The following is a 230686-nucleotide window of genomic DNA, read 5'->3' on the forward strand; positions in this document are numbered from 1 at the left end:
CGATGCGCACGTGCGCCGCCGCGGTCTTCCGCAAGGCCGAGCGCCAGGGCCGTCCCTGCCTGCTCGGCTACATCGACAAGTGCGCGGCGCCGTGCGTGGGCAAGATCTCGCCCGAGGACCACCGTGACCTCGCCGACCGGGTCTGCCAGGTCCTCGGCGGCGACGCGAAGCCGCTGATCCGCGACCTTGCGAGGCAGATGGAGGACGCGGCGGCGCGTGAGGAGTTCGAGGTGGCGGCGCGCGCACGCGACAGGCTCGAGGCGCTGCGCAGCGTGCTCGAGCGCAACGCGATCGTGCTGTCGCAGGGCACCGACGTGGACGTGTTCAGCCTGATCGACGAGGACCTCGAGGCGTCGGCACACGTGTTCCGCGTGCGCGACGGCCGCATCGCGGGGGAGCGCGGCTGGGTCGTCGACAAGCCCGAGCCGCTGAACTCGGCGCAGATGATCACCCAGCTGGTCCAGGAGGCGTACGCGTCGGTCGAGTCGGGGGACATCCCGCCCGAGGTGCTCGTGCCGGTGCTTCCGGACGATGCGGCGCCGCTCGCCGACTGGCTCGCCGGGGTGCGCGGTGCGAAGGTCTCGCTCCGCACCCCCGAGCGAGGCAAGAAAGCCGAGCTCGCGGCCACGGGACGACAGAATGCGCAGCAGGTGCTCGACCAGCATCGCCTCAAGCGCGCCTCCGATCTCACGAGCAGGTCCCAGGCGCTCCAGGAGCTCCAGGAGGCGCTCGGCATGTCCGAGGCGCCGCTGCGGATCGAGTGCTACGACATCTCCCACACCCAGGGCACGAACATGGTGGGCTCGATGGTCGTCTTCGAGGACGCGCTTCCGCGCAAGGCCGAGTATCGGCAGTTCACCGTGCGGGACGCGGCCGACGACACCGCCGCGATGGACGAGGTGCTCACGCGGCGCTTCCAGCGCCTGCTCGCCGATCGGGAGCTGCCTCCCGAGGAGCGCGAGTCGTCGCGCTTCGCGTATCCGCCACAGCTCGTGGTGGTCGACGGAGGGCTGCCTCAGGTCGAGGCCGCACGGCGCGTCCTTGAGCGGCTGGGCATCGACGACGTCGCGCTGGTCGGTCTCGCGAAGCGCCTCGAGGAGGTGTGGGTGCCGGGGGAGGAGTTCCCCGTGATCCTGCCGCGCGGCTCCGAGCCTCTGTACCTCCTCCAGCGCGTGCGCGACGAGGCCCACCGCTTCGCGATCACCGCGCACCGCAGGAAGCGGGGCAAGGCGATGAAGGCCTCCGCGCTCGACGAGATCCCCGGGGTCGGGCCGGCGCGGGCCAAGTCGCTCGTGACGCACTTCGGCTCCGTGGCGCGCCTGAAGGAGGCGAGCATCGACCAGATCGCGATGGTGCCAGGCGTCGGCCAGCAGCTCGCCGCGGCGATTCACGCCGCTCTGCACGGCACGGGTGGCATGCTGGAGGCATGACGGACGACCCGGCGCCCGAGACCTATCCGTCGGGCCTGCCCCGCCCCGACCTCACAGGGATGCACCCGGACTCCCAGGTGCTCATCGTCACCGGCATGTCCGGCGCGGGGCGCACCCGCGCCGCGGCGGTGCTGAGCGATCTGGGCTGGTACGTCGTGGACAACCTGCCGCCGCAGATGCTCGGCTCTCTCGTCGCCATGGTGGCGACGGATCCCGAGCGCAGGCTCGCGACCGTCGTGGATGTCCGAGGCGGCGGCTACTTCGCGGATCTCGAGTCCGTGGTCGACGACCTCGAGCATCGTGGCGTCGACGTGCGGGTGCTGTTCCTCGACGCGTCCGACGAGACGCTCGTGCGGCGCTTCGAGGAGGCGCGTCGGCCGCATCCCCTGCAGGGTGACGCCACGATCCACGAGGGCATCGTGCGTGAGCGACAGGCCGTCGCCGCGGTACGGGCGCGCGCGGACCTCGTGATCGACACGTCCTCGCTCAACGTCCATCAGCTGCGCGACGCGATCACCGAGGAGTTCTCGGATGAGGTCCCGACGCTGCACGTGAACGTGATGTCCTTCGGGTTCAAGAACGGCGCCCCGGTGGACGCGGACTACGTCGCCGACGTGCGCTTCCTGCCCAACCCCCACTGGGTTCCCGAGCTGCGGCCCCTCACGGGGATCGATCCCGCCGTGCGCGATCACGTGATGAGCTCCGAGGACGCCCAGGCGTTCCTCGCGGGATACGTGGACGTGCTCGAGATCGCGCTGTCGGGGTACCGCGCCCACGACAAGCACTCGGTCACGATCGCCGTGGGCTGCACCGGTGGCAAGCACCGGTCCGTGGCGATGGCGGAGGAGCTGTCCGCGCGCCTGAGGGAGCGCGGTCACGAGGTGAGGACGACGCATCGTGACAAGGACCGATGAGTCGACCGGCCCCCACGTCGTCGCTCTGGGCGGGGGCCATGGGCTCTACACGTCCCTCACCGCGCTGAGAAGGTTCGCCCAGAGCATCACGGCCGTGGTGACGGTGGGGGACGACGGAGGATCGTCGGGTCGCCTGCGCGCCGAGATGGACGTCGTGCCCCCTGGCGACCTGCGCATGGCGCTCAGCGCGCTGTGCGAGGACACTCCCTGGGGGCTCACGTGGCGTGACGTGCTCCAGACTCGCTTCGACACCTCCGGCCCGCTCCACGGTCACGCGGTGGGCAACCTCCTCATCGCCGGGCTGTGGCAGCACACCGGCGACATCGTCGAGGGGCTCGACTGGGTCGCGCGGCTGCTGAGGGCCGAGGGCAGGGTGCTTCCCGTGGCGCTCGACCCCCTCGAGATCGTCGCGCAGGTCGAGCGGGACGGCGAGGTGCGCGAGGTGCGCGGCCAGGTGGCCGTCGCGACGGCCGAGGGCCGGGTCGTGGACCTCAGGAACGAGCCCCGTCAGCCCCGGGTGCCCGCGGCGACCCTCGAGGCCGTCGCGGGCGCAGACACGGTGGTCCTCGGCCCGGGCAGCTGGTACACCTCGGTGATCCCGCACTTCCTGGTCGGGCCCGTGTCCGAGGCGCTGCACGCCGCCGCGAGCCGCACCGTGCTGACGCTGAACATCGGCTACGAGGATGTCGAGACGGTCGGCATGGGTCGCGCGGACGACGTCCGTGCCCTGCGTCGCGTCGCGCCCGGCTTCGTGCCGCGTGCGGTGGTCGTCGACCAGGATCACGCGGCGGAGCCCGAGCTGCGCGAGGAGCTCGAGGACTGGGGCGTGCGCGTGGTCGCGCGTCCCCTGCGGCTCGAGGGGAGCATCGACCGCCACGATCCCGCGCGTCTCGCGGAGGCGCTGCGGTTCGCGGTCCAGATCACGGCCCCGGGGTCGCACCGGGTCCCGTGAGGCATGGCACGATTGTCCCCATGGCTCTGACGGCGAAGGTGAAGGACGAACTTGCACGCGTGCAGGTCGACAAGGTCTCGGCTCGCAAGGCGGAGGTGGCGACGATGCTGCGCTTCGCCGGGGGGCTCCACATCGTCTCCGGGCGGATCGTGATCGAGGCCGAGCTCGACACCGCGATCGGGGCCCGTCGCCTCAGGGCGTTCATCCAGGAGGTCCACAACCTCGCCTCGGAGATCATCGTCGTGTCGGGCGGTGCGCTGCGCAAGGGCAACCGCTACGTCGTGCGCGTCGTCAAGGACGGCGAGTCGCTCGCCCGCCAGACCGGGCTGCTCGACCACCGTGGCCGCCCGGTGCGAGGACTCCCGCCGCACGTGGTCGGCGGCTCGATCGAGGACACCGTCGCCGCCTGGCGAGGCGCGTTCATCGCGCACGGCTCGCTCACCGAGCCCGGACGGTCGGCGGCCCTCGAGGTCACCGCACCCGGGCCCGAGGCAGCCCTCGCGCTCGTGGGCGCCGCGCGACGCCTCGGCGTCACGGCGAAGTCGCGTGAGGTGCGCGGCGTGGACCGCGTGGTCATCCGCGACGGCGAGGCGATCGCACAGATGCTCGCGCGCCTCGGCGCGCACGACGCGATGCTCGAGTGGGAGGAGAAGCGGACCCGGCGCGAGGTGCGCGGCACCGCGAACCGGCTCGCGAACTTCGACGACGCGAACCTCCGACGCTCGGCGCAGGCCGCGGTCGCCGCCTCGGCCCGCGTCGCCCGGGCCTTCGAGATCCTCGCCGACGACGTGCCCGAGCACCTGCGAGAGGCGGGCGAGCTGAGGCTCGCGCACCGAGACGCGTCGCTCGAGGAGCTGGGACGGCTCGCCGACCCGCAGCTCACGAAGGACGCCGTCGCGGGGCGCATCCGCCGCCTGCTCGCGACCGCCGACAAGCGGGCCGAGGAGCTGGGCATCCCCGACACCGAGGCGGGCATCGGACCCGACCTCATCGAGGTTGACTGATCCGTCAACTTCCCTGCATTGCGTCGGGACCTTCGTCGCGCGGACGGCTTCCCCGAATGGTTGTAGGGTGGCATCAGTGACCCGCCCATGCGCGGTGTCATCTCGCACTATGTGGTGCGGCCCATCTGCTACCTAACGCGCCGAGCGACTCGGCGCGAGCCGAGGAGAGAAACTGTGACCATCAAGGTCGGTATCAACGGCTTCGGCCGTATCGGACGCAACTTCTTCCGGGCCGCTCTGGCCCAGGGCGCCGATATCGAGATCGTCGGGGTCAACGACCTCACGGACAACAAGACCCTCGCGCACCTGCTCAAGTACGACACCGTGCTGGGCAAGTTCCCGAAGGAGGTCACCTTCGACGACGACGCGATCTACGTCGACGGCGTCGCCATCAAGGCCCTCGCGGAGCGCGACCCCGCCAACCTTCCCTGGGCCGAGCTCGGCGCCGACATCGTCATCGAGTCGACCGGCTTCTTCACGGACGCCGAGAAGGCCAAGGCGCACATCACCGCCGGTGCCAAGAAGGTCATCATCTCCGCGCCCGCGAAGAACGAGGACGCGACCTTCGTCGTGAACGTGAACCACACGGACTACGACCCGGCCGCGCACCACGTCATCTCGAACGCGTCCTGCACCACCAACTGCCTCGCGCCCGTCGCGAAGGCCCTCAACGACGCTATCGGCATCGAGAAGGGCCTCATGACCACGGTTCACGCCTACACCGGCGACCAGAACCTCCAGGACGGTCCCCACAAGGACCTGCGTCGTGCCCGCGCGGCCGCGCAGAACATCGTCCCCACCTCGACCGGTGCGGCCAAGGCCGTCGCCCTCGTGCTCCCCGAGCTCAAGGGCAAGCTGGACGGCTTCGCGATGCGCGTGCCGACCATCACCGGCTCCGCGACCGACCTCACCTTCGAGGCCGGCAAGGAGACCTCGATCGAGGAGGTCAACGCCGCGGTCAAGGCTGTCGCCGAGGGCGCCATGGCGGGCACGCTGTCCTACGTCGAGGACGACATCGTCTCCTCGGACATCGTGGGCGACCCGCACCAGTCGATCTTCGACGCCAAGCTCACCAAGGTGAACGGCAACATGGTCAAGATCGTCTCGTGGTACGACAACGAGTGGGGCTACTCGACCTCGCTCGTCAAGCTGACCGAGTACGTCGGCGAGCGCCTCTAACGGCATTCGCCTGAAGTGACTCACGGCGACGCCCGCGCACGCTCCGGCGTTCGCGGGCGTCGTCATGTCACGGCCACCACCCACACTCGAACCTCCAAGGACTGAGATGAAGACCATCGACACCCTCGGCGACCTCAGCGGCAAGAAGGTGCTGCTGCGCGCCGACCTCAACGTTCCGCTTGACGGCACCACCATCACCGACGACGGCCGCGTGCGCGCGTCCGTCCCCACCATCGAGAAGCTGCTCGGCGCGGGCGCCTCGGTCATCGTGATGGCCCACCTCGGACGCCCCAAGGGCACCCCGGACCCCGCCTTCTCGCTCGCCCCCGCCGCCGCGCGCCTGTCCGAGCTGCTCGGCAAGCCCGTGACGCTCGCCGCCGACCTGGTCGGCGACGACGCCAAGGCCAAGGCCGCCGCGCTCGAGGCAGGCCAGGTCCTGATGCTCGAGAACGTCCGCTTCGACGCGCGCGAGACCTCGAAGGTCGACGAGGAGCGCCAGGCGCTCGCCGCCGAGCTCGCCGAGCTCGCCGACGTCTTCGTGTCCGACGGCTTCGGCGTCGTGCACCGCAAGCAGGCGTCGGTCTACGACGTCGCGAAGCTCCTGCCGGCCGCCGGCGGTCTCCTCGTCCAGAAGGAGGTCGAGTCGCTCGGCAAGGCCGTCACCGACCCCGCGCGTCCCTACGCCGTCGTGCTCGGTGGCTCCAAGGTCTCCGACAAGCTCGGCGTCATCGCGAACCTGCTCACCAAGGCCGACCGCCTCCTCATCGGTGGCGGCATGGTCTTCACCTTCCTCGCCGCGAAGGGCTACGGCGTTGGCAAGTCGCTCCTCGAGGAGGACCAGCTCGACACCGTCAAGGGCTACCTCGCCACCGCCGAGGAGAACGGCGTGGAGATCGTCCTCCCGACCGACATCGTCGCCGCCGAGGCCTTCGCCGCCGACGCCGCGTTCGAGGTCGTCGCGGCCGACGCGATCCCGGCCGAGAGCATGGGCCTCGACATCGGCCCGGAGTCGAGCAAGCTCTTCGCAGCGAAGCTCGCCGACGCCAAGACCATCGTCTGGAACGGCCCCATGGGCGTGTTCGAGTTCGAGAACTTCGCCGGCGGCACCAAGGCCGTCGCGCAGGCCATGATCGACGCCGACGGCTTCTCTGTCGTCGGTGGTGGCGACTCCGCCGCCGCGGTCCGCCGCCTCGGCTTCGACGAGGCCGGCTTCGGCCACATCTCGACGGGTGGCGGCGCCTCCCTCGAGCTGCTCGAGGGCAAGGTGCTCCCGGGCCTTGACGTCCTGGAGGGCTGAGACATGGCACGTACCCCGCTGATCGCCGGCAACTGGAAGCTCAACCTCGACCACCTCGAGGGCACGCACACCGTGCAGAAGCTCGCCTGGCTGCTCCGCGACGCCAAGCACGACTACTCGTCCGTCGAGGTCGCCGTGCTCCCGTCGTTCACGTCGCTGCGCTCCGTGCAGACGCTCGTGGACGCCGACCAGCTCGAGATCAAGTACGGCGCGCAGGACATCTCGCAGCACGAGTCCGGCGCGTACACCGGTGAGGTCTCCGGCGTGCAGCTCGCGAAGCTCGGCGTGAGCTTCGTGGCCGTCGGCCACTCGGAGCGTCGCCAGTACCACGGCGAGACCGACGAGATCGTCGCGGCGAAGACCAAGGCGGCGTTCGCCCACGGCATCGTCCCGATCGTGTGCGTCGGCGAGGGCCTCGACATCCGCAAGGAGGGCCGCCAGGTCGAGTACACGCTCGCCCAGGTCGACGGCGCCCTCAAGGACCTCCCGGCCGAGCAGGCCAAGGACGTCGTCATCGCCTACGAGCCCGTCTGGGCCATCGGCACCGGCGAGGTCGCGACCCCTGCCGACGCGCAGGAGGTCTGCGGAGCGATCCGTGCGCGCCTCGCGGAGCTGTACGACGCGGAGCTCGCCGATGGCGTGCGCGTGCTCTACGGCGGCTCGGTGAAGTCCTCGTCCATCGCTCAGCTCATGGCTGAGGAGGACGTCGACGGCGGTCTGGTCGGCGGCGCGAGCCTCGACCCCGAGGAGTTCTCTAAGATCGCTCGCTTCAAGGAGCACCAGGTCGGCTGACCCCCTGTTGACGACGGCGCGGCCCGGGTTGTTCCGGGTCGCGCCGTCGTCGCGTAAACTTGACCCGACAAACGACGTCCTGGGAGTACCGTGGCAATTCTGGAAAACATCCTCTGGGTGTTGCTCGTCCTGCTGAGCATCGCGATCATCGGCCTGGTGCTCATGCACCGCGGACGCGGCGGCGGCATCACCGACATGTTCGGCGGCGGCATCGCCTCCGGCATCCAGTCCTCCTCGGTGGGCGAGCGCAACCTGTCCCGACTCACGTGGGGAGCCGCCATCACCTGGTTCCTCGTGATCGTGCTTCTTGGCCTCATCCAGCGCTTCGCGCTGTGACCTACCGATCCTGAGGGGGAGAACAACTCGATGGCTGGTGGAAACGCTATCCGCGGCTCGCGCGTCGGCGCGGGCCCCATGGGCGAGAACGAGCGCGGCGAGTCCGCGCCGCGCAAGACGGTCAGCTACTACTGCGCGAAGGGCCACGTCACGTCGCCCTCCTTCGCGCTGAGCGAGGAGCTCGAGGACCCGGAGATCCCGCTTGAGTGGGACTGCCCCCGCTGCGGTCTTCCCGGAGGCCTCGACCCGGACAACCCCCCGGAGCCGATGCGCAACGAGCCGTACAAGACGCACCTCGCCTACGTGAAGGAGCGCCGCTCGGACGAGGAGGGCGAGGCCCTGCTCAACGAGGCGCTCGCCGGCCTGCGCGAGCGTCGCGGCGACGTCGAGGTCGCGGTCGCTGACTGATGCAGATCACGATCGAGTACTGCGTCCCGTGCGGCTACCTGCCGCGCGCCACCGAGGCGCAGACGCGCCTGCTCGACGAGTTCGGCAACGCGCTCGAGGGCGTGACCCTGAAGACCGGCCGCAAGGGCGTCTTCACGTTCACGGCCGACGGCGAGGAGATCTACTCCAAGCCCGCGGAGTTCGACATCGATGCGATCGTCGCGACGGTGCGTGAGAAGCTCGGCCCGGCCGAGGGCGTGCAGCCCGAGGGCCGCGACCTGCTGATGGGCAAGAAGCACTGACCGCTGCGCCGACCACGCTGTCCCGCTGATGTGAGAAGCGCCCCCGCCGCGAGGTGGGGGCGCTTCTGCGTGTCCGGGCGCTTGCCGGCCGCGGGCCGGGCCATACGTAGGGGCGCCGGTGCCCCAGTGGACACTCACTGTCGTTTCACGCCGCTGATTGTGCCCCAGTGGGCATTTTTGTACTGCGCGGGGCGCATGGGCGATGTGCGGGGTGGTGTGCGGGCCACGCCGCGGTGGATGGCGACGGGAGGAGCCTTCTCAGTCGGGACGGTACAGAATCGTCGACTGGCGTACGACGAGCGCCCACAAACGACCATGAGCGTCCACTGGCGCGCAGTGCGGGGTCAGAACCCACAATGAGCGCCCACTGGCGCGCGAGCGGGACGATGCGGGTGCCGGGACGATGCTGGGGCCGGGCGCGGACGATGCTTGGGTCCGGGACGATGCGGTGGGCCGGGACCGGGACGATGCGGGTGCCGGGACGATGCCGGACCCGGACCGGGCCTGGACCGGGCAGTGGCGCAGACGAGAAGGGCCCCGCCGTCCGGCGGGGCCCTTCTGAGCGCATCAGCGAAAGCGTCGCGTCAGATGCCCGTCGCCGCCGCGGCGTCGATCATCCACAGCGTCTCGTCGGTGCCCTTGGCGGTCGCGCCGGGCAGCGACTCGTCGCCGTGCACGCATGCGGCGACCTTCTCCGCCTTCTCCGCACCGGCGGCGACGACCCACACGCGCCTGGCGCGCTGGATCGTCTCGCGCGACAGCGTCACGCGCGTGGGCGGGGGCTTGGGGGAGTCGTGCACCGCATACGCGGAGGGACCGCCCTCGGTGAAGCTCGCGTGACCAGGGAACAGCGATGCGACGTGTCCGTCGGGCCCGAGGCCGAGCATGAGGACGTCCCACGCGGGATCGCCGGCGGCTGACATCTCGGCGCGGTACGCCTCCGCGGCGTCCTCGGCGGACGCGAAGTCGCTGCTGGATCCCATGCGGTGGATGTTGTCCTCGGGGAGCGGGAGCGCGCCGAGCATGGCCTCCTGCGCCTGACCCTCGTTGCGGTCGCCGTCACCGGTCGCGACGAAGCGCTCGTCGCCCCACCACACGTGCACCGACGTCCAGTCGACGTCTCCGGCCAGAGGGGACCGTGCGACCTCGGCGAGGGTGCCGATGCCGACGGTCCCGCCGGTCACCACGAGGTGGGCGACAGGCTGCGCGGCGAGCGTGTCCTGGATCGCGACGAGCAGTCGCGAGGCAGCGGTGCGCGCGACGGCGTCCCTGTCGGGCATCACGAGGATGCGGCGGTTCATGACAGACCTCCAAAGGTGGCGAGCGTCTCGCCGTAGACGGCGTCATCGTCGAGCCTGCGCAGCTCCTCCGCGAGGCACTCGTCGAGGGTGCGGGCGGGCAGCGCGATGACATGGTCGGGCTGCCCCGGCTGGGACAGCGTCGCGTGGTGTCCGTCGGGGCGGCTGATGCCGATCTCGCCGGACGGCGTCTCGAGGACGATGTGCTGCAGGGCGGAGACCGAGGCGTCGTACGTGGCCTCGATCTCGCAGCCGAGCACGTTCTTGAGCCATGCGCCGAGCAGCAGGATCGACGGGCTGTTCATGTCGCCGTGGATGCGCGCGCGGGTCACGACGGGATCGGGCACCTGCTCGAGGGCCGAGGCGAGCAGCGCACGCCAGCGGGTGAGGCGGGTCCACGCGAGGTCCGTGTCGCCCTTGCGGTGATCATGTGCGAGGCAGCGCAGCACGAAGGCGGGGTCCGCGCTGCCCTTCGCGTCGGTGATGCGGCGCTGGGCCATCTTGCCCAGCCCGGTGACCGAGCACTCCTGCGGCACATCGGCGGGCCACCATGCGACGATCGGCGCATCGGGCAGCAGCAGGGGGGTGATGAGCGTGTCGTCGTGGCCCACCTGGGCGCCGGACGGCCGCAGCACGACCACCTCGGACGCACCGGCGTCTCCGCCCACGCGGATCTCGGCGTCGAGCCGGGCCTCGGGACCGTCCTGCGGAGCGATGACGATGATGCGGCACGGGTGCTCGCGCGAGGCCACGTTGGCGGTCTCGATCGCGGCATCGGCGTCCGCGCCCTTCGCGTCGATGACGAGCGTCATGACGCGCGCCAGTGTGATCACGCCGCCGTCGCGCTGCGACTCGACGAGCCGCTTCGCGATCGCGGACGTGGTGGTGTTCGGGAGCTCGATGATCACGGGCGCCTCCAGACTCTTCCGTCGCGGGCCATCATCTCGTCAGCGCTCGCGGGGCCCCACGTGCCGGAGCGGTACTGCTCGGGCTGCCCCTGCGAGGTCCAGTAGGTGGTGATGGGGTCGAGGATCTGCCACGACAGCGCCACCTCCTCCTGCCTCGGGAACAGCGGCGGATCGCCGAGCAGGACGTCGAGGATCAGACGCTCGTAGGCCTCGGGCGAGGACTCGGTGAACGCGTTGCCGTACGCGAAGTCCATCGTGACGTCGCGCACCTCCATGGTCGACCCGGGCACCTTGGAGCCGAACCTGAGGGTCACTCCCTCGTCGGGCTGCACGCGGATCACGAGCGCGTTGGTGCCGACGTCGGTGCCCTGGATGTGCTGGAAGTACGGCGACGGCGCCTTCTTGAACACGAGCGCGATCTCGGTGACGCGCCGGCCGAGCCGCTTGCCCGCACGCAGGTAGAACGGGGTGCCGTTCCAGCGCCTGTTGGGCAGGTCGAGCCGGATCGCCGCGTACGTCTCGGTGGTCGAGTCGGGGGAGATGCCGTCCTCGTCGAGGAATCCACCCACCTGCTCGCCGCCGCGCCAGCCTGCCGCGTACTGGCCTCGCGCGGTGCCGAGGCCGAGGTCCTCGGGAAGCTGTGCGGAGCGCAGCACCTTCTCCTTCTCGGTGCGCAGGTCTGCGGCCTCGAAGCTCGCGGGCTCCTCCATCGCGGTGAGCGCGAAGAGCTGGAGGAGGTGGTTCTGGATCACGTCGCGGGCCGTGCCGATGCCGTCGAAGTAGCCGGCGCGGGAGCCGATGCCGATGTCCTCGGCCATCGTGATCTGGACGTGGTCGATGTACTGGGAGTTCCAGATCGGCTCGAAGAGCTGGTTCGCGAAGCGGATCGCGAGCAGGTTCTGGACCGTCTCCTTGCCGAGGTAGTGATCGATGCGGAACACGGAGTCCGGCGGGAAGACCTCGGAGACGACCTCGTCGAGCTTCTCCGCCGACTCGAGGTCGTGTCCGAAGGGCTTCTCGATGACGACGCGCCGCCACGTCCCCTCGCGCGGGTCGGATAGGCCCGAGTCGCGCAGCTGGGTCACGACCTGCGGGAAGGCCGAGGGCGGGATCGACAGGTAGAACGCGTGGTTGCCGCCCGTGCCGCGCCGCTCGTCGAGGTCCTCGACCGTGCGCCGGAGCTCGGCGAACGCCTCGGGGTCGTCGAAGGTGCCCTGGACGAAGCGGATGCCCTCGGACAGCTGGCGCCACGTCTCGTCGCTCCAGGGCGTGCGCGCGTGCTGGCGCACGGAGTCGTACACGACCTCGGCGAAGTCCTCGCGGCCCCATTCACGCCGCGCGAAGCCGGTGAGGGCGAAGGCGGGCGGGAGGAGGCCACGGTTGGCGAGGTCGTACACCGCGGGCATGAGCTTCTTGCGAGCGAGGTCGCCCGTCACGCCGAACATGACGAGGCCGCACGAGCCTGCGATGCGGGGGAGTCTGCGATCCCGGGGATCACGCAGAGGATTCACGTGAGTTCATCCCTCCAGTAGGGCCGCCACTCGGGCGACGTGAGAACGGTCGGTCAGATGCAGGCGCAGCACCGGGCGGGCGAGCGCGTCGAGCGCCTGTGCGTCCCCTTCCGCCTGGGCGCGGGTCAGCGCGCCGAAGCTGAAGCGGAGACCGGGGATGTCGAGGTCATCGGCGAACCCCTCGGTCACGATCAGGAATGATCCGGTCGCAGGCCCACCCTTGTGGAGCTGCCCGGAGGAATGGAGGTACTGCGGACCCCAGCCGAAGGTCACCGGCCGCGACAGGCGCTGCGAGAGGGCCCGGCGGGCGTGCGGCAGGGCCGTGCCGCTGTCGCGATCCAGGTAGGCGAGCACCGCAAGATAGCCGTCGGCGCCGAGCGACTCCTCGAGACGCGCGAGGGACTCCTCGACCGTCCCGGCGCCCTCGACGAGGGCCCAGGTGCCGCTCACCTCGATGCCGTCGTCCACGAAGGCGGGGTCGCCATGAGTCGAAGGGGAGTCGAGCAGCTCCCGCGTAGCCGCCTTGGTGGCATCGATGCTCGAGACGTCGAAGGGATCGACTCCGAGCAGTCGCGCCGCGACGGCGACGGCGTGCTCCCAGAGCAGGAGCTGTCCGCCGAGGGTGCCAGCGACCGTGATCTCGGGACCGGTGCCGTCATCGTCCGCGGTGAGCGAGACCAGCCGGCAGTCGATGGCGTGACCGTGGCGCAGGTCCGGGGCGCCTGGCGCCGCGACGATAGGCAATACGCCCTTGCCGTCCTTGCCGGTGGACTCCGCGACGAGCTGCTCGATCCAGTCGGGCAGGCCGACCAGGCCAGAGCCGTGGTCGGAGACGACGAGGGTGCTGCGAGGTCCCGCGAGGGCCGCCCCGAGCATGAGCGCGGGGTTGGCCTCGTCGTCCGCCTCGAGAGACTCCGCGACCGCCGCAGCCTCGTCGAGGATCTCGAGCACGGGCACGCCGGCGAGCGCGGCGGGGACGAGTCCGAACGCGGAGAGTGCGGAGAAGCGGCCGCCGACATCGGGGTCGCCGAGGAACAGCGCCCGGTAGGGGATCTCCCGCGCCTTGGCCTCGAGCGGAGAGCCGGGATCGGTCACGACGACGATGCGGCGGCGGGGATCGATGCTCTGAGACCGGAAGGCCTCCTCGACGGCCTCGCGCAGGGCCTCGGTCTCGACCGTGCTCCCCGACTTCGAGGACACGACCACGACGGTCGCCGACAGGTCGCGACCGATGGCCTGCCTCACCTGGGTGGGCGCGGTGGAGTCCAGGGTGACGAGGGGCACGCCGTAGGTGGCGCAGATGACCTCGGGAGCGAGCGTCGAGCCGCCCATGCCGACGAGCACGACGCGCGTGACGCCCTCGCCCCGCAGGTCGACGAACAGCTCCTCGAGAGGTCCGAGGTGGCGACGCGCGGTCTCATGCAGGCGCGTCCAGCCCAGATGAAGCTTGGCGTCGTCCTCGACGCCGACGCCCCACAGGGTGGGGTCGCCGGCGCCGAGACGCGACGCGATGAGTTCCTCGACCAGGGTCGGCACCTGAGACCGGACGGTCTCGACGACGTCGCCGCCGACGGTGACCGCGACATGAGCCTCGTCATCGACGCCGACCCACGTGGTGAGGAACTGGGTCAACTTCAGGCCTCGAGAGACTCGCGAGCCTTGGCCGCGACGTTCTCGGCGGTGAAGCCGTACTTCTTGAGGAGCAGGCCACCGGAGGCGGACTCGCCGAAGTGGTCGACGCCGACGACGCGGCCGGCGTCGCCGACGAGCTCGCGCCAGCCGAGCGAGGAGCCGGCCTCGACCGAGACGCGCGCCTTGACCGCGGCGGGCAGGACCGACTCCTGGTACGCGGCGTCCTGGCGCTCGAAGCGCTCGCGCGACGGCATCGAGATGACGCGAGCCTTCACGCCGTCGGCAGCGAGCAGCTCGCGCGCGCCGAGCGCGACCGAGACCTCGGAGCCGGTGGCGATGAGCAGCACGTCCGCGTCCTCGTCCGCGCCCGCAAGGATGTACGCGCCCTTGTCGACGCCCTCGGCGGAGGTGCCCTCGAGGGTCGGGACGTTCTGGCGCGTCAGGATGATCGCCGACGGACGGTCGGTGGTCTCCAGGATGGTCTTCCATGCGTAGGCGGTCTCGTTCGCGTCCGCGGGGCGGAGCACGTCGATGCCGGGGATCGCGCGCAGCGTCGCGATGTGCTCGATCGGCTGGTGCGTGGGGCCGTCCTCACCGAGGCCGACCGAGTCGTGCGTCCACACGAAGGTGGTCGGGATCTGCATGAGCGCCGCGAGGCGGACCGACGCGCGCATGTAGTCGGAGAACACGAGGAACGTGCCGCCGTACACGCGGGTCAGGCCGTGCAGGGTGATGCCGTTGAGGATCGTGCCCATGCCGAACTCACGGATGCCGAAGTGCAGCGTGCGGCCGTACCAGTCGCCGTTCGGCCACGAGTGCGTGGAGCGGTGCGGCGGGAGGAAGGACGGCTCGCCGCCCATGGTGGTGTTGTTCGAGCCCGCGAGGTCGGCCGAGCCGCCCCACAGCTCGGGGAGCACGGGCGCGAGCGCGGTGAGCACCTTGCCGGACGCGGAGCGCGTCGCGACGGCGGTGCCGACCTCGAACTCGGGCAGCGCGTCGGTCCAGCCCTCGGGGAGCTCGCGGGACTGCAGGCGCTCGAGGAGAGCGGCGCGCTCGGGCTGCTCGGCCTCCCAGCGCGAGAAGCCGGCGTTCCACTCGGAGTGCGCGAGCTGGCCGCGCTCCTTGACGGCACGCATGTGCTCGAGGATCTCGGGCTCGACGACGAAGCTCTGCTCGGGGTCGAAGCCGAGGACCTTCTTGAGGCCGGCGACCTCGTCGGCGCCGAGGGCCGAGCCGTGCACGCCGCCGGAGTTCTGCTTGGTGGGCGAGGGCCAGCCGATGATGGTGCTGAGGCGGATGATCGACGGCTTGCCGGTCTCTGCCTTGGCGGCCTCGATCGCGTCGTAGAGTGCGGCCGGGTCCTCCTTGTACTCGCCGTCGCCGAGCCACGAGACGTGCTGGGTGTGCCAGCCGTACGCCTCGTAGCGCTTCATGACGTCCTCGGTGAAGGAGATGTCGGTCTCGTGCTCGATCGAGATCTTGTTGTCGTCCCAGATCACGATGAGGTTGCCGAGCTCCTGGGTGCCCGCGAGCGAGCAGGCCTCGTGCGACACGCCCTCCTGGAGGTCGCCGTCACCGGCGATGACGTAGACGAAGTGGTCGAAGGGCGAGGTGCCGGCCGCCGACTCGGGGTCCAGCAGACCGCGCTCCTTGCGAGCCGCCATCGCCATGCCGACCGACGACGCGATGCCCGAGCCGAGCGGGCCGGTGGTGATCTCGACGCCGTCGGTGTGCCCGTACTCGGGGTGACCGGGGGTCTTGGAGCCCTCGGTGCGCAGCGACTTGAGGTCGTCGAGCGAGAGCTCGTAGCCGGAGGCGAAGAGCTGCAGGTACAGGGTCAGCGACGAGTGGCCGGCCGAGAGGACGAAGCGGTCGCGACCGACCCACGTGGAGTCGGCGGGGTCGTGACGCATGACGTTCTGGAAGAGCAGGTAGGCGGCCGGCGCCAGCGAGATCGCGGTGCCAGGGTGGCCGTTGCCCACCTTCTCGACGGAGTCGGCGGCGAGCACCCGGAGGGTGTCGACGGCGCGGTGGTCAGCGGCGGTCCAGTTGAGGCTCACAGATACTCCAGTGAAGTGATATCGAATCTGACGTCCACAGCCTAGTGGCCACACGGGCGCACCGCTTCGAGCGCACGCCCCTGGCCATGATGAGGCGGGGCCGCGCGCGGAAGGGAGCTTCGGACAGTGCCACCGTACGCCGTTTCAGCGGGACCGAGGTCCTAGACGCCGTGTATCGCGGCATACACTGGACGCATGCCCACGCCAGCACCAGCTCTTCAGGACGTGCCGGCGCCAGCCGTCCCCCGGTGGCTCCTCGCCACCCGAGTGGTGAAGGCCTACGTCGCGCTCACGAAGCCGCGGATCATCGAGCTCCTGCTCGTGACGACGCTGCCCGCGATGGTGCTTGCCGCAGGCGGCTGGCCCCCGATGTGGCTGACCTTCGCGACCCTCTTCGGAGGATTCATGTCGGCCGGCAGTGCGAACGCCTTCAACAGCCTCATCGATCGTGACATCGACGCGATCATGAACCGCACCCGCAACAGGCCGCTCGTGACGGGCGACGTGTCGCCCCGCGGCGCGGCGATCTTCGCGTGGGTGCTCGCCGTGGTGAGCACCCTCTGGTTCTGGGTCGTGGTCGGCTCGGGCCTCGCGACGGTGCTGTCGGTGCTCGCGATCCTCGGCTACGTGGTCGGCTACACGCTGATCCTCAAGCGGCGGACGCCGCAGAACATCGTCTGGGGCGGCATCGCGGGCTGCATGCCCGCCCTCATCGGCTGGGCCGCGGTCACGGACTCGCTCTCGTGGGCGCCGTTCCTGCTGTTCCTCATCGTCTTCTTCTGGACGCCCCCGCATTACTGGCCGCTGTCGATGAAGTTCCGGAAGGACTACGCGCACGCCGAGGTGCCGATGCTCCCGGTCGTGGCGCCTACGCGCCGGGTCGCCGTCGAGATGATCGCCTACGCGGTCGCGATGGTGCTGACGAGCCTCCTCCTCGTGCCCGTCGCGGGGATGTCGTGGGTGTACCTCGCGGTCGCGCTCGGCGCGGGCGTGTGGTTCGTGAACGGCTGCATCCAGCTCTACGTGCGGTCGCAGCGCGGGGACGAGAAGCTCAAGGAGATGAGGCTGTTCCGGCAGTCGATCGTCTACCTCACGACGGTCTTCGCCGCGGTCCTCGTGGACCCCTTCCTCCCGGACATGCTCTCGGTCTGGTCCTGACGTGCTGGCCGGCCAGCGCGAGGGATACCTGGCGCATCTGGCCGTCGAGCGGGGCTTGAGCGACAACACGCTCTCCGCCTACCGCCGCGACCTCGCGAGGTACGAGGCCTTCCTCGACGCCCGCGGGATCGATACGCTGCGCGGCGTCACGCGCGACGACGTCTCCGAGTTCGCCCAGGCGATCGGCACGGGGGAGGACGGCGGACGCGCGCTGGCTCCCTCTTCCGCCTCGCGCGTCGTCGTGGCGGTGCGCGGCTGGCACCGGTTCGCGGTCCAGGAGGGCTGGAGCGATGACGACCCGTCGCTCCAGGTCAAGCCCCGCGCGGTGCCGCGCCGACTGCCCAAGGCGATCGCGACCGATCAGGTCGAGGCGATCCTCGAAGCCGCGTCGACGGGAGAGGGGGGCGCACCGCTGCGCGATCGCGCGCTGCTCGAGCTCGTGTACGCGACCGGCGCCCGCATCTCGGAGGCAGTCGGCCTCGACGTGGACGATGTGTCGCTCGAGCCGGGCTCGGAGTCCGTGCTGCTGCGGGGCAAGGGTCGCAAGGAGCGCGTCGTCCCTCTCGGCGCCTTCGCGGCGCGGGCCCTGCACGCCTACCTGGTGAGGGGACGTCCAGGATTCGCTGCCGCAGGGAAGGGAACCCCCGCGCTGTTCCTCAACACGCGCGGAGGACGCCTCTCGCGCCAGTCCGCGTGGACGATCCTCAGGGCCGCGTCGGAGCGCGCCGGCGTGCCCGACGTGAGCCCGCACACGCTGCGTCATTCGTTCGCGACCCATCTCATCTCGGGCGGCGCGGATGTCCGCGTGGTGCAGGAGCTGCTCGGCCACGCGTCGGTGACCACCACCCAGGTGTACACCCTGGTGACACGCGACTCCCTGCGCGAGGCCTACGTGCTGGCGCACCCGCGCGCCCGTGAGGCGCGACCGTGACTGGGCGGTAACCTGGGCGCGTGACCGACTACGCCGAACCGCAGCCTCTCACCAGCCACGGGCCCGCTCGCGTGGTGGCCCTGTGCAACCAGAAGGGCGGGGTCGGAAAGACGACCACCTCGGTCAACCTTGCCGCCGCGCTCGCCGAGTACGGCCGGCGGGTGCTGCTCGTCGACTTCGACCCCCAGGGCGCGGCCTCGGCGGGCCTCGGCATCAACTCCAACGACCTCAAGACGACGGTCTACGACCTGCTGATGCGCTCGGACGTCAGGACCGCGGACGTCATCATGCGCACCGCGTACGAGAACCTCGACCTGCTGCCCGCCAACATCGACCTGTCGGCGGCGGAGGTGCAGCTGGTCGGCGAGGTCGCGCGTGAGAGCGCGCTCGCCCGCGCGCTGCGCGGAGTGGTCGACGACTACGACGTCGTGCTCATCGACTGCCAGCCCTCGCTCGGGCTGCTCACCGTGAACGCGCTCGTCGCCGCGCACGGCGTGCTGATCCCGCTCGCATGCGAGTACTTCGCGATGCGCGGAGTCGCGCTCCTGGTCGACACGATCACGAAGGTGCAGGACCGCCTGAACCCGCGCCTCACCATGGACGCGATCATCCCGACCATGTACGACGCGCGCACGCTCCACTCGCAGGAGGTCGTCGAGAGGGTGCGTGAGGCCTTCGGCGACCGCGTCACCGAGACGATGATCGCCCGCACGGTGAAGTTCCCCGACGCGACCGTCGCCGCCGAGCCGATCCTCGCCTTCGCCCCGAGCCACGCCGGCTCGGAGTCCTACCGCAAGCTCGCACGCGAGCTCATGTCGCGTGGGGTCGCCGCGTAGCGTGACCGCCGGCCCGCTCGTGCCGGACGAGGCCCCACGCAAGGGATTCGAGGTCCACCTCGACAACTTCGAGGGGCCCTTCGACCTGCTCCTCAGCCTGATCTCCAAGCATCAGATGGAGATCACCGAGGTCGCGCTCGCCCGCGTCACCGACGAGTTCCTCAGCATCGTGCGCACGCACGAGGCGGAGTGGGACCTCTCGCAGGCGTCCGAGTTCCTCGTCGTCGCCGCGACGCTCCTCGACCTCAAGACCGCGCGCCTGCTTCCCCAGGGCGAGGTCGACGACCTCGAGGACCTCGAGCTCCTCGAGGCGCGCGACCTGCTCTTCGCGCGCCTGCTCCAGTACCGCGCCTTCAAGGAGGTCGCGGGCCGGTTCGAGGGGATGCTCGAGGCGCCGCGCCGGATGCCGCGCGACGTGCCGCTCGAGCACCACTTCGCGATGCTGCTGCCCGAGCTCGTGTGGAGCATCACGCCGGAGATGCTCGCGACCCTCGCCGCCAAGGCGCTCGAGCCGAAGGCCGTGCCGACGGTGTCGCTGTCGCATCTGCACAACCCCGCGGTGAGCGTGAGGGACCAGGCGCACGTGGTCGCGGCGAGGCTCCAGCACTCCGGTTCCGCGACCTTCCGGTCGCTCGTCGCCGACGCCGAGAACGTGCACGTGGTGGTGGCGCGCTTCCTTGCACTGCTCGAGCTGTTCCGCGAGGCGGCGGTGTCGTTCGAGCAGGCGCGCTCGCTCGGCGAGCTCACGGTGAGGTGGACCGGAGGCAGCGACGACGTCGACGTCTCCGCGGAGTTCGATGAGGACGACGCGATGGGCGTCGGCCTGGAGGCAGCGCGCGAGCCCGCGCGCGCCGACGAGGAGGATCAGCGCTGATGGACACCACTGTTCGGGGCTCGCTCGAGGCCGTGCTGATGGTCGTGAGCGAGCCCGTCCCGCCGGACCAGCTCGCGGCTGCCCTCGAGATCCCCGAGGAGCAGGTCCTCGAGGCGCTGCGCGCGCTGCAGGACGAGTACGCGGACCCCGAGGCGCCGCGCGGGTTCGAGCTCCGCGAGGTCGCCGGGGGCTGGCGCATCTACTCGTCGCGGCTGTACGCGGACGTCGTCGGCAGGTTCGTCGTCGAGGGCCAGTCCGCGCGGCTGTCGCAGGCGGCGCTCGAGACTCTCGCGGTCGTCGCGTACCGCCAGCCGGTGACGCGTGGTCAGGTGTCCCAGGTCCGTGGCGTTAACGTTGATTCCGTGATGAAGACGCTGAGTGCGCGCGGACTCGTGACCGAGGTCGGGGAGACCTCCGGCGCGCTGCTGTACGGCACGACGACGGAGTTCCTCGAGCGGATGGGCATGTCCTCCCTCGACGAGCTGCCCCCGCTGGCCCCGTTCCTGCCCGAGCTGGCGGACGTGGACGGCGCGGACTCCGAGGGAGCACGGTGATGGCGGAGCTCGAGATCCACAGGCCAGAGGGCATCCGGCTGCAGAAGGTGCTCGCGTCCGCGGGCGTCGGCTCGCGCCGCAAGTGCGAGGAGATGATCGAGGCCGGACGGGTGCAGGTCAACGGCGAGGTGGTGGACCAGCTCGGCGTGCGGGTCGACCCCGACGCCGTCGCGATCGAGGTCGACGGCAAGCGGATCAGCGTCGACGACGCGCACGTGACCGTCGTCCTCAACAAGCCCTTCGGCGTCGTGTCGACGATGCAGGACCCGCAGGGGCGGCCCGCGCTCGACCAGTACGTGGCCGACTTCAAGGAGCGGCTGTTCCACGTCGGCCGCCTGGACGCGGAGACCACGGGCGTGATTCTGCTGACCAACGACGGGGACCTCGCCAACCGCCTCGCGCACCCCACGCACGGCGTCTCCAAGATCTACGTCGCGAAGGTCGAGGGCCGGGTCGCGAAGGGTCTGCCGACCATGCTGCGCGAGGGCGTGGACCTCACCGACGGTCCCGTACGGGTCACGTCGGCGACGATCCTCGACATCTCGGGCGACCACTCGCTCGTCCAGGTCGAGCTCCACGAGGGCCGCAACCGCATCGTCCGCCGCATGTTCGATGCGGTCGGCCATCCGGTGGTCGAGCTGGTCCGCACGCAGTTCGGTCCCGTCCGGCTCGGCACGCTCGCCCCTGGAGAGGTCCGCCAGCTCGACCGCACCGAGGTCGGCGAGCTCATGGAGGTCGCGGGGCTCTAGCCTTGCGACGGCGGCGTTCGGGCGCGGCCCCGGACGATACGATGGCGCCATGACCGTACGCGCGATCCGAGGTGCCATCTCGCTCGACGTGGACGAGAGGCAGCACCTTCACGACCGGACGCGCGAGCTCGTGTCGGCCATCATGCGGGACAACGCCTTGACCACGGACGACGTCATCTCGGCGATCTTTACCGTCACCCCCGACATCGTCTCCGACTTCCCGGCGGCCGCCGCGCGGGAGATGGGGTTCGGCGCGGTCCCGCTCATGTGCGCACAGGAGATCCCGGTGCCCGGCGCCCTGCCGCGCATCGTCCGCGTGATGATGCACGTCGACACGGAGCGTGCGCGCGAGGACGTCGCCCACGTCTACCTCGGCGACGCCGTCGCGCTCCGCCGCGATCTCGCCCAGTAGCCGCGATGACCGTCCACCCCCGCACCCACATCATCGGTGCCGGCCTCATCGGTGCGAGCATCGGCCTCGGCCTGCGCACCCAGGGCTGGCCCGTGACCATCACCGACGCGTCCGAGCGCGCCGCGAGCCTCGCGTGGGACATCGGCGCGGGCGAGCCGCTCGGGGAGCGCGAGCCTGAGCTCGTGATCGTCGCGGTCCGGCCGTCCGACACCGGAGACGTCGTGGCGGAGGCGCTGCGCGCGTGGCCCGGCGCGGTGGTGACCGACGTCGCGTCGGTCAAGGCCCCCGTCCTCGCCGCGGCGCGTGCCATCGAGGCCTCCGAGCGGTACGTCGGGTCGCACCCCATGGCGGGCCGCGAGGTCTCGGGCGGGCTCGCCGCCCAGTCCGATCTGTTCAGCGCGCGGCCGTGGGTGGTCTGCGCGGGCGATGCGCCCGACGCCACCGTGGAGGTCGTGAGGACCGTCGCGCGCGCGCTCGAGAGCGACATCGTGGAGATGGCGGCGGACGCGCACGATGCGGCCGTCGCGAGGGTGAGCCATGCGCCGCAGGTCGTCGCGTCGGCAGCGGCGGCCGCGCTCGGCCCGCTGCACGCGGACGACGTCGCCCTGGCGGGGCAGGGGCTGCGCGACGTCACGCGCATCGCCGGCTCGCCGCCCGCGATGTGGGCGGACATCGCCCGGCTCAACCACACGGCGCTCGTCTCGACGCTGGACCACATCATCGGCGACCTCGAGGACGTGCGCGAGGCCGATGACATCGGTGAGGCCCTGACGGACCTCATCGCGCGGGGCAACCTCGAGGTCGAGCGGATCCCCGGCAAGCACGGCGGCAAGACCCGCGACTGGCGCGGGGTCACCGTGATCGTGCCGGACGAGCCCGGACAACTGGTGCGCCTTCTCACCGACGCCGCCCAGGTGGGTGCGAACGTCGAGGACCTGTCGATCGAGCACTCGCCGCGTCAGCCGGTGGGTCTCACGACGCTGTACGTGGAGCCCGAGAGCGCCCCGCCGCTCGTCGAGGCGTTGGAACGAGCGGGATGGACGGTGGCCTCCTCATGACCGGAATCGTGATCGCAATCGACGGGCCGGCAGGCACCGGCAAGTCGACCGTCGCGCGCGAGGTCGCGCGGCGGCTGAAGCTCGCCTACTTCGACACGGGTGCGACGTATCGTGTCGGGACCCTGTGGTGCCTGCGCGAGGGCGTGGACCTGACGAACCACGACGACGTCGCGGCGATGGTCGCGACCATGAACGTCGAGCTCATCATGAACCCCGACAACCCCTCGATCATGCTCGAGGGAGAGGACGTGTCGCGGCTGATCCGGTCCGACACCGTCGCGCTGTCGGTGTCGAAGGTCGCGACGAACCTCGAGGCGCGCGCGATCCTGGGCCAGTGGCAGAAGGACGTCATCGCCGCCGAGCGTGAGGGCGGCTACTCCGAGGGCCGGGGCGTGGTCGCCGAGGGCCGCGACATCACGACGATCATCGCCCCCGAGGCGGACGTGCGCGTGCTCATGACGGCGGACGAGGACGTCCGCGTCGCTCGCCGCGCGGGTGAGGGCGCCGACGCCGCGACCGTCCGCGAGGCGGTCCTGGGCCGCGACAAGCAGGACTCGACCGTCGTGCAGTTCCACACCGCCGCCGACGGGGTGGTCACCGTCGACACGACCGACCTCACGATCGAGGAGGCCGTCCAGGCGGTGCTGACGCTCGCGAAGCAGTCGTCGTGACCTCTCGCAAGTCGTCGGGCAGGGACGTCCCGAGCCGCTGGGGCCCGCGCTGGTCGCGCTGGGTTGGCCGGTTCATGGCGAAGGTGCTGTGGCGCACCGAGGTGCGCCACGTCGACAGGCTTCCGCGCACCGGCCCCGTCATCGTCGTGGCGAACCACATTGGCATCGCCGACGGCCCGCTGCTGCACGGCGTGATCCCGCGCGGCTCCCACTTCCTCATCGGCGGCCACATGATGGAGGGCACGTTCGGGCGCTTCCTGAGGGCCGCGCAGCAGATCACCGTCGAGGGCTCGGGGCGCGAGGCGCTCGCGCAGGGACTGGCGGTGCTGAAGCGGGGAGACGTCGTGGGCGTGTTCCCCGAGGGCACCCGCGGGGGAGGCGAGGCGGACTCCGTGCACGGCGGCGCCGCGTGGCTCGCGGTGCGCTCAGGGGCGCCCGTCGTACCGGTCGCGATCCTCGGCACCAGGCTGCCGGGGGAGTCCGTCCACGGGTGGCCCGAGCTCAGGCGGCGTATGCTGATGGACTTCGGCGAGGCGAACGCGCTCGAGATCCCGGATGATCTGAAGGGAAGGGCGCGGCAATCGTGGGCGGAGGAGCGCGTGGCGGCGATCCTTCGCGACCACCTCGCCGCAGTCCAGACCACCACGGACCTCGAGCTTCCGAGGGACGACCCGCGCGGGACCCGCGCCGCGAACGACGCCCAGGAGGCATGATGACGGACTTCGACGAGCCGGAGGTCGAGCTCGGCATGCTCGGCGCCGGCGACACCGAGCTGCCGGCCCCGCACGAGTCCGATCCCGAGGAGAGCCTCGACGAGATCCGCGAGGCCGCGCTGCGGGCGGGCCTCGAGGCGTACGAGCTCACCGAGGAGGACCTCGCGGCCCTGGGCGGCGAGCCCGAGCCGCTCGTCGAGGAGGCGCTGCCGACGCTCGCGATCATCGGTCGCCCGAACGTCGGCAAGTCGACGCTCGTCAACCGCATCATCGGCAAGCGCCTCGCGGTCGTCGAGGACAAGCCCGGCGTGACCCGCGACCGCGTGTCCTACCCGGCCGAGTGGGCCGGCCGCGACTTCATGCTGCTCGACACGGGCGGCTGGGAGAAGAACGTCACGGGCATCGACCTGTCCGTCGCGCAGGCCGCGGAGGCGGCGATCGACCTCGCGGACGCGATCGTCTTCGTCGTCGACGCGAGCGTCGGCGCGACCGCGACCGATGAGCAGGTGGTGCGCCTCCTGCGCAAGGCCGACAAGCCCGTCGTCCTCGCGGCCAACAAGGTCGACGGCCCGCAGGGCGAGCTCGAGGCGGCCGCACTGTGGAACCTGGGGCTCGGCGAGCCCTACCCGGTGAGCGCGCTCCACGGGCGGGGCACGGGCGATCTGCTCGATGCCGCGATGGCGATCCTGCCGACCGAGATGCCGCAGGTCGAGGTCGCGGAGGACACCCCGCGCCGCATCGCGCTCGTCGGGCGGCCCAACGTGGGCAAGTCGCAGCTGCTCAACAACCTCGCGGGCGAGAACCGCGTCGTCGTCCACGATCTCGCGGGCACCACCCGTGACCCGGTCGACGAGACCGTCGAGATCGACGGGCGCCCGTTCGTGCTCGTCGACACGGCAGGCATCCGTCGCCGCGTGCACCAGACCAAGGGCGCGGACTTCTACGCGTCGCTGCGCACGCAGACCGCGATCGAGCGCGCGGAGATCGCGCTCGTGCTCATGGACGCCTCGGTCCCGCTGTCCGAGCAGGACACCCGTGTGCTGTCCCAGGTGGTCGACGCGGGCCGGTCGCTCGTGCTCGTGTTCAACAAGTGGGACCTCGTGGGCGAGGACGAGCGGTTCCTGCTCGAGCGCTCGATCGAGAAGGATCTCGTGCAGCTCACGTGGGCCCCGCGCGTGAACCTTTCGGCGCTCACGGGTTGGCACACCAACCGCCTCATGCCCGCGGTGGACCTCGCGCTGTCGAGCTGGGATCAGCGCATCTCGACGGGCAAGCTCAACTCGTTCCTCGGCGAGCTGGTCGCGGAGCACCCGCACCCGGTGCGCGGAGGCAAGCAGCCCAAGATCCTGTTCGGCACTCAGGCATCCACGCGCCCGCCGCGCTTCGTGCTGTTCGCTTCCGGGTTCCTGGAGCCGACGTACCGCCGCTTCATCGAGCGCCGCCTGCGCGAGACCTTCGGCTTCGAGGGCACGCCGATCCAGATCTCGGTGCGCGTGAGGGAGAAGCGCAAGAAGCAGCGCTGACGTCGTGCCGCGCGAGTCTGGGCCCGGCTGCCGCCAGGGCCGGGCGGCAGCGCGACCCGTCAGGCCGTGTAGTCGCCCCGCGCGATCCCGAGCCGGGCAAGCTCGGCGAGCGTCTCCTCGCTCACCTGCTTGAGTCTCTTGACGTAGAGACACCCCACGCCGGTGGTGTGCGTGCCGAGCGACTCGAGCAGCTCCGCCTGCTCCTCCGAGTCCTGAAGGCCGTAGAACGTCAGCTGTGCCTTGCGTGGCGAGAACCCGACCTTCATCCACTCGCCCGAGCGCCCCGAGGCGTAGTGATACGTGTACGTGCCCCAGCCGATGATGCTCGGCCCCCACATCACGGGCTGCTCGCCCGTGGCGTCGGTCAGCAGGGCGACGATGCGCTCGGCCTCCTCCCGTCGGCGCGCCGGCTCGACGGCCGCGACGAAGTCGTCGACCGGCCGATCGGTCGGCTGGGTCTTGTTCGGTGCTCGTCCGTCTCCCATGCGGTCATCGTCGCATGGCAGACGGACGGCGGGAACGGACGATGCTGGGGAGGCACGCCTCGTGGATGCGGGCGTGCACGTGGGCCCAGCGGGTCAGGACCTTCAGGCCCAGGCACCGCGCGCGATCAGCACGTCCTTGAGCAGGTCGGCGCGGTCGGTGACGAGGCCGTCGACGCCCCAGTCGAGCAGGCGGGTCATCTGCGCGGTCTCGTTGACGGTCCAGACGTGCACCTGGCGGTCGGCGCGGTGCGCGGCCTCGACGTGCCGGCGCGTCAGCAGCGTGATCCCGCGGAGGGCGGCCGGGATCTGCAGCAGATGCACGCGCCGCAGCGCGGGCCCGACGCCTCGGCCGCTGCCGCCGAGCGCGAAGAACGGCGCGGCCTCCGACGTGCCCGCCGATGTCGCGACGGGACGGCTGAGCCGCTGAACCGTGTCGAGGCGTCGCCTCGACGAGAACGAGGCGACGCACACCCGGTCGTGCGCCTTGGTGCGCTCGATCGCCTCGGCGACAGGGACGATGCCGGAGACCGCCTTCACGTCGATGTTGACGTGGAGCTCGGGCCACGTGCCCAGGACGTCCTCGAGCAGCGGCACGGGCTCGACGCCGCCGATCCGCGCGCCCAGGACCTCGGAGGCGGGGAGCGCGGAGACCTCGCCCGCGCGGTCCGTCGTCCTGTCGAGCGAGGAGTCGTGCAGGGCGATCGCGACGCCGTCGGAGGTGCCGTGCGCGTCCGTCTCGACGTACCGGAATCCCAGGTCGACCGCTGCCTGGAAGGCGCGCATCGAGTTCTCGAGGCCCTCGCGGGAGAAGCCCCGGTGGGCGAGCGCGATGACCGATCCCGGCTCGCCCAGGTAGGGGTGACGTGGTTGCGAGCTGCTCTCAGCCATCGGTCTCCCCGGCCTCGTGAAGAACCCGGCCCAGCCACTCGACCAGATGGTCGAGGTAGAAGGCGCGCGGCGCATCGTCCGAGAGGGTGAGGTCGTGGACGCCGTCGGGGACGACAAGCTCCTCGACATTCGCGCCGAGGCGGGGCCCGATGCGTGCGATGGCCTCGAGGTCGACCACGGTGTCCTGCGCATCGAGCAGGGGGTTGTCGGGGGAGTCGGGACCGCCCTCGGCGGCGCGAGCCACGAGGATCGGCAGCTCCAACTCCAGCCCCCTGGCCACGCGGGCCTGCGCGCGCACGACCGCGTGGAGCCATGCGGCGCGGGCGGGGAGGCCCTCGGGGCGCTTCCAACGCGGGTCGAAGTTCCAGCGGCCTCCGTTGGCCTCCAACTGATGCGTGGCGTACCAGGAGGGGCCGCGTGACACGACCGCGAGCGGCCTGCGGCGGGCGAGGACGGGAAGCGTCGCGCCACCCACTTTGAGCCGCCACGACGGCACCGAGCCCAGGTAGGGCGCGTCGAGCACCAGCGCGTCCACCGGGCCGGTTCCGTGATCGTGCAGGCGGATCAGCGCGGTGAGGGATCCGGTCGAGTGCGTGTGGAGCGCGAGAGGCAGACCGGGCTCGAGCGCGGCGACGGCGTCCGCTGCGGCCGCGATGTCCTCGCCCTGCTCGGCGACGTCAGCCATGAAGTGGGGCACGTCCTCGGGGGCGAGCGAGCGGCCCGCGCGCCGTGCGTCGAGCGCGTAGAAGACGTATCCCGCGGCGACGAGAGCCCGCGCGACGTGGTCCTGGAAGAAGTAGTCGTTGTACCCGTGCACCATGAGGACGACGCCGCGAGGTGACTCGGGGCGCGAGTCGAAGCGGACCAGCGTCGCGGGGCCCAGCGAGGAGCGCGAGAAGCCCGGGAGGACGTCGTCCCGCCACGCGATCTGGGTCGACTGGCTGCGGGCGCTCACCCGCGCATCGTACGTCGCACCTGGGGTTCGGCGACGTGTCTTCACCTTCCGTTTACCAAGTTGCGACATTCTTGGCCCATGACTGATGAGGGATCGCCCGCATACGCTGTCGCCATGGACCACGACGGCGACGCAGCCATCGCCGAGCCGCCCGCGCCCGGCAAGGGACGGGTGTTCGCGTGGGCGCTGTGGGATTGGGCGACGCAGCCGTTCAACTCGGTGATCGTCACGTTCGTCTTCACGGCGCTCTACCTGACCTCCGAGGCGTTCATCGATCCCGCGATCGCCGCGCTGGGGGAGAACGACCCGGAGTACGACCTCGCGCTCGCCGGGCTCGCGAGCGGAGTGGGTCTCGCCGGCACGGTCGCGGGCATCCTCGTCGCCCTGGTCGCCCCCGTGCTCGGGCAGCAGGCCGACACGGCGGGCAAGCGCAAGCGCTGGCTCGCCGTCTCGACCGGTGTGCTCACGATCGTGACCGCGGCGCTGTACTTCGTCGAGGCCGCGCCCTCGTATTTCGTGCTCGGCGTCGGGCTGATCGCGATCGGCCTCGTGGCCAACGAGCTCGGCGGCGCGCAGTACAACGCGCTGATCACCCAGGTCACGACGCCCAGGAACGTCGGCAAGGTGTCGGGGCTCGGCTGGGGCATGGGCTACATCGGTGGCATCGTCGCGCTCGTCCTCGTGGTCGTGGCCGACAGCGCCGACTGGTGGGGGATGGACACGTCGAACGGCATGGCCTACCGCCTGATCGCGGTGGGTGCCGCGATCTGGACCGTCGCCTTCGCCTGGCCGGTCTTCGCCTTCGTGCCCGAGCCCGCAGCGACCGGGCGCGAGCCGGTCAGCTTCTTCGCGTCGTACGGGCGACTGTGGCGCGACGTCGTCCGGCTGTGGCGGTCGGATCGCTCGACCGTGTGGTTCCTGATCGCGAGCGCGATCTACCGCGACGGCCTCGCCGGGGTGTTCGCGTACGGCGCCGTGATCGCGTCCGTGGCCTTCAAGTTCGACGCGACCGAGGTGATGATCTTCGGCATCGCGGCAAACCTGGTCGCGGGCATCGCCACGATGATCTCGGGCACCATCGACGACTGGATCGGTCCGCGCACGCTCATCCTGTGGTCGCTCGGCGGCATGATCGTCGCTGCGACCGCCGTGGTCGCGCTGCACGATCAGGGCAAGACCGTGTTCTGGATCGCCGGCCTCGTGCTGTGCCTCTTCGTCGGTCCGACCCAGTCCGCGTCGCGCTCCCTGCTGGCCAGGGTCGCGCCCAAGGACAAGGAGGGCGAGATGTTCGGCCTCTATGCGACGACCGGCCGCGCCGCGTCGTGGATGGCGCCGCTCATGTGGACCATCGCGATCGCCGCCACGGGCGCGACGATCTCGGGTGTCGTCGGCATCATGTCCGTGGTCCTCGTCGGCTTCGTCGCGCTGCTCATGGTCAAGATCGACGTGCCGCGCGAGGACGTCGCCGCCTAGCTGTAGCGCTCAGTCCTTGTCGATGCGACCGGCGCCGCGCGCGTTGTAGACCGTCGAGGCCGAGGCGCCGTACGAGCGGTAGACCGCGAGCGCATCGTCCCTGCCGACGTCCTGCGTGACCGCGATCCCCCTGGCCTCGAACTGTGCCGCCCAGTCCGCGACCATGGGCCCCTCGTCGAAGCCCGTGAGCTGCTCGAGCTCGGGACCGTCGCCGGCGACGACGAGGTGGCGGACACCCGACCACATAGTCGCCCCGTAGCACTGGACGCACGGGCGCCAGTTGACGACGAGAGCGAGATCCCGCTCGGCGCCCAGGTCCCACGTGCCGAGGCGCTCCTGCGCGAGGCCGAGGGCCATCACCTCGGCGTGACCGCTCGACTTTCCGGTCGCGAGGACCACGTTGACTCCCACCGAGATCAGCTCGCCCGTGCCGTGGTCGACCACGATCGCGGCGAACGGGCCGCCGTTGCCCTCGCGCCAGTTGCGGTCCGCGAGCCGGTTGACGAGCGCCATCTGAGCCTCCCCTCCCTCGACCACGCGGGGGAGGGAGTCGAGCTCGTCGACCAGCCATGACGGCAGGCCCATCGTGAACGTGGCGGACAGGGGGGATGACATGGGGGCGCTCCTCGACTCGGGTCCTGTGCCCCCATTGTGGTCCATCGTCGCTGGAACGGACCGCAACTCTCCTGTGCGCTGTCGCTCGGTGTCGCTACGCTGTGACCCATGGTCGATCCGTTGACCGCCCGCATCGTGCTGGCGCTCGTCGCTCTCGTGGCACTGGTGCTGTTCTACCTGGGCACGTATCGGCCGACGCGTGCACGCTACGCGCTGTGGTGGTGCCTGGGCCTCGTCGGCACAGGCGCGAGCACCGCCGCGTACTCGTTCAACGGCACCGAGCTCCAGGGCATCCTCAACCCGGTGGGCAACGTGCTCGCGGTCGGCGGCACCGGATTCGTCTGGTTCGCCACGCGTGCCATCCGCGGTCAGCGTCCGGCGTGGCCCGTGCTCGGCGGGCTGATGGCCGCCGTGGCGATCGCAACCATCCTCGGGAACCCGGCCGCGGACGAGTGGGCGGGCGCGGGCGTGCTCATCGCGGCGATGCTCGCGTGCCTCGTGCTCGCGGCGCGAGAGGTGTGGCTCCTGCTGAAGGAGCGTCCGCACACCGGGGTCCCGGATTCGCACGACGGCTCGAGGGTCGCGCTGCTGTCGCTGTACGCGGCTTCGGTCGTGTTCGGTGCCTGGTACACCGCCCGGTTGATCGGCTACCTCGCCCTGGGCCCGGACGATCCGCGACTCGAGGAGTGGTTCGGGACGTTCACCACCTCAGTGATCCTCGCGATCATCCTGCTGATCGCGACGTTCGGGATGAGCGAGCTCGCGACGTACGAGCTGACGCGCGAGCTGCGCTTCAAGGCGTCGTACGACTACCTCACGGGCCTCCTCACGCGCTCGGAGTTCCTCGCGCGCGCAGAGCAGCGTCGCGTGCGGAGGTCGGGCTCGAGGATCCTGATCGTCGCCGACCTCGACCACTTCAAGGAGCTCAACGACGCGCTCGGGCACGCCGCGGGGGACCGCGCGTTGCTCGCCTTCGGCGCCGTGTGCCGCCAGGCCGTGGAGGGCATCGGCATCGCGGGGCGGATCGGCGGCGAGGAGTTCGCGATCCTCCTGGACACCGACCAGATGGACTCCGCGCGCAAGGTCGCGGCTCGCATCTCGGAGACCTACGGGGACGGAGCGCCGGTGCGGCTCGGACGCGCGACCGTGAGCTACGGGGCCACATCGGTGGCTGCGGGTGAGGACCTCGAGACCGCGATGCTGCGCGCGGACGATGCGCTCTACGAGGCCAAGCGTGCGGGGAGGGACCGCTTCGAGGTCGGCGAGGCGGCGGTGGAGTAGATGCTGGAGATGCCGGTCGACATCGAGACGCTCAGGCTCATCGAGCTGCTGCTCGGGGTGAGCGTCTTCGCGCTGATGTACCTCGGGACGTATCGGATATCCCGCGCGCCCTACGCCGGCTGGTGGAGCGGCGCCATGATCGCGGCGGGGCTTGGGCTGTTCCTGCACGTCGTCGGCGATCCCGGTGGCTCTGTCGTGGCGGCGGGAGGCAGTGCACTGAGGGTGCTCGGCGCATCATGCACCTGGGGGGCCGCGCGTTCGCTCCACGGAAAGGGCACGCCGTGGTGGTACCTGATCCCTGCACCGCTCGTGATCGGCGGCTTCACGCTGGCCGAGCAGAACGACGGCATCGTCTACGAGGACGGCTTCGCGCAGATCCTTGGGACCGGGTTCTTCATGACGCTCACGGCGTGGACCCTATGGCGGCTGCTCCAGGGGCGTGCGCTCGGGCGCGGAGTGGGCTCGCTGCACACGGCGCGCGTCGCGGTCACCGCGGTCGCCGTCTCCTCAACCCTGCTCGCGGCGTTCTATGCGGTGCGCGTGCTCATCCACCTCGCGGATGGCACCGAATCGACGCTCTACCGCATCTGGCTCGGTCCGGAGGCGGCGGTCATCGGCGTAATCATGTGGTTCGCCGTGATCATCTACTCCGTCGCCGAGCTCAGCAACCTCGAGAACACGCTGCAGTGGCGCGAGCGGGCGACTCGCGATGAGCTGACCGGCCTGCTCACGCGCGGAGCCTTCACGGAGCTCGCCGTGGAGCGGCTGGTCCACGAAGGAGGGCGTGGTCGACGCCTCATGCTGATCGTCGCCGACTTCGACCACTTCAAGCGGCTCAACGACACCCACGGCCATGCCGAGGGCGACCGCGCGCTGCGTGCCTTCGGCGCGGCTTGTCGTGGCCTCCTGCGGGAGGAGGATCTCGCGGGCCGCCTCGGAGGCGAGGAGTTCGGCCTGCTGCTGCGCGCCGCCCACGTCGACGTCGCCGTGTCCGTGTGCGAGCGGGTCGCCGCGGCGGTCGAGCGCGAGTACGGCGATGAGGCGATCACGGCGCCCACGATGAGCTTCGGCGTGATCGTCGCGGAGGCCGGCGTGCCCTTCGATGCCCTGCTCGCGCGCGCCGACGGCGCGCTGTACCGGGCGAAGGAGGAGGGGAGGGACCGCATCGTGGTCGACTCCCTGGAGGCCTGAGCGCGGGGTGCGCGTCGTGTACTTCGAGCCCTCGGATATCCGGTACGATTATCAGGCTGTCACGGGCTGTGGCGCAGTTTGGTAGCGCACTTGACTGGGGGTCAAGGGGTCGCAGGTTCAAATCCTGTCAGCCCGACTCGTGTGATGTCTCAGGACATCGTTTACAGATGTCTCAAGACATCGTTGACAGTCAGCCCCTCCTTCGGGAGGGGCTGTTCTGTTTCTTGGGCTGGTAGTCGCGGTCGGGATCGATGGTGTGTTCGGCGATGATCTCGCCGCTGTTGGGGTCGATGACGAGGGTGTCGGGGCCGGCGACGAGGAGCAGCACCGGGTGGTGCTTGTGGGCGCGTCCGATGGCGAGGTGGCGGAGTTTGCCTGCGAAGCGCAGCGTGATGACGCCCGCGGTGTCGACGATGTCGTGGCGGACTCTCCAGTGGCGGTGGAGGATTTCTAGGGTGGGCCCGTCTTTGGGGATTGCTTCGTAGGCCGCCTGGGGTGTGGCACGGTTCAGGGCGCGGTGGGGGCGGGTGTTGTAGCCGGTCTTGAAGCGGTCGAGTTGGGCCTGGAGGTCGGCGAGGGTGTCGGCGTCGCCGGCGGCGGTGAGCCATTTCTTCAGGGTTTGAATCGGCCTGGGTTTCGTTCCGTCTGATCGAACCCATGACTCGATACACGCCGGAGATGCGTGAGCGTGCGCTGCGGATGCTGGCGGAGGCGCTGCCGGATCACCCGAACCTGACCTCGGCGACGAGGCACGTGGCCGGGATGCTGGGGATGTGCCCCGAGACCCTGCGGCTGTGGCAACGCCAGATGGAGGCCAACGCGGGCGGCAAGGTCGCGAACGTCAGCGAGGCCGCCGCGGAGATCAAGCGCCTGAAGCGCGAGAACGCCGAGCTTCGCAAGGCCAACGAGATCCTCAAGGCTGCGAGCGTGTTTTTCGCCAAGGAGCTCGACCGCCCCTGACCGAGATGATCCGCTTCATCGACGAGCACAAGGATCGTTTCGGGGTCGAGCCCATCTGTCGCGTTCTCAAACCGGCGGTTCAGGGATTCCTCACTTCTCGCGGCTATCGCGCCGCGAAGACGCGCACGCCATCGGCACGCGCTCTGCGTGACGACCTGCTGGTGCCGGAGATCGCTCGCCTGCATGCGGAGAACTACGGCGTCTACGGGCGGCGGAAGATGCATGCGCTGATGCGCCGGCAGGGCTGGGACATCGGGCGAGATCAGACTGAGCGGCTCATGCGCCTGGCGGGCGTGCGAGGGGTGAAGAAGTCCAAGCGGGTCTTCACGACCAAGTCCGATCCGAAGGCGGTCATGCCGAAGGACCTGGTCAAGCGCAACTTCCACGCGCCAGGACCTCGGCAGCTGTGGGTGGCTGACATCACGTATGTCGCGACGTGGTCTGGCTTCGCTTACGTCGCTTTCGTGACCGACGTGTTCTCACGCAGGATCGTGGGCTGGAACGTCGCATCGACGCTCAAGGCTGAGATCCTGCCGCTGCAGGCGCTCGACATGGCCGCGTGGGATGCCGGTGGCGACCTCGACGGCCTGATCCATCACGCGGATCACGGGTCGAACTATCAGTCGATGGTTTACACCGACCGCGTCGTGGAGCTCGGTGCGAAACCGTCGACGGGAACCGTCGGCGACAGCTATGACAATGCTCTGGCCGAGGCGATCAACAACCTCTACAAGACCGAGCTGATCCGCCAGCGCGGTCCCTGGAGGACCGTCGAGCACGTCGAGCTCGCCACCCTCGAGTACGTCTGGTGGTGGAACCACCAGCGCCTCCACGGAGAACTCGGCATGCGCACCCCCGAAGAAGTCGAAGCCGAGTACTACGCTGACCTCGCAGCCGCCTAAGTAGCGTCTGTCGGACAAAGATGCTGAGCGGAACGAAACTCAGGCCGATTCACGTGACGCCAACTACAACATCAATCGTGGCGCTTGGACGAGCGGGGTGAAGAAGATCAGCAAAGATGCTGTCCAGAACCAGCAGCTCAACGACATGCTCGAAGAGCAAAGTCAGCTGAAGGCCAACGGCGCGGATGTTCGGGATGTGCGTGTGAACCAGACACAGGTCAATGCCAATGGGGAGGTCGTCGGGATCAATCGGCCCGACCTGCAGTACACGCTCGACGGCAAGCGTTACTACGTGGAGTGGGACAAGCCGATCTGCGGAGACCCCACGCGTTCATTGCGTGGACAGTCGCATGGTCTGCGCATTCTCCTCAACGACTCGGACATCGACTTCTCGACTCAGGTGATCCTCAAGATTGCAGGTGCGACGTGCGACTAGTGCGAGGATGTCGACATGCCTGTGCGTGACTGGGACGCGTACATCAAGAACCTACTGCTCGAGGGCCGGTGGCTACCCGTGACGAGGTCTGTGGCGTTCTTCCAAGCCGATCCGCAGACGTGCGTCGACGTCATGCTCGAGCACACCCAGCACAACGCAGTGAAGCGTTTCGGAAGCCCCCGAAAGGTGAAGCCCGTCGAGGGTGCGGAACTCACGGATCTCCTTGCACACCTGCTCCCGTTGCAGGCGGAAGAGCATCGCAAGTTGTTTCTTCCGACCGCGAATCCGGAGTGGACGGCGATGTTCACCAATGCCCACCTTGGCACTGACCTGGGTGCGCATGTTGCGATGGGATGGTGGGGGGTGCGGGCGTTGATGGTGACTGACTCGCCCAACAACTATGACCGCCGCACGCGTCAGGGGTTCTCAGGGAATCGCGAGTTCAGCCTGGTCGAGAAGTGCGACCCGTGGACTCCGCGAGCTCGCGAGCGCGATCACATCGCGCATGTTGTCGGTGTGAAGGTGTTGGAGGGCGGATGGGCGGAGGACCCGCCTTTCTCGGGTGCTGACGGCGTGCAGCGCGAAGGTGTCGAGTTTCCGGTAGGCGAGGTGTGGGACGAGACGGCGAGGAGCAAGCAAGACCGCTTCACCCATGAGCATCTCGCGCTGGCGTGCGAGCGCATGGGCCTGCGCCCGTTCGATGCGGACTTCTACGCGCCAGACGGATGGGGCCTGATGATCGAGCGCACCGACGCCGACGTCGACAGGGAGCGGTCCTGGACGCTGGCGCAGGCACGCCACGAAGAGCCCTGAGGGACGATGTGGCAGCCGGTGGCGGCAGCGTGTTCGCTCATCAAATTGTCATCAGATTCAACCGTGAACAACCGTGAGCGTCCGGATACACTCGTGGACGACGAACCGCCCGGTTCCCGAACAACGTGAGGGAATCCGTGAGTTCCGGGAACAACCGTGATTGACCGGAAAGAGACCGGTTGCTGCAAGGGGTCGCAGGTTCAAATCCTGTCAGCCCGACGAATGAAGTAACCGGCAGAGGGCCACTTTCGAGAGATCGAGAGTTGCCCTCTTTGCTGTCTGGCTGCGATGTCGGGCGCCGGTGAGACCATTCCTGGAGGAACGTGGTGCGGCAGGAGGTGTGACATGCGGGGCGAAGCGACCGTGCTGCATGCCGACCTCGACGCGTTCTACGCCTCGGTCGAGCAGCGGGACGATTCCGCACTCCGGGGAATGCCTGTGATCGTGGGCGGCGGCGTTGTGGTGGCCGCGAGCTACGAAGCGAAAGCTCGGGGCGTTCGCACCGCGATGGGGGTGCAGAGGGCCCGTGCGCTCTGTCCCGAGGCCATCGTTGTCCCGCCCCGCATGGAGGCCTACTCCGAAGCGAGCCGTGCAGTGTTCGCGATCTTCCACGACACCACGCCGTACGTGGAGGGAGTCTCGATCGACGAGGCGTTCCTCGAGGTCGGAGGGCTGCGCCGCCTTGCCGGCACTCCTGAGCAGATCGCCGTGCGGCTCAGGGAACGCGTGCGTGCCGAGGTCGGGCTCCCGATCTCGGTGGGTGTGGCGAGAACCAAGTTCCTCGCAAAAGTAGCGAGTGCGGTCGGCAAGCCCGACGGGCTCCTCGTGGTGGAGCCGGACCGCGAGGAGGAGTTTCTTCATCCGCTCCCAGTCGAGCGGCTCTGGGGCGTCGGCGCGGTCACCGCGAAGAAACTGCATAGCAACGGCATCCGAACCGTCGGACAGTTGGCTGCGCTTGAGGCCACGACGGCCGAGCGATGGCTCGGCAGAGCGGCAGGCGTGCACCTCCATGCGCTTGCTCGACTTCGGGATCCGCGGCCTGTTGAGGCAACCACACGCCACGAATCCATCGGCTCGCAGCGAGCGCTCGGCAACCGCGCGTACTCGCCGAGTGAGCTGAGGGCCTTTCTCACCCAGTTCATCGACGAGCTCTCGAAGCGCTTGCGCGATCGCGGATCCTCGTGCAGCACCGTGACCCTGAGGCTCAGGTTCGGCGACTTCACCAAGGCGACTCGATCCCGCACTCTCGCCACACCCACCGATCGCACCGACGTGCTCCTCGCCGTCGCCCAGGGGCTTCTCGCCACCGCGGATCCGATCATCTCCGAACGGGGCATCACGCTCATCGGCGTCTCGCTCGCGCACCTGACCAGCGAACGCGAAGTGCAGCCCGAGCTCCCCATCGACTGGAACGATGGTGCGCGCATCGACGGCAAACTCGATGTCGCGCTCGACGCCGTGCGCGATCGATTCGGGTCCGCCGCCGTCACGCGCGCGGCGCTCATCGGTCGAGACGCCGGAATATCGGCGCCGCGGCTGCCCGAGCACGAGTAGGGACACGCACCGCCCCGTCTAGTCCCGTGAGGTGGGTGGCGAATCCTGGCCGTCATCAAGGGCAACTGCGTAGCGGTGTTGAGGGGACGCACAGGTGCCGAGCTCCGGCTTGCGCGAGGTGAGCGGCCCCGTTCGCGCAGCCCTCAACGACGCGTCGAGACGGTGACCGTGAACTTGGAGTTGCGCGCGACTTGCTGGGTCGGCCCGATCGCACGCTCGAGCAGCGGCCGATACTTGAGCCCGGAGTTCCACACGCACCACAGCTGACCTCCGGGACGCAGAACCCTGGCCACATCCGCGAACATGCGGGGCGCGATGAGGTCGGTCACTGCCGCGGCCGAGTGGAACGGTGGGTTCAACGCGACGAACGAGGCGCTGGCGGAGGGCCTCGTGGACAGCATGTCGTCTCGCACTACCGCGACCCTGTCCTCGACGCGGTTGGCGCGCATCGTCGCCCGCGCAGAAGCGACGGCGACGGACGACTGATCGCTCGCGTGCACATGCGCGCCTGGATAGCGGGTCGCCATCCACGCACCGACGATCCCCGTGCCGCAGGCCAGATCGATGAGTGGATCGCTTGCAGTGCCGCCGGCGGGTACCTCGGGAAGGCTCTCGAGCAGGAGGCGGGTGCCGATATCGAGCCGCGCGCCCGCGAAGGCACCGCCGAACGCTCGCACCTCAAGCCCCGCGATCCGCGCGGCGGCCGGAGCGGGGTCACGGCCGTCCCTGGGTGCACGAGCGATGAGGACCCGCGACTTCTGACGCGCATGGCTGATGTCCAGCTGCTCGAAGCTCTCGCGAATCACGTCGTTCATCGACACCGACATGTGCTTGAGACGCCCGCCCGCGACGACGACCACGCTGGGGTCGGCGTGCGCGGCGATCAGGCCGGCGATGTCGCGCAGACCGTCAAGGGAGCGCGGAAGGCGGAGCAGGACTGTTCGCGCTCCGGTCACCAGATCCGCGTCGAGGGGCGCTGAGCGAAAGGTGCCGGCGAGCCCCACGCGAGAGGCGTTGGCCTCCAGCGCCCGCTCGCCGGTGAGCGCGTCGATATGCGTCCGGATCCCGCTCGCACCGGCATCTGCAGCCCCAAGGGTGAGCGCCCCGTAGGCGTCGTTGATCACCACGATGTCGCCGGGCTGTGCGGACACGCGCAGCTCCGCGGACTCGTCCAGGATCAATCGATCGGCCGCGTCGACGGCGACGAGGCCAGGGGCCTCGACGTCAGGCCAGCGTCGCAGGTCGTCGAGAATCACGACGAAAGCCTAGCCGTGGACGGCCAAGGGAGTACGTGGCCGAGGAGCCCGGCGAACCTTGTGGCTCTGGAAGGATGGAGTCATGCCTAAGCAGAGCGGTGGACAGGGACGAATCCGCCTTCCCGCACCCGGCGCGCGCGTGGTGGTGCGCTACCTCATCCCCACGGGACAGGCGACGGACGCCCTCGGCGAGCTGCTCAGCGTCGACGACGAGATTGTGGTGGTCGACGGTGTGCGTGAAGTCGAGCAGATCCCGGTGGCCGCGATCGTCGCCGCAAAGGAAGTGCCGCCGCGCCCTGAGCGCCCCCGGCGGGAACCTCGGTAGCCGACCGGCGCCTACAGCGGCTTCCTCGCTGGCTCTGGGATCTTCGACGGCGGGGACCTCGTCAAGGCCGCGGGTGGCCGGCTCTCCTTGGCCGGAGTGCGCTACCGGTCGACCGCCGGTATCGCACCGCCGAAGGCATCGGCGAAAAGCACCGTCTCGGCAGCGCGGCACGCGTCGTAGATGCTCTGCTGGACGGCGCGCGCAGCGGCGTGGCCGAGCAGGTCCACCTGGAGATGGATGTCGGTGGGGCCCTCCTTGAAGAACTGCGCGTTGGCGTTGAGGGGATCGCGCAGCTCGGCGGTGCTGAACACGAACACCGCGTCCCCGTCACCGGAGGTGTGGACGGGGTTGATCGCGCGGATCTGCCCGTGGGAGGCGAGGACCGACAGCCTCTCGTAGTGCTCCTTGCCCCCGAGATCGACGTTCGTGCCCACGACGGTGATGGTCGTGTTGGTGAGCTGACGGGTGACGATGTCGGCCGTGTCCTCGTACTCGGCGAAGCCTCCCGACTCGGCACGGTTGCCGGCGAGAATCGCCCCGTCGGGGAGGACGACGTTGCCGATCGCGTTGACGACGGACATCGCCGCGACGACGATGCCCCCGCCAAGATCGACGCGCGCCGAGCCGACGCCGCCCTTCATCGCACCGAGGCTTGCGCCGCCATCCAGCCACAGGAACTTGCCAACCGACGCGCCGGTGCCCGCGCCCACGTTGCCTGATCCGACGGGCGCGGTGGTGGCGGCGAGGTACGCCTCACGACCGTACTCGGGCGCAAACGGAGTGAGGCTCATCCCGAGGTCGTAGATGGCGGCACCCGCGATCGACGGGTTCACGACTGAGCCGCCCGGGCCGGATCGGAAGCCGATGGCGTCCTCGCGCATCGCCTCCATGATCGCGGCGCCCGCCATGAGCCCCGTGCTGCTGCCGCCGGACACGAAGAGAGCGTCGAGCCCGTAGTCCGTCTTTCCGGACCGGAGTCCCGAGGTGTTGAACCCGCCCACGCCGCCGCCGAAGCCGCTGAAGGCGACTGTGGTCGGCCTGTCGAACAGGACAGCGGTGCACCCTGTGAGTGCATCGAGGTGGGTGGCGTGTCCGACGCGCACACCAGGCAGGCACGTGAGTGTGGAGTTCATGGCGCGCTCGATTCGATCGTTCGGGTGCGCTCACACTACGTCGTCCCCGTCCGCCCCGCGGCGAGGTGGCCTCGCCGGGGAGTCGCGTGCGGGCCTACACCAGCCAGCCGCCCCATTCGAGCATCGCGTGGAGGGTCGTCTGCGGGCTGTCGAACGCGTGGTCGGCGATGTCGACGCCGAGGTCGTACTCGGTCGTGAACTCCACCCACTGCCACCCGTGGTCCGTCAGCTCAAGCGAGCCGAGTTCGATGCCGGTGGGCGCCGACACGACGTAGTGGGATCCATTCCAGCGGGCGACATGGCCCGCGTCACTCACCTCGTCCATGGTGTCCTCCTCACTTCGGCGACAGGTCCCTCACGCAGCGGCGAGTAGCGCGGGCAGTGCCCGTTCGAGCGACTCCATGGTGGCGGTCAGGCTGATGCGGAAGTGGCCGGGCCGTTCGAAGAGCCGCCCCGGCATCACGAGCACTTGTCTCTCTGCCACGCGCGCCGAGAAGGCATTACCGTCGCCGCCCGGAGCCTCTCCCCACAGGTAGAACGTGCCTTCGGCGGGTGCGAGATGGAATCCCGCGGCGGAGAGTTCCCCGTGGACGAGGTCTTTCTTCCGCTCGAGCGCGGCCAGGTCGATGCCTATCGTCTCGAGCTCGGGCACCGCGTACTGCATCAACGCGTCGGGGAAACCCCAGCCGATCGAGAGTTGCAGCGGAGCGAAGGCGTCGCACAGCTCCGCCCTGGTCTGCGGTGGCATCAGCGGTGAGAGCGCGAGGTAGCCGAGCCGTTGACCGGGTGCGAGAAGGATCTTGCCGTAGCTGTAGTCGATAAGCGTCCATGGATACACGGTGGCGGGGCTCGTGAACGGCACGCCCGCGTAACGGATGCGCCGGTACGGCTCGTCGCTCAAGATCCAGATGCGTCGGCCGATGCGCGCCGACGCCTCCTCGGCCAGGTCCGCGAGCGCCTCGAGCTGGTCCCTCCCGTACACGCGTCCCGTGGGATTGGCCGGTGAGTTCACCACGATGATGCGCGTCCGGGGTGTGATGGCGGCCGCGAGCGCCTCGATGTCAAGATCGCAGGTGTCGGCCGAGAGTGCCACGGGCACCGGGGCGAGGGCCGCGGACCTGAGCATGGGGGAGTAGCAGAACCAGCCAGGCACGGGGACGATGACCTCGTCGCCGGGGTCGGCGAGGAGGTGCAGCGCGAGCGAGATCGCTCCGAACGCCCCTTGGGTCATGGCGACGTCGTCCGGCTCGAAGCCTGCGTCCAGCTCTTGGGCGAGCCCCTGCGCGATCGTCTCCCGCGCGGGCGCCTCATTCATCTTGTAGGCGAACCATGCCTCGGACCGTGGCTCGACCTGATGGCGCAGCGCGGACACGAGCCCGTCGAGGGGCATCTCGTGCGGATTGCCGAAGGTGAGGTCGATCGCACCGGGGGTACCCGCTTGGGCGTCCACGAGCGCGAGGAAGTCGGTCACAGCCGAGATCTCCGTCTGGGCTGATCTTGCGCGTCGGGCGAGTTCCATCTCGCGTCCCCTCAGGCAGGTGAGGCGTCGCCGCGACAGCGCGACGGCCGTCTCACCAGCCTGAGCCTTCTTTGACGTGTCAGCAAACGCTAGAGGCCTGGATCCACCTCGTGCCCGAGCGGGTGCGCCGCGGCGGCAGGAGACGCATGGCGCGGCGGACGCGGGCGCGATCGCAGGGCGACGACGCTGACGATCGTGACGACGACGCCGGCGGTGACGATCGCGAGCGCCCCTAGCAGCAGGGCCGCTCCCGCGCCACCGTCGACGTACGTCGTCATCTCCCCGCGAGGTGCGAAGGACATCGCAAATCCTTCATTCGCGTTCACCCCGGAACCGCCATGCGCATCTCTCGCCATGGTCCGACCGTAGCGCTCGACGCCCCTCGATGCGACGCGAGCTCCCGGGAGTGGATATTGCCCGCGACACTCCGTGGTGCCAGGCATGTCGTAGCCGGGACCGCGCCGCTACTGTGGAGGCGGAGAAGGGGGACCTCATGGTTCGGGTGGTCAAGGTGGGTGCGACGCTCGACGTCGCCGGCGCGGTGTTCGGCCTGATTAACGTGGCGTTGTCGCTGACGCCGTCGCTGCTGCCGCGGCCCGCCTGGGGTCAGGGCCTCGTCTCGGGGCTCAGCTTCGCGGTCGGCTACGGCATCGGGGTGCTGATCTGGAAGGGCGTCGCCCGGCTGTCTCGGGGCAGGCTGCCGCAGGCCGCAGAGGCCAAGGTGTGGATCGTCGCAGTGATCGGCATCGTGGGCGCCGCCGTGCTCATGCCCTTCGCCGTCGGATGGCAGAACTCGGTGCGCGAGGCGGTCGGCATGCCCGACACCGATGGCTTCCACTGGATGTGGGCCGCTGTCGGCTTCGCGATCGGGTCCTGGCTCGCCTTCGCGATCGGGCGCGGCGTCGCGGGCGGGTACCGCCGCCTGTGGAGGCTGATCGAGCCTCGCATGCCCGGCCGCGAATCGCGTCCTCGGCTCTTCCGGGTCGGCACGGGCGCGGCGACGATCGCCGCGATGCTCGTGGTGTTCTCGATCGGCTTCTCGCTCGTCTCGGGGCTGCTCACCCTCGCCTCCGTGTACAAGAACCGCCAGTACGACCCCGAGTACCCGCAGCCGACCAGCGCGCTGCGCTCGGGAAGCGAGGAGAGCCTCGTGCCCTGGGACCAGGTCGGATACGCGGGGGCGAAGGTCGTGTCCGGAGGACCGACGGCCGACGAGATCTCGCTCGTCACCGGTGTCGACGCGGTGGAGCCGATCCGCGTCTACGTCGGCGTCGACGTGCCCGGCACGTACGAGGAGCAGGCGCAGATCGCCGTCCAGGAGCTCGAGCGCACGGGCGCGGCGGACCGAGAGGTCCTGCTGATCGCCGGCACCACGGGTTCGGGCTGGATCGATCCCGCCGCGATCGACGGCTTCGAGTATCTTCACGCGGGCGACACCGCCCTGGTCGCGCTGCAGTACGGCGCGACCGGCAGCCCCGTGTCCGCGATCTTCACGCCGGACAAGTCTCAGGAGGGAACCACCGCGCTGGTCGAGGCCGTGACCGAGTGGTGGAGCGCCCTGCCCGAGGGAGACCGCCCACAGCTCGTGGTCTACGGACTGAGCCTCGGCAGCTTCGGCATCCAGGCCGCGTACGACGATCTTGACGACATCCTCGAGTCGACCGAGGGTGCGGTGCTCGCGGGCACCCCGTCGTTCACCCCGATCTGGAGCGCGACCCAGGCCTCTCGCGATGAGGGGAGCTCAGTCACCCTGCCCGTCCTGGATGACGGGATCCACGTGCGCTGGGCGGATTCGTGGGGCGGGCTCGCTGAGCTGCCGGGCGAGTGGGACGACACCCGCGTCGCCTACCTCCAGCACGGCACCGACCCGATCGTCTGGATCGGCCCGAGCGTCATCTGGTCGAGCCCCGAGTGGCTCGAGGGCGATCAGCGCTCCGAGAGCGTGAGCGAGGACATGGTGTGGATCCCCGCCGTCACCGCGTTCCAGGGCGTGATCGACCTGATCCTGTCCACTGCGGTGCCTGAGGACGCGGGCCACAAGTACGGCAACATCGCGGTGGACGCGCTGCATGAGGTCACGGGTGATGCAGGCCTCGACGATGATGCGGTCGAGCGCGTGCGCGCGCTGATCGAGCTCTACGACACCTTCTCGCCGGTCGCCAACTGATCCGCCTCACCCTCGGCCTCGGCGACGATGCGGTTGACCATGCCGCTGAACACCAGCCCGTGGAAGGGAAGCATGGTCAGCCAGTACAGGCGCCCCGTGAGGCCGCGCGGGAAGAACACCGCGCGCTGGTGATACTCGGCGCCGCCCTCCTCGACCGGATCGACGCCGAGCTCGAGCCATGCGTGACCGGGCACGCGCATCTCAGCGCGCAGACGCAGGAGCCTGCCCCTCTCGACGTGCTCGACGCGCCACACGTCGATCGCGTCGCCGACCGTGAGCTGCGCGTGCGTGCGACGGCCGCGTCGATGGCCGACCCCGCCGATCATCCGGTCCATGAGCCCGCGTGTCGCCCACAGCACGGAAGCGGAGTACCACCCTGTCGCGCCGCCGACCTGCGAGATGACCTGCCAGACGTCGTCCGGTGAGGCGGAGGTGCGCCGCGAGCGCGCGTCCTTGAAGACGGTCCGACCCGCCCAGTTCGGGTCGCTCGGCATTGGGTCGCTCGGTGCGCCCGTCACGCGGCCATCGAGCCAGCTCGTCTCGACGTCGTCGATCTCGATGCGGCTGAGCGCGAGCCTCACCGACTCGGGATAGGACGTGAGCCCGCCAGGCGGGTCGGGGATGAGCGTCTTGACGTCGTCGTTCTTCACGACGCACGAGTGGAGCAGCGACTCGACGAGAGGGCGCGCGATCTGGCGCGGGACCGGCGTGACGAGGCCCACCCAGTGCGAGGCGAGGCTCGGAGTGAGCACGGGCAGCGCCGTGATGCCGCGCTGCGGCAGGCCCGCGACCGCGGCGTAGCCATTCATCATCTCCGAGTAGCGCATGACGTCGGGCCCACCGATGTCGAGCTCGCGGTTGACGTCCTCCTCGAGCCGTGCCGCTGCGAGCAGGTAGTAGAGCACGTCGCGGACCGAGATGGGCTGGATCGTGTTCCTGACCCATCGTGGCGCGGGCATGTACGGCAGCACCTCGGTCAGGTGGCGGATCATCTCGAAGGACGCCGAGCCGGAGCCGATGACCACGCCCGCCTGCAGCACGATCGCAGGCGTGGCCGACGCGAGCAGGATGTCGCCGACCTCCTTCCGGGACGCGAGATGCGGAGAGAGCTCGACGCCCTCGGGGTGCAGTCCGCTGAGGTAGACGATGCGGCGGATGTCGTGGGCGGCCGCCTTGAGCGCGACATTGATCGCGATCGCCCGGTCGAGCCGGCCGTAGTCGCGCCCGGCATGCATCGAATGCACCAGGTGGTACACGACGTCGACGCCCTCCATCGCCTCGGCCATCGCCTCGGCGTCGGAGGCATCTCCCTCGATCACCTCGACGTCGTCTGCCCACGGCAGCGCGGCGATGCGCTCAGCCGAGCGCGAGAGGGTGCGGACGCGGTAGCCGCCCGCGAGCAGTCGCGGCACGAGCCGACCACCGATGTAGCCTGTGGCTCCCAGCACGAGCACGAGCGGGGCGGCGCCGGAAGCGGATGGCACGGCGCGAAGCTCGGCCTCGGTGCCGAAGGGCGCGCGCAGCGCCTCCGCACCCTGCGCTTCGTCGTTCATGACACTGCTCCCGTCGGCTTCCTCGGCGCGTCGTCGCTCATGTCAACGAGCGTGCGGCCGCGCCGCATTCCCGCGCCGTCAGGCCCGCGGCGCCCCGAGGGCCTCGAGCAGGCCCTCGACCAGCTCGAGGTCGCACTCGAGGGTGGAGCCTCCGAGGTGCGGGGTGATGACGACGTTGTCGAGCGCAAGCAGCGGGTGATCGGCGGGGAGGGGCTCGTCTCCGTGCACATCGAGTCCCGCTCCCGCGAGCCTTCCCGAGCGCAGCGCCTCGAGCATCGCTTCCTCGTCGACGATCGGACCGCGCGCGGAGTTGATCAGGACCGCGCCGGGGCGGAGGAGTGCGAGCTCTTCGGCGCCGAGGGATCCGCGCGTCGAGTCGTCGAGGGGGAGCAGCACCACGACGACGTCCGACGATGCCAGCAGCTCGTCGCGGGGCACCTGACGCGCCCCGGTCGCGTGCTCGACGTCGGGCATGGCCGTCGCGTCGGTGAAGAGCGTGCGGGCGTCGAGTGCCCCGAGCATCCGCAGCAGGTGCAGGCCGATGCGTCCGGCCCCGAGCACGCCGACCGTCGAGTCAGCGAGGTCCCGGCCGGCGAACGGGACCTTGAGGTCCTCGACCGGCCACCGTCCGTCACGGATGGCGGCGTCCGCCGCGGGCACCCTGCGCTGGGTCGCGAGCAGGAGAGCGAGGGTGTGCTCGGCGACCGTGCGCCACAGGCGGGACGACTCGAGGACGGTGATCCCGTGCTCCGCCGCGTGCCACTTGGACGGCTCGGGCGCGAGGTGCACCGCGAACGCCCGCAGCCGGTCCGCGTGCTCGAGCTCCTCGACGGGAGGCGGGCCGTACGCGAGGATCCCGTCCGCGGCGGCCAGTGCCGCCGCCCGCTCCGGACCGGAGCCGGGGAGCCGTGCGACATCCGCGCTGGCGGTGAGCGCGGACATGGCGTGGGGATGCAGGGACATGTCGACGATGACGTGCGGTCGCGTGGTGGTCATGCGTTCATCGTGGCATGCGCGACGCCGTCTTGGTGGAGCGAGGGTAAACGTTGTAAATTCTCCGAGGACCCGGCCCGACTCGCGCTGAGCGCGCGGGCCCCTCAGACTCGAACCTGCCGACTCGAAGGAGAGCACTCCATGGCTGACACGAACGCCGCCGCCCCCGAGGCCCTCGCCCCTCTGTGGATCGTTCCTCCGACCCTCGCCTCCGGGGATGCGCTGCCCGGCGCGCCCGAGGGAAGCGCGCTCGCCGAGGTGGCCGTCGCCGGCGAGGGCATCTCGCTCGTCGACGGTGCCGTGGTGTCCGAAGCCGAGGCGGCCGTGAGTGCCACGGTGTCCGCCAGCATCGTCCCTGCCGACGGCGCGGAGGCCATCACCAGGACCTTCCCCGTGACGGTGCTGCCGGAGACCGCGCGGCGCGTCGCGAGCTACCACCGCACCCCGACCACCGCGACTGAGGCCAACAACGAGGACGTCGCGTACAGCGCCCACCTCGCGCTCGAGGGCGAGTCAGGCTTCGCGGCGCTCAACGACGACTATGGCGTGTTCTTCGCGCTCACCTCCGAGGTGCCCGGCCCCTCGGGCACCACGGACGAGGTCATCCGCTCTCTCAAGGACCCCTTCCTGTTCCACCTGGCCGACGGCGGCTTCGGCATCGTCGCGACGCGCGTCGCACGGGGCGGGGGAGCGGATGGCACCGAGCGCTCGAGCGTGCTGGTCGCCACGTCGCCCGATCTGCTGAGCTACACCGAGGTCGGTCTGCTCGACCTCGGCGTGACCACGGGGGTGTCGGCCCCCGCGTCCGTCTACGACGCCGCGCGCGGCGTATACGTCGTCTCCTGGACGGACGATGCAGGAGTCGCCTTCCACGCCGATGTCGCCGACCTCGCGGACTCCTCGACCGTGGGCGCCGCGGCCCCGGGTGGGTTCGTGACGAGCCCCAGGGACGACTCACCCGGCGCCACGGTCGCCGTCACCGCCGAGATGGCCCGTGGCCTCGAGGTCCGCTTCGGACCGATCCGCAATGTCGGCGCCACGCCGCTGCCCATCGTCGAGGTCGCCGCCGGCGCCGCGGTGTCGGCCGCCGACCTGCCGTCTCGCCTCGAGCTCGACTACTCGGATGGGTCCACCGGCTCGCTCGCGATCGAGTGGGACGCCGCCGCCATCGCCGCGCTCGACACCTCCGCGCCCGGCGAGCACACCGTCCCCGGCCGCGTGAAGCAGGCCGTGTACCCGACGCCCTTCGCGGACGAGCGCGCCGACCCCTCGGTCTACAAGTTCGACTTCAACGGCCAGCCGCGGTTCCTGATGATCGCCACCAAGGACCTCCACATGGACCCGGTGAGCAACTCGGGTGAGCCGGTCGGCATGCCGATCCGCATGGCCGAGCGCATCGAGGACCTCTCCGACGAGGCGCTCGAGGCCGGCCGCGTCACCGAGGTCGACCTCCTGGTCCACGGTTCGCTCGACGCGTACGGCAAGCCCATGACGGGCTGCTTCTGGGCGCCCGAGATCCACATGATCGACGGCAGCCTCTCCATCCTGTTCATGCCGTCCTACGGCGACCCGACGGACATGTGGTCGGGCCGAGCCAGCATCGTCCAGCTGAAGAAGGACGGCGCCGGGAACCACCTGGACCCGACCGTTCCCGCGAACTGGACGGCCACCCAGCATGTGGTGTGCGCCGACGGCAGCGAGCTCAACAAGATCCAGGGCATCTCGCTCGACATGACCTACTTCGAGGACTCCGGCACGCACTACTACGCGTGGCAGATGCTCGGCTCGGTGTTCATCGCGACGATGGACCCGAAGGACCCGACGCGCCTCACCTCCGACCCGGTGCGCATCCTCGCGCCCGTGTACTCGTGGGACAACGAGATCGCGGAGGGGCCGAACGTGCTCGTGCGCGACGGGCGCCTGTTCCTGCTGTACTCGGGCTCGACCGTCGGCGACTCCTACACGACCGGCCTCGCGACCGCCCCGGCCGGCGAGGGCGTCGACCTCACGGACCCCGCGTCCTGGAACCGCCTCGGCTACCCGATCCAGAAGTCGGGGCCCTACAACGGCGAGATGCAGCTCGGCACCGGCCACGGCATGTGGTCCGAGGACGAGGACGGCAACCTGCTGTACGTGTTCCACGCGCGCACCGACCACAAGGGCCTGACCGGCCGCGACATGTTCGTGCGCCGCGTGCACTTCGCGTCCGACGGCATGCCCGTCCTGGACATGGAGACGGATGAGGAGCTGCTGCCCGAGCTGCGCGACGTCGCCGTGACCGTGGTCGTCAAGTGACCTCCGCGCCACTCGCATCCGAGGGGCCGTACGGCTACCTCATGGTGCACTTCCTCGAGGACGCCGAGGGCTACGCCGAGAAGATCTATCTGGACCTGTCCGAGGGCGACGACCCCGAGCGGTGGGTGCCGCTCAACGGCGGCGAGCCGATCCTCGCCTCGCATCTGTCGACCACGGGCGTGCGCGACCCGCACCTGTCGTACAACCCGCAGACGGGCACGTACTTCGTCCTTGCGACGGACCTCAGGGTCTTCGGCGGGGACGATGCGGGCTGGGCCGGGTGGTCGCGCGGGTACTCGACGCGCATGAACGTCTGGGAGTCCCGTGACCTGATCACCTGGTCGCCGCTGCGGCAGATCGACGTCGCGCGCGATGCGTCCGGCGCGCCGGCTGAGGGCGCTCCCGAGATGGGCATGATGTGGGCCGCCGAGACCACCTTCGTGCCCGACTTCCATGGCCTGGGGCAGGGCGCCTTCGTCGTCTACTGGACGTCGACGGTCGGTGATCACCAGGTGATCCTGTGGGGCACGACGACGGACTTCACCCAGGCGACCTGGACGTTCGGCGGCATCCTGCTCGACCAGGGTGACGACACGATCGACACGACCATGATCCAGCGCGATGGCCGCACCTACCGCGTGACGAAGGACAACGGCGCGACCGCACGCGGCCTGTTCATGGAGGTCACCGACGCGGAGCGCTGGTGGGAGCCCGAGGCGCAGTGGCGTCAGGTGCAGACCCGCATCGGCGACGAGTACGCCGCCGGACACGGCGTCGAGGGCCCCACGATGTTCAAGGCGCATGGCGAGGACCGCTGGTACCTCTACGTCGACGTGATCCCCAGCATCGGCTATCGACCGATGGTGTCGACCGACCTCGATGCGGACAGTCCGTGGAACCCGCTTGAGAGCGACCGGTTCAGCCTGCGCGCGTCGACCAAGCACGGCGGAGTGCTTGGGCTCACGCGCGATCAGCACGAGGCGCTCCGGGCCGCCGATGCGGCCTCACCGGTCGAGGCGGACCTGGGCCGGGTCGAGGTCCCTGTCGGCGTGACGCCGGAGCGGATCCGTGCGCAGCTGCCCGGGACCGCCGAGGCCACGCTGCACGGCGGCGGGACCGCATCGTTCCCTGTGCGGTGGGAGATGTCCGGGGTCGACGCCTCCGGCGTCGGTGAGCTCCGGGTCGAAGGGGTGCTTCAGGGCACCATCGGAGCGAACCTCAACGCGTGGCGCGGTCGAGGAGGCTCGACCGCGTGGGACGCGCCGGAGAAGACCCCGTACAGCGCCACATCGCTCACCGTCAGCGCGGTCGTCGCGGTCGTCTGACGCGGCGGGTCGGGCTCGCATCGGCGGCCGCGGCGTGCGTCTCGGGACGGGCCGCCCCGGCATCGGCCCTGCTCCGCATGCGGACGCGAGTGCCCGATTGCTGCCCGCAGGGGCGCGACCTACCGTGGAGGCGTGGGAGTTCCACCTCGTCAGCACGGGAGGAGGTGAGAATGATGACTGACGTGATCACCCGGGTCGATGAGTCCATCTACATCGACGCGATGCCTCACGCCGTCTACACCTACTGCCTGGACCCCAGGCGACTATTCGCGGGCGACCCGAAGGCCGTGGTTGAGTCCGACGTCAAGAACGACGGAGTCGGCACGACCTTCAGCCTCAAGATGGCGTCGGGCCCGATCGAGGAGGACGACGTGCTCGAGTACGTCGACGTGGTCCCTGACAAGCGCATCGAGATCGCGATGCAGCCGACCATGCATGTGCTCCGTCGCCACGGCGCCGGACACGTGACCGCGCCCTACAGCCTGGTCCACGTGTTCGAGCGCGAGGGCGGCGGCACCCAGATGACCCTCAAGGTGCAGGTGCATCACCCGCCGCTGTACGAGCGGATGATGGACCGCCTCGAGGGGAAAGGGCCGGAGCGGATGGTTCAGGCCCGCCTCGAGCGCGTCAAGCATGCGGTCGAGGGCATGACCGCGGCGGCTTAGCGGCTAGTCCTCGCCCGCGCGGCCCATGAGGCCGCATCGACGGGCCTCTCCCTGGCGGAGGGGCCCGCCTTCGCGCCTCCTTGGGGGGCGCCCTCCATCGGTGAGACTCCCGCGACGGTGGCGCGCCCTCCGGGGGTGACGAATATCTCACCCGGCCCGACCCGGTTCGACGCTCGTTCGCAACTTCGAGATAGGTACCCTGTGGGGCATGCTCGACACCGTGACCATGAGGGTTCTCCTCGCTGTGGTCGCGTTGCTCGTTCTCCTCGTCTTCCTTGCCGGAACCTACCGCCGCACGCGGTCCCGCTACGCCGCCTGGTGGTCTGTATCTCTCCTGCTGTCGGGTCTTGCGTCGGTCGCCTACCTGTTCAACGGGACCGCGCTGCAAGTGGTGTTCAATCCCGTGGGCAATGTGCTGAGCGTGGTCGGGGCCGGATGCGTCTGGTTCGCCGCACGCGCCGTGCGAGGACGGGCGCCGCTCTGGTGGGTGCTCGCCGCCATCGTCGCCGTGGTGGCGCTCGCCGCGTACCTCGACGATCCTCTGCACGACGCGTGGACCGGCGGTGAGGCACTCCTCGCGGGGATGCTCGCAGGCTTCGTCCTCGCCGCGCGCGAGGTCGCGGGCCTATGGCGCGAGCGCCGCAGGCATCTGTCGCCCGCGCGCTGGGACGTGGTCGGCAGCTCTCTGCTCGCGCTGCTCGTCGCCGGCACCAGCATGGCGGCGCTGTATGTCGGCCGACTCGTCGCTTTCGTGGTGTGGGGGCCGGAGGACGCCCGCTTCGACACGTGGTTCGGCGCGGGCGTGACGACGCTCGCGATGATCCTCATGCTCGTCGTGACGACGTTCGGGGTGACGTCCATCAGCCACTACGAGTCGGCGCGCGACGTGCGGCGCCGCGCCGCCTACGACTCGCTCACCGGCCTGCTCACGCGCGCGGAGTTCCTCGATCGTGCCGAGGGCTGGCGCGCGCGCCGCGGCCACGGCGCGATCGCCGTGGTCGCCGATCTGGACCGCTTCAAGCAGATCAACGACGCGCTCGGCCACGAGGCGGGGGACAGGGCCCTGCGGGCGTTCGGGGCCGCTGCGCGCGAGTCCCTCGTCGGTCAGGGCATCTGCGGGAGGCTCGGGGGTGAGGAGTTCGCGATGCTCCTCGAGACCACGGATCTCGACCGTGCGCACGAGGTGCTGCGGCGTGTCTCCGAGCGCTACGCGCTCGGATCGCCCGTGCGTCTCGGGGCTCCGACCGCGAGCTATGGCGTCACGATCGCCCACGGACACGAGCCGGTGGCGGGGGTGCTCGCCCGCGCGGATGCCGCGCTCTACCTCGCGAAGAGCCGGGGCCGCGACCGGGTCGAGGTCGACTCGGGCGGAGGCGTCTAGCGTGCCCATTCTCGACCTCGACACCCTGCGAGCCACGCAGGCGGCCGTGGGCCTGTGCGTGTTCCTGCTCGTCTACCTCGGCACGTACCGGCCCACCCGCGCGCCGTATGCCGGGTGGTGGAGCGCGGCGCTGCTCGCTGCCGGAGTCGGGGCGCTCGTGACCCTGCTCGCGCCGTCGGTCGGACGCCCCGCGGACGCGCTCGGCAACGCTGCAAGCGTGCTTGGCGCGGCGTTCGCCTGGTCCGCCGCGGCCTCGATCGACGGGCGCCGGACAGCACGGCTGGCGGTGGCGGTCGGTCCGGTGGCCATATTCGCATGGACGATGCTCGGCATTCCTGGCGTCGGGACGCGGCCGGGGGCCCTCGCGGTTGTGCTGGGCATAGGCGCGTACGCGGGCCTGGCCTCGGGTGAGCTGTGGCGCCTGCTCGCTTCCAGGCGATGGCGCAGGCGTCCCCGCGACGGCGCGGCCCTGGCGGCGGTGGTATCGATGCTGGCGGCGGCCGCGGGGTCTGCGCTGTACTGCGCCGTGGGAGCGGGTCTCATCGTCGGGGCGGAGCTGCGGCCGGAGCTCCGGATCCCGTGGGCGGGGCCGACGGCGGCAGCGCTGGCGTCTCTCGCGGTTCTCGTGGTGATCACCGGTTCCATCACCGAGCTGAGCCATGTGGAGATGTCGCGGCGCTGGTACGAGCGGGCGACCAGGGATGACCTCACCGGGCTCCTGCTGCGCGAGCCGTTCCGCGAGCGGGCCGAGGCTGCGATCGTGAGTGACATCGGGCGGGGCCATCGGTCGGTCCTGGTCCTTGCCGACCTCGATCACTTCAAGGCGCTCAACGACACCTACGGTCATGCGGAGGGCGACCGTGCACTCAGGGCGTTCGGCCGAGCCTGCCGGGGACTGACCCGCGACGGGGATCTCTCATGCCGGCTCGGCGGGGAGGAGTTCGGGCTCCTGCTTCGGGCGGTCAGCGCTGAAGAGGCCTCCGCCGTCTGCGAGAGGCTCACGGCGAGCTTCTCCGAGCTGTGCTCGGACGGTCCCGCGCCCGCGCCGACCGTGAGCTACGGCCTTGCCGTGGCAGGACCGGGTGCCACGCTGGACGCGTCGCTCGTCAGGGCGGATGGCGCGCTTTACCGCGCTAAGTCGCAAGGCCGGGACCGCGTCGAGGTCGACGACGGCGTCGTCTGACCGCGTCACCGCGTGAGCGCATGGTCCCGCCACGGGATGGCCCGGGGGCGCTACGGTGTCCGCATGGGCTTCCTCAGCAAGGTGTTCGGCGGTCGCAAGCGCGTCGCCCCGTACGACCTGTGGGCCGACGACGCCGAGCAGCTGGACGCGTTCGAGGCGCGAGGCGCGGACATCTCCGCGCCTCGCGAGTCGGAGTTCTTCGTCTCCTTCACGTCCGGCGTGAAGGTGGAGGCCGTCATGGACGAGCTGCGGACCAGGCGCATCATGTGCGAGCTCGTCGAGCCGAGCCACGACATTCCCGAATGGATGGTGTTCGTGCGGGGCTGGAAGCAGCCGCTCGTGCCCGACTTCCTGCGCGAGACGATCGACCTGTGCGAGGACATCGCGCACCGCTACGGCGGCGAGTTCGAGGGCTGGGCGGGCCTGCTCACGGCCGAGGAGAAGCAGGCCTAGTGCGCGTGCGGCTGCGCCGCTGGACCGATGCGGACCTGCCGGTCCTCCAGGGGGCGAACGCTCCCGAGATGACGGTTCACCTGGCCGGGCCTGAGACGCCCGCCCGGGTGCGACGGCGTCACGAGCAGTACATCCGCGGCTGGGACACGACGCAACCCCGGATGTTCACCATCCGTGCCACGGCGGACGATGCTCCGGTGGGGTCGGTCGGGTGGTGGGAATCGGAGTGGGACGGCGCCCCGTGCCTCGAGGCCGGCTGGGCGGTTCTTCCCGCGTTCCAAGGTCGGGGCGCAGCGACCAGCGCGCTGCGTCTGCTCCTCGAGTCGGCGTACGCCGAGGGGCGGCGAGGGGTCCTCATGGCGTGCCCGCACACCGCCAACGCCGCCTCGAACGCGGTGTGCCGGAAGGCCGGTCTCACTCATCGCGGCGCGTTCGACGACGACTACCGCGGCGTCCCCATGACGCTGAACGCATGGGCCATCGATCTCGGAGAGCTCCATCGTGGAGCCGGCGCGCCGTGAAGGCGGCCCGCTACTGCCGAAGCGAGAGGGGAGCACAGCGTCCATGAGCATCGAGATGGTGGCGATCGGACGGGTGACGTCCACAAGGACCGCGCCCGGGGGCGACGACTGGGACAGCGAATCGTCCTCGATCGCCTTAGACCCGCAGCAGGTGGGGCCCGAGGCACTCGCCGGTCTCGAGGAGTTCAGCCACGTCGAGGTGCTCTTCCACCTCGACAGGGTGCCGGTCGAGAGGATCGAGCGGGAGGCTCGGCGCCCGCGGGGCAACCCCGAGTGGCCCAGGGTGGGCATCCTCGCCCAGCGCGGCAAGAACCGCCCCAACAGGATCGGCGCGACGATCGCGCGCGTCGTCGCGGTCGAGGGATTGACGCTCACCGTGGCGGGGCTCGACGCGATCGACGGCACGCCCGTGCTCGACGTGAAGCCCTACATGGCCGAGTTCGGGCCCAGGGGAGAGGTGCGTCAGCCTGCGTGGGCGACCGCGCTGATGCGCTCCTATTGGGAGGCCTGACGCGCCGATGATCCGCAGCGCCCTCGCCGTGCTGGCCTGCGCGATGGTGTGCGCGGTGGCGTTGACCGGATGCGACCAAGGGGCGTCGAGTCCTGCCGCATCCGGCACTCCCACCGCGAGCCGAGCGAGCGGCTCGGCGGCGTCGTCGGCCAGCGGGTCCGCGGTGCCGTCTGCGAGCGAGTCCGCGGTGCTCGCTCTCCCCACGACCGGCGTCGCGGACTATCAGCTGGGAGCCTCCTACGACACGGTGCTCGTGGATGGCGTCGAGACGGCCTTGGACGTGGTGGTGCGGGACGTCGGTTCCGTGCCCCTCGAGGGCGCCTACAGCGTCTGCTACGTCAACGGCTTCCAGACCCAGCCGGACGACGCGGCCGTCTGGCTCGCGCATCCCGAGCTGCTGCTCGCGGACGACGACGGCGACCCCGTCCCCGATCCCGACTGGCCGGACGAGTACGTGCTCGATCCGACGACGGCCGCGCAGCGAGAAGGGATCCTGGAGCGGATCGGACCCCTGATCGATCAGTGCGCGGCCAAGGGCTTCGACGCGATCGAGATCGACAACCTCGACACCTGGACCAGGTTCAGCGCGATCGACGAGGCGTCGGCCGTCGCGCTGGCGACGTCCTACGTCGAGCGCGCCCACGCGGCGGGACTCGCGGCGGCCCAGAAGAACACCGCGGAGCTGGGATCCGTCGGGCGCGACGAGGTGGGCTTCGACTTCGCGATCGCCGAGGAATGCGCTGTCTGGGACGAGTGCGGGATCTATCTGGACATCTACGACGGAAGGGTGCTCGCGATCGAGTACACGGACGCCTGGGACGAGGCCGACGCCGGTTTCGCCGCGGCCTGCGAGGCGGATCCGCGGCCGGGACTGTTGATCCTGCGAGATCGCGACCTGGTCGGTCAGCAGTCGCGCGAGTACGTCTACGACCGCTGCTGACGCGCGGGCCGCAGCAGTGTGGTCCGCCTGACGACTCGCGCGCGTCCAGCGCCGACGCGCGCTCCTCGCTCGACGGGTCACGTCGCAGATGCCCGGGCGCCAGGCGGTGCGTAGGCTCGGAGGCATGGGTGGTCGCGAGCGCGTCTCACCGCGCAGATACGTCAGACTCAGGGCCGAGGCGTGGGGATTCGCGCTCGGCTCGCTGTGCTTCGTCGCGGGTGCGCTGCCGTGGTTCGCGCAGGGAATCGGCGCAGTCGGGACTGCGTGGACCTTCTTCGTCGGCTCGGTGCTGTTCACCGCGGCAGGCGCGATCCAGCTCCTGCTGAGCGGTCGACGCGTGCCTCGGGCAGGTACGAGCGCCGGCGACGTGTGGGACTGGTGGGCCGCGGCGGTGCAGTCCGTCGGCACCGTGCTGTTCAACGTGAGCACCTTCGCGGCGTTGCGGGCGGCGATCGCCACTCCGGAGGCCGCCGGGGTCGGATGGCGTTCGGACGCGTGGGGCTCGGTCGCTTTCCTCGTCTCCGGGGCGTTCGCACTTGCAGCCGCCCGGCGGAGGCACGAGCTGTGGCACCTGCAGGCGCGCACCCCTCAGGCGGCCTGGCTCAACATGATCGGATCGGTCGCGTTCGGAGCCTCAGCCATCGGTGCGTATGTGGTCCCGGACACCGGCACGTTCGTGAGCCTGTTCTGGGCGAATCTCGGCACGCTGCTCGGCGCCCTGTGCTTCCTGGGCGCCGCGGTTCTGGTGCGACCGGGCGTGACCGCTGAGGTGGCGGCGACCTGACACCGGGCCGCCCATGGGCTCAGTGATGGAAAGCGGATCCTTCTCTCTCGACGGGGATCGGCCCGTCGAGTCCCTCGAGGTAGTCGACGCATTGGCGCAGGTCCTCGAGGAAGTCGCGGGCGAGGGCACGACGTCCGCGGCGAAGCACGATGCGTTGCACGGTGATGTGCTCGAGACCTTCGGGCAGCGGGTACGCCGGCACCTGCCAGCCCCGACCCCGGAGCCTGTCGGAGAGGTGGTAGAGGTTCCAGTTCCTCGTGGTGTCCTCCTTGAGGCGCCACGCGAACACCGGGATGTCGCTCCCATCGCTCACGAGCTCGAAAGGCCCCATCCGCGAGATCTCACGGGAGACGTACAGCGCGACGTCGCGGGTATGACTGTGCACCTCCCGATAGCCGTCCCGGCCAAGGCGCAGGAAGAGGTAGTACTGCAGCAGGACCTGCGCGCCGGGACGCGAGAAGTTCAGCGCGAGGGTGGGCATGTCCCCGCCGAGGTAGCTCACGCGGAAGATCATGTCCTCCGGAAGGTGCTCCTCGGTTCGCCAGACGACCCAGCCGAGCCCCGGGTACACGAGCCCGTACTTGTGGCCTGAGGTGTTGATCGAGACCACGCGGGTGACCTGGAAGTCCCAGACCAGGTCGGGCTGCACGAAGGGCGCGACCATCGCGCCGGACGCGCCGTCGACGTGTATCGGCACATCGAGTCCGGTGTCCGCCTCGATGCGGTCGAGCGCTTCCGCGATGCGCTGCACCGGCTCGTACACGCCCGTGTAGGTCACTCCCATGATCGCGACCACACCGATCGTGCGCTCGTCGACATAGTCCTCGAGCCCGTCGCCGTCGAGCGCGGGATGTGTCTCGGACACGGGCACCAGGCGAGCCTCGATGTCCCAGTAGTTGCAGAATTTCTCCCAGCAGACCTGGACGGCCGCGCTCATGACGAGGTTGGGCCGATCAGCGGGCTGATCGGCTGCGCGTCGGCGAAGCCGCCAGCGGCGCAGCAGGGCGAGTCCCGCGAGCATCGCCGCCTCCGACGAGCCCACAGTCGACGTGCCGATGGAGGACGCAGGTTCCGGCGCGTGCCAGAGGTCTGCGAGGATGCGCCAGCACCGGGTCTCGATCTCCGCCATCTTCGGATACTCGTCCTTGTCGATCATGTTCTTGTCGAAGGTCTCGGCGTAGAGGCGGTTCGCCTGCGCGTCCATCCACGTGCCGACGAACGTCGCGAGGTTCAGCCTCGCGTTGCCGTCGAGCATCGCCTCGTCGTGGACGATCTGATAGGCCATCTCCGGCGGCATGCTTCCCTCGGGGATGGAGAACCAGGGCGCCGCGAAGTCGTCGTAGTCGTTCGTGAAGCCCATCGGACTTGCCTCGGACGGCGCATTGCTGGTTTCGTTGCCTTGAGTGGACATGTGCGTGACATCCCTCCCGGTAGCCGGGGGACGCGCCGCGTCTCGGCGCTCACCTCGAACGTACTCCCGGCCCAACCGTCCCGCTGGGCGGCGAGGGAGATGGCACTGGGGGGCGTAATCGGGGTGTCGTCCCGCGCGTGTCCGCGTGCCGCGGGAAGTCTCAGCCGCCCAGGAACTCGCGCAGCTCGACCCTGCGGTGACACGCGCGCGAGGCCTCGACGGCGAGGGACTCGGCCGTCGCATCGTCCGGGACGGACACGATCCACAGCCCCGACTGGTACTCGGGCTCGAGCGTGAGCGGCCCTGTCGTGATCTGCGGCGACGCGCCGCGCGCGTCGATGACGCGCGACTGTGACGGCGCCGCGAGTCCCGCGGCGAGCACCCACCAGCCCTCGTCCTGGAGGCGCCCGTTGAAGCGATCGATCGCCGCCATCTCCTCGGGGGTGGCCGACGCGGTCGCCGTGTCGATGACCGAGATCAGATAGCGCATGGCGTGCCTCCTCAGAGCGAGCCGCTGCGTCGGGGCTCTCCCTCCAGTCTGCGCCTACGTGCCCGCGAGCGCAGGAAGGACGTAGCCGACCAGCAGGGGAGCCAGATCGTCGGGGAGTGGATCGCGGGGATCGAGCCAGCGCAGCTCCTCGATCTCCGCGGCGGGCTCGTCGTGCGGCACGAGCGGATGCGTGAAGACGGTGGACTCGATCATGTGGTCGGGCTCATTGGCGGCCGGAGCTCGGAAGTGCCCGAGCAGCCGCAGGTCCTCGGTCCGGAGGGTTGCATGGATCTCCTCCGACGCCTCGCGCAGGGCGGCAGTCTCGAGCGCCTCCCCGGGCTCGGGCTTGCCGCCGACGAGCATGAAGCGAGAGGTGCCGCGCTTGCGCACGGTCAGGAGGCGCCCCGACTCGTCCCGGAGCACGACGCCGACCACGCGGATCACGGGCGCTTCCGTGGTCATCGGCGCGCGTCCTCGGACGGCTCGGACTCGTCCGCAGGATCGCCGTCGTCGTCCTCCCGCCGGCCGCCGAGCGAGAACGAGGCGGCGAGGCCGACCACGAGGAATCCGGCGGCGGTGAAGGCCGCGTACCTGGTGCCGTCGGAGAACGCCTCTGCGGCTGCCTCGCCGTAGGAGGATGTCGACTCATCGGCCTCGAGCGAGGCGATCGCAGCGCCCGCCGAGTCGACGACCGCGGTGACGACCCCGTCCGCGGCCTCCGTGGGAACCCCCGCATCGTCCAGGGACTGCGAGAGCACGGCCCCCGTCGAGGTGAACAGGACCGTGCCGAGGATCGCGACGCCGAGCGCCGATCCGACCTGACGCGACGTCGACTGCGTGCCCGAGGCCTGGCCCGACTGCTCGACGGGCACGTCGGCCAGGATGACGCCGGTCAGCTGCGCGGTGGCGAGGCCGACACCGAGGCCGTAGACGAACAGCGCGGGGACCAGCCAGCCCCAGGCCGCGTCGGGCGCGACGATGAGGGCGGTCCACGTGACGCCGATGATCTCCGCGGCAAGGCCCATCCGCACGATCACGACGGGACGGATGCGCCCGGCGAACGCGCCCGCGAACCCGCTCGCGACGAACGACCCGCCCGCGAGCGCGAGCAGCACGAGCCCGGTGTCGAATGCCGAGAAGCCGAGCACGAACTGCAGCCACAGAGGCAGCGACAGGATCAGCCCGAACTCGCCGAGGGCCACGACGAGCGCGACGACGTTGCCGTTGCGGAACGAGGGGATGCGGAGCAGCGCGAGATCCAGCAGCGCGGACTCGCCCGCGCGCATCCGGCGGGCCGACCACGTGACGAAGGCGACCCCCGCGATGGCCGCCACGGCGAAGGCCACGGGGATGGGGGAGATCGCGAAGGGCCAGGTGAGACCACCGACCGTGAACTCCTCGGTGGCGGTCCACCAGCCGTAGGTGCGGCCCTCGATGAGCGCGAACACGAGCGAGCCGAAGAGCAGCACCGACAGCGCGGCGCCCGTGAGGTCGAGGCGACGGGTGGAGTGCTCGCGCGACTCCTGGACGCTCCAGAGCACGCCGACGACGATGAGGATGCCGAGAGGGATGTTGATCCCGAAGGCCCAGCGCCACGAGAAGTCGGTCGTGAGCCAGCCCCCGAGCAGCGGGCCCACGGCGGCCATGCCTCCGATCGTGGATCCCCACACGGCGAACGCGATGGCCCGCTCGCGTCCCCGGAAGGTCGCGTTGAGAAGGGACAGGGTGGTGGGCAGGATCATCGCGCCGCCGACGCCCTGCACGAAGCGGGCGCCGATCAGCAGTCCGCCGGTGGGTGCGATCGCGGCGACGACGGAGGACAGCGCGAAGACCACGACGCCCGTGAGGAGCATGCGGCGTCGCCCCACGCGGTCGGCGGCCGCGCCGAACAGCAGCAGCAGCGACGCGAACACGAGCGTGTAGGCCTCCTGCACCCACTGCACCTCCGTGGAGGAGATGCCGAGGTCCTCGACGATCGAGGGCACCGCCACGTTGACGATCGTGGAGTCGACGATGATCAGCGCGACGGCGACGCTGATGAAGACCAGGCCGGCCCAGCGCCGGCGTTCCATGTCAGGCACGTGCCCGCTCCTTCAGGGAAGATGACGGCGCGGGTCGCGAGTTCTCGCTCGCGCGCGCCTCGAGGGACAACGCCCATCCTGGCGCACTTCATCCCGCGGTGACTCCTTGCGACCCGAGTGGTGGTTCAGCGCACCTCAGGGATCATGTCGATTGAGCCGGCGGGGCACTCAGCGGCGCAGATGCCGCAGCCCTTGCAGTAGTCGTAGTCGATCGCGAAGCCCTGGCCAGGGCCAAGCTTCTTGATCGCGTCGTCGGGGCACATGCCGAAGCAGTTGTCGCACTCGAAGCACGACCCGCACGACATGCAGCGCCGCGCCTCGAAGACCGCGTGCTCGGCATCCAGCCCCGACAGCACCTCCTCGAAGCCCGTCACCCTGCGCGCCGCCTCGAGCTCGGACCGGTGCTGCTTCGGCGCGTCCGAGTAGTACCAGGTGTTGAGGCGGTCGTACGTGGCCTCGCGCTGCGGCGGCTCGGGCCGGAGCGGGCGGCTCTCGAGGTAGGCGGTGACGGCCTTCGCCGCACGGGCGCCCCGGCCGATCGCGAAGGTCGCGGTGCGGGAGCCGGGGGAGACGTCACCTGCGGCGAAGACGCCCTCCCTGCCGGTCATGAGGGTGCCCGAGTCCACCTGGACCACGCCGTCGGCCACGGTGATGTCGTCGACGCCGTCGAGCAGCGTGAGGTCGGCGTCCTGTCCCACCGCGAGCATGACAGTGTCGGCGTCGAGCTCCTCGAACTCGCCGGTGCCATGCGGACGGCCCTCGTCGTCGAGCTCCATCTTCTCGATCGTGATCGTCGGGCCCTCGACCTGCGAGATGGTGGACAGCCATTGCACGCGCACGCCCTCGCCGATCGCGTCGTCCAGCTCGGTGGGGTGGGCGGGCATCTGCTGCTTGGTGCGGCGGTACACGACCACGGCGTCCTGCGCGCCGAGCCTGCGAGCGGTGCGCGCCGCGTCCATCGCGGTGTTGCCGCCGCCATAGACCGCGACGCGACGGCCCAGGAGGGGAGGCTTGCCGGCAGCGACGTCGCGCAGCACGTCGATCGCGTCGACGATCTTCGAGGCCGCGCCCGCGGGGATGTCGACGTGATGCGCGACGCCCGCGCCCATGGTGAGCACGACCGCGTCGAACTCGGCCTGGACCGCGTCGAGGTCCGTGACCGGTGTGTCGCACTCGATCGCGACGCCGGTGTCCTGGATGCGCCGGATCTCCTTGGCCAGCACGTCGCGCGGCAGCCGGTACGCGGGGATGCCGTAGCGCATCATGCCGCCGGGTTCGGCGGCCGCCTCCCGCACGATCACCTCGTGGCCCTGCTGCCTCAGGTGATAGGCGGCTGAGAGGCCCGCGGGGCCCGAGCCGACCACGAGCACGCGCCTGCCGGTGGCCTTCGCGGGCGCGGGAAGCGCCCAGCCCTTGGCGAGCGCGGTGTCGCCGAGGAAGCGCTCGACCGCGTTGATGCCGACCTCCTCGTCGAGGTCGCCTCGATTGCACGCCGCCTGGCACGGGTGGTAGCAGATGCGTCCCATGACGGCGGGCAGGGGATTGGCCGCGACGATGCGTCGCCACGCGGCCTCGAAGCCCGCGTCGCCCTCCTGGGTCGAGCCGAGCCACCCGCGGATGTCCTCGCCCGAAGGACAGTTCAGGGAGCAGGGCGGCTGGAGCTCGACGTAGACGGGACGCTCGGTGCGCCACGTGCCCGTGTGATACGCGAGCGACGTCGCGGGGCCAGTCGCCAGGCCGTGGGTCGGAGGGGCATCGTGTCCGGTCATGAGCGCTCTCCCATGAGGTCGTAGCGGCGGATGTTCGCGTCGGCCAGCGCACGCCAGCGCTCGAGGGCGTCCTCGCCGCCGGGCTTGAACAGATGCGCGAAGCGGGCCTGCGGCCTGAGGTAGGCCTCGACATCCATGCGCTGACGGATGCGCTGGACGTCCGTGATCTCACCCGCGCGCGCCTCGAGGACGGGGAAGATGCCCGACTGGACTGCGGCACGCGAGAGGTTGATCGACTCGGAGGATGAGGATCCCCATCCGAGCGGGCAGGGCACGAGCACGTGCAGGTAGCGCGCGCCGTGGATCGACATCGCGGTCCGCACCTTGGTCTCGAGGTCCCTGAGGTCGGCCACCGTGGCGGTCGCGACATAGGGGATCTCGTGCGCCATCGCGATCTTGGGCATCGACTTGCCCTGCCCGACGGGCGCGCCAGGCTGGCGTCCGACTGCAGGCGTGGTCGCGGTGCGGGCCGAGGCGGGGGTCGCCGAGGAGCGCTGCACGCCCGTGTTCATGTAGCCCTGGTTGTCGTAGCAGACGTAGAGCACGTCGTCGTTGCGCTCGAACATGCCGGACACCGCGGCGAGCCCGATGTCGACCGTTCCGCCGTCGCCGCCCTGGGCGAGCACCCGGACGTCGTCCCTGCCCTGGGAGTGAAGCGATGCGGCGATGCCGGTGGCGACCGCGGCGGCGTTCGCGAACAGGGAGTGGATCCACGGCGGCTTCCACGCGCTCTCGGGGTACAGGGTCGAGAACACCTCGAGGCAGCCGGTCGCGTTGGCGACGATGAGCTTCTCGTCCGCGGCCTCCACCGCGGTGTCCATGACCCAGCGCGCCGCGAGGGCCTCGGCGCACCCCTGGCACGCGCGGTGACCCTTGGTGAGGGACGACGGACGGTCGGCTTGCGACTGAAGCGACCTGTCGTCCTCGCCCAGCAGACGCCCGCCGACCGCGAGCGTGCCGGTCTGCAGGAACGGGATGTGCACCGTGGTCATCGCGCCACCTCCGTCGCGCCGACGGGAGGCAGGGGCACGCCGCCCTCCTTCAGGTCGAGGAACTCGAGACGCCCTACCTCGCCCGCGCGGGCCCGTCGCACGACGTCCTGGAGCGAGGCCTCGAGGATCGGCCTGCCGCCGAGGCCCGCGATCACGGAGCGGATGCGGGAGCGCGTGCCGGCGAGGGCGCGGCCGACGTTGCCGGTGAGGACGCCGCCCGCTCCGAGCTCGAGCGCGCGGTCTATCACGATGACGTCGCGGCACTCGCCCAGCGCCGCCCGCAGCGCCTGCTCGGGGAACGGCCGGAACGACTGGATCCCCACGAGGCGGACCCGCTCGCCCTCGGCGCGCATGGGGGCGAGCGCGGCCTGCAGCGTGCCGACGACCGAGCCCATCGCGACGAGCGCGATGTCCTCCGCGGCGGCGGGCGGCGCGGCATGGTCGCGCTCGAGTGTGTCCGGGTCGTAGCGGGAGACCAGGCATCCCGCCTCGCGCCCGAACGCGTCGCGGAAGCGGTGCGACCAGCTCTCGATCACCTCGGTCGCGTCGAGGAAGCGCAGATGCTGGAGGTACTTGGTCTCCGTGAACGACTCCGGTCCCGCCATGGTGCCGATGGTCGTCGGATGATCGACATCGAGCACCTGCTGAGGCCGGAAGGCGGGGAGGAACGCGTCGATCTCCTCGGCCGAGGCGAGCTCCACGACGTCCGACGCGTGGGTGAGCACGAAGCCGTCCATGCAGACCATCGCGGGCATCCCGAGCTCCTCCGCGACGGCGAACGCGATGACGTGCAGGTCGGCTGCCTCCTGGTTGTCGGTCGCGTAGAGCTGGAGCCACCCCGAGTCCCGCAGGGCGAGTGCGTCGGACTGGTCGTTCCAGATGTTGATGGGCGCGCCGATCGCACGGTTGGCGACCGTCATGACGATCGGCAGCCCCATGCCCGCGGCGTTGAAGACCGCCTCGGTCATGTACAGCAGGCCCTGGGAGGCCGTGGCCGTGTACGTGCGCGATCCGGCGGCGGACGACCCGATCGACACCGACATCGCCGAGAACTCCGACTCGACGTTGACGTACTCGCAGTCGGAGAGCTCGCCCGTGCGGGCCATCACCGACAGGGCCTCGACGATGTGGGTCTGGGGCGAGATGGGGTACGCGCAGACGACGCCGGGTCGGCATCGCGCCACCGTGCGGGCGACCGCCTGGGAGCCTTCGAGCACCTCGCGCATGTTAGGCCTCCCTCGTCCCAGCGGCGGCGAGGCCGCCGCCTCCACCGTCGCCCGCGACCTCGGCGCGCACGTACGCGTACGCCTCCTCGGCCGCATGCGCGTTCGCGTCGCCGACCTTGCCGGGGAAGCGGTCGCGGAAGACCTGCGCGATCGCGTCGAGCGTGATGTCGCCGGTGGCGGCGGCGTACGCAGCGAGCATCGCCGCCGCGGGCTTCGGCTTGCCGAGGTGGGACATGGTGATCGACATCGCGGGGATGGTGATCACGGTGGCGTGCGAGCCCTCAACGCCCGCGTCGCGTCTCACGGTGGGCGCATCGGCCGTGGTGTTGACGATGACGAGCCCGTGAGCGCCCAGGCCGGCGAAGGGCTCGACCGCCGCGAGCAGCGTCGGGTCCTGCACCAGCACCACATCGGGGTGGAGCACGGGCTCGCGCGTGCGCAAGGGGGAGTCCGCGAACCTGCAGTACGCGACGACGGGGGCGCCCGTGCGCTCGGAGCCGAACGAGGGGATCGCCTGCGCCTCGTGGCCCGCGAGGAACCCGGCCCGCGCGAGCATCTCCGCGGCGGTGACGACTCCCTGACCACCGCGTCCGTGAATCCTGACCTGCCTCATGCGTCCGTCCCACGGGGCGCCCGGCGACGGCGCGGGCGCGCGGCCCGCGGGGGAACGTCGTCGGTGACGCCCACCTCTCCACGCTATGCCCAGGGGGGTAGCCACCCCGGGACAAAGGTCCCGCAAGGTCCTACGGTGTTCCCATGTTCGCTCTCATGTCGATTCACCACCCGAGGCCCGAGCACCGCGAGGCGCTCATCGACTCGATGCACCGCTACCAGGACGCCATCAAGGGGCGCGAGGGCCTGGTGTCGATCCACACGCTCCAGGACGCGCACTCGGAGAGGCTCGTCGGGCTTGCGATCTTCGACTCGGAGGAGGCGTTCGGGGCGCTCGCGCCGATCGCCCGCGCGGCGGTGGCGGATGACCCGTTCGACGAGTGGGAGAGCGTTCCGATCGACGGGTTCGGACTCACCGAGATCTGACGGCCGCACGCCGCGGCCCGGCGGGCCCTCGCCGATGCGGGGCGTGGGCGGCGGTCGGTGCATCGCGAGCGCTCCGCCTGAACACGAAGCTGCGCTGGAGGCCGAACGACGCGAACCACAGCGCGCCGTCCGTGATCACCTTCGCGACGAGGAGCGGCAGGCCCGCCCAGGTGAGCAGCCAGAGGGACGCATAGCCCGCCCCGAGCACCGCGAGCGCGAGTGCGAGGTAGCGAGCGAGCTGCGGCAGCGGAGGGCCGTCGGCCCGGAAGACGGCCCTGCGGTTGAGGGCGAAGTTCAGCAGGGCGCTCGAGGCACGGGCCGTCACCAGCGCCGCTCCCAGGCCGAGGCCCAGGGCCGAGGCCGCGAGCAGGACCGCGGTGTCGAGCGCGAAGGCGGCGAGCGAGGAGGCGGCGAAGGCCGCAAGCGGCCACAGCACGAGCGCCGAGTCGCGGACGGGCCGGAAGTGTGACGACCGGTTGTCGTCCAGGTACACGGTCGCGATCGGGACCTCGACGAGGGGGATCCCCGCGCGGGCCGCCTCGAGCAGCAGGCGCAGCTCGTAGGAGAAGCGCTCGCCCCTCACGCCGAGCGCCCACGGGATCAGCTCGGCGGGATACGCCCGCAGCCCGGTCTGCGTGTCGGCGAGCGCGGCGCCGGAGGCGGCGGCCACGAGCGCGCTGGTGGCCCGGTTGCCCAAGCGCGAGCGCCACGGCACCTCGCCGTCGAAGGCGCGCGCGCCCATCACGACCGCGGGCGGCTCGTGCTCCCGACGACGGCGCGTGAGCTCCGCCGCGACCCTCATGATGTCCGCGGGACGATGCTGCCCGTCGGCGTCGGCGCAGACGACGTCGACCTTGGCAGAGTGGTCGCGAATCCACGCGAGCCCCGTGCGCAGGGCCGCGGCCTTCCCGCGGTTGACGCGGTGGCGCAGCACCGTCGCGCCGAAGCCCTCCGCGACGGTGAAGACCTCGCCGTAGGACGGTCCGGAGCCGTCGTCCACGAGCAGGACGGGCGCGGTCGGCGCGAGGTCGCGGACCAGATCGATGAGGCGCTCGTCGGGCTCGTACGCCGGGATCAGGACCCACATGTCAGCCGAACCAGAGGATGTCGGAGGTGCCGCGCTCCTCGCCGGAGCCGCCAGGGTAGTTCACGACGTCGCCGTTGTAGACCATCGTCGATGAGCCTCCGCCGTCGAGGTTGTACGCCTCGGTGGCGCCGAGGTCCTGCATGATCTCCGCGAGCTCCTCGAGCGTGACCCCGGCGCTGTCGTCGGTGCGGCCGTCGACCACGACGAACACGTAGTGGTTGGCCGAGATCATCCCGATCGCAGTCCTGGGCTGGTCCCCCTGGATCGAGTGGTTGCCGAAGTTCGTGTCGACCTCGTACGTGTCGAGGTCCGACGCGATCTCCCCGTCGTCGACGAGCGCCGGGCCGAAGGACAGCGTCAGCCAGGCGCCATCGTCCAGGAGCTCCTGCGCGCTCGTGGCCGTCTCGTCGTAGACCTCCATGGTGCCGTCCTCGTAGATCACCGCTCCCGTGCGCGTCCCCTCATCGCGGTAGGCGACGCCGTTGCGGATCTCGATTCCCGTGTCGCGGAAGCCGTAGTAGTCGCCGTTGATGGCGAACAGGGCGCCGACGTCCTCCGCGATCTCGGAGGGATCGTCGATGATGTTGGTCCCGTACTCGTCGTTCGCGAACGCCGATTGGAGCTGCGTGATGTCGCTGAAGGTGACGTCCGCGACGTAGTAGGTCGCGGCATAGTCCCCGTCGCCGTACGTGTACGTCGAGATCGTGACCTCGGGGGAGTCCGCGTCGCTCGAGTCGGAGGCGGTGGCGGTCTCGCTGTCGGAAGTCGTGTCGGCCGCGTCGGCGTCCGCGGCACCGTCGTCCGTGCCGAGCACCTCGGCCTCGTACTCGGAGGCGCTGGCGATCTCGACGTGGTCGATGACATAGCGATCGAGCGCCCAGACGGTGCCCCCGCCGGCGGCGAGCGCGACGGCTGCCGAGGAGGCGATGAGGGAGCGGCGGACGCGATGGGGTCGACGAGGGCTGTGGTGCATACCGTCAGACGCTAGGGATCGTGTCTCAATGAAGCCTGAGCGCGGATGAAGAAGGCGCGCAGAGTTGTGGCCACTAGGGTCGGACCATGGGGTCCGAGGAGATCGATGACGCGCTGCTGCACAAGATCACCGTCGCCGAGCGGCAGTACCTCTCGCTGTTCCTATCGTCGAGCTTCCGCGAGAGGTTCGTCGGGCGCGCTGATGCCGGCGTCGGCATCACCGAGGCGCGTGTGATGTGGGAGCTCGACGCACGCGGCCCCATGAGGGCGGGCGATCTTGCTGAGCAGGTTGAGGTCACCGCGGCCGCCATGACCAAGGCCCTCGCGCGTCTTCGCGACAGGGGGCTGGTCGAGCAGAGGGCCGACACCGGCGACGGTCGGGCGAGGGTCGCGGCTCTGACCGCGGCGGGTCGGGAGCGCGCGGATCTGCTGACTGCGGAGGGCGATCGCATGACGCGGAGGATCCTCGAGGGCTGGAGCGTGCACGAGCGGTCGCAGTTCGCGACGCTGCTCGGTCGCTTCGCCGTGGGCCTGCAGGAGTACGCGCAGGACGAGGGCGGCGCGCAGGGCTCCTAGGTCGCCGGGACCTCCGTCCCGTACAGATACTTAACCCGGTTAAGTAAAGTACTGCGTGAGCCGGCATCCCCGACGGCGGACGCCGATGTCCCCGCGTGCGCGGCTCGGCGGGCGCGTCGCCGCGGCCGCATCGACCCTTGGAGGTTCACATGAGGTTTCAGGACGCAGTGGTGATCGTGACGGGCGGTGGCTCCGGCCTCGGTCGCGCCGCCGTGCTCAGGTACGCGAAGGAGGGTGCGAAGGTTGTCGTCGCCGACATCGGCGAGGAGCGCGCGCAGGCCGTCGCGGACGAGGTCGTCGCGGCGGGCGGCACGGCGATGGCCGTCGCGGTCGACATCGCGGACGAGCCCTCGGTCGCCGCGATGGTGGACCGCACGGTCGAGGAGTACGGCAAGCTCGACGTGATGTACGCGAACGCGGGCATCCCCGAGCCGGGCTTCGGCTTCGTTCCGCTCGAGGACATGGACCTCGAGGCGTGGAACCGCAACATCGCGGTCAACCTCACGGGCGCGTTCCTGTCGACCAAGCACGCGGTGCGGGTCATGAAGCCCGCGGGGAAGGGCTCGGTCGTGATCTGCAGCTCGGCCGCGGGCCTCACGGCCTACCCGGGCTGGACCGGCTACACGGCTGCCAAGCACGGAGTGAACGGCTTCGTGAAGGCGGCGGCGCTGTCCGCCGGTCGCCTTGGAATCCGCGTCAACGCGGTGTGCCCCGCGCATGGCATGTCCACGGGATTCATCACCGGCGAGAGCTCGAAGGACTCTCATGAGCAGGCCGCGGGTGGCTGGGACAAGAACGCCACCGAGATCCCGCTCAAGCTTGACCGCGCGCCGAACCTCGACGACACGGTGGGGCTCGTGCTCTTCCTGTCCTCCGACGACGCCGCCTACATGACGGGCGTCAGCATCGCCGCGACCGACGGCGGCACCCTCGGGAAGGTCGCGCTGACCGTGCCGTCCCACATCGACCAGGCCCAGGCCTGACGCGCGCCGCGGCGGCCGTGCTCTCCTCTCGGCCGCCGCGGAGTGGGGCGCCGCCGGCGCGGTACCCGGACCGCAGTCCGCGTGGACGGACGGTGCTGTCGCCGGGTATAGCGTGGAGAGCGGGCGCGCTCGTCGCCCGTCGACGATGCCGGGCTCCGTCGGGTGCGTGATCCCCGACGACGAAAGGCTCCCAGGTGTCCCAGACACGCGTTCTCCTGCTTCACGGTATGGCCCCCCGGACTCCCGCGCACTGGCTCTGGCCCCTCGCGGAGCAGCTTCGCGAGCGCGAGGTCCCGGTGCAGTACCCCCTCCTGCCGCAGTGCACGGCGCCGCGCCTCGACGCGTGGCGCGATGTGGTGCTGCAGGAGCTCGAGATGCTCGGGGACGGCGAGCGAGTGGTCGTCGCCCACTCACTCGGCACGGTGCTGTGGGGGCTCGTCGGAGCGGAGGTCCCGGAGCGGCTCAAGGCGACGCGGGTGCTCCTGGTCGCACCGCCCACTCCGCACGAGCTCGTCGACGCGGTCGCGACATTCCACTGCGACGATGCGGTGATGGGGGCGGGCGCTGCCGCCGGGGCCGGCTCGGTCACCGTGGTGGGGCGCGAGTCCGATCCCCATCGCAGCCAGAGCCTCGCCGACCTCACGCGCGGATGGGACGCCACGGTGCATGAGCTCCCGGGTGGCGGTCACCTGAACCCTGCAGATGGACACGGCCCGTGGCCCTGGGCGCTCGAGTGGGTGCTGGGTGCCTCGACGGAGCCGGTGCTCGGCGACGGGGCCTTCTCGCTCCACGCCTGAGCGACGGCTCCAGGACCCAGGCCCCACAGCCCGGGCGCCGCCCCCGGCAGGTCGCGCGACATATCCCCCCAGGGGTATGTTCGAGTGGTGAGGACGCGAGAGGCGCGACCCCGGAGAGGATACGGACCATGGTGACCTTCATGAGCTCGACAGCGGGGCGATGGACCCGAGCGATCGTGGGCGTGGCCCTCATCGGCACCGGCGCGATCCTCGGAGGTGCGGGTTGGGCGCTCGCCGCCGTCGGCGTGGTGTTCGTCGCGGTCGGCGCGGGCGACGTGTGCCTTCTCGCACCGCTCTTCGGCAAGCCGCTCAAGGGCCGCGAGGTGCGCGCGGCCGCCTAGGCGCCGGGCGGCGCGGCGCTGCCAGCAAGACCGCAGCCGCCTCTGAGCATTCTCCCAGGTCCGGCCTCTAGCGTGCTGGGCATGGATCCCGCTTCCGACGCCCGTGCGCCTCGATCCCGAGCGCTGCTGCGGGCCGCCGTCGCGGCGGTGGCCGTCATCGGCGTCGTCGCAGTCTCGGCCTTCACCGCGCGCTGGGCGGCCACCTCCGCCTCCGCGGACGCCGTCCCGTCCGCCTCGGCGAGCGCCACGGTGGAGGAGGCGTCCGACGAGGCTTCCACCGAGGAGCTGTACGAGTCCGTCGCGCCCTCCGTGGTGGTGCTCGAGACCGAGTCGGCGACCGGCGCGGGAGTCATCGTGAACGAGGACGGCTCGATCCTCACGGCGCTGCATCTCGTCGAGGACGCGACGTCCATCACGCTGACCTACTACGACGGCACCTCGGCCTCCGCGACGGTCTCCGACTACGACGAGGAGACCGACACCGCGACCCTCACGCCGGACACACTTCCCTCGGTGCTGATCCCCGCGACGATCGGCGGCTCCGCCGCGATCGGTGACGACGTGCTCGCGATCGGCACCCCCCTCGGGCTCGAATGGTCGGTCTCCTCAGGCGTCGTCTCGGGGCTAGACCGCTCGCTCGATACGACCGACCTCTCCGTGACCGGGCTCATCCAGTTCGACGCGGCGGTGAACCCTGGCAGCGCGGGCGGCCCGCTTGTGAACTCCGACGGTCAGGTCGTCGGCATCGTCATCGCGCTGCTCAGCGCGGACGGTGACGAGGGCTTCTCCGGCATCGGGCTCGCCGTCCCCGTCGGCGCCGCGCTGGCCGGCGACGGGGGAGAGGGTGACGGAGGCCCCCAGCAATGACTGACGACCCGCGCACGACCCACCCCGAGAGGACCACCATGGAAGAGACCCCCGCCGCCCAGCTGGAGCAGGTGCTCTACGAGGTCAAGAAGACGATCGTCGGGCAGGACCACCTGCTCGAGCGACTGCTCGTCGCGCTGCTCGCGCGCGGCCACGTCCTCGTCGAGGGCGTGCCCGGCCTCGCGAAGACCCTGACGGTCAACTCACTCGCGACCGCGACGGGCGGCACGTTCCAGCGCATCCAGTTCACGCCGGACCTCGTGCCCGCGGACCTGGTCGGCACGCGGATCTTCCACCAGGGCACCGGCGAGTTCGTCACGAGCCTCGGCCCGGTCTTCGCCAACCTGCTCCTCGCCGACGAGATTAACCGCGCGCCCGCCAAGGTGCAGAGCGCGCTGCTCGAGGTGATGCAGGAGCGCCAGGTGACGATCGGGCGAGAGACCCACAAGGTGCCGAACCCGTTCCTCGTGATGGCGACGCAGAACCCGATCGAGTCCGAGGGCACCTATCCGCTGCCCGAGGCGCAGATGGACCGCTTCATGATGAAGGTCGTCGTCGGCTACCCCACGCCGACCGAGGAGTTCGCGGTTGTCGACCGCGCGGTCGCGAAGGGCCCCGGTCCCGACCAGGTGCTCGACCCCGAGCGCCTGCTCGCGCTGCAGGCGGCGACCGAGCGGGTCTACGTCGACCCCTCGCTCATGGAGTACGCGGTGCGCCTGTCGCACGCGACCCGCCAGCCCGGCTCCGCGGGCCTGCCCGACCTCGACAAGTACGTCACGTACGGCGCGAGTCCCCGCGCATCGATCAACCTCGCGCTCGCCGGCCGCGCGCTCGCGCTGCTCCACGGCCGCGACTACGTGCTCCCGCAGGACATCCGCGACCTCGCGCCCGACGTGCTGCGTCACCGCATCGTCCTGAGCTACGAGGCCATGGCGGACGACATCTCCGCCGACACGATCGTCTCCCGCGTCGTCGCAGCGGTGCCCGCCCCGCAGCCCACCCCCGCGGTGGCCGGACGCTGACCATGCCGACCGACGTCCCCGAGCGGCTCCTCACGGGCCTCGAATGGAAGCTGCTGCAGCGCGTCGACGGCCGCCTCCAGGGCTCCCACCGCACGCACGCGCGTGGCAGCGGCATGGACGTCGCCGACGTGCGCCCCTACGCCGACGGCGATGAGGCGCGCCGCATCGACTGGTCCGTCACCGCGCGGATGAACGAGACCCATGTGCGTCGCTACGACGAGGACCGCGAGGTCACGGCGTGGCTCGTCCTGGATCGCTCGGCCTCGATGCGCTTCGGCGCGCCCGGCAAGGGCAAGGACGATGCCCTGGCCGGGATCGCGGTCGCGCTCACCCGGCTGCTGGGATCGACGGGAGATCGCGTCGGCGCCCTGCTCTACGACGACCACTCGCTGCGAGTGGTCAAGCCCGGGACGGGACGCGGACAGTCGCTGCTGCTCACGCGCGAGCTGCGGGACTCTGCGCCCGCCGGCACCCCCGGCACGCCCACCGACCTGCGGGGGATGCTGCGCGTGGCCGCGGCGACCGCGCGGCGACGCGGGCTCGTGATCGTCATCTCCGACCTCGTGGGCCAGGAGGGGTGGGAACGCGACCTGTCCCTGCTCGCTCGCAAGCACGAGGTCGCGCTGATCCGCGTGGTCGATCCCCTCGAGCGTGAGCTTCCCGAGCTCGGGCCCGTCGTGATGGAGGACTCCGAGACGGGGGAGCAGGTGCTCGTCGACGTGGCCGATCCCGGCTTCCGCGCGCGGTTCGCCGCGGAGGTCGAGCGCGAGGACTCTCTCCTGACCGAGGCCGCGCGCGCCGCGCGCGTGGACCTGCACACCGTATCGACCGCGGACGCGCTCGCCGACGTCCTGGTCCGCATCGTCCGTTCCACGTCGTGGAGGCGCGCGTGACGTTCCTGTCCCCCTGGATGCTCCTCGTCGCTGCGGTCGCCGTCGCCGCACTCGTTGCGGGCGCCGTGCTCGTGGCGCGCCGACGCAAGGCCGCCCTCGCGAGCGCGGGCATGCCGACGCGGAAGGCCTGGGTCTCGCAGGTGCCGACCGCGCTGCTGATCGCCGGTGTCGGGCTGCTCCTCGTGTCCACCGCACGCCCGCAGGCCGTGCTCATGATCCCCCGCGCCGCGGGCACGGTCGTGATCGCGATCGACACCTCCGCGAGCATGACGGCGGACGACGTCGCCCCGAGCCGGCTCGAAGCGGCGCAGGAGGCCGCGGCCAGCCTCGTCGAGGCGCAGGCCACCTCGGTGGACGTGGGCGTCGTGGCCTTCTCGGGCGGCGCCCTCAGCACGCAACTGCCGAGCGAGGATCACACCGAGGCGATCGCGGCCATCGCGAGCGCCTCCTCGTCAGGCTCGACGTCGCTCGGCCAGGCGATACTGACGGCCCTCAGCGCGATCACGGGGGAGACCGTGACGCTCGACGGGGAGACCGCGGACGGGAGCATCGGGGAGGACTCCGGCTCGCTCGAGGGATCCGAGGCGCAGACGGCCTCGACGGGGACCGCCTCCTTCGAGACCGACGCGGTCGATACCGACGATGCTGCGTCCGATCTCGGCTACTGGGGATCGGCCACCATCGTCCTGATCTCCGACGGCGAGCAGACCAGCGACCCCGACGCGATCGCGGCCGCCGAGCTCGCCGCCGAGGCCGGCGTCCACATCGAGACCGTGGGCGTGGGCACCACCGAGGGCACCACGATCGAGGTCGACGGCTACACCACCTCCACGGCGCTGGACGAGGAGCTGCTCACCGAGATCGCGACGACCACCGGCGGTTCGTATCACGCGCTGTCCGACGTGTCCGAGCTCGACGGCATCGCCTCAAGCCTCGACCTGCGCGTCACCGCGCAGGAGGAGGAGATCGAGCTCACGCCCTTCCTCGCGGGGATTGCGCTCGCCCTGCTCGTCGCCGGCGGAGGCCTCATGATCGTCCGCACCGGGAGGCTGCTCTGATGTCCTTCGCCTGGCCCCTCGCCCTGGCAGCCGCGCTGCTGCTGCCGGCGCTCGGCGCCGTCTGGTGGCTCACGCGCCGGCGACGCCGCCGCAACGCGGTCGTGATCCCGTCGGTGCGCGCCGTCCGCGCCGCGGTCTCGACCCAGTCGCACGCGCGGCGCTGGATTCCGGCGACCCTGCTCGCGCTCGGGATCGTCGCTGCCTCGCTCGCGGTGGCGCGCCCCCAGACGACGGTCGACGTCGCCACGAGCGAGGCGACCATCATGCTCGCGATCGACGTGTCGAGCTCGATGTGCTCGACCGACGTCGAGCCCAACAGGATCGAGGCGGCTCAGGAGGCCGCCGTCGAGTTCGTCGAGTCCCAGGACGAGTCGGTCGCGGTCGGCATCGTCGCCTTCTCGTCGAGCGCGTCGCTCGTGTCCGAGCCGACCACCGATCGCGACGAGCTGGTCGCCGCGATCGAGGCGCTCACCACCTCGCGAGGCACCGCGATCGGGCAGTCGATCCTCACCTCGATCGACGCGATCGCGCAGATCGACCCGGACGTCGCCTCGACCGGCGTCGAGGTCGAAGCGGACGATGCGGACGCGGACGACGAGTCCTACGCCGCCGAGACGATCGTCGTGCTCACCGACGGCTCCAACTCGTCCGGCGTCGATCCCGTCACCGCCGCAGAGGTAGCGGCCGAGCGGGGCCTCCGCGTCTACACGATCGGCTTCGGCACCGACGAGGCGTCGGCTGCCGTGTGCGACTCGACCCAGGTGGAGTCGGGCGGCATGGCCATGGGCGGTGGCGGAGGCGGTCCTAGTCTCACGCTCGACGAGGACACCCTCCAGGAGGTGGCCGATCTCACCGGAGGCGAGTACTTCGCGGCTGAGGACGCCTCCGAGCTGACGGACGTGCTCACCGGGCTCGACGAGGTCGTCGCCGTCCAGCAGGAGCAGCAGGACGTCGGCGCATGGTTCGCGGGCGCCGCCGGCGCCCTGGTCACCGCCGCGGTCGGGCTCTCGCTGTGGTGGAGCCGCCCGCGGTCACGCACCGCGACCGCACGCCGCGCCTAGCGGTCGCGGTCGCGGTCGCGGTCGCGGTCGCGGTCGCGGTCGCGGTCGCGGTCGCGGCGGGTCAGCGGCCGAGGCCGCGTCGGCGGTGAGTCAGTAGTCGCCGCGGCGGGGCTTGCGCGGCTTGCCGTCGTGACGTGCCTGCGAGGGTCGGTGGTCCTTCGAGCCACGCGAGTTCCGGTCGTGGAACTTCTTCTTCTGCGCCTGGTACGCACGCGTGCCCTTGTCGGGCTTGAGCTCGATGAGCTGGCCCGAGATGCGGGTGTGGGACAGCTTGTCGAGGATGTGCCGGGGCAGGTTCTCGGGGAGCTCGACGAGCGAGAAGGTGGAGTTGACTTTGATCGCCCCGAAGTCGCCGCGGTCCAGGCCGCCCTCGTTCGCGATCGCGCCGACGATCTGGCGGGGCTCGACCTTGTGGCGGCGGCCCACCTCGATCCGGTACGTGATCCTGCCGGAGTTGTCTCGACGCCCGGGAGCGCCAGGACCGCCCTCGCGGTCGCGCGACTGCTTGCCGCGCTCGGAGAACGACTGCGTGGGAAGCTCGTCCTCGTCCCCGAGGAGCAGCGGCTTGTCTCCCTGAGCGACCACGGCGAGCGCGGCGGCGACGTCGGTCTCCGGCACGTCGTGGTGCTCGACGTAGTGCGCGATGATGTCCCGGAAACGGTCGATGCGCTCCGTCTCGGACAGCGCGGCGGTGATCGAGTCGTCGAAGCGGGTCAGACGCGTCGCGTTGACGTCGCCCACGCTGGGCAGCTGCATCGGGGTGAGCGGCTGACGCGTGGCCTTCTCGATCGCGCCGAGGAGACGACGTTCGCGCGGCGTGACGAAGCTGATCGCGTCGCCGGTGCGACCCGCGCGGCCGGTGCGCCCGACACGGTGGACGTAGGACTCGGTGTCCACCGGGATGTCGTAGTTGATGACGTGCGTGATGCGCTCGACGTCGAGGCCGCGCGCGGCGACGTCGGTGGCCACCAGGACATCGAGGTTGCCGTCCTTGAGCTGCTGGACAAGCCGCTCGCGCTGCTGCTGCACCACGTCGCCGTTGATCGCTGCGGCGGCGAAGCCGCGCGCGCGCAGCTTCTCGGCGACCTGCTCGGTCTCGTTCTTGGTGCGGGTGAAGACGATGACCGCTTCGAAGTTCTCCACCTCGAGGATGCGGCTGAGCGCGTCGGTCTTCTGCGCGTAGGAGACGACGATGTAGCGCTGGGTGATGGTCGAGGACGTGCTCGTCTTGCCCTTGACCGTCACCTCCTCGGGATCGCGCAGGTACTTCTGCGACAGGCGGCGGATCTGGTTGGGCATGGTCGCGGAGAACAGCGCGACCTGCTTGTCCTCGGGCGTCGCCGACAGGATCGTCTCGACGTCCTCGGCGAAGCCCATGCGGAGCATCTCGTCGGCCTCGTCGAGCACCACGTACTTGAGCTCGGACAGGTCGAGGGTGCCGCGGTCGAGGTGGTCCATGATGCGGCCCGGGGTGCCGACGACGATGTGGACGCCGCGCCGCAGCGCGGACAGCTGCACGCCGTAGGCCTGGCCGCCGTAGACGGGGAGCAGGCGCACGCCCTCGGACTTCGACGCGTAGCTCTCGAAGGCCTCGCAGACCTGCAGCGCGAGCTCGCGGGTCGGCGCGAGCACGAGCGCCTGCGGGCGACGCTGGTCGCGGTCGAGGCGGGCCAGGATCGGCAGCGCGAAGGCGGCGGTCTTTCCCGTTCCCGTCTGCGCGAGGCCGACCACGTCGCGGCCCTCGAGGAGGGTCGGGATCGTGCGGGCCTGGATGGGGGAGGGCGTCTCGTAGCCGAGCTCTCGCACGGCCTCCAGGACGGGACCTTCGAGTCCGAGATCGGCGAAGGAGATGGTGTCGGGCGCGTCGGGGGCCGATCCGGAGTCAGTAGGCATGCCTCAACGGTACGCGGTCCTGGGGGTATTGCGCGCTTCCGGCGCAGATGCGCTGTCCGGGGCGGGCCTTTTCGGCGGGCGGGGAGGGCCGTCAGGGGGCGTGGTGGTCGAGGAACTCGATCACCGAGACCTGGTCGATCCCGGTCGCGGATCCGTGGGGAGTCGCCGCAAGCAGGGACGAGTTCAGCCGCGCCGCGGGACGCGCCCTGCCCTCCCACCGCTCGGACTGCTCCGCGCGCGGCTCGTGGCAGCAGCCGGCGTCGGGGCATGTCGACGAGCGCCGCGTGGTCGTGTCGCGGCCCCTGAACCACTTGGAGTGCGCGTACTGCGTTCCCACCGACACCGAGAAGTCGCCCGCGGCATCGGTCTGCACCGCGGAGGTGCACCAGTAGGTGCCGTTGGGCTTGTCGGTGTACTGGTGATAGATGCCGTAGCGATCGTCTCGCTCGAAGACCTGGCGCGCGCTCCAGCGGCGGCAGACCCTCTGCCCCTCGACGTGGCCGAGCGCGTCCTGGGGGAACCTCACCTCGTCGTTCTCGTAGGCCTTGGACAGCACTCCCGAGGCGCTCACCTTGAGGAAGTGCACGGGCAGATCGAGATGCTCGGTCGCGAGGTTGGTGAACCGGTGGGCCGCGGCCTCGTACCCGACGGCGAAGGCGTCGCGCAGGTCCTCGACCGCGAGGTCGCGCGCCTCCTTGGCCGACCTCAGCATCGGCGCCGCGGAGGCCTCGGGCATCATGAGCGCGCCCGCGAGGTAGTTCACCTCGACGCGCTGGAGCAGCATGTCCTCGTAGTCGCGCGGCTCCTCGTGGCCGAGGACGTGGCCCGCGAGGGCCTGAAGCAGGGTGACCCTGCGGTGCCCGCCCTCGTGGCGCACCGGCAGGTACACGCGCCCGTGCGCGGTGTCGGTGATCGAGCGCGTGGTGATCGGCAGGTCGTGGACGTAGTGGACCGTGAAGCCCAGGTGCTGGGCGAGCGCGGAGACCGCGGAGTCGGACAGCGGCCCGCCGCGATGGTCGATCGCGCCGAGCAGCGTCGTGGCCTTGGCCTCGAGCTCGGGGTAGTAGTTGTGCTGCTCGCGCTGCCTCGCGCGCAGCTCGGTGTTGGCCCGTCGCGCCTCCTCCGGCGTCGAGGCGCGACGCTCATGCAGGCGGATCAGCTCGCGGTGGAGGGCGAGGATCGTCTCGATCGCCTCGTCGGGCAGGCTCTTGCGCGTCGCCACCCTGGGCAGCCCGAGGGACGCGAACAGCGGCCCCTCCATCGCGCGCTCGAGCTCCATCTCGAGGGCGTCGCGCGCGGTGGGCGGCGAGGGATCGAGGAGGTCCTCGATCGTCGTGCCGAGCACCGCCGCCAGCGCGCGCAGCTCGGACACCCTCAGCTCCCGATGGCCGTTCTCGATCACCGAGACCTGGGAGGCGGCCCTGCCGATGTGTTCGCCCAGCTCACGGACTGTGAGGCCCTGCGCGACGCGCAGGTGGCGGACGCGTCGTCCGATGGACAGGGGCGTGGCGCCGACCTCGTCGTCGAGGTCCGCCGTCGTCGGCGTGCTCATGTCAGACATGGTGACACGTCATGTTCAGCCTCGCAGAACTTCGCGGGAAGTTCTGTTGGCCGGAGCCCGAAATCGTGCCTGTCTGCTGCCTAGCGTGGCCTCAAGGCACCACCGCCGAGAACTGCGAAGGAGCAGACCATGATCGAAGCGATCCGCCCCGGGGATCAGACCCAGACCGCCGAGCAGCTCGAGGCCGAGTGGGCGTGGAACCCCCGGTGGGAGGGCATCCAGCGCGACTTCGGCGCCGACGACGTGGTCGCCCTGCGCGGCCCGGTCAGGGAGGACCCGACGCTCGCCCGCCGAGGCGCCGAGGCGCTGTGGGACCTCATCCAGCAGCACCGGCGCCCGAACGGCGAGTGGATCGCGGCGCTCGGCGCGCTCACCGGCAACCAGGCCGTGCAGCAGGTGAGGGCCGGGCTGAAGGCGATCTACCTGTCCGGCTGGCAGGTCGCCGCCGACGCCAACCTCTCAGGCCAGACCTACCCCGACCAGAGCCTCTACCCGGCCAACTCTGTGCCAGCCGTCGTGCGGCGCATCAACAACGCGCTGATGCGTGCGGCTCAGATCGAGCATGCTGAGGTCGGCATGGAGGAGCGCGACTGGATGGCCCCGATCGTCGCGGACGCCGAGGCGGGGTTCGGCGGGCCACTGAACGCGTTCGAGCTCATGCAGGGCATGATCGCGGCGGGCGCGGCAGGCGTGCACTGGGAGGACCAGCTCGCCTCGGAGAAGAAGTGCGGTCACATGGGCGGCAAGGTGCTCGTGCCCACGTCCCAGCACATCCGCACGCTCAACGCGGCCCGCCTCGCGGCGGATGTCGCGGGCGCGTCCACAATCGTGATCGCCCGTACCGATGCCCTCGCGGCGACCCTCCTCACCTCCGACGTGGACGAGCGCGACCGGCCGTTCCTCACCGGCGAGCGCACCGCCGAGGGCTTCTTCGAGGTCCGGAACGGCATCGACCCGGTCATCGCACGGGGGCTCGCGTACGCGCCCTATGCGGACCTGCTGTGGGTCGAGAGCGCCACCCCGGACCTCGAGCTCGCGCGCAGGTTCGCCGAGGCGATCCACGCCGAGCACCCGGGCAAGCAGCTGGCCTACAACTGCTCGCCCAGCTTCAACTGGCGCAGCCACCTCGACGACGACGAGATCGCGCGCTTCCAGCGCGAGCTGTCGGCGATGGGCTACGCCTTCCAGTTCATCACGCTGGCCGGCTTCCACTCCCTCAACCACGGGATGTTCGAGCTGGCGCAGGACTACGCGCAGCACCACATGAGCGCGTACGTGCGTCTCCAGGACGCCGAGTTCGCTGCCGAGGATCGCGGCTACACCGCGACCCGGCACCAGCGGGAGGTGGGCACCGGCTACTTCGACCGCGTGTCCACCGCGCTCAACCCGACGGCGTCGACGCTCGCGCTCGTGGGCTCGACCGAATCCGAGCAGTTCTAGGAGATGACATGTTCCCCACCCAGATGACCGTCGCCGCACCGCAGCGCGACAGCGACAGGGAGATCCTCACCGACGAGGCTCTCGAGTTCCTCGCGGGGCTCCACGACAGGTTCGCCTGCCGGCGCGCGCTCGAGCTCCAGCGCCGTCACGAGCGCGCCGTCGAGATCGACAACGGCCGCGACCTCGACTTCCTCCCCGAGACGCGGGCCGTCCGCGAGGATCTCTCGTGGAGCGTGGCGGGCCCCGGGCCGGGCCTTGAGGACCGGCGGGTCGAGATCACCGGGCCGACGGATCGCAAGATGACCATCAACGCCATGAACTCGGGTGCCCAGGTGTGGCTCGCGGACCACGAGGACGCGAACACCCCGACGTGGGAGAACATGATCGAGGGGCAGGTCAACCTGCGCGACGCGATCCGGGGCACGATCGAGTACGTGGCCGCCGACGGGCGCGAGTACCGGCTCGGTGAGGACACGCCCACGATCGTCTTCCGGCCGCGTGGGTGGCACCTCGTGGAGCACCACCTGGTCCACCGCGACGCCGACGGCCACCAGCATCGGGCGTCGGCCTCGCTCGTGGACTTCGGCCTGTACTTCTTCCACAACGCCCACGCGCTCATCGCCGCGGGACGGGGACCGTACTTCTACCTGCCGAAGATGCAGAATCACCGCGAGGCGCGGCTGTGGGACGACGTCTTCACCTACGCGGAGGAGCGGCTGGGGATCGCCCACGGCACCATCCGAGCGACGATGCTGATCGAGACCTTCCCCGCCGCCTTCGAGATGGAGGAGATGCTGTACGAGCTGCGGGACCACTGCGCGGGCCTCAACGCCGGGCGTTGGGACTACATCTTCTCGGTGATCAAGACCTATCGCGATCGGGGCCCTTCGTTCGTCCTGCCCGACCGCTCGGCGATCACCATGACCGTGCCGTTCATGCGGGCCTACACCGAGCTGCTGGTCTCGACCTGTCACCGGCGCGGTGCGCAGGCGATCGGCGGCATGAGCGCGTTCATCCCCGACAGGCGGGACGAGGACGCGAACGCCCGCGCGCTGGCCCAGGTCAGCGCGGACAAGCGCAGGGAGGCGACGGATGGCTTCGACGGCACCTGGGTCGCGCACCCGGGTCTCATCGAGACGGCTCGCGCGGAGTTCGACGCGGTGCTCGCGGGCCGCACCGACCAGCGGGAGCGTCTGCGGGACGACGTCCGAGTGACGGCGGCCGATCTGCTCGCCGTCGGGATACCCGGGGCCACGGTGACGGACCAGGGCGTCCGCCAGAACGTCTCTGTCGGCCTCAGGTATCTCGAGAGCTGGCTCCGCGGCGTCGGCGCCGCGGCGGTCGGTGGACTCATGGAGGACGTCGCGACCGCGGAGATCAGCCGCACCCAGCTGTGGCAGTGGATCCGCTACCGGGTGGTCACGGCCGAGGGCACCGTCGTCACGCGCGCGATGGTCGAGGGAGTCCTCGCGTCCGAGCTGGAGACGATGCCGCGGCAGGGCGACGATCGCTTCGACGATGCGGCGGCACTCCTGAGAGAGGTTGCGTTCGCGGAGCACCTCCCCGCGTTCCTGACGGTTCCTGCGGGTCTCGACTACCTCGCGGAGCGGATGCCCGTCGCGGCGTAGCCGGCCGGGGCGCGGACGGTGCGCCGCGCCCCGGGCCGCACCGCGGCGAGCGCGCGCAGCATGGCGGCGACGGCGAGTCCCACGAGGACGATCGCGCCGACCGTGGTGGCCACGCTCGCAAGGCCGAGGGCGGGATCGAGGAAGGGGTAGGGGACCCAGCCATCCGTGGTGGCCCTCACCAGCAGGTAGCCCATCCAGGCCAGCGGCAGCAGCAGCACGGTCCAGATGTCGCCCCAGCGTGGTCGGCGACGCTCGCCGACCAGGATCCAGTCGGTCGCCACGATGAGGCCGGCGCCGCCATGGATCACGGCATTCGCCCACGGGAAGTACGGCGTGCCCGAATGCGGCGCGAGCAGCAGCCAATAGACGGCCCCGACGATGACGAGATAGGTGGCCGCGTTGACGCGCAGCGCCTGCACCCAGGCCGGATCTCGGCGGCCCGCGAACGCCGCGACGACGAGTGCGAGGATGCCCGCGAGGTTCGCCAGGGGAGTGAAGTACCCGGGCAGCTGCGCCCAGGTGAAGGTTCCGTATGTCAGATCGGCCCACGCTTGTGCCCCGAGCGCGATCGCGATGACCGTCGCCCCTGCCAACCGCGCCGTTGCGGTAAGGATTGACCTCAGCATGGTTGGGACTTTACCGGAACGTGATCGAAAAGTGATCAGAATGTCGCCGTGTTGTGACAAATGGCACTCAAGGTCGCGCGTCGGTCTTGGATCGGCAATGTCGGAGCCGCGGCGCACAGAGGAGGGCCCCGAGCCTCACGCTCCTGTCGGAGCGGGCCCGGGGCCCTCATGGAGCCGTCCCCGGCGGATCTCGCGGAGGCGGCACGTCAGGGAGGCGTCAGCGCGTATCGCCTCCGCCCGTCACGACCGCCGCACGTCCGGCCTCAAGCCGGGCGACGGGGATGCGGAACGGTGAGCACGAGACGTAGTCGAGACCGACCTCGTTGAAGAAGTGGATCGACTGGGGGTCGCCGCCGTGCTCTCCGCACACGCCGAGGCGCAGGTCTGGACGAGACGCGCGTCCCTCCTCGGCCGCGATGCGCACGAGCCTGCCGACGCCCTGGGTGTCGATCGACTCGAACGGCGAGACCGAGAAGACCCCGTGCTCGGTGTACTCGTGGAAGAAGGCGCCCTCCACATCGTCCCTGGAGAAACCCCAGGTGGTCTGCGTCAGGTCGTTCGTGCCGAAGGAGAAGAACTCGGCGACGTCGGCCATCCTGTCGGCGGTCAGCGCTGCGCGAGGCAGCTCGACCATCGCGCCGACGGGGATGTCGAGCTCGACGCCCTCCTCATCCGCGACCTCCTGCAGGATGCGCACCGCCTCGTCCTTGACCAGGTGGAGCTCCATGATCGACGCGGCGAGGGGGATCATGATCTCGGCGTGCGGATCGCCTCCCGCCTTGAGCCGGGCGGCCTGCGCCTGGGCGATCGCGCGCATCTGGAGCGCGAAGAGCCCCGGGATGACGATGCCGAGCCGGACGCCACGCAGGCCGAGCATCGGGTTGGCCTCCCGGTGCTTGTCGACCGCGGCGAGCAGCTCGACGTCCCTGTCGATCTCGGGCCCGCTGAGTCCGCGCTCCTTCGCGATCGCGACCTTGACCGACAGCTCGGTGAAGTCGGGCAGGAACTCGTGCAGCGGCGGGTCGATCAGCCTGATCGTCACCGGGTTGCCGTCCATCTCGGTGAGCAGCCCGATGAAGTCCTCCCGCTGGAGCGGAAGGAGCGCGTCGAGCGCCTCCTGCTGCGTCGCATCGTCCTTGGCGAGGATGAGGCGCTCGATGAGCACCCTGCGATCGCCCAGGAACATGTGCTCGGTCCGGCACAGGCCGATGCCCTCCCCGCCGAGCGACCGCGCGCGGTACGCGTCTCCCGGCGTGTCCGCGTTCGCGTACACGCCGAGCGTGCGGGCGGTGTCCGCGTGGGTGAGGATCGCGTCGACGGCCTCGACCAGCTCGATCGTGCCCTCGTCTCCCGCGAGGCCGGCTAAAGTGGCCTCGAGCCCGTCCTCGAGGTACCTGACGACGGGGGAGGAGACCACGGGAACCTCGCCGAGGAAGATCTCTCCCGACGTGCCGTCGATCGCGATGACCTCGCCCTCCGTGACCACCGTCTCGCCGACCGCGAACTGCCGCGCGTTGACGTCGACCGCAAGGGCCTCCGCTCCCACGACGCATGTGGTGCCCATGCCGCGCGCGACGACCGCCGCGTGCGAGGTCTTGCCTCCACGCGAGGTGAGCACGCCGACCGAGGCGATCATGCCGCCCAGGTCGTCGGGGTTGGTCTCGCGCCGCACGAGGATCACGTCCTTGCCCTCGGCCGCCCACTCCTGCGCCGTCTCCGAGGAGAACACCGCTGCGCCCACTGCGGCTCCGGGCGAGGCTGCCATGCCCGTGGCGAGCAGCGTCCGGTCCGCCTCGGAGTCGAACTGGGGGAACATGAGCTTGCTCAGCTGCTCTCCCGTGACCCGCTCGAGCGCCTCGTCGAGCGTGATGATGTGCTCGTCGACCAGCTGCTTCGCGATCTTGAACGCCGCGGCGGCGGTGCGCTTGCCCACGCGCGTCTGCAGCATCCACAGCTTGCCGCGCTCGACGGTGAACTCGATGTCGCACAGGTCGCGGTAGTGCCCCTCGAGCCGACGCATCGCCGCGCGCAGGTCCGCGAAGGCCTTGGGGTCGAGCTTCTCGAAGTCCGCGAGCGAGAGGGTGTTGCGGATGCCGGCCACGACGTCCTCGCCCTGCGCGTTCTGCAGGTAGTCGCCGTAGTCGCCCGTCATGCCCGTGGCGGGGTCGCGCGTGAAGCACACGCCCGTGCCGGAGTCGTCCCCGAGGTTGCCGAAGACCATCGCCACGACGTTGACCGCGGTGCCGAGGTCGTCCGAGATCCGCTCGCGGCGACGGTAGAGGCGCGCGCGTTCGGTGTTCCACGAGTTGAAGACGGCCTCGATCGCCATGTCGAGCTGCTCGCGCGGGTGCTGCGGGAACTCGCGCCCGGACTGGGTGCGGACGATCTCCTTGTAGTCGTCCACGAGCTCCTTCAGGGCGTCGGCGTCGAGGCCCGTGTCCGCGGTGACGCCCCGCGCGGCCTTCTTCGCGTCGAGTGCGTCGCTGAACAGGTCGCCGTCGATGTCCAGCACGGTCTTGCCGAACATCTGGATCAGGCGTCGATACGAGTCCCACGCGAAGCGCTCGTTGTGCGCGAAGGCGGCGAGCCCGTTCACCGACGAGTCGTTGAGCCCCACGTTGAGCACCGTCTCCATCATGCCGGGCATCGAGAACTTGGCGCCCGAACGGACGGAGACCAGCAACGGATCGTGGGCGTCGCCGAGGAGGCGACCGAGGTCGTCCTCGAGCTTGCGGACCGCGAGCGTCACCTGGACCCGCAGCTCCGGTGGGAGCGCGCTCGTGGTCATGTAGGTGCGGCAGGCCTCGGTGGTGATCGTGAACCCCGGCGGCACCGGCAGCCCCAGGTTCGTCATCTCGGCAAGGTTCGCGCCCTTGCCTCCGAGCAGGTCCTTCTGATCCTTGTTGCCTTCGCTGAAGTCGAAGACGTACTTCACCATGGGGCACCCCTTTGTGCTGGTCATCGTGATGCCCGCGTCATTGCGGGCATTCCCAGTCTTACCCCACGTGGGAGCGCGAGGGGGGACCAAGGACCTAGCAGGGGCCAAAGGCATGGGTGGGCCGCTCTGAGGGCCGGTAGGGTCGGCGCCGATGCACGCCTTCTACGACCCCACGCGCACCTACGAGGAGAACCTCGCCGAGGGCCCCTTCGGGCTCCCGTCCGACACAGCGCCGTCCTTGCCCTCGACAGCCGAGCTGTGGGGACACCCCGTCGCCGCGCCGTTCGGCATCCCCGCGGGACCCCTCGTCGGCTCGGCCGCGTGCGAGGCCGCCTTCCGGCTCGGCTTCGACGTCAATGTGTACAAGACCGTACGGACGCGCCGTCACGCGGCGCATCCCTTCCCGAACACGCTCGCGGTGCACCTCGAGGGCGACCTGACGTCCTCCACGCCCATGCCTCTGCTCGCGGACGATGCGTGGGATCGCGGGCGTTCGATCTCCAACTCCTTCGGGGTCCCCTCGAGCGATCCCGACGTGTGGCAGGCGGACATGGCGCGCGCGGTCGCCGCCGCAGGCGAGGGTCAGCTGCTCGTCGGCTCGTTCCAGGGGACGACGGGATCGGGCGACGGGTCGGTCGACGCCTATGTCGCCGACCACGTGCTCGCGGCGCGCCTCGTGGCCGAGACCGGCGCGCGGGCGATGGAGATGAACCTCAGCTGCCCCAACGAGGGCACGAGCAGTCTGCTGTGCTTCGACCCCGACCTGGTCACGCGTGTCGCTGCCGCGGTCAAGGACGAGATCGGTGACACGCCGCTCGTGCTGAAGCTGGCGTACTTCGCGGACGACGAGGCGCTCGAGCGGCTCGTCGCGCAGACGGACCGGATCGTCGACGGCTACGCCGCCATCAACACCCTGCCCGCGCGGCTCGTGGATGCTGCGGGCGCGCAGGCGCTGCCCGGCGAGGGGCGCGAGGTGTCCGGCGTCTGTGGCGCCGCGATCCGATGGGCGGGGCTCGAGATGATCGAGCGACTCTCCGCGCTGCGCTCGCGCCGGGGCTCGGACGTGACACTCGTCGGGGTCGGGGGAGTGCTCACCGTCGACGACTACTCCGCTCTCCGCGAGGCCGGCGCCGACGCCGTTATGACCGCCACGGGCGCGATGCTCGACCCGATGCTCGGCCACAAGGTGCGCGCGGCGGCCGCTCGCTGACCGCGGCAGGCGCGGTCGCGCGGCTCGTCTGACGCCTCCCGCACCCGTGGCGGGACCCGACACGCCCGGGCCTCGATCCGACACGCCGAGCGGCGCGAAGATTTCTCGGCGAATTCTTGGCGAACGGCCCTGCTCCAGGCCTCGCCCACGGGGGCCTCTCACGGTGTCGGCCGCTGCCATGTGGGACCTACGTCCCAATGGTCCCTGACTACGACATCTAGTTTGAATCCACGCCCAAGGCACTACATCTTGTGGTTGAGGCGGTGGGGGATCGGCAGGATGTCGGACCCCGGGCGTACCGTCGTCTGTGGAGGGAGACACCATGAGCATCGTCGAGAGCGGGACCCACGCACCAGGAGCGGAGAAGACCGCTGCGCAGGCCGTCCTGAACATCATCAAGCGCGACGGACGCACCCTGAGGTTCGACGACTCGCGCATCCGCGCGGCCCTCATCAAGGCCTACAAGGAGGTCAACGGACCCCTGTCTCCGCTCGACGAGCGGACCGTCGGCGAGCTCGTCGCGCGCATCGACTCCGAGATCCGCGCGCGCTTCACGCGTACCGTCAAGATCTACGAGATCCAGAGCGTCGTCGAGCACGTGCTGCTCGAGGCCCGCCTGTACGACGTCGCGCGCGCCTACATCGACTACCGCGTGCAGCGCGACTTCGAGCGCTCCCAGGCCACCGACCTCAACCACTCGATCAACAAGCTCCTCGACAAGGACGCCGCGGTCGTCAACGAGAACGCGAACAAGGACGCGGAGGTGTTCAACACCCAGCGCGACCTGACCGCGGGAATGGTCGGCAAATCCATCGGTCTGCGCATGCTGCCCGCGCACGTGGCCAACGCCCACCAGAAGGGCGACATCCACTACCACGACCTCGACTACCACCCGTATGCGCCTATGACCAACTGCTGCCTGATCGACTTCAAGTCGATGCTGTCGCAGGGCTTCCGCATCGGCAACGCGCAGGTCGAGCCCCCGAGGTCGATCGGCACCGCGACGGCGCAGATCGCGCAGATCATCGCGAACGTGTCCTCGTCGCAGTACGGCGGCGCGACCGTGAACCGCATCGACGAGCTGCTTGCCCCCTACGCCAAGCTCAACTACGACAAGCACGCGTCGGAGGCGGAGCGGTGGATCGACGACGTCGCCAAGCGCGCAGAGTACGTCGAGGAGCGCACGCGCAAGGACATCTACGACGCGATGCAGTCGCTCGAGTACGAGATCAACACGCTGTTCACCTCCAACGGGCAGACCCCGTTCACCTCCGTCGGCTTCGGCCTGGGCACCGGATGGTACGAGCGTGAGATCCAGATGGCGATCCTCGCGATCCGCCGGCGCGGTCTGGGCAAGGAGGGCCGCACGGCGATCTTCCCCAAGCTGCTGTTCACGCTCAAGCGAGGACTCAACCTCTCCGAGGGCGACCCCAACTACGACATCAAGCAGATCGCTGTGCAGTGCGCGACCGAGCGCATGTACCCGGACATGCTGAGCTACGACAAGGTCGTGGAGATCACCGGCTCGTTCAAGGCGCCCATGGGCTGCCGCTCGTTCCTCCAGGGCTGGGAGGACGAGCAGGGCAACGACGTGGTCGAGGGCCGCATGAACCTCGGCGTGGTCACCCTCAACCTGCCCCGCATCGCCATGGAGGCCAACGGCGACCTGGGTGCGTTCTGGGCGCTGCTCGAGGAGCGTCTGCAGATCATGCACGACGCGATCCTGTTCCGCGTCGAGCGCTGCAAGGAGGCCGTGCCCGGCAACGCCCCGATCCTGTACGTGCACGGTGCGTTCGGTCAGCGGCTCACCCCGGTGGACGACGTCGACACGCTCTTCCGCAACGGGCGCGCCACCGTGTCGCTCGGCTACATCGGTCTGTACGAGGTCGCGACCGCGTTCTACGGCCCGGAGTGGGAGTCCAACCCCGAGGCGAAGGAGCTCACGCTCAGCGTGATGGCCTCGCTCAAGGACCACGCCAAGACGTGGGCCGCGGAGTCCGGCTACTGGGTGAGCGTCTACTCGACGCCCTCCGAGAGCCTGACCGATCGGTTCTGCCGGCTGGACAAGGAGCGCTTCGGCTCCGTGCCGGACATCACCGACAAGGACTACTACACGAACAGCTTCCACTACGACGTGCGCAAGAACCCCACGCCGTTCGAGAAGCTCGACTTCGAGAAGGACTACGCGCCCTACACCGGTGGAGGGTTCATCCACTACTGCGAGTACCCGGTGCTCCGCCAGAACCCGAAGGCGCTCGAGGCCGTGTGGGACTACGCGTACGACCGCGTGGGCTACCTCGGCACGAACACGCCGATCGACAAGTGCTACGCGTGCGGCTACGCGGGTGACTTCAACCCGACGGCCGAGGGCTTCGCGTGCCCCGAGTGCGGCAACGAGGACCCCCGCACGTGCGACGTCGTCAAGCGCACCTGTGGCTACCTCGGCAACCCGCAGCAGCGGCCGATGGTCCACGGACGTCACGTGGAGATCTCCTCCCGCGCCAAGCACATGGATGGCGACGTGCGAGTCCCGCTGTCGGCCCGCGACGAGGACGGCTCCGCGCCCACCGCGAAGTCCTGCTAGGGAGCGCACGATGGCTCTGGACCCGAACCCGCGGCTGTGGGTGGCTGAGAAGGTCAGCCACGGCTACGTGGCCGACTACAAGCCGTTCTCCTTCGTCGACGGCGAGGGCGTGCGTTGCAGCCTGTACGTGAGCGGGTGCCTCTTCAAGTGCGACGGATGCTTCAACGAGGGCGCATGGAGCTTCCGCTGCGGCAAGCCGTATGACGACGCGCTTCAGGAGGAGATCCTTTCGGATCTCGCGCACGAGTCGATCCAGGGCCTGTCGCTCCTCGGCGGGGAGCCGTTCCTCAACACGCAGGTGGCGCTGCGCATCGTCCAGGGCCTGCGAGAGCGCTTCGGGCGGAGCAAGGACGTGTGGTGCTGGACCGGCTACACGTTCGAGGAGCTGTGCCGCGACTCCGACGACAAGCGCGCGCTGCTCGCGGAGGTCGATGTGCTCGTCGACGGCCGCTACGAGCACGCGATGCGCGATCTCACGCTGCCCCATCGCGGCAGTCGGAACCAGCGCGTGCTCGACGCGCGCGCGTCCCTCGACGCGGATCGCGCGGTGCCGTACCTTGGCGTCGCGGACCCTCTGGGGAGGCTCGGCGACGCCGAGAGGACGGGCTTGGCGGGCGCCGCCTGACACCCACGCCTGTCTACTGGGCCGCGGCCTCGCGCTCCCGCAGCACTCGACGCAGTACCTTGCCCACGTTGTTCTTGGGCATCTCGTCGATGAACTCGACCACACGGGGACGCTTGTAGCCGGTGAGGCGCTGCTTGAGGAACGACTTGAGCGCCTCCTCGGTGAGCGACTCGTCGCGACGCACCACGAAGAGTTTCGGAACCTCGCCCGCACGCTCGTCGGGGATCGGGATGGCACCGGCCTCCGCGACGAGCGGGTGCATCATCGCGGCGTCCTCGATCTCGCCCGGGTACACGTTGAACCCGGACGCGACGATGATCTCCTTCTTGCGGTCGACGATCTGGAAGAAGCCGTCCTCGTCGATGACCGCGATGTCGCCCGTGAGCAGCCAGCCGTCCGAGGTGAGGACGCGCCGCGTCTCCTCCTCGTTGTTCCAGTAGCCGCGCATGACCTGGGGTCCGCGCACGGCGAGCTCGCCGGCGGTTCCGACCGGTACCTGGTTCTGGTCGTCGTCCATGATGCAGACGTCGGTCGAGGGCAGGGGGACCCCGATCGTGCCCACCCGCGGCGGGATGTGCGTGGGGTTCACGGAGACCACGGGGGAGGCCTCGGTGAGCCCGTAGCCCTCGATGATGTCCGTGCCGACGGTGTCCTTCCATCGCTCGGCGACGGAGGTGCGGACGGCCATGCCGCCCGCAACCGTGAGCCGCATCGACGACGTGTCGATCTGCGAGAAGGAGGGCTCGTCCAGCAGCGCGCCCGCGAGGGTGCTCACGAGCATGATGCCGTCGGGGCGCGACTTGTCGAGCTCCTTGACGAAGCCCTTGATGTCACGCGGGTTCGTGATCAGCACCGTGTGGCAGCCGAAGCGGTAGAAGCCCAGGCAGTTCACGGTGAGGGCGAACACGTGATAGAGCGGCAGCGCCGCGATGATCGTGGACTGCTTCTCCTCACCTAGCGTGGCGCGGATCTGCGCCATGAACTGCTCCTGGTTGGACAGCAGGTTGCCGTGCGTGAGGACCGCGGCCTTGGCGCCGCCGGTCGTCCCGCCCGTGTACTGCAGCAGCGCCACGTCCTCGGGGCCGATGTCGGGGTCGGTGAAGCGCTCGGCCTTGCCCTTGGCGAGCGCTGTGCGGAAGCCGATCGCGTCCGGGAGGCTGTAGGCAGGCACCATCTTCTTCACCTTGGCGGCGACGAGGTTCACGAGCGTGCGCTTGGGCTGGGGAAGCAGGTCGCCCACCTGGGTCACGATCACGTGCTCGATCGAGGTCGAGGGGAGGACCTCCTCGACCTTGTGGGCGAAGTTCGCGAGGACGACGATCGCGCGTGGCTCGGCATCCTTGAACACCCCGGCCATCTCGCGGGTCGTGTACAGCGGATTCGCGTTGACGACGATGAGGCCCGCACGAAGCGCGCCGAAGAACGCCACCGGGTACTGGAGCACGTTCGGCATCTGGATGACGATGCGGTCGCCTCGGTGCAACCCGAGGTCGTGCTGCAGATAGGCGGCGAAGCGGGTGGCAAGCTCATCGACCTCGCGGAACGAGAGCGTGCCGCCGAGGTTGGAGAACGCGATGGCGTCGCCATGATGGCTCGCGCTATCGGAGACGAGCTGGCCGAGGGAGCGCTCCGCGAGCGGACCGATGGTGCGAGGGACCGAGGGGCCGTAGAAGTCGAACCAAGGACGGTCCTCTCCGCCGACCGGGTCCGGTCCTGCGTCGGCGCTGTGAGCCGTACCGGTCATCGTCCATCCTCCTCGATAGCTGCGGGTGCCGGGTGAGAGTCGCGGGCTTCGTTGGCCACGCTCCTCCGAGCCGCCTGGGACATGAATGGTACCGGCAGGGGAGCGATCGCCCCGTCTCGTGGGGCGCGGCGTGGCGACGACGTCCGACCGGCGGCCCATGTCACTCATGCACCGACATCGTCAGGTGTGGCTTGCTGCCGTCGGCGTTGGTCACCGCGGCCTCCCAGCCGAGCTCCGTCCGTCGTGAGGTGAAACCGACCTTTGCCGGAAGCAGTACCGGTCGCGCGAAGGACACGTCCGTCGTGAAGGCCTCCGGGAGCCGGCCCTCGAGCGAGGCCAGGGCGTGGGCGTGGGTCCACATGCCGTGGATGAGCGGCCGAGTGAAGCCGAAGGCGCGCGCCATAACGCGGCTCGTGTGGATGGGGTTGGGGTCGTGGGACACGGCGCGGTACCTGCGCCCCAGATCGGGACCGAGTCTCCAGGTCGCGTGCGGGGTGGCCGGGACGAACGGTGCGCGCGGGATCTCGACCGGTTCGCCGGCGACACGAGCGCCGGACGACAGGTAGGTGCTGACCCCCTCCCATACAGTCTCGCCCGCGGTCTCGATCGTCCCGACAAGGTCGAGCAGCGCGCCCCTCGCGTGCGGGCGGAGGTTCTCGGCACGCACAGTGATGTCGAGGCGCTCGCTCGCCGCGACGGGCCGGCGAAGGGTCATCGAGTTGCTGACGTGGACGGCTCCGACCAGGCGGACCGTGCTGTCCGGCGATCCGAGCAGGTGGACGTGCAGGGGGAACGTGAGCACGTGCAGCCAGGTGGGAGGGACCGTATCCCTGAGCGTGAAGCCGCAGACCCGGTCGTACGCCGCGAGACGGCTCGCGTCCTGCCCCTGATCGACGAGCGAGACGCCGCCGGCGGGGAGCCGCGCCTCTCCCTTGCCGGTGGGCACCATTGCGCGAGCAAACGCGGCGCCCATCGCAGGAGAACGATCCAGCGTGACGGACTGAGTCGCCATCACGCACCGACCACGTTCTGCCCGCACACGCGGACGATCTGACCGCTCACGCCCTGGGACGCGGGGTCGAGGAAGTACCCGATCGTCTCGGCGACGTCGACGGGCCGCCCGCCCTGACCGAGGCTGTTGAGCCGTCGGAAGATCTCCCGCTGCACGAACGGGATGCGCGCAGTCATGTCCGTCTCGATGAAGCCCGGCGCGACGGCATTCACCGTGATCCCGCGCGAGGCGAGGTCCGGAGCCATGGCCTGGACCAGGCCCGCGACTCCGGCCTTGGACGCGGCGTAGTTCGCCTGGCCCTTGTTGCCCGCCAGTCCGGAGGTCGAGGCGACGCCGACGATCCGGCCGCCGTCTGCCAGGCCGCCGGGCTGGTCCGGCGCGAGCAGGACCTCATTGATGCGCATCTGGGCGGCAAGGTTGACCTCGACCACCGAGGCCCAACGGGCGGCATCGGTGTTCGCGAGCAGCTTGTCCCGCGTGATCCCGGCATTGTGGACGATCCCGTGCAGCGCCGCGTGGCGCGTCGCGACGTGCGCCGCGATACGCGTGCCGGCGTCCGCAGCGGTGATGTCCAGCTGGAGCGCGGTTCCCGCGATCTCATTCGCGACGGCGGCAAGTGACTCGCCGGCGGCGGGGATGTCGACCGCCACGATCGTCGCGCCGTCCCTCGCAAGGGTGCGCGCGATGGCCGCGCCGATGCCCCGCGCGGCGCCGGTCACGACGACGGTGCGGCCGGCGAGCGGAGCCTCGCTCGGCGCGGCAGTGTCGGCGGCGCCCACCGTCCAGGTCTGCCCGTCAACGAACGCGGACCGCCCCTGCAGGAGGAACTCGAGCGTCGACGCGAGCGAGGACGGGCCGGCGGCCGGATCCACGAGGATCAGGTTCGAGGTCGCCCCACGGCGAAGCTCCTTGCCGACCGTGCGGTCGATGCCGTCGAGCGCACGCGCGACCGCGCGCTGCTCCCAGCCGCCCGCCGCCGGGCGCGCAAGGATGATGATCCGTCCGGCCCGCTCGAGCCCGCGCAGGGCCGGCCGCAGCACCGCGCGGAGACCCTCGAGCTCTCCGAGGGTCTCCAGGTCGGTGGCGTCGACCACGAGCGCGCCGATGCGGTCCCCGTAGCCCGGGGCGTCTCCGTCGCCCGAGTCGATCACCGGTGCCTCGTACGGCCTACCGAGCACGGCGAGGGTCTCCCTGCCCAGACGCGACGGCCCGAGCTCGGCGAGCACGATCGCCCCCGAGGGATAGGCGCGCCCACGCCGCAGCACCGGCGGCTCCGCGAGTCCGGCCTTGGCCGCGACCTTGCGTCCGACGGGGGAGTAGTAGGCGGCTTCGAGCGCGGACATCACACGGCCTCCAGGATCGCGACGAGCCCCTGTCCGCCCGCGGCGCACATCGATATCAGCCCCTTGCTGCCCGGTCCTCGGGAATGGAGCAGCTTCGCGAGCGTCGGGACGATGCGCGCACCGGTCGCGGCGAAGGGGTGGCCGACGGCGAGCGACGACCCCGTGACGTTGAGGCGGGAGCGGTCGATGGTGCCGATGGGACGCTCGAGTCCCACGGACGCGCAGTACTCCTCGTCCGCCCAGGCTTTGAGAGTCGCGGCGACGGTGGAGGCGAAGGCCTCGTGGATCTCGATGAGGTCCATGTCCTCGATGCTCAGCCCCTGGCGAGCCAGCAGGCGTCCCGTGGCGGCGACGGGGGCGAGCAGGAGATCGGCTCCTCCCGGATGGTCGACGGCGGCGACCTCGGCGTCGACGACCCGGGCGAGGATCGGTAGGCCTTGCTCGGCCGCCCAGTCGGCGTCCGCGAGGAGCACGGCGGCGGCGCCGTCCGACAGCGCGGTGGAGTTGCCCGCGGTCATCGTCCCCGCCGCGCCGCCGAACACGGGGCGGAGCTTCGCGAGGGCCTCGGGTGTCGTCTCGGGACGCAGGATCGCGTCCTTGGACAGGCCCAGGAAGGGGGTGACGAGGTCGTCGAAGAAGCCGTCGTCCCATGCCTTCGCGAGGTTGCGGTGGGAGCTCGCGGCGATCTCGTCCTGCTCCTCACGCGTGACCTCCCAGCGCACGGTCGTCAGCGCCTGGTGCTCTCCCATGGAAAGCCCCGTGCGGGGCTCCTCGACGCGCGGGGCGAGCGGCGCGAGGTGCGAGGGCCGGATCCCGGCCAGCGCCTTGATCCTCGCCTGCGCCGTGCGCGCGCGGTTCGCGGCGTGCAGGGTGCGCTGCAGGTCCCCGCTCACGGTGATCGGCGCGTCCGACGTCGAGTCGCAGCCGGCCGCGATGCCATGCGTGAGCTGCCCGAGCGCGATCTTGTTGGCGAGGTACACCGTCGCCTCGAGCCCGGTCGCGCATGCCTGCTGGAGGTCGCAGGCCGGGGTGTCGGGCGCGAGCGCGGAGCTGAGGACGGCCTCTCGCGTGAGGTTGAAGTCGTGCGGGTGCTTGAGGACCGCACCGCCCGCGACCTCGCCGACGCGGGTGCCTGCGAGCCCGTAGCGCGCGACGAGCCCGTCGATCGCGGCTGTCATGAGGTCATGGTTCGATGCCTCGCGAAGCGCGCCTCCTGCCTTGGCGAAGGGTGTGCGGTTTCCTCCAACGACCACGACGGTGTGGTTCATGATGCCTCCGAGACCTCGAGGGAATTTCTCCGATACCGACGGTAGCAGATACCTGGCGTACTCGATATAGTGGGGACATGACGGAGGTCAAGCAGGACGGCCGGGACACCCGCTGGGAGTCGCACCGCGCGAAGCGGCGCGAGGAGCTGGTGTCCCATGCGCTGCGCGCGATTCGATCGCAGGGCGCCGGCATCGGCATGGAGGAGATCGCGGCCCGCGCTGGCACCTCCAAGACCGTGATCTACAGGCATTTCGGCGACCGCGCGGGACTCTACGCCGCAGTTGTCGCGTCGGTGCACGCCTACATCCATGAGGGGCTCACCGCGACGCTAGAGGACTCGGAGGCCGCCGACCTCACCGCACTCGTCGCGGAGCTCGCCGACACCTACCTGCGGCTCGTCGAGCAGGACCCGGAGATCTACCGGTTCACCCTGCATCGTCCCGCGCGTGCCGACGACGACTCGCTCGACCCGGCGGGCTCGCTCACCGCGATGATCAGCGAGCACATCGGCGTGGCGTTGGGGGAGCGGCTCGTGCTCGCGGGCCGCGACGCCGCCCCCGCGGAGACGTGGGCGCACGGCCTCGTCGGCTTCATCAGGGCCGCGGCCGATCACTGGATGGCCACCGATCCCCGACCCCCGCGCGACACCGTCGTCGCGCAGATCACCGATCTCTTCGCCCCGGCGTTCACCGAGGCGATGCGGCACTGACACCCACCCCACCACCACAGGGAGCGACAATGACGTCGACCGACACCCGACCCTCCTCCGTCCCCGCGGAGAGCCTCACCGCGCTCGGCTCGCGGCTGCGCGCCGCGCTCGATGGGCCCTTCGCCGCGGAGCGCGGTGCCGCGCGGGCGGCTTTCCCCGCCCAGAACCTGCTGCGGGATCCCGAGATGGACATCGCGGAGTCGCGAGAGTGGGTCCTCGCTCGCCTGCGCGAGCTGGACGGCGCCGGCTTCGGCTCCGCGGGGGTGCCGAACGGGGCGGACGCGGTCAACGATCCGCTCACGGCCGTCGTCACCTTCGAGACGCTCGCGCACGGTGACCTGTCGGTGACGATCAAGTCTGGGGTGCAATGGGGGCTTTTCGGGGGAGCGGTGATGAACCTCGGGAACGCCTGGCATCGGGACACGTATCTGCCCGACATCACCTCCCTCAAGCTTCTCGGCGCCTTCGCGATGACGGAGCTGGGCCACGGCTCCGACGTTCAGGGCCTCGAGACGACGATCACCTACATCCGCGAGACCGACGAGTTCGACGTCCACTCGCCCACGCCGGGCGCCACCAAGGCGTATCTCGGCAACGCGGCGACGCACGGCACGATGGCGGCCGTGTTCGGCCAGCTCGTGGTGGACGGGGTCCAGCACGGAGTCCATACGATCCTCGTGCCGATCAGGGACGATGCGGGAGCGGACGTCCCTGGCGTCACCACGGGGGACCAGGGCCACAAGGGCGGCCTGCTCGGCGTCGACAACGGCACGCTGCGCTTCGATCACCTCCGCGTGCCTCGCCGGATGCTGCTGGACCGGTACGGCGGCGTGACGGCGGAGGGCGTCTACGAGTCGTCGATCGAGAACCCGAACCGGCGCTTCTTCACGATGCTGGGCACGCTGGTGCGCGGGCGCGTGTGCATCGCCGCGGCCTCCGGCATCGCCGCGCGGCGTGCGCTGTCGATCTCGGTGCGCCATGCGCTGCGCCGTCGCCAGTTCGCTGCGCCGGGCCGCCCCGACGGGGTGCTGCTGCTCGACTATCAGACCCATCAGCGCCGGCTGCTCCCGCTCGTCGCGCGCTCCTACGCGCTCGGCTTCGCGCAGAACGAGCTGACGGGACGGCTCGTCCACATCCAGAGCGGGGGAGCGCACACCGAGGCGGACCAGCGCGAGCTCGAGCTGCGGGCCGCCGGCATCAAGGCGATGACCTCCCGCTTCGCGAACGACGCCGTCCAGGAGGCGCGCGAGGCGTGCGGCGGCGCGGGCTACCTGAGCGAGAACCGCATCGTCGGCATCCGCGAGGACGTCGACGTGTTCGCGACGTTCGAGGGCGACAACACGGTGCTGCTCCAGCTCGTGGCCAAGGGGATGCTCGGGTCGTACGCGGAAGAGTGGAAGGCTCTCGACCGCGCGGGCATGATGCAGGCGCTCACGCGTGCCGCGGGCGGAGCCTTCGCCGAGCGCACCTCGGCGCGCCTGCTCGCCGAGCGCCTCGCGGACACGGCTCGTCGAGGTCCCGAGCAGACGACCTTGGTGGATCGGGGCTGGCACGCGCTCATGTTCGAGGAGCGCGAGAAGCACGTCCTCGAGTCGCTCGCGCGCCGCATCCGGGCGGCGAGCAAGAGCTCGGGCGACAGGTTCGAGGCGATCAACCGCCTCGGCGGCCACATGCAGTTCGCGGCACGGGCCCACGTCGAGCGGCAGGTGCTCGACGCCTTCGTGGAGGCGATCGAGGGGTGCGACGACCGTGAGGCGCGCGCGGTCCTCGAGCGAGTGTGCTCGCTGTATGCGCTCAGCTCGATCCACGACGATCGGGCATGGTTCATGGAGCACCAGCGGATCTCGACCGGTCGTGCGAAGGCGATCGGCGACCAGATCGACGCGCTGTGCCGCGAGCTGCGGCCTCACGCGCTGCCGCTGGTCGAGGGGCTGGGCATCCCCGCCGAGTGGCTGCGCGCGGCGGTGCTGGAGGACTGAGCGAGCCGGCGTCGCTCACGGCGTTGCTCACGGCGTCGAGCCGGGGCGGTGATGCGCCGGGAGCGTGGCGGCCACAGGAACGCGGTGGCCGTCGAGGTCAGGCGCGCTTGGCGAGCTCCGCGCGGATGTCGGCCTCGAGCGACGCGGGCTCCGCCGTGGGCGCGTACCGCTTGACGACCGTGCCGTCGCGCGCGATGAGGAACTTGGTGAAGTTCCACTTGATCGCGCCGCCCCGCAGCCAGCTCGACGTCTCCTGCTTCATCCACTGGTACAGCGGGTGCGTGCCCTTGCCGTTGACGTCGATCTTGTCGAACATCGGGAAGGTCACGCCGTAGTTCCGCTGGCAGAACTCGCCGATCTGGGTGGCGTCGCCAGGCTCCTGCTTGGCGAACTGGTTGCACGGGAAGCCGAGGATCTCGAAGCCTTCGTCGTGGAGCGCCGTGTAGAGGCTCTCGAGACCCTCGAACTGAGGCGTGAGCCCGCACTTCGATGCGGTGTTGACGACGAGCACGACGTTGCCGGCGTAGTCGGAGAGCGGCCGCTCGAACCCCGTGAGGGTGACGGCGGAGAAATCGGAGAGCGATGCAACAGTTGCCATGTCACCAAGTGTGGCACCGGCGCACGTCCGCCGAAAGGTGAGGCGCGCGGGAACAGATCCGCCGGTCGGTAGTGTTGACACCGTGCGCCACCGGCGCGGCCGACTCAAGGGCGAGCGGTCCATCTCACTGTCCGCGTAGATCGGTACCGCCTTGCCCACACTCAGCCCCACCCGCGTGCGCCTCGCGCTCCTCGCCCTCGCCATCGGCGGCTTCGGCATCGGCTCCACGGAGTTCGTGGCGATGGGGCTGCTGCCGGATATCGCTCGGGACCTGCTTCCCGACCTCTACGCCCAGGACCCGGACGCCGCGCTCGCGAGGGCCGGCCTCGTGATCTCCGCGTACGCCGCAGGTGTCGTGGTCGGCGCGCCGACCATCGCTGCGATCGCCGCGCGGTTCCCGAGGAAGAGGCTTCTCACCGTGCTCGCCGTGGTGTTCACCGTAGGCACGGTGGCGTCCGCGATGGCCCCGACGTTCGAGCTCGTGGTCGCGGCGCGCTTCCTCGCGGCACTGCCGCACGGCGCCTACTTCGGCGTCGCCGCGCTCGTGGCCGCCGAGCTGATGGGCCCGGGCAAGCGGGGGCAGGCGGTCTCGCTCGTCCTCACCGGCCTCACGATCGCTAACGTCGTCGGCGTGCCGACGATCACCTTCCTCGGCCAACAGGCCGGCTGGCGCGTGGCGTACCTCGCAGTGGCGGCGATCTTCGCCCTCACGGCGGTCGCCATCGTCGCCGTGGTGCCCTGGCAGGCCGGCGATCCCTCCGCGACGGTGCGCCGCGAGCTGGGGGCCTTCACGCGCCCAGCGGTCTGGTTCGCGCTGCTGACGGGCGCCCTCGGATTCGGAGGCTTCTTCGCCGTCTACAGCTACGTCTCGCCGCTCGCGACGGGGGTCACGGGGACGCCGGAATCGTTCGTGCCGTGGGCCCTCGTGGGCCTGGGACTGGGCATGACGGTCGGCAACTTCGTCGGAGGACGGCTCGCCGATCGCGGCGCGATGAAGGCGGTGTTCCAGCTGTTCGGCGCCTTCGCCGCGTCGCTGATCGTGCTCGCGCTCTCCGCGTCGACAGTGGTGGGACTGCTCATAGGCCTCTTCCTTGTCGGTGCGACGTCCTCGGCCATCTCGCCCGCGATCCAGACCCGGCTGATGGACGTCGCGAGCGACAGCCAGACGATGGCCGCGGCGGTGAACCATTCGGCGCTCAACATCGGCAACAGCCTCGGGGCCTTCCTCGGCGGAGCGGTGATCGCCGCGGGCTGGGGATACCTCGCGCCGACCTGGCTGGGGCTCGCCCTGTGCGTCCCCGGCGTGGTGTTCGCACTCGCGGGATGGGCCGTGACGCGCCGGAGCGCAGGCGCCGCCGAGGAGGCGCCTGCCAGGGAGTACGTCTCCGCCGCGCAGTGAGGCCCGCCCGCGATCTCCCCGTCGCGGGCGGCTCCCGTGGCGCGTCCAGCGCCGCGACACGGTTGACGTGACACCCAGTTCCCTTGACAGGACCTAGGTCCCGGTCTAGCGTCAATCGCAACCTGAATCACCTTTCAGGTTAGGAACTTTCAAAGGCGAAAGGTGTCCCCAACATGCGTGGAACAACGACGTTGCTCGCAGGCGCTACGGCGCTGACGGCTCTAGCGATCGCAGGATGCGCCCCATCGGAGACGGAGGCCACCGATGAGGTGTCCTCGTCCGAGCTGCCCGCCATGGAGACGGCGGTCACGGTAGGCATCATCACGTCGGAGACCGGTGTCCTCGCCGGCTACGGCGAGCAGTACCTGGCAGGGTTCGAGGCAGGCCTCGACTACGCGACCGATGGCACCGGCAAGGTGGGTGACACCGTCATCGAGGTCGACTACCGCGACGACGCCGGAGACGTCGACAAGGCCGTGACGATCACGAAGGAGCTGATCGGCGACGGCGTGAACATCATCGCCGGCACGGTGTCCTCCGGCGTCGCGCTGTCGGTCGCCGAGCAGGCCGAGCAGAACCAGGTGCTCTACATCTCGGGCCCCGCCGCGGCGGACGCCCTCACCGGTCTCAACGACTACACGTTCCGGTCGGGACGGCAGTCCTCGCAGGACGTCGCGACCGCGGGCATGTTCCTCGACGACATCTCGGGCAAGGACGTGCTGGTCTTCGCGCAGGACTCGGCCTTCGGGCAGGGCAATGTGGCCGCGGTCGAGGCGATCCTCGGCGCGGACGGCGCGAACGTCGACTCGCTGCTCGTCGCCGAGGACGTCACCGAGTTCACCACCTTCGCTCAGCAGGTGGTCGACGCGGATCCCGACCTCGTGTTCGTCGCGTGGGCCGGGGCCACCTCCGGCGCGATGTGGGAGGCGATGAGCCAGCAGGACGTCTTCGCGAGCATCCCCGTCGTCACCGGGCTCGGCGACTCCGCCACGTTCGGCGCCTACGGCGCGGCGAGCGAGGAGATCTCGTTCCTCAACCACTACTTCGCGGGGGGTCCGTCCAACGACGTCAACACCGCGATGGTCGAATCGATCGAGGCCGCGGGCGGCACCGCGGACCTGTTCAGCCCCGACGGGTTCAACGCCGCGCTGATGATCGTGCACGCGATCGAGGCCGGATACGACGACGTCGATGCGATGATCGCCGCGCTCGAGGGCTGGAGCTTCGACGGCCCCAAGGGCACGACGACCATCCGTGAGTCGGACCACGCGCTCCTCCAGGAGATGTACCAGGTCACCCTGGTGGCCGACGGCGACTCGTACGCACCCGAGCTGCTCGACGTCGTGGCAGCCGCTGACGTCGCTCCCGCCGAGCTCGCAGAGTAGGGCCGCGATGGGCATGCATGACCAGCCTCCCTCCCTCCACATCGAGGGGGTCGGCCTCCGCATCGGCGGCGCGACGATCCTCGAGGACGTGCATCTCGACGTGGCCGCGGGCGCCATGGTCGGGGTGATCGGTCCGAATGGAGCGGGGAAGACCACGCTGTTCAACGTGATCTCGGGCATCATGCGGCCCACGTCAGGCACCGTCGCCCTGGGCGGCACCGACATCACCTCGATGTCGGTGCCCGCCCGGGCACGCGCCGGCCTCGGCCGGACGTTCCAGACCTCGAGCTACTTCCCGCGCCTGAGCGTGCTGGAGAACGTGCGCATCGCCGCGCAGGTGCAGCTCGGAGGCAACTACTCGCTGCTGCGGTTCCCGCGCCGCACGGACGAGGCCACCGAGAAGGCACGGGGTGCGATCGAGGCGGTCGGCCTCGCGCACCGCATGGACGCCATGGCGGGCGACATCTCGCACGGCGACAAGCGCAAGCTCGAGATCGCGACCCTCATGGCGATCGACACCGGCATCGCGCTGCTCGACGAGCCGATGGCCGGTGTCGGGTCCGGCGACGTCGACGGCCTCGTGGCCCGCATCAGGGACCTCCACGGCGGGGGTCGCCGCACCGTCCTCATGGTCGAGCACCACATCGACGTCCTGCTCGGGCTCGTGGACATGGTGGCGGTCATGCACGCCGGCTCGATCCTCGCCTATGACACCCCGGAGCAGATCATGACCAACCCGATCGTGCAGAGCGCCTACCTGGGGAACGCCGCATGACCGCGCCGATCCTCGAGGTCGAGGCCCTGCAGGCGTCGATCGGCGGCCAGCAGGTCGTCGAGTCGGTCACCTTCGACGTGCCGAGCACCGGCATCACCGCGGTCCTCGGCCGCAACGGCGTCGGCAAGACGTCGACGCTGCGCGGCATCCTCGGCCTCATCTCGCGCTCCGGCAAGGTGACCCTCGCGGGCGACCGCATCGACGGAGAGCCGACGCACCGGATCGTCCGTCGTGGCGTCGGGTACGTGCCGGAGGACCGCGAGGTCTTCGCGTCGCTCACGGTCGCGGAGAACCTCGCGCTCGCCGAGCGGCAGGCGAAGCCGCGGCGCGAGTTCGTCGCCGCGCTGTTCCCCGACCTCGTCGCGCGCAGCAAGCAGATGGCCGGCACCCTGTCGGGTGGCCAGCAGCAGATGGTGTCCGTCGCTCGCGCGCTCCTCAACGACAATCGCCTGCTCCTGGTCGACGAGCCCACCAAGGGCCTCGCTCCCCGCATCGTCGGGGAGGTGGCCGACGCGCTCGAGGAGGCCTCGCTCACCGTGCCGATGCTCCTCGTGGAGCAGAACCTCGAGGTGGTGCGACGCCTCGCGACCGACGTGATCGTGATCGACAGCGGGCGGGTGGTCCACCGCGGCAACGCGCGCGAGCTGCTGGACGATGCGGCGCTCACCAAGCGCCTGCTGGGCGTCCACGGCGAGGCGACGGCGGGGGAGGCGCACGCATGAGCACGTTCGTCCTGGTCCTCGCGACCGGAATCGGCCTCGGCGCGCTCTACTTCCTGGTCGCCTCGGGTCTGAGCCTCATCTACGGCCTCATGCATGTGCTGAACTTCGCGCACGGTGTCTTCCTCACGCTCGGCGCGTTCATCGGCTGGGAGGCGGCGCAGCGGATGGGCGCATCGGGGTGGGTGGCGTTCGCCGCCTCCATCCTCATCGGAGGCATCGTGGGCACCGTGTTCGCGACGCTCACCGAGCTCGCCCTCATCAGACCGCTGTACGAGCGGCACATCGAGCAGGTGCTCGTGACGGTGGGCCTCGCGTTCGCCTCGGTCGCGCTCTTCGAGGGCATCTGGGGCTCCGACCCCCTGTACATCTCCGGGCCTGCCTGGCTCGACGAGACGACGTCCCTGCTCGGCGCGCGCATCCCGAACGTCTACTTCGTCCTCATGATCGCCGCGACGCTGCTCCTCGCGAGCCTGATCGTGTTCCTGCGCTACACGCGCTTCGGGATGATCATCCGGGCCGGAGTCGAGAACCGCGCGATGGTCACCGCGCTCGGCATCGATGTGAAGAAGTCCTTCACCCTGGTCTTCGCGATCGGCGGCTCCGCCGCGGGCGTCGGCGGCGTGCTCGCCGCGCACTACACCGGCTACGTCTCGGCGCACCTGGGCCAGGGGCTCCTCATCTTCGCGTTCATCGTGACCGTGATCGGCGGGCTCGGCTCGCTCGCGGGCGCCGCGATCGCCTCGGTGCTCGTGGCCGTGCTCCAGCAGTTCGCCAACTACTACCTGAGCGGCACCGGCGACCTGATCGTCGTGGTGGCGCTCGCCGTCGTCCTGCTCGCGCGACCGCGCGGGCTCCTGGGAAGGAGGCCGGCATGACCGAGCTCACCCGCCGCTATGGCGTCGCCGTGGGAGGCATCGCCCTGGTGACCCTGATGGCGCTCCTGCCGCTGCTCAACATCTCGTTGCCTGGCATCCTCCCGACACCCACCTATCAGCCGGGCGCCCTCGCGATGCTGTCGCTCGCGATGGTGTTCGCCGCCCTCGCGCTGTCGTACAACATGCTCCTGGGCACCGGCGGGATGCTGTCCTTCGGGCATGCGCTGTACTTCGGCGCCGGCGCGTACGGCCTCGGCATCATCCTCGAGAACCTCGGAGTCCCGCTGTGGCCCGGCATCGTCCTCGCACTCGTCGGTGGACTCGCCATCTCGCTCGTGACGGGCGCCATCAGCATGAGGGTCACCGGCATCCCCTTCGCGATGGTGACGCTCGCCTTTGCCCAGGCCGGATCGGTGCTCGTGCGCAGGAACTCGTCGGTGACCGGCGGCGAGGAGGGACTCGCGCTCGAGACGGATCACGTGCCGGACTGGCTGGTCGGCGTGGCGAACACCCGCAACCTGTACTGGGCCACGCTTGCCGTGCTGGTCGTCGTGTACCTGGTCGCGGTCTGGGTCGACCGGTCTCGGCTGGGTCACCTCGCGCGGGCCTCGCGCGAGAACGAGCTCCGCATGCGCGTGCTCGGGCTCGAGCCGACGCGCGCCAAGCTCGTGCTCTTCGTGCTCGCCGCGCTCGCCGCCTCGTTGTCAGGCATCGCGTACATGCTCCTCCAGTCGGGAACGGTGCCGCGCGCGGTCTCCGCCGATCTCACGATCACCGTCCTGGTAATGGTGGTGCTGGGCGGGGTCGGCTACCGCTGGGGAGCGATCCTCGGTGGCGTGCTCTACACGGTGCTCGACCAGCGGCTCACGGTTCTCGCGGGATCGGACGCGATCGCGGGCCTGCCGTCGATCCTCCGGGTGCCGCTGAGCGAGCCCCTCTTCCTGCTCGGGACAATGTTCATCCTCGTCGTCCTGTTCCTCCCGGGGGGCATCGCCGGCACCGCGCACACCTGGCTCGACGGGCGCCGGCGCGGGCGCTCCCACGATCAGCTGAGCGACCTCGAGGCCGACTCCGAGGAGAACCGCACACCGGTCGAGACGAGGCAGTCATGAGCACGCGCCACACGATCGGACGCTGGCTCCTGGACGCGGCGGAGCAGAGGCCCGACCACACGGCGATCGACGAGGGCGGGGTCTCCCTCACCTACGAGGCGCTTGCGGCCCGGGCACGGGGACTCGCGGACTCCCTGCGCGAGGCAGGCTACGGCGCGGGTGACCGCATCGCGACCGTGTCCGCGAACTCGACCGACCACGTCGTCGCGTTCTTCGCGTGCGCGCTCGACGGGCTCACCTTCGCGCCGCTGTCGCACAGGCTGACCGTGTCGGAGCTCGGGCGCCTTCTCGCACGGACCGCCCCGGCGCTCATCCTGACGGACGACGAGCACGAGGCGGCGGTGCGACATGCTCGCGTGGCGGCGCCCCACCGGGTGCCGACCGCGCCGCTCGGCTCGTCCGGAGTCGAGTCCCACGCGCCCCGCGCCGCCCACGCCCGCCAGGCACGGGACGCGCGGGACGATGACCCGCTGCTGCTGATCTTCACGTCGGGAGCGGAGGCGGACCCGAAGGGCGTCGTGCTCACGCATGAGGCGTGCTTCTGGACCAATCAGTCGCTCAGCCAGGCTATGCCGATGCGCGAGGACGACGTCGTGCTCGCGGTGCTTCCGCAGTGTCACGTCGCCGCGTGGAACGTGCAGCCCCTCCTTGCCTGGCGCTCGGGCGCCACCGTCGTCCTTGAGCGGGGGTTCTCGCCGTCGCGCGTCCTCAGCCTCATCGAGAGCAGGCAGGTCACGGTGATGATGGGCGTCCCGACTCAGTACCGTCTGCTCGTCGAGGATCCGGCATGGGCCGCATCCGACCTCGGCTCCTTGCGTCTCGCCGTCGCTGGTGGGGCCGCGCTCGCCGGGGAGGTGGCGCGCCAGTGGGAGCGCCGAGCGATCCCCCTCACGCCCGGATACGGGCTCACGGAGGCCGGGCCCAACACGCTTCACCTGCCCCCGGCGCTGCGGGGCGAGGCAAGCGGCTCCGTGGGCGTGCCCTATCCCATGGTCGAGGTGCAGCTCCGGGATCCCGCCACGGACCTCGTGCTCGACAGCGAGGCCACGGGAGAGCTGTGGGTCCGGTCCGGAGGCCTGTTCACCGAGTATCTCGGCGACCCCGAATCCACCGCGGCGGCCCTCCAGGACGGCTGGCTTCGCACCGGCGACCTGGCTCGCAGGGATGCCCGCGGCCACTTCAGCATCGTCGATCGCATCAAGGACATCTACATCTCCGGCGGCGAGAACGTCGCCCCCGCCGAGGTGGAGCGCGTGCTCGAGGACCACCCGGCGGTGTCCAGGGCCGCGGTCGTCGGGGTGCCCGATGAGGTCTGGGGGGAGCGCGGAGTGGCCTACGTCCGCCTGCATCCCGGCGGGGCCGCCTCCGTCGACGAGCTGATCGCTCATGCCCGGGGCCGACTCGCGGGGTTCAAGGTGCCCGTGAGCGTGATGTTCGTCGACGATCTGCCGACCGGAACGCTTGACAAGGTGTCGCGCAGGCGGCTGCACGCCGCGCATGCCTCGGAGAGGAGCCCGCGATGACCCAGCTCGACGCAGAGGAGGACGCGCTGCTGTCGCAGGCGACGGGCAAGCCGCTTACCGAGCGGGGGAAGGCCACGAGGGCACGGCTCGTCGAGGCCGCCGAGTTCGTCTTCGCCGACGCCGGCTACCACGAGGCCTCGATCGTGAGGATCACCGAGCGCGCCGGGATCGGGCTGGGGACGTTCTATCTGTACTTCGACTCCAAGCAGGCGATCTTCGAGGCCCTCGTGCTCGATCTCAACCGCCGGGTACGGCAGGCGATGTCCTCGGCGATGGCCGGAGCCTCGACCCGCATGGAGGCCGAGCGCCGGGGCTTCGAGGGCTTCTTCCGCTTCACCGCGGAGCACCCCGCGCTGTACCGGGTGGTGAGGGAGGCCGAGCTCGTGTCCCCCGAGACGATGCGCGAACACTACGCCCGCATCGTCTCCGGCTATCGGGAGGGGCTCACGGCGGCTCAGCACGAGGGCGACATCGATGGAGGGCTCGATCCCGAGGTGACCGCATGGGCGCTCATGGGGATCGGTGAGCTGATCGGCATGCGCTACGTCCTGTGGGAGCGCGACGAGGCCGGAACCGCTCCGACAGCGATCGATCCCGACGTGCTCGCCTCTGCCATGCGTTTCATCGACGGCGGCCTCCGTCGCCATCGCGCCGCGACGACCGACGAGCAGGAGCAGTGATGAGCGAGAGACGACTCGACGACCGCCGCGCGATCGTCACCGGAGGTGCGAGCGGCATCGGGCTCGCGTGTGCGAGGGAGTTGGCCGCGCAGGGCGCCCATGTGGTCGTCGCCGACCGCGACGAGGAGGCCGCCCGCCGCGCCGCGGAGGAGGTCGGTGGCGAGGCCTGGGTCGTGGACCTCTCAGCCACCGAGGCCCTCGACGACCTCTCGCTCGAGGCCGACATCGTGGTGAACAACGCCGGGATCCAGCGGGTGAGCCCGATCGAGGAGTTCGATCCCGCGGACTTCCGACTCATCCAGGACCTCATGCTCGTGGCACCGTTCCTGCTGATCCGCGCCGCCCTTCCCGGCATGTATGCGCGCGGCTGGGGCAGGATCATCAACCTCTCGTCGGTCCACGGCCTGCGCGCGTCGCCGTTCAAGTCGGCGTACGTCGCCGCGAAGCACGGACTCGAGGGGCTGTCGAAGGTCACGGCACTCGAGGGCGGTCCGCACGGCGTGACGTCGAACTGCGTGAATCCGGGCTACGTGCGCACCCCGCTGGTCGAGAAGCAGATCGGCGACCAGGCACGCGCTCACGGGATCCCGGAGTCCGAGGTGGTGGAGAAGGTGATGCTCACCGAGGCCGCGGTGAAGCGCCTGGTGGAGCCCTCCGAGGTCGCGTCACTCGTCAGCTGGCTCGCGTCGGACGACGCGGGCATGGTGACCGGCGCCTCGTACACGATGGACGGAGGGTGGTCCGCGCGATGACGAAGCGAGAGATCGACGTCCCCGTGTCGGGCGGCGAGCTGCACGTCGCTGTGTGGGAGCCGAGCGTTCCCGCCCGCGCCGACGTGATCGCCGTGCACGGCATCACCGCGTCGCACCACGCGTGGGAGTGGCTCGCCAAGGCCGCGCCCGACCTGCGCCTCGTGGCCCCGGATCTGCGGGGACGCGGCCGGTCGCAGGGCCTGCAGACGGACGGCGGACTCGCCTCGCACGCGGACGACCTCGCCGAGATCGCGGCCGCGCTCGGTCTGCGGTCGCCAGTGATCCTCGGTCACTCGATGGGGGCGTTCGTCGCGGTCACGGCGGCTTCGCGCCATCCCGATCTGACCTCATCGCTCGTCATGGTCGACGGAGGCGTGCCCCTCGGACTTCCTCCGGGCATCTCCGCAGCACAGGCGATGGAGATGGTCCTGGGGCCGACGGCGGCCCGGCTGCGGATGCGCTTCCCCGACACCCAGGCGTACCTCGACTTCTGGCGCGCGCATCCCGCGTTCGTGGGGGAGTGGAGCCCCTCGCTCGAGGCGTACTTCGCCTACGACCTGGTCCCCGACGGGGATGGCCTCCGCCCCGCCACGGCGTACGAGACGGCCGCCACCGACACCGCCGATCTGCTCACCGGCTCGGCGCTGCACGAGGCCTGGGACGCGCTCGCCGTGCCGACGCGGCTGCTGACCGTGCCGCTCGGGCTGACCGCACAACCGCCCGGCCTGTACCCGGCGGACGTGCTCGAGCCGCTGCTCGTCGACACTCCCGTCATGCACGAGCGCGTCGACGGCTTCAACCACTACACGATCACGATGTCGCCTTCGGGCGCGGAGATCGTCGCGGGAGTGCTGGACGACGTGCTGCTCGTCGACGCGTCCCGCGACGGAGGTGTGTAGCTGCGACAGGCTGATCGGCCCGGCAGGCCCGAGCGCCAGCGGAGCTGCGCGTGACGGCATGGGACCTCAGGGAAACCTGAGCGACATCTCCATGCACCACAATGGTGCGGTTCGCGCGGCGGCTGAGGCTGCGCCTGATCCGGAGGAACCAACGTGACCGTCATCGAGCCGCCGCTCGACGTGAAGAAGCACGCCCTGTGGGAGGACGCCCTCGCGCTCGTCGTGGGCGCGTTCATGATGTCGTGGGGCATCTATCTGCTCAAGGCCATCGCGGGTGTGTCCGGGGGGCTCGCCGGTGTCGCGTTCCTCACGACGTACCTCACCGGCTGGGGCTTCGGGGTCGTCTACTTCGTCATCAACCTGCCGTTCTACTACCTTGCCGTGAAGCGGCTCGGCTGGACGTTCACGATCAAGACCCTGATCGCCGTCGCCCTCGTGTCGATCGGCTCCTCGCTGCACCCTCACTTCATCGAGATCGGCGACCTGAGCCCGATGTACGCGGCGATCTTCGCAGGACTGTCGATCGGCATGGGAATGCTCGTGCTCTTCCGGCACGGCGCCTCGGCGGGTGGGTTCGGCATCCTCGCGGCCTACGCGCAGGAGCGCTTCAACATCCGCGCCGGCTACGTGCAGGGTGCCCTCGACCTCCTCGTCGTCCTTGCCTCCCTCGCGCTCGTCGACTGGTGGATCCTCCTGTGCTCGATCGTCGGTGCAGTGCTGCTGAACTTCGTCATCGCCATCAACCACCGGCCGGGGCGCTACTTCGGCTGACACCGCGACTCAAGGAGACCCGATGAATCCCGCGCAGTTCTGGGACGAGCAGGGAACGCACCTCGTGCGCTACGGCGCACCCTTCACGCCCCGCCTCATCGCGCGGGCCGAGGGTGCATTCGTGTACGACGAGGCGGGCAACGCGCTGCTCGACTTCACGTCGGGCCAGATGAGCGCCGTGCTCGGGCACTCGCATCCTGCGATCGTCGAGGCCGTCACCCGCAGCGTCAGCAACCTCGACCACCTGTTCTCGGGAATGCTCAGCGGCCCGGTCGTTGAGCTCGGGGCGCGCCTCGCCTCGACGCTGCCGGCGTCGCTGTCGCGCATGCTGCTGCTCACCACCGGCGCCGAGGCGAACGAGGCTGCGATCAAGATGGCCAAGAGCGCGACGGGACACTACGAGGTGGTGTCGTTCAACCGCTCGTGGCACGGCATGACCGGGGGCGCCTCCGGTGCGACGTTCTCCGCGGGGCGGCGCGGGTACGGCCCGATGGGTGTGGGCCTCCACGCGCTGCCCACGCCGGACGCCTATCGCTCGCCGTTCCGCGCGGCGGACGGCTCGTACGACTGGGAGGCCGAGCTCGAGTACGGTCTCGACGCCGTCGACCGCGCGAGCACGGGCTCGATCGCCGCGGTGCTGGTCGAGCCGATCCTGTCCTCCGGCGGCATCATCGAGCTTCCGCTCGGGTACCTGGCGCGGCTGCGTCGCTGGTGCGACGAGCGAGGTGCGCTCCTCGTGCTCGACGAGGCCCAGACGGGCCTGGGGCGCACCGGCCTCATGTATGCGTTCGAGCGCGACGGTGTCGCGCCCGACATCCTCACCCTGTCCAAGACGCTCGGCGCCGGCCTGCCGGTGGCCGCGGTCATGACGGGCGACGCGATCGAGAAGCGCTGTCACGACAACGGCTTCCTCTTCTACACGACCCACGTCAACGACCCCCTGGCGGCGTCGGTCGCTCTCGCGGTGCTCGGGGTCATCGAGGACGAGGGGCTCGTCGCGCGCGTCGCAGAGCTCGGACCGCAGCTGACCGAGCGGCTCCGGGCGCTCCAGGACAGCTTCGAGGAGATCGGTGACGTCCGGGGACGTGGGCTGCTCCAGGGGATCGAGATCGTGAGCTCCCGGGTCACCAAGGAACCCGCCGAGAGCTTCGGCGTGCAGGTGACCGAGGCCAGCCTGAGGCGCGGCCTGCACATGAACATCGGGCAGCTCAAGGGCATGGGCGGGGTCTTCCGGATCGCACCGCCGATGACCATCACCGACGACGAGCTGCACCGCGGGATCGACATCCTCGGCGAGGCGATGCGCGAGGTCGCGGACAGCAGCGCGCGCGCCTGACGGCGGGCGCGGCGCACGTGTGCGAGCCTGACGACGTGACCCACGAGTCCCCTCCCGGACAGCCGTCCCCGCGCATGCCTCACAGGCAGCGGGACAGGGCGGACGACTGGGTCGTCGCCGCGTCGGGGGAGCGGTACTGGGGGCTCAACGGGGCGGCGGGTCTGCTCGCGCACGATCCCGGCAGGGGAGTGCTCCTCCAGCATCGGGCCGAGTGGAGTCATCACGGCGGCACCTGGGGCCTGCCCGGCGGGGCACGGCACATGGGGGAATCCGCTCTCGACGGTGCGCTGCGGGAGTCGGCGGAGGAGGCCGCGGTGCCGCGCGACGCGATCGTGCCGCGTGCCGCCTTCGTGCTGGACCTCGAGGTCTGGACGTACACGACGGTCATCGGCGAGGTGATCCGCCCCTTCGAGCCGGCGATCGTCGACGCCGAGTCTCTCGCGCTCGCCTGGGTCCCGCTCGAGTCGGTCGAGGGCCTGCCGCTGCATCCTGGCTTCGCGTCGACGTGGACGCGGCTGCGGTCCGTGCTCGCGGACCGGCCGGTCCTGCTGGTCGATGTCGCGAACGTGGTGGGCGCCAGGCCCGACGGGTGGTGGAAGGACCGGCGGAGCGCCGCGGACCGACTTCTCGACGACCTCGACCGACGTGCGCGAGCGGGGCTGCCCGCGCAGGACCTCGGGATCGACGCCGCGATCGTGATGCCCCGGGTCGTCGCGGTCGTGGAGGGCGCAGCGAGGGGAGTCGGTTCGCGTGGGACCGTCGAGGTGGTGAAGGCGACCGCGGACGGCGACAGTGAGATCGTGGCTCAGGCGGAGTCCCTCGTCGCGGGCGGTGCGTCCGTCACCGTGGTGAGCTCGGATCGAGGGCTGTTGGCGAGGCTTCCGGCGACCGCACGATCGCAGGGCGCGGGGTGGCTCAGGAGCCTGCTGGATTCCTAGGCCGCGCCGGGTGCCAGGTCGGCCCGTTCGCTGCCGGAGGTCGTCAGGAGGGGGAGAGCCCCGGCTCGACCAGGTTCCAGAGCGTCTCGCCGAAGTTGCGGCCGAGCGGCATCCGGGTGAGCAGGAGCCGGTGATAGATCGGTGAGAAGAGCGCATCGATCACGGCCTGCACATCGAGGTCCTGGCGGAACTCGCCGGTGATCATGCCGTCCTCGAGGATGGTCGCGGCGACCGCGCGTCGGGGCTCGAGCCAGTGCTCGATGAAGGAGGCGCGGACCTTCTCGTTCGTGAGCGCTCCCGCGGCGAGCGCGCGCAGCGGGCGCCCGGTGTCCGGGGCCGACAGGATCTCCACTGCGTCGATGACCTGAGCGCGCAGTCGCGCGGCTGCCGTGCCCTCGGAGTCGTGGTCGAGCGACCACCGGGTGCGCTCGAGCATCGCGTCCAGCAGCAGCTCCTGCGGACTGTCCCACCAGCGGTAGAGCGTGGTGCGGCTCGCACCGGCCTCCTGCGCGATGCGCTCGAAGCCGAGCTCGATGCCGGCCGTCATCGCGAGCGTCGCGGCGGCATCGAGGATGCGCTCGCGCAGCGCAGGGTCGCGGGGCCGGCCGCGCGTGCGTGCCCCGGGATCTGAAGCGGCTGAGGTGGACATCGTGTTCAGCATATCGGTCCGGCGTCGAAGCCATTCGACGCCCTTCGCGGAATTTCGGAATATATTTAGTGGACACGACGTACACATAATGAGCCCGAGAGACGTCGGGCCCGAAGGCAGCCACCACACAGGGAGAGAGCCATGGCGCAGACAGTCGCCCACACCTTCATCGACACGCTCGTGCGCGCCGGCGTGACCCGCATCTGGGGCATCGCGGGAGACTCGCTCAACGCGCTCACCGACGCGCTGCGCGTCGACGGCCGCATCGAGTGGATGCACACCCGCCACGAGGAGGCCGCGGCCTTCGCGGCCGGCGCCGACGCGGACGTGACGGGCCGGATCGCGGTGCTCGCCGGGAGCTCCGGACCGGGCAACCTGCACTTCATCAACGGGCTGTTCGACGCGCAGCGCAACCACACGCCGGTGCTCGCGATCGCCTCGCACATCCCGCTCGAGCAGATCGGCTCCAACTACTTCCAGGAGACCCACCCGCAGGAGCTGTACCGCGAGTGCTCGGTCTACTCCGAGCTGGTGTCCGACGCCTCGCAGCTGCCGTGGGTGCTCGAGACCGCGATGCGCGCCGCGGTGGAGCAGCGCGGCGTGGCCGTCGTCGCGGTGCCCTCCGACATCTTCTTCCAGACCGCGCCCACGCGTCGACCGACGGCCCCGATCGTCGCGACCGCGTCCCGCATCGTCCCTTCCGAGGACGAGCTCAAGGCCGTGGCCAAGGCGCTCGATCACGCCGAGCGCGTGACGATCCTCGCGGGCTCGGGCGTCGCGGGTGCCCACGATGAGGTCATGGCGCTCGCGGAGCGGCTCCAGGCGCCGATCGTGCACGCGATGCGCGGCAAGGAGCACATCGAGTACGACAATCCCTACGACGTCGGCATGACCGGCCTCATCGGCTTCGCGTCGGGATATCGCGCGATGGAGAAGGCGGATGCGCTGCTCATGCTCGGTACCGACTTCCCGTATCGGCAGTTCTATCCCGAGCACGCGACGATCGTGCAGGTGGACATCAAGGGGGAGAACCTCGGCCGCCGCACGCCGATCGACTTCGGCCTCGTCGGAGGGGTCAAGGAGACCGCCGAGGCGCTGCTGCCCCTGCTCCGCGTGGGCCGCGAGGGCCGCCACCTGCGGGACTCGGTCAAGCACTATCAGCGCACGCGCAAGGACCTCGACGCGCTCGCCTACGACGACGGCAAGAAGCCGATCCACCCGCAGTTCCTCACGCGCACGGTCTCACGCGTCGCCGCGGACGATGCGATCTTCACTGCCGACGTCGGCAGCCCGACCGTATGGTCGGCCCGCTACCTCGAGATGACCAAGGAACGCCGCCTGCTCGGGTCGTTCAACCACGGCTCGATGGCGAACGCCCTGTCACAGGCCCTCGGCGCTCAGGCGCAGGACCGCGAACGCCAGGTGGTCGCGCTGTCCGGCGACGGCGGACTGACGATGCTCATGGGCGAGCTTCTCACCGCCGTCCAGAACGACCTGCCCGTGAAGATCGTCGTGTCGAACAACTCGTCGCTGAACTTCGTCGAGCTCGAGATGAAGGCCGCCGGCATCCCGACCTACGCGACCGGCCTGCAGAACCCCGATTTCGCCGCGGTCGCGCGTGCGATGGGCATCACGGGCATCCGCGTCGAGGACGGCAAGGACCTCGAGGGTGCCCTGCGCACCGCCTTCTCGACCCGCGGCCCCGTGCTCGTCGACGTCGTCACCGCGCGCGAGGAGCTCACCATGCCCCCGACCGTGACCGCGGAGCAGGCGAAGGGCTTCGCCCTCTGGGCCCTCAAGACCGTGATGTCGGGCCGCGGCGACGAGATCCTCGACCTTGCCGACACGAACGTGTGGCGCCGAGTCTCGGGCGGACGCCTGCGCTGACCTGACGCGGTTCACAGCCCAGGGACGATGCGGGGCCTGGCTGTCGCGAGCAGGTTCCACCCCGAGGTACGACAGAGGGCCCGGGCCACACGAGTGGTCCGGGCCCTTCGTCGTCCGGGGGAGTCAGGCGGTCACGACGATGCGGGTGCCCCACGGATCCTCGGTGCGCACCGCCTGGTCCTCGCGCACGTAGGCGACGCCCGAATCGGTCAGCCGCTGCTCGAGTGCGTCGAGCTCATCCGCTCCCGCGACCGTGACCGTGACGACGGACAGCCCCTGGCTCTCGGGTCGCGCTCCGGCGCCCTCCGACGACCACACGTTCACCGCGAGGTGGTGGTGGTAGCCATCCGCCGAGAAGAAGAGGGCGCCCGTGGCTCGCGCGGTGACCGCCATGCCGAGAGCATCCTCGTAGAAGGCCTCGGCCTCCTCGAGGCTGCCGCCCCGGAGGTGCACGTGTCCCATGACGACGCCGTCCGGCACGGTGATGCCGGCCTCGGCGTCCAGGTGCTCGGAGATGAAGGCGTTCGGGTCGAGCGCATAGCTGCCCATCGTGACCTCTCCCTCCGTCCACAGCCAGGACTCCGCCGGGCGATCGACGTACAGCTCGACGCCGTTGCCGTCGGGATCGGCGAAGTAGAAGGCCTGACTCACGGTGTGGTCGGCGGAGCCGTCGAACGACGACGGGTAGGCCTGCGCCGTGCGCAGGATCGCCTCCGCGAGCGAGCTCTCATCTGGGAACAGGAATGCCGAGTGGTAGAGGCCGGCCTCGGCGGGATCGTCGGCGGGTGCGTCGCTGGTCACGATCCGCAGCAGCTCGGCGCCGCCGACGCCGAGCGAGACCGCGGCTTCCTCCTCGGCGAGCACCTCCAGCCCGACGCCTGCGGTGTAGAACTCGGCAAGCGCTTCAGGGTCGGACGAAGCGAGCTCGACGGCGCCCATGGCGGTCCCCTCGCCGAGCGCGGACACGGGAGCGGCGTCGGCGCTGCCGCCCCGCGTGAGAAGAATGGCGGCCGCCGCGACGATGGCGGTAGCGAGGCCAGCGGAGACGATCAGTACGGTGCGGGTGGATCTGGCGCGCATGGGGGACTCCAATGTCGTGGGTGCGGGGGGACGCGTGAGGCCCGGCCGAGCGATGCTCGACCGGGCCTGGTCACGAGGTGGTTCAGCGGACGACGCCGAAGCCGCCCGTCCACGAGACCTTCTCCGCGGCCGCGAGGGTCAGCTGAAGGAAGCCGTAGGCCTCGAGCTCGTGCGCACGCTTGAGGGCGCCCGCGTCGATCGCGGCCACGCCACCGGCCTCGACGGCGGCGGCGAGAGCAGCCTTGGCGTCGGCGTCGTCACCGGCGATCTGCACGGTCGTCTGCAGGTCGCCGATCTTCTTCGCGACAAGCGTGCCGGCGAACGTGGTGTTGAAGGCCTTGAGCACCTTGGACCCGGGCAGCTTGGCCTGGATCTCCGCGGCGGCGGAGCTGCCGACCGGGACGACGAGGGAGTCGAAGGTCGAGAAGTCCAGGGGGTTCGTGATGTCGACGACGATCTTGCCCGCGAGCTGGTCCGCGTAGGCGGCGATGATGGCGTCGACGGCGGGGTAGGGGACCGCGAGGACGACGATGTCGCCCTCGATCGGAGCGGTGCCCGACTGCTCCTCGGAGATGTAGGTGACGGAGCTGCCGCCGTCGGCGAGGACGCCGCCGATCGCGTTCGCCATGTTGCCGGTGCCGAAGATGGTGGTGGTGGCCATGAGGGGGCCCGCCTTTCTGATCTGCGCCCCGGTTCCGAGGCGGTTGGTTGTACCTACAACTACGACGGTAGCGCACTCTAGTTGTATCTGCAAGTAGTTGATAGGATGGCGTCATGACGACACGTACCGAGGAGCTGCTGAGGCAGCAGGAGCGCGTGGCGGTCGCTCGATTGCACGCGCTGCTCGAGCTGCTGCCGTCCGCTCTCGACAAGCACATGGCCGCGGCTTCGCTGACGGCCTTCGAGTTCACCCTGCTCGAGGCGCTGCAGGAGGCGCCGGCGGGCAGGGTCCGGCTGAGCGCACTCGCGTCCCGCACCAACGCGACGCTTCCGAGGCTGTCCCGCGTGGTGACCGCGCTCGAGAAGAAGGGGCTGGTGGCACGCGAGGCCTGCCCCGAGGACGGGCGCGCGTTCAACGCGGTGCTCACCGCCGCGGGGCGGGAGCGCTACCGGGAGAGCCTCCCGCTGCACGCCGATGCGGTGCGCTCGATGGTGCTCCAGGACCTCACGGACGGCGAGGTGGACGAGCTCGCGTCGCTGTGCCTCAAGATCCTCGGCCGGCTGGATCCCGATCGGCGCATGGAGATCACCGCGTGTCTCGCGGACCCTGCCGCGTCGAGCGAGTGCGCGGCCGATCCGCAGCCTGCCGACGCCGAGTGCGCCGCAGATCCCGCGGACGCGTCGTGCGCCGCGGATCCCGCGCCGCTCTCCTGAGCGCGAGGGGCAGCCGCTAGTCCAGGGAAGCCTCGCGCGAGCCGAGCCTCGTCAGGGCGAGCACCTCGCCCGCGACCTGCTCGGACGTCATCTCAGGGTGCAGCACGAGCCACGACAGCGCGGCCCCCACGAGCGCTCCCATGAAGGCGCCCGCAGTCATCTCCGAGACCTCCGCGCGGGCGCGCGCGTCGGGATGCGAGTCGCGGATCGCCCGCAGATAGACCTCGACGAGGCTCTGTCGCGCCGACGCCACGGCCTCGTTCCACGGCCTGTCGGTCCGGAACAGCTCCGCGGCCATGACCTTCGCGCGGTCGGTGTTCTCGCGCAGCGCCTCGAGCGAGGCGACGGAGACCGCGAGGAGCGCGTCGCCGGGAGCGGCATCCGCGCGCGCTCCTTCGGCACGAGCCCGCAGCCCCTCGAAGCCCTCGCGCATGACGGCCTCGAAGATCGCGTCCTTGTTCGGGTAGTTGTAGTAGAGGCTGCCCTTGGCCACGCCGGCCTCGTCGGCCACCGCGTCCATCGTCGCCGAGGAGATTCCCTGTCGAGCGGCGACCGTCACCGCGGCGGCAAGGATCGCGAGCCTGGTCGACGGCCGTGCCATGGGTTCTCCTCGTGAGTTCGCGCGTCAGATGGTGAGCTCGGGGTGCAGGCGGGCGATCGTCCACACCTTCTGACGGCTGGCGGCGAAAGCGCTGACAGCGATCGAGACCACCAGCAGGCCCACCATATAGGCGAGAGCCGCCCAGAAGCGCGCGTCGATGCCACCGCCGATAAGCGCGCGCAAGCCGTCGACGACGTAGGACGCAGGCATGTACGGGTGCAGCACCTGGAAGAACTGAGGCGAGGTCTCGACCGGGTACGTGCCGCTCGACGAGGACAGCTGCAGCATGAGCAGCACGAGGCTCACGACGCGGCCGGCGGCGGAACCGAGCAGGACCACCAGCATCTGCTGCAGGGCCATGAACGCGAGAGTGGTGAGGAGCACGAAGAGCGTCATCCCGACCAGGTGGACGGGGGTGATCCCGATGCCGATGACCAGGACGAGCATCATGATGATCGTCTGTCCCAGGCCGAGGAGCGCGGCAGGGACGAAGCCCGTGAGCACCGCCCGCAGCCCCGAGGCGCGCGTCGCGAGGAGGCGAACCGGGAGCGGCCGCAGGATGAGCCACGTGATGAGCGCTCCCACGAACGTCGCGAGGGCGATGAAGAACGGCGCGAAGCCCTCCCCGAATCCCTGCGTCTCGTTGTCTGTCGCCTCGTCGAGCACCACGGGGTCGGCGACGACGTCCGCGAGCGCGACGCCCTGCGCCGTCGTGAGGGACGGAGCCTCGTCCGCGCCCTCGCTGAGCGCGACCGCGAGGGTCGATGCGCCGTCGGCGACCTCCTCGGCGCCGTCGGCGAGGTCCGACGATCCCGCCGCGGCCTGAGTGCTCGCCTCGGCGAGTGCGGACGCGCCGTCGTCGACCTGCGTGGCGCCGTCGCTGAGATCGGTCGCCCCGGCGGCGAGCTCGTCGGCCCCGAGGTCGACCTGCGTGGCCCCGTCCGACAGATCGGCGGCGCCATCGGCCAGGCTCACGGCTCCGGACGTGAGCGTCGCGGCTCCCTCGTCCACCTGGGCCGCACCCTCGGCCAGGTCTGACGTGCCTGAGGCCAGCGCGGTCGCGCCGTCGCTCGCATCGTCGAGCCCCGCCGAGAGCGCATCCGCGCCTGCGGCGAGCTGCGCGATCGCGTCCACGAGCGAGGGGCTGTCCGCATCGACGGTCTCGGTGACCGTCGCGTTCAGCTGCTCGGTGCCGTCGGCGAGCGCGGATGCGCCCGCCGCGATCGCGGACAGGCTCGTGCCTGAGGAGGCGAGCGTCGCGTCGAGCTGAGCGAGGGTCATCGTCGGATACGCGGCGGCGAGCTGGGCGACCGCCGAGGCCCCCGTCGAGAGCTGCGCGGCACCGTCGGAGAGGTCACCGGTCGCGGCTGCGAGCGTCGGTGCCTCGGCGTCGAGCGTGGCAAGGCCCGCGGCGAGCGTGGCCGCTCCGTCGTCCAACTCGGCGAGGCCGTCGGACAGGTCGTCCGCGCCGCCCTCGAGCGTGGTAGCTCCCGCGGCGAGGTCCTCGGTGCCGTTCTCGAGGGCGTCGGCACCGTCCGCGAGGTCGCTCGCACCCGACGCAAGGGAGCTCGCACCCTCCGACAGGGCGGCGGTGCCGTCTGCGAGGGTGTCCGCCCCGTCCGCGAGGACGACGGTCCCACTGAAGAGGGAGGTGGTCCCAGCGGCGAGCGTCGAGCTGCCGTCTGCGAGCTCGCCGAGCCCAACGGAGAGCTCCGTGGCGCCATTCGCCAGGGCCTGCGTCCCGTCGTCCAGACCGGTCGCGCCCGCGGCGGCGTCGGACACCCCTTCCGACAGCTCCTCGACTCCTTCGATGAGCGTCAGCGCGGTCTGCGAGGAGATGGTGTCGGAGACGGCCTCCTGGACCTGGAGCATCGCGGAGCTGCCGAGCGTCGTCGCGAGGAAGCTGTTGGTCTCGTTGTAGTGGACCTCGAGGTCGGCCGCCTCCGGGTCGTCCCCCTCGGCGGAGGCGATCTCGGCTGAGAAGTCGGCGGGGATCGTGACGGAGAAGTAGTAGGTGCCGTCAGAGACGCCCGCTGCAGCGTCGGCGGCGTCGGTCAGCACCCAGCCGAGGTCCGCCGAGTCGAGGAGGGCATCGACGACCTCATCGCCCGCGTCCAGCGTCGTGCCGTCGGTCAGGGTCGCCGCCTCATCCTCGTTCACGAGCGCGACGGCGACCTCATCGAGATTGTCCGTCGGAGCCCAGAAGGCCCAGAGGTAGAGCGCGCCATAGATGAGAGGAATGAAGAGCAGCACCGCGATCGCGATGCGGGGGAGCAGTCCGGAGCGGAAGCGGGACAGCTCGGTGCCGGGGGAGAGGATGGACATGGGGTGAGACTCGATTCGTAGATCAGCGCGACAGCGTCAGCGTCGCGAGCAGGCGGTCGTCGAAGAGGTCCGCGTCTCGCGGGTCGGCCGAGCCGACAACGACCGACACGCCGGCCTCGGTGAGCGCCTGCAGTCGCGCGGCCACCTGGGCACGCTCGCTGGGGTTCTTGACGTCGTCGAGGTCGTCGACGAGCAGCACGCGGGGCTTCTCGATCGATGCGAGTGCGACCCGGAGCAGCAGGTCCTGTCCCTCTGTCAGGTCGCGTACGAAGCTCCCGGACGTCGGCACCGGAACCTCGCCGAACACGGAGGCGAGGGCATCGTGCACCTCGCGGGGGGTCGGGGTCGGAACGCGCCGGTACCAGGGCGCGAGCCACGTGAGCCGCTCCCTCACGACCTCGGAGATGCGGGCGGAGTCGTCGAGTCGATCGATGGCGGCGAAGCCCGCAAGCGCCGTGAGTTCGCGCACCCGGCGACCATCGACGGTGACGTCGTGGCCCAGGGTGCGGATGGTTCCGGAGGACACGCGCATGCGACCGCCGAGGGACAGCAGCAGCGAGGTGCGTCCTGAGCCGCGATCGCCGAGCACGAGCGTGACGGGCGCCGCGATGCGGGCGTCGAGCGGGCCGTAGACGGTCGCCCTTCGCGTCGCGACGCTCGCGCCGCGGATGTCGAGGACCGGGGGAGTCGCCACCGGCGCACCGTGCGTCGGAGCGAGCGTGGATGAGGTGGACATGTCACTCCTTATGTACTGACTAGTCAGTCTAGTACAGTCGAGCTGCATCCGGTGCCACCGTCGGTGGGAGCGCCCAGGGAGCATCGCGCAGGGGCTCTCGTGGGGCCCGCGTGCGCGAAGGGATCCGTGCGCCCTGTGGTGCGACCGTCTAGGAGTTCAACCCGGCGATGAAGTCCCGGACGTTGTCCAGGACCCGATCGTCGATGCCGTGCCCGAGCCGGTCATGGAGGCGGATGGTCGCGGCCGTGTGTGTGGGCAGCCAGCGCTCCATTCGCGCGATCTCGGCCGGCGGGATGACCGTGTCCGAGTCGCCATGCGCCCAGAGCACAGGAGGCCGCAGGGCAGCGAGCCGCTCATCGGCGGCCCCCGGCACGTCGGCGACGAAGCCCGACAGCACGATCGCGCCGGCGAGCCGCTCGGGGCGCGTGCGCAGGAGCTGGAGTGCCATCAGGCCGCCCTGAGAGAAGCCGAGGGGGAGCAGCGGCATCCCGTCGGGTACGTGCGAGTCGATCCAGCCCCAGAGGTCGTGGGTCGCGGACTCGACCGATTCAGGGCTGTAGGCCAGCGTCGGAGGCTGGAGCGGGAACCATGCCGCCCCTCCGAACCCCATCTCGAGCGGGGCGCGCACCGAGGCCCAGGCAAGTCCGCGCGGGAGCAGCGGCGCGAGTCCGGCCAGGTCCTGCTCATTCGAGCCGAAGCCGTGCAGCAGCAGGAGCGTGGGCCCCGCAGAGTCGTCCGAGCCGGACGGCCACTCGGGTGAGGTCACGGACACGAGGCTTGTCATGCGCCTAGTATCCCGTGGGCGGGCGCGGAGGCGGCACCCGGTAGCATTCCAGGCGTGGATTCTCGCTTCATCGACCAGCTTCCGGACGCCCCCCTCGACCTGAGACTGGTGGTGTGCGACATGGACGGCACACTGCTGGACGAGCACAAGCGCATCCCAGACGACCTGTGGCCGACGCTTGAGGCGCTTCACGCCCGCGGCATCGCCTTCGCCCCGGCGTCGGGGCGTCAGTACGCGACGCTCGCCGAGCAGTTCGGGCGCGTGGGCGAGGGGCTGGACTACATCGCGGAGAACGGCGCCTACGTGGTCAAGGAGGGCCAGGAGGTCAGCTCGGATCCCCTGCCCGATGGCGTGGTACCCGCTCTGATCGAGGCGCTGCGCGCCCGTTCCGCCGCCGGCGCCGATCTGGGCGTGGTCCTGTGCGGCAAGCGTTCCGCGTACGTCGAGCGCACCGACCACGCGTTCATGGACAAGGTCGTGCACTACTACAAGGCGCTCACCGTGCTCGACTCTCTGCTCGATGCGGACGACGAGTTCCTCAAGGTGGCGATCTACGACTTCGGCGGTGCCGGGGGCACAGCGGCGGATCTCGAGCCCTTCGGCGATCGCGTGCGCATCGTCGTGTCGGACCACCACTGGGCCGACGTGATGGCTCCGGGGGTCAACAAGGGGCGGGCCCTGGCGGCGTTGCAGGAATCGCTCGGCGTGAAGGAGGCGCAGACCGCGGTCTTCGGCGACTTCCTCAACGACCTCGAGATGATGTCGCACGCGGATCTGTCGTTCGCGATGTCCAACGCCCACCCGGACGTGGCGGCCGCGGCGCGCTATCGCGCCCCGTCGAACGCCGAGCAGGGCGTGATCAGCATGCTTCAGGAGCTCCTCAACCGCACGCGCTGACGGCGGTCGACGTTGCCGCACCGGCGGTAGTCGACATACCCCTTGGGGTATCGTTGCCCCATGACCGCGTTTCTCGAGTCCTTCCGCGAGTGGCCCGCGCGCCGCTGGTGGTTCGCCCTTGGCACCGCCGTCGCGACGTTCCTGTTCATCGCGATCCCGACCGACCTGATCCCGAACCCGATCTTCGGCCGCGAGATCCCGCCGACGCCGTGGTCGTGGTGGGCGCTGGGCATCAGCTCGATCCTCGCCGGGCTTGTCGCGGCGACCTACGTGGCCACCCCTGAGGAGGCGCACACCGAGCGAGAGGGCAGGCTGGGGATGGCCGGTGGGATCGCGACGTTCTTCGCCGTCGGTTGCCCCGTGTGCAACAAGCTTGTCCTGCTGGCGCTCGGGTACACGGGGGCGATCCAGTGGTTCGAGCCGATCCAGCCGTACCTCGCGGTCGGGGCGATCGCGCTGCTCGCCTGGGCCTTCGTCGCGCGCGTGAGGCGCGAGCGCGCGTGCGTCATGCGTCCCCTCGCTCAGCCCGTAACCTAGGCGACTCCATCGGCGGGCGAGCCCGCGCTCGGGTCGCTCGTCGCCCCGACTGAGGCCACAGGCAGGCGCGGTCTCTCCCCGGAATCGAATGGGCCCCAGGCGCAGCCGAGCCGGGCACTCCCCGCACGGCGGCCCGGCTCGGTCAGCGAACGACGGTGGTTGGTCAGGACACGGCCTGCGTCAGGTTCTCCTGCTGGTACTCGTAGGTCTCGGTGAGCGCACGATAGACACCCGTCGCCGCCTCCTCGAAAAGCGCCACGGGGTTCTGCGAGGTGTCCTTGAGGTACTCCTGCTCAGCCGAGTAGAGGCACGAGAAGGTCGCGCCCGAGATCGCGCCCACGACGAGTCGCGAGCAGTCGCGGCCGGCGCGCTCCTCGCGGCGCATCAGCGCGAGCGTCGCGAGCTCGACCGTGCGACGGCGGCGGTAGTTGCGCGCCGCGTCGAGTCGAGGCGACTCGGAGATCATCCGGACCAGACTCGACTGCGAGGCCTGCTCGATCGGGTCGGCGAGGAAGCGCTCCACGATGCGGAACGACTCGCTGAGCGCGAGCTGCATCGGCAGGTCCGCGGGTGCGTTCTCGATCGACTCGACGATCTGGTCGCCCAGCTCGTCGTAGAAGTGCAGAAGGACGGCGTCCTTCGTCTCGAAGTGGCGGAAGAAGGTGCGCCGGGAGACCCCCGCACGCTCCGCGATCATCTCGATGGTGGTGTCGTCGTAGCCATTCTCGGCGACGAGCGACCTTGCTGCTGCGGCGAGTGCCCCGCTCACACGACGACGTGCGGCTTCTCTGGCACCCAAAGGACGTTCTTCAGTCATGGCGAATAGTGTACGTGACACTCGCTCACATTTGAGAACATCCCGGCATGGGGTGTCAGTCGAGAGTCGCCTCGAGTGCCGCCGCATCAGCGTCGTCTACTCCTACGATGACCGGTGCGGAGGATGCCCTGAAGCGGGGGACCACCGCGAGCACCGGGATCAGCAGGACGGCCGCTACCAGGAGAGACGGTCCGTAGCCGACGGACGCGGCGACGAGCCCAGGGACCACCGCGCCGATGACCGAGCCCGGATAGGTGAACAGGTTCACGCGAGCGACGATCTCGTCCGATCGACTCGGTTCGATATCCCCGGCTGCGGAATAGGCGAGCGGGACGAGCGCGCCGACGCCGAACCCTGCGAGCGCGATGCCGAGGAAGACCATGCCCGTCGTCGGCAGCAGCGCCATGACCGCGAGTCCCGAGGCGCCCACGACAGCCGTCACCGCCGCGAGCGGCGCGCGTCCCCAGCGACGCACCACGAAGTCGGACCCGAGCCGGCTCGCGAGCGTCGTGACCTGGTACGTGCCGTAGCCCAGCGGAGCGATCGTGAACGCGAGGCCCAGCACCGCGACCGAGCCGGTCACCCCGAGCTCGTCCTGGAGGTACAGCGTGGTCCACGTGCTCAGGGTCGAGTCGGCGGTGAACGCCGCGAAGACGACGAAGCCCACGAGCATGAGCCCGAGCGTCGGAATCGGCGCCCGGCCCGCCTTCGCCTCGGGCGTGGTGGCTCGCTCCTCCTTGGTCCTGTCGAAGATCCTCAGGCCGAGGAACGCCACCGCGGCGGCGATCGCCGCCGCCACGCCTAGCGCGAGCCCGGCCCCGAGCGACGATCCCGAGGCCCCCGACATCAGCACCGCCCCCACGGCGGAGGCCGCGGTCGCGGTCGCGAAGAACGAGCCCATGACGGAGCGACCGATGCGCCTCTGCACGAGCACCGCCTGCATCGCGGCCGACGCGTCCACGCCTCCCAGCCCGAGGCCGTACACCCCGAAGAAGGCCCAGAACAGGGGGAAGGGCACCGGGAGCAGCACCACCACGAGCGCGACGGCCTGCGTCGCGAGCGCCACGATCAGCGAGGCGCGCGATCCCCAGCGCACCGAGATGCGATCCGCGAGCACCGAGCCGGCCGCGGCGCCGACGACCACCGTGAGCGTGATGAGGGACACGATGTCCTCCGAAATGCCGTACCTGGCTCGGAAGAACGGCAGCGCGGTCACGACAGTCGCGTAGCTGAGGCCCTGCGCGATGTAGGCCGCGGTGACGCCGAGGCGCTCCGTGCCCTGAGAGACGGGGGAGGGGGCGAGGCTGGTCAAGGGGACTCCTTCGCAGACGGTGCGGCGGTCAGCTGTGGCGAGCGGAGACGATGCGGAAGGCTTCGTCGGCGATCTCGATCGTGCGGTCGACGTCGGCGTCGGTGAGCGACGCGTTGAGGAAGTGGTTGTGGTGCGAGGTGATCCACAGTCCCCGCTGCACGCACTCGGCGACCCACTCCTGATGCATGAGCAGCGAGTCGTCGTCGGCAAGGCGGAGGTAGAACAGCGCAGGCTCGCCCGATGCGACCAGGTTCAGCCCGTGGTCGGCAGCGGCAGCGACGAGCCCGCGCGTGACCTTCTCGCCTTGGCGGCGGAACAGCGCGGGGGCGTCGAGCTCCTTGAGCTTCGTGATCGTCGCGATCGACGCCGCGAACGGGACCGCGCTCATCCAGTACGACCCGGTGTAGGTGAGCGACGCCACGGACTCCTTGAACTCATCCTTGCCGCACAGCGCCGACAGGTTGTAGCCGTTGCCGATCGCCTTGCAGAAGCAGATGAGATCCGCCTCGATGCCGTAGTGGTGGTCGGACCCGGCGAGGTCCAAGCGCCAGCCCGCGCGCACATCGTCCATGATGAGGACGATGCCGTGCTTGTCGCACAGATCGCGCACACCCTGCCAGTAGCCCGGGGCGGGGAGCTGGTTGTCGATGAAGTTGCCGTGCATGTAAGGGGTCGAGATGAACGCGGCGATTTCGCCCTCGTGCTTCACGAACATCTCCTCGAGCGCGACCAGGTCGTTCCAGGGCACGTAGAGGTTGTGCGCGACGTCTTCCTCGATAACACCGGGATAGTCGAGTTTCTGGGTCCACGGAGCGACGCCGTGGTAGTAGCCCTTGACGAAGACGATCTTCTTGCGGCGGGTGTGCGCACGCGCGGTCATCATCGCGAGCGTCGTGGTGTCGCCGCCGTTCTTCGCGAAGAACGCCCAGTCGGCAGAGGCGACCGTGTCGACGAGGAGCTCGGCCAGGTCCACCATCACGGTGGAGGGCAGGGTCACCACATCCTCGATCTTTGCCTGCGCCGCGGCGGCCGCGTCGACGTCCGGATCCGCGTAGCCCAGCACGTTCGGGCCGTACGCACACATGTAGTCGAGGTACTCGTTGCCGTCGACGTCCCAGAAGCGCGAGCCCTCGGCCCGCGACGAGAAGCGCGGGAAGGCGCCGTTCGGGATAAAGCAGCCCTCGGACGGTCCGAGGTGGCCGGGAACCCCGGCGGGGATCACCTTGGCGGCGCGGTCGAAGGCCTCGAACGACTTGGTGTAGGTGTAAGGCGTGGTGGCGGGAGTGGTCGTCATGTTCAGTCTCCGAGGTAGTGGCCGACGCGGTCGAGGATGCGGCTGACGTTGTCGAGCATCGGGATGAACCCACGCATGCCGAGCGTCCCGTCGCAGATGGAGCCGAGCGCGGAGGCTCGGCCGGACAGCACGTCTCCCGCCACGTCGAGGTCGGCGAAGCGCAGCGCGGCGCGCGCGGGAGCCGACGCTTCTCCGGGCACGAAGGTGAACACGCTGTCCGCGACATGGAGCCGCAGGTCGATGTCGTCTCCCACCTCGAGCGCGACCTGGCCGTCCGGAACCATCGACGCGGAGAACTGCCCCGAGCGATCTTCATTGGCGACCTGGGCGATCGCTGCGGCTGCGACGTTCAGCGTCATGAGCGTCGACGTCTTCTTGAAGGCCGGATCGGCGAGATCCTCCTCCGACGGCCGCAGGTACGTGCCGAGCAGGTCGGCGAGCGTCGAGAACGGCCCGGTGAGGAACTTGAGGCCCGCGGGCGAGGCGACCGGCAGGGGCTGCGCCTCGCCGTCCACCATCCGGTTGAGATGCCGGGGCGAAGTGAACACGAGCGTGACCTTCCGTGCACCCTCCTGTGCGCCGGGCACGACCGTGTCGGTCGTGAACGTGTAGGACGCATCCGCGACACCCGGAGCCTTGAGGACCACGGTCGTCGGCCGGTCGAGTCCCGCGAGGGCCTCCTTCGCCTCGGGCACCCGTGCGACCAGCACGGGAAGCGCGCCTAGCACCGCGTGCGCGTTGATGTGCGCGGTCACCCGCGGATTGAGATCGGTGAGCAACGTCTACTCCTTAGTCCTGAGTCACGGGGACGGATTGCGCGGCGAGGGCATGGGCGTGGAAGCGTGCGGTCGCGAGGGCCGCCGCGTCGTCGTGGTCGGCGAGCCATGTCGTCGTGATGCCGTCGAGCATCGAGACGGTGTGCCGGGCGAGCTGGTCCACGGGGACCAGCCAGCTCGCGCCCGCAGACTCCGCGGCCTGGGAGAGCAGCGCGCCGACCAGCTCGTAGGACGGCGCATAGCGCCCCGGCGCCGGTGGCGCGTGCAGCCGGGCGCGCGACGCGTGGAGCATGAGCTCGACGAAGGCGAGCTCGTGTCCCGGGTGGGCCGTGAGAAGAGCGACGTAGCGCTCCATCCCGGCGACGAGCAGCTCGGTGAGGTCCGGTGCGGGGCCGCCCTCAGCGAGCCCCTGCTCCGCGGCGAGCCGCTCGTTCGCCGTCACCTCGTCGGCCGCCGCCGCGAGGAGGTCCTCGACGTTCTCGAACGCGTAGTGCAGGGCACCGAGAGGCATGTCCGCCTCCTTGACGATGCGCCGCGCGGTGGCGCCGGCGATGCCGTCGCGCTCGATGACGGTAAGTGTCGCGGCGATCAGCAGCCGGCGCCGCTCCTCCAGTGGGATGCGTGCCATGGATCAGCCCTTCGTGAGTCCAGCGGTGATGGCAAGAGTGGCGCGCGTCGGAACGAGGCGGGGCAGATGGGCCTGGACCGCGTTGCGCCAGCCGACCACCCGCGTGGGGCCCGCGCCCTGCTTCGTGACCGCGTCGAAAGCGGCGTCGACGACCTCCTCGATCGAGACCATCTGCCCCACGTTGAACCGCTCGGAGCCGGCGGCGGAGAAGAACTCGGTGCGGGAGGGTCCGGGGCAGAGCGCGAGGATCCGCGCGCCCGAGCCCTTCGCCTCCTGCCAGAGCGCCTCCGTGAGGGTGCGCACGTAGGCCTTCGAGGCCGCGTAGAGCGCGATCTGAGGGATGGGCTGGTAGGACGCCGTGCTCGCGACGTTGATGAGCAGGCCGTGACCGGAGTTGAGGATCGCGGGAAGCATGCGCAGCGTCAGGTCGGTGAGCGCGGCCACGTTGACCTGGACCAGGTCGGTGACGCGCTGGGGGTCGGACTCGGCGAACGGTCCATCGATCCCGAACCCCGCGCAGTTCACGAGTCCATCGGGCGACAGCCCGCGCCTGTCGAGCTGGGTCATGAGCGCGTCGGCTGCGCCCGGAGCCGCCAGGTCGATGGGGACGACGTGTGCGGCGACCCCGCTCGACTCCGTCAGCTCCTTGGCGAGCTCCTCGAGCCGCGAGGCACGGCGGGCCACGAGGACGACATCCGCTCCCTTGCGGGCGAAGCGCCGCGCGAACTCGGCGCCGAATCCCGAGCTGGCACCCGTGATGACGACGCAGGACGGAGCAGGGTTCATGACCAAGACCTCTCGTGAATTCAGTTGGACGAACGTCCAATGACCAGTACTGAACACCGGGCGCGGCTGGCCTGGCAAGAGAAGCGGCCGAAAGTTTACGAGCCGGAAACAGAGCATCCTGGCCCGCAGGCGCGGGCTTGACCCAGGTGAAAGACTGGAATCGCATCCGACCCCGCGGGTGCAGGAAGAGGAGGCACCATGATCACCAGCAAGGCGACCACTCAGTGGCAGGGTGGACTGAGCGACGGCAAGGGACGCACCGGAGCGGAGTCCGGCGTCTTCTCCGACCTGCCCGTCGACTGGCGTCAGCGCTCGACCGGAGAGGGGGCCTCGACGACGCCGGAGGAGCTGCTCGCCGCGGCGCACTCCTCATGCTTCGCGATGGCGCTCTCGCACGCCCTCGAGCAGAACGGCACGCCTCCGGTCGAGATGCGTACGGACGCACGCGTGCAGTTCGTGCCGGGCGAGGGCATCACGTGGAGCATGCTCACGGTGCACGCACACGTTCCCGGGCTGGATCCGCTCGCCTTCAGCGAGATCGCGGAGAAGGCCAAGGACGAATGCCCGATGTCGCAGGCGCTCGCAGGCACCGAGGTCAGTCTCGAGAGCGCGACTCTTCAGGAGTGAGGTCGTGCGCCCCCGCGCGGAGGTCGACGCTGTGCGACGCCGACGTGAGGGCCCCCCGCAGCGCGAGCACCGCCGGATCAGCCGCGGAGACGGCGCGCGCCGCGGTGAAGATGGTGCGGTGCGCGGCCGGGGAGAGGGCGCGGGCAGCCGCATCGAAACCGGGCCGCGTCCACATCAGGCCGGGGAGCAGCCCGACGGCGAGGCCATCCGCGATGTAAGCCGCGTGTGCCTGGAGATCCGCCGTCTCGAACAGCACGTCGGGCTCGAAGCCTGCGACCCGGCACGCCTGCTCGGCGAAGTGGCGAGTCGCCGTCCCGCTCGGCTCCATCACCCACGGTGCGCCGGCGACCTCGGGCAGACGAGTCGCCGCAGTCCACCGCCCGCCGACGCACAGGCGGATCTCGTCCGCGAGCAGCGGCTGACGCACCATGTCGGGATAGTGAGGCGCCGAGTGGTGCGGGTACTCCTCGGCGATGACGAGGTCGAAGTCCCGCGCCCAGGTGTCGGCAAGGGCCGCCCCGGGCTCGGACTGCGTGACGTGGACGCGGACCCTGGGGTGGCTCTCCCGCAGCGCGAGCAGCGCGCGGGGGACGAGCGTCAGCGCCGCGGACTGGAACACGGCGAGGCGGACGGTGCCGGACGGCTCAGTGTCGGCGTCCTTGAGCTCCGACTCGGCGAGGTCCATCGCGCCGAGGATCTCCTCGGCCCGGGCGACCAGGCGCACTCCCGCGGGCGTCAGCCGGAGCCGGCGTCCGGTCCTCGTGGTGAGCGGGGTCCCCGCCTCCCGCTCGAGCGCGGCGAGCTGCTGGGACACCGCGGAGGAGGTGTATCCCATGGCCTCGGCGGCCGCCGCCACCGTGCCGCGTCGGGCGAACTCGCGGAGCATGGAGAGGCGCATCGGATCGAGCATGAGGACAGTTAAGCATTACTTATCGTTGTAAGACAGGAACATGAACTGGTGCTGAACTGAAGTCGACTCCACACTGTGGAGTCATGGAAGCATCTGGAGGAGTCACCATGACCCGGACCGCCACCTCGTCGCACAGCGGCGACGTCGCGTCCCACACGCCCGACGCCGTCTCCGCCCAGGTCAGGTCCTGGCTCGAGAACTCGCGTCAGTACAAGGTCACCGGAGCGGCGGCCATGCTCGCCGACCTGCTTGGTCGGCCGGGAGGACTCGCGTTCCTCACGCAGTTCGTCGACGAGGTCATCCGGCCCGAGGACAAGCGCGTCGCCGCTCGCAGCCTGAGGACGCTCGCCGGTCAGACCGAGGGTCGCCTCGCACCCTGGCAGCGGGGGGCGCTGTCGCTCGGGTCGATCGCCTCTCACGTGCTTCCCGACGTCGTCGTCGGTGTCGCCCGCTTCACGGTCCGCACCCTCGTCAGCCACCTCATCGTCGACGCGACCCCGAAGCGGTTGGGCGGAGCGCTCGCTCGCCTCCGCCGTGACGGCCACAGGCTCAACGTCAACCTTCTCGGCGAGGCGGTGCTCGGCGAGCAGGAGGCCGCGCGCCGCCTCGTCCGCACCGAGGAGCTGCTCGGGCGGGATGACGTCGACTACGTGTCGCTCAAGGTCTCCGCCGCGATTGCGCCTCACAACCCCTGGGCGCTCGACGAGTCGGTCGACCACATCGTCGAGACGCTTCGCCCGCTCCTGCGCCGCTCCGCCCAGGCCGGCGGCTTCGTGAACCTCGACATGGAGGAGTACCGCGACCTCGACCTCACCATGGCGGTCTTCACGCGCCTGCTCGACGAGGAGGAGTTCCGCTCGCTCACCGCAGGCATCGTTCTCCAGGCCTATCTGCCGGACTCGATGGCCGCGATGCGCAGCCTGCAGGACTGGGCCGCGCGTCGCGTCGACGCGGGCGGCGCCCCCATCAAGATCCGCCTGGTCAAGGGCGCCAACCTGTCCATGGAGAAGGTCGACGCCGAGATCCACGGCTGGCCGCTCGCCACCTGGGGTTCCAAGGTCGAGTCCGACGCGCAGTACAAGCGCCTGCTCGACTACGCCCTCACGCCCGAGCGCGCGCGCGCCGTCAAGATCGGCGTCGCCGGCCACAACCTGTTCGACATCGCCCACGCGCACCTGCTCGCGGGCGAGCGCGGGGTCACGGACGCCGTGGACTTCGAGATGCTCCTGGGGATGGGTGAGCATGTCGCGAAGGCAGTCGCCACGGACGTCGGCTCCCTCAGGCTCTACACGCCGGTCGTGCACCCCAAGGAGTTCGACGTCGCGCTGGCCTACCTTGTCCGCCGCCTCGAGGAGGTGGCGAGCAAGGAGAACTTCATGTCCTCGCTCTATCAGATCGACGAGGACCCCCAGGTGTTCGCGCGCGAGGAGCGACGCTTCAGGGACGCGTGGGACCTGGCCGACACCGACGCCGCGGCGACCCACCGCGGACTCGGCCGCTCGGGCGCTCCCGACGGCGCCGACGGCTTCGCCAACGCGGCCGATACGGACCCCTCAGTTGCGACCAACCGCGAATGGGCGGCGGGCATCCGCGAGCGCGCCGCATCGTCGTCCCTCGGCCTCGACACGCTCGCCCTGGCGCGCGTTGAGGATGCCGACGCCCTTGGAGCGCTCGTGGGAGCCGCGGATGAGGCGGCACCCGGATGGGCCGCGCTCGGAGCCGCGGCGCGCGCCGACATCCTGCGTGCGGTGGCTCGAGGCCTCGAGGAGCGTCGTGACGACCTCGTCGAGGTGATGATGGCCGAGGCGGGCAAGACCGTCGACCAGTCGGACCCCGAGGTCTCCGAGGCGATCGACTTCGCCAACTACTACGCCGAGCGTGCGGTCGAGCTGGACAGGTGGGAGGGTTCCCGGCCCGTGCCCCGAGGCGTCACGCTCGTGACGCCGCCGTGGAACTTCCCGGTGGCCATCCCCACCGGCTCGACCCTCGCGGCCCTCGCGACGGGGAGCGCCGTCATCCTCAAGCCCGCCGAGCAGGCGCCGCGCTGCGGCGCCGTCATCGCCGAGATCATGTGGGAGGCGGGCGTCCCGCGCGACGTCCTGCACCTCCTGGACATCGACCCCGAGCGCCTCGGGGAGCCGTTGATCAAGGACGCGCGCGTCGACCAGGTGATCCTCACCGGCGGATACGAGACCGCGGAGCGGTTCCTCAGGATCCGTCCCGACCTCAAGCTGTTCGCCGAGACGAGCGGGAAGAACGCGGTCGTCGTCACGCCGTCGGCGGACCTCGATCTCGCGGTGCGCGACATCGTCGCGTCCGCATACGGCCACGCAGGTCAGAAGTGCTCCGCCGCGTCCCTCGTGATCGCTGTCGGATCCGTCGCGACGTCGCACCGCTTCCTCACGCAGCTCGAGGACGCGGTGAGGTCGCTCACGGCAGGGCCGGCGACCGACCCTCGCACGCAGATGGGGCCGGTCATCGAGCCCGTGCATGGCAAGCTCGAGCGCGCCCTCACGACGCTCGAGCCGGGGGAGCGGTGGGTCGTCGAGCCCACGCCCCTGGACGACACGGGCACGGCCTGGACGCCGGCGCTCAAGGCCGGCACCCGCCCGGGTTCGTTCTTCCACAAGACGGAGTGCTTCGGGCCGGTGCTGTCGATCATGGCGGTCGCGACGCTCGACGACGCGATCCAGGTGCAGAACGCGGTCGACTACGGGCTGACCGCCGGGATCCATTCGCTCGACCCCCACGAGGTCGAGCACTGGCTCGAGCGCGTCGAGGCGGGCAACGCGTACGTGAACCGCGGGATCACCGGTGCGATCGTGCAGCGCCAGCCCTTCGGCGGCTGGAAGCGCTCGGTGGTCGGGCCGACGTTCAAGGCGGGCGGCCCGCACTATCTGTCGGCGCTCGTCGACTGGGAGCGCACGGAGATCGCGGATGCCGAGCCCACGTCGCCCCGGCTGCGGGCGTTCCTTGATCGCGCGCAGGCGCCCGCGTGGGTGCGTGCCGCCGTCGCCGCCGACGAGAAGGCGTGGGAGTCGCAGTATGGCGTCGCGCTCGACCGCAGCGGACTCCAGTGCGAGGTCGACGCCCTTCGCTACGTCCCCGCCGAGGTCGACATCCGGTGGGATGGCGAAGCGCCGACCGAGGATCTCATCCGCGCGTGCGCCGCGCACTTCGTCACCAGGGGAGAGGGAGTCGTCTCCGCGCCGATCCCGCTTCCCGGTCCGCTCGCGCTCGCCCTGGACGAGCTCGACATCGACCTGCGGCTCGAGGACGATGCGATGTGCGTCCAGCGCGCCTCCGCTCATGACGGCACCCGGGTGCGCGCCGTGGGCCGCCTGGTCGGCAACACCAACGTGTCCGTGTTCGATCACGCGGTGACGGCGAACCCGCACCTCGAGCTGACGCCGTTCCTGCGCGAGCAGGCCGTGTCGATCACGGCGCACCGATACGGCACGCCTTTCGAGGCCGCGCGCCGCGTCGCCGACTCGCTCTAGCAGCGGGTTCGTCCTCCCGGCTCTCCCTCAGCGGGCCGGGAGGACGCCCCGGACGCCGAGGACGGGGCACCGGCCGGAGGCGGTCGGTGGCGTCGAGGGCCTTCACGAGACGAGCGCTCGCCCCGTCGTCTGAGGGGGGATCACGCCCCAACGCGTGAGGAACTTGCGCCCCGGCGCGTCACGCGGGCCAGTCGCCCTCGCCCGCGAGGAACACACGGAGATGGCGCGCGGAGGTGCGCGCGCCGCGCGAGGCCGAGATCGTCGAGGCCTGGCCCGCGTAGCCGGCGAGGATCACCCCTGGGTGGCCGACGACGCGGCCCTCGTCGACCTGGACTCCTCCGTCGTCGTGCCGGAGGCCGAGGGGCTCGAGGTGACCCAGGGCGTGGTCGAATCCGGTCGCCCAGATCACCGCGTCGGCGGACCACTCCGATCCGTCGCTCTCCACGAGTCCGGTGGCGCTCATCCTCACAGGCATGGGATGCGCGTCGAGCAGGCCCCGTGCACGAAGCCTGCGCACCGGGGGCGTCATCGGGATGCCCGTGACGGAGACGATCGAGGGGAGCGGCTCACCGGCGAGAGCGGCCGCGTCCTGAGCCTCGACGGCTTCACGCCCGCGTGCGAAGCCGAGCTCCGGGGAGGCGTCCTCGTGGATGACAGGGGGCCGCCGCGTGTACCAGCGAAGGTCCGCGACGCGGGGCGCGAGCTCATCCATGAAGCCGAGGGCTGACAGCCCGCCTCCCACGACCGCGACGCGCATGCCTGCGAGGGCGTCCGCACCCGGATACTCGGGCGTCGTGAGCTGCCGGCCCTGGAAGAGCTCCCGGCCCGGCAGATGCGGGACACGCGGCGCGGTCCAGGTGCCCGTCGCGCTCACGATCGCGCGTGCCTCGAGTCGGGGCAGCGGGCTGCCAGGGCCGGCCTCGAGCAGGAAGCCCTGACCCTCACGCGTCACACGCTCGATTCGCACCGGACGGGTCACGCGCAGGCCATAGGCCTCCTCGTAGCGGCCCATGAGGTCGGGGACCGTGTCCCGCGCGGGGGTCCTGGTGTCCGCGTCGGCGAAGGACAGACCCGCCGCGCGCATTCCGGGAAGGTCGGCGACGGAGTGGGTGCGCCCGAGGGTGAGGGAGGGCCACCGGTGCTGCCATGCGCCACCAGGGCGCGGACCAGCATCGACGATCGCGAGGCGCGCTCCGAGGTCGCGGAGGTGATAGGCGACGGCCAGGCCGGCCTGCCCTGCGCCGATGACGGCGACGTCCACGCGTCAGGCGGTGGGGTCCGTCGCCATCACGACGCGCATCATGGTCGCGGTGAACTGCTGCGAGGTCTCGGGCGTGATGCGCGAGATGTACGCCTCCCGGATGGCGGTCGCGAAGACCTGCAGCGCCGGCTCGAGGACCTGCTGACCCTCCTCGGTCAGACCCACCCAGGTGCCGCGGAGGTCCTCCTCGCACACGACGCGGGCGACAAGTCCACGACGCTCCATTCGGGAGACCTGGTGCGAGATGCGGGACTTCTCCCACATCAGCATCTCGCCGAGCTCCCCGACGCGGACACGGTGGTCCTCCGCCGTGGACAACGCGTGGAGGATCTCGAAGTCGGCCGCCGAGACCCCGGCATCCGCCGCGAGGCGCTGCTCGACCCTGTTCCACAGTTGACGGGACATCAGGGCGAATGAGCGCCAGAGGGCCCATTCGCGCTCGTCCAGGGGCGTCTCGTCGATCATGGGTCCAGAGTAGCGATCACGACAACGAAACGCCGGGACCTGAGGTCCTGCCTATGCTCAACATGTGACTCAAGACGATTCAGGCGCCTCGACCAGGCATCCCGTCCCGCACGATCCGGAGCGACGTGCGTTCTGGCACGACCGGTACGCGAAGGGCGCCGCATGGTCCGGCCACGTCAATCCCGTGGTCGAGGAGACCGCGGCGGAGCTTGCGCCGGGCACGGCCCTCGATCTGGGCTGCGGCGAGGGCGGCGATGTGCTCTGGCTCGCTGAGCGGGGCTGGCGGGCGACCGGCATCGACGCCGCGGAGCCCGCGCTCGAGCGGGCGCGCGCGGAAGCCGAGAGACGCGGGCTGGCCGAGCGCGCACTGTTCGTGGAGACGGACCTGGCCGCGTGGGAGCCGGAGGCTTCGTGGGACCTCGTGACCTGTCACTACCTCCACGAGGCCGCCGACCTGCGTGCGGCGGTCCTCGCCGCCGCTGTCAGCGCCGTCGCGCCGGGAGGCATGCTCGTGGTCGTGGGTCACCACCCCGACGAGCCCGCGCACCTCGCGGGTCCGCGGCGCCACACCCGCTTCCTCGCGGAGGACTTGATCGCGCAGGTCGGGATCGGCGAGGGGTGGCAGGTGCGCACCGACGCCCGACCCCGCACGTCGATCCGCGACGGCGTCGTCGTCGAGAGGGTCGACACAGTCCTCGTCGCCACGGCACCTTCGCTGTGATCGCGCGCGTTCACGCCACGAGTCGGCGACGCTCCTCCTGAATCCCTCGCCCGGACGGCGTGGCGCGACTACGCTGGAGTTGCGGACAACGGGGTCCGCACACGGCGAAGGGAGACCCGTCATGGACGGAAACGCCACCGACACCCGTCGTTACACGTTCGAGCAGATCCGCGCGAAGGAGCTCGCCAGGGGCGCCTCCGAGGACGAGGCCGCGAAGGTCGCCGCGGAGACGGTCGACAAGGTCATGGCTGAGAAGGGTGTCGCCCGCTGACGCCGCTGGCAGCGATGCACGTCTAGACTCAGGCGGCGTGGAGCCATCGCACGCAGTCTGGAACGTCCCCAACGCCATCTCGATGGTGCGCATCGCACTGGTGGTGGCCTTCGGCGTCCTGCTGATCACCCACCAGGACGGCTGGGCGCTGATCGCGCTCGCTGCCGCGGGGGTCTCCGACTTTCTCGATGGGTTCCTCGCCCGACGGTGGGGACAGGTCACGGAGCTCGGCCGCCTGCTCGATCCGTTCGCGGATCGCCTGCTCACCTTCGTCGTGGTGATCGGTCTCGCTTCGCGCGGCATCATCCCGTGGTGGCTCGTGGTCGTGCTGCTGCTTCGGGACGCGGTGGTCGCCGCCGCGCTCGCCATCGGGAAGATGAGGGGTACCGAGCCTCCGCACGTCACCTTCGTCGGCAAGGCGGCGACGTTCGCGCTGTACGTCTTCCTGCCGCTCGCGTACTTCGCGCACGAGCGATGGGACGCGCTGTACCTCGTGGCCCTCGGCGGCGCCGTGTTCGCGGCGTTCCTCTACTGGTGGTCCGGTCTCGGGTACGTGCAGGACGTCCGTTCTCGCATCGCGAACCTCTCGCGTGCCGCCCCGGACACGGACCTGCCCACTGCCTAGAATGCAAGTGTCCCTCACAGCCTGGAGATGCCATGACCTTCGACGAGAGCCCGGTCGAGCGCACGATGTCGCTCGGGCAGGCGATTCCCGCGCACGATGAGGCCGGACCGTACCGGCTGTCTCCTCAGGACCAGGCCGCGGTCGACGCCCTCGCGGAGGACCACGCCCTGCTGATCGTTCACCACGGACCCAACGCGGGGGCGCGCTTCCTGCTGGACGTCGACGTGACGACCGCGGGACGTTCGGTGTCGGGCGACATCTTCCTCGACGACGTCACGGTGAGCCGCGAGCACGCACAGTTTCTTCGCCAGGGCACGACGTTCATGGTGCGCGACTCGGGCTCCCTCAACGGCACGTACGTGAACCGGGAGCCCGTCTCGGAGGCACGCCTTCAGGAAGGCGACGAGGTCCAGATCGGGAAGTACCGCCTGACGTTCTACCCCGGACGGGCCGCGTAGCGTCCACATGACACCCGCCGCCAGCGCCTCCGCGTCGTCGGGGCACTCCTCCGGCATCCCCGCACGCGCGCAAGCGGCGCCCACTCGCGGCACCTGGCCCCACCAGCTGTCGCATGAGCCGCTGCTGCGCGTGTCGGACGTGCTGAGGCTCGTCCAGCCCGAGTTCCCGACGCTCACCCCGTCGAAGCTGCGGTTCCTCGACAATCACAGCCTCGTGACCCCCGTGCGGACACCGTCGGGCTATCGGCAGTACTCGCCGGCCGACGTGGAGCGCGTGCGATTCGTCCTGCGCCAGCAGCGGGACCACTTCACACCTCTCGCCGTGATCGGGGAGAAGCTCTCCGCGCTCGACGCCGGCACGCTGCACGAGGCCGTGCTCCCGCGCGCCGCAGGGGATGACGGTCCCGCCTATCTCGACCGTGCGCAGCTCGCCCAGGCCGCGGGCACGGAGCCGCGCGTCGTCGAGGCGTGCGTCGAGGCGGGGCTGCTCGGATCGGAGACCACCGCGGGCTTCGCCGCGGAAGGCGTCGAGGCGGTCGTCGCTGCCAAGGCGTACCTCGCCGCCGGGGGAGACGCCCGCACGCTGCGCGCGCTCGTTCGGGCAGCAGCTCGCGAAGGCGAGCTTGCGGCGGCCGCGGGTGCGCCGCGTCGCGCGCGCGGCGATTCCGACGGTGCCTTGGCCAGCGCCGAGGCACTCGCGGATGCGGCGATCGCGGTGTTCGCGTCGAGTGTGCGGCGGTCGTCGCGCCCGTAGGCGCCGGGGGGCCGCGTGGCACCCGGCTCACAGGGGCGACACGCGGTACGGTGAAGGCACGAATATGACGCGCTCGGGGACCTTTCGGCCCTAACGTTGAACCAAAGGTTGAAGCCCGGGGAGGAACCATGGCGACGGAAGACGACAAGAGGGTCCCAGTGATCGTCGACCAAGGCGTGCTCTTCGCCGATGGCATCGCCGAGCTCGATGAGACCGCGGGATACCGCGGACCCATCGCATGCAAGGCCGCGGGCATCACCTATCGCCAGCTCGACTACTGGGCTCGCACCGGACTCGTCGAGCCGACAGTTCGCTCCGCTACGGGCTCGGGCACGCAGCGGCTCTACGGTTTCCGCGACATCCTCGTGCTACGCGTCGTCAAGCGGCTGCTCGACTCGGGAGTCTCGCTCCAGCAGATCCGCCTCGCGGTCACCCACCTGCGCGACCGCGGCGTCGAGGACCTCAGCCAGATCACGCTGATGTCCGACGGCGCCTCGGTCTACGAGTGCACCTCCGATGACGAGGTGATCGACCTGGTCCAGGGCGGCCAGGGCGTGTTCGGCATCGCACTCGGTCGCGTGTGGCGCGAGCTTGAGGGCTCGCTGTCCGCGCTGCCCACCGACAAGGGCGAGGTGGGGCCGCAGGCGGACCCCGGCGTCGTCGACGAGCTCGCCGAGCGACGCGCGCGTCACAGCCAGGTCGGCTGACACGCCACTCTCATAAGTTCTCCTCCAACTCCTGGGTCCTCTGGCCCAGGAGTTGGCGTATATGCGATGCGGTGTTCTAGCCTTCTGACTGGCAAGATAAAGACACCGTCGAAGGGAAGTCAATGTTCTCCAAGGTGCTGGTGGCCAACCGCGCTGAGATCGCCGTCCGTGCGTTCCGCGCCGCCTACGAGCTGGGTGTCGAATCCGTCGCGGTGTTCCCGCATGAGGACCGCATGTCCGAGCACCGCCTCAAGGCGGGCGAGGCGTATCAGATCGGTACCGAGGGCGAGCCGGTCAAGGCCTACCTTGACGTCGACGAGATGATCCGTGTCGCCAAGCACGCAGGCGCCGACGCGATCTACCCGGGTTACGGCTTCCTGTCCGAGAACGTCGAGTTCGCTCGCCGCGTCGGGGAGGCGGGCCTGACCTTCATCGGCCCGCCGCCCGAGGTGCTCGAGAAGGCCGGCGACAAGGTCGCGGCTCTCAAGGCCGCGCGCGAGGCCGGCGTGCCCGTGCTGCAGTCCTCGGAGCCGTCGCGTGACACGGACTGGCTCATCGCCGAGGCCGACACGATCGGCTTCCCGATCTTCGTGAAGGCCGTCGCCGGTGGCGGTGGCCGCGGCATGAGGCGCGTCGAGACGCGCGATCAGCTCCCCGAGGCGCTCGCCGCCGCGATGCGCGAGGCACAGAACGCGTTCGGCGACCCGACCGTCTTCCTCGAGCAGGCAGTCCTGGGCCCGCGCCACATCGAGGTGCAGATCGTCGCCGACTCCGAGGGCAACGTGGTCCACCTGTACGAGCGCGACTGCTCGGTGCAGCGGCGCCACCAGAAGGTCATCGAGATCGCGCCCGCTCCCAACCTCGATCCCGCGATCCGCGAGGCGCTGTGCGCCGACGCGGTGAAGTTCGCGAAGTCGCTCGGCTACGTCAACGCCGGAACCGTCGAGTTCCTCGTGGCGACCGAGGGCGAGCGCGCCGGCCAGCACGTATTCATCGAGATGAACCCGCGCATCCAGGTGGAGCACACCATCACCGAGGAGGTCACCGACGTCGACCTCGTGAGCACCCAGATGCGCATCGCCGCGGGGGAGACGCTCGAGGAGATCGGCATCCGTCAGGAGGCCATCGAGGTTCGCGGCTACGCGATCCAGACCCGCATCACCACCGAGGACCCGACCAACGGCTTCCTTCCGGACACCGGTCGCATCATCGCGTACCGCTCGCCGGGCGGCGCGGGCATCCGACTCGACGGCGCGACCGGTATGGCGGGAAATCGCATCCTGGGCCACTTCGATTCGATGCTCGTCAAGCTGATCTGCCGTGGCCACGATTTCGACCAGGCCGCCCGCCGCGCATCCCGTGCGCTCGCCGAGTTCCGCATCCGCGGAGTCACCAACAACATCCGCTTCCTGCGCGCGGTGCTCGAGGACCCGGACTTCCGCAAGGGCGGGGTGACCACCTCCTTCATCGATCAGCGTCCGTATCTGCTGGACGTCGGCGAGGAGAAGGCCCGCTCGACCAAGATCCTGCAGTTCCTCGGCCACGTCACGGTCAACAAGCCGAACGGCGCGCACGGGGAGACCGTCCTGCGTCCCGCGGACAAGCTCCCGGCGCTCGACCTGGACGCGGAGCCGCCCGCCGGCACGCGCCAGCTCCTGCTCGAGAAGGGACCCGAGGGCTTCGCCCGCGCGCTGCGCGAGCAGGAGGCCCTCGCGATCACCGAGACAACGATGCGCGACGCGCACCAGTCGCTGCTCGCGACCCGCGTGCGCACGTTCGACCTGCTCGCCGCGGCCGGCCACACCGCCCGCATGACGCCGAACCTGTTCTCGGTCGAGTGCTGGGGTGGCGCGACCTACGACGTCTCGATGCGCTTCCTGTCGGAGGACCCGTGGCTGCGCCTGGCGCGTCTGCGCGAGGCGATGCCCAACATCGCGCTGCAGATGCTGCTGCGCGGCCGCAACACGGTCGGCTACACGCCGTATCCCGACGAGGTCGCGCATGCCTTCGTCGAGGAGGCCACCGAGACCGGCATCGACATCTTCCGCATCTTCGACGCGCTCAACGACGTCGACCAGATGCGTCCCGCGATCGAGGCGGTGCGGGGCACCGGGCAGGCCGTCGCGGAGGCGACCCTCTGCTACACGTCCAACATGATCGACCCGGACGAGAAGCTCTACACGCTCGACTACTACCTCAAGCTCGCGGATCAGCTCGTCGAGGCCGGAGCGCACATCCTCGCGATCAAGGACATGGCGGGCCTGCTGCGTCCCGCGGCCGCATATGTCCTGGTCTCGGAGCTGCGCAAGCGCTTCGACCTGCCGATCCACCTGCACACCCACGACACCGCGGGTGGCCAGCTCGGCACGCTGCTGTCGGCCGCCGAGGCGGGCGTGGACGCGGTCGACGTCGCGAACGCCGCGATGGCCGGCACGACCTCGCAGCCGCCGATGTCGGCCCTGATCGCCGCGCTCGAGCACACGACCCGCGACACGGGGCTCTCGCTCGAGGCCGCGCAGGACCTCGAGCCGTACTGGGAGGCCGTGCGCCGCCTGTACGCGCCGTTCGAGTCCGGTCTTCCCGGACCCACCGGCCGCGTGTACCGCCACGAGATCCCCGGCGGTCAGCTGTCGAACCTGCGTCAGCAGGCGATCTCGCTCGGCCTCGCGGACCGCTTCGAGGCGATCGAGGACATGTACGCGGCTGCGGACAAGATCCTGGGCCACCTGGTGAAGGTCACCCCGTCGTCCAAGGTCGTCGGAGACCTGGCCCTGCACCTCGTGGCCAACGACGCCGACCCGGCCGACTTCGCCGAGAACCCCGGCAAGTACGACGTGCCGGACTCGGTCATCGGCTTCCTGCGCGGCGAGCTGGGCGACCCGCCTGGCGGCTGGCCCGAGCCCTTCCGCACGAAGGCCCTCGAGGGCCGCGCGGAGCCGAAGCCCACCCCCGAGCTCACCGACGAGGACCGCGCGCTGCTGCGTTACCCCGGGCCGGACCGCCAGCGCAAGCTCAACCACATGCTGTTCGCGGGCCCCGCGAAGGACTTCGACGAGGCGATCGAGACCTACGGCGACATCTCCGTGATCGACACCTACCACTACCTGTACGGCCTCACCGTCGGCAGTGGCGAGGAGGCGAACGTCGACATCGCTCCTGGTGTGCGCATGATCGTGGCCCTTGAGGCGCTCGGCGAGCCCGACGAGCACGGCGAGCGCACGGCGATCTTCGCCTACAACGGGACGATGCGGCCCATCCAGATCCGCGACCTCTCGGTCAAGGTCGACGTCGTGGACAGGGAGAAGGCCGACAAGAACAACCCCGGTCACATCCCCGCGCCGTTCACGGGTGCCGTCACGGCGTCCGTCGAGGTGGGCGCGAAGGTCGCGGCGGGGCAGACCGTCGCGGTCATCGAGGCGATGAAGATGGAGTCCTCGATCACGACCTCCGTGGCCGGCACCGTGACGCGCCTGGCGGTGAGCGGCACCGAGCAGCTCGTCGGAGGCGATCTGGTCGTCGTCGTGGAGCCGACCGCAGACACCCAGCTCGCTCCTCAGGGCGAGACCGAGGGCGTGTCGACGGGGGAGTAGGGGACAGGTCCTCGAAGCGTCGGGACCCTTGTCCCGCGCGCAGAGGCGGTCGCGGGTGGACGATGGACCCAACACCCCGGAAGAAGGAGGAGCGATGAAGATCCTGGTTGCTGTCGGTTCGAAGTACGGTGCCACCCGCGAGGTGGCGCAGCACATCGCCGACCAGATCGCGGAGCGCGGCTTCGACATCGACGTCGCCGATGCGTGCGACGTGCAGGGCCTCCACTTCTACGACGCCGTCATCCTCGGCTCCGCCGTGTACGGCGGGCTGTGGCGCCGCGACGCCTCGTCGCTGCTGCGCCAGAACGTCGAGGAGCTCAAGGCCAAGGACGTGTGGCTGTTCTCGGTCGGCATGGAGACCGTCGTGAAGCCCGGTCAGCCGCTCGACGAGTCGGACGGCTTCGCGGGCCTCGTGAACGCGCACGACCACGCGCGGTTCCCCGGCGCCCTCGACTACGAGAAGCTCAACGTGGGGGAGAAGGCGCTGATCACCGCGCTCAACCCGCCCCGCGGCGACTTCCGCGACTTCGAGGCGGTCCGCACCTGGACCGACGGCATCGTGCAGCGTCTCGAGGAGCTCGCGTACGCCTGAGCCGCGGCCTCCTCGGCCACGCTGTGTCATTGCGCACATTCGGACATCTGCCGCGTCCTAGGACATCGTGGAAACGGCGGACTCGCCGCTATGCTCGGGACACCGAGCTCACGAGGAGGCGAGTGCCGTGACGATGACCGACGCATCCTGGCGCCGGCTGGCAGGGATCGTGGCGCTGGGCGCCGTGGTCGGCGCCGGCTGGTACCTGATCCCTCGGGCGGACAGCACCACGGCCGTCCCGATCGACGCCGTGTACGGTCGCGCCGCCTCGGAGTCCGTGGAGATCACTTTCGACGACTGCAACCGAGACTCCGAGATCGACGTCACCGAGACCGACTCGTCGGTGACGCTGACGGTGCGCCTGGACTGGACGACCAAGATCGACTGCACGTCCCACCTCACGTCGAGCATGATCACGCTCGACGAGGATCTCGGCGAGCGCCTGGTCTTCGACGGCAGCTCCGAGCTGTCCGTCGACGTCCAGACGCCGCCGCAGTAGCGGAGGCGCGCCAGCGGTCCGGGGGAGTACGCCTCGGATAGCCTGCGGTCATGGCTCGGCCCGCGCACGCACTGATCCCCGCCTCCTACGTCTTCCTGCGTCGTGGCGACGAGGTGCTGCTGCAGCTGAGGCACGGCACCGACTACATGAACGACCACTGGGCCGCCGGCGCGGCCGGGCACGGAGAGCGGTACGAGACCGCGCTCGAGACCGCTGTGCGAGAGGCCCGCGAGGAGCTCGGTATCGAGATCCACAGCGAGGACCTCGTCGCGATCACCGTGATGCAGAGACAACTCGTCGGTGGCCCCGACAAGGAGCAGCGCGTCGACTGGTTCTTCGAGTGCCGCACCTGGAGCGGAACGCCCCGGATTCAGGAGCCCGACAAGTGCGCCGACCTGCGCTGGTTCGCTCTGGGCGACCTGCCCTCACCGCTCGTACCTCACGAGGCGCTCGCGCTCGAGGCTCTTGCGCAGGGGAGTCACGCCACGGTGCACTTCGTCTCGCGGACGGATCCCCGTCATCCGTCGCGGTGAGGCAGCGCGGCAGCGCCGGCGCCTCACACGTGAGATGACATAATGTGCATTATCGGCGCGCGGGCCTCAACATGCCTGCTATCTGCCGAGAAAACCCCGGTGTCATAACGCATCGCAAGGACACCGCGATCCTCGAAACGGTCTGCACGCTCGGGCCTGACTCGTGCGGTGCGACCGGCCTGTGGACCATGCGCCTGAACGACGCGCGCAGCCTCACCGGGCGCGCCGTGTTCATCGAACGCGGCTGCTCGATCTGCGGCTCGCCCGCCGTGTACGCATCGGCGGCGCTGACGTGACCAAGGTGACTTCTCAGGACCTCCGTCGAGAGGAAGCCTTCGGCTGGTACGCGGTCACGTTCGCCGCGTTCTTCGGCCTCGGCATCCTCGCCGCCCAGGTGGTGTTCTCGTGATGCGCGTCGGTTCGGCTCTCGCAGCTGCGGCCATGCTCGTGCTCGACGTGCGGCGCCTCGCGCGCATCTTCGGGCGGTGGTCGTGATGGGTGACATCAACGTGTGGCAGAACTTCCCCGACTGGCTGGCCGATGTGGCTGTCGTCGCGGGCTCGCTGCTCATGCTCTCTGCGGGCGTGGTGACCGGAAGGCACCTTGTCTGATGGGCCCGCAATTCTCGTTCGATGCCGTAGTCCAGATTAGCCAGCCGCTGTTCTGGCTCGTCGCGCTCGGCATCGGATTTCGCCTCGTCGCTCGGTTCACCCGATGAGCGCCGCCATGTTCGCCGCCACGGTGTACGGCGTCGGTGTGGCTCTCGGCTGGATCGTCGGCCTGATTCGTGAAGGGAGGTGAAACTCAGCATGGACATCGCAACCCTGTTCGCGTCCCTCCAGACGACCCTTGAGGCGTCGATTGGCGACGCCGCTCCGATCGCCCTGACGGTGGGTGGTTCGCTGCTCGCCATCGGCGTCGGCTGGCGTCTCGTCAAGCGCTTCGTGAAGTAAGCGCCACCAGGCCGGGGGCGCGTGCGCCGCGCCACTGCACGGCGCACACGCTCCCGGCTTGTGCCTTGCTCGCGGGCCCTTGCGAGCGAAATCCGCGCGATGTTCGGAAGGGACATCAACATGCTCGACCTGCTGCTCGCCGCGTCGCTGTTCGTCCCGATGGGCGACGTGTGCGACATCTACCAATCGTGGGAGACCTCGCCGGTGGCCTCCTGCGAGGTCACAGATGGATCGGTCGAGGCCGGTGGTGTCTCGCTCAACGGCGGCAAAGTCACGCTCGATGACTGGGCCGACGTCGACGCTGAGACCCTGGGCTCTCTGGTCTATAAGGACGTGGACATCGCCGATGAGGACGGCTATTACACGTTCGGCGGCTGGCCGGTGTGCATCAACGAAGATGGCACCGTGTTCGAGGCCGGAACCGGCTCCTATCAGCCGTGGTATCCCGGTGCGTCGTGGCTCAATCCGCGCGTGTGGATCACGCTGGGATTCACGCAGGACCCCTGCCTGGCGCCGCTAGAACGCGGCGTCGCGGTGTGGGCGGGCTACTCGTCCGCTGACCCTGACAGTGACCAGGTGTCGGGCTGGCTCGACGGTGATAACACATGGGGGCCGCTCACGTTCGAAGCGTCGGCAGACGAGACCTCGGTATCCATCGCGATCCTCGGCAATCCGTGCACCGATGCGGACAACGCGACGCGGCTTGCGTGTATGCGAGAGACGTACACGCCGTACATGACCGAGGACATGGGGACGTACGTCGGGTATCTGCGCGCGTACGACACGGAAGACAACCTGGTCGCATCGGTCGTCCTGCGCTACCTGACGGCGGGCAACGATGCGGACATTTCAAAGACTGTGGCGCTGGCAGACGGCGTGTCCATCGCTCGTGTCGAGTGGCAGCCCTACGCGGGCGGCTCCATCGAATCGGATACGTCCTACTGGCGTTACTTCTATCCCGAGGGCACGGCGGGTTACGTCGAGTACGGAACCTCCGACGGGTACGACGTCCAAACGATGCTGGTCACTGGCGGCGCGCTCGATGACATCCCCTACGCTCCGACCTCGGTTGGCTTCGAGTACGCGGACGGCGTGTGCACAGACTTCGACTGCGTCAAGACGTACTGCGATGACATCGACTCGCTCGACGTCGTCGGCTACTTCCAGTGCCTGTTCGCAGCTGATGCGGAATGGTCCGATGTGTGGGACTCGATGGTCACCGGGATTCAGCGCTGGGAGATCTGGCAGGCGGTGGACTACGGCGTCAAAATGGCCAAGTCGGTCGGCTACTCGTTCTCCGGCCAAGAGGGTGCCTGCGGCGTCCTGCTCGACGGTGACGACGACCTCCAGGGCCTCACCCTCGACACCTGCGACCTGCCGATGCAATCCGGGGTGCGGACCTTCATGAGCGCGCTCGTGTGGCTGGCGCTGGCCTTCGCGATCTGGCGGTGGACGGTCGTGGTGGTGCAGGACCAGCGGGTCCCCGCGCTCCAGCCCTCGACCCTCGGCGAGTACGAATGGGGGTCGATTTCGTGATCCTCCAATTCATCTGGTGGCTGGCCGGGCAAGTCCTGGACTACCTGTTCTCCATCGATCTGCCTGACGCGCTGTGGGTGGGCATGGGCCACGGCGCGACGGCGGTCGGCACCATTGCGGGCTGGTTCCCTGCGATCCCCTACATCCCGTACGCGGCCATGAGCAACGTCGTCTCGACCTCGCTGACGGTCTTCGGCGCGATCCTGCTGATCGTCGTCGTCATGTTCGTACTCAACATCTTTCTGAAGTTCCGGAGGTAGTGCCGTGGGCCTGTTCCCTCAACCCATCTTCGACGTCCCCTGGTTCCCCATCCAAGGGTTCATCGGGATGAACGGCGGTGGCAAGTCCGCACTGATGGTGGACACCGGCATCGACCAGGCGCAGAAGCATGGGCGCCCGATCCTGTCCAACATCTGGATTGACGAGGATCGCGCCGGGGTCCCCGTCAAGCGGCTGACCGGGCTGCTCGACATCATGAACGCGGACGGCGACATCGTCATCCTCGATGACATCGCGTCCATCGCTCCGGCCCGCGAGACCAACGCGTCCCCGCCTGAGATGGTGATGAGGCTCGCCGCGCTGCGCCACCGCGACGCCATGCTCCTGTGGTCCGCGCCGGTCCTCGAAGACGTCGACGTCAAGATTCGCCGCGTTACTCAGTCGGTGGTCTCGCTCAAGGCGCTCGTGCGCGTGAAGCGTGAAGGGCAACTGTGGAAGGACACGAAGGTCTCTCTGGCCAAGGCATATGACTTCCGCTCCGAGACCACCACGAGCATCAACCGCGACACGCCGCGCAACCAGTACGGCTTCGTGTGGCTGAACTCGCTGCGCCTCGACGCGTACGACACGCGCGAAGAACTCGAACTCCAGGCCGATCACGCCATTTGTGCGGTGTGTGGCAAGCGCAAGCCGCGGCAGATGTGCAAGGGCCACGACGAGGGCGAGACTTCGCAGCTGCTCAACGATGAGCACGATGACCACCAGCACGAGGCGACGCCGGCCACGGTCGCGTCGATGATTTCTGCCGCTAGGGCGAACGTCTCATGAATACCGGACACCCTCTCCCCCACCATGCTCGATGGTGCCTCAACCTCTCGACCGGCTATCTCGGTCACGAGGAACGAGTGTCCGAGATGGGTGGGCGTGCCCACCACTACGGGACTCCTACCAACTCGCCCCGCTTTGGACCCCACACCGCTGCGCACCACCGGGCAACAGATCGTGCCTCGTCCCGGCTGCGGTTGTACGCAACACACGTCCTGACCCCGGCAGGGGTTGGGGCGCGAGGGGCCCCGCAGGAGAGTCCGAAGGACCGCGCCGCAGGCGCGCCGCGTAGCGGGCTCCGGTGCAGCGGGGACGCGGGGGCCCCCGACCCCGGAACATGTCACGAGCGTCAGCGAAGTGACAACCGCGAGGCCCTGATCCCCGGTCTGCTCCCTGCACCACATGTCCTCTTGGACCTCACCGCATGACTTCCCCCACAGAGGGCCCACGAGGCCCACCAGACGGCTCGGATAGCCCCTCCCCCTCCCCCACGCGCCAACGTGGGCACAACCTCCTAGGAGACATTCCGTGGCATCCGAGCAGGTCCCCCCGGTCGTAGACGCGGCCGGGGGGGCCACCCCACCCGAGCGCCTGACAGGTGAGGGCGCACACTTCGACTGGTACCAGTGCACGATCAGAGACGATCTGGAGCACGTGCTCGACGTCTTCTGCCAGGCCTGGGGACTGACCGTCCACGACGGCACTCCCCGCTACTCGTACACCAACGGCTATGACCTCAAGGGCGACGACGGTGTCGCCGTGTACGTGCTGCACGGCGGCAACGGCGGCGGGGTCCACTGCTGGGCCTCCGGCCACCGAGCCGAGCCCTTCGCCACCCTCGTGCGCGAACAGTGGCCCGACGATCACCACGTGACCCGCATGGACTCGGCGATCGACTTCCAAGACGACGGCGACGCAGACGCGATGTGGACACGGCTCTACGATCAGTGCCTAGACCTCGCGGCATGGCGCACCCGCAAGGACGGCGAACGCGTCGAGCGGGCTCGCCCGATCCAGACACGCCACTACGGCGACTACGTCGAGAAAGTCAGAGGCCGCACGCTCTACATGGGCTCACCCAAGGCCGACGCGCTCGTCAGGCTCTATGAGAAGGGCAAGCAACTACGCGGCCAGGCCGTCAAGCCCGATCTGACCGCGCCGCTGGACTGGTGCCGCCTCGAGGTGCAGGTGCGACCCAAGAAAGCCGCTCGAGCGCGCGCCGCTTACGTCAGCGCCGACGAAGTGTGGGGCATGGCCGTGTGGACACGCGACCTGCTCGAAGCGGTCGAGGGCGTGAAGGTCAAGCATGAGCCGCTAGACATCTGGCGCGAGACGAACGACGAACGGGCACTGATGTGGCTTGCGCACCAGTACGGGCCCACGCTCGACCGGCTCGCAGCTGCTAACGGTGGGGACTGGTCCAAGGTCTTCGACCTCGTCGCTGCCGCGCTTGACAACCGGCCCAAGCCCGAGCCGCTACGGCTGACCCCCCGTGGCAGTAACCACGGGGGGTAGGTGAGATAACCCCCCCACCCTCTAGGTGCTCAAGGGAAGATCCCGGCGCGGATGCGTCGGGCTTCTCGTTCTTCCAAGAGGCCGCGCTCCGTCTCGTACTCGCGTAGACCGAAGGTCGCGATGTCGGCGGCGTGCTGCGCGGCCCACAGGTCGCCGGTGGCGAGTGCGAGTGCGCAGCGCTGCGCGTAGTCGCGGGCGGTCTCGCGCATGGCTGTCAGGCGGTCGGTGCTGAGTGTGTGCGCTCGCACTGCGTGGTCCCACTCCACTACCGCGTAGCCGGGTAGGCCATTATGCACGCTCCGTTGTTCACGTGGCATGGATCAATTGTCGGCGTGTCGTAGACAGAACTTGAGATAGGCGCTACGTTGCGAGTGCAGGACACACCCGGGAGCGCCAACTCCCCACAACGAAAAGAGGGTCCGTCGTGGCCAAGATCATGCACATCACCGGACGCGCCGTGCGCGCCGACATCCTCCGACGCAAGTCCGACCAGGCGGTCTATGGCGCCTGCGTCACCGTTCTCACCGAGCCGCGTGGCGACACGTGCGAGGTTCTCGTCTTCGAGTCGGTGATCCCGGCTGTCGAGGTCCTCGACCTGCAGGACATGACCATCGACGCCACCGTCGCGGTGGACACCGCCGAGAGGGGCATGTTCGCGGTCAAGATGGTGACGCTCGACGCGGTCACCGCTCCCGCTCCCGCCGCTGCTCCTGCGACCCAGGAGAAGGCGAAGGCGTAGGCAAAAAGGGGCGGTCCCGGGGCCTCGCCAAAGGCACCCGGGACCGGCTCGACGCCACGCCTCGCCACAACCGCGAAGGGGTATCTGATGACCAGCATGACAGCGACGGCGCAGCCTGTCCAGGCAGACGCGCAGAGTGTGCATTATCGGCGTGATGCACATGGTTGTGCCGGAGCGGCATCTGAACGCTGGCGGCCTGTCACGCCTCGTCGCTCCGCAGCGTCGGCGGCTCGTCCCTGAGCAGCTGCCCCAGCGACTCGAGCCCCGACCGCAGCGCGTCGCGTGCGTCGGGCTCGAGCATGTCCAGCGCGCGTCGCTGTCCGTCGAGCATCGCGTCGAGCCCTTCAAGACACGCTTCGTGACCAGCGTCAGTGAGGGCGACCCAGACGATGCGCTTGTCCCTGTCGTCGCGCACGCGCCTTACGTAGCCGCGACGTTCGAGCCTGCCGATGCGGTGCGTCGTCGTGCCCGACGTGATGAGCGTGAGCCGCTCGATATCGCCCGCGGTAAGCCTGTGAGGCGTTCCCTGACGCGTGAGCGCCTCAAGCACCTCGAGCTCCCAGGGCTGCAGGTCGTGCGCCGCCAGCACGCGCTCGTTCATGACCGACACGAGCCGTGCGTACCGGCTCAGCCGGCCGAAGATCTCGAGCGCCTCCGTGTCGAGGCCCGGCCGTTCGCGGTGCCACTCGGCGACGAAGGCATCGATCGCGTCGTCCGAGGCGAACTGCTCATCCGCGTCGTGCCCGCTCATGGTGCCTCCCGCATCGTCCCCGTGGCGTCGCCGTGTCGCCCCACCACACGCCTTCACGCACTATCTTGAGATAAAGATATACCAGGTATTCTTCCTATTCGATGATCAAGGCCGCCGCATACAGCCTGCTGAGCTCGGTCAGCATCCTCCGCGGCTCCACCGACTGCTCCTGTGCAAGCCTGTCACCGAAGCCGTACACCCGCTGTGCGAGGCCGAGGTACGCGTTGGTCAGCGTCGAGGCCGTGACCTCCGGCGAGTCCGCAAGCCGCAGGGTGCCGTCCTGCTCCCCCAGGCGCAGCACGTCCACGAGGGGTCTCAGCAATGCACGGATCGCCGCCTGGAACTGTGCGCTGAGGTCGCTGTCCTCCCCGCCGCCGAGCTGCACGTCGAAGACCTGGGTGAAGCGCACCTCGTCGGCGTGGTCGTCGATGAGTCCCTCGATGTCCGCAAGGGCGCTCCCCAGCCGCGCGGCCGCGGTGCCGGACCAGCGCGCGCTCAGGCCCTCGAGCAGCACTCCCCAGCGCTCGAGGAGATCCACCTCGACGGCCAACGCGACATGATCGCGCGTCGGGAAGTAGCGATAGACGGTCCGGCGCGTGACGCCGCATTCATCCGCGATGTCGTCGATCATGACCTGGTCGAAGCCGCGCTCGAGGAACAGCGCCCGCGCGGCGTCGACGAGCTCCTGCCGTCGCCGCTCCCTGACGCCCATGGCTACTCCCTCTCGAGGACTCGCCCGGTCCTGTCTCCGAGCTCGAGCACGAACGGACCCTGGTCCGTCTGCATACGATCGATCATGCCCGACCGGGTATGCGCGACGATCCTCGCCGCTCCGGGCGGGTCCCAGGTCGCGAGCAGCGCCGTCGTCTCCGGGTCGTAGGTCGAGATGTCGTCGCTCACGAAGACGAGCGAGCCGAGCGTCGTGTTGACGGCGTGAAGAGTGCGCCTCTCGGCGTCGCTCAGACGCGTGTCCGTCGTGCGCAGGATGACGACGTCGGGATCGTTGCCGAACCACGTGCCGTCCATCCAGGCGCGCGCGATCGTGCTGCGCATCGACGACACGGTAGAGATCCGCTCCCGGTAGTGCATGCGGCGCTGTGCATGGTCCTCCCACTTCGCGGCGACATCGGCGCCGATGCGGCAGTACTCGACGAGCCCCGCCGCGCTCACGAGCGGCACTCCGCAGCCAAGAATCGCGGCGTCTCCCGCCCACGACCGGAGCAGCTCCATCGCCCGGCGCATGCGCTGCGCGCGCGTCATGCCCGGCCGGCCGTCCAACGCCGCTGCGTAGAGGAAGTCGAGCTTGAGCAGCCCGAAGCCCCACTCCCCCGTCGCCTCCGCGAAGACCCGCTCGAGGTAGGCGAGCACCTCGTCGTTGAAGAGGTCGAGCGCGTAGAACGTGCCCTTCCACCCGCCGTTCCATCCCGCGGGGACCCGCTTGCCGGAGGCATCGCGCAGCACCCAGTCGGGATGCTCGCGGAGGAGGTCGCTGTTGCCCGCCGCGACGAAGGGCGCGAGCCACAGTCCCGGCAGCATCCCGCGGTCCTTCGCGGCCTCTGCGAGGGGCGCGACGCCGTCGGGGAACCCCGGGGCGAAGTCGAGCCAGTCCCCCACGTGCGTCTGGAAGCCGTCGTCGATCTGGAACACGTCGAAGCGGATCTCCGACGCGCTCAGCGCATCGATCTCTCCGAGCAGCGAGTCCGCGTCGATGTCGCCGTAGTAGCGATACCAGCTGGTCCACCCGGTCACGGGCGGGGCCGGCCGAGGCGTCCAGCTCCTGCCCGCCCAGTCCCTGAGCAGGACGGGCGCCGAGCGGCCCGCGCGGGCCTCGAGCCACGCGACCCGGGCGGTCTCACCCGGCTCGATCCTCCATCCCGCCACGTCGACCACGACGCGCAGCCACTCTCCGTGCACCTCGAGGACGGCGAACGCCTCCGTCCCGATCCGCGAGCCCCACAGATGCGCGGCCTCGCCCCGCTGCACCGCGAGCACCTCGTGCGAGCACTCGGCATCGTGGTCCCGCTGGTCCGGAGCGATCCCGTGGTCGCCCATCTGCTCGAGCTTCCACAGCCGACCGAGTCGGTTCAGCCGCTTGCGGCACGTGGCGAGGGGTCGCACCTCGGACTGGGACCAGCTCTGATAGCCGTTGAGCCACGCGAGATCGCCCTCCCTCACGTCGGCGGGGACCTCGAGGACCAGGTGATCCAACTCGAGACCCTCGGGGCCCGCCGTCACGTCGATCCACAGCTCGCCGTCACCGGCGTCGAAGCCCCGCGAGCCGACGCGCACCCGTCCGTCGTCGTCCGCGAGGGGCCGTGCGACCCCTGCCTCGCGCACTCCCAGCGTCCACGCGGTCATCCCTCACTCCTCTCGGTCGGCGCAGCATCGGCTGTCAGCGCAGCATCGGCGATCGCCTCAGCACTCTCGATCAGCCACTCCGTGCGCCAGCGCCTGCCGGGCTCGAGCACACCCTCGGGTTGCAGCCGAGCCTCCCCCGGCTTGTCGCCGCCGACGCCGCACTGCGCGACATCGAGGCACAACGTCGCGGGTCCGTCGTCCGGCAGCTGATCCGCGTACCGCGCGGCGGCAAGCTCGGCCTGCGTGTACGGCCGCACGGAGGCCTCGAACGGCTCGCCGTCGAGGCGCGTCAACCTCAGCCCGCCGCGGTCGCCGCGCAGCTCGAGGCGCTCGAGGTCCGCACGGTTGCCGTTCTCCTGAGGATGCGGATAGGCGTGCGGCATCTCACCGACCGATGCCTGCCACGCGCCGAGCGCCGACCCGGTGCGCCGGTCGCGGTGATTCTCTCCCGGCCCCCTGCCGAGCCAGTGCACGCGGCGCAGCCCCTCGTCCAGGGTCGCGGTCAGCCCGAGCCGCATGAGAGGACGGCGCGACACGGCCTCGAGGGACAGGCGCACGCCGCCCTCGGCCCCGGTGAGGGTGAGCCTCACGTCGGCGCCACGCACGCGCCAGGCAAGGGAGACCGCATTCGAGCCCACGACGGACCTCACGCGGGCGCGGCCGACCGCGCGGCGCCATCGCGCCTCCTCCGAGACGAGGTCGAGCACGGGCGCGAAGTTCGCCAGGCCCCGGTCGTTGTCCGTGGGCGCGCGCCACAGGTTGAGCGCGAGCGGCGTCGCGAGGTGCTCGCTCCCGCCGAGCACGAGCGAGTCGATCGCGCCGCTGCGCAGATCCACGACCACGCGGTCGTCGCCGCGCACGAGAGCGGCCCTGGAGCCCGACCGCCGCACCGACCACGAGCGGTCCGTCGCGGCCGTGACGACCGTGCGCGCGAGCGTGAACTGCTCCCAGGCGACCACGTGCCCGGACTCGGCCCACGTCGAGCCCTCGCGCAGGTGCAGCGCGGCCGTGAGCGTCCACAGTCCCGGTCCGTCGACGGGAGACGCCGGGATCGCGAAGGTGCGGGCCTCCGCCGGCGCCACCGTCGCATCGTCCGCGTGGCCCTTGGCCACGGCGACGCCGTCGCGCTCCACGCGCCACCGCAGCACGAGCCCCGACAGATCGTCGAAGGCGTGCCTGTTGGTGACTCGCACCCCGTCGGGAGTACGCGCGATTACCACGTGTTGGTAGACCTTCGCGAGCTCCGTGTACGCGGGATGGGGCGTGCGATCGGCCGCGACGATGCCGTTGGCGCAGAACCATCGATCGGTGGGCCGCTCGCCGAACGCGCCGCCGTACGCACGCCGCGTACGGCCGTCGTGAAGGGGCACCTCGATCGTCTGATCGACCCAGTCCCACACGAAGCCGCCAGCCCACCGGTCGTAGCGGTGGAAGTTCTCCACGTGCGCGGCCGCGTTGCCGAAGCTGTTCTCCATCGCGTGGAGGTACTCGCATGCGATGACGGGTCGGCCCGCGTACTGCGCGGCAGTGAAGCCCTTGGTGTCGGCGGCCAGCGCGTTCATGACGCGCTCGAGGGGGCCGACGGTGATGTCGCGGCCCTCGCCGATCGTCTCCTCGAGCTGCGGGTCGGGGTACATGAGGGACATCACGTCGGAGGTCTCGAGCGTCGTGTCGCCCTCGTAGTGGACGGGCCGACTCGCGTCGAGCGCGAGCACCGCGCGCTTCGCCTCGTGGAAGGCCTCGCCGTCGCCGGCCTCGTTGCCGAGCGACCACATGATCACGCTCGGATGGCTGCGTGAGCGCCGCACCATGGCCTCGACGCGCGCGACGACCGACGGACGCCATTCGGGTCCGTCACCGGGGATGCCTCGGCGCCGCACGCCGTGCGACTCCACCTCGGCCTCATCCATGACATACAGCCCGTGCTCGTCGCACAGGCGGTAGACCTGGTCGGGGTTCGGGTAGTGGGACAGGCGCAGCGCGTTGACGTTCGCCCGCTTCATCAGGACGATGTCGCGCTCGCGGACCTCGTCCGGCACGTCCCAGATTCGCGTCGGGTGGAAGTCGTGGCGGTTGACACCGTGGAGCACGACCGCGCGGCCGTTGACCCTCAGCTCCTCCCCCACGATCTCGACCCGCCGGAAGCCGACCCGCAGCCGACGCACGTCCACCTCACCGTCGGCCGAGGTCGTGGTCACCGTGAGGTCGTGGAGGTGCGGCCGCTCGGCGCTCCACGGGGCGACCTCGAGACCCGTGGCGGCCAGGGTCGTGGCAGCGAGAGTGAGTCCTCCGTCGTCGGACGACGTGCCGGTGGCGATCACGGCGCGGGCGATCTCGGCCCCGTCGAGCTCGACGACGCACTCGCCGTCCCCGCCGAGGGTCTCGATCGCGATCGATCCGAGCCCGCTCGCGGGGTCCAGGTCTGTCGTGACCGCAACGTCCCACGGCGCGTGTGCGGGCTCGGCCTCGAGCCACACGTCGCGCGTGATGCCTGAGAGGAACCACATGTCCTGGTCCTCGAGGAAGGTGCCTGTCGAGTACCGATGCACCACGACCACGACTGCGAGCTCTCCGCCGGGCACAGCGACGTCCGTGAGATCGAAGGTGGCCCCTGTCATCGAGCCCTCCGAGTAGCCGAACAGGCGACCGTCCACGAAGAGATGGAAGGCGGACTTCACGCCCTCGAAGCGCAGCGTGACGCGGCGCCCGCCCCACTCTGACGGGACCCTCACGGCCCGGCGATAGATGCCTGTGGGCGTGTCCTGGGGATCGATCGTGCCGAGCCTGCGGCCGCGCGCTCGGATCGCCGGCGGGAACCTGAAGGCCAGGTAGTACGGCGTGCCATAGCCCGCGAGCTCCCACACTCCGGGGACCTCGATCCGGTCCCAACCGTCGCCGGCCCCGGCGAGCGCAGCATCGTCCCTCCGCGCCGAGCCGAACAGCGCATCGTCCACGTCCGCCTCGGCCCACGTCGGCGACCACCGGAAGTCCCACGTGCCACGCAGGGACACTCGCTCGCACGTGTCCTCCTTCCGCCGCTCGGCGCGCTGCGTGAGCCTGCCGTAGCCGACGACCCGAGGATCGTCGACGTCGGCGCGCATCCTCGTGACGTCAAGATGTCTGGGCGCAACTCTCTCGCCCGCGCCATGCTCGCTGTGCACGCTCATGAGACCGCCTCGGGCTCGGCGTCGCGCGCCTCGAGCTCCGCGACGATCGCGGCGTGGCGCCCCTCGTCCAGGCGGTACCAGAGCAGCGGCACGAGGGCGAGGATGCCGACAATGCCAGGGATGATCGTCATGGTGGAGTGCAGCCCGTCGAGGGTCGCGACGCTCTGGTCCTGGTTCGCGACGTAGCCGAAGGCCGCGAGCAGGGCGAGCGCGAACGACGCGCCCACGCCCGACGACACCTTGGTCTTGAAGATGTTGCTCGAGAACACGAGGCCCTCGGTGCGTCGGCCAGTCCTCCACTGCCCATACTCGACGGTGTCGGTGAGCATCGACACGAGCGAGATGTTGGTGATGCCGTAGCCGAGACCCGTGATCGCGATCCAGCCGATGATCGGAGTGAGCGAGCCGTAGCCGTTCAGCCACGCGCCGACCGAGGACGCCGACGTGATCGCGATCCCGACGAACACCGCGTTGCGCTTGCCCCAACGGCCGGCGAGCACGGGGCTCAGCAGCGAGCCCGCGAGCGTCGTCACGGCGAACACGCCGACGAGCATGGGGACCATGTCCGCGGCGTCGTAGTTGTACGTGAGGTAGTAGACCGGGATGATGTTGCGCATCGTGAAGGCCACCTCGGTGAGGAACATCGCTCCGAGCAGCAGCAGCAGCGGCTTGTTCTGGACGAACAGACGCCCCATCTCCGGGAGGCTGTAGCGGTGTGACGCGGGCGCCTCGGCCCGCTCCTTGACCTTCGCGAACGTGACCCAGGTGAGCGCCATGGCCGTCACCGCGTACAGCACCGCGACGATCTGCCAGCCCTGCCGCTCGCCACTGAAGGAGAACAGCGCGACGAGCGGCAGCGTGATGATGTTGACCCCGATGTAGCCGACGTTCGCAAGAGTGCGCGGCACCATGACGAGCGACGTGCGGTCGCGCGCGTCGGACGTGAGCGCGGCCGACATCGACCAGTACGGCACGTCCATCACGGTGAACGACAGGCCCCACAGGAGGTAGCTCACGTACGCGAGGACCAGCGTCGCCGTGGTGTTCAGGGACGGGATCGAGAACGCGAGGATGGTGAGCACCGCGAGCACCGGAGGCGTGAACAGCAGGTAGGGCCGGAAGCGACCCCAGCGGGTGTGCGTGCGGTCGACGATCATGCCCATCACGGGGTCCGCGGTCGCGTCGACGATGCGCACCACGAAGAACAGGACCGACGCGGAAGCGGCCGCGATCCCGACCACCTCCGTGTAGTACACGGCCAGGTACGTGGCGACGAACCCGTACACGATGTTGTTGCCCAGGCTCCCCCACCCGTAGGCCAGCTTGGTCCTCCAGCCGATCATCGTCGCACTCCCTCTCTGGCGCTTCGTCGCGCTCATGTGGCGACCACGGTGTCACCTCGTGACGAAAATAGCACACGTGTGACATTTTCTGGACAAGGCGGCGGAGCTGGGTCGACCGGAGGGTCCGCGCTTCGCGTCCGAGGGCCCTTGCGCGGCGCCGCCCCCTGCCGCACCGCCGCCCGTGCGAGCACGTCGGAGAGCCTCGCGCAGGCGCACTCGTCTCGCCGCGCGGGGCCCGGCGCGTTCTGACACGATGGAAGTGGCGGCACGGAGCGACAGTCTCGTGGAACATCGGGCCGGTCGCGTTCGTTGCTGCTGTGAGCAGGCATCATCCCCGTCTGCTGGAGAGGGAGGCTGACATGGCCGATCGTGCACTACGAGGAATGCGACTGGGCACCCAGTCGCTCGAGTCCATCGAGAACGCCGAGCTCGCGGCACGCCGCGAGGTTCACTACGACTGCCCCAACGGGCACGTCCTCACGTTCCCCTTCTCCGTGGAGGCCGACGTGCCGCTGTCCTGGGAGTGCCACTGCGGCTCCCTCGCGCTCCTGCGCGACGGCGACCAGCCCGAGGCCAAGGAGGAGAAGACGGCACGCACCCACTGGGACATGCTCCTGGAGCGCCGCACGATCCCCGAGCTCGAGGTGCTCCTCGAGGAGCGGCTGGAGTACCTGCGCAGCATGCGCGCCAGCTGAGCCGCGACTTCACCGACGTTCGAGAGGCGTCCGCCATCACGGCGGGCGCCTCTCGTCATGTCGGCGGATACAGGGCCGTACAGCGACGACGCCTCAGCCGGGACGATGCGTCAGTCGGCCGATGCTCGGCGCTCCCGACGCTCGGCGCCGGAGACCTGACGCCACCTGCGCGTGAAGCCCCACGCCGTGGTCTTGAGCAGCGCCTCGCGGATGATCGCGCCGCTCATCTTCGACTGCCCCTGAGCCCGCTCGACGAACTCGATCGGCACCTCCACGACGGTGCCGCCAGCCTGAAGCACATGCCAGCACATGTCGATCTGGAAGCAGTAGCCCTGCGACTCGACCGTGTCGAGGTGGAGCCGTCGCAGGATGTCGGCGCTGTAGGCGCGGAATCCCGCGGTGGCGTCGCGCACGTGGATCCCGAGTGCGAGGCGCACGTAGGTGTTCGCGCCCGTCGACAGCATCTCGCGCCGCTTCGGCCAGTTCTTGACCGATCCCCCGGGAACCCAGCGCGAGCCGATCACGAGGTCGGCGTCGGGCGTGCGGGCCAGCAGCCGCGGGAGGTCGGAGGCCTGGTGCGAGCCGTCCGCATCCATCTCGACGAGCACGTCGTAGCCGCGCTCGAGGCCCCACGCGAATCCCGCGCGGTACGCGACGCCAAGCCCCTGCTTGCCTGGCCGGTGCAGGACATGCAGCCGGGGATCGACCGCGGCCACCGAGTCGGCCCACTCCCCCGTCCCGTCGGGAGACGCATCGTCCACGACCAGGATGTCGACGTCCGGCGCGTGCCCGCGCACCCCTTCCACCTGCACGGGCAGCGACTCACGCTCGTTGTAGGTGGGGATGATGACGAGCGTCCTCACCATTCGTAGCGCTCCTTCAGCCTGCGAGACACCGCGCTCACCGTGAGGCCAGCGGCGCCCAGGAAGATCGCCCACGCGATCCAGCCGCCGAAGCGCACGGCGGGCGTGATCTCGGAGCGCAGGCCCACGGACGCGAGCATGTTCGCCGCGGTGAAGAGCTCGGTCTCCTGGAGGACCCTGCCGTCCGGCGCGATGATCGCGGACACGCCGACCGTGGAGTCCTGGATCGTGTAGCGGCCGGTCTCGATCGCCTTGATCCGCGACATCTGCAGCTGCTGGGTGCTCTCCGCAGTGTCGCCGAAGGTCGCGTTGTTGGTCTGGACCACGAGCAGCTCGCCGCCCTCGGCGATCGCCTCGCGCACCACATCGTCGACCGCGACCTCGAAGCAGATCACGGTGCCGAGTGTGAGCACGCGCTCGAGCGAGGGGATCGCGACCTGCATGATCGCGGGGTCCTCGCCGGCGAGCATGTCGACGGACACCCGGTCCACGTCCTCGGAGAACAGGCGCGCGAAGGACCGCATCGGGATGTACTCCGCGAACGGCACGGGCCGCTGCTTGACGTACATGTCGAGCACCGTGCCGCTCTGGGACCACAGCAGCGACGTGTTGTAGCGGCCCTCGTCGGAGGTCGTGTAGTCGACGGTGCCCAGCAGCAGCGGAGCGCCGGCCGCCTGCGCGACGGAGGTCACGACCTCGGCCGACTCGTCGTCGGTGCGCGGGTCGATGTCCGCGGCGTTCTCGGGCCAGATCACGAGGTCGATGTCGAAGCCGTCCGCGTCCGCCACCTCGATCGCGACCATCGACTCGTCGCCATGGTTGTTCAGCACCTCGCGCGCCTGCGAGAACGAGTCCAGTCCCTCGTTGGGGACGTTTCCCTGGATCACCGCGACGTTGAGCTCTCCGTCGGTGTCCCGCGTGTCCAGCGGCACGAGGCCTCCGACGAGCACCACCGCGATGCCGAGGATCGGCGCGGTCGCGGCCTGGATCGGCCTGCGTCCCACGCCGCGCTCGACCGCGAGCCCGAGGTAGGCGCCCGCCAGGGCGACCGCGAAGCCGATCAGCGGCACCCCGCCGACCCACGCGAGGCGTGCGATCGGCGCGTCGGCCATCGCGAAGGCGACGCGCCCCCACGGGAAGCCGTCCCAGGGCACCCAGGCCCGCAGCTGCTCGAACCCCGCCCACAGCAGGGCGAACGCGAACGGTCCGGCGAACAGGCCCTTGCCGAGCATCCCGCTGCGTCGCACATGCGCCCACGCGGCGCCGAGCAGGCCCCACGCGAGGCCCTCGGCGATCGACAGCGCGGCCCACGGGACGACGCCCGTCGCGATGTAGGCCCACCACACGTGCGGCGCGAAGAACGCGACGCCGTACAGCCAGCCGAGTCCGAGACCGCCCCACGCGCCCGTGTCACGAAGCGCCCACCACAGGCCGCCGATCGACACGAAGGCGAGCGGCCACCAGCCCAGATCGGGGAACGCGGCGGCCATGGCCAGCCCGGACGCAACAGAGACGAGGATGTTCCATTGCGCTCTCACGCAGACAGCCTATGCGCGCGCGGTCAGTACGCGACCACGCCTCGCCGCATGGCCGTGATGGCGGTCCGCGCACGGTTCCGCAGCGTCTCCGTGGGCGCGACGTCGGCGATCTGGTCGAGCGCGTCGATCACCTGCTTGCACCAGCGCACCATGTCGCCAGGGGCGATGTCCGAGCCCGCGAGCACCGTGTCGAGGCTCTTGCCCTGCGTCCAGCCGTGGATAGGCCCGACGATTCCCCACGCGGGCGCGGGCAGCTCGCCGAGGCGATGCGACTCCTGGAGATCGGACACGCGCGACCACACCCGCACCGTCTCCTGAAGCGCGCGTCCGAGCGTGCCGTGCTGCCCTCCGGGGATGCGCGGCGTCCTGAGCTCGTCCTCGCGGCGCGCGTTGTAGATCAGCGTCGACACCGCCGCGGCGAGCGCGGGGGCCTGCAGCTCGTTCCATGCGCCCGTGCGCAGGCACTCCGCGATGACCAGGTCGTTCTCGGAGTACAGGCGGCGCATCATCTCGCCCTCGCTGGAGACCTCCCACTGCGCGGACTCGCGCACGAGGTAGCCGAGCTCCGCGAGCACGTCGCAGCGGCGGTCGAACACTCGCGCGATCGAGCCTGTCGCCCGCTGGATCTCCCCGACCACGCGGTCCTTGTCCCGCATCGTCCTGAAGTAGCGCTCGGCCCACCGCGCGTGGTCCTCGCGCTCGGGGCACGCGTGGCACGGGTGGCCCTGCATCCGCTGGCGCAGCCGCGTGATCTCGGCGTCCGGAGTGTGCGGGGCCGCAGACTGTCCCTTGCGGCTCGGGGCCTCGAAGGTGCCCTTGGCCTGCTCGATGACCTGCCCGAGCTCGCGGCGCTGACGCGCATTGAGGTGGTCGAAGCGACGCGGCACCTTGATCGCACCGACGACGTCCAGGCCGTGGTGCAGCTCGTTCACCGCGAGGCGGTACTGGCGGCCCGCGTCGGTCACGACGACGGGTCGGGGCTGGTCGACGCGATCGTCCGGCACGACGACGACCGCGACACCCGCGCGCCGTCCCCCGCCGATCCGGATCGCGTCGCCGCGCTTGAGGCCCGCGAGCGTCTCCGCGGTCGCCTCGCGCTTCTTGCGGCTCGCGACCTTGCTCTGTCCCTTCTGGAGGCGGTTCAGGTCGTGGCGCAGCTTGGCGTACTCCATGAAGTCGCCCCGGTCGCACTCGACGGCCTCGCCGTAGCCCTCGAGGGTCCGCTCGAGCTCCTGCGCGCGCCGCGCCTTGCCCACGACCGACTGGTCGGCCTGGAACTGCGCGAACGACATCTCGAGCACCTCGCGCGCTCGCTCCGCTCCGACGGTGTGCACCAGGTTGACGGCCATGTTGTACGACGGCTGGAACGAGCTCATGAGCGGATACGTGCGCCTCGACGCGAGGGAGCCGAGCTGACGCACGTCGAGACCGGGATGCTCGACGACCACCGCGTGACCCTCGACGTCGATGCCGCGCCGGCCCGCGCGGCCCGTGAGCTGCGTGTACTCGCCCGCGGTCAGGTCCTTGTGGCCCTGGCCGTCCCACTTGACGAGCTTCTCGAGCACGACCGAGCGCGCGGGCATGTTGATGCCGAGCGCGAGCGTCTCGGTCGCGTAGACGACCTTGATGAGCCCCCGACGGAACAGCTCCTCGACGATCTCCTTGAACAGCGGGATCATCCCCGCGTGGTGCGCGGCGATGCCCGCCTCGAGGTGGTCGCGCCAGTGCAGGAAGCCGAGCGCGCCAAGATCCTCGGACGGCACTCCCCCGACGCGCTCCTCGATCACCGCGGCGATCTCGTCGCGCTCCTCATCCGTCGTGAGCGTCAGGCCCGAGGCGCGGACCTGGTCCACGGCGTCCTCGCATCCCGCGCGCGAGAAGACGAACACGATCGCGGGCAGCAGACCCTGCCTGTCGAGCTGATCGACGACGGCGAAGCGCGGCGGGCTGCGACGGGCCCTCCCCCGGCGCCCGCCGACCACATGCTTGCCTCGCGGCCCCTCGGCGTGCGCGTGACGGCGCAGGATCGCCTCGACCTCGGGGTTGATGCGGGGGTTCGGCCCGGGCTCCTGGGCGTTGACTCCCGGGGCGTAGAGATCGAACATCCCCTCGCGGATGAGGACGTGCGGCCACAGCGGAACGGGACGATGCTCGCTCACCACGATCTTGGTGTCGCCCCTGACCTCGGACAGCCACGCGCCGAACTCCTCGGCGTTCGAGACTGTGGCGGACAGCGCGATGACGGACGTCATCTGGTCGAGGTGGATGATCACCTCCTCCCACACCGAGCCGCGGAACCGGTCCGCGAGGTAGTGGACCTCGTCGAGGACGACGACGCCGAGCCGGTCGAGGGTCGAGGACCCCGCGTAGATCATGTTGCGGACCACCTCGGTGGTCATCACGACGATGTCCGCCTCGGGGTTGACCGAGGTGTCACCAGTCAGCAGGCCGACCGCCGAGTCGCCGTAGACCGCGCGAAGGTCCTGGTACTTCTGGTTCGACAGGGCCTTGATCGGCGTCGTGTAGAACGCCTTGAGGCCGTTGTCGTACGCGTGCCGGATCGCGTACTCGCCCACGAGCGTCTTGCCCGCGCCGGTGGGTGCCGCGACCAGCACGGACCGCCCCTCGGCGACGGCCTCGCATGCCTCGCGCTGGAACGGGTCGAGGGGGAAGGACAGGGACTCCTCGAACTCGACGAGGTCGCGGTGGCGGTTCCTGCGTCGGGAGGCGGCATAGCGTTCCGCCGGTGTCGTCATGCCTTCAGGCTACCGAGGGCGCGCGCCCAGGACCCGCAGTCCGCGCGGGACGACGCGCACCGTGACGGGGCCGCCACCGACGAGCTCGCCGTCGGCGAAGGCCGGCGGCAGGGGACGACCGGCGCCGGGATCGTGGGAGATCGTCACCTCGCGCGCCTGGACGATGCGCACCCTGGGATCGCTGAGGTGCTCGCCCTTGCCGAGCGCCCGGAACAGCGGCAGGATCTCGCGGGGCGTCAGCCCGTCGGCGACGACGAGCTCCAGCTCCCCATCCAAGAACGACGAGTCGGGCGACAGGGGCAGGCCCCCGCCGAACAGCGGTCCGTTCGCGACCGCGACGAGCGTGCAGGCCTGTGTCCAGGACGAGCCGTCCGCCTCGATCCGGACCCCGTAGGGCCGGAAGCGCGGGAGCTCCTGGAGGACCGCGAGTCGGTACTTGAGCGGGCCACGCGGCCAGGTCATCACGCGGGCGCGCGCGGCGACCGCAGCATCGATCCCGGCAGACGCGATCGCGAGCACGTAGCGGGGCGACGAGGGATGCTCGATCGCGGGTCCTGTCACGGCGGAGACGTCGATGGCGGGGGCATCGCCCACGCGAAGCGCCTCGTCGATCGCGGCGACGGAGGCATTCACGTCGTGGGCGGGAAGGCCCCACGCCGCCGCGAGGTCGTTGCCCGAGCCGACAGCGATGACGCCGAGCGGGAGCGGATGCTCGGAGCATGCCTGCGCACCGAGGTGCACGGTCCCGTCTCCGCCGACGACCACGAGCGCGTCGAGGCTGTCCCGGTGCCTCAGCGCGTTGTCGAGCGACGCGGCCCAGGACCCCGCGGTGAGGTCGCGCAGGCGGTGCCCGCGCGCGGCGAGCGCCGCGAGGGCCTCGGTGCCGGCCCTGGCGCCGCGTCCGGACCCGGAGGTCGGGTTGGTGATGACGCCGAGCGAGCTCACAGGCCCGCCTCCGACTCCTCGTCCGCCTCGGAGGCCTTCTTGCGTGCGCGCTGGCGCTCGCGCAGGTAGCCCACGCCGATCGCGACGAAGTACAGCACGGTCATGGGCGCCGCGAGCATGAGCATCGTGATCGCGTCCGGCGTCGGCGTCAGCATCGCCGCGGCGAGCGCGATGATGAGGATCGCCCAGCGCCAGCCGCGTGCCCACACGCGCGCGGGCACGACGCGCGCCCACGTGAGGGCGACCATGAGCACGGGGAACACGAACGCGAGCCCGAACGCGAGCAGGAGCCGCATCGCGAAGGTCAGGTACATCTGCGCGTCGAGGACGTTGGCCGCCCCCTCGGGGGTGAATCCCACGAGGATCGTGACGGCCTGGGGCAGCACGAACCATGCGACAGAGATGCCGACGAAGAACAGGGGCACCGCCGCGGCCATGAAGCCGATCGTGTAGCGCCGCTCGACCTGGCGCATGCCGGGCGCGACGAAGGCCCACAGCTGATAGAGCCACCAGGGCGAGGAGATGATGATGCCCAGGATCACCGCGACCTTGAGCTGCATGTCCAATGCGGACGCGAGGCCGCCGAAGTTGACGGTCACGAGCGCGTCGTCGCGCGCCGCCAGCTCGAGAACGGGCGCCTGAACCGCCTCGTAGACCGGGGTGTAGAGGAACCAGCCCGCGACGGCGCCGACGATGATGCCGATGGCCGCGCGAGTGATGCGCTTGCGCAGCTCGACCAGGTGGTCGCGCAGCGCCATGCGCGCATCGGGGTTCGCCTTGCGGGCGGCCCTCCTACTCGCCACGCTTGTCGCCGTCGGCGGCGTCGGTTCCCTTGCTCGTGGAGTCCGTGGCAGAGTCGTCCGAGGTCAGCGACCTGGTCTCGTCCTTGAGGATGCGCATCGACTTGCCGAGCGAGCGAGCGAACTCAGGAAGCTTGGGCGCCCCGAAGAGAATGAGCACGATCAATCCGATGATGATCCACTCTCTGGCTCCGAAACTGCCCATGATCTCTCCTTCGCTCGTTGCCCGCTCAGTGTACCGGCGCGTCAGACCCTAAAGGTTCTGCGCTGAGAGAACGGCCTCGGCATGCCGAGCGACCGCCTCGGCGAGCACGACGGGCTCGACAGACCGCAGCGCCGGACCCACCGCGAGCAGCCGGCCGGCTGCCCAGTCGGCGTCGGACACCGAGAAGGTCGCGACGATGTCGTCGCCCGCGTCCTCGATGCGCGCGTCGGGGAAGTCCTCGAACGCCCACCGGGCGCTCCGGCCCGCCCGCACGCGTGCCTCGAGCCTCGGCTCGAGCGAGAAGCCGAGCCCCTGCGCCGGCTGGGTGACCACCGCATCGTCCGAGACCTCGGCCGAGACGATGCGGTCGAGGCGCAGGGTCCGATGGTCGCCGGCGCGACGGCACCAGCACTCGACGTAGCCCAGGCCCTCGATCGTGACGAGGCGGTGAGGCTCGATCACGCGCTCGGTGCGGTTGTCGTGGGAGTCGACGTACACGATCCGCACGGCCCGTCCCGTCGCGAGTCCGTCACGGACACCCTGGATGCGCGCGCGGTCCACCTCGGTCGACGGCAGCACCTCCATGGGCGCGGCGGAGATCGCGTCGCGCAGCTTGGCGAGCGCGGTCGCGGCGGCATCGGGAGCGGCACCGGACGCGACGAGCGTCCCGAGCGAGCCCAGCAGCGCGACCGCCTCGCGGGGGCTGAGCTTCACCTGCGTGAGGCCCTGGGCGTCGCGCAGCCGCGCGATGCGCCCGTCGAGCGCGTCGCCGTCGAAGTCGACGAACTCGTCGCTCAGGCCTCCCGGCTTGCCCGTCATGAACAGCAGCCAGACGTCCTTGCTGATCTGCTCGGGCGTGACGCCGAACCTCTCGGCGAGCTCGTCGAAGGTCGCCTCGCCCTGATGCTGGAGCAGCGACAGGATGGACAGCATCCTGGTGACCTGCTGGATCGCCTTCTCAGCCACGGCACACCTCCAGAGCGGCGCGCGCGTGCTCCGCGACCTGAGCCGCAAGCTCCTGGGGCTCGACGACGCGCGCGGCGCCGCCGAGGGCGAGCACCTCCTCGCGCATCGCATCCGCGTGGCGGTAGTGGACGCGGATGAGGTCCCAGTCCCCCTCCGCGCCGATCTGCGTGCCGCGCGCGCGCAGCGCGTGCGCGGTCTCGGGCCGGGCCGCGATCACCGCGGTGCCTCCCTGCTGCGGAGAGAAGGCCTCGGGCCAGGTCGCCGGGAGCTCGTAGGCGTCCTTCTCCCCCGTGGCCGCGACGTCGCCCTGGATGCGCGAGAGCCGGAACGTCCTGGGCGCGTCGCGCACCGTGTCGTAGCCCTGGAAGTAGTACGCGCCCCCGCGGGTCAGCAGGCGCCACGGCTGCACGGAGCGCTCGGTGAGCCCCGAGGTCGCGGACGAGTAGTCGAAGACGACCCGCCTGCGGTCCTCGATCGCCTCGAGCAGCGCGGCGACGGCTGCGCCCGCGGCGCTCGAGCGGCCCGCGGACAGCACCGGTGCGGCCTCTCCCGCGAGGGTCCCGGAGGAGACCTTCGTGAGGGCCTGGCGCGCATCGTCGCCCAGGGTCGCGTCCTCCCAATAGGCGGTCGCGATCGACAGCACCGCGACCTCGGGCGGCGTGAGGTCGAGCACGGGGAAGGCCGCGTCCGTCGCGTCGATCCGATAGCCGAGCACGGTGCCGTGCGCGTCCTGGACCGTGAGCAGCGGGATCCCGAGGTGGCGAAGCGCGTCCTTGTCGCGCTCGAACATGCGCTCGAAGGACGCGTCCGCCTTCTTGAGCTCCGCGTCCGAGGCACCCGCCGGTACCCGCGTGTAGCCCTCGACCGTGTCTCGGATCGCCTCGCGGCTCATGCTGCGACGGCTGTCGGTGAGGGCCACCAGCAGGTTGAGAAGACGCGCGGTCGGCGTCGTCTGTGCGGCTGCCATGTTCCCCCTCGGCGACGTGTCGGGCTAGACCCGCACCGCCAGCAGCTCGGTGGTGATGATGGCTCGGGCACCGACAGCGTAGAGCTGGTCCATGATGTGGTTCATCTCGACACGCGGGATCATCACTCGCACGGCGGAGCCGTCCGAGCCGTGCAGGGGCGAGACCGTAGGGCCCTCGAAGCCGGGGGTGACGGCGAGCGCGTCCGCGAGCCTGTCGGCAGCGACGTCGTAGTCGACCATCACGTACTGACGTGCCATGAGGACGCCGCGCAGGCGACCGACGAGCACGGCGATCTCGTCGTCCGTCGTGTCGGGACCCTTGATGAGGATCGCCTCGGACTTCAGGATCGGGTCGCCGAAGATCTCGAGGCCCGCGGCGCGCAGCGTCGTGCCGGTCGAGACGACGTCGGCGACGACGTCGGCCACGCCCAGGCGCACCGACGACTCGACCGCACCGTCGAGGCGGACCACGTCGGCCTCGACGCCGAACGACTTGAGGTGGTGCTTCACGAGGCGCGGGTAGGACGTCGCGACGCGCTTGCCGTGGACGTCCTCGACCGAGCCGGCGACGCCGGGGGCCGCGGCATAGCGGAACGTCGAGCCGCCGAAGCCGAGCTCGAGGTGCTCGACCGCGGGCGCACCGGAGTCGAGAAGGAGGTCGCGGCCCGTGATGCCGGCCTGGACGGTGCCGGAGCCGACGTAGACGGCCACGTCGCGCGGCCGCAGGAAGAAGAACTCGACGTCGTTGCGGGCGTCGACCAGCACGAGCTCACGGGTGTCCCGGCGCTGCTTGTAGCCGGCCTCCTTGAGGAGCTGGGATGCGGGCTCGGACAGCGAGCCCTTGTTGGGAACGGCGATGCGAAGCACTGTTTCTCCGATTACAGGTAGCGGTAGACGTCCTGGAGGGACAGGCCCTTGGCGATCATCATCACCTGCGCGTGATAGAGCAGCTGAGAGATCTCCTCGGCGGTCTCCTCGTCCGACTGGAACTCGGCGGCCATCCACGACTCGGCGGCCTCCTCGACGAGCTTCTTGCCGATGGCATGGACGCCCTTGTCCAGGAGGGCGACGGTGCCAGAGCCCTCGGGGCGCTCGGCAGCACGGGTGCTCAACTCGGTGTACAGCTCTTCGAAGGTCTTCACGCGCTCCACCTTATCGGGGCTGAGGCGGGACCTGCGACAGCGGGTGACAGCCGGTGGTGGGGCTACAGCGTGCGCAGCGTCACGGCGGTCTGGAGAGCCGCCTCGACGGCCTCGGCGCCCTTGTCCTCCTCCGAGTCCGGCAGACCCGCGCGGTTCAGCGCCTGCTCCACGGTGTCGACCGTGAGGATGCCGAAGCCGACCGGAACGGCGTGCTCGCGAGCGACGTCCGTGAGGCCCTGCGTCACCGACTGGCACACGTACTCGAAGTGCGGCGTGCCTCCGCGGATGACGACTCCGAGGCTCGCGATCGCGTCCGCACCGCGCCGGGCGAGGGCCTCCGCGACGACCGTGAGCTCGAACGCTCCGGCGACACGGGTCACCCGATACGACGCGCCCGCCGCCTCGGCGGCCCGCACGGCGCCCGCGACGAGCCCGTCCATGATCTCGGTGTGCCACGAGGACGCGACGATCTCGACCGTGAGGCCCGTCCCGTCGACCGTGATCTCCGGTGCGCCGTCTCCGCTCATGCGTCCTCTCCCTGCAGGTGTCCCATCCGCTCGACCTTGGTCTGGCGGTAGAACTCGTTCTCCGGGTGCGCGCCCACGTGATGCGGCACCCTCTCCACGCACGCGATGCCGGAGGCTCGCAGCCCCTCGACCTTCGCGGGGTTGTTGGTCATCAGGCGGATCTCGCTCAGCCCCAGGTCGTGCAGGATCGCCGCCGCGGCGCCGTACTCGCGCCGGTCGACGGGCAGCCCCAGGTCGGTGTTCGCGTCGACCGTGTCCCGTCCCTGGTCCTGAAGGCCGTACGCCTTGATCTTGGACAGGATGCCGATGCCGCGACCCTCGTGCCCCGTGAGGTACACGACCGCGCCGCCCTCCTCGACGATGCGCGCGATGGCGGAGTCGAGCTGGGGTCCGCAGTCGCAGCGCAGCGAGCCGAAGGCGTCGCCGGTGAGGCACTCGGAGTGCACGCGCACGATCGGCACGACTCCGTCCTTCGGCGGCACGACCATCGCCACGTGCTCGTCGCCGGTGCGGGCGTCGCGGTAGCCGCGGACGGTCACGTCGCCGTGGACGGTGGGCAGGCGCGCCTCGCCCTCGAGCAGCACGCGGTGCGGCTGCGGGCCGACCGGGGCCGCGAGGTCGCCGACGTGGCGCCGGTAGGCGATGAGGTCTGCGATGGTGAGGAAGACCAGGCCCTCCTTGTCGGCGAGGGCCGTCGCCGAGCCCTGCCGCATCATGGTGCCGTCGTCGTTCACGAGCTCGGCGATCACGCCCACGTGGGAGACGCCGGCGAGCCGGCACAGGTCGACCGCGGCCTCCGTGTGCCCGGGACGATGCAGCACTCCCCCGGCGACGGCGCGCAGGGGAAGCACGTGGCCGGGACGGATGAAGGCCTCGTGGCCCGCGTCCTCGTCCGCGAGCAGCTGAAGCGTGTGGTGGCGGTCCGCGGCGGAGATGCCCGTGGTGACGCCCTCCGCCGCGTCCACGGACACGGTGTAGGCGGTGCGGCGCGGGTCCTGGCTCTGCGGGACCATGAGCGGCAGCTTGAGCGCGTCCGCGCGGTCGCCGGTCATCGGGGCGCACAGGTAGCCCGACGAGTGCCGGATGCCCCACGCGATCCACTCGACCGTCGCGCGCTCGGCGGACATGATGAAGTCCGCCTCGTCCTCGCGGTCGTGCGAGTCGGCGACGAGGACGGGGCGCCCCGCGCGGATGTCCTCGAGCGCGCGCTCGACGAGCGCGACCATCTCGGCGGTCATGAGCGGGCTCCCAGCATCTTCTCGACGTACTTGCCGATCACGTCGACCTCGACGTTCGCGCGTGCGCCGACCTGCATGTCTCCGAAGCCCGTCTCCGCGAGCGTGGTCGGGATGAGCGAGACGGTCGCGAGGTCGCCCTCGAGGGCCGCGACCGTGAGCGACGTGCCGTTGAGCGCGATCGAGCCCTTCGCGACGACGTACCGCTCGAGGTCCGCCGGGATGCGGAAGGTGAGATCGGTCCACTCGGGCTGCGAGTCGCGCGCCACGAGCTCGGCGACGCCGTCGACGTGCCCCTGCATCATGTGACCGCCGAGTCGCCCATCGGCACGCATCGCGCGCTCGAGGTTGACGCGCTGACCGACCTTCAGGTCGGACAGGGTGGTGGTCTGAAGCGTGACGCGCATGACGTCCGCGTTCCAGGTGTCGCCCGAGTGGCTCGCGACCGTGAGGCACACGCCGTCCACGGCGATCGACTCGCCATGCACGAAGTCGCCGCCGAACCCCGGTGAGGAGATCGCGATCTGAGACTGGGCGCCGTTGTCGGTGACGGCCATGACCGTGCCGACCGACTCGACGATGCCGGTGAACATCAAGGTCCTTTCGTGAACACTGCTGTGACCAGGGTATCCGCGCCGAGGCGCGTCACGGTCACGTCCGACCCTCTCAACGCGTCGGTCATGGTGCCGATTCCCAGGTCGCCGACGGCGGTCGGACCGGCGCCGAGCAGCGCGGGCGCGATGTACGCGTGGACCTCGTCGACGAGGCCCGCGCGCAGGAACGCGGAGGTGACGATCGCTCCGCCCTCCACCATCAGGGTGCGCGCATCGCGCCGCCACAGCATGTCGAGCACCTGGGCAGGGTCGTGCGTCCGCGCCGCCAGCACGTTGTCGTCGCGCCACACCTTCGCGCCGGCCGTGTCCGCCATGCCCATGACGACCCGCAGCGGCTGGTGAGGCGTGTGCACGCCGGGCGGGCGTGCGCTGAGCGCAGGGTCGTCGGCACGCACCGTGCCGGTGCCCACGAGGATCGCGTCGACCGCGGCACGCGTGTGGTGGGCGTGGCCGCGGGCCTGCTCGCCCGTGATCCAGAAGCTCGAGCCGTCCGCGGCGGCGGTGCGCCCGTCGAGGGTCTGCGCCCACTTCGCGATCACGTACGGCCGGCCAAGCTCCATCGCGCGCAGCCAGCGAGAGTTCAGCTCTCGCGCCCCGGGATGCGGCACGAACTCGGCGTCGATGCCGCGGCCGCGCAGCACAGAGCCGCCTCCCGACGCCTCGGGGTTGGGATCCTCGACGGCGTAGATCACGCGGCCGACGCCCGCGACGGTCAGCGCATCCGCACACGGGCCAGTGCGCCCCGTGTGGGTACAGGGCTCGAGCGTGACATAGGCAGTCGCACCCGCCACATCGGCTCCCTCGGCTGCGGCCCTCTCCAGGGCGTCCGCCTCGGCGTGCGGGGTGCCCGCACCGCGATGCCAGCCCTCCGCAAGCACGCGGCCCTCGGCGTCCGTGAGCACGCAGCCGACACGGGGGTTCGGTCCCCACAGGGGCCCCTGCGCGGCAAGCAGCACGGCGCGGTCCATCGCCGCCTCATCGTCGAGACGTGCGTCCGGGGTCAGCTCATCGATGATCGGCGGCCTCCTGAGCGATGCGGCGCAGGGCGTCGATCTCCCCGGCGCGGTCGGCGGCGCCGTAGATCGCGGAGCCCGCGACGAGCATGTCGGCGCCCGCGGCCGCGACGATCGGCGCCGTCTCGCGCGTCACACCGCCGTCGACCTCGATCCGCAGCGGGTGCGCGGCCGCCGTGGCCGCCTCGCGCAGCGCGGTCACCTTCGGCATGGTGTGCTGCATGAACGACTGCCCGCCGAAGCCCGGCTCGACGGTCATCACGAGCACCATGTCGAACTCGACGAGCACGTCGAGCACCTGGTCGACCGGGGTGTCGGGCTTGATCGCGACCGAGGAGCGCGCGCCGAGGGCGCGCAGGTCGCGGGCGATCCTCACCGGCTCCGCCGCCGCCTCGAGGTGGAAGGTCACCGAGGTCGCTCCCGCCTCCGCGTAGCGCGGGGCCCAGCGATCGGGATCCTCGATCATCAGGTGGGCGTCCACCGGGAGGGGCGACACCTCGGCGAGGCGCTCGAGCACGGGCAGCCCGAGCGTGAGGTTCGGCACGAAGTGCCCGTCCATCACGTCGATGTGGACCCAGTCGGCGCCAGCGACGCTGGTGATCTCGGACTCGAGGTTGGCGAAGTCGGCCGACAGGATCGAAGGAGCGATCTCAATAGCCATAGGCACAACCTAGCGCGCGGAGGAACGGCCTCAGGACAGGCGCCGCTGGAGCAGCGCAAGGAACATGCTGTCGGTGCCGTGGACGTGGGTCCACAGCTGCACGTGCGGGCCGCGACCCCAATCGCCGGGACTCGTGCCCGTCGCGCTAGCGACCGCCTCACGCGCGTCCAGGACCTCCGCGCCGGCCGCCCTCGCGACGACGTCCCGCGTCTCCGCGAGCAGCGGGGAGCACGTGATGTAGGCGACCAGGCCGCCTGGCCTCACGAGGCGCAGCGCGTTGGCGAGGAGTCGCTCCTGGGCCTCCTGCAGGTCGGCGACATCTCGGGGCTCCTTGCGCCACCGAGCCTCCGGCCTGCGCCGCAGTGCGCCGAGCCCCGTGCACGGCGCGTCGAGCAGCACGCGGTCGTAGGCGGCCTCGTCGCCCCACGCGGTGCCGTCGCCGACCGCGACCGAGACGACGCCCTCGGGGATCGCCTTGACCGAGTCCTCGACTAGGCGCGCGCGGTGCGGATGGAGCTCGAGGGCGTCGAGCGTCGCCTTCCCGAGCGCGGCGTGGGCGCCGAGCAGGGCCGCCTTGCCTCCCGGTCCCGCGCACAGATCGAGCCACCGCTCCCCCTGCTCCACCGGACGCGCGGCGACGAGCGCGCTCGCGACCACCTGGCTGCCCTCGTCCTGGACGGCGGCGCGGCGCTCGCGGACGGCCTCGATCGCGCCAGGATCGCCGCCTCCGCTCAGCACGACCGCCGTCGGGGCGTAGCGCCCCGGCTCGGCTCCGGGCACCTCGTCGACAAGGGACGATGCGTCGGCCAGGCCTGGGCGGGCGACCAGGGCGACGCGCGCGGGCGAGTTGTCGGCCTCGAGCAGCTGGGCGAGCTCGGAGACCCGGCCGTCGGCCTCGAGCGCGGACGCGAGCTCCGAGGCGACCCAGGACGGGTGCGAGTGGCGCAGGGCCACCGCGTCGCGGGACTGGCCGGGAGCGACGCGCGCCTCCCATGCCTCCCGCGTGGCCTCGGAGACGCGGCGCAGGATCGCGTTGACGAACTTCGAGGGCCCCACGCCGAGCCGGGCTCGCGCGAGCGACACGGTCTCGCCCACGGCCGCGTGGTCTGCGACGCGCATGCCGAGGATCTGATGGGCTCCGAGCCACAGGACGCGGCGCGCGCCCGGGTCGATCTTGCTCACCGGACGCTGAGCCGCGTACGCGATCACCGCGTCGTAGAAGCCGTGCATGCGCAGCGCGCCGTACGCGAGCTCCGTGGCGAACGCCGCGTCACGTCCCCCGAGCCGGTGGTCCGCGAGGATGCGCGGCATCACGAGGTTCGCGTAGCCGCCCTCGGCGTCGACCGCCTCGACGCAGTCGAGCGCGGCCGCGCGTGCGGGGTCGCTGGGGGTCGGACGACGGTTCGATCCGCCGCGGCTCGGTGACCGATGGTTCGCGCCGCCGCGGTTGCCGGAGCCGCCGCGTCCGGCCCGCCCCTTGGCGGGGCCACGCCGAGCGCCGTCGCGACGGTTCGAGTCGCGTGGACCGCCGCCGCGCCCACGCTCTACCGATCCGTCGCCGCTCATGCCTCCCCCAGCGCTGCCGACTCGGGCAGACGCGCGCCGCGCCACCAGTCCCGCGCGGCCATCTGCTTGCGCCCCGCCGGCGCGATCCACGACAGCGCGACCGGATGTGTGCCGGTGCCGACGAGGACCTCCCCGTCGGCCTCCCTGAGCTGGCCTGGCACGGTCAACGGCTCGTCGAAGCGGGGCGAGACCGGGCCGATCTTCGCGACCTGACCGTCCGGCAGCGTCGTCCAGGCGCCGGGCGCGGGCGTGCAGCCGCGGACCTGACGGTCGACGACGTGCGCGGGCCGCTCCCACCGCACATAGGCGTCCTCGCGCGTGAGCTTGGGCGCGTGCGAGACGTCGTCGCCGCTCTGAGGCTCGGGCACGAGAGCGCCCGCCTCGAGGCCGGACATGGTCTGGGCGAGGAGGGGTGCGCCGGCCTGCGCGAGCCGGTCGAGCAGATCGCCCGCGGTGTCCGTGGGGCGGATCCGCTCGGTGAGGACCCCGAGCACGGGCCCGGTGTCCATGCCCCTGTCGAGCAGGAACGTCGTGGCTCCGGTGAGGTCGTCGCCCGCCATCAGGGATCGCTGCACCGGCGCGGCGCCACGCCATGCGGGCAGCACCGAGAAGTGCAGGTTCACCCAGCCGAGCTGCGTCGCCTCAAGCATCGCGGGCCGCAGGATCTGGCCGTACGCGACGACCGCGCCGGCGTCGGCGTCGAGCGCGCGCACCTGGGCGACGAACTCCGGGTCCGAGGCCTTCTCGGGCGTCAGCACGTCGAGTCCCTTGCCGAGCGCGAACTCCTTCACCGGCGACGGGTGGAGCGTACGGCCGCGTCGGCCCCTGGCGTCGGGCTGGGTGATCACGGCGACCACCTCGTGGTCCGAGGCGAGCAGCGCCTCCAGGCTGGGGACGGCGACGTCAGGGGTGCCGGCGAAGATCAGGCGCATGCGCCCATCGTAGGTGCGAGGACGCGCTCGGTTCACGCCAGCCGCAGCGGCCCGTCCACCCGCACCCGCAGGTCGTCGCCGCCCGCCTTGGACTGCTCGCGCAGCAGGGACCGCAGCGCATCGACGCAGGCCTGGGCCGCGCCGCGGGACAGGAGCAGGGAGGCTCCCCGATCGTCGGGAGCGACGATGGCGCCGAGCGACTCGGCTCCGCTGGCCCTCACGGCCCGAGCCACGGCGGCCTCGGGGCCCTCGAGTCGCACGTGCCTGGTCACCGGCGGCAGGCTCAGCTCGGCGCGCTCGTCGTAGGCCTCGCGCACCGCGTCGGCCGCGCGCCACGTGCGCAGCGCGCGTGCGGTGAGCGCGGGGAGCTCCCCGACGATCGAGACACCCCCGCCGGCCGCCCGGCTGCGGGCGTGCGCTGCGGCGACCAGCCAATGGCGCAGCGCGACGACCTCTCCGCCGAGCCCCGACGCGGGAGCCGCAGCGTCCACGACGACCACGTGCGCGTAGCCCCCGGGCACCGCGGGGATCGCTCCGGGGACCGCGACGACGAGGCCGCCGGGCACCGCACCGTCGGGCACGACTCCGGACGATGCCGACGACACCATCACCTGCACCCCCGAGGCCATCGCGCCCAGCTGCTCGGCAACGCGTGCGACGCCCTGCCTGCGCTGTGCGAGACGGTTCCCGTGGCATTCGGGGCAGTGCCAGTCGACCTGGGTGCGCCCGCACGACGTGCATACCGGATCCGCGCCCTGCGCAGGAAGGCTGAGCGATCCCCCGCACTCGCGGCACTCGGCCCACGCGTCGCAGCGCGCGCATGCGGTCGCCTGCACGTAGCCGGCGCGGGGCACGACCACTGCCACGGGCCCGGCGGCGAGCGCCTCGGTGACGCGCCGCCAGACGCCCGGGGGCATCCAGTGGCGACCGGCGGGGCCGTCGTGGGCACGCCGCTCGTCGTCCCACAGGTCGATCGTCGCGGTGCGCGTCCTGAGGGCCTCGGTGTCCGGCTGCTCAAGCGTCGCCCAGTGGTGCGCCGTGAGAGCGACCGCCTCGATCGACGGCACGTAGCCGGCGACGACCAGGTCGCAGCCCTCGGACTCTGCGCGCATGTTCGCGATCGTGCGGGCATGCAGGTAGGGCGCGTGGGGGTCCTCGTAGGCGGTGTGGCCGTCGTCCCACAGCGCGAGGTGCGCGAGCCTCGGCACCGGCTGCATGACTGAGGGACGGGTGCCGACGACGAGGCCGACCTCGCCCCTGAGCGCGGCGAGGTACTGCCCGTAGCGCACGTTCGGTCCGTCGTCGGCGTCCAGCACGGCGAAGTCTCCGCCCCCGCGCGAGGTCCACCGCTCGAGGCCCGCGTCGCGAAGGACCGAGGCGACCGCCGCGACCGCGCGCGCGTCGGGAACGACGATGAGCGCGCTGCCCCGACCGGTCGCCGCCGCGCGCACCGCGTCCGCGGCGAGCTCGCGCGCGGCGGTGCTTCCCGGGCTCTCCGGGTCGGGGAGCGACTGCCGGACGACGCGCCTGGGCTCGCGCGCATCATGGTGCAGGCGGTCGGCGGCACCGAGCGCGTCCGCGGCGGCGCGGAGCCGGCCGAGGTCGACCTCCGTGTCGGGAGCGCGCTTCTCGACGGCCGCGACCCGGGGCGGCGCCATGAGCCGCAGCACGTCCCACGTCGAGCCGCACGAGCGCTGCGCGAGAGCCTCGGCGAGGCGCAGGGACGAGGGCGTGTACGAGGGTGCGTAGGCGGCGGACCTCACCTCGAGCAGCCGCCCCTCGAAGTCGCTGCGGTCGATGACCGCCATCACGACCGCATTGACCAGCCTCCCCGCGAACGGCACCCGGACCCGATACCCCTGCTCGACCCGGTCGAGCTTGTCCGGTATCAGGTAGTCGAACGGCGCGTCGAGGTGTGGCAGAGGTGAGTCGATGACGACGCGCGCGATCCGGCGCTCGGGCATCATGCCTGCGAGCAGGTGGGTCGCTCCTGCGTCCTCCGCTGTCGTGTCCTCCCCCACGGTTGGGGTCAGACCGCGGACTTCAGCGCATCGACCCTGTCGGTGCGCTCCCAGGTGAAGTCGGCGAGCTCGCGTCCGAAGTGGCCGTAGGCGGCTGTCTGACGGTAGATCGGGCGACGGAGGTCGAGGGCGTCGATGATGGCGGCAGGCCTGAGGTCGAAGACCTCCCGCACCGCCGCGACGATGCGCTCGGGCGCCACGTGCGCCGTGCCGAAGGTCTCGACGTACAGGCCCACGGGGTGCGCGGTGCCGATCGCGTAGGCGACCTGGACCTCGCAGCGGTCGGCGAGGCCAGCCGCGACGACGTTCTTGGCGACCCAGCGCATCGCGTACGCGGCGGAGCGGTCGACCTTCGACGGGTCCTTGCCGGAGAACGCGCCGCCTCCGTGACGGGCCATGCCTCCGTACGTGTCGACGATGATCTTGCGACCGGTGAGTCCGGCGTCGCCCTTGGGCCCGCCGATCTCGAACTTGCCGGTCGGGTTGATGAGGCTGCGGTGGCCGGTCGAGTCGAGCTCGACGTCGGCGAGCACCTTGCCGATCACGGCCTCCTCGAGCGCGCCCCGCAGCGAGGCCATCTCCATGCCCTCGGTGTGCTGGCTCGAGAGCACGACGGTGTCCACGGTGCGCGCGACGTCGCCGTCGTAGCCGATCGTCACCTGGGCCTTGCCGTCCGGGCGCAGCCCCTCGACCTCACCCGAGCGGCGCACCTCCGCGAGCCGCGAGGTAAGGCGGTGCGCGATCGCGATCGGCAGCGGCATGAGCTCGGGGGTGTCGGTGCATGCGTAGCCGAACATCAGGCCCTGGTCACCCGCGCCGAGGTCGTCCCCGTCGACGTCGGTCGCGTGCCCGACGCCCATCCAGATGTCGGGGCTCTGCTCGCCGATCGACACGGAGACGCCGCACGAGTCGCCGTCGAAGCCAATCCTCGACGACGTGTAGCCGATCTCGTTCACGACCTTGCGGATCGTGCCGGGGATGTCGACGTAGGCCTCGGTCGTGACCTCGCCCGCGACGTGCACGAGGCCGGTCGTCACCATGGTCTCGACCGCGACTCTCGAGGCGGGGTCCTGGCGCAGCATCTCATCGAGGATCGCGTCGGAGACCTGGTCGCAGACCTTGTCCGGGTGGCCCTCGGTGACCGACTCGGACGTGAACAGACGAAGGGAACTCATGCGGCCCATCGTACGGCCGGGGTCGGACAATGCGGAGCCCGAGCGACGAGCATCACACCTGGTGCAGCAGCCTCACGACCTGATCGAGCACGCCGTGCGCCACCGCGAGCTTCGTGCCGGCGACCTCACCCACCCGCCCGCCGTCCGCGTCGAGCATCGTCACGGCGTTCGGGCGGTCGCCGAAGCCCTTGGCCTCGCCGACCTCGTTGACGCACATCAGGTCCGCCGCCTTGCGTCGCGCCTTCGCCGCGCCGTGCTCGCTGACGGACGCCCCCGCGTCCCCCGTCTCGGCCGCGAACCCGACGATCACCTGGCCGTCGCGTCGTCCCTGGACCAGGGAGGCCAGCACGTCCTCCGTGGGCACGAGCGACAGCTCGAGCGTGCCGTCGCCGGACTTCTTGATCTTGTGACCCGCGACCTGCGCAGGGCGGAAGTCGGCCACCGCCGCAGCCATGATGACGACGTCGGCGCGCTCGGCCTCCTCGCGCATCGCTGCGCCGAGATCGGCGGTCGTGGAGACCTCGACACGCCTCACGCCCTCGCCGGCCGGAAGCGCCACATGCGCGGAGACGATCGTGACGTCGGCGCCGCGCTCGCGCGCCGCCTCGGCGATCGCGAAGCCCTGGTGACCGGAGGACCGGTTGCCCAGGAAGCGGACCGCGTCGAGGGGCTCGCGCGTGCCCCCGGCGCTCACGACGAGCCGGACGCCCTCGAGGTCTCCCCAGCCGGCCGTCGCATCGTCCTTGGAACCGCCGGGCGTGACCGAAGCGTCGTCTCCGGCACCGCTCTCCGTGGCACCAGCATCGTCCGTGCCGCCCAGCACGCCCTCGGTCGAGGCGACCGAGTACAGCGCGGCGACGATGTCCTCCGGATCGGGCAGGCGGCCCGGACCCGAGTCGGGCCCGGTGAGGCGGCCCACGGTGGGCTCGATCACGTGCACACCGCGCGCCTTGAGCGTCGCGACGTTGGCGCGCGTCGCCTCGTTCTGCCACATCTCGGTGTGCATCGCGGGCGCGACGACCACCGGTGCGGAGGTCGCGAGCAGCGCGTTGCCGAGCAGGTCGCGCGCCTCTCCCCTGGCCATCGAGGCGAGGAAGTCGGCGGTTGCGGGGGCGACGAGGACGATGTCGGCCCGCTGGCCCAGCCGCACGTGCTGGACCGACGGGACGTCCTCGAAGGTCACAGTCGGCGCGGGCGCACCCGAGAGCGCCTCCCACGTGGAGCGCCCGACAAAGTTGAGGGAGGCCGCGGTGGGGATGACCCTCACCGAGTGCCCGTCCTCGGCCAGGCGCCTCAGCACGAGGGCGACCTTGTACGCGGCGATGCCGCCCGTCACCCCCAGCAGGACGCGCATGCGGCGCTACCGACGCGGTTGAGGCGGGCTACTCGGCGGAGTCGCCGAGCTCCAGCAGGTCTCCGGCGTTGATCTCGCGGAGCGCGACCGACAGCGGCTTGTCGGTCTGGTCGGCCTCGACGAGCGGGCCCACGTTGTCGAAGTGGCCCTCGCCGAGCACCTCGTAGTACGAGTTGATCTGGCGCGCACGCTTCGAGCTGTAGATCACCAGCGCGTACTTCGAGTCCACCTTCTCGAGCAGCTCGTCGATGGGCGGGTTGGTGATGCCCTGGGGGTCTGCGACGGTTCCAGCCACGTCATGCTCCTTGTGTTGCTCTTCGGTGTCGATCGGCGGGACGTCGTCCCGCAAACCTGCTCAGTCTACCGTGCCGCGTCAACCAGGGCCGCGAGGCCCGCGACGGCCGTGTCGAGATCGTCGTTGACGAGCTCCTCGTCGAACTCCGAGGCGGACGCGAGCTCCTCGCGCGCCGTGCGGAGCCGTCGCTCGCGCTCCTCCTCCGTCTCAGTGCCGCGGCCCACGAGCCGGCGCACCAGCTCATCCCACGACGGCGGCTGGAGGAACACGAACAGCGCCTCCGGCATGGAGGCGCGCACCTGCCTCGCGCCCTGGAGGTCGATCTCCAGCACGCATGGCACGTCATCCGCGAGGCGCTCCTCGACGGGTCGCCGCGGCGTGCCATAGCGGTGGGTGCCGTGCACGGTCGCCCACTCGAGCAGCTCGCGGTCGTCGATCATGCGATCGAACTCCTCGGGGGTGACGAAGAAGTAGTCCTCGCCGTCCACCTCGCCGGGCCGTGGGGCACGCGTGGTCGCCGACACGGACACCCAGATCTCCGGGCGCGCCTTCTTGAGGGCGCGGACGACGGTGCCCTTGCCGACGGCCGTGGGGCCCGCCAGCACGACGAGTCTGCTCACGCCTTCTCGCGCGTGAGCAGAGCCTCGACCTGATGGGTACCGAGGCCGCGGATGCGGCGTGCGTGCGAGATGCCGATGTCGTCCATGACGACGATCGCTCGCTTGGGTCCGATGCCCGGCAGGCACTGCAGGAGATCCTTCACGCGGATCCCGGCAAGCGCGTCGTCGGACTTCGCCTTGGAGATCGCCTGCTCGAGCGTCATCCCGCCGCCAGCAAGGTCCTCCTTGAAGACGCGTCGGGCCGAACGCACGGCGGTGGCCTTCACCAACGCCTCGGCACGCTGCTCCTTGGACAGCTCCGGAGTGGCCATGGGCCTTCCTTCCTCGTACCTAATCCTGCAGACCTAAGGACTGCAGGGTGTACTGCGCTGCGCCGGCGGCCGCCTGGATCGCGCCGCGCAGCCTCTCCACGAAGGGGCCCGCATTGAGCACCCCTCGTGACTGGTTCACGAGCACACGCCCTCGGGCGTTGCCGAATACCTGCAGCAGCTGCTGAGGTCCCGCACCCTGCGCGCCCACGCCGGGCGACAGGATCGGTCCGTTGAACGACCCGAGATCGATTCCCAGGTCCCTGACCGCGTCGCCGACGGTCGCGCCGACGACGAGGCCCACATCTCCCATACGCTCGGCGCCCTCGTTGAGCTCCTGAGCCTGGCGCACGATGGCTCCCGCGACGGACTCGCCGTCCGCGGTGCGCGCGTGCTGCACCTCGGGCCCCTCGGGGTTCGAGGTCAGCGCGAGCACGAAGACGCCCTTGCCGGTGTGCTTCGCGAGGTCGAAGGCCGGCTGGAGCGATCCGAAGCCGAGGTACGGGGACACGGTGATCGCGTCCGCCTCGAGCGGCACGCCTTCGGAGAGGTACGCGTCGGCGTAGCCCTCCATCGTGGAGCCGATGTCGCCGCGCTTGGCGTCGAGGATCGTGAGGATCTCGAGCTCACGGGCCCGTCCGAGCACGTGCTCGAGAGCGGCCACTCCCCTGGCGCCGTGGCGCTCGAAGAACGCCGCGTTGGGCTTCACGGCCGCTGCCGAGCGGACGCTCGCCTCGAGCACCGTCTCGCCGAAGGCGGCGAGGCTCTCGGCCGAGTCGTTGAGGCCCCAGCGGGCCAGCAGCTCGGGGTGCGGGTCGATGCCCACGCAGAGCGGACCGGCCTCGTCCATCGCCGCGGCCAGCCGTTCACCGAATGCCATGCTTCTCCTCCTGGGGCGCGGGGCTGACCCCCGCTGTCGCAATCATCCTCATGGTACCTATGTCACCCGCTCCTTGCAGGGACTATGCGTGCGCTTCTTGGAGGCTGAGCACCTCGAAGCGGCCGTCCTGGAGCGCCTCGATGGCCTGGACGGCCGCCGAGAGCTGCTGCGTGGTGGTGATGATCGCCGCGTCCGCGGACGTCGCCGCGGCACGGATCTCGTAGCCGTCGGCGCGCGCGCCCTGGCCCGAGGGCGTGTTCACGACGAGGTGCACCTGGCCCTCGTTGATGAGGTCGACGATGGTCGGCTCACCGTTCGGACCGCGGCCCTCGAAGTGCTTGCGCACCACGGTGGCGGGGATGCCGTTGCGCGCGAGCACCTGCGCGGTGCCCGCGGTCGCGAGGACCTCGAAGCCGAGCTGGTGCAGGCGCGCGATCGGGAACGTGATCTGACGCTTGTCGCGGTCGGCCATGGAGACGAAGACCTTGCCCGAGGTCGGCAGTCCGCCGAATGCGCCGGCCTGGGACTTCGCGAAGGCGAGCGGGAACGTCTCGTCGAAACCCATGACCTCGCCCGTCGATCGCATCTCGGGGCCGAGCACGGTGTCGACCGCGAGCCCCTCGTGCGTGCGGAAGCGACGGAACGGCAGGACGGCCTCCTTGACCGCGATGCGCTGCGACATGTCGATCGTCGCGGCGTCCTCGACCGGGAGCACGCCGTCCCTCTTGAGGTCGGCGATGCTCGCGCCCGCCATGAGCAGCGAGGCCGCCGTGGCGAGCGGCACGCCGGTCGCCTTGGCGACGAACGGCACCGTGCGGCTCGCGCGCGGGTTGGCCTCGAGCACGTACAGCACATCGCTCACGAGCGCGTACTGGACGTTCATGAGGCCGCGCACACCGATGCCCTTGGCGAGGGCCTCCGTCGAGCGGCGGATGCGCTCGAGCTCCTTGGCGGACAGGGTGACCGGGGGCAGCACGCACGCCGAGTCGCCCGAGTGGATGCCGGCCTCCTCGATGTGCTCCATCACGCCGCCGAGGAACAGCTCCTCGCCGTCGTAGAGCGCGTCGACGTCGATCTCGATCGCGTCGTCGAGGAAGCGGTCCACGAGCAGCGGCGCGTCGGTGGAGTGGTCTCCGACCTCGTCCATGCGGGTGCCGTAGTCCTCGAGCTGGGCGCGGTCGTAGACGATCTCCATGCCGCGGCCGCCGAGCACGTATGACGGGCGGACCAGCACGGGGAAGCCGATGCTCTCGGCGATCTCGATGGCCTCGTCGATGCCGCGCGCCGTGCCGTAGGCGGGCGCGGGCAGCTGCGCCGCCTCGAGCACCTTGCCGAAGGCCTCGCGGTCCTCGGCGTTGTCGATCGCCTCGGGAGAGGTGCCGAGGATCGGCACGCCGGCGTCGGCGAGGCGCTGCGCGAGGCTCAGCGGCGTCTGGCCGCCGAGCTGCACGAGCATGCCCTTGACCGGGCCCGCGGCCTTCTCCGCCTCGTAGACCTCCATGACGTCCTCGAACGTGAGCGGCTCGAAGTAGAGCCGGTCGGCGGTGTCGTAGTCGGTCGAGACGGTCTCAGGGTTGCAGTTGACCATGACGGTCTCGTACGTGCCCTTGAGGCTCAGCGCGGCGTGGACGCACGAGTAGTCGAACTCGATGCCCTGGCCGATGCGGTTGGGACCGGAGCCCAGGATGAGGACCGCCTCGCGCTCGCGCGGCGCGACCTCGTTCTCGGCGTCGTACGAGCTGTAGTGGTACGGGGTGCGCGCCTCGAACTCGGCCGCGCACGTGTCGACGGTCTTGAACACCGGCGTGACGCCGAGCGCCTGGCGCGCGGTGCGCACCTCCTCGACGGACAGCCCGCGCAGCGACGCGACCTGCTCGTCGGACAGGCCGTGGCGCTTGGCCTCGCGCAGCACGGACTGCGTGAGCTCGGGAGCCTTCGCGACCGCGTCGGCGACCTCGTTCATGAGCAGCATCTGGTCCAGGAACCACATGTCGATGCGGCAGGCCTCGTAGATGCGCTCGAGCGTGAGATCGCCCGCGTGGACCGCGCGCAGGAGCTGCTGCACCTGGATGAAGCGGCCCTCGGTCGGGGTCTTGATGGCCTCGAGGAGCTCCTCGATCTGGCCGTCGACAGGAGCGTCGCCGCGCCAGTGGAAGTTCGCGTTCTTCTTGTCGATCGAGCGCAGCGCCTTGCCGAGCGCCTCGGTGAACGAGCGGCCGATGCTCATGGCCTCGCCCACCGACTTCATGGTGGTGGTCAGCACCGGATCGGCGGCCGGGAACTTCTCGAACGCGAACCTGGGCACCTTGACGACGACGTAGTCGAGCGTCGGCTCGAAGCTCGCCGGGGTTGAGCCGGTGATGTCGTTCGGGATCTCGTCGAGCGTGTAGCCGAGGGCGAGGCGCGCGGCGATCTTGGCGATCGGGAAACCCGTGGCCTTCGAGGCGAGGGCTGACGAGCGGGACACGCGCGGGTTCATCTCGATGACGATGAGGCGGCCGGTCTCGGGCTCGACCGCGAACTGGACGTTGCAGCCTCCCGTGTCGACGCCGACCTCGCGGATGATCGCGATGCCCACGTCGCGCATGCGCTGGTACTCGCGGTCGGTGAGGGTCATCGCGGGGGCGACCGTGACGGAGTCACCGGTGTGGACGCCGACGGGGTCGACGTTCTCGATCGAGCACACGACCACGACGTTGTCGTGCTTGTCGCGCATGAGCTCGAGCTCGTACTCCTTCCAGCCGAGGATGGACTCCTCGAGGAGCACCTCGGTGGTCGGCGAGTAGTGCAGCCCGGCACCGCCGATGCGGCGCAGGTCCTCCTCGTTCCACGCGAAGCCCGAGCCGAGACCACCCATGGTGAACGACGGGCGCACGACGACGGGGTACTTGAGGTCCTCGGCCGCGGCCAGGAGCTCGTCCATCGTGTGGCAGATCGCCGAGCGGGCCGAGTCGGCACCGCAACGATCGACGACGCCCTTGAACAGCTCGCGGTTCTCACCGAGGTTGATGGCCTCGAGGTTCGCGCCGATGAGCTCGACGCCGTGCTTGTCGAGGATGCCCGCCTCGGCGACCGCGATCGCGGCGTTCAGCGCGGTCTGGCCGCCCAGGGTCGGCAGCAGCGCGTCGGGGCGCTCCTTCTCGATGATCCGCTCGATGACCTCGGTGGTGATCGGCTCGACGTAGGTCGCGTCGGCGAACTCGGGGTCGGTCATGATCGTCGCGGGGTTCGAGTTCACGAGGATCACGCGGACGCCCTCGGACTTGAGGACCCGGCACGCCTGGGTGCCGGAGTAGTCGAACTCGCAGGCCTGACCGATGACGATGGGACCGGAGCCGATGACCAGGACGGAATTGATGTCGTCACGCTTCGGCATCGTCAGCGCTCCCCCTTCATGAGGTCGATGAATCGGTCGAACAGGTAGGCGGCGTCGTGGGGACCCGCGGCGGCCTCCGGGTGGTACTGCACCGAGAAGGCGGGGATGTCGAGGCACTCGAGGCCCTCGACCACGTCGTCGTTGAGGCACACGTGGCTGACCTTGACGCGGCCGTAGCCTGCGGGGGCGTCGCTCTCGCCGTCCAGGGGCGCGTCGACCGCGAAACCGTGGTTGTGCGCGGTGATCTCGACCTTGTCGGTCGTGCGGTCCATGACGGGCTGGTTGATGCCGCGGTGGCCGAAGGGAAGCTTGTAGGTGCCGTAGCCGAGGGCGCGGCCCAGCAGCTGGTTGCCGAAGCAGATGCCGAAGAAGGGCACCTTCTGGTCGAGCACCTTGCGCAGGTCGCCGACGGAGCGGTCTGCCGCCGCGGGGTCCCCGGGGCCGTTCGAGAAGAACACGCCGTCGGGGTTCATCGCGAGGATCTCCTCGCCCGTGGTGGACGACGGGACGACCGTGACGCGCAGGCCGCGCTCTGACATGCGCTCGGGGGTCATCGCCTTGATGCCGAGGTCGACCGCGACGACGTGGAGGCCCAGGTCCTCGCCCTTGGCGGAGATCTCGTAGGGCTCGGTCACCGAGACGGCGTCGGCAAGGTGGGCGCCCGCCATCTCCTCGCCGGCCTTCACGCGGGCGACGAGCTCCTCGACAGGGGCAAGCGCCGCGCCGGAGAAGATCCCTGCGCGCATCACGCCGCCGCGCAGGATACGGGTGAGCTGGCGCGTGTCGATGCCGGAGATGCCGACGATGCCCTGCTCCTTCAGCATGTCGTCGAGCGAGCGCGTGGCGCGCCAGTTGGACGGCACGCGCGCGGGGTCGCGGACCACGTAGCCGGCGACCCAGATCTGGGTCGACTCGTCGTCCTCGTCGTTGACGCCCGTGTTGCCGATGTGCGGCGCGGTCATGACGACGATCTGGCGGTGGTAGCTGGGGTCGGTGAGGGTCTCCTGGTAGCCGGTCATGCCGGTGTTGAAGACGATCTCGCCGAGCGTCTGGCCTTCGGCGCCGTACGGGCGCCCCTCGAAGACCTGACCGTCCTCGAGGACGAGCAGAGCCGTGTCTGTCACGGTGGGGACTCCTTAGAAGGTCTGGTCGAAGCGGGCGTCGACGTACGTGGGGACGCCTCGCAGGAAGGTGGCGACGGCCTTGCCGGGCAGCTCGCGGCCCGCGAAGGGCGTGTTGCGCGAGCGGCTCGCCATCGTCGACGCATCGACGACGTACGCGGCCTTGGGGTCGATGAGCGTGAGGTTCGCGGGCTCTCCGTCCGCGATGGGTCGGCCGTGGAGGTGCTCCACCCGACCGATCCTGGCGGGCGCCTCCGACATCACGCGCGCCACATCCCTCCAGGTCATGCGTCCAGTGTCCACCATCGCGGCCTGCACCGCGCCCACGGCGGTCTCGAGGCCGATCATGCCGAACGACGCGGCGGCCCACTCGCAGTCCTTGTCCTCGGACGCGTGCGGGGCGTGGTCGGTGCCGACGATGTCGATCGTGCCGTCCGCGAGTCCTTCGCGCAGCGCCTCGATGTCCTCGTCGGTGCGCAGCGGCGGGTTGACCTTGAAGCGCGGGTCGTACGACCGCGCCTCCTCGTGGCTCAGATTGAGGTGGTGCGGCGTGGCCTCGGCCGTCACGTTGTAGCCCATGGACTTCGCCCAGCGGACGATGTTCACGCCGCCCGCCGTGGTGAGGTGCTGGATGTGGACGCGCGAGCCGACGTGCCCGGCGAGCAGCGCGTCGCGCGCGATGATCGACTCCTCGGCGACCGCGGGCCAGCCGGCGAGGCCGAGGTCCGCCGAGACGGGGCCCTCGTGCATCTGCGAGCCCTCGGTCAGGCGCAGGTCCTGCGCGTGCTGGATGATCACGCCGTCGAACGTCTTCACGTACTCGAGCGCGCGGCGCATGATGACCGGGTCGTAGACGCACACGCCGTCGTCGGAGAAGCCGCGCACGCGCGCCTTCGAGTTCGCCATCGCGCCCATCTCGGACAGGTGCTCGCCCTTGAGGCCCACGGTGACCGCGCCGACCGGGAACACGTCCACGAGGCCGATCTCGCGGCCGCGCGACCAGACCTGCTCGACGACACCCGCGGTGTCGGACACCGGGTTCGTGTTCGCCATCGCGTGCACGGCGGTCCAGCCGCCCTTGGCGGCGGCCTTGGAGCCGGTCTCGATGGTCTCGGCGTCCTCGCGGCCGGGCTCGCGCAGGTGGGTGTGCAGATCGACGAGGCCGGGCAGCAGGACGCAGCCGGCGGCGTCGACGCGGACGGCGTCGGCGGGCGCCTCGGCCACAGGGACGATGCGACCGTCGACGACGGCGATGTCCCGCACCTCCTCGCCGTAGACGGAGGCTCCGCTGATCAGGAACGGACGGTGCTCGGTCGTGGCGCTCATTCGGCGCTCTCCTCTCCTGCCAGCAGCAGGTACAGCACGGCCATCCGCACCGCCACACCGTTGGCGACCTGTTCGACGATGACGGAGCGCGGCGAGTCGGCCGCCTCCGCAGAGATCTCGAGCCCGCGGTTCATCGGACCGGGGTGCATGACGATCGCGTGCTCGGGGAGGCGACCCATGCGGTCGGCGTCCAGGCCGAACAGGCGCGTGTACTCCTCGGGGCTCGGGAAGAAGGCCGAGCCGCCGCCGGTCATGCGCTCGCGCTGGACGCGCAGCATCATGACGGCGTCGAGATCGTGCGCCTCGATGGCCTCGTCGAGCCCGTGGTGGATCGTGGCGGGCCAGCCCTCGATGCCGACGGGCACGAGGGTCGGCGGCGCGACGAAGACCACCTCGGCGCCAAGCGTCGTGAGCAGCGAGACGTTCGAGCGCGCGACGCGCGAATGGAGGATGTCGCCGACGATCGCGATCTTGAGGCCGTCGAGGCCCTTGCCCTCGGGGTCGGCGACCAGGTGGCGGCGCGCGGTGAACGCGTCGAGCAGCGCCTGCGTGGGGTGCTGGTGAGTGCCGTCGCCGGCGTTCACCACGTGGCCCTTCATCCAGCCCGCCTCGGCGAGCTGCTGCGCGGCGCCCGAGGCCCAGTGACGGATGACGACCGCGTCGGCGCCCATCGCCTGCAGCGTCAGCGCGGTGTCCTTGAGGCTCTCGCCCTTCGAGACCGAGGAGCCCTTGGCCGCGAAGTTGATGACGTCGGCGCTGAGGCGCTTGGCGGCGGCCTCGAAGGAGATGCGCGTGCGCGTCGAGTCCTCGAAGAAGAGGTTGACGACCGTCTTGCCGCGCAGCGTGGGGAGCTTGCGGACCTCGCGCTCCTGGGTCGCGGCCATCTGGGCCGCGGTGTCGAGGATCTGGATCGCCTCGTCGCGCGACAGCTCGGGCGTTCCGAGAAGGTGCCTCATGCGTCGTCCCCTCCCCTGCTGTGCGTGAGGATCACGGCGTCCTCGCCGTCGATCTCCTGGAGGTGGACGTCCACGCGCTCGCTGCGCGACGTCGGCAGGTTCTTGCCGACGAAGTCCGCGCGGATCGGGAGCTCGCGGTGGCCGCGGTCCACGAGGACCGCGAGCTGCACCGCGCGGGGCCGGCCCAGGTCCTTGATCGCGTCCAGGGCGGCGCGGATCGTACGGCCCGTGTGAAGCACATCGTCCACGAGGACGACGACCTGGTCGTCGATGCCGACGCTCGGGACCGACGTGGTGCCGATCGAGCGGATCGGCTGCTTGTGGAGGTCGTCGCGGTACATCGTGATGTCGAGGGCGCCGCAGCGGGCGTCGGAGTCGAAGCCGGGCTCGACCGCGGAGATCTTGCTCGCGATGCGCTCAGCGAGCGGGAGGCCTCGGGTCGGGATGCCGAGCAGGACGACGGAGTCGGCGCCGTCGTTGCGCTCGAGGATCTCGTGCGCGATGCGTGTCAGTGCGCGGCCGATATCGGGCGCGCCGAGCAAGGTGCCGGTCAAGGCGACCTCCTTCTCCGCCTCACGGGACGGTGGTTAAAGGGTGTCGATACTCGCTTGCCCGGGCTGTTGAAGGCCCGGGGTCGTGCTGCTGTCAAGGCTAACGGACGCGGGACGGTGCCGCGTGCCATGCCGGGGGTCGTGTCTGGGGTGAGGCTGCTGCTTTGGCTCTTGCTGCTGCTTCGATTCTTGCCGTGCCGCGGGTTACTGCGCGTCGTCCTCGACGTCGGCGACGTCCGACGGGAAGGCGGGCGCGTCGCGGGCGATCTTGCCGAGCACGCCGTTGATGAAGCGGGGCGAGTCGTCCGTCGAGAGGTCCGAGGCGAGGTCCACGGCCTCGTCGATCGCGACCGCGGTCGGGACGGACGGGTTGAAGAGGATCTCCCACGTGGCGAGGCGCAGCAGGGCGCGGTCCACGGCGGGCATGCGCGTGAGCTCCCAGTCGGGCGAGGCCTCCTGCACGAGCGCGGTGATCTCGATCCAGCGGCCCACGACGCCGCGCACGAGCTCCTCGCTGTACGGCGGCAGCGGGGTCTCGCGGCCCGAGTTCTGCAGGCGCTCCTCGAGGACCTCGGAGACGTTGGCGCCGCGCTGGTCGGCCTCGAAGAGGATGTCGAGCGCGCGCTTGCGGGCCTTGGTGCGTGCGGCCATGAGCGGTGAGCCTCCTGGGGTCGTCCAGCGGCGCCGAGAAGCGCCTCGTATGCGACTCACAAGGATACGCGGTGTGTGGGGGTGTGTGCGCGAGCGATCAGTTGCCCTTGGCCGCCGCCCAGCCCTGCGCCTCTTCCGCCGACGCGAGTGCACCTTGCGCAAGAAGAGTGTCGAACACCTCCCCTGGGTAGATCCATGCGGCCTGAGTTCCCGTCTCGCCTGTCGACAGCATCCTTGCGCCTTGCTCAGCAGGTGCGGTCTCCCACTTCCACGAATAGACGACCTGCATTCCTTCAGGCACGTCGTCGATATCCACGAGGTCCAATGGCTGGCCATCGGAGGTGAAGTACAGCATGTTGCCCAGGGATCCGAGTGAACGGTCGATGCCGACGTGATCGTCGTCCTCCAGATAGCTGTAGACACCGGGGACCGAGTAGTGGCTCAGCTGGCGTCCGTCCCGGATGTCCAAGCCGAGCACATCGTGCCAAAGCGAGATCGCGGTCCATCCGATGAGTAACACGGGCGCCACGGCGCCGCGCCACAGCGCCGCAGCCAGGACCGCGGCGGTAAGCGCCACCGTGATTCCGGTGATCAAGAGCCACGACTGCGCGCGATCCTCTGCCCACGCGTCGAGGCTGAGCCACGGAGCAACTCCCAGCACGTGCAACTCCACCCAACGCGAGCCGTTGGTGATCTTGGGAGCCGTGATCAGGACCATTCCCGCCGAGGTGGCGAGCGAGACGCCGAGGGCCAAGACGGAGACGATCGCCCACCGCAGCCGCACCAGCACTGCAATGCCGATCACTGCCAGGATCGCCCACATGTGGTCGTTGTAGCGGCCATAGAACCACACATCAAAGCGCGAGACACCCTCGACGGGTCCGAGTTGGAAGGTGGCAAGACCGAACGCCGCGACGAAGCAGATCGCAACGACTGATGCGAGCGCGTCTGCGCGAAACCGACGCAAGATCCAGAAGGCGCCCACTGTCGTCGTGCCGAGCCACCCAGCAGTGCCGTACCACGTCTGCCCCACGACTACAGCGAGAACACTGTCCCAGGTCGTTCCTAGCGCGGCGCCGAGGTTGTCCTCCACCCTTGAGTCGTCGGCGATGACCTGCGCGGTGACCAGCACGTAGAAGGCATACACAAGGCAGGACGCGCCGAAGGCAAGAAGTCCTGCGACGATGCCACGCCAACGCAGACTACGGAGACGGACCAGAAGCCATATCCCGACGCCCACAGCAATCGCGACTCCGCGTCCATGCGCGAGGACTGTTGCGCCGACCGATAGGCCGAGCAGTACAGCACGGGTCCATGTCGGATGCTCCGCGAGCCTGACGGCTGCGACGATCGTGACAGCGGTGAAGACGAGCAACAGACTCTCGGACAACAGATAGTTCGCAACCAGCAGTTTCGCTGGAGCGACAACGACCGCGCTCGCAACGACAACCGATGCCGAATCGCTCAGGCCGGTGCGCTTCGCGATCCGGGAAAGCGGCCAGATTGCGGCTACGCCCAATGCTGACGCAATTGCTATGCCCACCTGGTACACCAGTTGCGGGTCCGACGTGAACCACCAGGCTGGGGCCATGAGGACAGCAAGACCCGGCATGAAGCCCGCGTCCTGCAGACTCCACGTCGCCGGCAGGCCAGCGATGATCCTCGAATTCCCGACCATCACGACTTCATCGAGAGGAATGGCTGGGTAGCGAGCGTTCCACGCCACGAGCACGTATGCGAGTACGGCAATCACCACGGCGGTGACCGCCATGGAGCGCGGCGGTTCCCAGACGTAGTCGGGGCGGCGCGCGAGCCAGGAGGCGACACGCGAACGTGATGGGGTCAGGGCCTCGACGGTCATGCGCTGGAACCTACCAGCGGACGGGCTAGCGACACGCCGATCGTGAGGAATACGACAACACGCCCGTCCCTCGCGGGACGGGCGTCTGTGATGCGGCCGCAGCCTCAGTCGTTCACACGGCCGAGGTACTCGCCGGTACCCGTGTTGACCTTGACCTTCACAGGCGCCTCAAGGAACAGCGGCACCTGGATCTCCTTGCCGGTCTCGAGCGTCGCGGGCTTGGTGCCACCGGAGGAGCGGTCGCCCTGCAGTCCGGGCTCGGTGTAGGTGACCTCGAGCACGACGGAAGCCGGGAGCTCCAGGAAGATCGGGTTGCCGTTGTGCGAGCCGATGGTCGCGGACTCGTTCTCAAGCAGGTAGTCGGTCGCGTTGCCCATGACGGCGGGCGAGACGGGGACCTGGTCGAAGGTGGTCGGATCCATGAAGATGAAGTCCGTGCCGTCGTTGTACAGGTACTGCATGTCGCGGCGGTCGACGGTCTCGAAGTCGACCTTGGTGCCGGCGTTGAACGTCTTGTCGACGACCTTGCCCGAGAGCACGTTCTTGAGCTTGGTGCGGACGAAGGCGCCGCCCTTGCCGGGCTTCACGTGCTGGAACTCCACGACGGACCAGAGGTTGCCGTCGAGGTTGAGCACGGAGCCGTTCTTGATGTCGTTCGAGGTCGCCACGGTGTAGTCCTTCGGTTCTCGCTTCTGATGGTCGCACGCATCACGCGCGACGGGCCGCAGACGATTCTAGCGGAGGCGGGCGGCGAGGGCGCTGAGGGCGAGTCGGTACGAGTCGACTCCGAATCCTGCGATGGTTCCTGTAGCGACGCCGGATACCACCGAGGTGTGTCGGAATGCCTCTCGTGCGTGGGGGTTGGTGAGGTGGACCTCGACCAGCTCCAGCTCCGCAGCGGTGACCATCGCGCATGCGTCCCGTAGCGCGTATGAATAGTGGGTGAAAGCCGCGGGGTTGAGAACCACGTGGGTGCCCGAGTCGACGCAGCCGTGCATCCAGCCGACCAGCTCGGACTCGTCATCGGTCTGGCGGACCTCGACGTCGAGCCCAAGCTCGTCGCCCCAACCCGACGCGAGGCTCACGAGCTCGGCATAAGTCGTGCTCCCGTACTTCTCGGGCTCGCGCGAGCCCAGCCGACCCAAGTTGGGGCCGTTCGCGATCAGCACGCTCGTCATGCGGTCAGACTAGCGGGCGCGTCACGAACTGACGGCGTCGTACGCGCCTAGGAGCATCGCGGGGTCCGGGCCCTCGAGCCGCACCGGGTTGCCGATGCCCTGCAGCACGACGAAGCGCAGCAGGTCTCCCCTGGTCTTCTTGTCGCGTCGCATCGCGGTCAGGAGCGCGTCCCAGCGCCCCGCCGGATAGGACGTGGGTAGCCCGAGCGACGACAGGATCCCACGATGGCGATCGACCTCGGCCTCGGTCAGACGCCCGGCAAGGTGCGCGAGCTCCGCCGCGAAGATCATCCCCACCGACACCGCGGAGCCGTGGCGCCACTGGTAGCGCTCGGTGTACTCGATCGCATGGCCGAACGTGTGCCCGTAGTTAAGGACTTCGCGCAGGTGGGACTCCTTCAGGTCCTGAGCCACCACCTCGGCCTTGACCTTCACCTTGCGTGTGATGAGCTCCTCGAGAACGTCGAGCGCCTGCGGGGTGAGGGTCTCGGCCTTGAGCGCGTCGGCGTGCTGCTCGACGAGGTCCAAGATGACGCCGTCGCGGATGAAGCCGCCCTTGACCACCTCCGCGAGGCCCGCAACGCGGTCGTACGCGGGGAGCGTCGCAAGCATGTCGAGGTCGCACCACACATCGTCGGGCTCATGGAAGGCGCCGACGAGGTTCTTGCCCTCCGCAGTGTTGATGCCGGTCTTGCCGCCCACTGCGGCGTCGACCATGGCGAGCACCGTGGTGGGCATCTGCACGACGGCGATGCCCCGCATCCACGTCGCGGCGACGAAGCCAGCGAGGTCGGTTACTGCTCCCCCGCCGAGGCCGACCACGACGTCGGAGCGGGTGAAGTCCGACTTGCCGAGCACCTGCCAGCAGAACGCGGCGACTTCGGCGGTCTTGCCAGATTCTGCATCGGGCACCTCGGCGAGCACCGCCTCGCGGCCCGAGGACTCGATGCGCTGCCGCAGGATGTCGGCAACCTGGCGAAGCGGCGCGGAGTGCACGACCAGCACCTTGCGGGACTTCTTCGGAAGCCCCTGAACGGCCTTCTCCAGAAGCCCGGTCCCGACGTGGACGTCGTAGGGCGCGCCCGATGCGACCCTCACGGTAGCGCTCATGCGGTGGCCCTCCCCTCGGCAATCAGTGCGGCCACGGCCGCGGGAGTGTGCCCGTCGGTGTCGACGATGCGCGTGGCGATGCGCTCGTAGACGGGCCGGCGCGCGTTCATGAGCTCCTGCCAGCGCTGGCGCGGGTTGCCCGCCAGCAGCGGTCGCGCGGCATTGAGCCCCACGCGCGGGGCGGCCTTGGCAAGCGAGACATCGAGGAACACGACCTCTCCGCCGTCGGCCACGTACGACGCGAGCAGCGCCTCGGTGCGCGGGTCCAATACGGCGCCGCCGCCGAGCGAGAGAACGCCCTCATGCTCCTTCAGCGCCGTCGCGACGGCGGCCGCCTCGAGCTCGCGAAAACGCGGCTCGCCGTCGTCGACGAAGATGTCGGAGATCGCCTTCCCCTCGGAGGCCTCCACGTCGTCGTCCGTGTCGCGCCAAGAGACGTCCCAGAGGCGCGCGAGCCGCGTGCCGACCGACGACTTGCCGCTGCCGGGAGGACCGATGAGCACGGCCCGGGGGACGGCCATCAGCGGAGGTGCTCGGGGATCGACTCCACGTACGAGGAGATGTTGCGGCTGACCTCCGCCACGGAGTCGCCGCCAAACTTCTCGAGCACTGCATCGGCGAGCGTGAGCGCGACCATCGCCTGCGCGACGACCGCCGCCGGCGCCACGGCGCACACGTCCGAGCGCTGGTGGATCGCCTTCGCAGACTCACCCGTCGCGGTGTCGATCGTGTCGAGCGCGCGGGGCACGGTGCTGATGGGCTTCATCGCCGCGCGCACGCGCAGCGGCTCGCCGTTGGTCATTCCGCCCTCGAGGCCGCCCGCGCGGTTCGTGCGGCGGGTCACGCCCCCGTCCCTGTACTCGATCTCGTCATGCGCCTGCGATCCGCGCCTGGCTGCGGTACGGAAGCCGTCGCCGACCTCGACGCCCTTGATCGCCTGGATTCCCATGAGCGCGCCCGCGAGGCGCGCGTCGAGGCGGCGATCGCCGTGGACGTGGCTGCCGAGCCCGACGGGCACGCCGTAGGCCACCACCTCGACGACGCCGCCGAGGGTGTCGCCATCCTTCTGGCACTCATCGATCTCAGCGATCATCGCGGCCGATGTCTCGGCATGGAAGCAGCGGATGGGATCCTCGTCGAGCGCCGGGGTGGCGTCGGCGGGAGGGAGCGGCGCATCGTCAGGAACCACGATGGGGCCCACCTGGACCGTGTGCGCGACGAGGCGGATGCCCGCGGCCTGCTCCAGGAACTGCTCGGCGATCTCGCCGAGGGCGACGCGCGCTGCGGTCTCGCGTGCCGACGCACGCTCCAGGACGGGGCGCGCATCGTCAAAGCCGTACTTCGTCATGCCGACGAGGTCGGCGTGGCCCGGGCGCGGGCGCGTCAGAGCTGCGGCCCGCGCGCCGGTGAGGTCCGATTCGTCCACGGGGTCCGCGTTCATCACGGTCTCCCACTTGGGCCACTCGGTGTTGCCGATCATCACGGCGACGGGTCCGCCCTGGCTGACGCCGTGGCGCACACCGCCAAGAATGCTGACCTGATCCTGCTCGAACTTCATGCGCGCGCCGCGACCATAGCCGAGTCGACGACGGGCAAGAGCCCCCTGGATGTCGGTGCTCGTCACCTCGACACCCGAGGGCAGTCCCTCGAGGGTGCCGACCAGAGCCGGGCCGTGCGATTCGCCTGCGGTAAGCCATCTGAGCATGGTCGTCATTGTTCCATGCCCACGACGCAACTCGGCCCCGCCAGAACCTGTCTGGCGGGGCCGAAGCGTGAACTGAGGTCGATCAGCCGGTGGCCGACTCCGAGCCGTACGGGTCGCCCGGGTCGAGCTCGCTGCCAGAACCTTCCTCCTGATCGGCAAGCGACTCCGGAACCGTCGGTTCGACACCGTCCTTGAGATACGTGAACACAGTGAGACTGAACTCGCCTGTAGAGATGACCTCGCCGGCCTCCTCATCGTCGTCTGTCTTGATCGCCGACGCGTTGACGTAGATGAAACGGTGGTCGCCGAGCTGAAGATCGGTCAGCATCGCGAACACACTGGCGTACTCGCCTTCGATGATGAGCGTGACAGGGGTAGCGACAAGCCCGTTGATTTCGAGACCGTCGACCTGCGACTCCTGTCCCACGGCGGCTGCGGCGTCTGCCAGCACGAGCTGCGCAGCATCGACGGAGGAAGCAGAGCCGACCGTCTGATTCACGATGGTGACACCGTAGTAATCGGCAGCATCTTGGATGATCTCGCGGACAGAGGCCGGATCCTCCCGCGAGGGAAGATCGATTCTCGCCTCCTCGAGTTCCGCCACGATCTCGTCGTAGCGCGCCAAATCGGCCTGGAGGGCTGAGAGCTGGGTCTGCAGGATGTCGTTCTGATCCTTGGCCGCGGTCGTCTGCTCGATCGCGTTGGCGCGCGCGTCCAAGGAAGGCGAGAACAGGACGAACCACGAGGCAGCAGCGAGAAGCAGTGCGACGACGATCGTTCCGAGCGCGATGTCAGTATTCGAACGCTTCATCTCAATTCCCCACCTTTCGGGCCGCCTTCAGGAGACGCGCGTAGTCTTCCGAAGTCCCCGCAGACTCATCGTTTCCGAACCACTGCTCGGAGAAGCGCTGGGTGTAGACGTCGTAGGTCACTCGAATCGTGCCCGTGAATCGGAATCCGGTCTCCTCGTCACCCTCAGTGGACTCGCCCTCAGATTCGAGATTCGTCACGTCGGTCACGCGGACCTGAGAGAATGCGTCGAATGTAGCCAAGTTCTCCTCGACCTCATTCGCAGCGATGTACTCGGGCGACTCGACAGTGAAAGTGATCTGTCCGACGTCCGCCACAGCGAACGCATCCGACGCGGCACCAGCCGCCGAGTCGAAGGTGGTGAGTCCCACCTTCACGTCCGTCAGCACACTGTCCTCAGGCATGCCGCCCAGGAGATCGGCAACGATCTCGGCACGGATCGCGTCCGTTGAGCCGACGAAAATCAGTGCCTCCTCAACGTTCGAGAGCTCCTTCGTGGTGTCTGCCACGTACTGCAGCTCCGCGATCGCCGAGTTGAGCTCTGTCTGCCGCTCCTGCTCATCGGCCAGATCCTGCTCAGCGCCAGTCTGGAGCGAGTGGATGAAGTAGTAGCCGCCGCCGATAAGAAGAACGAAGACGACGAGCGCCGCAAGGGCGCCGCGGAAGTACGCCGCACGAGCACGGCGCTGCCCGACCTCTGGGGGGATCAGGTTGACCTGGGGAAGGACAGGAGCCTTCACGGACTCTGGCACGGGATTCATGCGGTGGCCTCCGTCATGCCGAGCCCGACGGCGACCGCGCCGACGGTCTGCTGGCCGTTGATCTGTGCTGCGACCTTGCTCGAGACGTTCAGCCTTCCGAAGGCGTCACCGAAGCCCACAGGAAGTCTGCAAGCTGTCGCGAGATACTGGCCGAAGCCCGGGAGGTGCGCGCCGCCTCCGACGATGAAGACACGGTCGATCGGAGCACCGGGGTTGTTGCCCGCGTAGTACACGAAGGTGTTGCGAATGCCGTCGACGAGGGCACGCGTCGCTTGCATCGCGGCCTCGTGCGCCGGCTCGAGCGCGGGCGACCCACTCGCGTTGATGCCGTTCTGGTACTTCAGGTTCTCAGCGTCCGCCATCGACATGTTCATCGCGGCCATGATTCCTGTCGTGGCCTCGCCACCCCCCGAGGGGATCACGCGAATGAATCGAGGCATGCCGTTCTGGACCACCACAACCTCCGTCGTGTGCGCACCCACGTCGACGATGCCGACCACCTGCTGCTCGGCCTCGCCGTAGACAAGGGATCGCACGAGCGCGAGGGACGGGATGTCCACGCCGACCGGCCGCAGGCCTGCGTCCTCGACGGCTGCAACTGTCGAGGCAACGGAGTTCTTGTTGGCCGCCACCAGGATTCCCCGCAGCTGCTTGACGCCCTGCTCCTCGGTCTCCGCGGTCGGATAGAAGTCGAGCAGCGCGTCGTCCACAGGCATGGGCAGCAGGTCCGACACCTGGAAAGGCAGTGAGGACCGCAGGTCCTTCAAGGGCATCGAGGGAAGCTCGAGCTCCCTGAGCACCGTGCGTTGGTTGCCGAACCCGACCACCACCTGCTTTCCCGACATCTTCGCCGAAGACCACAGGCCCTTGAGCGCTGCGGAGAGCGCTCCGGTGTCGAGCACCTCGCCCTCGCCTACGACGCCTGCGGGCAGTTGCGCCGACGCGTACTTCACCAATGAAGCACGCCCACCCGCACCGGGACCCTTTCCGGAGATCTCGACCTCGGCGGCCCTCACCTGCGTCGTTCCGATATCGACGCCAATCGCACGTGTCGCCACGATGCTCCTTCCCAAAAATCGCTACCTGATTATCGGCAACGAGATAGAGGTACTCAATATCTCAGTGACATTTCTCCCATTGGAGCGGGAATCGACCCCTTGCCTGTTTTCTCCTAGCCGACACCCAACATTCCCAGATATGCGGAAGATATCGCGTCCCCTCCAAGAAAACCTAGCCACGCGCCGGCGATCAGCATGGGACCGTACGGAACCGCCGATTTGCGCTTGAGCCTTCCGCTGATCAGGCCGACCACGACGACGACTCCACCCAGCAGCGGGCCTGCGATCGCCGCCACCGCCAGCGGACCCCACCCCAGGAAGCCGGCAGCGAGACCGAGCAGACCCGCCGCGACAACGTCTCCGAAGCCCATCCCCTGCGGATACACGAGCCACAGGCCGCCGTAGAAGCCGCCGAGGATGCCGGCGCCCACGAACAGCATCCACCAGTTGCCGCCCTCACCTAGCGCAATCTCTATCCCAAGGAGCACGGCCATCACGGCGTAGCTGGGAAGGACGAGCGAGAAGGGCAGACGCTTCACGTCGAGGTCGATGAACACCAGCGCCACAGACACCACTGCAAGGTAAGCGAACGCCAGCGTCGTGACTGAGAGCCCCCACTCGAGGTACACCGCGACCCATAGTGCTGCAACCAGCACCTCGACGAGGGGGTACCGCCATGAGATCCGCTCGCGGCACGCCCTGCAACGGCCGCCGAGGACCACGAACGACAGGAGGGGGACGTTGTCGAACCATCTGATGTCGGTTCCACACCGGGGGCAGTGGCTACTGTCACTGACCCAGTTCGCGCCCTCGGGAACCCGCGCGATGAGCACGTTCGTGAAGGAGCCCCATAGCAGCCCGAAGACCGCCACGATCGCGATACTCACTAGTTGCGCATCTCCCGCTTGCTGGCGATCTGCACGTAGTAGCCGGATGACGCCGACGATTGGTTGATCGCGAGCTCGACACCTGGCACGTCAACCTCCTTGTAGATGAAGGACGTGCCGGTGGCGCCGATGCGCACACTCCCCGCATAGACCTGTCCGTACGCGGTCGACGTGTTCTGGAAGCCGATGGTGCACGGCGTGTACATGAAGATCGAGATCTCAGGAGCGACCGTCAGCGCGGCGGAACTGAGAGAGATGTCGCCTGGCGTGTAGGAGCCACGGGTAGTGCACTCTGCCACGCCGTTGTTCGCCGTTCCACCGTCGGTCACGATGATCGCAAAGTCATGGTCCGCCCCGTCGCCCGACTGCACGACCAGTCCGTTGGTCACCGACAGCGACTCCACGACGATAGCCGTGTCCGCGTAGAGATTCATCGTGAAATAGGTGTTGCCGGAGTGACTGTTAATGGTGAGGTTGCAGTCGCGCATGTCGTAGACAGTTGCCACCGACGGGAAGTCGATCTCGACATCGGACATGTGCGCGGGCACCGTGCAGCTGGCAAGCGAGGACGCGAGGTTCGTCGCCTGCCAATCATGCTTGAAGTCGGGGAGCCAATCCTCCTCTATCTCGTCGCCGAAGCCCTCGGAATCTGAGATCGTGTAGCCGTCCGCAGTCCAGTCCGAGGCCACCCAATCGATCTCCGGAAGCCCCACCGGGGTGTAGTACTCGAGCCCGGGACACACGGTCGTGTTGGCGGAGCAGACGGTGCCGCCGACATCGGTGCCTGTCCACTGGACGGTGCCGAGGGGGACATCGCCAGCGATCGACAGGTTTCCAAGAACGGTAATGGGATTGTTGAGGACGAGATCACCGGCGTAGGCGACCGCATTGCCGCCCACGTGGTATCCGCCGCTCTTAGCCTTCACCTGTGTCCGAATGTAGGTCGCAGCGTAGAGATTCCCAGTGACATAGCAGCCGCTGCTCTGGAAGGTCGCGCTTCCATTGGGGACGAAGACCGAGCCATCGATCTCGGTATTGTTGGGATTGCAGATCCAGTCGCCCGAGTCCTGCCACACAGCGGCGGCCTCGGACTCCGCGGCAGCGCTGACGTTGTACCCACCGCCGGGGGTGATGGTGCCGCCGCTGAAGAGCGCCGCCCCGGGAATCGAGGTCGCGATCGCCTGGAGGTTCACGGTCGCCTCATACACGCGCTCCGGCTCCACGCCAACTACCGAAGCCGTGTCAGCAGGGACCGAAGTTGCGGTCACGACGGCCTTGGTGGCAGTGTCGCTCAGCACTCCGCTCGTGCACGTCAATGCACCGGTCTCGTTGTAGTACTCCAGCTCCACCGTGACCTCAGTCGCAGTGGACCCTGACCCGTACGAGTACGTGTCCTCACAGATGGCGCCAGAACGGAGCGACGCAAGCGTCGCGTCCACGGCTCCCTCCGCAGAGTGGACCTCGGTGGTGCGCACGCGGTCGCGCTGCGTGTCGTTAGTGACCACGATGGCCTGGGACACCACGACCACCACAAGCATCATCGCAATCACAGCCACGCCGACCGCAGCCACGAGCGCGCTGCCCACATCGTAGGACTTCGCTTCGTTGCGTGCACGCATGTCCGCTCCTCTGACCTTGCTCATGGTGCCGGATACGCCTGGCACTTGGACTCGGGATAGCCGATGACACTGTTCCGGCCCGTCACCACGGTCGAAACCGAGACCGCCTTGGCACTGTCCCGCGCATCGGGATCCTTGAGCCGCAGGGTCACCCGCACGAACTGCGCGGTCGTGGTCGAAGTGTTGGTGGTGTCGACCCAGAATGGGGGCCACGTCGTGGGATCGTCGGGGTCGATGTCGGCTTCACTCGTCGGGGAGACATCCATCTCCACGAGATTGCGGGCCACCACTCCCCAGTCGGTCACGCTGCCTGTGTTGCCAGGCTCCCACTTGCGGAACTGCAGATCGCCGAAACCATCACCGTCCGAGTCGATGACACGCCACTGCACGCACATGTCATCGCCGTCCTCCTGGGTGTTGATGCGCATCGAGAAGAACGCTCCCACACCCGAGGTCGCGACCGACTCACTCGCCGGGTCGAGGATCACGTTCCCGGAACGAATCTGGCGGTCGATCTGCGAGACTCCAAGCCGTGCCTCCTCAATCGCCCGCACCTGCCCCAACGTGTCCTTGGACATGTACGTCACGGAGATCAGCGCCGTGAACACGATCGCCATGAGCACGCCGAAGATCGCCATCGAGATGAGCAGCTCAGTGAGAGTGAGTCCCGCATCGTCAGGACGCCGCTTCCATGTCCTAGGCATCGGACGACTCCAGGTACGTGGCCGAGGCTCGCATCCCGCCGAGAACGGTTGTGGTCGTCAGGCTGTATTCGGTCGAACCATGCTCGATCGTGTACGTCACGACGACAGAGATCGATCCTCCGTCAACAGTGGCGGTGCAGGCCTCGTCCTCGCAGTCAGGATCCGAGCCCTGCTCATCGATGTTGGCGGCGCTCACCGACACGCCCGCGACAGCGGTCACGACGTAGGCGCCGCTGGTCCACTGCACCGTCTCCGTGGTCTCGGACCTTGAGGTGCTAGCTGAGATCGAGAACGAGTCATAGCCTCCGGCGCCCGTCCACCATGACACGGTTCCGCTCCGCGTCGCGACGGGGTCCGTGTCGCTTTGACTGACTCCCCGCTGTGCCAGCACCGATTCCGTGTAGCCGGTCACCTTGACGAGACCATCGGAAGGGGACGACGCGGTGGACACCACGTTGCCGTCATCGTCAAGGGTGTCCCAGCTACCGCTGATGATCTTCGCGATAGACAGCGTCGCCGAGGAACGCGAGGCTCCGGCTGACACGCATCCGGAATCGGTGACCGTCGTGCAGCCCACGTCGGTCGTCGTGGCCGCAGACGTGGGGAACCGCGCGGTCCACGCCTCGTCGGAGTTCGAGGTCGACTCGGAGAGACGTCGCGCAAGCCTGAACGTCGTGCCGGCGACATCCATCAGCATGTAGGTCGAGCCATTGGCGAGTGACCCCTCGTTGCCGAGGTCCGCCAGGCTGCAGCCCGAGTCCGCGGGGATGCCCGTCACGCAGGGGGTTGTCATGCTCGCATCGATGGTGCCCGTGCGCCCCCGGTCCGAGTACGCCCATAGCGTTGCAAGGGCGCTCGAGGAGCTCAGCGTCCTCGCGGACTCGGTTCCTCCGGTGGCGCTCACGTCAGTCGGGTTGGACGACGTCGACGAGACGATGTCGTTCGACGCGGAGAGCTCGAAACTGTCGCCTCCGTTGAGCCACCCGTTGTCCCCAATCTCCGTCGAATCGTCGTTGTCGTCGATCGCAGTCGAGCCGTACTGGACATACGCGGTCGTGTTGGTCACCTGCTGGCTCTCAAGGATCGACGAAGTCGTCGCACTCTTCACAAAGAACGAGTAGAAAGCGTTGGACGAGGGGTAAAGCAGGTTGGTCCGCGTCGCGGAGCCCGTCGCTGCATCGATGATAGAAGCCTGAACGCTCGTGGAGAAGGTTCCCGAGGACGACTCCGACGAGAAGTAGGCCTCACAACCGGTGAGGTACGGCTGAACGGACTCCTGCGCGCTGTTGCAGGCATCGCCACGGAAAGCTTCCGACCACATCGTTGTGGTGTTGTCGCCATCGCTATCGGTCCAGTTCACCACGACCGCCAGCGTCACGATGGAACTGTCGGCGATGCTCGGCTCCAAGACGTAGGCCCTCACAGTGAAGGTTGCGCCAGCGAGAGAAGGGTCCGTCCGCTCTTGCGTATTCGAACCGCTGGTATCGATGAAGATAGGCGTCCACAGGTCGTCACGGAGATCCACATCGGCATTGGTGAAGTCATGAGTCGAGGTACGGATCGCCCTCGACTGACCATCGACCTCGAGCTTGCCCGACTGCACATTGGGATCTGTGCCGGCCGAGGCGTAGTTCGTATCGAGCCCATTGGCGAGCACGGCCCAAGGTATCGCGCGCAACTGCTCCATCGCCTCATTCGCGAACGCCGTCGCCTGCTCCCGCTTGCGCGCGTCCGACACAGTCACCATCGATGAGATCTGGGCTCCAATGAGGAACACGAGAACGATAGCGATGACGAACATCGCGACAATGAGCTCAACGAGCGAAAATCCTCCTTCTCGCTCGCTCAGCTCGCGCCGTCGCGCGGTCATCGCTCGCAGCACTTTCCCTCCCTCAGCTCGGTGTGTTGCCCGTTGTGCGCCGATGTGTGGGGTGACGCAGACCGCGCGCCACCCCACACATCCGCTATGCAGGACTACTTAGCAGGCCGCGTCCGCGCCGACCTCGAGGCCGCCGGCCGCCGAGTACGAAGCGCCGCCCTTTGCCGAAGTCGTCGCGTCACCGGAGTCGTTGTACACCGAGACGCACCAGTCGGTCGCGGTGGCGGTCGAGGAGACCGCCGTCTGGAGGATGACGTTGTTGGACGCGTTGCCGATGAACGAGCTGTCCAGCGTCCACGACACGCCGTTACCACCCGCGATAACGGGAACGCCGGTGCCGTCGACGTAGTAGGTCGCGATCTCCTTGCCGATGGTGGACACATCGGCCTTAGCCGCCGAGTCCTCGGCCTTCTTGCGCTGGTTCAGGAAGATCGGGATGGCGATGGCCGCCAGGATGCCGATGATGATCATGACGACGAGGAGCTCGATCAGGGTGAAGCCCTGGTCCTTGTTCTCAATGCTCTTGCGGATGCGCGCGATCATGCGTGCTCCCCCATTTCTGTGAATTGTTTTCTCATTGATAGCCGCAGCGAACTGCGGATTTAACGTCCTGCACCCCAAATATCGGCATGCCTGACGAGCCTATTGAGTTTTTCGGGACATCTACTCGATGAGGTCGAAAACACCGAAGATCGGCAGGTAAAGCGCGATCACCATGAAGCCGACAATTCCACCCAGCACCGCAATCATGAGGGGCTCGATAAGCGAGGTCAACGCCTCTGTGGTGGATTCCACTTCCTGGTCATAGAACTCGGCGACCTTGGTCAGCATCTCATCGAGCGCTCCCGTATCCTCGCCCACCGCGATCATCTGGACGACCATCGGCGGGAACACGGGATGCTCCTTGAGAGGCGCAGCGAGCGAGTTACCCGTGCGTACGGATTCCTTGACCGCCTTGGCGGCGTCCTCGATCACGACGTTGCCCGAGGCCTCGCCAACGATGTCGAGGGCCTGGAGAATCGGCACGCCGGCCTTGATCATGGCGCCGAAGTTGCGAGTGAAGCGCGCGATCGCGATCTTCTGCACCAGCCCACCGAACACCGGCGCCTTGAGGTACAGCGGCTCGACCTTTTCGCGGAAGCCTCGCTTGTGCTTGTTCTTGTTCCACAGGTACACGCCCACACCGATGCCGATGATCAGCGGGATGATGCCGATCTTCAGCACCGCAGACATTGTCACGAGGATCTGCGTGAGCGCCGGCAGCTCGCCGCCCAGGTCGGTGTACATGGTCGCGAACACCGGCACGATGAAGAGCAGCATGCCGATCACCGCGAGCACGGCGATCGCGAACACGACGATCGGGTACGTCATCGCCGACTTGATCTTCGCCCGCAGCTTGACCGACGCCTCGAAGTTCTCGGCGATCGACACGAGCACGTCGTCGAGGAATCCGCCCACCTCACCCGCGCGCACCATGTTGATCATGAGCGGCGGAAAGACGTCGGGATGCTTGCCGAGCGAGGCCGAGAGCGAGTTTCCGGTCTCGATGTCGTTGCGCACCTCCTTGATGACTTTGGTGAGCGCCTGGTTCTCGGTCTGCTCCGACAGGATGGTGAGTGCCCGCAGCAGCGACAGGCCCGCCTGGATCATGGTCGCGAGCTGGCGCGACATGACCGCGATGTCCTTGAGGCCGATGCGATCCGACAGACCGGGGATGCTGATCTCCATCTGGAGACCCGTGGCCTTGTCCTCCTTGATGGACACGGGCGCCATGCCCATGCCCTTCAGTCGCGCGGAGACCGCCGACTCGCTCGCGGCCTCGATCTTGCCAGTCTGGATGTTTCCCGCCGCGTCACGAATCTGATACGTGTAGGTCTGAGTCGCCATCTGTCATTGCTCCCGTCAGAACGCCTGGCCAGCGGCGGTCGCGCCCTGCGCCTGCCCGCCCGAACGACCGCTCAGGCGGTTGAACTCCTCGGTGTGGTGGCACTTCTCGAGGCCCGTGTCGTACGTGATCTTCCCCGCCTTGACGAGGTTGGCCAGGTGCTGGTCCATCGTGTGCATGCCCTGCTTGGAACCGGCCTGCATCGACGAGTAGATCTGGTGAGTCTTTCCCTCGCGGATGAGGTTGCGAATCGCGGAGGTTGCGACCATCACCTCGGTGGCTACCGCACGGCCCGGGCCGTCGGCGCGCTTGCACAGCGTCTGACACACGACGCCCTGAAGCGCGGTCGCAAGCTGGACGCGGATCTGGTCCTGCTGGTGCGCAGGGAACACGTCGATGACACGGTCGATCGTCTGCGCGGCGTCCTGCGTGTGGAGCGTGCCGAAGACCAGATGGCCGGTCTCCGCCGCGGTCAACGCGACGGAGATGGTCTCAAGGTCACGCATCTCGCCAACCAGAATGATGTCCGGGTCCTGGCGCAGCACGTGCTTGAGCGCATTCGCGAACGACTGGGTGTCGGTGCCGACCTCTCGCTGGTTCACCACCGACTTCTTGTGGCTGTGCAGGAACTCGATCGGGTCCTCGACCGTCATGATGTGGTCCGCGCGCGAGCGGTTCGCCATGTCGATGATCGACGCGAGGGTGGTCGACTTGCCCGAACCGGTGGGGCCCGTGACGAGCACGAGGCCGCGGGGCAGACCGGCGAACGTGCCGACGATTTGCGGAATGCCGAGCTGCTCGAGCGGGAGGATCTCGTAGGGGATCACTCGGAACGCGGCGCCGATCGACTCACGCTGCATGTAGACGTTGACTCGGAACCGCGCCTCACCCGCGAGCGAGTAGGCCAGGTCGAGCTCGAGCGTCTGCTCGAAGTCCTCGCGCTGCTTCTGCGTGAGGATCGAGTAGATGACGCGCTGGAGCTCCTCCGGCTCGAGCTTGTGGAAGCCATCGAGCGGGGCGAGCCCACCGTCGACGCGGATGGTCGGGGCCGCACCTACCGTGAGGTGAAGGTCCGAGGCCTTTGCCGCGAGCATCGCGCGCAGCGCGGCGCTCAGGTCGAAGTCGTCCTGGCGGACCTCGTTGTTCATCCCGACACGGGCACGGGCGGGGGTGGCGAAGTGGCGTCCCGCGTTCGAGGCGGGCGCCTCGGCCGCGGTGGGCTGCTGGCCAGTCGCGGGCGGCGCGGCCGGGCGCGCGGGCTGAGCAGGCTGCTGCTGCGTCGGCTGCGTGGGCGCTGGCTGCGCGGGAGCCGGGTTGAAGCTCGCGGGCTGGGCCGGAGCCGTGGGGCGCACGGGCGGCTGACCCTGCGTCGCCTGAGGGATGAACGGCTGGCGCTGCACCACTGGTGCGCCGGCGGTCTGCGGTGCACCGGCAGCCTGAGGAACGCCAGCGGCCTGCGGAGAACCAGCAGCCTGCGTCGGCGAAGGGACATACGACGGCGGAGCCTGGAACTGCGGGGCGGGCTGCTGAGGCGCCACGGGAGGCTGCGCCGGGACCTGCGCGGGCACGCCGGGCGCGGACGAAGCGGTCGGCACGAACGTGGGAGCGGCGGGCGCGGGCGAACCCTGGCCCGGCGCACCCTCAGGCATGAACGACGTCATCGGCACTTCCCCTCAGCACTCACTTCATAGCACAACGATGGCTTCTCGCGACAGTAATCGGCAGATCCGGCCTGGTACTCAACCGAAAGCCCCACGAAAGGACATTCGTGAGAATGATACCGATACAAGACACGTCCCCTACTTGACGACACGCAGAAGCTCCTCGACCGTCGTGAGGCCATCCTGGGCCTTCGCCCAGCCGTCCTCAAGGAGCGACTCCATGCCCGCCTTCTTCGCGGCACGGGTGATCTCCGCGGCCGAGGCGCGATCGACTGCGAGCCGCTCGATCTCCTCGTTCACCGGCATGATCTCGTGGAGCGCGACGCGTCCGCGGTAGCCGGTGTTCGAGCACGAGTTGCAGCCCATCGCCTTGACGAGGGTGGGCATCTCGGTCTCGGTCCAGTTGAAGCGCGCCACCTCGGACTCGGTCGGCGTGTACTCCTCGCAGCAGCGCTGACATACGCGGCGCGCGAGGCGCTGGGCGACCACGCAGTCCACGGCGGACCCCACGAGGAACGGTTCGATGTCCATCTCGATGAGTCGCGTGATGGCCGACGGAGCGTCGTTCGTGTGGAGGGTCGACAGCACAAGGTGACCGGTGAGCGCCGCCTCGATCGCGATCTGCGCGGTCTCGTGGTCGCGGATCTCACCAAGGAGCACGACGTCGGGGTCGGCACGAAGGATGGATCGCAGGGCGCCGGCGAAGGTGAGGCCCGCCTTGACGTTCACCTGCACCTGGTTGATGCCCTCGATGCGGTACTCGACCGGGTCCTCGACTGTGATGACGTTGATCTCGGGTCGCGCGATCTGGTTGAGGGTCGCGTACAGCGTCGTGGACTTTCCCGAGCCGGTCGGGCCTGTCACGAGGATCATGCCGTAGGGCTTGGTGAAGGACGACGAGAAGATCTGGTAGTTGCCCTCGCGGATGCCGAGATCCGCGAGCTCCATCGTCGCCGTGGAGTTGTCGAGGATACGCATGACGATCTTCTCGCCCCACACCGTGGGCAGCGCGGCGACGCGGAGGTCGATCTTCTTGCCCTGGTGGTTGACGGACAGACGGCCGTCCTGCGGCTTGCGGCGCTCGGCGATGTCCATGTCGGCCATGATCTTGAGGCGGGACAGCACGCCGTTCTGCAGGGCCTTCGGAGCGCGCTGCATCTCGTGGAGCACACCGTCGATGCGGTAGCGGACCCGCAGCTCCTTCTCCCCCGGCTCGATGTGGATGTCCGAGGCACGGTCCTGGATGGCCTGGGTGATGAGCAGGTTCACGAAGCGGACGATGGGCGCGTCGTCCTCGACGACCGCGGACATGTCCGACAGATCCTCGACGGCCTCGTCCTCGAGCGAGCCCTGGAGGTCCTCGATCTCGTGGTCGGCACGGCAGTACCGGTCGATCGCCTGCAGCAGGTCGTCGTGCGCGGCGACGACGGGAAGGATCTTGTAGTTGGTCAGCGACTGGAAGTCGTCGACGGCGACGACGTTGCCCGGGTTCGACATCGCGAGCTTGAGCATGCCGTCCTCGAACCCGAGGGGAAGCGCCGAGTGCCGGCGGCATACCTGGGCGGAGACGAGCGATACGGCAGTGCGGTCCACCTGGTAGTCGGTGAGCTCGACGAACTCCATGCCGACCTGGCTCGCGAGTGCCTTCACGAGCTGCGGCTCGGTGAGCATGCCGAGCTCGACCAGCGTGCGGCCCAGGGACTGACCGCGCTGCTGTTGCGCGTCGATCGCGTCCATGAGCTGGTCCTCGGTGACCAGTCCCTCCTCAAGGAGGATCGAACCGAGCTGCTTCACTGTGACTCCCTCATGCCCATCGGCTGCTCGCCAGGGCCCATCGCCCTGCGAACCTAACATCGGCACCCGGGCCAGGGAACACGAGAGTCGGAATAATCACACTTGGGCTAGCGCGTCGCTCAATGTCCGAATCTGGACGGTCCTGCCCGTCATGAGGCGCACCTGCTCGGCTGCCTGGTGGAGGAGCATGCGTTGACCTCCCACGAAGGTGCCGCCACCCGCGAGCCACGACTCGGCCAAGGGTGTCACGAGCGGGTCGTAGACCACGTCCAGGAGCACGCCTCGAACCGAGTGGACGCGTGCGCCGAGCGCTGCGCCCGCCGACGCCGGGATCGTCGAGACGACCACGTCCGCTTGGCATGCTCGCGCGACGACCGCATCGTCCGCATCGTCCGTGCCGAGCGGCACGAGCACAGGCGAGACGCCCATGCGCGACGCGGCGCGCACCAGTCCCCCGGCGCGCCCCCGGTTGCGGACGGCGACCACGGGCGAGGTGCAGCCCAGCTGCCCGAGCGCGGCGAGCGTCGAGGTGGCGGTCGCTCCCCCGCCGATCACCACGGCAGAGTTCACCCGCTCGAGGCCGCCCTCGCGAAGCGCGGCGACGATGCCGTGGACGTCGGTGTTCGCGCCGACGAGCTGACGCTGAGAGCCGACGTGCTGGACGACGACCGTGTTGAGAGCGCCGACCAGCTTCGCCATGGGCTCCACGAAGTCCATCAGCGGCATGGCCGCGACCTTGAGCGGCATGGTCAGCGACAGTCCGGCCCACTCCGGGCCGAGGCCGCCGATGAAGTCACCGAGGCCTTCCTCCGTGACGTCGTACGCGTCGTACTCCCAGTCGAGCCCGAGCTCGGCGTACGCAGCACGATGCAGCACCGGCGAGAGCGAATGGGCGATGGGGTGCCCGAGCACCCCCGCCCTGCGCGGCGAAGAGCTCACGAGATCAGTCGTCGCTGTTCTTCGCGTACCACTCCTGGAGCTGCTGCACATTGACCAGGTGCTCCTCGTACGTCTCGGCGTACTTGGTCTTGCCGGTCGTGAGGTTGACGGTCACGAAGTAGAGGTAGTCGTGGTTCGCGGGATCGATCGCGGCCTGGATCGATGCCTCACCGGGGCCGGCGATCGGGCCCGGGGGCAGCCCCGTGTACAGGTAGGTGTTGTACGGGCTGTCGATCGCACGCTCGTCGTCCGACGTGAAGACGCCCTCCGAGGGCGAGATGTACTTCACCGTCGAGTCGAGCTGGAGCATCATGTCGAGATCGAGGCGGTTGTAGATCACGCCCGCGATCTTCGCGCGGTCCTTGTCCTGACGGGCCTCGCGCTCCACGAGGGAGGCGACGATCAGGGTCTCCTCCCAGTTCTCCTCCGAGACGCCGTTGCGCTCGAGCACGGAGATCGTGGTCGACACCATGGTCGACAGCACGTCCGTGGGGGTGACGCCGGGGTTGAACGAGTACGTCGACGGGAACAGCCAGCCCTCGAGGTTTCCCTCCGCCTCCTCGGGCAGTCCGAGCGCCTCGGTGTCCTCCGCGGCCTCCGCGACCTCCTCCTTGGTGTAATCCGTGAGGTCGGCGATCTTCTGGTAGTACGTGTCGAGCGTCTTGCCCTCGACCACGGTGATCGTGCGGATCTCGCGGTAGTCGGGGTCGAGCAGCTGGAGCACGGCCGACGCGGCGGACATCTCGCGCTGCATGAAGTAGTAGCCCGCCTGGATGCTCGCGGAGTCCGGGTTGTCGTTGTAGGCCTGGATGAAGGCCTCGGTCGAGGCGACGACGCCCGCGTCGTACAGGGTCTGCGCGATCTGCGCGCCCGTGTCACCCGACTCGATGATGACCTGGACCGTGCCCTGACCGGTGCCCTCGAAGTCCTCGATCGCGACCTCGCCGCCACCGAGCGACTGGAAGAAGTTGTAGGCGATCGAGCCGCCCAGCGCGAGCACGACCAATCCGACGGCGGTGGCCACCAGGGTCCACTTGCGTCGCGTCGCACGGCGCTTGCGCCGCTGCAGGCGGCGCATGTCGAGCGACGTGGTCGACGTTGGCTCGGCCTCGAACAGGTCAGTCATCGTTCCCCTTGCTGGACGGGACCTCGGTCGTCACCGAGCCGAGGTTGTCTCTCTTCTGCACTTCCAGAGCGGTCTCGAGGATCACCACGGCGGCCGCCTGGTCGATGACCTGGCGCTGTGCCTTGGCGGATCGCCCGGCGGCGCTCATCTGCCGCGACGCCGAGGCGGTCGAGAACCGCTCGTCGATCAAACGCACTGTAGCGGGTGTGAGTTCCGCGAGCCGCGCGGCGAAGTCCCGCGCGTCGGCCGCGGAGGTGCCCTCGCGCCCCTTCAGTGTACGCGGCAGCCCCACGAAGACCTCGGTCGCGGAACGCTCCGCGACGAGGTCGGCGACCTCCTGCACCGCCTTCGGCGACCGCTGCACGGTGCCGACGGGGAAGGCCATCAGGCCGTCGGGGTCGCTCGCGGCGACGCCGACGCGGACTGTGCCGACGTCGACGCCGAGGCGCACGTGCCTATCCACGGTTCGCGATCGCTGCCTCGACTGCCTCGAGCGCCGCTCCGATCGCGGTCGCGTCCTGGCCGCCTCCCTGCGCGAGGTCGGGCTTGCCGCCGCCTCCGCCGCCAAGGACGCCCGCGGCGATCTTCACGAGGTCGCCCGCCTTGATCTTCAGGTCGCGCGCGGCCTGGTTGGTGCCGATCACGATCTGCGGACGCCCGCCGATCGCGGCCGACGCGGCGACCACGGCGGGCGCCGACTCGCCGAGGCGCGCGCGGATGTCCATCACGAGGGTGCGCAGGTCGTCAGACTCCCCCGCCGCGTCGGACTCGTGGGCGACGACGCGCACGCCGCCGATCTCCTTTGCGGTGTCCACGAGAGAGCCAGCGGCGTCGCGCATGGCCTGCGCGCGGAAGCCTGCGAGCTGCTTCTCCGCGTCGGAGACGCGCTCGAGCAGTTTCTCGATGCGGCCCTTGAGCTCGCCCGGCTGGACCTTGAGGGTCGAGGTGAGCTCGCTCACGAGCGCGCGCTCGGCGGCGAGGTGCTCGAAGGCCTCGAAGCCGACGAAGGCCTCGATGCGGCGCGAGCCCGAGCCGACTGAGGACTCCGTGCTGACCGCGACCATGCCGACCTGGCTCGAGTGCTCGACGTGGGTGCCACCGCACAGCTCGCGCGACCACGGACCGCCGATCTGGACGACGCGCACATTCGAGTCGTCGTACGTCTCGCCGAACAGCGCGACCGCACCCCACTCCTTGGCCTCAGGCAGGCTCATGTACTGCCACGAGACGGGCAGGTCGCTGCGGATCGCGCGGTTGGTGACCTCCTCGATCTCCGAGCGGGTCTCCGTGCTGAGCGCCTGGCCCCACGAGAAGTCGAGGCGCAGGTAACCGGGCTTGTTGTACGAGCCGGACTGAAGCGCCTCGGGTCCGAGCACCTCGCGCAGCGCGGCGTGGATGAGGTGCGTGCCGGAGTGCGCCTGGCGCGCCCCGAGGCGCCACTCGGCGTCGACCTCGGCCGACACGGCATCGCCGACGGCGACCTCGCCCTCGACCACCTTGACGGTGTGGACGACGAGGCCCTTGATCGGGCGCTGGACGTCGACGACCTCGAGCGTGGCGTTCGCGGCGCCGATCACGCCCGCGTCGGCTTCCTGACCTCCGGACTCCGCGTAGAACGGCGTCTGGGGCAGCACGACCTCGAGCGTGTCGCCCTCGACGCCGACCGGGACGGGCTTGCCGTCCTTGAGGATGCCCTGCACCTCGGTCGCGGTCGCGAGCTCGTGGTAGCCCTTGAACTCGGTCGCGTGGGCCTCGAGCAGGCCCTGGTACACCGCGGTGTCCGCGTGGCCGCCCTTCTTGGCCTTCGCGTCGGCGCGGGCGCGCTCGCGCTGCTCGTTCATGAGCTCGCGGAACTTCGCCTCGTCCACCTGCAGGCCAGCCTCGGCCGCCATCTCGAGCGTGATGTCGATCGGGAAGCCGTAGGTGTCGTGGAGCTGGAAGGCGTCGGCGCCGGGAAGCGCGGCCGCGCCCTTGCTCTTCGCCTTCTCGACCGCGGTGTCGAAGATCGTCGTGCCGGAGGCAAGGGTGCGTCGGAACGCGTCCTCCTCCTTGTACGCCACTTCGCTGATGCGTGAGAAGTCGGCCTCGAGCTCGGGGTAGGTGAGCTTCATCGCGTCCTTGGACACGGGCAGGAGCTGCGGCAGCGAGGCCTCCTCGACGCCCATGAGACGCATGTTGCGCGCGGTGCGTCGCAGCAGGCGGCGCAGGACGTAGCCGCGGCCCTCGTTGCCGGGCTTGACGCCATCGCCGATGAGCATGAGCGACGAGCGGATGTGGTCGGCGATGACGCGGAAGCGGACGTCGGTGTCCTTGTCGTGGCCATAGGTGAGGCCAGTGAGCTTCTGCACCTCGCCGATGACGGGGAAGACCTCGTCGGTCTCGTAGAAGTTCTCGACGCCCTGCTTGAGGAACGCGATGCGCTCAAGGCCCGCACCCGTGTCGATGGCCTTCTGGTCGAGCTCGCGGATGAGCTCGTAGTCCTTGCCGTCTCCGGGGCCGCGCAGGTACTGGTCGAAGACGAGGTTCCAGATCTCGAGGTAGCGGTCGCCGCCAGGATCCACGGTGCCGCCGACAGCGTCGGGGCCGTACTCGGGACCGCGGTCGTAGTGCCACTCGGCGCACGGACCCGCGGGGCCCGGCTGTCCGGTGTCCCAGAAGATCTCCTCGCGCGTGAGCTTCACGATCTGATCGGGGTTCACGCCCGCGTTGACGAGCGAGGACAGCGCCTCGTCGTCCTCGTTCCAGATGGTGACCCAGAAGCGCTCAGGCTCGAAGCCGTAGCCACCCTCTGACTCCGGCGTGGTGAGCAGCTCCCACGCGAAGTTGATGGCGCCTTCCTTGAAGTAGTCGCCGAACGAGAAGTTGCCCAGCATCTGGAAGAACGTGCCGTGGCGGGTGGTCTTGCCGACCTCCTCGATGTCCTTGGTGCGGATGCACTTCTGGACGGACGCGATGCGCGGGTGCGGCGACTGCTCGGTCCCGATGATGTACGGGATGAACGGCACCATGCCGGCGACCGTGAACAGCAGCGACGGGTCGGGCGACACGAGCGAGGTGCTCGGGGCGATGTGGTGCCCCTGCTTCGCGAAGTAGTCATTCCAACGCGTGGCGATCTCAGCGGAGCGCATGCAGGTCCTTGTCTCTCACAGGGTCGGTCTCTTGACGGGTCGGCGTCGACCCGGGGCTACGGGGATAAGCGAAACGCCGCGGCACGCCCTCCCTTGCGGGAGCAGCGCACCGCGGCGTCTGCTGAGGTAAAGGCTCTCTAGTCAGAGCCTACCGTCGTCTCTGGCTTAGCGAGCGTAGTACTCGACGACCAGCTGGACCTCGCAGGTCACCGGGACCTCGGCGCGCTTGGGGCGACGCACGAGCTGAGCGGTGAGCTTCTCCAGCGTGACGTTGAGGTACTCCGGCACCTCGGGCAGCACGTCGCGGTGCGCACCGGCGGCGGCGGCCATGTAGGGCTCCATCGTGACGGCCTTGGGCTTGACCTGGATGGTCTGGCCCGGCTTCACGCGGAACGAGGGGCGGTCGACGATCTTGCCGTCCACGAGGATGTGGCGGTGCAGGACGGCCTGGCGGGCCTGCAGGATCGTGCGGGCGAAGCCGGCGCGGAGCACGAGCGCGTCGAGGCGCATCTCGAGCAGCTCGACGAAGGCCTCACCGGTCAGACCCGGCTCCTTCTTCGCCTCGGCGTAGGTCGAGAGCATCTGCTTCTCGCGCAGGCCGTACTGGGCGCGAAGACGCTGCTTCTCGCGCAGACGGACGGCGTAGTCGCTCTCCTTGCGGCGCGCGGTGCGGCCGTGCTCGCCCGGGGGGTAGGGGCGCTTCTCGAAGTGCTTGACGGCCTTCGGCGTCAGGGCGAGGCCGAGGGCACGGGACAGTCGCACCTGGCGACGTGCCTTCTGAACAGAGGTCATGATTTCCTTCACTGTCCCCGAGCACGCGGAAGCGCTCGGGAAAGTACGAGTGTGTGCATGTTCGCGGCGACAGCAGCCAACCGTCCGCGAGGGCTGGACAATCGTACCAGGGAAAGACCCCGCTGTCAGTCGCGGCCGAGCATGTCCCGGATCGTGTCGAGCCGCTCGCTCAGCGTGCGCTCGACGCCGTGCTCGGTGGGCTCGTAGTAGCGCGTGCCACGAAGCGACTCGGGCAGGTACTCCTGCCTCGCGACGCCGCGGGGCGCGTCATGACTGTAGACGTAGTCCTTGCCGTGGCCGAGCTTCTCGGCGCCGCTGTAGTGGGCGTCGCGCAGGTGCTCGGGGACGACGCCCGCGCGGCCGGCCTTCACGTCGGCGATCGCCTTGTTGATCGCCATGTACGAGCGGTTCGACTTGGGCGCCATGGCGAGGTACGCAGTCGCCTCCGCGAGCGGGATGCGTCCCTCGGGCATGCCGATGAAGCTCACCGCGTCGGCCGCGGCCTGAGCGATCACGAGGCCCTGGGGATCGGCGAGGCCGATGTCCTCCGAGGCAAGGATCACGAGGCGACGTGCGATGAACCGCGGGTCCTCCCCCGCGACCACCATGCGCGCCAGGTAGTGCAGCGCCGCGTCGACGTCCGAGCCCCTCACGGACTTGATGAAGGCGGAGATCACGTCATAGTGCTGGTCACCCGACTTGTCGTACGCGACGAGCGCGGCGTCCATGGTCGCCTCGACGATCGCCTCCGTGATGACGCCGTCACCGTCGGCCGCGGTGTCCGCGACGGCCTCGAGCAGCGTGAGCGCCTTGCGCGCGTCCGCCCCGGCGACGCGCACCAGCTGATCCCGAGCATCGTCCTGGAGCGTGACCTCCCCGCCCAGCCCGCGCGGGTCCTCGACGGCGCGGGACACGAGCGCCACCACATCGTCCACGCCGAGCGGCTTGAGCGTGAGCAGCAGGGAGCGCGACAGCAGCGGGCCGACCACGGAGAACGACGGGTTCTCGGTCGTGGCGCCGATGAGCGTGATCCATCGGTTCTCGACGGCGGGCAGGAGGATGTCCTGCTGGCTGCGCGTGAAGCGGTGGATCTCGTCGATGAAGACGACGGTCTCGCGCTCCCCCGTCGCGAGGCGGCGCTTCGAGTCGTCGATGACCGCCCGGACCTCCTTGACGCCCGACGACACCGCGGAGAGCTCGACGAAGCGCCTGCCGCCCGCGACCAGATAGGCCAGCGTGGTCTTTCCTGTCCCGGGAGGACCCCAGAGCATGACCGAGGTGGCAGGCGCGGTCTCGCCGATCAGCCGCCGCAGGGGCGAGCCGTCGCCAAGCAGATGGGACTGCCCCACGACCTCGTCGAGCGTGCGCGGCCGCATCCGCACCGCGAGCGGGGATGACGCGGTGGGCGCGGGCACACCCGACGCCTCGGTGCGCACCGCATCGAACAGGTCCATGCAGCAAGCCTAGGGCGTGGGGGTGACCACCTGGTCACCACGCCACCCAGCCAAAGTCCACGTCTCTCCGAACGGGCAGCCGCGCGGACGAGACCGTCACCCGCTGACCCGCCGGCCCTCCGCCTCGAGCATCTCGAGTACCGCGGTGACGGCGCGACGCTGCACCCGGTCGTGCCGCGCGAGAGCGACGATGCTGCGCACGGCGTGCACGCCCTCGAGCGGGAGCAGCCGGTAGGCGTCGCTCGGCGGAGTCGAGAACCTCGGAAGCATCGCGATCCCCAGGCCTTCCGAGACGAGCGACTCCACGAGCCGATTGTCACGGATCCGGACGATGCGGCGGGCGCGCTCGCCGGTCGCCGCCTCGATCGCCTGGAGCACGGTGTCGAACGGGTATCCCGCAGGCACCGCAATCCAGGTCTCGCCCACCACGTCGGCGGGCGAGAGCGTGGTCCGTCCCGCGAGCGGGTGCCCCGCGGGCACGGCGATGTCGATCGGCTCGCGAGCGACGACCTGCGTGAACAGGTGCTCGGCGCCCGCGGGAACGTCGGAAATGAGGCTGTGCCCGATGACCAGGTCCACGTCGGCCGTGCGAGTGGCGTAGTCCGCCTCGGCGAGGTCGAAGTCCTGCAGGTCGATCTCGAGCAGCGAGCCGGCAATCCTCGCAAGCACTCCCGGCAGCAGCGCGGCGCCCGCGCTCGGCAGCGTGCCGATGCGTACGACCCCCGACGGCTCCCCCTTGCCTGCATCGAGTCGTGCCTGCAGCGCAGCAATCGCGCCGAGGACGTCGTCCGCGCCGTCCGCGAGCATCTGGCCCGCCCAGGTGAGGCGCAGCCCGCGCGACGCGGGCTCCGTGAGCGCCACACCTAGTTCGCGTTCCGCGGTCCGCAACTGCTGGGACAGCGCCGACGGTGTGCGGAAGGTCGCCTCCGCGACCGCGCCCAGGGTGCCGCGGTCGCGCAGCTCCCTCAGCAGCTCGAGGTGACGCACTTCCATGTAGTCAGCCTACACAGATGCTTCACCAATGCTCGCTGGTGCTTCACACGCCGGTAGACTCACACTGGCGGCATGAGCACGCGCCACATCCTCCTCGCCGTCACGACCGCAGTGCTGTGGGGCGTGAACTTCCTCGCGATCCACGCGTCGCTCGAGCACTTCCCGCCGCTGTTCCTGGTCGCGCTGCGCTTCGCGCTCATCGCGATCCCGACGATGCTCTTCATCCCACGCCCGAACGTCCCCTGGCGCTGGCTGCTCGCCTATGGGCTGGGCTTCGGCACCCTGCAGTTCCTTTTCCTCTACCTGGGGATGGCGGCGGGCTTCCCGACGGGGCTCGCGTCGCTCGTGCTCCAGGCCTCCGCGCCGTTCACCGTCGTCCTCGGCGCGCTGCTGCTGCGGGAGCGGATCGGTATCCGGGCGGGCGCCGGGGTCGCCGTGGCCGCGCTCGGGCTCGCCGTAGTCGGACTGTCGTACGGCGCGGACGCCCCTCTGTGGCCGTTCCTGCTGGTCCTGCTCGGCGCGTTGGGATGGGCGTTCGGCAACCTCGCAAGCCGGCAGGCTCGCGCCGACAGGCCGCTGCACCTCGTGCTGTGGATGAGCGTCGTGCCGCCACTGCCGATGCTCGCGATCTCGCTCGTCGTCGAGGGGCCGACTACCATTGCGGACTCGCTCGCGACGTCGTTCACGGCCGCGGCGGTCCCGGCCTGGCTCGGCCTCGCCTACACCGTCCTGCTCGGCACCCTCGCCGGCTCGGGCATCTGGGTGTGGCTCATGGCGCGGCACCCGGCCGGCGTGGTCGCGCCGTTCTCGATGCTCGTGCCCGTGGTCGGGATCGCGACCGCCTGGCTCGCGCTGGGCGAGCGCACGGGCCTCGGCGAGCTCGTCGGCGGCGTGCTGGTCATCGGCGGCGTGCTGTGGGCGTCGCGCGCGGGACGCGCCGCGAAGCCTCGCGTGGACGACGAAGGGCGGGCCCCCTCTCGGGAGCCCGCCCTTGTCACGGTCAGGGAGGCGGCTTAGGCCTCGGCCTTCTCGGAGTCCTTGTCCTCGTGCACGAAGTCCACGCCGGCCTCCTTGCGCTGCTCCGGGGTGATCGGAGCCGGCGCGTCGGTCAGCGGGTCGTAGCCGCCGCCCGACTTCGGGAACGCGATGACGTCGCGGATCGAGTCGGCCTTGGCGAGCAGCGCCGTGACGCGGTCCCAGCCGAGCGCGATGCCGCCGTGCGGCGGGGCGCCGAACTTGAACGCGTCGAGTAGGAAGCCGAACTTCTCCTGGGCCTCCTCCTCGCCGATGCCCATGACGCTGAAGACGCGCTGCTGAACGTCCTGGCGGTGGATACGGATCGACCCGCCGCCGATCTCGTTGCCGTTGCACACGATGTCGTACGCGTAGGCGAGCGCCGGGCCCGGGTCGGTGTCGAACGTGTCCATGAACTCGGGCTTGGGGCTCGTGAACGCGTGGTGCACGGCCGTCCACGCCGAGTAGCCGAGCGCCACGTCGTCGTCGTCCACGTCGACCGGCTTGAACAGCGGCGCGTCGACGACCCAGCAGAACTCGAAGCGGTCCTCGTCGATCAGGCCGACGCGCGACGCGATCTCGTTGCGGGCCGCACCCAGCAGCGCGCGCGACGCCTCGGTCTTGCCCGCGGCGAAGAACACGCAGTCGCCCGGGTTCGCGCCGACCTTCTCGGCCAGCCCCGCGAGCTCGGTCTCGGACAGGTTCTTGGCCACGGGACCGGTGAGCGAGCCGTCCTCCTGGACGAGCACGTAGGCGAGGCCCTTGGCGCCGCGCTGCTTGGCCCACTCCTGCCACGCGTCGAGCACCTTTCGCGGCTGCGAGGCGCCGCCGGGCATGACGACCGCGCCGACGTACTCCGCCTGGAAGACCCGGAACGGCGTCTCCTTGAAGTACTCGGTCAGCTCGGTGAGCTCGAGGCCGAAGCGCAGGTCGGGCTTGTCGGAGCCGAAGCGCGCCATCGCGTCCGCGTAGGTGATCCGCGGGATCGGGGTCGACACCTCGTAGCCGATGAGCGCCCAGATCTCCTTGACGAGCTCCTCGCCGAGCGAGATCACGTCGTCCTGGTCCACGAAGCTCATCTCGACGTCGAGCTGGGTGAACTCGGGCTGGCGGTCCGCGCGGAAGTCCTCATCGCGGTAGCAGCGGGCGATCTGGTAGTACTTCTCCATCCCGGCCACCATGAGCAGCTGCTTGAAGAGCTGCGGGGACTGCGGAAGGGCGTACCAGGAACCGGGCGACAGGCGCGCGGGGACGACGAAGTCGCGGGCACCCTCCGGGGTCGAGCGCGTGAGCGTCGGCGTCTCGATCTCCAGGAAGTCGTGACGGTCGAGCACGCGGCGCGCGGCCTGGTTGACCTTGGAACGCAGGACGATGTTGGCGCGCTGCTGGGGACGACGCAGGTCCAGGTAGCGGTGCTTGAGGCGCGCCTCCTCGCCGACGTTGACGTGCTCGTCGATCGGGAACGGCGTGGGCGCGGACTCGTTGAGGATCACGACGTCGGAGACGACGACCTCGATCTCACCGGAAGGCATGTTCGGGTTGGCCGAGCCCTCGGGGCGCTCGCGCACCTCGCCGGTCACCTGCACCACGTACTCGGTGCGCAGCGCGTGCGCGACCTCCTCGCGGATCACGACCTGCGCGAAGCCCGACGCGTCACGCAGATCGATGAACGCCACGCCGCCGTGATCGCGGCGGCGGCCCACCCAGCCGGCGAGGGTGACGGTCGTGCCGGCGTCGGCGGCACGGAGGTTTCCTGCGAGATGCGTGCGGAGCAAGGTCTGCCTTTCGTTCGCGCCGTCCTCGGCGCAGAAGTGTGGAAGCGGGTATCAGTCTAACGGTGAGGGACGATGCGGGGACGGCCGTGGTCCCGGGTCACCCGGGAGCCTCGCGGCCGGGTTCGCGACGCGGTCAGGATGCGTCGGTCCGGACGATGCCGGGGTGCAGGTCCGCGGCCGGGGGCACCCACGCGTCGGCGTCGGCGTCCACCTGGTCTCCCGAACGGATGTCCTTGACCTGCCCGTCCCCGTCAGGGGCAGGGAACCACACGAACGGGATGCCGCGGCGATCGGCGTGCTGGATCTGCTTGCCGAACTTCGCGGCCTTGGGCGCGACCTCGCACGGGATGCCTCGCGCGCGGAGGCGGTCGGCGATGCGATCCGACGCGGCGCGCGAGTCCTCGTCGGTGACGGCGACGAGGACCGCGGACGGGACGCCGCGCGTGGCCTCCACGAGCCCGGCGGACAGCAGCAGCGCGACGAGGCGGCTCACGCCGATCGACATGCCCACCCCGGGGAACCCCCCGCCCGCGACGAGCGAGTCGTAGCGGCCGCCCGAGCAGATCGAGCCGAAGCCCTCGTGCCCGTCCATGAACGTCTCGTACACCGACCCCGTGTAGTAGTCGAGGCCGCGCGCGATCCTGAGATCGGCGACCGCGGTGCCGGGGACGGCGGCGTTGACCGAGGAGACGAGCGTCGCGAGGGACGCGATGCCGCGCCCGAGCTGCGCCTCGGCCTCGGACGGGTCCGCGACCTTCGTCGTCGTCTCCCACAGGTCCTCGACGGCCTCCGCGAAGGACGCGTCGGGCGCCGAGATCTTCGCGAGCTCGAGCGCGGCGTCGGCCGCTGTCTCGGCCACGCCCTGCTCCGCGAGCTCGGCGCGCACGCCGTCGGGCCCGATCTTGTCGAGCTTGTCGACGCTGCGCAGCGCGCCCGCGACGTCCTCGATGCCGACGCCCTTGTAGAAGCCCTCGACCAGCGCGCGGTTGTTGACGCGCATCGTCACCGACGGGATGGGCAGCTCGCCGAGCGCGCGCGCCATGACGATCGCGACCTCGGCCTCGAGGTGCTCGGGCAGCGTCTCGCGCGCGACGATGTCGATGTCCGCCTGATAGAACTCGCGGAAGCGGCCCTCCTGCGGACGCTCGCCGCGCCACACCTTCTGGATCTGCCACCGTCGGAACGGGAACTGGAGGGCCCCCTGGTTCTCCTCGACGTAGCGCGCGAAAGGCACCGTGAGGTCGAAGTGCAGGCCGACCTTCGCCTCCGAGTCGCCCTCGGCGTTCAGGCGCTGGAGGACGTAGATCTCCTTGGAGGCCTCCGAGTCGCCCGCGAGGCGGTCGATCGGCTCGACCGCACGTGTCTCGATCTCACCGAAGCCATGAAGCGCGAACACCGAGCGCAGCGTCGAGAGAACATGGGCCTCCACGACGCGTTCACGAGGGGTCCATTCGGGGAATCCAGAGAGGGGTCGCACTCGAGCCATGGGGCCCATTCTTCCATTCCGGCGGGGCCTAGACTGACGGGGCCCAACCAGGAGGAGCACACGTGAGCAGCAGGCATAGGGCGGCAGCCAAGGAGCGCAGGGCCCGCGACGAGCAGGCACGCGCGAAGGCCGAGGCCGACGCCCGCTCGCGGCGCCGTTGGCAGATCGTGATGTACGCCGCCTCGGCCGCGTTGATCGGCCTCGTCGGCTATGCCGCGATCTTCACCCTCACCCACTCGAGCGGCGCGGACAGCTCCGCCGCCGCATCGTCCTCGGCGACCGCGACGGCCACCTCCGAGGAGATCGAGACCGCGACAGGCTGGGGCGCATCACCTTCTCCGCCGCCCTCCGGCATGGCCGAGGACACGACCTGGACCGCGACGATCAGCACCAACCTGGGCGACATCGTCGTGGAGCTCGACGGCGAGGACGCGCCGCAGGCCGTGTCGTCGTTCCTCGCGCTCGCGGAGGACGGCTTCTACGACTCGACCGAGTGCCACCGCCTCACGACCTCGGGCATCTACGTGCTCCAGTGCGGCGATCCGCTCGGCACCGGAGCCGGCGGGCCGTCGTATCGCTTCGGCCCGATCGAGAACGCCCCCGAGGATGGCATCTACACCACCGGCACGCTCGCGATGGCGCGCGTGGGGTCGAGCTCCTCGGACGCCGAGACCGCCGCATCGTCCATGGGAAGCCAGTTCTTCATCGTCTACGAGGACTCGGAGATCCCGGAGGATGAGGCCGGCGGCTACACGGTGTTCGGCCGAGTGGTGTCAGGCCTGGGTATTGTTGAGTCTGTTGCCGAAGCCGGCACGATCACCGGGGACACCGATGGTCGACCGGCACTGTCCGTCATCGTGAACGAGGTATCCGTTTCATGACTTCCGCCGATCGCCCCGCCGACATCGACGCCACCCCCACCCCCGAGACCGAGCCCGAGCTCGTCGTCGAGGCCGACACGACCCCCGAGGAGGGTGCGGACGCCGCGCCCGCCGAGGCTCTCGCCGACGCTGCTCCCGCAGCCGACGAGGCTGAGGCCCCCGCCGAGGCCGAGAAGCCCGCCCCCAAGGCGGCCGCGAAGCCGAAGCCGAAGCCGGCGCCCAAGCCCCGCGCTCCCAAGCCCGGCTCGTTCGCGCCCGCGACGCCCGCCGTGGTCGCCGCGCACACCACGCACCCCGTGAAGGTGCCCGTGGTCGACGAGGTGACGGCGGAGATGCTCGAGGCCGCCGAGGCCTTCGGGTCGGTGGACGGCGAGGCCGTGCTCGTGGCCATCGAGTCCGACAAGGTCGAGGTCGGCCCCGCCAAGGGCGAGGACCCGCTCAAGCCGTACGCCGTCGCGTACTACGAGCTCAAGGCATCGATCGAGCGCTTCCACGCGCGGCTGAGCTCCGCCGAGCTCTCCGTGAAGGACATCGATGAGGCGCTCGCCTCGACCGGCGAGGGCCTCGCGACCCCCGTCGTCGTCGGCGATATCCCCGCGCTGCGCACGCGCTGGGTCGAGGTCGAGAAGGAGGCCACCGAGGCCCGCGACCGGATCCAGGCCGAGCGTCGCGCGGCTCGTGAGGCGGCCCTCGCCGCGCGCGAGGAGATCGTGGTCCAGGCCGAGGCCCTCGCGGACAAGCCGCAGGACCAGGTCCACTGGAAGAACGACACCGAGACGCTCCGCTCCCTGCTCGACGGCTGGAAGGAGGCGCAGCGCAACGGCGCCCGCGTCCCCAAGGAGGCCGAGCGCGCACTGTGGCGCCGCTTCACGCACGCGCGCTCGTCGTTCGAGAAGGCTCGCAAGCACCACTTCGCCGAGCTCGACCGCGAGAACGCGACCGTCGCGGAGCGCAAGGAGGCGCTCGTCGCCCGCGCCGAGGCGCTTCAGTCGTCGACCGACTGGGACTCCACGGCCCGCGCCTTCCGCGACCTGATGAACGATTGGCGCAACGCAGGCCGCGGCCGCCGCAGCGTCGACGATGCGCTCTGGCGTCGCTTCCAGACGGCCCAGGACGGCTTCTTCGAGGCGCGTCGCGCGGCGTCGGACGCCGAGGACGAGGCGCTGTCGGGCAACGTCGAGGAGAAGGAGGCCATCGTCGTCGAGGCGGAGGCCCTGATGCCGATCACCGACCTGCGCACCGCGAAGAGGGCCCTGCGCTCGATCCAGGACCGCTACGAGGCCGCCGGGCGCGTCCCGCGCGGCGACGCGGCTCGCCTCGCCAAGCGCATCGGCGTGGTCGAGAAGGCCGTGCGCGACGCCGAGGACGCCGAGTGGCACTCGAGCAACCCCGAGCTCGAGGCGCGCGTCTCGGGCGCGACCGCGCAGCTCCACGCCGCGATCGCGGACCTGGAGAAGGATCTCGAGAAGGCCACCGCCGCGGGCGACAAGCGCAAGATCAAGCAGGCCGAGGAGGCCCTCGCGGCCCGCAAGGCCTGGCTCAAGCAGATCGAGTCCGTCCAGGGCTAGGCCTCACCGCCTCGAAGCCGGCGTCCACCCCAGGGTGGCGCCGGCTTCGTTGTCCCCAGGCCCGTCTCGATCCGCCGCGAGCCGCGCGCTTCGCTGTCATCCTCGAGGGATGATCCTCGTGGACGTCTCGGACATCGGTCCCGTCGGCCTCGCGCGCGCGGCGCGAGAGGGATGCCTCGTGCCCCTCACGGGAGCGGCGGGCTGCCCCGTCGATGTGCCGGTCTCTCCCACGCTGAGAGCGCTCGCCCTCGCGCCCGAGGTGCCGCGAGGCGCGATCGTCACCGGGCTCTCGGGGATCTGGGTGAGGCACGGAGGGGAGCTTCCCGCCACCGTCGACGTGTTGCGCCGCCGAGGCTCCCGGGGGCTCCGTCCCGCGCAGGACCGGGCGCGCCGCGTACGCATCCATGCGCAGGGGACCGCTGCGCTGCCGACCTCGAGCATCGGCCCCCTCACGGTCGCGTCGACCGCGCGTTGCCTGGTCGACGCGTTGCGCTGGGCTCCCCTGACATCGGCCATCCCCACGGTGTGGCGCGAGCTGCGCGCGGGAACGGTGCGTGAGCATGAGGTGACCGCCGAGCTCCTCGCGGTCGCGCCTGACAGGGCGCGGATGCGCGCCGCGTCCGCGTGGAGAGCCGTGCTCGAGGCATGGGGCGACGCCGACCGCTCGGATCGAGGCGGCCACGCTGCCGCGTGAGCCGTCAGCGCCGGCGGGCCCCCGTGATGCGGCGCGCGTCGTAGACGCCCTCGATGCGACGGATCGCGCCGAGGACCGCGCCGAGGTGCGACGGGTCCGCCATCTCGAACGTGAACGTGTTGAGCGCCACGCGATCCCTCGACGTCGAGACATTGGCGCCGAGGATGTTGACGTGGTGGTCCGAGAGCACCTGCACCACGTCGGACAGCAGCCGGTTGCGGTCGAGCGCCTCCACCTCGATCTGCACCATGTAGGTGGCCTCGTGCTGGCCGGTCCATTGCACATCGATCAGGCGCTCGGGCTGCTGAGTCTTGAGGTTCGCGAGGTTGTCGCAATCGGCGCGGTGGACGCTCACGCCCTGACCTCGCGTGATGAAGCCCTGGATCGCGTCGCCCGGCACGGGAGTGCAGCACTTCGCGAGCTTGACCACCACGTCCGCGAGACCGTGCACGGAGACGCCGGGATCTCCCCTGCGGGTCTTCTGACCGGTCCCGGGCCGCGTGATCTCGGTGAGGTCCTCGTCGGCCCCCTCCTGGCCGCCGACGGCCTCGACCATGCGCGCGACCACGTCGGAGGGCTGCTCCTTGTGCTCGCCGATCGCGGCGTAGAGCGCGTCGACGTCGTCGTAGTGCATCTCCTTGGCGAGCGCGAGGAGCGTCGAGCGCGACATGAGGCGCTGCATCGGCAGATGCTGGCGACGGATCGCCCGCGCGAGCATGTCGCGTCCCGTCTCGACGGACTCCTCGCGGCGCTCGCGGGTGAACCACTGCCGGATCTTGTTGCGCGCACGCGTCGACTGCACGAAGTCGAGCCAGTCACGGCGAGGATGCGCGTTCTCATCGGTCGTGGTGAGCACCTCGACCGTGTCGCCGTTCTCGAGCGTCGAGTCGAGCGGGACGAGCCTCCCGTTGACCTTCGCGCCGATGGTCTTGTGGCCGACCTCGGTGTGCACGGCGTAGGCGAAGTCGACGGGGGTCGCGCCCTGTGGAAGCGACAGCAGCCGGCCGCGCGGCGTGAACACGTAGACCTCGGCGCGCGCGATCTCCCCGCGCAGCGAGTCGAGGAACTCGCTCGGGTCGGCCGTCTCCTGCTGCCAGTCGGCGATCTGCCGCAGCCAGCCCATGTCTCCCGGGGTCCCGGTCGACTCCTGGCCCGTGCGACCGTTCTCCTTGTAGCGCCAGTGCGCGGCGAGGCCGTACTCCGCGCGACGGTGCATGTCGTGCGTGCGGATCTGCAGCTCGACCGGCTTGCCCGAGGGGCCGATCACCGTGGTGTGCAGCGACTGGTACAGGTTGAACTTCGGGGTCGCGATGTAGTCCTTGAAGCGTCCCGGCACGGGCTGATAGCGCGCGTGCATCGCGCCGAGCACCGCGTAGCAGTCGCGCACGGTCTCGACGAGGATGCGCACGCCCACAAGGTCATAGATGTCGTTGAGGTCGCGGCCCCTGACGATCATCTTCTGGTACACCGAGTAGTAGTGCTTCGGGCGGCCGGTGATGGTCGCCTTGATGCGCATCTCGCGCAGGTCGGTCGCGATCTCCTCGCGCACCTGCGCGAGGTACTTCTCGCGCTCGGGCGCCCGCTCGGCGACGACCTCGACGATCTCCTGGTAGATCTTCGGGTAGAGCGCGCGGAAGGACAGGTCCTCGAGCTCCCACTTGATCGCGTTGAGGCCCATGCGGTGCGCGAGCGGCGCGTAGATCTCGAGCGTCTCCTGCGCCTTCTTGCGCGCGGACTCGGGGCTCACGAACTCCCACGTGCGGGCGTTGTGCAGGCGATCGCAGAGCTTCAGCAGGAGGACCCGGATGTCCTTCGCCATCGCGACGACCATCTTGCGGACCGTCTCGGCCTGCGCGGCGTCGCCGTACTTGACCTTGTCGAGCTTCGTGACGCCGTCCACGATCATCGCGATCTCGGCGCCGAACTCGTCCTCCATGCGCTCGAGCGAGAAGTCCGTGTCCTCGACGACGTCGTGCAGGAGCGCCGCGGCGATCACCGAGGCGGGCAGCCCGAGGTCGGCGACGATCTGCGCGACCGCGATGGGGTGCGTGATGTACGGCTCGCCGCTCTTGCGCTTCTGGCCCCGGTGCGCCTTCTCGGCGACCCGGTAGGCGCGCTCGATCAGCTCGACGCGCTCGCGCGGGTAGTGCGAGCGGAAGGTCTCGACGAGCCCGTCGATCGCGGTGGGCTCGCGCTGACCGCGACGCAGGAATCCCAGGGGCCCGACGGACGCGGTGGAGGAACGTGTCTCAGTCACTCGATCCTCCTTCCGCGGCAGGGCCCCAGTCTACTTGCGGTGCTTTCGCTTGGGCTGCGCCGACGTGCCGAGGTGCTCCCCCGGCTGCAGCGCGCCCACGCGAACCTCGCCGTCGTCACCCACGACGACCTGCGCCTCGCCCGACTCGCGCAGCGCGAGCACCTTCTCGGTGTGCTTCGCGATCTTCTCCTCGCGGGTGCGCAGCTGCACCTCGAGGGGTGTGGCCACGAACAGCGACGAGTACGTGCCGACCGCCATACCGATGAACAGCGCGAGCGAGATGTCCTTGAGGGTTCCCGCGCCGAGCACGAACGAGCCGATGAAGAGGATCGATGCGACGGGCAGCAGCGCCACGACGGAGGTGTTGATCGAGCGCACGAGCGTCTGGTTGAGCGCGAGGTTCGCGAGCTCGCCGTACGTGAAGCGGTTCTGCGTGAGCACGTCCTTGGTGTTCTCTCGGACCTTGTCGAAGACCACGACGGTGTCATAGAGCGAGTAGCCGAGGATCGTCAGGAAGCCGATCACGGACGCGGGGGTGATCTCGAATCCGATCAGGGCGTAGATGCCGACCGTGAACACGAGATCGTGCAGCAGCGCGATGATTCCGGACGCCGCCATGCGCCATGCGCGGAAGTACAGCGTCATCACGATCGAGACGAGCACGAGGAAGACCACGAGGCCCTGGAGGGCCTTCTTGCCGACCTCGGCTCCCCACGTGGGGCCGATCTGCGTGGAGGCGACGTCGGCCTCATCCACGTCGTAGGCCTCGGCGAGCGCGGCCGTGATCTCGCGCGCGGTCTCGATCTCGACCTCGCCCATCGACAGCTTGATGCGGTCGGCGCCGAGGGTCGTCGCGAGCGGCTCGGAGTCGGGGGCGTACTCGTCGCCGACCTCCTGCGCGATCGACACGTCCTCCGAGTCCGTCGTCACGAGGAACTGGCTGCCGCCGGTGAAGTCGATGCCGAGCTGGACGCCGAAGATGAGCAGCGAGCCGATCGACAGCGCCATGAGGGCGCCGGAGATCACGAACCAGCGCTTGCGCTGACGGACGATCGGGTAGATCTTCTCACCCGAGTGCAGGGCGTTGCCCCACTGTGCGAGGTTGCCGGCCATCAGTTCTCTCCGCCCTTCGCTGCCTCGGCGGCAGCGTCCGCGTCGGCTCCGTTCGCGGCCTCGGCCTTGCGCTCCGCGAGCGTCTTGGTCTCGGTCGAGCGAGTGCGACCGCGGCCCTTGTAGAACGAGTCCCTGCCCAGCTGGCGCGGGTCCAGTCCCGACCAGGCGTGGCCCCCACCGAAGAACTTGGTGCGCGACAGCAGCACGAGCACCGGATGGGTGAACAGGAAGACGATGATGATGTCGATCACGGTCGTGAGACCGAGCGTGAACGCGAAGCCGCTGACCGAGCCGACCGCGAGCAGGTACAGGACCACTGCCGCGAGAAGGTTGATCGCGTCGGACGCGAGGATCGTGCGCTTCGCGCGCTTCCAGCCGCGCTCGATCGCCGCGGGGAGGGACTTGCCCTCGCGCAGCTCGTCCTTGACGCGCTCGAAGTACACGATGAACGAGTCGGCGGTCACACCGATCGCGACGATGAGGCCTGCGACACCCGCGAGCGACAGGCGGTAGCCGATCATCCAGTAGAGGAGGTCGACCGCCATGAACGTCATGACGCCGGCGAGGAACAGCGAGCCCACGGTCACGAGACCGAGCGCGCGGTACTGGAACACCGAGTAGATGACGACGAGGATCAGGCCGATGAGACCCGCGATGAGGCCGGCCTCGAGCTGGTCCTGACCGAGCGTCGCGGGGATGTTGTCGTTGGACTGGAGCTCGAGCGTGAGCGGCAGCGCACCGAACTGGAGCTGCGCGGCGAGCTGCTGCGCCTCGGCCTGGGTGAAGTCACCCGTGATCGACGCGGTGCCGCCGGAGATGCGGACCTGCACGGCGGGCGCCGAGATCACGACGCCGTCGAGCATGATCGCGAACTGGTCCTGCGGCTCCTCGAGCTGGATGAGGCGCTGCGTGATGTCGTCGAAGATGTCGGTGCCCTCGTCGGTGAAGTTGAGGACGACCTCGTACTCGCCGGTGAGCGCGCCGGTCGAGTTGTAGGACGGGCCGGAGGTGGCGCTCGCGACGTCGGAACCGGTGAGCTCGACGGGACCCATCAGGTAGACGTAGTAGCCGTCCTCGGAGCACGCCACGTGGCCGGCGTCGGGGTCGCCGAGGTCTGCGCCACCGAGGTTGGCCTCGTCGGAGCAGTCGAGCGCATCGGCCTCGGCCTGCAGCTCGTCGGTGAGCCACGCGAGGTCGGAGGCGGTGCCCGCCGCGGCGTCGGTCGAGCTGGTCTCAGTGCTCGTGCTCGCACTCGCCGAGGCGGACGGCGACGCGGAGGCGCTCGCCGTGGGGTCGGCCGCTGTGGCGGAGGCCGCGGGAGTGGCCTCGTCGCTGGCCTCACCCACGACGACGTTGCTCGCGGCCGAGGCCGAGCCGGAAGGCGTAGGGTCGGAGGTCGCCGAGGCGGAGGCGCTCGCGGAGGCCGAGGCGCTCGCCGAGGCGGAGGCGGTGATCCACGACGAGTACTGGTAGTTGAGGACCGGGCGGAACTGCAGCTGCGCGCTCTGGCGGACCAGGTCGATGGTCTCGTCAGAGGGGTTGCCCGGCAGGGAGACGACGATGACGTTCGATCCCTGCGTCGTGATCTCCGCTTCGGACGTGCCCGAGGCGTCGACGCGCTTGCGGATGATCTCGACCGCCTGCTCGAGGTCCTCCTGAGTGACCTCGGAGCCGTCGGTGGTGGTCGCCTGCAGCGTGAGCTGGCGTCCTCCGGCAAGGTCGAGGGCAAGCCCTGGGGCAAGGGTCGTGGCACCGGTCAGCACGCCCGCCGCGAGGGCTCCATAGCCCACGACGAGGATGATGCCCAGCCACATGAGCGCGCGACGCGCGGCCTTCGCTGCAGTTGACACTGATTTCCTCACGATTGTTCTGCCCGTACGGGCCCAGGGAAGTCTAGCCCTGAGAACGCTCAGAGTCGAAAACCGACGCGTCAGTCGAAGAGCCGCGAGCCGCCGGTGCCCTCGATGGGGCGGTCGGGCGCGTGCAGCCCCAGGTGATCCCACGCGAGCGACGTCGCGACCCGGCCGCGCGGGCTCCGGCTCATGAGACCCTCGCGCACCAGGAACGGCTCGGCGACCGTCTCCACGGTCTCGGGCTCCTCGCCGACGGCGACCGCGAGCGTGGTGAGCCCCACGGGGCCGCCGCCGAAGCGCGTGCACAGCGCGCCCAGCACCGCGCGGTCGAGCCTGTCGAGGCCCCGCTCGTCGACCTCGTACACCTCGAGTGCCGCGCGGGCGGCCGAGAGCGTCGCACGACCGTCGCCGTGCACCTGCGCCCAGTCGCGCACGCGGCGCAGCAAGCGGTTCGCGATGCGAGGCGTCCCGCGCGAGCGTGAGGCGATCTCCCCCGCCGCGTCGTGGGAGATCGACAGCTCGAGCATGCCAGCGGAGCGCACGAGGATCGCCTTGAGCTCGTCGGGCTCGTAGAAGTCCAGGTGACCTGTGAAGCCGAAGCGGTCGCGCAGCGGCGCGGGCAGCAGGCCCGCGCGCGTCGTCGCGCCGACAGCAGTGAACGGCGGGAGCGTGAGCGGGATCGAGGTCGCGCCGGGTCCCTTGCCGACGACGACGTCCACCCGGAAGTCCTCCATCGCGAGGTAGAGCATCTCCTCGGCGGGCCGCGCGAGCCTGTGGATCTCGTCGATGAAGAGCACGTCGCCCTCGTCGAGCGAGCTGAGGATCGCCGCGAGGTCGCCCGCATGCGCGATCGCGGGGCCGGAGGTGACGCGCAGCGTCGAGCCCATCTCCTGCGCGATGATCATCGCGAGCGTGGTCTTGCCGAGCCCGGGCGGGCCCGAGAGCAGCACGTGATCCGAGGTGCCTCCGCGTCCGACCGCGGCGCGCAGCACAAGCGACAGCTGCTCACGCACCGTGCGCTGGCCGACGAACTCGTCGAGATTGCGCGGACGCAGCGCGGCCTCGGAGGATCTCTCGATCGCGTCCGCCTCGGCGCTCACCACGCGCTCCAGGTCGTCGAGCTCGTCAGCCACGCGATCCTCCCAACGACTTGAGCGCCGCCCTCAGGGTATCCGGCACGTCCGACTCGGCGACGGATCCCTCCGCGACGGCCTCCACGGCCTTCTCGGCCGCCTTGAGCTGGTACCCGAGTCCCACGAGGGCCTCGACGACCTGCACGCTCGCATCCACGGACGATGCGGGGGCGCCGTCCTCGGGCAGGACCAGGCGACCGCCGAGCTCGAGCAGCAGGCGCGCGGCGACCTTGGGGCCGATCCCAGGCACCTTCGTGAGCGCCTTCTGGTCCCCCGCCTGCACCGCCGCGACGAGCGAGTCAGGCGAATGCACCGCGAGCATGGCCAGCGCCATCTTGGGCCCGACGCCTTGGACGTTCTGCAGGGCCTCGAACGTGTCGCGCTCCGAGGCGACCGAGAAGCCGAACAGCGTCATGGAGTCCTCGCGCACCACGAGGTGCGTGTGGAGCGTCGTGTGCTGCCCGGTCCTGAGCTCCGCCAGCGCGGATGGCGTCGACAGCACACGGTACCCCACGCCTGCGACGTCGATCACGACCGTCGACGCACCGACGTGCGCCACGGTTCCCGTGAGCTGCGCGATCACGCGGCCTCCCTCTTCGAACGTATGTACGAACGAGGCTACGGGATGACTCGGTGCTATCCGCGTCGACGCGCCGCCCGCTCGGCCTCCGCCCAGCGCCGCTGCGCGTCCGTGGTGGCCCGCGACGCGGCGGGAGCAGCGCCGCCTCGCCACGCGTGCGCGATCGCGATCGCGAGGGCGTCGGCGGCGTCCGCGGGCTTGGGCATCTCCTCGAGCCCGAGCAGCCGCGTGACCATGGTGCCGACCTGCTGCTTGCCCGCGCGACCGTCGCCGGTGACCGCGGCCTTGACCTCGGACGGCGTGTACATCGCGACGGGAAGTCCGCGACGCTCCGCGGCGACCATCACCAGGCCGGAGACCTGTGCGACTCCCATGACCGTGGACACGTTGTGCTGCGCGAAGACCCGCTCGAGGGCCACGGCCTCGGGACGATGCGTATCCAGCATGGTCTCGACCGCGTCGGCGATCTGGTGGAGCCGACGTGGCACCGCATCGTCCG

At 69.9% G+C, this 230686-nt stretch carries 218 protein-coding genes, 1 tRNA gene and 1 pseudogene (2 of these 220 only partly in view); 100 read left to right on the forward strand and 120 right to left on the reverse strand.

Annotated features, from left to right (window positions below; all coding sequences use genetic code 11):
- The 10 genes from uvrC to B7K23_RS09840 all read left to right on the forward strand — a co-directional run.
- Window positions 1-1430, forward strand: the 3' portion of a protein-coding gene (gene uvrC, locus B7K23_RS09795; protein WP_084126410.1) for an excinuclease ABC subunit UvrC. It extends 454 nt beyond the left edge of the window; 1430 of the gene's 1884 nt are visible here — the last part of the coding sequence; its start codon lies off the left edge, out of view; the stop codon is at window positions 1428-1430.
- Window positions 1427-2344 carry an RNase adapter RapZ gene (gene rapZ / locus B7K23_RS09800; RefSeq protein ID WP_084126411.1) on the forward strand — a complete coding sequence of 306 codons (918 nt, stop codon included), beginning with the start codon at window positions 1427-1429 and terminating at the stop codon, window positions 2342-2344. The genes uvrC and rapZ overlap by 4 nt, the downstream gene beginning before the upstream one ends.
- Entirely contained in the window at window positions 2328-3296 is a 969-nt protein-coding gene (gene yvcK / locus B7K23_RS09805) for a gluconeogenesis factor YvcK family protein (RefSeq protein ID WP_234996488.1), read from the forward strand. The genes rapZ and yvcK overlap by 17 nt, the downstream gene beginning before the upstream one ends.
- Window positions 3297-3316: 20 nt before the next feature.
- The gene (gene whiA, locus B7K23_RS09810) at window positions 3317-4300 is read left to right on the forward strand and encodes a DNA-binding protein WhiA (RefSeq protein ID WP_084126413.1); all 984 of its coding nucleotides are present in this window, start codon (window positions 3317-3319) and stop codon (window positions 4298-4300) included.
- Window positions 4301-4474: 174 nt separating this feature from the next.
- On the forward strand, window positions 4475-5479 hold the full coding sequence (gene gap / locus B7K23_RS09815) for a type I glyceraldehyde-3-phosphate dehydrogenase (protein ID WP_084126414.1): 1005 nt from the start codon (window positions 4475-4477) through the stop codon (window positions 5477-5479).
- 106 nt (window positions 5480-5585) lie between these two features.
- Complete coding sequence (locus B7K23_RS09820; protein ID WP_084126415.1) at window positions 5586-6776, forward strand: phosphoglycerate kinase; 1191 nt, start codon at window positions 5586-5588, stop codon at window positions 6774-6776.
- A 3-nt stretch (window positions 6777-6779) separates the two neighbouring features.
- Window positions 6780-7568: a triose-phosphate isomerase gene (gene tpiA, locus B7K23_RS09825; protein ID WP_084126416.1), complete on the forward strand. Its 789-nt coding sequence runs from the start codon at window positions 6780-6782 to the stop codon at window positions 7566-7568.
- Between the two features lie 90 nt (window positions 7569-7658).
- Window positions 7659-7904, forward strand: a complete 246-nt coding sequence (gene secG, locus B7K23_RS09830) for a preprotein translocase subunit SecG (RefSeq protein WP_084126417.1) — start codon at window positions 7659-7661, stop codon at window positions 7902-7904.
- A gap of 30 nt (window positions 7905-7934) precedes the next feature.
- Entirely contained in the window at window positions 7935-8312 is a 378-nt protein-coding gene (locus tag B7K23_RS09835) for an RNA polymerase-binding protein RbpA (RefSeq protein ID WP_084126418.1), read from the forward strand.
- Window positions 8312-8593 (forward strand): SelT/SelW/SelH family protein, encoded by a 282-nt coding sequence (locus tag B7K23_RS09840; RefSeq protein WP_084126419.1) that lies wholly within the window; start codon window positions 8312-8314, stop codon window positions 8591-8593. The genes B7K23_RS09835 and B7K23_RS09840 overlap by 1 nt, the downstream gene beginning before the upstream one ends.
- Window positions 8594-9177: 584 nt before the next feature.
- Here B7K23_RS09840 and pgl read toward each other — a convergent pair.
- The 5 genes from pgl to tkt form a co-directional block, all read right to left on the reverse strand.
- Window positions 9178-9894: a 6-phosphogluconolactonase gene (gene pgl, locus B7K23_RS09845; protein ID WP_084126420.1), complete on the reverse strand. Its 717-nt coding sequence runs from the start codon at window positions 9892-9894 to the stop codon at window positions 9178-9180.
- Complete coding sequence (locus B7K23_RS09850) at window positions 9891-10799, reverse strand: glucose-6-phosphate dehydrogenase assembly protein OpcA (RefSeq protein ID WP_084126421.1); 909 nt, start codon at window positions 10797-10799, stop codon at window positions 9891-9893. Before B7K23_RS09850 ends, pgl begins: the two co-directional genes overlap by 4 nt.
- On the reverse strand, window positions 10796-12244 hold the full coding sequence (zwf, locus tag B7K23_RS09855) for a glucose-6-phosphate dehydrogenase (protein ID WP_234996489.1): 1449 nt from the start codon (window positions 12242-12244) through the stop codon (window positions 10796-10798). The genes B7K23_RS09850 and zwf overlap by 4 nt, the downstream gene beginning before the upstream one ends.
- 72 nt (window positions 12245-12316) lie before the next feature.
- Window positions 12317-13942: a hypothetical protein gene (locus tag B7K23_RS09860; RefSeq protein ID WP_084126423.1), complete on the reverse strand. Its 1626-nt coding sequence runs from the start codon at window positions 13940-13942 to the stop codon at window positions 12317-12319.
- 2 nt (window positions 13943-13944) lie between these two features.
- On the reverse strand, window positions 13945-16002 hold the full coding sequence (gene tkt, locus B7K23_RS09865; protein WP_234996490.1) for a transketolase: 2058 nt from the start codon (window positions 16000-16002) through the stop codon (window positions 13945-13947).
- Window positions 16003-16197: 195 nt separating this feature from the next.
- Here tkt and B7K23_RS09870 point away from each other — a divergent pair, with 195 nt between their 5' ends.
- Genes B7K23_RS09870 through der form a run of 11 tightly spaced genes read left to right on the forward strand, consistent with a single transcriptional unit; the run spans window position 16198 to window position 25481 of the window.
- Window positions 16198-17160 (forward strand): heme o synthase, encoded by a 963-nt coding sequence (locus B7K23_RS09870; RefSeq protein ID WP_084126424.1) that lies wholly within the window; start codon window positions 16198-16200, stop codon window positions 17158-17160.
- Window position 17161: 1 nt separating this feature from the next.
- On the forward strand, window positions 17162-18091 hold the full coding sequence (locus tag B7K23_RS09875; RefSeq protein WP_084126425.1) for a site-specific tyrosine recombinase XerD: 930 nt from the start codon (window positions 17162-17164) through the stop codon (window positions 18089-18091).
- Between the two features lie 20 nt (window positions 18092-18111).
- Window positions 18112-18927: a ParA family protein gene (locus B7K23_RS09880; RefSeq protein WP_084126426.1), complete on the forward strand. Its 816-nt coding sequence runs from the start codon at window positions 18112-18114 to the stop codon at window positions 18925-18927.
- A 1-nt stretch (window position 18928) separates the two neighbouring features.
- Window positions 18929-19801, forward strand: coding sequence for a ScpA family protein (locus tag B7K23_RS09885; protein WP_234996491.1), 873 nt, complete (start codon window positions 18929-18931; stop codon window positions 19799-19801).
- Entirely contained in the window at window positions 19801-20355 is a 555-nt protein-coding gene (scpB, locus tag B7K23_RS09890; RefSeq protein ID WP_200809821.1) for an SMC-Scp complex subunit ScpB, read from the forward strand. The genes B7K23_RS09885 and scpB overlap by 1 nt, the downstream gene beginning before the upstream one ends.
- Window positions 20355-21104 (forward strand): pseudouridine synthase, encoded by a 750-nt coding sequence (locus B7K23_RS09895; protein ID WP_084126429.1) that lies wholly within the window; start codon window positions 20355-20357, stop codon window positions 21102-21104. The genes scpB and B7K23_RS09895 overlap by 1 nt, the downstream gene beginning before the upstream one ends.
- A 49-nt stretch (window positions 21105-21153) precedes the next feature.
- Complete coding sequence (gene aroH, locus B7K23_RS09900) at window positions 21154-21516, forward strand: chorismate mutase (protein ID WP_084126430.1); 363 nt, start codon at window positions 21154-21156, stop codon at window positions 21514-21516.
- Between the two features lie 5 nt (window positions 21517-21521).
- The gene (locus B7K23_RS09905; RefSeq protein ID WP_084126431.1) at window positions 21522-22574 is read left to right on the forward strand and encodes a prephenate dehydrogenase; all 1053 of its coding nucleotides are present in this window, start codon (window positions 21522-21524) and stop codon (window positions 22572-22574) included.
- Window positions 22553-23245, forward strand: a complete 693-nt coding sequence (gene cmk, locus B7K23_RS09910) for a (d)CMP kinase (RefSeq protein WP_234996492.1) — start codon at window positions 22553-22555, stop codon at window positions 23243-23245. The genes B7K23_RS09905 and cmk overlap by 22 nt, the downstream gene beginning before the upstream one ends.
- Complete coding sequence (locus B7K23_RS09915) at window positions 23242-23958, forward strand: 1-acyl-sn-glycerol-3-phosphate acyltransferase (RefSeq protein WP_234996493.1); 717 nt, start codon at window positions 23242-23244, stop codon at window positions 23956-23958. Before cmk ends, B7K23_RS09915 begins: the two co-directional genes overlap by 4 nt.
- A gap of 35 nt (window positions 23959-23993) precedes the next feature.
- Window positions 23994-25481 (forward strand): ribosome biogenesis GTPase Der, encoded by a 1488-nt coding sequence (gene der / locus B7K23_RS09920; RefSeq protein ID WP_234996528.1) that lies wholly within the window; start codon window positions 23994-23996, stop codon window positions 25479-25481.
- A gap of 59 nt (window positions 25482-25540) precedes the next feature.
- Here the strand turns inward: der and B7K23_RS09925 are convergent, their stop codons facing one another.
- From B7K23_RS09925 to B7K23_RS09935, 3 genes are all read right to left on the reverse strand, one after another.
- Complete coding sequence (locus B7K23_RS09925; protein WP_084126434.1) at window positions 25541-25966, reverse strand: DUF1801 domain-containing protein; 426 nt, start codon at window positions 25964-25966, stop codon at window positions 25541-25543.
- A 102-nt stretch (window positions 25967-26068) separates the two neighbouring features.
- Window positions 26069-26854: a glycerophosphodiester phosphodiesterase family protein gene (locus tag B7K23_RS09930; RefSeq protein WP_084126435.1), complete on the reverse strand. Its 786-nt coding sequence runs from the start codon at window positions 26852-26854 to the stop codon at window positions 26069-26071.
- Complete coding sequence (locus B7K23_RS09935) at window positions 26847-27809, reverse strand: serine aminopeptidase domain-containing protein (protein WP_234996494.1); 963 nt, start codon at window positions 27807-27809, stop codon at window positions 26847-26849. The genes B7K23_RS09930 and B7K23_RS09935 overlap by 8 nt, the downstream gene beginning before the upstream one ends.
- Before the next feature lie 78 nt (window positions 27810-27887).
- Between B7K23_RS09935 and B7K23_RS09940 the strand changes: the two genes are divergently transcribed.
- Entirely contained in the window at window positions 27888-29282 is a 1395-nt protein-coding gene (locus tag B7K23_RS09940) for an MFS transporter (RefSeq protein ID WP_084126437.1), read from the forward strand.
- A gap of 9 nt (window positions 29283-29291) precedes the next feature.
- On the opposite strand, the gene B7K23_RS09945 is transcribed toward B7K23_RS09940, so the two are convergent.
- Window positions 29292-29897: a nucleoside deaminase gene (locus B7K23_RS09945; RefSeq protein WP_084126438.1), complete on the reverse strand. Its 606-nt coding sequence runs from the start codon at window positions 29895-29897 to the stop codon at window positions 29292-29294.
- A gap of 108 nt (window positions 29898-30005) precedes the next feature.
- Here B7K23_RS09945 and B7K23_RS09950 point away from each other — a divergent pair, with 108 nt between their 5' ends.
- From B7K23_RS09950 to B7K23_RS15970, 4 genes are all read left to right on the forward strand, one after another.
- Window positions 30006-31178, forward strand: a complete 1173-nt coding sequence (locus tag B7K23_RS09950) for a GGDEF domain-containing protein (RefSeq protein WP_084126439.1) — start codon at window positions 30006-30008, stop codon at window positions 31176-31178.
- Window positions 31179-32369, forward strand: a complete 1191-nt coding sequence (locus B7K23_RS09955; RefSeq protein WP_084126440.1) for a GGDEF domain-containing protein — start codon at window positions 31179-31181, stop codon at window positions 32367-32369. It begins immediately after the preceding gene.
- 62 nt (window positions 32370-32431) lie between these two features.
- Window positions 32432-32505, forward strand: a tRNA-Pro gene (locus B7K23_RS09960).
- 120 nt (window positions 32506-32625) lie between these two features.
- Window positions 32626-32823: a hypothetical protein gene (locus B7K23_RS15970; protein ID WP_084126441.1), complete on the forward strand. Its 198-nt coding sequence runs from the start codon at window positions 32626-32628 to the stop codon at window positions 32821-32823.
- Window positions 32824-32874: 51 nt separating this feature from the next.
- Here B7K23_RS15970 and B7K23_RS16155 read toward each other — a convergent pair.
- Window positions 32875-33036: pseudogene (locus tag B7K23_RS16155) on the reverse strand (IS481 family transposase); the annotation flags it as partial.
- On the opposite strand from B7K23_RS16155, the gene B7K23_RS09970 reads away from it, so the two are divergent.
- From B7K23_RS09970 to dinB, 4 genes are all read left to right on the forward strand, one after another.
- Window positions 33027-34231, forward strand: a protein-coding gene (locus B7K23_RS09970) for an IS3 family transposase (protein WP_375730884.1) whose coding sequence is annotated in 2 segments (ribosomal slippage) — window positions 33027-33303 and window positions 33303-34231 — 1206 coding nt in all. Because the reading frame shifts where the segments join, the coding sequence is not laid out codon by codon here. The pseudogene B7K23_RS16155 and the gene B7K23_RS09970 sit on opposite strands and share 10 nt — an antisense overlap.
- Before the next feature lie 97 nt (window positions 34232-34328).
- Window positions 34329-34667: a hypothetical protein gene (locus tag B7K23_RS09975; RefSeq protein WP_084126442.1), complete on the forward strand. Its 339-nt coding sequence runs from the start codon at window positions 34329-34331 to the stop codon at window positions 34665-34667.
- A 15-nt stretch (window positions 34668-34682) separates the two neighbouring features.
- Entirely contained in the window at window positions 34683-35480 is a 798-nt protein-coding gene (locus B7K23_RS09980; RefSeq protein ID WP_084126443.1) for a hypothetical protein, read from the forward strand.
- A 345-nt stretch (window positions 35481-35825) separates the two neighbouring features.
- On the forward strand, window positions 35826-37034 hold the full coding sequence (gene dinB, locus B7K23_RS09985; protein WP_084126444.1) for a DNA polymerase IV: 1209 nt from the start codon (window positions 35826-35828) through the stop codon (window positions 37032-37034).
- A 143-nt stretch (window positions 37035-37177) separates the two neighbouring features.
- Here dinB and B7K23_RS09990 read toward each other — a convergent pair whose 3' ends face one another.
- The gene (locus B7K23_RS09990; RefSeq protein ID WP_084126445.1) at window positions 37178-38290 is read right to left on the reverse strand and encodes a class I SAM-dependent methyltransferase; all 1113 of its coding nucleotides are present in this window, start codon (window positions 38288-38290) and stop codon (window positions 37178-37180) included.
- Between the two features lie 82 nt (window positions 38291-38372).
- Here B7K23_RS09990 and B7K23_RS09995 point away from each other — a divergent pair, with 82 nt between their 5' ends.
- Window positions 38373-38615: a hypothetical protein gene (locus B7K23_RS09995; protein WP_084126446.1), complete on the forward strand. Its 243-nt coding sequence runs from the start codon at window positions 38373-38375 to the stop codon at window positions 38613-38615.
- 101 nt (window positions 38616-38716) lie between these two features.
- Here the strand turns inward: B7K23_RS09995 and B7K23_RS10000 are convergent, their stop codons facing one another.
- The 4 genes from B7K23_RS10000 to B7K23_RS10015 form a co-directional block, all read right to left on the reverse strand.
- Window positions 38717-39748: a P1 family peptidase gene (locus B7K23_RS10000; RefSeq protein WP_084126447.1), complete on the reverse strand. Its 1032-nt coding sequence runs from the start codon at window positions 39746-39748 to the stop codon at window positions 38717-38719.
- Between the two features lie 94 nt (window positions 39749-39842).
- Entirely contained in the window at window positions 39843-40073 is a 231-nt protein-coding gene (locus tag B7K23_RS10005; RefSeq protein WP_084126448.1) for a hypothetical protein, read from the reverse strand.
- 30 nt (window positions 40074-40103) lie between these two features.
- Complete coding sequence (locus tag B7K23_RS10010; RefSeq protein WP_084126449.1) at window positions 40104-41267, reverse strand: aminotransferase class I/II-fold pyridoxal phosphate-dependent enzyme; 1164 nt, start codon at window positions 41265-41267, stop codon at window positions 40104-40106.
- Window positions 41268-41356: 89 nt separating this feature from the next.
- Window positions 41357-41569: a hypothetical protein gene (locus B7K23_RS10015; protein WP_084126450.1), complete on the reverse strand. Its 213-nt coding sequence runs from the start codon at window positions 41567-41569 to the stop codon at window positions 41357-41359.
- Between the two features lie 191 nt (window positions 41570-41760).
- On the opposite strand from B7K23_RS10015, the gene B7K23_RS10020 reads away from it, so the two are divergent.
- Entirely contained in the window at window positions 41761-43434 is a 1674-nt protein-coding gene (locus B7K23_RS10020) for an alpha/beta-hydrolase family protein (RefSeq protein WP_159451378.1), read from the forward strand.
- On the opposite strand, the gene B7K23_RS10025 is transcribed toward B7K23_RS10020, so the two are convergent.
- Entirely contained in the window at window positions 43404-44987 is a 1584-nt protein-coding gene (locus tag B7K23_RS10025; protein WP_084126452.1) for an SDR family oxidoreductase, read from the reverse strand. The two genes, B7K23_RS10020 and B7K23_RS10025, sit on opposite strands and share 31 nt — an antisense overlap.
- Window positions 44988-45065: 78 nt before the next feature.
- Window positions 45066-45983: a 2-hydroxyacid dehydrogenase gene (locus B7K23_RS10030; RefSeq protein ID WP_084126453.1), complete on the reverse strand. Its 918-nt coding sequence runs from the start codon at window positions 45981-45983 to the stop codon at window positions 45066-45068.
- 138 nt (window positions 45984-46121) lie between these two features.
- On the opposite strand from B7K23_RS10030, the gene B7K23_RS10035 reads away from it, so the two are divergent.
- From B7K23_RS10035 to B7K23_RS10080, 10 genes are all read left to right on the forward strand, one after another.
- On the forward strand, window positions 46122-48275 hold the full coding sequence (locus tag B7K23_RS10035) for a family 43 glycosylhydrolase (protein WP_084126454.1): 2154 nt from the start codon (window positions 46122-46124) through the stop codon (window positions 48273-48275).
- Window positions 48272-49600, forward strand: a complete 1329-nt coding sequence (locus B7K23_RS10040) for a glycoside hydrolase family 43 protein (protein ID WP_159451379.1) — start codon at window positions 48272-48274, stop codon at window positions 49598-49600. The genes B7K23_RS10035 and B7K23_RS10040 overlap by 4 nt, the downstream gene beginning before the upstream one ends.
- Before the next feature lie 170 nt (window positions 49601-49770).
- Window positions 49771-50265, forward strand: coding sequence for an SRPBCC domain-containing protein (locus tag B7K23_RS10045; protein WP_084126455.1), 495 nt, complete (start codon window positions 49771-49773; stop codon window positions 50263-50265).
- 208 nt (window positions 50266-50473) lie between these two features.
- Window positions 50474-51646, forward strand: a complete 1173-nt coding sequence (locus tag B7K23_RS10050) for a diguanylate cyclase (protein ID WP_084126456.1) — start codon at window positions 50474-50476, stop codon at window positions 51644-51646.
- A gap of 1 nt (window position 51647) precedes the next feature.
- Entirely contained in the window at window positions 51648-52829 is a 1182-nt protein-coding gene (locus B7K23_RS10055; protein WP_084126457.1) for a GGDEF domain-containing protein, read from the forward strand.
- A 63-nt stretch (window positions 52830-52892) separates the two neighbouring features.
- Window positions 52893-53282, forward strand: a complete 390-nt coding sequence (locus tag B7K23_RS10060) for a ribonuclease E inhibitor RraB (protein ID WP_159451381.1) — start codon at window positions 52893-52895, stop codon at window positions 53280-53282.
- 5 nt (window positions 53283-53287) lie between these two features.
- Entirely contained in the window at window positions 53288-53803 is a 516-nt protein-coding gene (locus B7K23_RS10065) for a GNAT family N-acetyltransferase (protein ID WP_084126942.1), read from the forward strand.
- Window positions 53804-53846: 43 nt separating this feature from the next.
- Complete coding sequence (locus tag B7K23_RS10070) at window positions 53847-54314, forward strand: SAM-dependent methyltransferase (protein WP_084126459.1); 468 nt, start codon at window positions 53847-53849, stop codon at window positions 54312-54314.
- Between the two features lie 7 nt (window positions 54315-54321).
- A complete protein-coding gene (locus tag B7K23_RS10075; protein ID WP_084126460.1) occupies window positions 54322-55254 on the forward strand; it encodes an endo alpha-1,4 polygalactosaminidase in 933 nt (310 codons plus the stop codon).
- A gap of 124 nt (window positions 55255-55378) precedes the next feature.
- Window positions 55379-56038, forward strand: coding sequence for a hypothetical protein (locus B7K23_RS10080; RefSeq protein ID WP_084126461.1), 660 nt, complete (start codon window positions 55379-55381; stop codon window positions 56036-56038).
- Between the two features lie 19 nt (window positions 56039-56057).
- Here B7K23_RS10080 and B7K23_RS10085 read toward each other — a convergent pair whose 3' ends face one another.
- The 8 genes from B7K23_RS10085 to B7K23_RS10120 all read right to left on the reverse strand — a co-directional run bounded on the left by B7K23_RS10085 (window position 56058) and on the right by B7K23_RS10120 (window position 64620).
- Window positions 56058-57449, reverse strand: coding sequence for a glutamate decarboxylase (locus tag B7K23_RS10085; RefSeq protein ID WP_084126462.1), 1392 nt, complete (start codon window positions 57447-57449; stop codon window positions 56058-56060).
- A gap of 160 nt (window positions 57450-57609) precedes the next feature.
- A complete protein-coding gene (locus tag B7K23_RS10090; RefSeq protein ID WP_084126463.1) occupies window positions 57610-57939 on the reverse strand; it encodes a YciI family protein in 330 nt (109 codons plus the stop codon).
- 54 nt (window positions 57940-57993) lie between these two features.
- The gene (locus B7K23_RS10095; RefSeq protein ID WP_084126464.1) at window positions 57994-58401 is read right to left on the reverse strand and encodes an NUDIX domain-containing protein; all 408 of its coding nucleotides are present in this window, start codon (window positions 58399-58401) and stop codon (window positions 57994-57996) included.
- Window positions 58398-60011, reverse strand: coding sequence for a DHA2 family efflux MFS transporter permease subunit (locus B7K23_RS10100; RefSeq protein WP_143338281.1), 1614 nt, complete (start codon window positions 60009-60011; stop codon window positions 58398-58400). The genes B7K23_RS10095 and B7K23_RS10100 overlap by 4 nt, the downstream gene beginning before the upstream one ends.
- A gap of 134 nt (window positions 60012-60145) precedes the next feature.
- Window positions 60146-61789 (reverse strand): NAD(P)-binding protein, encoded by a 1644-nt coding sequence (locus B7K23_RS10105; RefSeq protein ID WP_084126465.1) that lies wholly within the window; start codon window positions 61787-61789, stop codon window positions 60146-60148.
- A complete protein-coding gene (locus B7K23_RS10110) occupies window positions 61786-62781 on the reverse strand; it encodes a thiamine pyrophosphate-dependent enzyme (RefSeq protein ID WP_084126466.1) in 996 nt (331 codons plus the stop codon). The genes B7K23_RS10105 and B7K23_RS10110 overlap by 4 nt, the downstream gene beginning before the upstream one ends.
- Window positions 62778-64007, reverse strand: a complete 1230-nt coding sequence (locus B7K23_RS10115; RefSeq protein ID WP_084126467.1) for a transketolase C-terminal domain-containing protein — start codon at window positions 64005-64007, stop codon at window positions 62778-62780. Before B7K23_RS10115 ends, B7K23_RS10110 begins: the two co-directional genes overlap by 4 nt.
- 1 nt (window position 64008) lies before the next feature.
- Window positions 64009-64620 carry a 2-oxoacid:acceptor oxidoreductase family protein gene (locus B7K23_RS10120; protein WP_084126468.1) on the reverse strand — a complete coding sequence of 204 codons (612 nt, stop codon included), beginning with the start codon at window positions 64618-64620 and terminating at the stop codon, window positions 64009-64011.
- 143 nt (window positions 64621-64763) lie between these two features.
- Between B7K23_RS10120 and B7K23_RS10125 the strand changes: the two genes are divergently transcribed.
- On the forward strand, window positions 64764-65045 hold the full coding sequence (locus tag B7K23_RS10125) for a hypothetical protein (RefSeq protein ID WP_084126469.1): 282 nt from the start codon (window positions 64764-64766) through the stop codon (window positions 65043-65045).
- Here the strand turns inward: B7K23_RS10125 and B7K23_RS10130 are convergent.
- Entirely contained in the window at window positions 65032-66132 is a 1101-nt protein-coding gene (locus tag B7K23_RS10130) for a glycosyltransferase family 2 protein (protein WP_084126470.1), read from the reverse strand. The genes B7K23_RS10125 and B7K23_RS10130 overlap by 14 nt on opposite strands.
- A 1-nt stretch (window position 66133) precedes the next feature.
- Window positions 66134-67105 carry a phosphodiester glycosidase family protein gene (locus B7K23_RS10135; RefSeq protein ID WP_084126471.1) on the reverse strand — a complete coding sequence of 324 codons (972 nt, stop codon included), beginning with the start codon at window positions 67103-67105 and terminating at the stop codon, window positions 66134-66136.
- Window positions 67106-67191: 86 nt separating this feature from the next.
- Here B7K23_RS10135 and B7K23_RS10140 point away from each other — a divergent pair, with 86 nt between their 5' ends.
- The 9 genes from B7K23_RS10140 to B7K23_RS10180 all read left to right on the forward strand — a co-directional run bounded on the left by B7K23_RS10140 (window position 67192) and on the right by B7K23_RS10180 (window position 74702).
- Window positions 67192-67680 carry a MarR family winged helix-turn-helix transcriptional regulator gene (locus tag B7K23_RS10140; RefSeq protein WP_084126472.1) on the forward strand — a complete coding sequence of 163 codons (489 nt, stop codon included), beginning with the start codon at window positions 67192-67194 and terminating at the stop codon, window positions 67678-67680.
- Window positions 67681-67829: 149 nt separating this feature from the next.
- Window positions 67830-68663, forward strand: a complete 834-nt coding sequence (locus B7K23_RS10145) for an SDR family NAD(P)-dependent oxidoreductase (RefSeq protein ID WP_084126473.1) — start codon at window positions 67830-67832, stop codon at window positions 68661-68663.
- Between the two features lie 194 nt (window positions 68664-68857).
- Window positions 68858-69460 carry an alpha/beta hydrolase gene (locus B7K23_RS10150; protein WP_255376305.1) on the forward strand — a complete coding sequence of 201 codons (603 nt, stop codon included), beginning with the start codon at window positions 68858-68860 and terminating at the stop codon, window positions 69458-69460.
- Between the two features lie 128 nt (window positions 69461-69588).
- Window positions 69589-69801, forward strand: a complete 213-nt coding sequence (locus tag B7K23_RS10155) for a YgaP-like transmembrane domain (protein WP_084126475.1) — start codon at window positions 69589-69591, stop codon at window positions 69799-69801.
- 81 nt (window positions 69802-69882) lie between these two features.
- Window positions 69883-70668: a S1C family serine protease gene (locus tag B7K23_RS10160; RefSeq protein ID WP_084126476.1), complete on the forward strand. Its 786-nt coding sequence runs from the start codon at window positions 69883-69885 to the stop codon at window positions 70666-70668.
- Between the two features lie 38 nt (window positions 70669-70706).
- Complete coding sequence (locus B7K23_RS10165; protein WP_084126943.1) at window positions 70707-71690, forward strand: MoxR family ATPase; 984 nt, start codon at window positions 70707-70709, stop codon at window positions 71688-71690.
- A 2-nt stretch (window positions 71691-71692) separates the two neighbouring features.
- On the forward strand, window positions 71693-72583 hold the full coding sequence (locus B7K23_RS10170) for a DUF58 domain-containing protein (RefSeq protein WP_084126477.1): 891 nt from the start codon (window positions 71693-71695) through the stop codon (window positions 72581-72583).
- The gene (locus B7K23_RS10175) at window positions 72580-73641 is read left to right on the forward strand and encodes a VWA domain-containing protein (RefSeq protein ID WP_084126944.1); all 1062 of its coding nucleotides are present in this window, start codon (window positions 72580-72582) and stop codon (window positions 73639-73641) included. Before B7K23_RS10170 ends, B7K23_RS10175 begins: the two co-directional genes overlap by 4 nt.
- The gene (locus B7K23_RS10180) at window positions 73641-74702 is read left to right on the forward strand and encodes a VWA domain-containing protein (protein WP_084126478.1); all 1062 of its coding nucleotides are present in this window, start codon (window positions 73641-73643) and stop codon (window positions 74700-74702) included. Before B7K23_RS10175 ends, B7K23_RS10180 begins: the two co-directional genes overlap by 1 nt.
- Before the next feature lie 90 nt (window positions 74703-74792).
- On the opposite strand, the gene B7K23_RS10185 is transcribed toward B7K23_RS10180, so the two are convergent.
- Together B7K23_RS10185 and B7K23_RS10190 are read right to left on the reverse strand one after the other, a co-directional pair.
- On the reverse strand, window positions 74793-76595 hold the full coding sequence (locus tag B7K23_RS10185) for a DEAD/DEAH box helicase (RefSeq protein ID WP_084126479.1): 1803 nt from the start codon (window positions 76593-76595) through the stop codon (window positions 74793-74795).
- Window positions 76596-76686: 91 nt separating this feature from the next.
- Complete coding sequence (locus B7K23_RS10190) at window positions 76687-78147, reverse strand: XRE family transcriptional regulator (RefSeq protein WP_084126945.1); 1461 nt, start codon at window positions 78145-78147, stop codon at window positions 76687-76689.
- Between the two features lie 138 nt (window positions 78148-78285).
- Here B7K23_RS10190 and aceA point away from each other — a divergent pair, with 138 nt between their 5' ends.
- Complete coding sequence (gene aceA, locus B7K23_RS10195) at window positions 78286-79596, forward strand: isocitrate lyase (protein ID WP_084126480.1); 1311 nt, start codon at window positions 78286-78288, stop codon at window positions 79594-79596.
- Between the two features lie 8 nt (window positions 79597-79604).
- Complete coding sequence (gene aceB, locus B7K23_RS10200) at window positions 79605-81224, forward strand: malate synthase A (protein ID WP_143338232.1); 1620 nt, start codon at window positions 79605-79607, stop codon at window positions 81222-81224.
- Here the strand turns inward: aceB and B7K23_RS10205 are convergent.
- Entirely contained in the window at window positions 81191-81850 is a 660-nt protein-coding gene (locus B7K23_RS10205; RefSeq protein ID WP_143338233.1) for a Pr6Pr family membrane protein, read from the reverse strand. The genes aceB and B7K23_RS10205 overlap by 34 nt on opposite strands.
- Before the next feature lie 217 nt (window positions 81851-82067).
- Window positions 82068-84788 carry a pyruvate, phosphate dikinase gene (ppdK, locus tag B7K23_RS10210; RefSeq protein ID WP_084126482.1) on the reverse strand — a complete coding sequence of 907 codons (2721 nt, stop codon included), beginning with the start codon at window positions 84786-84788 and terminating at the stop codon, window positions 82068-82070.
- A gap of 151 nt (window positions 84789-84939) precedes the next feature.
- Between ppdK and B7K23_RS10215 the strand changes: the two genes are divergently transcribed.
- From B7K23_RS10215 to nrdG, 3 genes are all read left to right on the forward strand, one after another.
- Window positions 84940-85998 carry a tRNA-dihydrouridine synthase gene (locus tag B7K23_RS10215; RefSeq protein ID WP_084126483.1) on the forward strand — a complete coding sequence of 353 codons (1059 nt, stop codon included), beginning with the start codon at window positions 84940-84942 and terminating at the stop codon, window positions 85996-85998.
- A gap of 322 nt (window positions 85999-86320) precedes the next feature.
- Window positions 86321-88582, forward strand: coding sequence for an anaerobic ribonucleoside-triphosphate reductase (gene nrdD / locus B7K23_RS10220; RefSeq protein ID WP_084126484.1), 2262 nt, complete (start codon window positions 86321-86323; stop codon window positions 88580-88582).
- Between the two features lie 10 nt (window positions 88583-88592).
- Window positions 88593-89207, forward strand: coding sequence for an anaerobic ribonucleoside-triphosphate reductase activating protein (nrdG, locus tag B7K23_RS10225; protein WP_084126485.1), 615 nt, complete (start codon window positions 88593-88595; stop codon window positions 89205-89207).
- A 13-nt stretch (window positions 89208-89220) separates the two neighbouring features.
- Here nrdG and B7K23_RS10230 read toward each other — a convergent pair whose 3' ends face one another.
- The 4 genes from B7K23_RS10230 to B7K23_RS10245 form a co-directional block, all read right to left on the reverse strand.
- Window positions 89221-90951 (reverse strand): AMP-binding protein, encoded by a 1731-nt coding sequence (locus B7K23_RS10230; RefSeq protein ID WP_084126486.1) that lies wholly within the window; start codon window positions 90949-90951, stop codon window positions 89221-89223.
- A gap of 160 nt (window positions 90952-91111) precedes the next feature.
- Window positions 91112-91900, reverse strand: coding sequence for a MaoC/PaaZ C-terminal domain-containing protein (locus B7K23_RS10235; protein WP_200809824.1), 789 nt, complete (start codon window positions 91898-91900; stop codon window positions 91112-91114).
- Between the two features lie 62 nt (window positions 91901-91962).
- Window positions 91963-93306 (reverse strand): 3-oxoacyl-ACP reductase, encoded by a 1344-nt coding sequence (locus B7K23_RS10240; protein WP_084126487.1) that lies wholly within the window; start codon window positions 93304-93306, stop codon window positions 91963-91965.
- Window positions 93306-94574, reverse strand: a complete 1269-nt coding sequence (locus B7K23_RS10245; protein WP_084126488.1) for an acetyl-CoA C-acetyltransferase — start codon at window positions 94572-94574, stop codon at window positions 93306-93308. Before B7K23_RS10245 ends, B7K23_RS10240 begins: the two co-directional genes overlap by 1 nt.
- A gap of 77 nt (window positions 94575-94651) precedes the next feature.
- Here B7K23_RS10245 and B7K23_RS10250 point away from each other — a divergent pair, with 77 nt between their 5' ends.
- Window positions 94652-95284: a TetR/AcrR family transcriptional regulator gene (locus B7K23_RS10250; RefSeq protein ID WP_084126489.1), complete on the forward strand. Its 633-nt coding sequence runs from the start codon at window positions 94652-94654 to the stop codon at window positions 95282-95284.
- A 29-nt stretch (window positions 95285-95313) separates the two neighbouring features.
- A complete protein-coding gene (locus B7K23_RS10255; RefSeq protein WP_084126490.1) occupies window positions 95314-97263 on the forward strand; it encodes an acyl-CoA dehydrogenase in 1950 nt (649 codons plus the stop codon).
- Window positions 97264-97360: 97 nt separating this feature from the next.
- Here the strand turns inward: B7K23_RS10255 and B7K23_RS10260 are convergent, their stop codons facing one another.
- The gene (locus B7K23_RS10260) at window positions 97361-97861 is read right to left on the reverse strand and encodes a glutathione peroxidase (protein WP_084126491.1); all 501 of its coding nucleotides are present in this window, start codon (window positions 97859-97861) and stop codon (window positions 97361-97363) included.
- Window positions 97862-98036: 175 nt separating this feature from the next.
- Here B7K23_RS10260 and B7K23_RS10265 point away from each other — a divergent pair, with 175 nt between their 5' ends.
- The 13 genes from B7K23_RS10265 to B7K23_RS10325 all read left to right on the forward strand — a co-directional run bounded on the left by B7K23_RS10265 (window position 98037) and on the right by B7K23_RS10325 (window position 111028).
- Window positions 98037-99260, forward strand: a complete 1224-nt coding sequence (locus tag B7K23_RS10265; protein ID WP_234996496.1) for an MFS transporter — start codon at window positions 98037-98039, stop codon at window positions 99258-99260.
- A gap of 173 nt (window positions 99261-99433) precedes the next feature.
- On the forward strand, window positions 99434-100645 hold the full coding sequence (locus B7K23_RS10270; RefSeq protein ID WP_084126492.1) for a substrate-binding domain-containing protein: 1212 nt from the start codon (window positions 99434-99436) through the stop codon (window positions 100643-100645).
- A gap of 13 nt (window positions 100646-100658) precedes the next feature.
- Window positions 100659-101420, forward strand: coding sequence for an ABC transporter ATP-binding protein (locus tag B7K23_RS10275; RefSeq protein ID WP_084126949.1), 762 nt, complete (start codon window positions 100659-100661; stop codon window positions 101418-101420).
- Entirely contained in the window at window positions 101417-102142 is a 726-nt protein-coding gene (locus B7K23_RS10280; protein ID WP_084126493.1) for an ABC transporter ATP-binding protein, read from the forward strand. Before B7K23_RS10275 ends, B7K23_RS10280 begins: the two co-directional genes overlap by 4 nt.
- Window positions 102139-103017 (forward strand): branched-chain amino acid ABC transporter permease, encoded by an 879-nt coding sequence (locus tag B7K23_RS10285; RefSeq protein WP_084126494.1) that lies wholly within the window; start codon window positions 102139-102141, stop codon window positions 103015-103017. Before B7K23_RS10280 ends, B7K23_RS10285 begins: the two co-directional genes overlap by 4 nt.
- The gene (locus tag B7K23_RS10290) at window positions 103014-104129 is read left to right on the forward strand and encodes a branched-chain amino acid ABC transporter permease (RefSeq protein WP_084126495.1); all 1116 of its coding nucleotides are present in this window, start codon (window positions 103014-103016) and stop codon (window positions 104127-104129) included. The genes B7K23_RS10285 and B7K23_RS10290 overlap by 4 nt, the downstream gene beginning before the upstream one ends.
- A complete protein-coding gene (locus tag B7K23_RS10295; RefSeq protein WP_084126496.1) occupies window positions 104126-105652 on the forward strand; it encodes a class I adenylate-forming enzyme family protein in 1527 nt (508 codons plus the stop codon). The genes B7K23_RS10290 and B7K23_RS10295 overlap by 4 nt, the downstream gene beginning before the upstream one ends.
- Entirely contained in the window at window positions 105649-106332 is a 684-nt protein-coding gene (locus B7K23_RS10300) for a TetR/AcrR family transcriptional regulator (protein WP_084126497.1), read from the forward strand. Before B7K23_RS10295 ends, B7K23_RS10300 begins: the two co-directional genes overlap by 4 nt.
- Complete coding sequence (locus B7K23_RS10305; protein ID WP_084126498.1) at window positions 106332-107084, forward strand: 3-hydroxybutyrate dehydrogenase; 753 nt, start codon at window positions 106332-106334, stop codon at window positions 107082-107084. The genes B7K23_RS10300 and B7K23_RS10305 overlap by 1 nt, the downstream gene beginning before the upstream one ends.
- Window positions 107081-107983, forward strand: a complete 903-nt coding sequence (locus tag B7K23_RS10310) for an alpha/beta fold hydrolase (RefSeq protein WP_084126950.1) — start codon at window positions 107081-107083, stop codon at window positions 107981-107983. The genes B7K23_RS10305 and B7K23_RS10310 overlap by 4 nt, the downstream gene beginning before the upstream one ends.
- A 153-nt stretch (window positions 107984-108136) precedes the next feature.
- A complete protein-coding gene (locus tag B7K23_RS10315; RefSeq protein WP_234996497.1) occupies window positions 108137-108754 on the forward strand; it encodes a YitT family protein in 618 nt (205 codons plus the stop codon).
- A gap of 22 nt (window positions 108755-108776) precedes the next feature.
- Window positions 108777-110090 carry an aspartate aminotransferase family protein gene (locus tag B7K23_RS10320; RefSeq protein WP_084126499.1) on the forward strand — a complete coding sequence of 438 codons (1314 nt, stop codon included), beginning with the start codon at window positions 108777-108779 and terminating at the stop codon, window positions 110088-110090.
- A gap of 35 nt (window positions 110091-110125) precedes the next feature.
- Window positions 110126-111028, forward strand: a complete 903-nt coding sequence (locus tag B7K23_RS10325) for an NUDIX domain-containing protein (protein ID WP_234996498.1) — start codon at window positions 110126-110128, stop codon at window positions 111026-111028.
- 43 nt (window positions 111029-111071) lie between these two features.
- On the opposite strand, the gene B7K23_RS10330 is transcribed toward B7K23_RS10325, so the two are convergent.
- Window positions 111072-111677, reverse strand: a complete 606-nt coding sequence (locus B7K23_RS10330; protein WP_159451382.1) for a TetR/AcrR family transcriptional regulator — start codon at window positions 111675-111677, stop codon at window positions 111072-111074.
- 141 nt (window positions 111678-111818) lie between these two features.
- Here B7K23_RS10330 and poxB point away from each other — a divergent pair, with 141 nt between their 5' ends.
- On the forward strand, window positions 111819-113564 hold the full coding sequence (poxB, locus tag B7K23_RS10335) for a ubiquinone-dependent pyruvate dehydrogenase (RefSeq protein WP_084126502.1): 1746 nt from the start codon (window positions 111819-111821) through the stop codon (window positions 113562-113564).
- A 123-nt stretch (window positions 113565-113687) separates the two neighbouring features.
- On the opposite strand, the gene B7K23_RS10340 is transcribed toward poxB, so the two are convergent.
- Window positions 113688-114644: a VOC family protein gene (locus B7K23_RS10340; protein ID WP_084126503.1), complete on the reverse strand. Its 957-nt coding sequence runs from the start codon at window positions 114642-114644 to the stop codon at window positions 113688-113690.
- Window positions 114645-114726: 82 nt separating this feature from the next.
- Window positions 114727-115305 carry an NADPH-dependent F420 reductase gene (locus B7K23_RS10345; protein ID WP_084126504.1) on the reverse strand — a complete coding sequence of 193 codons (579 nt, stop codon included), beginning with the start codon at window positions 115303-115305 and terminating at the stop codon, window positions 114727-114729.
- A gap of 113 nt (window positions 115306-115418) precedes the next feature.
- On the opposite strand from B7K23_RS10345, the gene B7K23_RS10350 reads away from it, so the two are divergent.
- Window positions 115419-116018 carry a MarR family winged helix-turn-helix transcriptional regulator gene (locus tag B7K23_RS10350; RefSeq protein WP_084126505.1) on the forward strand — a complete coding sequence of 200 codons (600 nt, stop codon included), beginning with the start codon at window positions 115419-115421 and terminating at the stop codon, window positions 116016-116018.
- 16 nt (window positions 116019-116034) lie between these two features.
- Here B7K23_RS10350 and B7K23_RS10355 read toward each other — a convergent pair whose 3' ends face one another.
- The 4 genes from B7K23_RS10355 to B7K23_RS10370 form a co-directional block, all read right to left on the reverse strand.
- Window positions 116035-116619 (reverse strand): TetR/AcrR family transcriptional regulator, encoded by a 585-nt coding sequence (locus B7K23_RS10355; protein WP_084126506.1) that lies wholly within the window; start codon window positions 116617-116619, stop codon window positions 116035-116037.
- 24 nt (window positions 116620-116643) lie between these two features.
- Window positions 116644-118944, reverse strand: coding sequence for a YhgE/Pip family protein (locus B7K23_RS10360; protein WP_084126507.1), 2301 nt, complete (start codon window positions 118942-118944; stop codon window positions 116644-116646).
- Window positions 118945-118966: 22 nt separating this feature from the next.
- Window positions 118967-119680: an ATP-binding cassette domain-containing protein gene (locus B7K23_RS10365; RefSeq protein ID WP_159451383.1), complete on the reverse strand. Its 714-nt coding sequence runs from the start codon at window positions 119678-119680 to the stop codon at window positions 118967-118969.
- Between the two features lie 148 nt (window positions 119681-119828).
- Window positions 119829-120464, reverse strand: a complete 636-nt coding sequence (locus B7K23_RS10370) for an alpha/beta hydrolase (protein ID WP_084126509.1) — start codon at window positions 120462-120464, stop codon at window positions 119829-119831.
- A 54-nt stretch (window positions 120465-120518) separates the two neighbouring features.
- Between B7K23_RS10370 and B7K23_RS10375 the strand changes: the two genes are divergently transcribed.
- Together B7K23_RS10375 and B7K23_RS10380 are read left to right on the forward strand one after the other, a co-directional pair.
- Window positions 120519-121361, forward strand: a complete 843-nt coding sequence (locus tag B7K23_RS10375; RefSeq protein ID WP_234996499.1) for a Cof-type HAD-IIB family hydrolase — start codon at window positions 120519-120521, stop codon at window positions 121359-121361.
- A gap of 60 nt (window positions 121362-121421) precedes the next feature.
- Window positions 121422-121898, forward strand: coding sequence for a hypothetical protein (locus B7K23_RS10380; protein WP_143338235.1), 477 nt, complete (start codon window positions 121422-121424; stop codon window positions 121896-121898).
- A gap of 163 nt (window positions 121899-122061) precedes the next feature.
- Here B7K23_RS10380 and B7K23_RS10385 read toward each other — a convergent pair whose 3' ends face one another.
- From B7K23_RS10385 to B7K23_RS10410, 6 genes are read right to left on the reverse strand one after another with little or no spacing between them, the layout of a single operon-like run.
- A complete protein-coding gene (locus tag B7K23_RS10385) occupies window positions 122062-122715 on the reverse strand; it encodes a TetR family transcriptional regulator (protein ID WP_159451384.1) in 654 nt (217 codons plus the stop codon).
- A 55-nt stretch (window positions 122716-122770) separates the two neighbouring features.
- Window positions 122771-124027, reverse strand: coding sequence for an MFS transporter (locus B7K23_RS10390; protein ID WP_084126511.1), 1257 nt, complete (start codon window positions 124025-124027; stop codon window positions 122771-122773).
- 28 nt (window positions 124028-124055) lie between these two features.
- Window positions 124056-125321: an aminotransferase class III-fold pyridoxal phosphate-dependent enzyme gene (locus B7K23_RS10395; RefSeq protein WP_084126512.1), complete on the reverse strand. Its 1266-nt coding sequence runs from the start codon at window positions 125319-125321 to the stop codon at window positions 124056-124058.
- Window positions 125322-125323: 2 nt separating this feature from the next.
- Complete coding sequence (locus B7K23_RS10400; RefSeq protein WP_084126513.1) at window positions 125324-126100, reverse strand: hypothetical protein; 777 nt, start codon at window positions 126098-126100, stop codon at window positions 125324-125326.
- Between the two features lie 10 nt (window positions 126101-126110).
- Window positions 126111-126725, reverse strand: a complete 615-nt coding sequence (locus tag B7K23_RS10405; RefSeq protein WP_084126514.1) for a TetR/AcrR family transcriptional regulator — start codon at window positions 126723-126725, stop codon at window positions 126111-126113.
- Between the two features lie 3 nt (window positions 126726-126728).
- A complete protein-coding gene (locus tag B7K23_RS10410; protein ID WP_084126515.1) occupies window positions 126729-127511 on the reverse strand; it encodes an SDR family oxidoreductase in 783 nt (260 codons plus the stop codon).
- 198 nt (window positions 127512-127709) lie between these two features.
- On the opposite strand from B7K23_RS10410, the gene B7K23_RS10415 reads away from it, so the two are divergent.
- A complete protein-coding gene (locus B7K23_RS10415) occupies window positions 127710-128138 on the forward strand; it encodes an OsmC family peroxiredoxin (RefSeq protein WP_084126516.1) in 429 nt (142 codons plus the stop codon).
- On the opposite strand, the gene B7K23_RS10420 is transcribed toward B7K23_RS10415, so the two are convergent.
- Entirely contained in the window at window positions 128107-129048 is a 942-nt protein-coding gene (locus B7K23_RS10420) for a LysR family transcriptional regulator (RefSeq protein ID WP_084126517.1), read from the reverse strand. The two genes, B7K23_RS10415 and B7K23_RS10420, sit on opposite strands and share 32 nt — an antisense overlap.
- 107 nt (window positions 129049-129155) lie before the next feature.
- Here B7K23_RS10420 and B7K23_RS10425 point away from each other — a divergent pair, with 107 nt between their 5' ends.
- A complete protein-coding gene (locus B7K23_RS10425; protein WP_084126518.1) occupies window positions 129156-132548 on the forward strand; it encodes a bifunctional proline dehydrogenase/L-glutamate gamma-semialdehyde dehydrogenase in 3393 nt (1130 codons plus the stop codon).
- A 178-nt stretch (window positions 132549-132726) separates the two neighbouring features.
- On the opposite strand, the gene B7K23_RS10430 is transcribed toward B7K23_RS10425, so the two are convergent.
- Entirely contained in the window at window positions 132727-133809 is a 1083-nt protein-coding gene (locus B7K23_RS10430) for an FAD-dependent oxidoreductase (RefSeq protein WP_084126519.1), read from the reverse strand.
- Between the two features lie 3 nt (window positions 133810-133812).
- On the reverse strand, window positions 133813-134274 hold the full coding sequence (locus B7K23_RS10435; RefSeq protein WP_084126520.1) for a MarR family winged helix-turn-helix transcriptional regulator: 462 nt from the start codon (window positions 134272-134274) through the stop codon (window positions 133813-133815).
- Window positions 134275-134338: 64 nt separating this feature from the next.
- Between B7K23_RS10435 and B7K23_RS10440 the strand changes: the two genes are divergently transcribed.
- The 16 genes from B7K23_RS10440 to B7K23_RS10500 all read left to right on the forward strand — a co-directional run bounded on the left by B7K23_RS10440 (window position 134339) and on the right by B7K23_RS10500 (window position 148072).
- Window positions 134339-134995: a bifunctional 2-polyprenyl-6-hydroxyphenol methylase/3-demethylubiquinol 3-O-methyltransferase UbiG gene (locus B7K23_RS10440; RefSeq protein ID WP_084126521.1), complete on the forward strand. Its 657-nt coding sequence runs from the start codon at window positions 134339-134341 to the stop codon at window positions 134993-134995.
- A 121-nt stretch (window positions 134996-135116) separates the two neighbouring features.
- On the forward strand, window positions 135117-135266 hold the full coding sequence (locus B7K23_RS15740; protein WP_159451385.1) for a hypothetical protein: 150 nt from the start codon (window positions 135117-135119) through the stop codon (window positions 135264-135266).
- Window positions 135267-135303: 37 nt separating this feature from the next.
- Window positions 135304-135891 (forward strand): CDP-alcohol phosphatidyltransferase family protein, encoded by a 588-nt coding sequence (locus tag B7K23_RS10445; protein ID WP_143338236.1) that lies wholly within the window; start codon window positions 135304-135306, stop codon window positions 135889-135891.
- A gap of 32 nt (window positions 135892-135923) precedes the next feature.
- Window positions 135924-136349 carry an FHA domain-containing protein gene (locus B7K23_RS10450; RefSeq protein WP_084126523.1) on the forward strand — a complete coding sequence of 142 codons (426 nt, stop codon included), beginning with the start codon at window positions 135924-135926 and terminating at the stop codon, window positions 136347-136349.
- 7 nt (window positions 136350-136356) lie between these two features.
- Entirely contained in the window at window positions 136357-137103 is a 747-nt protein-coding gene (locus tag B7K23_RS10455; RefSeq protein ID WP_084126524.1) for a MerR family transcriptional regulator, read from the forward strand.
- Window positions 137104-137231: 128 nt separating this feature from the next.
- The gene (locus tag B7K23_RS10460; protein WP_084126525.1) at window positions 137232-137810 is read left to right on the forward strand and encodes a MerR family transcriptional regulator; all 579 of its coding nucleotides are present in this window, start codon (window positions 137232-137234) and stop codon (window positions 137808-137810) included.
- Window positions 137811-137932: 122 nt separating this feature from the next.
- A complete protein-coding gene (locus tag B7K23_RS10465; protein WP_084126526.1) occupies window positions 137933-141400 on the forward strand; it encodes a pyruvate carboxylase in 3468 nt (1155 codons plus the stop codon).
- A gap of 94 nt (window positions 141401-141494) precedes the next feature.
- Entirely contained in the window at window positions 141495-141992 is a 498-nt protein-coding gene (locus tag B7K23_RS10470) for a flavodoxin domain-containing protein (RefSeq protein ID WP_084126527.1), read from the forward strand.
- A gap of 127 nt (window positions 141993-142119) precedes the next feature.
- A complete protein-coding gene (locus tag B7K23_RS10475; protein ID WP_084126528.1) occupies window positions 142120-142491 on the forward strand; it encodes a hypothetical protein in 372 nt (123 codons plus the stop codon).
- 50 nt (window positions 142492-142541) lie between these two features.
- Window positions 142542-143024: an NUDIX domain-containing protein gene (locus B7K23_RS10480; protein ID WP_084126529.1), complete on the forward strand. Its 483-nt coding sequence runs from the start codon at window positions 142542-142544 to the stop codon at window positions 143022-143024.
- Window positions 143025-143068: 44 nt separating this feature from the next.
- Window positions 143069-143320, forward strand: coding sequence for a hypothetical protein (locus B7K23_RS15515; protein ID WP_143338237.1), 252 nt, complete (start codon window positions 143069-143071; stop codon window positions 143318-143320).
- Window positions 143321-143833: 513 nt separating this feature from the next.
- A complete protein-coding gene (locus tag B7K23_RS15745) occupies window positions 143834-143977 on the forward strand; it encodes a hypothetical protein (RefSeq protein ID WP_159451386.1) in 144 nt (47 codons plus the stop codon).
- A 120-nt stretch (window positions 143978-144097) separates the two neighbouring features.
- Window positions 144098-145513, forward strand: a complete 1416-nt coding sequence (locus tag B7K23_RS10485; RefSeq protein ID WP_143338238.1) for a hypothetical protein — start codon at window positions 144098-144100, stop codon at window positions 145511-145513.
- The gene (locus B7K23_RS10490) at window positions 145495-145773 is read left to right on the forward strand and encodes a hypothetical protein (RefSeq protein WP_084126531.1); all 279 of its coding nucleotides are present in this window, start codon (window positions 145495-145497) and stop codon (window positions 145771-145773) included. The genes B7K23_RS10485 and B7K23_RS10490 overlap by 19 nt, the downstream gene beginning before the upstream one ends.
- Before the next feature lie 4 nt (window positions 145774-145777).
- Window positions 145778-146560 carry a hypothetical protein gene (locus tag B7K23_RS10495; protein WP_084126532.1) on the forward strand — a complete coding sequence of 261 codons (783 nt, stop codon included), beginning with the start codon at window positions 145778-145780 and terminating at the stop codon, window positions 146558-146560.
- A gap of 525 nt (window positions 146561-147085) precedes the next feature.
- A complete protein-coding gene (locus B7K23_RS10500) occupies window positions 147086-148072 on the forward strand; it encodes a replication initiation factor domain-containing protein (protein WP_084126533.1) in 987 nt (328 codons plus the stop codon).
- A 29-nt stretch (window positions 148073-148101) separates the two neighbouring features.
- Here the strand turns inward: B7K23_RS10500 and B7K23_RS10505 are convergent, their stop codons facing one another.
- A complete protein-coding gene (locus tag B7K23_RS10505; RefSeq protein WP_143338239.1) occupies window positions 148102-148281 on the reverse strand; it encodes a hypothetical protein in 180 nt (59 codons plus the stop codon).
- Between the two features lie 215 nt (window positions 148282-148496).
- Between B7K23_RS10505 and B7K23_RS10510 the strand changes: the two genes are divergently transcribed.
- Window positions 148497-148811, forward strand: a complete 315-nt coding sequence (locus B7K23_RS10510) for a hypothetical protein (RefSeq protein ID WP_084126535.1) — start codon at window positions 148497-148499, stop codon at window positions 148809-148811.
- A 199-nt stretch (window positions 148812-149010) separates the two neighbouring features.
- Here B7K23_RS10510 and B7K23_RS10515 read toward each other — a convergent pair whose 3' ends face one another.
- From B7K23_RS10515 to B7K23_RS10535, 5 genes are all read right to left on the reverse strand, one after another.
- On the reverse strand, window positions 149011-149562 hold the full coding sequence (locus B7K23_RS10515) for a MarR family winged helix-turn-helix transcriptional regulator (protein WP_084126536.1): 552 nt from the start codon (window positions 149560-149562) through the stop codon (window positions 149011-149013).
- Between the two features lie 94 nt (window positions 149563-149656).
- Window positions 149657-150274 carry a TetR/AcrR family transcriptional regulator gene (locus B7K23_RS15750; RefSeq protein ID WP_159451387.1) on the reverse strand — a complete coding sequence of 206 codons (618 nt, stop codon included), beginning with the start codon at window positions 150272-150274 and terminating at the stop codon, window positions 149657-149659.
- A gap of 2 nt (window positions 150275-150276) precedes the next feature.
- Entirely contained in the window at window positions 150277-151920 is a 1644-nt protein-coding gene (locus B7K23_RS10525) for a glycoside hydrolase family 36 protein (RefSeq protein WP_084126537.1), read from the reverse strand.
- On the reverse strand, window positions 151917-155087 hold the full coding sequence (locus B7K23_RS10530; protein WP_084126538.1) for a glycoside hydrolase family 2 TIM barrel-domain containing protein: 3171 nt from the start codon (window positions 155085-155087) through the stop codon (window positions 151917-151919). Before B7K23_RS10530 ends, B7K23_RS10525 begins: the two co-directional genes overlap by 4 nt.
- Complete coding sequence (locus tag B7K23_RS10535) at window positions 155084-156430, reverse strand: glycoside-pentoside-hexuronide (GPH):cation symporter (protein WP_159451388.1); 1347 nt, start codon at window positions 156428-156430, stop codon at window positions 155084-155086. The genes B7K23_RS10530 and B7K23_RS10535 overlap by 4 nt, the downstream gene beginning before the upstream one ends.
- A 359-nt stretch (window positions 156431-156789) precedes the next feature.
- Here B7K23_RS10535 and B7K23_RS10540 point away from each other — a divergent pair, with 359 nt between their 5' ends.
- Window positions 156790-157125 carry an RNA polymerase-binding protein RbpA gene (locus B7K23_RS10540; protein WP_084126540.1) on the forward strand — a complete coding sequence of 112 codons (336 nt, stop codon included), beginning with the start codon at window positions 156790-156792 and terminating at the stop codon, window positions 157123-157125.
- 110 nt (window positions 157126-157235) lie between these two features.
- On the opposite strand, the gene B7K23_RS10545 is transcribed toward B7K23_RS10540, so the two are convergent.
- The 54 genes from B7K23_RS10545 to B7K23_RS10810 form a co-directional block, all read right to left on the reverse strand.
- Window positions 157236-157991 carry a polyprenol monophosphomannose synthase gene (locus tag B7K23_RS10545; RefSeq protein ID WP_084126541.1) on the reverse strand — a complete coding sequence of 252 codons (756 nt, stop codon included), beginning with the start codon at window positions 157989-157991 and terminating at the stop codon, window positions 157236-157238.
- Window positions 157985-159526 carry an apolipoprotein N-acyltransferase gene (gene lnt / locus B7K23_RS10550; protein WP_143338240.1) on the reverse strand — a complete coding sequence of 514 codons (1542 nt, stop codon included), beginning with the start codon at window positions 159524-159526 and terminating at the stop codon, window positions 157985-157987. Before lnt ends, B7K23_RS10545 begins: the two co-directional genes overlap by 7 nt.
- A 23-nt stretch (window positions 159527-159549) precedes the next feature.
- Window positions 159550-162282 (reverse strand): RNA helicase, encoded by a 2733-nt coding sequence (locus B7K23_RS10555; protein WP_084126543.1) that lies wholly within the window; start codon window positions 162280-162282, stop codon window positions 159550-159552.
- A gap of 9 nt (window positions 162283-162291) precedes the next feature.
- Entirely contained in the window at window positions 162292-163227 is a 936-nt protein-coding gene (locus tag B7K23_RS10560) for a diacylglycerol kinase family protein (RefSeq protein ID WP_084126544.1), read from the reverse strand.
- Window positions 163224-164030, reverse strand: a complete 807-nt coding sequence (gene tatC, locus B7K23_RS10565) for a twin-arginine translocase subunit TatC (RefSeq protein ID WP_234996500.1) — start codon at window positions 164028-164030, stop codon at window positions 163224-163226. Before tatC ends, B7K23_RS10560 begins: the two co-directional genes overlap by 4 nt.
- Window positions 164020-164232: a Sec-independent protein translocase subunit TatA gene (gene tatA / locus B7K23_RS10570; RefSeq protein ID WP_084126546.1), complete on the reverse strand. Its 213-nt coding sequence runs from the start codon at window positions 164230-164232 to the stop codon at window positions 164020-164022. Before tatA ends, tatC begins: the two co-directional genes overlap by 11 nt.
- A gap of 48 nt (window positions 164233-164280) precedes the next feature.
- A complete protein-coding gene (locus tag B7K23_RS10575) occupies window positions 164281-165198 on the reverse strand; it encodes a YafY family protein (protein WP_159451389.1) in 918 nt (305 codons plus the stop codon).
- Entirely contained in the window at window positions 165191-166165 is a 975-nt protein-coding gene (locus B7K23_RS10580; RefSeq protein ID WP_084126548.1) for a YafY family protein, read from the reverse strand. Before B7K23_RS10580 ends, B7K23_RS10575 begins: the two co-directional genes overlap by 8 nt.
- 24 nt (window positions 166166-166189) lie before the next feature.
- A complete protein-coding gene (hisG, locus tag B7K23_RS10585; RefSeq protein WP_084126549.1) occupies window positions 166190-167032 on the reverse strand; it encodes an ATP phosphoribosyltransferase in 843 nt (280 codons plus the stop codon).
- A gap of 11 nt (window positions 167033-167043) precedes the next feature.
- Window positions 167044-167307 (reverse strand): phosphoribosyl-ATP diphosphatase, encoded by a 264-nt coding sequence (locus tag B7K23_RS10590; protein ID WP_084126550.1) that lies wholly within the window; start codon window positions 167305-167307, stop codon window positions 167044-167046.
- Between the two features lie 62 nt (window positions 167308-167369).
- Window positions 167370-167834: a 6,7-dimethyl-8-ribityllumazine synthase gene (gene ribH, locus B7K23_RS10595; protein ID WP_084126551.1), complete on the reverse strand. Its 465-nt coding sequence runs from the start codon at window positions 167832-167834 to the stop codon at window positions 167370-167372.
- On the reverse strand, window positions 167831-169072 hold the full coding sequence (ribB, locus tag B7K23_RS10600; RefSeq protein WP_084126552.1) for a 3,4-dihydroxy-2-butanone-4-phosphate synthase: 1242 nt from the start codon (window positions 169070-169072) through the stop codon (window positions 167831-167833). Before ribB ends, ribH begins: the two co-directional genes overlap by 4 nt.
- On the reverse strand, window positions 169069-169662 hold the full coding sequence (locus B7K23_RS10605; RefSeq protein WP_084126553.1) for a riboflavin synthase: 594 nt from the start codon (window positions 169660-169662) through the stop codon (window positions 169069-169071). The genes ribB and B7K23_RS10605 overlap by 4 nt, the downstream gene beginning before the upstream one ends.
- Window positions 169662-170699 (reverse strand): bifunctional diaminohydroxyphosphoribosylaminopyrimidine deaminase/5-amino-6-(5-phosphoribosylamino)uracil reductase RibD, encoded by a 1038-nt coding sequence (ribD, locus tag B7K23_RS10610; protein WP_375730885.1) that lies wholly within the window; start codon window positions 170697-170699, stop codon window positions 169662-169664. Before ribD ends, B7K23_RS10605 begins: the two co-directional genes overlap by 1 nt.
- Window positions 170689-171357 (reverse strand): ribulose-phosphate 3-epimerase, encoded by a 669-nt coding sequence (rpe, locus tag B7K23_RS10615; protein ID WP_084126555.1) that lies wholly within the window; start codon window positions 171355-171357, stop codon window positions 170689-170691. The genes ribD and rpe overlap by 11 nt, the downstream gene beginning before the upstream one ends.
- Window positions 171358-171387: 30 nt before the next feature.
- Complete coding sequence (locus tag B7K23_RS10620; RefSeq protein ID WP_084126556.1) at window positions 171388-172923, reverse strand: RsmB/NOP family class I SAM-dependent RNA methyltransferase; 1536 nt, start codon at window positions 172921-172923, stop codon at window positions 171388-171390.
- Window positions 172920-173855, reverse strand: a complete 936-nt coding sequence (fmt, locus tag B7K23_RS10625) for a methionyl-tRNA formyltransferase (RefSeq protein ID WP_084126557.1) — start codon at window positions 173853-173855, stop codon at window positions 172920-172922. Before fmt ends, B7K23_RS10620 begins: the two co-directional genes overlap by 4 nt.
- 32 nt (window positions 173856-173887) lie before the next feature.
- Window positions 173888-175876, reverse strand: a complete 1989-nt coding sequence (locus B7K23_RS10630; RefSeq protein ID WP_084126558.1) for a hypothetical protein — start codon at window positions 175874-175876, stop codon at window positions 173888-173890.
- A gap of 8 nt (window positions 175877-175884) precedes the next feature.
- Window positions 175885-177051, reverse strand: coding sequence for a methionine adenosyltransferase (gene metK / locus B7K23_RS10635; protein ID WP_084126559.1), 1167 nt, complete (start codon window positions 177049-177051; stop codon window positions 175885-175887).
- Between the two features lie 52 nt (window positions 177052-177103).
- Entirely contained in the window at window positions 177104-178405 is a 1302-nt protein-coding gene (locus B7K23_RS10640) for a phosphopantothenate--cysteine ligase family flavoprotein (protein WP_084126560.1), read from the reverse strand.
- A gap of 28 nt (window positions 178406-178433) precedes the next feature.
- The gene (gene rpoZ / locus B7K23_RS10645) at window positions 178434-178700 is read right to left on the reverse strand and encodes a DNA-directed RNA polymerase subunit omega (RefSeq protein ID WP_062202243.1); all 267 of its coding nucleotides are present in this window, start codon (window positions 178698-178700) and stop codon (window positions 178434-178436) included.
- Between the two features lie 65 nt (window positions 178701-178765).
- Complete coding sequence (gmk, locus tag B7K23_RS10650) at window positions 178766-179320, reverse strand: guanylate kinase (RefSeq protein ID WP_084126561.1); 555 nt, start codon at window positions 179318-179320, stop codon at window positions 178766-178768.
- Window positions 179317-179631, reverse strand: a complete 315-nt coding sequence (gene mihF / locus B7K23_RS10655; protein WP_084126562.1) for an integration host factor, actinobacterial type — start codon at window positions 179629-179631, stop codon at window positions 179317-179319. The genes gmk and mihF overlap by 4 nt, the downstream gene beginning before the upstream one ends.
- Window positions 179632-179650: 19 nt before the next feature.
- The gene (pyrF, locus tag B7K23_RS10660) at window positions 179651-180508 is read right to left on the reverse strand and encodes an orotidine-5'-phosphate decarboxylase (RefSeq protein ID WP_084126563.1); all 858 of its coding nucleotides are present in this window, start codon (window positions 180506-180508) and stop codon (window positions 179651-179653) included.
- Between the two features lie 82 nt (window positions 180509-180590).
- A complete protein-coding gene (gene carB / locus B7K23_RS10665; RefSeq protein ID WP_084126564.1) occupies window positions 180591-183884 on the reverse strand; it encodes a carbamoyl-phosphate synthase large subunit in 3294 nt (1097 codons plus the stop codon).
- A 2-nt stretch (window positions 183885-183886) separates the two neighbouring features.
- On the reverse strand, window positions 183887-185008 hold the full coding sequence (carA, locus tag B7K23_RS10670) for a glutamine-hydrolyzing carbamoyl-phosphate synthase small subunit (RefSeq protein WP_084126565.1): 1122 nt from the start codon (window positions 185006-185008) through the stop codon (window positions 183887-183889).
- A gap of 12 nt (window positions 185009-185020) precedes the next feature.
- On the reverse strand, window positions 185021-186331 hold the full coding sequence (locus B7K23_RS10675) for a dihydroorotase (RefSeq protein ID WP_084126566.1): 1311 nt from the start codon (window positions 186329-186331) through the stop codon (window positions 185021-185023).
- Window positions 186328-187287 (reverse strand): aspartate carbamoyltransferase catalytic subunit, encoded by a 960-nt coding sequence (locus B7K23_RS10680; RefSeq protein WP_084126567.1) that lies wholly within the window; start codon window positions 187285-187287, stop codon window positions 186328-186330. The genes B7K23_RS10675 and B7K23_RS10680 overlap by 4 nt, the downstream gene beginning before the upstream one ends.
- Window positions 187284-187841: a bifunctional pyr operon transcriptional regulator/uracil phosphoribosyltransferase PyrR gene (gene pyrR / locus B7K23_RS10685; protein WP_084126568.1), complete on the reverse strand. Its 558-nt coding sequence runs from the start codon at window positions 187839-187841 to the stop codon at window positions 187284-187286. Before pyrR ends, B7K23_RS10680 begins: the two co-directional genes overlap by 4 nt.
- A gap of 201 nt (window positions 187842-188042) precedes the next feature.
- Complete coding sequence (nusB, locus tag B7K23_RS10690) at window positions 188043-188489, reverse strand: transcription antitermination factor NusB (protein ID WP_084126569.1); 447 nt, start codon at window positions 188487-188489, stop codon at window positions 188043-188045.
- 97 nt (window positions 188490-188586) lie between these two features.
- Window positions 188587-190350 carry a hypothetical protein gene (locus B7K23_RS10695; RefSeq protein ID WP_084126570.1) on the reverse strand — a complete coding sequence of 588 codons (1764 nt, stop codon included), beginning with the start codon at window positions 190348-190350 and terminating at the stop codon, window positions 188587-188589.
- A gap of 104 nt (window positions 190351-190454) precedes the next feature.
- A complete protein-coding gene (gene efp, locus B7K23_RS10700) occupies window positions 190455-191018 on the reverse strand; it encodes an elongation factor P (protein ID WP_084126571.1) in 564 nt (187 codons plus the stop codon).
- 66 nt (window positions 191019-191084) lie between these two features.
- Window positions 191085-191528, reverse strand: a complete 444-nt coding sequence (locus B7K23_RS10705; RefSeq protein ID WP_084126572.1) for a type II 3-dehydroquinate dehydratase — start codon at window positions 191526-191528, stop codon at window positions 191085-191087.
- A 21-nt stretch (window positions 191529-191549) separates the two neighbouring features.
- Entirely contained in the window at window positions 191550-192638 is a 1089-nt protein-coding gene (aroB, locus tag B7K23_RS10710; protein WP_084126573.1) for a 3-dehydroquinate synthase, read from the reverse strand.
- Window positions 192635-193159: a shikimate kinase gene (locus tag B7K23_RS10715; RefSeq protein ID WP_084126574.1), complete on the reverse strand. Its 525-nt coding sequence runs from the start codon at window positions 193157-193159 to the stop codon at window positions 192635-192637. Before B7K23_RS10715 ends, aroB begins: the two co-directional genes overlap by 4 nt.
- Window positions 193159-194343, reverse strand: a complete 1185-nt coding sequence (gene aroC / locus B7K23_RS10720; RefSeq protein WP_084126954.1) for a chorismate synthase — start codon at window positions 194341-194343, stop codon at window positions 193159-193161. The genes B7K23_RS10715 and aroC overlap by 1 nt, the downstream gene beginning before the upstream one ends.
- A gap of 82 nt (window positions 194344-194425) precedes the next feature.
- Entirely contained in the window at window positions 194426-195154 is a 729-nt protein-coding gene (locus B7K23_RS10725; RefSeq protein WP_084126575.1) for a hypothetical protein, read from the reverse strand.
- A 1-nt stretch (window position 195155) separates the two neighbouring features.
- Entirely contained in the window at window positions 195156-195905 is a 750-nt protein-coding gene (locus tag B7K23_RS10730) for a PilN domain-containing protein (RefSeq protein WP_143338241.1), read from the reverse strand.
- A 5-nt stretch (window positions 195906-195910) separates the two neighbouring features.
- Window positions 195911-196972, reverse strand: a complete 1062-nt coding sequence (pilM, locus tag B7K23_RS10735; RefSeq protein WP_159451390.1) for a type IV pilus assembly protein PilM — start codon at window positions 196970-196972, stop codon at window positions 195911-195913.
- Between the two features lie 113 nt (window positions 196973-197085).
- Complete coding sequence (locus B7K23_RS10740; protein WP_084126578.1) at window positions 197086-197859, reverse strand: A24 family peptidase; 774 nt, start codon at window positions 197857-197859, stop codon at window positions 197086-197088.
- Window positions 197859-199478, reverse strand: a complete 1620-nt coding sequence (locus B7K23_RS10745; RefSeq protein ID WP_084126579.1) for a hypothetical protein — start codon at window positions 199476-199478, stop codon at window positions 197859-197861. The genes B7K23_RS10740 and B7K23_RS10745 overlap by 1 nt, the downstream gene beginning before the upstream one ends.
- Before the next feature lie 20 nt (window positions 199479-199498).
- Window positions 199499-200182 carry a prepilin-type N-terminal cleavage/methylation domain-containing protein gene (locus B7K23_RS10750; RefSeq protein ID WP_084126580.1) on the reverse strand — a complete coding sequence of 228 codons (684 nt, stop codon included), beginning with the start codon at window positions 200180-200182 and terminating at the stop codon, window positions 199499-199501.
- Window positions 200175-202139, reverse strand: a complete 1965-nt coding sequence (locus B7K23_RS10755) for a prepilin-type N-terminal cleavage/methylation domain-containing protein (RefSeq protein ID WP_143338242.1) — start codon at window positions 202137-202139, stop codon at window positions 200175-200177. The genes B7K23_RS10750 and B7K23_RS10755 overlap by 8 nt, the downstream gene beginning before the upstream one ends.
- 21 nt (window positions 202140-202160) lie before the next feature.
- Window positions 202161-202604: a type II secretion system protein gene (locus B7K23_RS10760; RefSeq protein WP_084126582.1), complete on the reverse strand. Its 444-nt coding sequence runs from the start codon at window positions 202602-202604 to the stop codon at window positions 202161-202163.
- A gap of 120 nt (window positions 202605-202724) precedes the next feature.
- Window positions 202725-203948, reverse strand: a complete 1224-nt coding sequence (locus tag B7K23_RS10765; protein ID WP_084126583.1) for a type II secretion system F family protein — start codon at window positions 203946-203948, stop codon at window positions 202725-202727.
- A 15-nt stretch (window positions 203949-203963) separates the two neighbouring features.
- Window positions 203964-205607, reverse strand: coding sequence for a PilT/PilU family type 4a pilus ATPase (locus B7K23_RS10770; RefSeq protein ID WP_304441566.1), 1644 nt, complete (start codon window positions 205605-205607; stop codon window positions 203964-203966).
- Between the two features lie 138 nt (window positions 205608-205745).
- Complete coding sequence (locus B7K23_RS10775) at window positions 205746-207401, reverse strand: GspE/PulE family protein (RefSeq protein ID WP_084126584.1); 1656 nt, start codon at window positions 207399-207401, stop codon at window positions 205746-205748.
- A 96-nt stretch (window positions 207402-207497) separates the two neighbouring features.
- Window positions 207498-208340 carry a shikimate dehydrogenase gene (locus B7K23_RS10780; protein WP_234996501.1) on the reverse strand — a complete coding sequence of 281 codons (843 nt, stop codon included), beginning with the start codon at window positions 208338-208340 and terminating at the stop codon, window positions 207498-207500.
- Window positions 208341-208344: 4 nt separating this feature from the next.
- Entirely contained in the window at window positions 208345-209466 is a 1122-nt protein-coding gene (mltG, locus tag B7K23_RS10785; RefSeq protein ID WP_084126586.1) for an endolytic transglycosylase MltG, read from the reverse strand.
- Entirely contained in the window at window positions 209459-209929 is a 471-nt protein-coding gene (ruvX, locus tag B7K23_RS10790; RefSeq protein WP_084126587.1) for a Holliday junction resolvase RuvX, read from the reverse strand. The genes mltG and ruvX overlap by 8 nt, the downstream gene beginning before the upstream one ends.
- Window positions 209922-212594, reverse strand: a complete 2673-nt coding sequence (gene alaS, locus B7K23_RS10795) for an alanine--tRNA ligase (protein WP_084126588.1) — start codon at window positions 212592-212594, stop codon at window positions 209922-209924. The genes ruvX and alaS overlap by 8 nt, the downstream gene beginning before the upstream one ends.
- A gap of 165 nt (window positions 212595-212759) precedes the next feature.
- On the reverse strand, window positions 212760-213386 hold the full coding sequence (gene rpsD, locus B7K23_RS10800; RefSeq protein WP_084126589.1) for a 30S ribosomal protein S4: 627 nt from the start codon (window positions 213384-213386) through the stop codon (window positions 212760-212762).
- Window positions 213387-213511: 125 nt separating this feature from the next.
- A complete protein-coding gene (locus tag B7K23_RS10805) occupies window positions 213512-214840 on the reverse strand; it encodes a replication-associated recombination protein A (RefSeq protein WP_084126590.1) in 1329 nt (442 codons plus the stop codon).
- A gap of 96 nt (window positions 214841-214936) precedes the next feature.
- Window positions 214937-215833, reverse strand: coding sequence for a LysR family transcriptional regulator (locus B7K23_RS10810; RefSeq protein ID WP_084126591.1), 897 nt, complete (start codon window positions 215831-215833; stop codon window positions 214937-214939).
- A gap of 72 nt (window positions 215834-215905) precedes the next feature.
- Here B7K23_RS10810 and B7K23_RS10815 point away from each other — a divergent pair, with 72 nt between their 5' ends.
- A complete protein-coding gene (locus B7K23_RS10815; RefSeq protein ID WP_084126592.1) occupies window positions 215906-216850 on the forward strand; it encodes an EamA family transporter in 945 nt (314 codons plus the stop codon).
- On the opposite strand, the gene aspS is transcribed toward B7K23_RS10815, so the two are convergent.
- A complete protein-coding gene (aspS, locus tag B7K23_RS10820) occupies window positions 216847-218622 on the reverse strand; it encodes an aspartate--tRNA ligase (protein ID WP_084126593.1) in 1776 nt (591 codons plus the stop codon). The genes B7K23_RS10815 and aspS overlap by 4 nt on opposite strands.
- Window positions 218623-218755: 133 nt before the next feature.
- Window positions 218756-220108 carry a histidine--tRNA ligase gene (hisS, locus tag B7K23_RS10825; RefSeq protein WP_084126594.1) on the reverse strand — a complete coding sequence of 451 codons (1353 nt, stop codon included), beginning with the start codon at window positions 220106-220108 and terminating at the stop codon, window positions 218756-218758.
- Window positions 220109-220170: 62 nt separating this feature from the next.
- Between hisS and B7K23_RS10830 the strand changes: the two genes are divergently transcribed.
- From B7K23_RS10830 to B7K23_RS10840, 3 genes are all read left to right on the forward strand, one after another.
- Window positions 220171-220989, forward strand: coding sequence for a peptidylprolyl isomerase (locus B7K23_RS10830; protein WP_234996502.1), 819 nt, complete (start codon window positions 220171-220173; stop codon window positions 220987-220989).
- The gene (locus B7K23_RS10835; protein WP_084126595.1) at window positions 220986-222557 is read left to right on the forward strand and encodes a DUF349 domain-containing protein; all 1572 of its coding nucleotides are present in this window, start codon (window positions 220986-220988) and stop codon (window positions 222555-222557) included. Before B7K23_RS10830 ends, B7K23_RS10835 begins: the two co-directional genes overlap by 4 nt.
- A 109-nt stretch (window positions 222558-222666) precedes the next feature.
- Window positions 222667-223251 (forward strand): hypothetical protein, encoded by a 585-nt coding sequence (locus B7K23_RS10840; RefSeq protein WP_084126596.1) that lies wholly within the window; start codon window positions 222667-222669, stop codon window positions 223249-223251.
- A 4-nt stretch (window positions 223252-223255) separates the two neighbouring features.
- Here B7K23_RS10840 and B7K23_RS10845 read toward each other — a convergent pair whose 3' ends face one another.
- From B7K23_RS10845 to ruvC, 6 genes are all read right to left on the reverse strand, one after another.
- Window positions 223256-225508, reverse strand: a complete 2253-nt coding sequence (locus B7K23_RS10845) for a bifunctional (p)ppGpp synthetase/guanosine-3',5'-bis(diphosphate) 3'-pyrophosphohydrolase (RefSeq protein ID WP_234996503.1) — start codon at window positions 225506-225508, stop codon at window positions 223256-223258.
- Between the two features lie 30 nt (window positions 225509-225538).
- Window positions 225539-226621, reverse strand: a complete 1083-nt coding sequence (gene secF, locus B7K23_RS10850) for a protein translocase subunit SecF (protein ID WP_084126598.1) — start codon at window positions 226619-226621, stop codon at window positions 225539-225541.
- Window positions 226621-228471, reverse strand: a complete 1851-nt coding sequence (gene secD / locus B7K23_RS10855; RefSeq protein ID WP_143338243.1) for a protein translocase subunit SecD — start codon at window positions 228469-228471, stop codon at window positions 226621-226623. Before secD ends, secF begins: the two co-directional genes overlap by 1 nt.
- 80 nt (window positions 228472-228551) lie before the next feature.
- Window positions 228552-229607: a Holliday junction branch migration DNA helicase RuvB gene (gene ruvB, locus B7K23_RS10860; protein ID WP_084126599.1), complete on the reverse strand. Its 1056-nt coding sequence runs from the start codon at window positions 229605-229607 to the stop codon at window positions 228552-228554.
- The gene (gene ruvA, locus B7K23_RS10865) at window positions 229600-230190 is read right to left on the reverse strand and encodes a Holliday junction branch migration protein RuvA (protein ID WP_084126600.1); all 591 of its coding nucleotides are present in this window, start codon (window positions 230188-230190) and stop codon (window positions 229600-229602) included. The genes ruvB and ruvA overlap by 8 nt, the downstream gene beginning before the upstream one ends.
- 53 nt (window positions 230191-230243) lie before the next feature.
- Window positions 230244-230686 carry the 3' portion of a crossover junction endodeoxyribonuclease RuvC gene (gene ruvC, locus B7K23_RS10870; protein ID WP_084126601.1) on the reverse strand. Its footprint extends 112 nt past the window's final position, so the window shows 443 of its 555 coding nt (coding positions 113-555); its start codon lies off the right edge, out of view; its stop codon occupies window positions 230244-230246.

Source organism: Demequina sp. NBRC 110054 (assembly GCF_002090115.1).
Lineage (GTDB): Bacteria > Actinomycetota > Actinomycetes > Actinomycetales > Demequinaceae > Demequina.

Coding starts and splice junctions, on each gene's coding strand:
- rapZ (WP_084126411.1), top strand. CDS start 1,427: ATGACGGACGACCCGGCGCCCGAGACCTATCCGTCGGGCCTGCCCCGC.
- whiA (WP_084126413.1), top strand. CDS start 3,317: ATGGCTCTGACGGCGAAGGTGAAGGACGAACTTGCACGCGTGCAGGTC.
- B7K23_RS09820 (WP_084126415.1), top strand. CDS start 5,586: ATGAAGACCATCGACACCCTCGGCGACCTCAGCGGCAAGAAGGTGCTG.
- tpiA (WP_084126416.1), top strand. CDS start 6,780: ATGGCACGTACCCCGCTGATCGCCGGCAACTGGAAGCTCAACCTCGAC.
- B7K23_RS09835 (WP_084126418.1), top strand. CDS start 7,935: ATGGCTGGTGGAAACGCTATCCGCGGCTCGCGCGTCGGCGCGGGCCCC.
- B7K23_RS09840 (WP_084126419.1), top strand. CDS start 8,312: ATGCAGATCACGATCGAGTACTGCGTCCCGTGCGGCTACCTGCCGCGC.
- pgl (WP_084126420.1), bottom strand. CDS start 9,894: ATGAACCGCCGCATCCTCGTGATGCCCGACAGGGACGCCGTCGCGCGC.
- zwf (WP_234996489.1), bottom strand. CDS start 12,244: ATGTTCGGCGTGACGGGCGACCTCGCTCGCAAGAAGCTCATGCCCGCG.
- B7K23_RS09870 (WP_084126424.1), top strand. CDS start 16,198: ATGCCCACGCCAGCACCAGCTCTTCAGGACGTGCCGGCGCCAGCCGTC.
- scpB (WP_200809821.1), top strand. CDS start 19,801: ATGGACACCACTGTTCGGGGCTCGCTCGAGGCCGTGCTGATGGTCGTG.
- B7K23_RS09895 (WP_084126429.1), top strand. CDS start 20,355: ATGGCGGAGCTCGAGATCCACAGGCCAGAGGGCATCCGGCTGCAGAAG.
- aroH (WP_084126430.1), top strand. CDS start 21,154: ATGACCGTACGCGCGATCCGAGGTGCCATCTCGCTCGACGTGGACGAG.
- B7K23_RS09905 (WP_084126431.1), top strand. CDS start 21,522: ATGACCGTCCACCCCCGCACCCACATCATCGGTGCCGGCCTCATCGGT.
- cmk (WP_234996492.1), top strand. CDS start 22,553: ATGGACGGTGGCCTCCTCATGACCGGAATCGTGATCGCAATCGACGGG.
- der (WP_234996528.1), top strand. CDS start 23,994: ATGCTCGGCGCCGGCGACACCGAGCTGCCGGCCCCGCACGAGTCCGAT.
- B7K23_RS09925 (WP_084126434.1), bottom strand. CDS start 25,966: ATGGGAGACGGACGAGCACCGAACAAGACCCAGCCGACCGATCGGCCG.
- B7K23_RS09930 (WP_084126435.1), bottom strand. CDS start 26,854: ATGGCTGAGAGCAGCTCGCAACCACGTCACCCCTACCTGGGCGAGCCG.
- B7K23_RS09940 (WP_084126437.1), top strand. CDS start 27,888: ATGACTGATGAGGGATCGCCCGCATACGCTGTCGCCATGGACCACGAC.
- B7K23_RS09945 (WP_084126438.1), bottom strand. CDS start 29,897: ATGTCATCCCCCCTGTCCGCCACGTTCACGATGGGCCTGCCGTCATGG.
- B7K23_RS09950 (WP_084126439.1), top strand. CDS start 30,006: ATGGTCGATCCGTTGACCGCCCGCATCGTGCTGGCGCTCGTCGCTCTC.
- B7K23_RS09955 (WP_084126440.1), top strand. CDS start 31,179: ATGCTGGAGATGCCGGTCGACATCGAGACGCTCAGGCTCATCGAGCTG.
- B7K23_RS09980 (WP_084126443.1), top strand. CDS start 34,683: ATGCCTGTGCGTGACTGGGACGCGTACATCAAGAACCTACTGCTCGAG.
- dinB (WP_084126444.1), top strand. CDS start 35,826: ATGCGGGGCGAAGCGACCGTGCTGCATGCCGACCTCGACGCGTTCTAC.
- B7K23_RS09995 (WP_084126446.1), top strand. CDS start 38,373: ATGCCTAAGCAGAGCGGTGGACAGGGACGAATCCGCCTTCCCGCACCC.
- B7K23_RS10000 (WP_084126447.1), bottom strand. CDS start 39,748: ATGAACTCCACACTCACGTGCCTGCCTGGTGTGCGCGTCGGACACGCC.
- B7K23_RS10005 (WP_084126448.1), bottom strand. CDS start 40,073: ATGGACGAGGTGAGTGACGCGGGCCATGTCGCCCGCTGGAATGGATCC.
- B7K23_RS10010 (WP_084126449.1), bottom strand. CDS start 41,267: ATGGAACTCGCCCGACGCGCAAGATCAGCCCAGACGGAGATCTCGGCT.
- B7K23_RS10015 (WP_084126450.1), bottom strand. CDS start 41,569: ATGTCCTTCGCACCTCGCGGGGAGATGACGACGTACGTCGACGGTGGC.
- B7K23_RS10020 (WP_159451378.1), top strand. CDS start 41,761: ATGGTTCGGGTGGTCAAGGTGGGTGCGACGCTCGACGTCGCCGGCGCG.
- B7K23_RS10025 (WP_084126452.1), bottom strand. CDS start 44,987: ATGAACGACGAAGCGCAGGGTGCGGAGGCGCTGCGCGCGCCCTTCGGC.
- B7K23_RS10030 (WP_084126453.1), bottom strand. CDS start 45,983: ATGACCACCACGCGACCGCACGTCATCGTCGACATGTCCCTGCATCCC.
- B7K23_RS10035 (WP_084126454.1), top strand. CDS start 46,122: ATGGCTGACACGAACGCCGCCGCCCCCGAGGCCCTCGCCCCTCTGTGG.
- B7K23_RS10045 (WP_084126455.1), top strand. CDS start 49,771: ATGATGACTGACGTGATCACCCGGGTCGATGAGTCCATCTACATCGAC.
- B7K23_RS10050 (WP_084126456.1), top strand. CDS start 50,474: ATGCTCGACACCGTGACCATGAGGGTTCTCCTCGCTGTGGTCGCGTTG.
- B7K23_RS10060 (WP_159451381.1), top strand. CDS start 52,893: ATGGGCTTCCTCAGCAAGGTGTTCGGCGGTCGCAAGCGCGTCGCCCCG.
- B7K23_RS10070 (WP_084126459.1), top strand. CDS start 53,847: ATGAGCATCGAGATGGTGGCGATCGGACGGGTGACGTCCACAAGGACC.
- B7K23_RS10075 (WP_084126460.1), top strand. CDS start 54,322: ATGATCCGCAGCGCCCTCGCCGTGCTGGCCTGCGCGATGGTGTGCGCG.
- B7K23_RS10080 (WP_084126461.1), top strand. CDS start 55,379: ATGGGTGGTCGCGAGCGCGTCTCACCGCGCAGATACGTCAGACTCAGG.
- B7K23_RS10085 (WP_084126462.1), bottom strand. CDS start 57,449: ATGTCCACTCAAGGCAACGAAACCAGCAATGCGCCGTCCGAGGCAAGT.
- B7K23_RS10090 (WP_084126463.1), bottom strand. CDS start 57,939: ATGCGCTATCTGATCTCGGTCATCGACACGGCGACCGCGTCGGCCACC.
- B7K23_RS10095 (WP_084126464.1), bottom strand. CDS start 58,401: ATGACCACGGAAGCGCCCGTGATCCGCGTGGTCGGCGTCGTGCTCCGG.
- B7K23_RS10100 (WP_143338281.1), bottom strand. CDS start 60,011: ATGGAACGCCGGCGCTGGGCCGGCCTGGTCTTCATCAGCGTCGCCGTC.
- B7K23_RS10105 (WP_084126465.1), bottom strand. CDS start 61,789: ATGACCGGACACGATGCCCCTCCGACCCACGGCCTGGCGACTGGCCCC.
- B7K23_RS10110 (WP_084126466.1), bottom strand. CDS start 62,781: ATGACCACGGTGCACATCCCGTTCCTGCAGACCGGCACGCTCGCGGTC.
- B7K23_RS10115 (WP_084126467.1), bottom strand. CDS start 64,007: ATGCGCGAGGTGCTCGAAGGCTCCCAGGCGGTCGCCCGCACGGTGGCG.
- B7K23_RS10120 (WP_084126468.1), bottom strand. CDS start 64,620: ATGAGGCAGGTCAGGATTCACGGACGCGGTGGTCAGGGAGTCGTCACC.
- B7K23_RS10125 (WP_084126469.1), top strand. CDS start 64,764: ATGTTCGCTCTCATGTCGATTCACCACCCGAGGCCCGAGCACCGCGAG.
- B7K23_RS10130 (WP_084126470.1), bottom strand. CDS start 66,132: ATGTGGGTCCTGATCCCGGCGTACGAGCCCGACGAGCGCCTCATCGAT.
- B7K23_RS10135 (WP_084126471.1), bottom strand. CDS start 67,105: ATGCACCACAGCCCTCGTCGACCCCATCGCGTCCGCCGCTCCCTCATC.
- B7K23_RS10140 (WP_084126472.1), top strand. CDS start 67,192: ATGGGGTCCGAGGAGATCGATGACGCGCTGCTGCACAAGATCACCGTC.
- B7K23_RS10145 (WP_084126473.1), top strand. CDS start 67,830: ATGAGGTTTCAGGACGCAGTGGTGATCGTGACGGGCGGTGGCTCCGGC.
- B7K23_RS10155 (WP_084126475.1), top strand. CDS start 69,589: ATGGTGACCTTCATGAGCTCGACAGCGGGGCGATGGACCCGAGCGATC.
- B7K23_RS10160 (WP_084126476.1), top strand. CDS start 69,883: ATGGATCCCGCTTCCGACGCCCGTGCGCCTCGATCCCGAGCGCTGCTG.
- B7K23_RS10165 (WP_084126943.1), top strand. CDS start 70,707: ATGGAAGAGACCCCCGCCGCCCAGCTGGAGCAGGTGCTCTACGAGGTC.
- B7K23_RS10170 (WP_084126477.1), top strand. CDS start 71,693: ATGCCGACCGACGTCCCCGAGCGGCTCCTCACGGGCCTCGAATGGAAG.
- B7K23_RS10180 (WP_084126478.1), top strand. CDS start 73,641: ATGTCCTTCGCCTGGCCCCTCGCCCTGGCAGCCGCGCTGCTGCTGCCG.
- B7K23_RS10185 (WP_084126479.1), bottom strand. CDS start 76,595: ATGCCTACTGACTCCGGATCGGCCCCCGACGCGCCCGACACCATCTCC.
- B7K23_RS10190 (WP_084126945.1), bottom strand. CDS start 78,147: ATGAGCACGCCGACGACGGCGGACCTCGACGACGAGGTCGGCGCCACG.
- aceA (WP_084126480.1), top strand. CDS start 78,286: ATGATCGAAGCGATCCGCCCCGGGGATCAGACCCAGACCGCCGAGCAG.
- aceB (WP_143338232.1), top strand. CDS start 79,605: ATGTTCCCCACCCAGATGACCGTCGCCGCACCGCAGCGCGACAGCGAC.
- B7K23_RS10205 (WP_143338233.1), bottom strand. CDS start 81,850: ATGCTGAGGTCAATCCTTACCGCAACGGCGCGGTTGGCAGGGGCGACG.
- ppdK (WP_084126482.1), bottom strand. CDS start 84,788: ATGGTGAAGTACGTCTTCGACTTCAGCGAAGGCAACAAGGATCAGAAG.
- B7K23_RS10215 (WP_084126483.1), top strand. CDS start 84,940: ATGCACGCCTTCTACGACCCCACGCGCACCTACGAGGAGAACCTCGCC.
- nrdD (WP_084126484.1), top strand. CDS start 86,321: ATGAGCATCGTCGAGAGCGGGACCCACGCACCAGGAGCGGAGAAGACC.
- nrdG (WP_084126485.1), top strand. CDS start 88,593: ATGGCTCTGGACCCGAACCCGCGGCTGTGGGTGGCTGAGAAGGTCAGC.
- B7K23_RS10230 (WP_084126486.1), bottom strand. CDS start 90,951: ATGACCGGTACGGCTCACAGCGCCGACGCAGGACCGGACCCGGTCGGC.
- B7K23_RS10235 (WP_200809824.1), bottom strand. CDS start 91,900: ATGGTGCCCACCGGCAAGGGAGAGGCGCGGCTCCCCGCCGGCGGCGTC.
- B7K23_RS10240 (WP_084126487.1), bottom strand. CDS start 93,306: ATGTCCGCGCTCGAAGCCGCCTACTACTCCCCCGTCGGACGCAAGGTC.
- B7K23_RS10245 (WP_084126488.1), bottom strand. CDS start 94,574: ATGAACCACACCGTCGTGGTCGTTGGAGGAAACCGCACACCCTTCGCC.
- B7K23_RS10250 (WP_084126489.1), top strand. CDS start 94,652: ATGACGGAGGTCAAGCAGGACGGCCGGGACACCCGCTGGGAGTCGCAC.
- B7K23_RS10255 (WP_084126490.1), top strand. CDS start 95,314: ATGACGTCGACCGACACCCGACCCTCCTCCGTCCCCGCGGAGAGCCTC.
- B7K23_RS10260 (WP_084126491.1), bottom strand. CDS start 97,861: ATGGCAACTGTTGCATCGCTCTCCGATTTCTCCGCCGTCACCCTCACG.
- B7K23_RS10270 (WP_084126492.1), top strand. CDS start 99,434: ATGCGTGGAACAACGACGTTGCTCGCAGGCGCTACGGCGCTGACGGCT.
- B7K23_RS10275 (WP_084126949.1), top strand. CDS start 100,659: ATGCATGACCAGCCTCCCTCCCTCCACATCGAGGGGGTCGGCCTCCGC.
- B7K23_RS10280 (WP_084126493.1), top strand. CDS start 101,417: ATGACCGCGCCGATCCTCGAGGTCGAGGCCCTGCAGGCGTCGATCGGC.
- B7K23_RS10285 (WP_084126494.1), top strand. CDS start 102,139: ATGAGCACGTTCGTCCTGGTCCTCGCGACCGGAATCGGCCTCGGCGCG.
- B7K23_RS10290 (WP_084126495.1), top strand. CDS start 103,014: ATGACCGAGCTCACCCGCCGCTATGGCGTCGCCGTGGGAGGCATCGCC.
- B7K23_RS10295 (WP_084126496.1), top strand. CDS start 104,126: ATGAGCACGCGCCACACGATCGGACGCTGGCTCCTGGACGCGGCGGAG.
- B7K23_RS10300 (WP_084126497.1), top strand. CDS start 105,649: ATGACCCAGCTCGACGCAGAGGAGGACGCGCTGCTGTCGCAGGCGACG.
- B7K23_RS10305 (WP_084126498.1), top strand. CDS start 106,332: ATGAGCGAGAGACGACTCGACGACCGCCGCGCGATCGTCACCGGAGGT.
- B7K23_RS10310 (WP_084126950.1), top strand. CDS start 107,081: ATGACGAAGCGAGAGATCGACGTCCCCGTGTCGGGCGGCGAGCTGCAC.
- B7K23_RS10320 (WP_084126499.1), top strand. CDS start 108,777: ATGAATCCCGCGCAGTTCTGGGACGAGCAGGGAACGCACCTCGTGCGC.
- B7K23_RS10330 (WP_159451382.1), bottom strand. CDS start 111,677: ATGTCCACCTCAGCCGCTTCAGATCCCGGGGCACGCACGCGCGGCCGG.
- poxB (WP_084126502.1), top strand. CDS start 111,819: ATGGCGCAGACAGTCGCCCACACCTTCATCGACACGCTCGTGCGCGCC.
- B7K23_RS10340 (WP_084126503.1), bottom strand. CDS start 114,644: ATGCGCGCCAGATCCACCCGCACCGTACTGATCGTCTCCGCTGGCCTC.
- B7K23_RS10345 (WP_084126504.1), bottom strand. CDS start 115,305: ATGGCCACCACCACCATCTTCGGCACCGGCAACATGGCGAACGCGATC.
- B7K23_RS10350 (WP_084126505.1), top strand. CDS start 115,419: ATGACGACACGTACCGAGGAGCTGCTGAGGCAGCAGGAGCGCGTGGCG.
- B7K23_RS10355 (WP_084126506.1), bottom strand. CDS start 116,619: ATGGCACGGCCGTCGACCAGGCTCGCGATCCTTGCCGCCGCGGTGACG.
- B7K23_RS10360 (WP_084126507.1), bottom strand. CDS start 118,944: ATGTCCATCCTCTCCCCCGGCACCGAGCTGTCCCGCTTCCGCTCCGGA.
- B7K23_RS10365 (WP_159451383.1), bottom strand. CDS start 119,680: ATGTCCACCTCATCCACGCTCGCTCCGACGCACGGTGCGCCGGTGGCG.
- B7K23_RS10370 (WP_084126509.1), bottom strand. CDS start 120,464: ATGACAAGCCTCGTGTCCGTGACCTCACCCGAGTGGCCGTCCGGCTCG.
- B7K23_RS10380 (WP_143338235.1), top strand. CDS start 121,422: ATGACCGCGTTTCTCGAGTCCTTCCGCGAGTGGCCCGCGCGCCGCTGG.
- B7K23_RS10385 (WP_159451384.1), bottom strand. CDS start 122,715: ATGACTGAAGAACGTCCTTTGGGTGCCAGAGAAGCCGCACGTCGTCGT.
- B7K23_RS10395 (WP_084126512.1), bottom strand. CDS start 125,321: ATGACGACCACTCCCGCCACCACGCCTTACACCTACACCAAGTCGTTC.
- B7K23_RS10405 (WP_084126514.1), bottom strand. CDS start 126,725: ATGGCACGCATCCCACTGGAGGAGCGGCGCCGGCTGCTGATCGCCGCG.
- B7K23_RS10410 (WP_084126515.1), bottom strand. CDS start 127,511: ATGAACCCTGCTCCGTCCTGCGTCGTCATCACGGGTGCCAGCTCGGGA.
- B7K23_RS10415 (WP_084126516.1), top strand. CDS start 127,710: ATGATCACCAGCAAGGCGACCACTCAGTGGCAGGGTGGACTGAGCGAC.
- B7K23_RS10420 (WP_084126517.1), bottom strand. CDS start 129,048: ATGCTCGATCCGATGCGCCTCTCCATGCTCCGCGAGTTCGCCCGACGC.
- B7K23_RS10425 (WP_084126518.1), top strand. CDS start 129,156: ATGACCCGGACCGCCACCTCGTCGCACAGCGGCGACGTCGCGTCCCAC.
- B7K23_RS10435 (WP_084126520.1), bottom strand. CDS start 134,274: ATGATCGACGAGACGCCCCTGGACGAGCGCGAATGGGCCCTCTGGCGC.
- B7K23_RS15740 (WP_159451385.1), top strand. CDS start 135,117: ATGGACGGAAACGCCACCGACACCCGTCGTTACACGTTCGAGCAGATC.
- B7K23_RS10450 (WP_084126523.1), top strand. CDS start 135,924: ATGACCTTCGACGAGAGCCCGGTCGAGCGCACGATGTCGCTCGGGCAG.
- B7K23_RS10455 (WP_084126524.1), top strand. CDS start 136,357: ATGACACCCGCCGCCAGCGCCTCCGCGTCGTCGGGGCACTCCTCCGGC.
- B7K23_RS10460 (WP_084126525.1), top strand. CDS start 137,232: ATGGCGACGGAAGACGACAAGAGGGTCCCAGTGATCGTCGACCAAGGC.
- B7K23_RS10465 (WP_084126526.1), top strand. CDS start 137,933: ATGTTCTCCAAGGTGCTGGTGGCCAACCGCGCTGAGATCGCCGTCCGT.
- B7K23_RS10470 (WP_084126527.1), top strand. CDS start 141,495: ATGAAGATCCTGGTTGCTGTCGGTTCGAAGTACGGTGCCACCCGCGAG.
- B7K23_RS10480 (WP_084126529.1), top strand. CDS start 142,542: ATGGCTCGGCCCGCGCACGCACTGATCCCCGCCTCCTACGTCTTCCTG.
- B7K23_RS15745 (WP_159451386.1), top strand. CDS start 143,834: ATGGACATCGCAACCCTGTTCGCGTCCCTCCAGACGACCCTTGAGGCG.
- B7K23_RS10485 (WP_143338238.1), top strand. CDS start 144,098: ATGCTCGACCTGCTGCTCGCCGCGTCGCTGTTCGTCCCGATGGGCGAC.
- B7K23_RS10490 (WP_084126531.1), top strand. CDS start 145,495: ATGGGGGTCGATTTCGTGATCCTCCAATTCATCTGGTGGCTGGCCGGG.
- B7K23_RS10505 (WP_143338239.1), bottom strand. CDS start 148,281: ATGCGCGAGACCGCCCGCGACTACGCGCAGCGCTGCGCACTCGCACTC.
- B7K23_RS10515 (WP_084126536.1), bottom strand. CDS start 149,562: ATGAGCGGGCACGACGCGGATGAGCAGTTCGCCTCGGACGACGCGATC.
- B7K23_RS15750 (WP_159451387.1), bottom strand. CDS start 150,274: ATGGGCGTCAGGGAGCGGCGACGGCAGGAGCTCGTCGACGCCGCGCGG.
- B7K23_RS10525 (WP_084126537.1), bottom strand. CDS start 151,920: ATGACCGCGTGGACGCTGGGAGTGCGCGAGGCAGGGGTCGCACGGCCC.
- B7K23_RS10530 (WP_084126538.1), bottom strand. CDS start 155,087: ATGAGCGTGCACAGCGAGCATGGCGCGGGCGAGAGAGTTGCGCCCAGA.
- B7K23_RS10535 (WP_159451388.1), bottom strand. CDS start 156,430: ATGATCGGCTGGAGGACCAAGCTGGCCTACGGGTGGGGGAGCCTGGGC.
- B7K23_RS10540 (WP_084126540.1), top strand. CDS start 156,790: ATGGCCGATCGTGCACTACGAGGAATGCGACTGGGCACCCAGTCGCTC.
- B7K23_RS10545 (WP_084126541.1), bottom strand. CDS start 157,991: ATGGTGAGGACGCTCGTCATCATCCCCACCTACAACGAGCGTGAGTCG.
- B7K23_RS10555 (WP_084126543.1), bottom strand. CDS start 162,282: ATGACGACACCGGCGGAACGCTATGCCGCCTCCCGACGCAGGAACCGC.
- tatA (WP_084126546.1), bottom strand. CDS start 164,232: ATGGGCAGTTTCGGAGCCAGAGAGTGGATCATCATCGGATTGATCGTG.
- B7K23_RS10580 (WP_084126548.1), bottom strand. CDS start 166,165: ATGGCAGCCGCACAGACGACGCCGACCGCGCGTCTTCTCAACCTGCTG.
- ribH (WP_084126551.1), bottom strand. CDS start 167,834: ATGAGCGGAGACGGCGCACCGGAGATCACGGTCGACGGGACGGGCCTC.
- ribB (WP_084126552.1), bottom strand. CDS start 169,072: ATGACCGCCGAGATGGTCGCGCTCGTCGAGCGCGCGCTCGAGGACATC.
- B7K23_RS10605 (WP_084126553.1), bottom strand. CDS start 169,662: ATGTTCACCGGCATCGTCGAGTCGGTCGGCACGGTCATGGCCGTCACC.
- rpe (WP_084126555.1), bottom strand. CDS start 171,357: ATGGCTATTGAGATCGCTCCTTCGATCCTGTCGGCCGACTTCGCCAAC.
- B7K23_RS10620 (WP_084126556.1), bottom strand. CDS start 172,923: ATGAGCGGCGACGGATCGGTAGAGCGTGGGCGCGGCGGCGGTCCACGC.
- fmt (WP_084126557.1), bottom strand. CDS start 173,855: ATGCGCCTGATCTTCGCCGGCACCCCTGACGTCGCCGTCCCCAGCCTG.
- metK (WP_084126559.1), bottom strand. CDS start 177,051: ATGAGTTCCCTTCGTCTGTTCACGTCCGAGTCGGTCACCGAGGGCCAC.
- B7K23_RS10640 (WP_084126560.1), bottom strand. CDS start 178,405: ATGCGCGTCCTGCTGGGGGTGACGGGCGGCATCGCCGCGTACAAGGTC.
- mihF (WP_084126562.1), bottom strand. CDS start 179,631: ATGGCCACTCCGGAGCTGTCCAAGGAGCAGCGTGCCGAGGCGTTGGTG.
- pyrF (WP_084126563.1), bottom strand. CDS start 180,508: ATGGCATTCGGTGAACGGCTGGCCGCGGCGATGGACGAGGCCGGTCCG.
- carB (WP_084126564.1), bottom strand. CDS start 183,884: ATGCCGAAGCGTGACGACATCAATTCCGTCCTGGTCATCGGCTCCGGT.
- B7K23_RS10675 (WP_084126566.1), bottom strand. CDS start 186,331: ATGAGCGCCACGACCGAGCACCGTCCGTTCCTGATCAGCGGAGCCTCC.
- B7K23_RS10680 (WP_084126567.1), bottom strand. CDS start 187,287: ATGAGGCACCTTCTCGGAACGCCCGAGCTGTCGCGCGACGAGGCGATC.
- nusB (WP_084126569.1), bottom strand. CDS start 188,489: ATGGCCGCACGCACCAAGGCCCGCAAGCGCGCGCTCGACATCCTCTTC.
- B7K23_RS10695 (WP_084126570.1), bottom strand. CDS start 190,350: ATGACCGTCGAGGCCCTGACCCCATCACGTTCGCGTGTCGCCTCCTGG.
- B7K23_RS10705 (WP_084126572.1), bottom strand. CDS start 191,528: ATGACGAGCGTGCTGATCGCGAACGGCCCCAACTTGGGTCGGCTGGGC.
- aroB (WP_084126573.1), bottom strand. CDS start 192,638: ATGAGCGCTACCGTGAGGGTCGCATCGGGCGCGCCCTACGACGTCCAC.
- B7K23_RS10715 (WP_084126574.1), bottom strand. CDS start 193,159: ATGGCCGTCCCCCGGGCCGTGCTCATCGGTCCTCCCGGCAGCGGCAAG.
- aroC (WP_084126954.1), bottom strand. CDS start 194,343: ATGCTCAGATGGCTTACCGCAGGCGAATCGCACGGCCCGGCTCTGGTC.
- B7K23_RS10725 (WP_084126575.1), bottom strand. CDS start 195,154: ATGAAGCGTTCGAATACTGACATCGCGCTCGGAACGATCGTCGTCGCA.
- B7K23_RS10745 (WP_084126579.1), bottom strand. CDS start 199,478: ATGCGTGCACGCAACGAAGCGAAGTCCTACGATGTGGGCAGCGCGCTC.
- B7K23_RS10750 (WP_084126580.1), bottom strand. CDS start 200,182: ATGCCTAGGACATGGAAGCGGCGTCCTGACGATGCGGGACTCACTCTC.
- B7K23_RS10760 (WP_084126582.1), bottom strand. CDS start 202,604: ATGATCGCGCGCATCCGCAAGAGCATTGAGAACAAGGACCAGGGCTTC.
- B7K23_RS10765 (WP_084126583.1), bottom strand. CDS start 203,948: ATGGCGACTCAGACCTACACGTATCAGATTCGTGACGCGGCGGGAAAC.
- B7K23_RS10770 (WP_304441566.1), bottom strand. CDS start 205,607: ATGACGTCGTTCATGCCTGAGGGTGCGCCGGGCCAGGGTTCGCCCGCG.
- mltG (WP_084126586.1), bottom strand. CDS start 209,466: ATGACTGACCTGTTCGAGGCCGAGCCAACGTCGACCACGTCGCTCGAC.
- alaS (WP_084126588.1), bottom strand. CDS start 212,594: ATGCGCTCCGCTGAGATCGCCACGCGTTGGAATGACTACTTCGCGAAG.
- rpsD (WP_084126589.1), bottom strand. CDS start 213,386: ATGACCTCTGTTCAGAAGGCACGTCGCCAGGTGCGACTGTCCCGTGCC.
- B7K23_RS10805 (WP_084126590.1), bottom strand. CDS start 214,840: ATGGACCTGTTCGATGCGGTGCGCACCGAGGCGTCGGGTGTGCCCGCG.
- B7K23_RS10810 (WP_084126591.1), bottom strand. CDS start 215,833: ATGGAAGTGCGTCACCTCGAGCTGCTGAGGGAGCTGCGCGACCGCGGC.
- B7K23_RS10815 (WP_084126592.1), top strand. CDS start 215,906: ATGAGCACGCGCCACATCCTCCTCGCCGTCACGACCGCAGTGCTGTGG.
- hisS (WP_084126594.1), bottom strand. CDS start 220,108: ATGGCTCGAGTGCGACCCCTCTCTGGATTCCCCGAATGGACCCCTCGT.
- B7K23_RS10835 (WP_084126595.1), top strand. CDS start 220,986: ATGACTTCCGCCGATCGCCCCGCCGACATCGACGCCACCCCCACCCCC.
- B7K23_RS10840 (WP_084126596.1), top strand. CDS start 222,667: ATGATCCTCGTGGACGTCTCGGACATCGGTCCCGTCGGCCTCGCGCGC.
- secF (WP_084126598.1), bottom strand. CDS start 226,621: ATGGCCGGCAACCTCGCACAGTGGGGCAACGCCCTGCACTCGGGTGAG.